This is a genomic window from Streptomyces sp. NPDC058326, assembly GCF_042879855.1.
GTDB lineage: Bacteria > Actinomycetota > Actinomycetes > Streptomycetales > Streptomycetaceae > Streptomyces.
Genome location: NZ_JBHVZO010000018.1, coordinates 1 through 165,137 on the forward strand (window position 1 = coordinate 1; position 165,137 = coordinate 165,137).

The window sequence follows — 165,137 nt, forward strand, 5'->3', positions numbered from 1 at the left end:
CACCCGCTACGACAAACGAGCCACCCATTACCAAGCCATGGTCACCCTCGCCTGCCTCCGACTCTGGCTCCCATGACTTTCCGGACACCCCCTAGAAGGGCCCGTCGGCGAAGCGGTCGCGGAGTTCGCGCTTGAGGATCTTGCCGCTCGCGTTGCGGGGCAGTTCGGGCGTGAAGTGGATGCGCTTCGGGGCCTTGAAGTGGGGGAGGTTCTCCCGGGCGTGGGCGAGGAGTTCGTCGCCGGTGACCTCGCCGCGGGGGACGACGACGGCCGTGACCGCCTCGATCCAGCGGTCGTCGGGGAGCCCGATCACGGCCACCTCGGCGACGCCGGGATGGGTGTAGAGGGCGTCCTCGACCTGGCGGGAGGCGACAAGCACTCCCCCGGAGTTGATGACGTCCTTCACCCGGTCGACGATGGTGAGGTAGCCCTCGGGGTCGCGGACGGCGAGGTCGCCCGAGTGGAACCAGCCGCCCCGGAAGGCCGCCTTCGTCTCGTCGGGCTTGCGCCAGTAGCCGTCGCACAGCTGCGGGGAGCGGTAGACGATCTCGCCCGGGGTGCCGTCGGGAACGTCGTCGCCGTTCTCGTCGACGAGGCGGGCCTCGACGTGGCGGACCGGACGGCCGCAGGAGTCCATCCGGCCCTCGTGCTCGTCGGGGCCGAGGACGGTGGCGAGCGGGCCGATCTCGGACTGGCCGAAGCAGTTGTAGAAGGCGAGGCCCGGCAGCCGGGCGCGCAGCCGCTCCAGGACGGGCACGGGCATGATGGACGCCCCGTAGTAGGCCTTGCGCAGGGCCGACAGGTCGCGGCTGTCGAACTCCGGGTGGTTGGCGAGGCCGATCCAGACGGTGGGCGGGGCGAAGAGGCTGTCGGCGCGGCCCGCCTCGATCAGGTCGAAGAGGACCACGGGGTCGGGTCCGTCGATGATCGTGTTCTCCGCGCCGACGGCGAGGTAGGGGAGCAGGAAGACATGCGTCTGCGCCGAGTGGTAGAGCGGCAGCGCGTGCACGGGCCGGTCGTCCTCGCGCAGGTCGAGGGCCTCGATGGCGCTCGCGTACTCGTGGACGAGCGCCAGGTGGGTCATCATGGCGCCCTTGGGCTGGGCGGTGGTGCCCGAGGTGTAGAGCAGCTGGACGAGGTCGCGGGCGTCGCGGTCGGTGTCGTACGTCTCCGGTGCGGCGAGCGCGTCGAGGAGTGAACCGGGCGCGTCCCGCAGCGGCTTGACGGCGAAGGCGTCGGGGACGCGGTCCGCGAGGGCGGGGTCGGCGAGAACGAGCGAGCTGTCCGACTGCTCCAGGACGTACGTGAGGTCGTCGCCGGTCAGGTGGTGGTTGACCGGCACGTGGATCAGGCCGGCCCGGGAGCAGGCGAGGAACGCGATGAGGTAGGCGTCCGAGTTGTGGCCGTACGTCGCCACCCGGGCGTACTCCGGCAGGGCGAGGCCGTGGTGCGGCTCCCGCAGGACGGCCGCGGCGGTGTCGACCGCCGCGTCCAGCTCGGCGTACGTCCAGGTCCGGTCGGCGTAGCGGACGGCGATCCGCTCGGGGACGCGCTGGGCGCTCATGCGCAGGACACCGTCGACGGCGCGGCTGAGGAGTCGATCCATGCCGTGATCCTCGGCGCGGAGCGGGCGGCTGGTCAAGTACCGGGAGGCGTGCCGTACCGGCCCGGACCTCGGATACCGAACGGGATGTTGACATGGGGGCGCGCAGCTGGGTGCATGGTCCAACTCATAGTGCTCATCCGTCCGTTGGGAGACACGTTGCATCTCCGCACCCGTCTGAAACACCTGGCGCTCGCCGGCGCGGCGCTCGCCGTCGTCACCGCCTCCCTGCCCGGCGCGGCGGCCGCCGACTCCGGGGACCGGGGTCAGGGCCCCTCCGACCGGGGCCTGTCGGCCGTCATCCGGTACACCGAGTACGGCATCCCGCACATCGTCGGCAAGGACTACGCGAATCTCGGCTTCGGGACGGGATGGGCGCAGGCGGCCGACCAGGTCTGCGTCCTCGCGGACGGCTTCCTGACCGTCAACGGGGAGCGGTCCCGGCACTTCGGCCCGGACGCCGCTCCGGACGGCTCGCTGTCCTCCGCCGCGACGAACCTCTCCAGCGACCTGTTCTTCCGGGGGGTGAAGGACGCCGGGACGGTCGAGAAGCTGCTCGCGACCCCGGCGCCGGCCGGACCGAGCGGCGACGTCAAGGAGCTCATGCGCGGCTGGGCCGCCGGCTACAACGCCTGGCTGCGGAAGAACCGCACAGCGGACCCCGCCTGCGCGGGGGCCGGCTGGGTCCGTCCGGTGACCGCGCTCGACGTGGCCCGGCGCGGCTTCGCCGTGTCGGTGCTCGGCGGTCAGGGCAGGGCCGTCGACGGCATCACCGCCGCCCGGCCACCGGCCGCTCCCCCATCGGGCTCCGCGTCCGGCGGCGTCCCCGATCCGGACGACGCCGCGGCGGCGGCCAGGGAGCTGTTCGCCGCCGAGAACGCCACCATGGGGTCGAACGCCGTCGCGTTCTCCGGGGCCACCACGGCGAACGGGCGCGGGCTGCTCCTGGGCAACCCCCACTACCCCTGGCAGGGCGGCCGTCGCTTCTGGCAGTCGCAGCAGACCATCCCCGGCGAGCTGAACGTCTCGGGCGCCTCGCTCCTCGGGACGACCGTCGTGAACATCGGCTTCAACGACAAGGTCGCCTGGAGCCACACCGTCGCCACCGGCGTGCCGCTCAACCTGCACCAGCTGACACTCGCTCCGGGCGACCCGACCGCGTACCTGGTGGACGGGAGGCCGGAGCGGATGACCCCGCGCACGGTGACCGTGCCGGTCAAGGACGGTGCGCCCGTCACCCGTACCCAGTGGTGGACCCGGTACGGCCCGGTCGTCGGCGGTCTCGGCGCGCAGCTGCCGCTGCCGTGGACCGCGACCACGGCGTACGCGCTCAACGACCCCAACGCGGCCAATCTGCGCGGTTCCGACACCGCGCTCGGCTTCGGAAAGGCGCGCTCGACGCGGGACGTCGCCGACACCCTGCGCCGCACCCAGGGGCTGCCCTGGGTCAACACGATCGCGGCCGACTCGGCGGGGCACTCGTACTTCAGCCAGTCGCAGGTGCTCCCCCGGATCACCGACGAGCTCGCCGAACGGTGCTCCACCCCGCTCGGCCGGGCCACGTACCCGTCCTCGGGTGTCGCCGTGCTCGACGGCTCGCGCTCGGACTGCGCGCTCGGCTCCGACCCCGACGCGGTACAGCCGGGGGTCTTCGGCCCGGCGCGGATGCCGGTGCTGCGGGACACCCCGTACGTCGAGAACTCCAACGACAGCGCCTGGCTGACCAACGCCGACCGGCCGCTGACCGGCTACGAGCGGGTCTTCGGCACGATCGCGACCCCGCGCTCGCTGCGCACCCGGGGCGGTGTCGAGGACGTGGCGGCGATGGCGGAGCGCGGCCGGCTCACGGTGACCGACCTCCAGCGTCAGCAGTTCGCCAACCGGGCGCCCGCCGGTGACATGGCGGCGGCCGACGCGGCGAAGGCCTGCGCGACGGCGGTGCCCGGTGACCCGGAGGTCTGCCGGGTGATCGGGGCCTGGGACCGGACGGTGAACACCGACAGCCGGGGCGCGCTGCTCTTCGACCGGTTCTGGCGCAAGTTCACCGGCGCGGTGAGGCCGGCCGACCAGTGGAAGGTGCCGTTCTCACCGGCCGACCCGGTCCGTACCCCGCACACCCTGAACACGGCGACGCCCGGATTCGCGAAGGCGCTGACCGACGCGGCGGCGGAGCTGCGGGCGGCCGGCATCCCGCTGGACGCGCCGCTCGGGGCCCACCAGTCCGTCGTACGGAACGGGGAACGGATCCCCGTGAGCGGCGGCACCGAGTCGCTCGGCGTCTGGAACAAGACGGAGTCCGTGTGGAGCGCGGCGGGCGGCGGCTACGTGGAGGTCGCGCACGGGACGAGCCACGTCCAGGCGGTGGGCTGGGACGGCGGCCGGTGCCCGGTGGCGCGCACCCTGCTCGCGTACTCCCAGTCGTCGGACCCGCGGTCGCCGCAATACAGCGACCAGACCCGGCTGTACGCGGGCGAGCGCTGGGTGACCTCCCGGTTCTGCGAGAAGGACATCCTGCGCTCGCCGGCGCTGCGGGTGGTGGTCGTCAGGGGCTGAACGGTTCTTCCCCGCCCCGTCCTCAGGGGCTGAACGACAGGAAGACGAAGGCGCCGAAGATCGCGAGATGGACGCCGCCCTGGAGGAGGGTGGCCCGTCCGGGCACCACGGTCAGCGCGCTCACCACACCGGTCAGGACGAGCAGGACCATGTGGAGCGGGCCCAGGCCGAGCAGGAGGGGCCCGGACAGCCAGATCGAGGCGAGCGCGATCGCCGGAATCGTGAGACCGATGCTGGCGATCGCCGAGCCGTACGCGAGGTTGAGGCTGGTCTGCACCCGGTCCCGGCGGGCGGCGCGGACGGCGGCGAGGGTCTCGGGCAGCAGCACCATCAGGGCGATGACGACCCCGACGACCGCCTTGGGCAGGCCCGCCGACTCGACGCCGTTCTCGATGGTCGGCGAGATCAGCTTGGCGTTGCCGACGACGGCGACGAGGGCGAGGAGGAGCAGACCGAGACTGGTCCAGGCCTCGCGCCTGGCCGGCGGCTCGGCGTGCTCCTCCTCCGATTCGTGGCCCGGGCGCGGCACCGGGAGGAAGTAGTCCCGGTGCCGCACGGTCTGGACGCCGACGAACACGCCGTACAGGCAGAGGGAGGCGACGGCGGCGAAGGCGAGCTGGGCGGAGGAGAACTCGGGGCCCGGCTGGCTGGTGGTGAAGGTGGGGAGGACCAGCGTCATCGTGGCCAGGGTGCAGACGGTGGCGAGTGCGCCGCCCGAGCCCTCGGCGTTGAAGACGGCGACGCGGTTGCGGAGCGCGGAGACGAGGAGGGACAGGCCGACGATGCCGTTGCAGGTGATCATGACGGCGGCGAAGACGGTGTCGCGCGCGTAGGTCGAGGTCTTCTCGCCGCCGCCCGCCATCAGGGTGACGATGAGTCCGACCTCGATGACGGTGACCGCCACGGCGAGGACGAGCGAGCCGAAGGGCTCGCCGACGCGGTGGGCGATCACCTCGGCGTGGTGGACCGCCGCGAGGACGGCGGCGATGAGGCAGAGCGTGATGAGGGCGACGGCGAATCCCGGGAGATCCCTCCCCCAGGCCGCCCCGAGCGCGAGCGCGGCCACCACCGGCCCCCAGGTGGTCCAGTGCCGTGCCGTCGACGCCGTACGCGAACTCATGATCCGCATCCTGCCACAATGAGCGGTTTGTGCGGTTTTGTTCAAGCGTCGAAGTCAGCGGCGGGCCCGTTCGCCGCCCGTCCCCGTCACACGCGCCCTGTCACACGCTCCAGTCCTCGCAGTACTGGACGTGCGGGGAGCTTCAGAGGGGGCGCTCGTGGCCCTCCCAGTACGGGTCGCGGAGGCGGCGCTTGTAGAGCTTGCCGTTGGGGTCGCGGGGCATGGCGGGGACGAAGTCGACCGACTTCGGGCGTTTGAAGCCGGCGAGCCGGTCCGCGCAGTGGGACAGGATCTCGGTGGCGAGCGCGGGGCCCGGCTCGTGTCCCTCGGCCGCCTCGACGACGGCCTTGACCTCTTCGCCCCAGTCGGCGTGGGGGATCCCGAAGGCGGCGGCATCCGCGACGGCGGGGTGGGCGAGCAGCGCGGCCTCGACCTCGGCCGGGTAGATGTTGACCCCGCCGGAGATGATCATGTCGATCTTCCGGTCGCGGAGGAAGAGATAGCCGTCCTCGTCGAGGAGGCCGAGGTCGCCGACGGTGAAGAAGTCGCCGATGCGGTTCTTCGCGGTCTTCGTCTCGTCCTTGTGGTACTGGAAGCCGCCGGTGTTCATCTTCAGGTAGACGGTGCCGAGTTCGCCGGGCGGCAGCCGTTCGCCTTCGTCGTCGAAGACGGCCAGTTCGCTGATGGGCCAGGCCCTGCCGACCGTGCCGGGCCTCTTCAGCCACTCCTCGGCGGTCGCGAACGCGCCGCCGCCCTCGCTGGCGGCGTAGTACTCCTCGACGCAGCGGCCCCACCAGTCGATCATCGCCCGCTTGACGTGCTCGGGGCAGGGGGCGGCGCCGTGGATGGCGTGGCGCATCGAGGAGACGTCGTACCGCTCCCGCACCTCCGGCGGGAGGGAGAGGAGCCGGTGGAACTGGGTGGGGACCATATGGGTGTGGGTGCAGGCGTGCCGGTCGATCAGCCGGAGCATCTCCTCGGGCGTCCACCGGTCCATGAGGACGAGGGGGTGTCCGATGTGCAGGGCCGCGGCGGCGAACTGGAGCACGGCCGTGTGGTAGAGCGGCGAGCAGACGAGATGGACGTTTCCGTCGCCCGGCCGGATGCCGAAGATGCCGAGGAACCCGCCGAGATGGGTCTCCTCGGGGAGCCTGCCGGGGAGCGGGCGGCGGATTCCGCGGGGCCGTCCCGTGGTGCCGGAGGTGTAGTTCATGACCCAGCCGAGGGTGCGGTCGGCGGGCGGTGACGCGTCCTGGCCTTGGAGCAGTTCGGCGTACGGGCGGAAGCCGGGCACCGTACCGACGGCGTACCGGTGGGTGGCGGCGAGACCGGCCTCGTCGGCGGCGAGGGTCACGGCATCGGCGAACCTCTCGTGGGCGAGGAGGACCTTGGCGCCGGAGTCCGCGACGATCCAGGCGATCTCGGGGCCGACGAAGTGGTGGTTGACGGGGACGAGGTAGAACCCGGCCTGGGTCGCGGCGAGATGGGCGGCGAAGAACTCGGGGCCGTTGGGGAGGACGACGGCGAAGGCGTCGCCGCGTTCGAGTCCGGCGGCGCGCAGGCCGTGGACGAGACGGTTGGCCTCGGTGTGCAGCCGGCCGGCCGTCCACTCCTCGCCGTCGGGCGCGACGAGGACCGTGCGGGAGGGGTCGGCGGTGGCCTGGGCCCAGAAGCCCGCGGGACTCTGTGTCACGGTGTGCTCCGTCCGGCGATGCGGGTGATGCGGTCGACGGCCTTCTCGAAGCCCCGGGTGAGTTCGTCGACGACCTGCTGGACGCTCCGCTCGGAGTTCATCCGGCCGACGATCTGTCCGACGGGGGTGCCGAGGAGCGGGTCCACCTCGTACTTCTGGATGCGGGAGACGGCCTCGGCGACGAGGAGGCCCTGGAGCGGCATGGGGAGCGTGCCGGGTCCCGACGGGTCGTCCCAGGCGTCGGTCCACTCGGTACGGAGCTGCCGCGCGGGCTTGCCGGTCAGGGCGCGTGAGCGGACGGTGTCCCCGGAACCGGCGGCGAGGAGCTTGGCCGTGAGGGCGCGGGAGTGCAGGTCGGCCTCGGTGGTGGTGAGCCAGATCGAGCCGAGCCAGACGCCCTGGGCGCCGAGGGCGAGTCCGGCGGCGATCTGCTCGCCGCTGCCGATGCCGCCGGCGGCGAGCACGGGCAGCGGGGACACGGCGTCGACGACCTCGGGGGTGAGGACCATGGAGGCGATCTCGCCGGTGTGGCCGCCCGCCTCGTACCCCTGGGCGACGACGATGTCGATGCCCGCGTCGGCGTGGTGGCGGGCGTGGCGGGCGCTGCCTGCGAGGGCGGCGACGAGGACGCCGTGGTCGTGGGCGCGGGCGACGACGTCGGCGGGCGGGGAGCCGAGGGCGTTGGCGAGCAGCTTGATCGGGTAGTCGAAGGCGACGTCGAGCTGGCCGCGGGCGACCTGCTCCATCCAGCCGGTGATGCGCCAGCCGGAGGCCTCGCCCTCGGCGAGTTCGGGCACGCCGTGCTTGGCGAGGGTGGCGCGGACGAAGGCCCGGTGCTCCTCCGGGATCATCGCCTCGACCTCGGCCTCGCCGACCCCTTCCACCTTCTTGGCGGGCATCACGACGTCCAGGCCGTAGGGCAGTCCTCCGGTGTGCTCCTGCATCCAGTCGAGGTCGCGGGCGAGGTCGTCGGGAGCGGTGTAGCGCACGGCCCCGAGGACGCCGAACCCGCCGGCTCTGGTGAGTGCGGCGGCCACCGCGGGGAAGGGCGTGAAGCCGAAGATGGCGTGCTCGATCCCCAGGGTGCGACTCAGCTCCGTCTTCATGGGCGGCAGGATGCCGCAGCGGCGTGCCGGAGGGAAGAGTTTTTCTGATGCTCCGTCAGATTTTTTGCGGCGCGGGGGACGGCACGTCGACGTTTCGCCGCGGCTCTCGGTGGGAGAGGGTGGGCATGACAAAGGACGGGACGAGAGGTCAGGGCGGGCTGAGCCGCCGCGCGTTCGGTGGCGGGGTACTGGCCCTCGGAGGTGCGGTGATGATCGGTACGGTGCCGGGGGCGGCGGCCTCGCCGGACCCGGGGGCCCGCGGCGGGGGCGGAGGCAGCGCCGGGAGCGGAAGCGTGGGCGGAGCGTCGGCCCGGCGGACCACACTGCGGCGCGGCTCGGCCGAGCGGGCCGGGCTGCTGTCGGCTCCCCTGGACCGGCTGGTCACGGAGGCCGAGAGCTTCCTCGCCCCCTCCCCCGCCCACCCCTGGTACGCGGGTGCCGTGCTGCTCGCCGGGCGCGGCGGCACCGTGGCACTGCACCGGGCGATCGGCTCGGCCGTGCGCTACTCGGCGTACGACGAGAAGACGGACACCGGGGTCGAACTACCGCCCGAGCGGCGGATTCCCATGACCGAGGAGACCGTCTTCGACCTGGCGTCGGTCTCCAAACTGTTCACCTCGATCCTGGCGGTGCAGCAGATCGAGCGCGGGACCCTTGACCTGGAGGGCAGGGTCACCGCCTACCTGCCGGAGTTCGGCGGCGGCGGGAAGCGGGACGTCACGGTCCGGCAGCTGCTCACCCACACCTCCGGTTTCCGGTCCTGGATCCCGCTGTACCGGGAGCCGACGAGGGAGGGACAGCTGCGGCTGCTCTGGGCGGAGACGCTCGCGAACCCGCCGGGGTCGGCGTACCTCTACTCCGATCTGAACCTGATCACGCTCCAGCTGATCCTGGAGGAGATCACCGGTCGCGGTCTGGACACCCTGCTCCACGACGAGATCACCGCTCCGCTCGGGATGCACCGCACTCGTTTCAATCCGCCGCTCTCCTGGCGGCCGGACATCGCAGCCACCGAGGACGCCCGGCCGCCGTGGTCCGGCCTGGACAGGGGCATGGTGTGGGGCGAGGTCCACGACGAGAACGCCCACAGCATGGGCGGGGTCGCCGGCCACGCCGGGATCTTCTCCCGCGCCTGGGACCTCGCGATCCTCGCCCGGACCCTCCTCAACGGCGGGGCGTACGGCCGGGCCCGCATCCTCGCCCCCGCCTCGGTGGAGCTGATGTTCACCGACTTCAACACCGCCTTCCCCGGCGACGAGCACGGGCTGGGCTTCGAGCTCCACCAGCACTGGTACATGGGCGCCATGGCCACGCCCCGGACGGCCGGGCACACCGGCTTCACCGGTACCAGCCTCGTCCTCGACCCGACGACCGACGCCTTCCTGATCGTCCTCGGCAACTCCGTGCACCCGGTGCGCAGCTGGCGCTCCGGCTCCGCGCCTCGCGTCGCCACCGCGAACCAGCTGGCCAGGGCCGTGCCCGTCCGGCCGGCCCGGGGCCGTACGGCCTGGTTCTCCGGGATGGAGAGCGGTACGACGGGCACACTGACGCTCCCTCATGCGGCGGGCGCCGCGCGCCTGGAGTGCGCACTGTGGTGGGACACCGAGCCGGGCGCCGACGCGACGGCCCTGGAGTCCTCGGCCGACGGCGGCACGACCTGGCGGCCGGTGCCCTTCACCACCGACGGGCACACCGCGCACCCGGCGGGCGCGGTCAGCGGCTGGTCCGGCCGCGTCTGGCACACCGTGTCCGCGCCGCTGCCCGGGGACGTGCTCCTGCGCTGGCGGTACACCACGGACCGGCGGTACGTGGGGCGGGGTGTGTACGTGGACGGACTGCGGCTTCTCGACCGCGCGGGGCGCGTGGTGTTCGACGAGGCGCGTCCGGCGGACAGGACGCGGATCGAGGCGAACGGCTGGAGCAGATCGGCCGACTGAGCGCCGGCCGATCGGACACGCCCGGGCCGACCGCCGGTGCGGACCGCGTCCATGTGATCACATGAGGTACCGTCCCGGCGGGAAGATCTCACCGGGGGGATGAGACGAACGCGTGGGCGAGCGTCTGTCGTGTCGCCCGTCAGTGGTGTTCTCCCAGCTCGCGGGGGCCGCCGCCACCGGCCCGCTGACGAACGGCACGACCGCTTCGAGGCCCAGCCGCGCCCCCGTCCTTCCCCGTCGCCATCTCCACGAGGTGTCCCTTCATGCTGCCCCTGTCCGAGCGCCGCCCACCGGGCGCGCGCCGCTTCGCTCTGTCCGCATGGCTGTGCGCGCTCTCCCTCGCCGTCCTGGCCGCCGTCGTCCTCGCGGTCACGCCTCCGTCGGCCGCGTCCGCCTCGACGACCACGACGACCACGACGGCGTCGCTCACCACCCAGGTGTCCAACACGCCGTTCAAGGCGCGGGAGAACTACTACTGCACCCGCATCCCGGCACTCGTCACCAGCACGAAGGGCGTCCTCCTCGCCTTCGCCGAGGGCCGCACCCGGCTGGCCACGACCGGTTGCCACGACGTCGGCGACAACGATCTCGTACTCAGAAGGTCCCTCGACGGGGGTGCGACCTGGCAGCCCCTCCAGGTGGTCATCGGCGGATCCGACCGGCTCGCGCACGGCAACCCCGCGCCGGTCGTCGACGCCGTCACCGGGCGGATCACCCTGCTGTACTCCAGCAGCGACTGGAACCGTGACGAGGCCAACCCCAAGCGCAGCGGCTTCCCCCGCACCGTTCACGCCGTCCACAGCATGGACGGCGGAGTGACCTGGTCCCCGAGCGTGCCGCAGCCGCAGCTCAAGGCCACCGGTTGGGGCTGGGTCTCCACCGGCCCCGGTCACGGCATCCAGCTCAACCGCGGGCCGCACCATGGCCGGCTGATCGTCCCGGGCGACCACACGGCCGGCGGCGACACGACGGCCGGCGGCCAGCTGTACCTCAGCGACGACGGCGGCCTCACCTGGAAGCTCGGCGCGGGCTCCGAGGCGCCCAAGTCCGGTGCGTTCCCCGGCGAGTTGACGGTCGCCCAGACCGTCGACGGTGATGTGTACGTCAACGCCCGCAACTCCGAGCCCACCCGCTGCCTGACCAACGAGCACCGGCTGCAGACCGTCAGCACCGACGGCGGCGGCTCCTTCGCGGCCCCCTTCACCCCGGTGAGGAACCTGGACACCTCCCCGGTGTTCGGGTCACTGCTGCGGCTGCACGCCGAGGACCAGGACGAGAAGCCCGACCGGCTGCTGTACTCGGGGGGTGCCCGCCTCGGCCCCAGCCCACTGGAGGACCGGCGCGAACTGGCCATCCGCTCCTCGTACGACGAGGGGAAGACCTGGGAGACCGTCGGCACCCTGGTCTCGGCCGCCCGCACCGGGTACTCCGATCTGACGGTACTGGCGAACGGCTCCATCGGCGTCCTGTACGAGACGGCCGGGAACATCCCGCACGGCAACGTCGTCTTCACGGCCTTCACCGAGAAGGACATGGACGCCGCCAGGACCGAGCTGCGCCGCCCCCGCACCGCCGACACCCGCGAACGGCCCGCCGGCGAGGCCGGCAACCACGCCGTCGTCCACGGCGGGGCCCGGCTCGGAACACGTCTCGACGGCATGGCCATGGAGTTCGACGGCCAGGACGACTACCTGCGCCTCGTCTGCTCACCGTCCCTGCGGGTCGACGACAAGGACTTCACCGTCACGGCCTGGTTCCGGCACTCGGCCACCACCGGGGCGCTGCCGATCGTGTGGGCGTACGGGATGCCGGGCACGGACCCCTTGAAGAAGGGCCGGCACTTCTCGGTCCGGGCCGAACCCGGCGTGGGCGACGTCCTGCGCGCCACCGTCGGCACGGACATCGGCTCCACCGAGGTGACGCTCCCGTCCTCGTACAACGACGGCGCATGGCACCACGTCGTGTTCACCCGCCAGGGCCTCACCCTCAGCCTCGCGGTGGACGGGGCCGCTCCGGCCACCGCGACCATGCCGGCGGGAGCCTCGGCGGCGGAACGGAACCTCACCCCGGGCGCCGAGTTCAACATCCACATCGGTGCCCGGCCGGACTTCCCCAACCAGCCGGCCGGAGTCGCGCAGCTCTTCCGGGGCACCCTGGACGACGTGCGGCTCTACGGGACGGCGCTGACGGCTGCCGAAGCGGCCGAGGTGAAGGCCGGTTCCCTCGCCGTGGCGACCGACAAGGAGAAGCTCCGCCTGGGCTTCACCACCATCTGGTAGACGGGGCGACCCCCTCGGCCGGGGATGCGGCAGTCGGCGCGCTTCCCTCAGGCGCCGGCTTCCGACGCCGTGCGCAGGGCGGTCAGTACGGGGCTGATCAGGGGGTGCTCCTCCGCCCCGCGCCGGACGGCGGCGAAGACCCTGCGCGTCGGGGCGACGCCGTCGATCGGGCGGACGTCCACGCCCGAGAGCTCCATGCCGCGCAGGGCCGAACGCGGCACGAGCGCCACGCCCGCGGCCGCCGCCGCGAGGGCGACGACCGCGCGGAAGTCGTCGGACGAGTGCTCGAGACGCAGCGCGAACCCCGCGTACTCACAGGCGAGCACGGTCACGTCGTGGCAGGGGTTGCCGGTGGACTGGCCGATCCAGGTGTCCTTGGCGAGGTCGGCGAGCGCGACCCGTTCGCGGTGCGCGAGCGGATGGCCGGGCGGCAGGACCGCGTCGAAGGGCTCCGCGTACAGCGGGACCCGGGTGAGGCGGGCGTCGTCCTCGCCGGGAGCGCCCCGGTACTCGACCGCGACGGCCACGTCGACCTGCCGGTCGAGGACCATGAGCAGGCTCTCGTCCCCCTCGGCGTCCCGCACCCGGACCCGGATGCCGGGTGCGGTGCGGGCCAGGGCCGTAAGGGCGGGGGCCACCACGAGCCCGATGCCGGTGGCGAAGGCGGCGACCGTGACCGTACCGGCCTCACCGGAGCTGTAGGCGGCGAGTTCGGACTCGGCGCGCTCCAGCTGGGCCAGGACGGCGTTGGCGTGGCTGAGCAGGATCTCGCCGGCCGGGGTGAGGCGGGCGCCGCGGGCGTTGCGGTCCACCAGACGGTGGCCGGTCTCCTGCTCCAGGGCGGCGAGCTGCTGGGAGACGGCGGAGGGGGTGAGATAGAGCGCGGCGGCCGCCGCCGTGACCGTGCGGTGGTCGGCCACCGCACGGAGGATGTGCAACCGCCGTGCTTCGATCATGTCCCTAGTCTCGCAGGCCGCGAGAGCGCCGCCCGCCTCAGGCGACGGGCCCGCTCCGTGGCCTTCCGCCCGTCGTCGGACGCGCAGGCCCCGAGCCCCGCTCCCGCCGTCAGCCGCGCAGGGCGGCGCGGGCCTCGACGAAGGCGTCGACGGCCCGGTTCACGTCGTCCGTGGAGTGGGCGGCGGACAGCTGCACGCGGATCCGGGCCTGGCCCTGCGGGACGACCGGGTACGAGAAGCCGATCACGTACACGCCGCGCTCCAGGAGCAGCTCGGCCATGCGGCCCGCCTCGGACGCGTCGCCGATCATGACGGGGGCGATGGCGTGGTCGCCGGGCAGGATGTCGAAGCCCTCCGCCGTCATGCGGGTCCTGAACAGCTCCGTGTTGGCGCGCAGTCGCTCGCGCAGGTCGCCGGCGGACTCCAGGAGGTCGAGGACCTTGAGGGAGGCGGCGGCGATGACCGGGGCGAGGGTGTTCGAGAAGAGGTACGGGCGGGAGCGCTGGCGCAGCAGGGCGACGATCTCGGAGCGGGCCGCGACGTAGCCGCCGGAGGCGCCGCCGAGGGCCTTGCCGAGGGTGCCGGTGATGATGTCGACGCGGTCCATGACGCCGTGCAGCTCGGGGGTGCCGCGGCCGCCGGGGCCGACGAAGCCGACGGCGTGCGAGTCGTCGACCATGACCATGGCGTCGTACTGCTCGGCCAGGTCGCAGATCTCGTCGAGCGGGGCGACGTAGCCGTCCATGGAGAACACGCCGTCGGTGACGATCAGCTTGCGCCGGGCGCCGCCCTCGGTGGCCTCCTTGAGCTGCTGCTCCAGGTCGGCCATGTCGCGGTTGGCGTAGCGGAAGCGGCGGGCCTTGGAGAGGCGGATGCCGTCGATGATCGAGGCGTGGTTGAGGGCGTCGGAGATGACGGCGTCCTCGCGGCCGAGGACCGTCTCGAAGACGCCGCCGTTGGCGTCGAAGCAGGAGGAGTAAAGGATCGTGTCCTCCTGGCCGAGGAAGGAGGAGAGGCGTGCCTCCAGCTCCTTGTGCACCTCCTGCGTGCCGCAGATGAAGCGGACGGACGCCATGCCGTAGCCCCAGCGGTCGAGCGCCTCGTGGGCGGCGGCGATCACCTCGGGGTGGTCGGCGAGGCCCAGGTAGTTGTTGGCGCAGAAGTTGAGCACCTCGCCGGGCCGTCCGCCCGCGGTGACGGCGACGGTGGCCGACTGGGGGGTGCCGATGACCCGCTCGGGCTTGTGGAGCCCGGCCTGCCGGATCTCGTCGAGGGTGGCGCGGATGTCGTCGCGTACGGAATCGAACATGGGTCAGGCTCCCGCAGTCCAGTCGAGGATGATCTTGCCGCTCTTGCCGGAGGCCGCGTCGTCGAAGGCGGCCTCGAAGTCGGTGTACGCGTGACGGCCGGTGATGACGGGGGCGAGGTCGAGGCCGCCCTCCAGGAGCACCGACATCGCGTACCAGGTCTCGAACATCTCGCGGCCGTAGATGCCCTTGACGGTGATCATGGAGGTGACGATCTTCGCCCAGTCGACGGCGAAGTCCTCGCTTGGCAGGCCCAGCATGGCGATCCTGCCGCCGTTGGTCATGTTGGCGACCATGTCACGCATCGCGTGCGCGTTGCCCGACATCTCCAGACCGACGTCGAAGCCCTCCTTGAGCCCGAGGGTGCGCTGGCCGTCGGCGATGGTCTGCTCGGCGACGTTGAGGGCGAGGGTGACGCCCGTCTTGCGCGCGAGGGCGAGGCGCTCCTCGCTGACGTCGGTGATCATGACGTTGCGGGCACCGGCGTGCTTGGCGACGGCGGCGGCCATGATGCCGATGGGGCCCGCGCCGGTCACGAGGACGTCCTCGCCGACGAGCGGGAAGGAGAGCGCCGTGTGCACGGCGTTGCCGAAGGGGTCGAAGATCGCGGCGACGTCGAGGTCGACGGCGACGCGGTGCACCCACACGTTGGAGGCGGGCAGCGCCACGTACTCCGCGAAGGCGCCGTCCCGGCCGACGCCGAGGCCGACGGTGGCGCGGCAGAGGTGACGCCGCCCGGCCAGGCAGTTGCGGCACTTGCCGCAGACGAGGTGACCCTCGCCGCTGACCAGGTCGCCGACGGCGATGTCGGCGACGTCACGGCCGACGGAGACGACCTCGCCGACGAACTCGTGGCCGATGGTCAGCGGCGTGGCGATCGTCTTCTGCGCCCAGCCGTCCCAGGAGCGGATGTGCAGGTCGGTCCCGCAGATACCGGTCCGCTTGACCTTGATCAGTACGTCTCCGGGGCCGGTCTCCGGCTCGGGCACGTCCGTGAGCCAGAGTCCCGGCTCCGCCTTCAGCTTGACCAGCGCCTTCAATGCAACGGCTCCCGACGTGCGTGTCCTGTGATGTGGGGGTGCGGGCGCGGCTGCGTACCCAAGATCCCTGGAAGAGAATCTTCCGTACGGAGCGCTCGCGGTCCATCGAGGATTTCTTAAGCGCGCTCGCAGATCAGCTTCACACCACGGGCGGGGGCGCGGCGACGCCGACGCGCCCGAACGGACCGGTCCCCGTCGTGGCGGTGTCCGGGGACGGGCTCGGTCAGCGGCCGAGGGCCGCCATCGCCGCGTTGTGGCCGGGGATGCCGCTCACTCCCCCGCCCCGGACCGCGCCCGCTCCGCACAGCAGCACGTTGGCGTGCCGGGTCTCGACGCCCCAGCGGCCGCCGTCCCGCGCGTACGGGAAGGAGAGGTCACGGTGGAAGATGTGGCCGCCGGGCAGGCGCAGTTCGCGTTCGAGGTCGAGCGGGGTCTTCGCCTCGATACAGGGACGTCCGTCCGCGTCGAGGGCGAGGCAGTCCCTGATCGGCTCGTCGAGGTGGGCGTCGAGCTGGTCGAGGGTCGCCGCGAGGAGCGCGGCCCTGGTGCCCTCGTTGTCGTCGGTGAACAGCCTTGCGGGGGTGTGGAGCCCGAAGAGGGTGAGGGTCTGGTGGCCGGTGGCGGCGAGGTCGCGGCCGAGGATCGTCGGGTCGGTCAGGGAGTGGCAGTAGATCTCGGAGGGCGGGGCGGAGGGGAGCCGGCCCGCGGCGGCCTCGGCATGGGCGGTGGCGAGCTGCTCGTACCCCTCGGCGATGTGGAAGGTTCCGGCGAAGGCCTCGTGCGGGTCGACGGAGCGGTCGCGGAGCTTCGGCAGCCGGGTGAGCAGCATGTTCACCTTGAGCTGGGCGCCTTCGGGGGCGGTCGGGGGTGTCTCGCCGAGGAGGGCGGCGAGGTCGCGGGGAGAGGCGTTGACGAGGACGTGGGCCGCCTCGACGGTGTCCTCGCCGTCGGCGGTGCGGTAGGTGAGCGCGGCGCGGCTCCCGTCGGTCTCGATCCGGGTGACCTCGTGACCGGTGAGGATGTGGGCGCCGGCGGCGCGGGCCGCTTCGGCGAGGGCGTCGGTGAGGGCTCCCATGCCGCCGACGGGCACGTCCCAGTCGCCGGTGCCGCCGCCGATGACGTGGTAGAGGAAGCAGCGGTTCTGGAGGAGCGTCGGGTCGTGGGCGTCGGCGAAGGTGCCGATGAGGGCGTCGGTGAGAACGACACCGCGCACGAGGTCGTCGGTGAAGGTCCGCTCGACGGTGACACCGAGGGGTTCCTCGAAGAGCATCCGCCAGGTGTCGGCGTCGTCGACGCGGGCGCGGAGCTCGGCGCGGGTCGGGAGGGGCTCGGTGAGGGTGGGGAAGATCCGGCGGGCGGCCCGGCCGGTGCGGGCGTAGAAGGCCTGCCAGGCGTCGTGCTCGCGGTCGGAGCCGGTGAGAGCGGCGAAGGAGGCGCGGGTACGGTCGGGGCCGCCGCCGACGAGGAGGCCCCCGTCGCCCTTCGGGGTGTACGAGGAGACGGACCGTTTCCGCACGGCGAACCGCAGGCCGAGGTCGCGCACGATCTTCTCGGGGAGGAGGGAGACGAGGTACGAGTACCGGGAGAGCCGCGCGTCGACCCCGGCGAAGGGCCGGGTGGACACGGCGGCGCCACCGGTGGAACCGAGCCGCTCGAGGACGAGGACGGAACGCCCGGCACGGGCCAGGTAGGCGGCGGCGACCAGTCCGTTGTGGCCGCCTCCGACGACGACGGCGTCGTGGGAACGGGCGGGGGCGCCGAGCAGCGGGGCGGGGAGGGCCATGGCTCATGCTCACACGGGGGCGACGGGTGAGGAAGAGGGCCGGGCCGCGCCGGCCGGGGGCCGGGGATGGGGCCACGCCCGGGGATCTGGGGGTGTGCGTGTGTCGGAGGCCGGGGGGCCGCGCAGGCCGGGGGCCCGAGGGTGTGCGTGCGCCCGGGGGCCTAGGGGTGTGCGTGTGTCGGAGGCCGGGGGGCCGCGCCGCCCGGGGCCTGAGGGCGTGCGTGCGCCCGGGGGCCTGAGGGCCTGGGGGTGTGCGCGCGCCCGGAGGCCGGTTGGCCCACGTCAGTGGGGTGGCGGCGTGGCCGCTCTCAGAAGGAGGGCCGCCGCTTCGGCGGGACGGCCCAGGCGCTCCAGGCAGTGGGCCTCGTCGTCGAGGGCCGCGAGGGTGTCGGGGTGGGCGGGGCCGAGGAGGCGGGTGCGGGCGGCGGCGGTCGCGCGGTGCGCTTCGAGGGCCTCTCCCCAGCGGCCGAGCCGTCCGAGGGCGACGGCGGTCTCGCGCCCGCTGAGAAGGGTGTCCGGGTGGTCCGGCCCGAGGACCCGCTGCCGGTCGGCGTGGACACTCTCGGACGCGGCGAGCGCCTCCTGCCAGCGGCCGAGTCTGCCGAGGTTGACGGCGAGGGCGTGGCGGGCGCGCAGGGTCTCGGGGGCGTCGGCGCCCTGGGCGCGGGTGCGGGCGGCGACGAGGTCACGGCAGACCTCCAGGGCGTCGGCGGCCTGGCCGAGCCGGCCGAGGCAGACCCCGGTCTCGTAGCGGGCGGCGAGGGTGTCGGGGTGGTCGGGCCCGAGGGCGGCGGCGCGAGCCTCGGCGACCGCGCGGTACTGGGCGAGCGACTCCTCTCCCCGGCCGAGGCGCCCGAGGGTGAAGGCCACCTCGTGCCGGGTCACGAGGGTGTCGGGGTGGTCCTCGCCGAGCAGCCGGGCCCGGGCCTCCGCGACCTCCCGCGCCGTGCGGTACGACTCCTCCAGGCGGCCGAGGCGGCCGAGGGTGAACGCCAGGTTGTGCCGGCAGCGCAGGGTGTCGGGGTGGTCGGGGCCCACGGTGCGCTCACGTGCGGCGAGGACGCTGACGTACACCTCGTACGCCTCGGGGTGCCGTCCGAGGCGCCCGAGCGCGTACGCCCGCTCCTGCCGGGCCGCCAGGGTGTCGGGGTGGTCCTCGCCGAGGACGCGGGCGCGGACGGCGGCGACCCGCTCGAAGACGCGCAGGGCGTCGGCGGGGCGGTCGAGCCGGGCGAGGGCGAAGCCGACCTCGTAGTGGCTGGCCAGGGTGTCGGGGTGGTCCTCGCCGAGGGCCGCCGCGCGGTGCTCGGCGACGGACCGGTGCACGGACTCCGCCTCGCCCCAGCGGCCGAGGCGGCCGAGGCCCATCCCGGCCCGGTACCGGCCGGCGAGCACGGCGACGAGCTCCGCGGAGGGAGCGGCCGGGGCGGAGGGGTCCGGGGCGGGGCCGGCGGTCGTCCACTCGGTGGTGAGCACGGCGGCCGCGGGGTCGTGGGCGACGGGGCGCGGCGCGGCGCCGGCGTCGGCCGGCCGGTGCCCGCCGGTGATGCCGCGGACCCACGCGGGCGCGGGGGGCGCGACGGCCGGTGGTGCGGGCAGGGGAACGGGGGCGGTCACGGCGAGGGACGGCCCGACGCGCCCCGAGACGATCCGGCGGCGCAGGTCGCCCGCGTCGGCCGGCCGCTCCTCGGGCACCTTGGCGAGCAGGTCGAGGACGATCCGGTCGAAGTAGTCGGGCAGCTCGGCGCGGTGCGCGCGCGGCGGGCGCGGCACCGTGTCCCGGTGTCCGATGAGGATCGCCCAGGAGTCGCCGAGGTCGAACGGCGGGGCGCCGGTGGCCAGTTCGTACAGCACGCATCCCAGCGAGTAGAGGTCGCTGCGGTGGTCGATCTCGCCGCCGCCGATCTGCTCCGGGGACATGTAGTGGGGGGTGCCCATGGCGATGCCGGTGCCGGTGAGGCGGGAGGTGAAGCCCATGTCGGCGCCGAGGCGCGCTATGCCGAAGTCGCAGATCTTCACCGTCCCGTCCCGCAGCCGCATGATGTTGGCGGGCTTCAGGTCACGGTGCACGATGCCGTGGCCGTGGGTGTAGGCGAGGGCGTCGGCGACCTGGTCGGCGATCTCGACGACGTCCTGGACGGGCAGCGGGTGCTGGGCGTTGGCCGCGAGGAGCTGGCTGAGGTTGCGCCCCTCCAGGAGCTCCATGACGAGGAAGAGCACGCCGTCGTACTCGCCGAAGTCGTGCACGACGGTGATGCCCCGGTGCTGGAGCGCGGCGGCCACCCGGGCCTCGCGCCGGAACCGCTCGCGGACGATCGTGAGGACCTGGGGGTCCTGCTGCGGTCCGAGCGGTTTGAGGCACTTCACGGCGACCCCGCGTCCGAGCGCCTCGTCGGTGGCGCGCCACACCTCGCCCATACCGCCGCGGCCGATGACCTCGTGCAGGCGGTACCGGCCCTGGATCAGTCTTGATTCCCCCATCGTGTGCTGCCGCCCCCGTCGTTCTTCCGCGCCTTCCCCGGCTCCTCCAGTATGGCCGCCGGTTCGGACAGTGGGTACGGGGCGGGGTACGCGTAAGGGTCGGGTCGCGCCTCCGGTCCGAGCCGGTCCATCGCGCGGAGGATGTGCCGGGGCGGGAGCCGCCACCGCAGGTGGGCGGGGACGCGGCGGAGGAGGTTGGCGGTGGCGACGAGCCGGTGGGTGACGGTCTCCGGCGGCGGGGCGGGGCGGCCGTAGAGCGCGTGGGCGTAGGGGGGCAGAGTGTCGTACGCCAGCGCTGTGACGCGCCGCCAGATGACTTCGCGCGCCGGTACGAGGGCGGGTTTCACCGGCGGTCTGCGGAGGAAGTCCTCGACGGTGCGGGTGTCCTGTCCTGCGGCGAGCCGGGGCCGTACGGCGTCGAAGTAGGCGGCGAGTTCGGCGGTGGTCCCGGGGACGGCGGCCGGGTCGAGCCCGACGAGACGGGCCGAAACGCGGTGCTCGTCGACGTAACGGTCGGCCAGGGCGTCGGTGAGCGGGAGGCCGGAGCGCCGCGCGACCGAGAGGTACGAGTCGGTCTCGGCGCAGTGCACCCAGAGGAGCAGTTCGGGGTCGTCCACGCCGAGCAGCCGGTGGATCCGGCGGACGCGGGCACCGGCCGCCTCGGCGGCCCCGGCCGTCCCGTAGCTGAGGGTCCCGACGAAGTTCGCGGTCCGCATGAGCCGGCCCCAGGGGTCCTCACGGAAACCGCTGTTGATCATGACGCCGCGCACGGCGACGGGGTGCAGCGCCTGGAGCCAGAGGGCGCGGACGCCCGCGAGCCACATGACCGGGTCGCTGTGCAGCTGCCAGGTCACGGAGCGGGGACCGAAGAGCCCGGGGTCGGCGTCCTGCGTCATGGCGCTCAGGCTACGCCCGGACACGCCGGAAGGGACCGGGCGCGGAGCGTCCGACTCGCCCCCGGTTCAGGGCTCCTCGGGCGCCGGGGCCGGTCGAGGGGACAGCTGCTGGCCCAGGCGCCGCCGCGTCCCGTCGGGCGTCTTCCCCGCGAACACCGCCGGCCCCGGCCGGGCCCGGAGGACCCGGCCGGCAAGGGCGTCGAGGCCGTCCGTCCCGTTCGCGACGAGATCAGGACCCGCGTCGAGGGCCTCCTCGCGGAGATCGACGCCGGGCGCCGGGCCTGCGCGGGACACGCCCGGCGCACCGGCCCCCGTGCGGGGCACCGGTCGGGCGTGCATGCTCGAAGCATGTCCGAGGTGACCACCACCGATCTGTACGAGGTCACGACGGCGCTCTCGTACCTGCGGGAGGACATGCGGGCACCCGCCACCTTCAGCCTCTTCGTCCGCGACCTCCCGCCGGGGCGTGGGTTCCTCGTGGCCGCCGGGCTTGAGACGGCCCTCGACTTCCTCTCCCGCTTCCGGGTGGGCCGCTCCGACGTCCAGGCGTTCGCCGAGGCCCTGCGGCGGCCCGCCGAGGACCTCGAACCGCTGCACGGCCTGTCCTTCGACGGGCAGGTCAGGGCCGTCCCCGAGGGGCGGCTGGTGTTCGCCGGGGAACCGCTCCTCGAGGTCACCGCTCCCCTGCCGCAGGCCCAGCTGGTGGAGACGTATCTGTTGTCGCTCGTCTGCCATCAGACGGTGATCGCCTCGAAGGCGGCCCGGTGCGTGCTCGCCGCCGACGGACGCCCCCTCGTCGACTTCTCGCTACGGCGGGGCCACGGCCCCGAGGCGAGCCTGCGGACGGCCCGGCTGTGCGCCATGGTCGGCTTCGCGGGCACCAGCAACGTCGCCGCCGCGAACCGGTACGGGATCCCCGCCGTCGGCACGATGACCCACGCGTACGTCGAGGCCTTCCCCTCCGAGGAGCAGGCGTTCCGGGCCTTCGCCCGCACCCACCCGGGTCCGGTCACCCTCCTCGTCGACACCTACGACAGCGATCACGGCGTCGCCGTCGCCGCGCGCGTCCTCGGGGACCTGGGGCTCGGGCGGGGGTGCGCGATCCGGCTCGACAGCGGCGACCTGGGCGCGCTGGCCCGCCGGTCCCGTACGGCCCTCGACGCGGCGGGCCTCGCGGACGTGCGGATCATCGCGAGCGGCGGCCTCGACGAGTACGGCGTCGACCGGCTCGTACGGCAGGGTGCGCCGATCGACGCGTACGCCGTGGGGACGAAGCTCAGCACGGCCGCCGACGCCCCGTACCTGGACGCGGCGTACAAGCTGGTCGAGTACGACGGACGGCCCGTCATGAAGCTCTCCCCGGCGAAGGCGACGGCGCCCGGCCCGAAGCAGGTCTTCCGCGGTCCCGGCATGCGGGACGTCGTCGGCCTGGCGAACGAGGATCCGCCCGGGGGAACGGAACCGCTGCTGCGGACCGTGATGCGCGGAGGGCTCCGGGTGGAGCCGCCCGAGACCCTGGCCGCGGCCCGCGCCCGCTTCGAGGCCGACCTCGCCGCGCTGCCGGAGGAGGCGCGGCGCGTCGAGAGCCCGGTGGCTCCCGTACCCGGCGTGTCGACCCGGCTGACGGTCCTGACCACCGTCGTCCGCCACCGGATCGAGGCGCGGACGGGCGCCGGGCGGACGGTGCGGGGATGACCTGGCTCGTGGTGCTCGCGGGAGCCGTCCTGGTCCTGGGCATCCTGCGGGACGTCTTCCACACGCTCTGGCATCCGACCCGGCACGGCGGGCTGAGCGGTCTGGTGATGCGGAGCGTGTGGCGGCTGTCGAGCCACCGCGGGAGGCGGTGGCGTCCCGCCGGACTCGCGGGCCCGCTCGGCATGATCACGGTCGTCGCCGTCTGGGCGCTGACCGTGGCCGTCGGATGGGCCCTCGTCTACTGGCCCCACATGCCGGACGGCTTCACGTACGCCACGGAGCTCACCCCCGCCGAGCACGCGGGGCCGATCGACGCGCTGTACGTCTCCCTGGTCACCCTGGCCACGCTCGGCCTCGGAGACATCGCACCGACCTCGGGGCCGCTGCGGGTGCTCGCGCCCCTGGAGGCCCTCATGGGCTTCGTGCTCCTGTCGGCCACCGTGGCCTGGATCCTCGGCGTGTACCCGGCCCTCGCCCGCCGCAGGGCACTCGCCCTCCGCCTCTCGCACGTCCGCCGCAGCCAGGCCACCGCGGGGGCCCTCGACTCGGCCGGCGGGGCGGCGCTGCTCGACGGACTCGCCTCGGCCCTCGCCACGATCACGGTCGACTTCCTGCAGTACGCCGAGTCGTACTACTTCTTCGACGGGGACGAGAACACGTCCCTTCCCGCTCAGCTCGGCCACACCGCGGGTCTGGCGGAGCGGGCGACGGAGGCGGGCCATCCGGACGTCCGGCTCTCCGCCTCGGTGCTGCGCATGGCGCTCGAGGACCTCGCCACCGTGCTCGACGAGCGGTTCCTCCACACGGGTGGAACCCCTCAGGTCGTCTTCACGGCCTACGCCCATGACCACGGACGCTCTCCGGCCGGGGCGGCGGAGGCCGAAGCGGACTGACGCAATCCGGCCAACCCTGGGGAGACGGGGGCGTCGGGAGCGGGCTCTCGCGGCCGGGGAGGGCTCTCCGGCGGGCGGGCCGTCCGGACTGTGCGTACACGTCGGCCGTGGCGCCATGCCCCACGACGGGCCCAAGTCGACCATTTGCAGCGAAAAGACCGACGCCATCGCGCCATCTGGCTCACTTAATTGGTCCGAAACAAAAGCGAAACGAAGCGCTCGCCCCGAATAGAACAAGCCGCGACCTGACAGCGATTCACGAGGACGCTTGATTGCCCATTCACAGGAGTCCTAGGGTTCACTCCTGTTCAAGATCGTCGGGGCGGGGAGCGCGGTGACGAACATCGTTCACCCCTCAACCGTCGACCTATTGGTGCAGACCAAACCTATCAGCCGAGGCGCATTCCGATCCCGCACGACGGGCGAAATGGTGTGCCCGCGAATGGACGCCACAGAGGAGGTCGAGACATGGAGACAGTCCGAATTCCTGAAAGTGAAAAACAGGCACTCATGGCGCTCATTCCCACCGATGCAGCACAACGCGTCGAGATCGGGACATTGGGCCCGCAGGGGACGAGCAGTGAGCACATCGCCCGACTGCTGCTGCGCTGCGTCGGAGATCCCGGCTCCTGCCGGATCGTCCTGAAGGACACCTTCGAGCAGTGCATGGACGCACTTGTCGGCGGCCGGCTCGACCTGGCCCTCGTGCCCCACGCCTATTCCCATATCAACGCCTTCTACATGCATCCGGGACTGGAGCCGGTGAGCGTCTTCCACGGGAGTACACCGGAGTACGGCCTCGCCGCGCGGACTGACTTCTCCTTCCACGAAGAGCTGCTCAGCACCGAGATCGTGGCCACGCACCCCGCTCCCGTCCCCATGCTGCGGCACCACTTCGACCGCCCCGTGAAGCTGGCCACCGTGAGCTCGACGAGCCAGGCCGCCGGCCACGTCGCCAGCGGCCGCTACAACATCGCGCTCACGAACGAGCAGGCGGTCGAGCAGTACAACCTGAAGTTCGTCTACAGGTTTTTCCGTATCCCCATGACCTGGACGGTTTTCTCACGGAGGAAGGATCTCAATGACCGCCGAAGTGCATGAACGGCCCTATTTCCCCGCTCCCGGCGTCGTGCTTCATGACCGCGGAACCCGGATCGAGTCGTACCGTCGCGAGGACACGGAGGTGAGGCTTTCCTATATTCCTTCCGGAGCCACCGTGGGACGCGACGACCCCCTTCAGGAAGCGCGCGTCGGGATGGTCATCAGCGGCGACCTTTCCGTGACCGCCGGAGACGTGACCAAGCGGATGAAGGCCGAGCACCACGTCTATGTCGTTCCTCCCGGCGTCGAACTCACGGCCGAGAACACGTCCTCTGGCGAAGTCATCCTCCTCGAGATCAGGCGCGCCAAGCCGGGCGAGACGTATTCCGCCCCCAGCGGCTATTTCCTCGAACCGATCGAGTCGCGCAAGTTCGTCAAGATGGACGTCACCTTCTTCCTCGCCGACTGGATCGAGCTGATGCTCGCCGACATCCCCGGCGGCGGCGAGATGCCGTACCACAAGCACTCCCACGAGCAGATCGGGACGTGCCTGGCGGGCCGGTACGACATGACGGTCGAGGGCTCGCGCCACGAGCTGCGGTTCGGCGGCACGTACTTCTGCGGGCCGCAGGAGGGGCACGGCGCCGCGAACCCCCACGAGGGCCTGGCCCGCTCCCTCAACATCTTCATTCCGCCGCGGTACCACCGGGTCCCCCGGCAGGAAGCGGAGCAGGAGGCCCGGTGACCCGGGTAGCGATCATCCTGGGCGCGGGCCGCGGCATCGGCAGGGCGACCGCACTGCACCTGAACGCCAAGGGGTACACGACCGTCCTGTGCGCCCGTACCTCCCCCGACCTGGAGAAGGTCGCCGCGGAGTCGGGGGACGGCGGGCGGACCGCGTACGTCCTTCCGGGTGACATCACCTCGCGGGCCTTCCGCGAGGAACTGGTGAGCGACGTCGAACGCCGCTTCGGCAGGATCGATGTCCTGGTCAACAACGCGCCGGGACCGGCGCCCGGGGACTTCGACAGCGTGGACGCCGACGACATCAGCGCCGCGATGGACCAGAAACTCGTTCCGTACCTGGATCTGGTCAAGTCCGTCGCTCCGGTGATGATCCGCAACGAGTTCGGCCGGATCGTCAACATCGTCGGCAACATCGGCAAGGAACCCGCCCCCGGCATGTTCCTCTCCGGTCTGGTCAACGCGGCGGTCTCGAACGCCGGGAGATACCTGGCCCGTCAGTACGCCAGGCACAACGTGACCGTGAACTGCGTCCACCCCGGCGTCATCCGGACCCAGCGGTACGACAACGCCGTACAGCACATCAGCCGGACCGGCGGGATGTCGCCGCAGGAGGCGGAGGACCGTCTGAGATCGGCGATCCCCATGGACAGGCCGGGAGAGGCCGAAGAGGTCGCCGCCCTCATCGGATTCCTGACATCCGACGAGGCGTCCTACGTCACCGGTCAGCAGATATCGGTCGACGGCGGTCAATTGACATGCGTGTGAGAGGAGACGGGCTCATGTTCGAGGACAAGGTGGTCGTCGTCACCGGCGCCGCGTCGGGGATCGGCCGGCGGACCGCGATCGAATTCGCACGGCAGGCCGCGAAGGTCGTCGTCGCGGACATCGACGAGAAGGGCGGCAACGAGGTCGTCGCCGCGCTGCGGAGCGACGGACACGACGCCGTCTTCGTTCCGACGGATCTGACGGTGGACGCGGACTGCGAGAACCTCGTGGCCGCCGCCACCGACGGTTTCGGCCGGCTCGACGTCCTGGTCAACAACGCCGGGATCGAGATCACCACGCCCTTCCACGAGATGTCGGAGCACGAGTGGGACAGGTTGGTCGACACCAATCTGAAGAGCATGTTCCTGTGTTCCAAGTACGCCCTGCGCACGATGATCCCCGCCACGAGCGGAGTCATCGTCAACGTCTGCTCCGTCAGCGGTCTTGTGGCCTGGCCCGGCATCGCCGCCTACAACTCCACGAAGGGCGGAGTGATGATGCTGACGAAATCGCTCGCCGTCGACTACGCGCGCTACAACATCCGGGCGAACTGCGTCTGCCCCAGCATCATCGACACCCCGATGACGGACGTCTCCAACGCGCACGACGCGGACGTCAAGGCGGAGAAGGCGAAGCTGAATCCGATCGGCCGCCTGGGCACTCCGGAGGACGTCGCGAACGCGATCCTGTTCCTCGCCTCGGAGAAGTCCTCGTTCATCACGGGCAGCGCGCTCACCGTGGACGGCGGCTACACGGCCATCTAGGGCCTGTCTTCGGGATCACGCACAGAAAGAAAGGTTGGCTGGAGTGTCGGACCGATTGACCGACGAGGAGCACCCCGACGGGTTTCCCGTCCTGACCGTCCTCGCCCTGATGGCGGGCATCTTCGCCGTCGGTTCCGAGGAGCTGGTGGTCTCACCGCTGCTCGTGAACATGGCCGAGTCCTTCGACGCCTCGGTGGCCCTGATGGCGTTGTCGGTCAGCGTCTACGGCATCGGTACGGCGGTCGGCGCGCTGCTCTTCGCCCCGCTCGGGGACCGGGTCTCGCGCCGCGTCAGCCTGGTGACCGGGATGGTGATGTTCATCCTGGGCACCGTTCTGTGCGCGTTCGCGGCCGGGCCGGGGGTGTTCTTCGCGGGCAGGGCGCTGGCCGGTCTGGCGACGGGCGCCTTCGTGCCCTCGGCCTACGCCTTCGTCGGTGACCAGATTCCGTACCGGCACCGGGCCAGGGCCATGGGCATCCTGGTGTCGAGCTGGTCGATCTCGCTCGTCCTCGGTGTGCCGATGGGGTCCTTCATCGGCGAGTGGGCGGGGTGGCGCTGGACCTTCGGCGTGCTCTCGGTCCTGGGAGCCCTCGTCGTCTTCGTGCTGCTCCTGGTCCGCGGCGGGAAACCGGCCGGCGCCGGGGGCGGTACGCCGCCGGCGGAGGTGACCGAGAAGACGCCCGACTCCTCGGAGCAGGCACGGCGGGGCTGGGCGCGATCGACCGTCCAGGCCTTCCGGGCGCCGAAGGTGTCCGTGTACGTGCTGGCGACGTTCCTGAACATGTTCGCCTTCTACGGGATGTACACCTTCCTCGGCAGTGCCCTGCAGTACCGGTTCGGCTCGGGCAGCTCCATGACCGGCTTCATGATCCTTCTCTACGGCCTCGGGTTCGCGACCAGTTTCGTCACCGGCCGATGGGCCGACGAACTGGGCAAGGAGCGCGTGCTCCTGGCCCTCCTCGCGGGCCTCGTTCCGGCCCTCGTGGCGATCCCGCTCGTCACCGGGTGGACGGTGCCGCTCGTCGTCTGTCTGTTCCTGTGGGGCGGGATGCAGAGCCTGGTCGTGACGCTGCTCAGCACGCTCCTGAGCGAGTGCTCGCCCCGGCACCGCGGCACGATCCTGGCCTTCTACAGCCTGGCGACCAACCTCGGCGTGGCCCTGGGGGCGGCCCTGCTCGGACCCCTGTTCACGTCGTACGGGTTCTCCGCCGTGGGCTGGGTCTGCGCCGGGGTCACGCTCGTCGCGGCCGGTCTGAGCGGATGGGTGTACCGGCGCGGGGACGGGCGGCCGGCGAGCGGCGACGGTGTCCCGGGCGGGACGCGCGGAGCGAAGGTGCCGGCCCATGAGGACTGAGTACGCGCGCCGGCTCCTCGACCTGCCCAGGAGTTCCTTCGCGACGACCGTGGGCCGGATCGACCAGCTGGTCGCGGCGGGTGAGGACGTCGTCAACCTGTGCCAGGGGAATCCCGACCTGCCGACCCCTCCGCACATCGTCGAGGCGTTGCGCCAGGAGGTCCTCGACCCCGGCACGCACCGGTATCCGTCCTTCTCCGGACTGCTCGAACTCAAGGCCGCCATCGCCCAGTGGTACGCGACGCACCACGGTGTCCGGCTGGACCCGGAGACGGAGGTCGCGATCCTGTTCGGCGCGAAGGCCGGTCTGGTGGAGATCAGTCAGTGCTTCCTGAACCCGGGCGACGTGTGCCTGATGCCCGACCCGGCCTTCCCCGACTACTGGGCGGGCGTGGTCCTCGCCCGGGCCCGGATGCACCCCCTCCCGCTCCTGCGGGAGAACGGTTTCCTGCCCGACTACACCGCGCTCGATCCGGCCACGTGCGACCAGGCCAAGCTGATGTTCCTCAACTACCCCAACAACCCCACCTCCGTGACGGCGCCCCCCGGGTTCTACGAGGACACCGTCCGGTTCGCGGCCGAGCACGAGATCATCGTGGCCTCGGACTTCGCCTACGGGGCGCTGGGCTTCGACGGACAGGTCCCGGCCTCGTTCCTGGCGACGGAAGGCGCCAAGGACGTGGGCGTCGAGTTCATCTCGCTGTCGAAGATGTTCAACATGGCCGGCTGGCGGATCGGTGCCGTGGTCGGCAACCGAGACGTCGTCGGCGCGATCAACCTCATCCAGGAGCACTACTACGTCTCGCTCCCGCCGTTCATCCAGCGCGCCGGTGCCGCGGCCCTGTCCGGTCCGCAGGACTGCGTCCAGGAGCTGACCGCGGTCTACGAACGCCGCAGGGACGTCTTCGTGGCCGGCATGCGGGAGGCCGGGTGGCCGGTCGACGTACCCGGGTCGATCTTCGCCTGGGTGCCGATACCGCCGATGCCCGGCGGCGGGGGCTCCGTCGCGTTCGCCGACGCGCTGCTCGACCGGGCCAAGGTCGCGGTGGCGCCAGGACGTTGGTTCGGAGCGCACGGCGAGGGTTACGTGCGGGTGAGCCTGCTGGCACCGGAGGAACGGCTCCGGGAAGCCGTCGTACGACTGTCCGAATTCTGGAATTTCACAGGAGAGGGAACCCACCATGGCTGAGACGAGCGAACGCCCGGGGATCGCGGAGGATCGCGTGGCGATCGACGCTCTCGACGGAGAGATCATCGATCTGCTCGCACGACGGGCCGCCATATCCGCCCGCATCCAGCAGAGCCGCATCGACACCGGCGGCCCGCGTACGGAGCTTTCCCGGGAGATGGACATCCTCGCCCGCTACCGGGACGGGCTCGGCTCGTACGGCACGCAGGTCGCGATGAGCATTCTCAAGCTGTGCAGGGGCGCCGGCCCCCAGGAGCTGGAGGCCACCGCCGCCGCGACCGCGGGAGACCACCGGTGATACGTCATGTCGTCCTGTTCAAGTTCAAGCCCGGAATCGACTGGAGCGACCCCCGCGCCGTCGAGGCGGAACGTTCCACCGCCGAGGTGGGCGGCAAGGTGCCCGAGCTCCGTGCATGGCGCTACGGGCGCAACGTCTCCACCAGGGAGATCGCGTACGACTTCCTCGCCGAGGGGGTGATGGAGGACATGGCGGCCGTCGAGCGGTACATCGTGCATCCGTTCCATCAGGACTCGGTCCGCCGGTGGCGGGAGATCAGCGACTGGGTCATCGTCGACATCGAGGACTGAGACATGCCGATCGATGTGGACTTCCCTCTCCCCTTCGCCGCCGGGACACCGCTCCCGCACGCCGTCGAGCACGCCCGGAGACGCGGAGTGGAGTGGGCGACGGAACACCGGCTGATCCCGCCGACGGAGGCCGCGACCGGCTATTTCCTGGACATGCGGCTCGCGGACGTCGCGACGGGGTTCTGTCCGGAGGCCGAAGGACCCGACCTCGACGTGATGACCGACGTCATCACCTGGACCGCGGTCTGCGACGACTTCTTCGACGGGCCGGCCGGCGACGACCTGGAGTACGCCGCCGCCGCGGTCTCCACGCTCACCTCGGTGACCGGCACCGCCGCGCCGGACCGGGTCCCCCCGGGCATCGAGCCGCTGGCCGGAGCCACCGCCGACCTGTGGGCCCGGATGTGTGCGCCCATGTCCCCGGAGTGGCAGGCCCGGGCCGGCCACAACTGGCGGCGCTTCCTCCGGTCGTTCCTCACGGAGGCCGACGCCCGCCGCGCCCGGACCGTCCCCGACCTGGCCGGCTACCTGGCCCTGCGCAGGGAGACCATGGCGATGTACGTCTACCTGGACGCCACGGAACGCGCGGGCCGGTACGAGGTACCGGAGCGGGTCCTGAACGACCCGGTTCCGCTCCTGCTCTCCACCCTCCAGATCGACATCCTCGCGCACTGCAACGACGTGCACTCGATCGAGCACGAGGAGGCGCGCGGGGACACCCACAACCTGGTGCTGGTCCTGGAGCAGGAGAGCCGACGCCCCCGCGACGAGGTGATCGAGGAGATCCGCGGGCGGGTGCGTGAGCTGGTCGTCCGGTTCCGGCGGACCGCGGAACGGGTCCCGGAACTCTGCGACCGGCTCTCCTGCGATCCTGTCGAGCGCGACGCCACCCATCGCCATCTGGCGGCTCTCACCCGCCAGCTGCGGGTGACGTACGACTGGTCGCTCGCCACGAGGCGGTACACGGAACGGGCCGCGACGGGCCTGCGGCCGGAGTACCTCGAAGCGACCGTCGGGCGGAGCCCGGAGTACCTGGGAGCGAGCGCCGGACGGAGCGGCGCGTCCCTGTCGGACCCGATCGGAGAGGCACGTTGACCACGTACGACACCGCGTCCCCCGCCCGTACCCTCCCGGGCGGTCTCCCCCTGCTCGGGCACGCACCGTGGCTGGCCCTGCGCCCCCTGGACTTCGTGGAGCGGCTGCGCGACTGCGCCCCGGTCGCCCTCTTCAGGATCGGCACCCGGCCGGCGTACATGGTCAGCACCGGGGAGCTGATGAAGGACCTGCTGATCACCCATCAGAGCAAGTTCGAGAAGGGCGGCCCGCTCTTCGAGCAGGCCACGAAGCTCCTCGGCAACGGACTCGCCGCCTCCAACGGCGAGTTCCACCTGCGTCAGCGCCGTCTGTCGCAACCTGCGTTCCACCACAGCCGGATGGGCGGATACGCCGGAGCGGCACTCGACGCCGCCGCCCTGATCTCCGGGTCCTGGCGCGACGGCCAGGTCGTGGAACTCGGCCGCGCGCTCAACGACATGACCATGGAGATCCTCGCCAGGACGCTCTTCTCCTCGCTCTCCACCGAGGCGGCCGCGGAGATACGGCGATGTCTGCCCGCCCTGGTGGCAGGCGTGGGACGGCGGGCCTTCCTGCCAGTCGAGTTCGTCCACAGGCTCCCGCTGCCGGTCAACCGGCGCGAGGCGGAGTCCCTGCGGCGGCTCTACGAGGTGGTGGACGGCATCATCTCCGACTACCGGGCGAGCGACCTGGACCAGGACGATCTGCTGTCGACGCTGATGCTGGCGCGCGACGAGCAGACCAGTGAGGGCATGACCACCGAGCAGCTCCACGACGAGATCCGCTCGATGATGGTCGCCGGCACGGAGACCTCGGCGACCCTGCTGCTCTGGGCCTTCCAGGTCCTCGCCGCCCGGCCGGACGTCGAGCGCCGGGTGCACGCGGAGCTCGACGAGGTGCTGGGCGGCAGGCCGGTGGGCTACTCCGACCTGCCCGGACTGGTGTACCTCGGACGTGTCGTCCAGGAGCTCCTGCGGATGTATCCGACGGGCTGGATCCTCACCCGGCGGGCGACCGCGGAGGTCAGCCTCGGTGGCCATCGCATACCCGAGGGCGCGGACGTGTTCTTCAGCCCGTACGCCCTCCACCGCGACCCGGCGGTCTTCCCCGACCCCGGCAGGTTCGACCCGGACCGCTGGCTTCCCGAACGGGCCGCGTCGGTCCCCCGTCACGCCTATCTGCCGTTCGGGGCCGGTGTGCGCAAATGCATCGGCGAGTCCCTCGCCTATGCCGAGATCACCCTGATCCTCGCCTCGCTCATGGGCCGTTGGCGGATGAGGTCCGTGACGGGACGGCCGCCCCGACCGGTCGCGGGTTCGACGCTGCGGCCCAAGGAGTCGCTCATGCGCGTGGAACGGCGTCACCGGTGAACCCGGGGGACGTACGCGTGCCGGCGAGCGCCGGCGGGACGGCGAGCGCCCGCGCGCACGGGGACACACCGGCGCGTGAAGAGCTGCGGGCGATGCTCGAGGAGGTCGAGGGCTGCCTGCGCGCGTTCCTCGCGCGGGAGAGGTTCCGCTGGTCACGGCCGGACGGCAGGGGCGCGGAGCCGGCTCTGGCGGTCTCCGAACTGGTCGACGCGGGCGGAAAGCGGCTGCGCCCGAGGTTCCTCCTGAGCGGCTACCTCGCCGCGGGCGGAGAGGCCGGGGACGTGCCCGTCAGGGCCGCCACGGCGCTGGAGCTCCTGCATGTCGCGGCGCTCGTCCACGACGACGTGATGGACGACGCGGACCGCCGCCGCGGCCGGCCGACGGTGCACGCCCGGCACGCGGGGATCCACCGGGACATGGGGTGGTTCGGCGAACCGAGGCGCTACGGCGAGGCGATGGCGATCCTCGCCGGGAATCTGGCCTGGGCGTACGCCGACCACCTCATGGCCGGTACCTCCCGGGCGGTCGCCGGGGAGTGGTTCGACCTCAAGGCCGAACTGATCGCCGGTCAGGCCATGGACGTGACCGGCGCGGCCGAGCTGACGCCGGACCCCGAACTCGCCCGGCACATCGCGCTGCTCAAATCGGGCCGCTACACCGTCCACCGTCCGCTGGCCCTCGGTGCGCTCCTCGCCGGGCGTGCCGATCTCGCGGCCGCGTTCCAGCCGTACGGGGAGGCGCTCGGGGAAGCCTTCCAGCTGCGGGACGATCTCATCGACGCCTTCGGTGACGGGGTGGTGAGCGGCAAGCCGGTGCGCCAGGACTTCGGGCGCGGCAAGATGACGCTGCTGCTCGCGCTGGCGATGCGGTCGGACGGGCGGATCCGCGGGCTGGTCGAGCGGGGTGAGGCCGAGCTGCTGCACGAGCGGCTCTCCGGCACCGCCGTGCACGCGCGGGTCGAGGCTCGGATCGACCGGCTCGTGGAACGGGCCTGCGATTCCCTCGACGGCGCCGACCTCACCCCGGAGTGGCGTCGCGAACTGATCGCCACGGCGTCGTCGGCCGCCTACCGGGAGAGGTGAGACGCGCCCTAGACCTTGCTCTTGAGCTTCATGTCCTCTGCGTCCTGTTTCACCTGCGCCGCGATCCTGGCGCGGATCGCCTGCTTCTTGTCCGGTCCCAACGTGGTGCTCTGCTCGAACTCCTCCCGACTGGAAGGATGCAGGGGATGGGACCGGTGACGGAAGTCGTCATCCGTCGCTCCGGTCCCGTCCGCGGCACGGCCGGGGGCGAAATAGTGACCAATAGCATCATTGATCAGCACCTGGTCGTCGGCCCCGAAGCGGCCCGCCCATGTGGGGTCGGGGACCTCCCGGTCGTTCTCCCTGGCCTCGCGAAGGAACCCCCGTCCGTACTGGGGACCGAAGACCGCTTCCAGTTTTCCGCCGCGTTCCCAGCCCTTGGACGGGTAGTCCTCCACCTTGGTGTCGTTGTCCACCCCCTGCGCCGAGCCCGCCCCCGGCCTCGGGGATATGTCGATGGACAGGGTCTTGATTCCCGCGAAGGCGAACTGATCGGTGACTCCGCTGCGCATCCCCACCGCGCCGAGGATCGTGAAGTTCTCGTTGAGGAAGCTCAACAGCGCGAGCTGGCTGCGGCGGTCCCTCGTCTCGGGCCACCGGTCGTGGACCGCAACGGCAACACCATCGTGACCCTGCGCGGTGACGGCGCTGGCCCGCAGTCGTACGAGTCCGCGGTGAAGAAGGCGTACACGGCCGTGTCCTGGAACGCCCCGACCTCCGAGCTGGTCAAGCGCCTCGCGAACGCCCCCACGCTGAAGGCATCCTGGGCGCCCTCTTCCTGGGTGGCGGCGCCCCGGTGACCGCCGGCGGCACCCCGATCACGGGCATCGGCGTCGCGGGCGCCCCCTCCGGCGACCTCGACGAGAAGTTCGCCCGGGCCGGCGTCGCCGAGCTCAACCACTGATCGCGTTCCTGCCGCCGGCCGGTGACACCGAGCGCGGGGCCTGCCCCGAGGGGTGGGCCCCGCGCTCATCGCGCGTCCGGGACCGCCGCCACCGCCGCCTCGGCGATCCGCACTGCCTCCTGCTCGCAAGTGTCGGCCGGATGCGGATCGCCGCCGAGGACGACGCGGACGGTGAGGTTCGCCCTGCGGACGAACAGCTCGCAGGTGGTGTTCCAGCTGCCGTCTTTCGGGAGCCAGTACGCCTCGTCGGCGAAGGCGAGGCCTGTCGCGGGGCGTCCGTCCCGCGCGTTCTTTGCGAACTCCCCCGCCTGGACCCGCGTGGCGTTCTCCGAGGTGCCCACGGAGCGGCGCAGGCGCCATTGGACGTCGGCGTGGGAGGTGACGTCCCAGCCGCCCTGGAGGTAGTCGTTCCGCTCGTACCAGGAGCAGCTGGTCTCGGCCGTCGAGGTGCTGTCGTTGGTGTTGTCCCGGTCCTTCCGGCGCTCCGGCAGCGGGAGCCCCTTCGTCGCCTCGGCGCAGTTCGGCATCGTCAGGTACCGGTCCGGCGGCCCAGCGTCCTCATCCTCCTGGACGTACCACCAGACCCCCGCGCCGCCGAGCACGCACAGGGCGGCCGTCGCCGCAACCAGCGTCCGGCGGCCCTTGCGGCGCGGGGCGGGGGCGGACAGTTCGGTGATGACGGCGGTGGCCGACGGGGGCGGGACCGCCGCCGGCCCCCGGCCGGGGCCCCCGGCGAGGAGCCCGTCGATCTCCGCCCGCTGCTCCGCGATCGCCGCGTGGACCGTCGGCGGCCAGTGCCGGGTGACGGGCGCCGCCGGGCCCAGGGCGGCGAGGAGCCGCGCGGGGGCCGGCCGGGCCGCCGGGTCCTTGGCCAGGCAGGCGGCGACGAGGCCGCGCAGTTCCGCCGGTACGGCGTCGAGCGCGAGCTCGGCGTGCACGACGGCGTACAGCTCCTGAAGGGTCGAGGGCCCGGCGAACGGGCTCCTCCCCGTCGCGGCCAGGATCAGGACTGAACCGAGCGAGAACACGTCGCTCGCCGCGGTGAGCTCCCGGCCCTCCGCCTGCTCGGGCGACATGAACGCGGGCGAGCCGACCACCAGGCCCGTCCCGGTCAGCTCGGTGAGGTTCCCGCCCTCGGCGGCCCGCGCGATGCCGAAGTCGATGACCCGCACCCCGTCCTCCGCGAGCAGCACGTTCTCCGGCTTCAGGTCGCGGTGGATCAGCCCGGCCCGGTGGATCTCATCCAGCGCCGTCGCCAGGCCCACGGCGAGCCGCCGCACGCTCTCGGCGGGCAGCGGGCCCGAGCGGGCCACGGCCGCGCCGAGCGAGGGGCCGGCCACGAACACGGACGCGAGCCAGGGCACGGCCGCCTCCGTGTCGGAGTCCAGGACGGCCGCCGTGCAGGCCCCGGAGACCCGCCGCGACGCCTCGGCCTCGCGCCGGAACCGGGCGCGGAACCCCTCGTCGGCCGCGAGCCTGGCGTGCACCTGCTTTACGGCGGCGAGCCGCCCGTCCGGGGCGACGCCGAGGAACACCCGCCCCATGCCGCCCCGGCCCAGCTCGGCGAGGAGCCGGTACGGGCCGGTCCGCTGCGGGTCCGCGAGACCGAGCGGGCGGCTCACCGGGCCTTCACCGCTTCCATGGTCTGCCGCCCGACGTCCCGGACGACGGCCTCGCAGCGGCCCACGGGAAGGGAGGGGCCCTGGACCACGATGTAGACCACCAGGTTCACGTCCCGGCCGCGGAGGACGCAGTACCGGCCGTCAGGCTTCTCCCAGGCGGCCTCCTCGACGAATCCGGGTGAGGGATCGCGCGGGGTGATGCCGCGCCGGTAGAACCCCTCGTACCGCTCCTTCGCCCGCTCGGCGCCGGTCCGGCCACCGGCGCTGTCGTACTGGTCCCACTCGGTGACGATCCGGTCGCCGGCGCGGGTGATCCACGTGCACTGGGAGAACCGTTGTCCGTCGTTGTACGGGGTGACGCGGTTCGGGCTGTCCAGGGTGGGCCGCGGGGCGAACCCGGCGGGCGTCCTCACCTGCCCGAACACGTCGGCGCACGCGGGCAGCGCGCCCGTGTACCGGTCGGCGACCTCGCTCAGCGGCACGTTTCCCGGCGTCGGCACGGGCTCCGGCACCACCATGTAGTACAGGTCCGCAGCCCAGCCCGTCGCCGCGCCCACCGCGCCCGCGACCACGAGGACCCCGGCGGCGACGGCAGCGGCGACCGGCCCCCGCCGACGCCGGGGAGCCAGCCCGGGCGGGGACGCGGGGACGGGGACGGGAGGGGGAGCGGCGGCCGGGGCCGAGCGGAGCAGCCGGTCGACCTCGGCCCGCTGGGCCGCGATCCGGGCGTGCACGGCCTCCGGCCAGGGACGGGCGGCACCGGGCACGGCCCCGAGGAAGGTCGTCACGGCCTGCGGGGTGGGCCGCAGGGCCGGGTCCTTGGCGAGGCAGGCGCCGATCAGCCCCCGCAGGCCCGGCGGCACGGCCGTCAGGTCGGGCTCCTCGTGGACGACGGCGTGCAGGACCGAGGGGACCGAGTCGCCGTCGAAGGGCGGCTTCCCCGAGCAGGCCACGGCCAGGGTGGCGCCGAGGGCGAATATGTCCGCGGCGGGCCCCGGGTCCCCGCCCGCCATCTGCTCGGGGGCCATGAAGGCGGGGGAGCCGATGAGGGCGCCGGTGTGGGTGATCCGGGTCGCGGCCTCGGCGGCCCGCGCGATGCCGAAGTCGATGACCCGGACGCCGTCCTCGGTGAGCAGGACGTTCGACGGCTTCAGGTCCCGGTGGACGAGCCCGGCCCGGTGGACGTCGGCCAGAGCCCGGGCGAGCCCGGCGGCGAGCCGCCGCACCGTCTCCTCGGGCAGCACGCCGCCCGCCTCCAGGGCCTCGCTCAGGGTAGGCCCGGGCAGGAACAGGGAGGCGAGCCAGGGCGCGGCGGCGTCCGGATCGGCGTCGACCACCGGTGCCGTGTAGGCCCCGGAGACCCGCCGTGAGGCGTCCACCTCGCGCCGGAACCGGGCGCGGAACCCCTCGTCCTCGGCGAGGTCGGCGTGCACGCGCTTGACGGCGACGAGCCGCCCGTCCGCCGCCGCCCCCAGAAGGACCCGGCCCATGCCGCCCTGCCCGAGCAGGGCAACCGTCCGGAACGGCCCGACGTGTGTCGGGTCGTCGGGTCCCACTACCTGCATTGCCGCCGCCTCCCCCGAGGAGCCTTCCGGGAGAGGGGTCTCCCGAAACTAGAACATGATCCTGGATTCATGGGGGTCCCGGCCGACGGGACACCCTCACACTGCCGGACGCGGCCCAGGACCTGTGATCCTGGGGGAGACCCCGTGCCGGACGCCGCGCCCTGTCCGACCCCGATCCGCCGGACAGGCCCCGCTCAGGCAAACACGACTCCATCGCTATCACGCACCAGCTCGTAAGACGGTGTCTCAGGTGGTGATCTTGGTGAGCTTCTTGTAGCAGGTCATGACTGCGGCGAGCCCGAGAAAGGCGAGGAAGTGGCTGCCCTTTCGCTCGTAGCGGATGGTCAGGCGGCGGTACCCGAAGAGCCAGGAGATCGATCTCTCGATCTTCCATCGGTGCCTTCCGAGGCGTTCGGAAGACTCCACGCCCGGCCGGGCGATCCGTGGAGTGATGTTGCGTTCGCGCAGCCACGCCAGGTTGCCGGCCGAGTGGTACGCCTTGTCGGCGCGAACCTTGTCGGGACGTCGCCGCCGAGGGCCGCGGCGCGAGCGGACAGGGCTCGCGGCGCCGGCGCCAAGGACAAGCTGACCACGACCGGCAGAGTCCTGGCCACCGTGCTCTACCTGCGCAAAATCGGCACCCGAGACCTGATCGCCCAACTCTTCGGAGTCAACGCCGGCACCATCACCAGAGCCGTTCACCAAGTCCAGCCCCTCCTGGCCGAGCACGGCCACACTGTCCCACCCTCGACAGCCAGGTTCCGCACATCCGAAGACGTCACCGCGTACATCACCAACAACAGCCCCATGGAAATCAAGTCAGCATGTTGGTTCTCTGCGAGCCCTAACTACTCCCCGTCCGTCGCGAGGCGGTACGCCGAGAGGTGGCGCGTCAGCGACGGCAGGCGGCCATGATGGCCAGCAGGACGAGCGCGATGGCCGCGAGCTGGAGGCACGCGCGGGCTCCGCCCCGGCCACGTCTGCGGCTCTCGACCTGACCACCGGGGGGCGTCCCGGGGTGCTTCCCGGCGTAGTGCTCGATCTGCTGGCGCAGTCCCTCGGACTCTCCCAGCCAGGGCGTCTTGAAGCTGCAATCGCCGCACCAGTAGCGGTAGACCACGTGGACTCCTCGTTTGCCGTCGGTGTGCCCTGGACCCACGACAGTGACCTTCGTCATGTACAGCGAACAGGACATAGAACCGGCCATCTGTGACCGGCGGTCAGTGGCCGTCGGTAGGCTCACCGCCGTCCGTACTGCCGAGTAGGGAGTTACTCCGTGACCGATGACCTCGGCACGCTGTTGCGCACGCTGCGCGATGCGGCGCAACTGACGCAGGAACAGGTCGCCGAGCAGTCCGGGGTCAGCGTGCGTACCATCCGCCGGCTGGAGAGCGGCAGTTCCACGAACCACCGGATGGGCACGATCAATCTGCTTGCTGACGCCCTTGAACTCGGCGAGGAGGACCGTCGCCGCCTGGCGGCCGCGATCGCCCGACCGCGCGGCGAGTCGGCGCCCCAGACAGACGGATCCATGCGCCGCTCCGAGTCCGCATCCCACGGTGAGTCCGGAAACCGGCCTCCGCAGGACCCCGATCGCGTACCCGGACGCGCTTCCGGGGTGTTTGCCTCCATCGCCGAACCAGGCCGGCCGCCAGGCGAAGGGCTGCCAGGACCCGCGGCTTCCGCGACTGCGTCAGCGGCTCCCGCCCCGTCCCCCGTACACCCCGCACTCGCCGACGCCGTACGAGAGCTCGCTATGGAGGTCCGGCGCCGCTGGCGTCGCGAGGAGGGCCAGCGCCGGGTCCACGACCCGTTGCCTCTTCCCGTCCGGTGGAAGCCGGCACCTGCCGGCCTGACCGACCGACCGGAGAACGTCCAGCGCCTCGGCCCGGGGGAGGCACTCCGGCAGGTGGACCTGAACGGCGATCTGAGCAGCGTCGCCCACGTCTATCGCAGGATCCCTTCGGGACGACTGACGATCCTCGGCCGGGCCGGCTCCGGGAAATCCGTCCTCACGATCAGATTCACCCTGGACCTCCTGGAGGCACCGGCCACACACGGCCGCGTACCGGTCATCTTCAGCATCAGCTCCTGGGACCCGACCACCACCGCACTGCGGGACTGGCTGATCGGCCGCCTGCTGCGCGACCACCCGCATCTGGCCCGCCGCGGCCCCTACGGGACGACGCTCGCCGCATCCCTCGTCGACGCCGACCTTGTCCTCCCCGTCCTGGACGGTTTCGACGAGATTGCCGAGGGCCTGCGGGCGTCGGCCCTGGACGCGCTCAACACCACCTCGTCACCACTCGTTCTCACCAGCCGCCGTGACGAGTTCGCCCAAGCCGTCCAGGCGGCACATGCGCCCCTCGTCTGGGCGGCGGCCATCGAACTCGTCGACCTCACTCCGGATGACCTCGCCGGATACCTGCCCCGTACCGTCCGGACGATCGCAGGCGACACACACGTCATGGCAGGCGCGGGCGGTACCGGGGATGTCTGGGACACGGTCCTCGAAGAACTGCGCACACGGGGCACCCCCGCGGGCGCGAACCTCGCCACGGTACTGACCACCCCGCTCATGGTTGTCCTCGCCCGCACGCTCTACAGCGAGATGCCGGGCCAGGATCCCTCCGAACTCCTCGACGCCGCCCGTTTCCCCACGGTGAAGGCGCTGGAGGAACACCTGCTGGCCGGCTTCGTGGCCGCCGTCTACCGGCACCGCGCCCCCGAACGGGACGCCGAGGGCCGGCGGCCCAGGAGCCCGGACTGGGACTCCGCGCGTGCCGAGCGCTGGCTCGGCTACCTCGCCCACCACCTGGTCCGTCTCGACCGCGACCGGCACGACCTCGCCTGGTGGCAGGTCGGCGACTCACTGTCCCGTTCGACCCGCACCCTCGCCATCGTCCTGGTCACCGCTCTGAGCGTCGCCCTGGCCGACTGGTTGATCGGCCTGCTGCTCACTCCGCTCGGGATCGGCGAACTCATGTTGCAGGGCGCTCTCATGGGCCCGGTGGCGGGACTCGCCTTCGGATCCGTCTATGCGCTCATGGACAGGTCCGGGCTCCGGACGGACTTTGAACCGGCTCGTGTCCGAGTGACGCTGCGGGCTGCCCACGACCGGCTCGGCCGCAGTCCCCTGCGTACCTTCCTCGTCCGATTCGGACACGGTCTGTTCGGTGGGAGCGTCATGGGCATCGGCTGTGCCTGCGCGCTCGCCCTTGAGCGCTCGTTGTACTCGGGGATCCCGCTCGCGGAGCCCCGGGTCATCGAAGGCACCGTGATCAACATGATGTTCCTGGGGCTGACCTTCGGCTCGGCCGCCGGGCTCGTCTTCGGGCTCGTTGCCGCACTCGAGGCACCTGTGGACGTCACGGCCGCGGCCACCCCGGTCAGCATGCTGGCGTCCAACCGCACGACGGTGGGCCGTCAGTTCCTCGTCCTGGCCACCGGGCTCACAGCGGTCATCGCCTTTGGCGGGTACCTGCTTGTTCTGCTGCTCCAAGGCTCACTGGGCCGGCTCAACTGGGGAATGCCGGACAGCCTGTTCATAGGGACGATCGGTGGACTCGGGGGCGGGGCGTCTTACGTGCTCGCTTTCACCGCATGGGGGCAGTGGTTCGTGTTCGCCCGACTCTGGCTGCCGCTGACCGGCAGGCTCCCCTGGGATCTCGTCGCCTTCCTGGAGGACGCCTACCTTCGCGGAGTACTACGGCAGACCGGCGCCGTGTACCAGTTCCGACACGTCCGGTTGCAGCATCACCTCGGGAGCGCGTTCCGCCGACAGGACACCGCCTTCGCACCGGTCCCCCTTCCCTCCCCACGGACCGGCGCCGACGCCTCCTGACCACGGGCGTGCGACGCCGGACGACCGTCGGGCCGATCGGTCGGGGCAGGGATGGCCCACTCCGGTGAATGCCGGTCATATATGGCCGGTGGCACGGCCTGTCCGTCGAACGTCACGGGACCCCAACATCAGGGCGTCCGGTCCGCCGCATCTCACCTGCCGCAGGCACACCCCTCGATGAAGGGTTCCCGATGATGTCCCTCCGCCGCACCGCCGTGGGCGCCGCCCTCACGCTTGCCGCCCTGACGGGCGCCGCCGCGGCGCACGCCGACACCCTGAGGACCGCGCCCGCGGTCACCGCCCCCGCTGCCGTCGCCGCTCTCCCCGTCTTCACCGACGGGCACGGGCTGACCGTGCTCCCCGGGGCCACCGAGGTGCACAGTCCCACCGACTTCACGCTCACCGTCACCACGGAGCAGCTCTCGGGGCAGCACAAGATCCGCATTCTCCTTCCTGCCGGGTATGACGCCGCCCCCGAACGGCGATGGCCGGTCACCTACTTCCTGCACGGCGGCGGCGGCACCGTCGACGACGTCGCGGCCGCCCCGGCACTCCACTCCGACTCGATGATCACCGTGGTGCCGGACGGCGGGTTGAAGGGCTGGTACGCCGACTGGCAGATGCAGAACACCGCCGAAGGCGCCGCGAACTGGGAGACCTTCCACCTCACCCAGGTCGTCCCGTTCATCGACGCCAACCTCCGTACCCGCACCGACCGGGACCACCGGGCCGTCGTCGGACTGTCCATGGGCGGCTACGGCTCCCTCCACTACGCCGAGGTCCGCCCCGACCTGTTCGGTCAGGTCGGCGCGCTCTCCGGAGGAATCGACTTCGGCATGCCGCAGGTCCGCGCCGCCGTCCTGGCCACCGAGCTCAACCTCACCGGTGCCTGGTGCGCCGTGAGCAGTTCCTCCAGCACGTCCGGCTCCGGCAAGTGCACCGGCTACGGTCCCTACGTCGACAGCGACGCCATCTTCGGCTCCCCGTACCCGGTCTTCAACGCTGACCGCGTGTGGAAGGCCGTGGATCCGGCCGCGCCTGCCAACCTCGCCAAGCTGTCCCGCACCGGCATCACCCTCTACACCGGCAACAACGACGTCATCGACCTGCACACAGAGGCGGCCTCCAAGACCGTCAAGGCCCGCCTCGACCAGCTCGGCATCCCCAGCCGCCTCGTCAACTACGGCAACGGCGCCTCATTGGCCCCGAGCTGCAACGGCGGCCACAACTACGGTTGCTGGGCCCCGGCATTCGCCGACTACGTGCCGCGCCTCGAAGCCGCCTTCGCCGCGGCGGGCTGACGCACGGCCCAGGCCCCCCAGGGCCCGCACACACCGCACTGCATCGCACTCACAGGCACCACCTGCTCCCCTTCTCCCTCTGTTCGGAGGAATGATCATGGCCGAATCGCCCCCCGCGGGCCGCCGACCCCACGTCTCGCGCCGTACCGTCCTCAGGGCCGGCGGCGGCCTCGCTCTGGGCGCAGGCGTGGCCGCCGTCGCCCCGGCCACCCCCGCCTGGGCCGCACAGCGCGGCACCCCCCTGTGCGACGAGCCCGGGGACTCGGCCGCCGCCCAGGGGATCGGCTCCAGTGACCTCGCCATCCCGTACTACCGCGAACACGACGGCACCTGGGGCTACGTTTTCGGCGACACATGGTCTGGTATGCAGCAGTACGGCGACTACCTCGGCTCGCCGCTGATGCTCTGCCAGGGCGGGTTCGACGCCTCCGGCGTGACCCCCATCTCGTTCACCTGGGCACTGCCCACGGGCGGCCAGGCCCGGCAACTGTTCGACTACCGGACCAACGCGGACAACGGGTTCGGCTTCGAGGTGAGCCGCATCCCCAACGATTGCATCGAGTTCGGCGGACGCACGTACATCCAGTACACCTCGGTCGGCACATGGGAGCCGCCCGCGGGCTACGACGGCTCGGTGATGTCCGGCGTCGCCTACTCGGACGACCACGGCGTCACCTGGCACGACTACCCGTACCACTGGGCGGGTGACATGCAGGGCGTGAACCAGTCCATGTACGGGATGTGGTCCTTCGCGGGCATCGACCCCGACGGCTGGCTGTACATCTTCTCCAAGCGCTGGAACGGGACCCACCGCAACACCGCCGACGGCGGGGCCATCCAACTCTTCCGAGTCCGCCCCGACGACTTCCGGGCGGGTAACTTCGGCGCCCAACAAAACTGGGCACATCACGAAGGACGCTGGCAGTGGACCAACGCCGTCGGGCCCTCGCCGATCCTGACCGGCAACCACATCGGTGAGTTCTCGGTCAAGCGGATCGGCGGCCGGTACTGCATGAGCTACTTCGACGTCACCGACTACTCCATCAGCACCCGGTCCGCGTCGCGTCCCGACGCAGTGTGGACCGCGCCCAAGCCGCAGATCGTCGGCGACAACCGCTGGCCGGCGAACCACTGGGGCAAGCCGCAGATCCCGTACCTGTACGGCGGCTACATCCACCCGGGCAGCGCGAGTGCGACCTCCTTGACGCTCATCGTCTCCCAGTGGCCCGGCGTCCTGCACCAACCGCCCTACCGGGTCCTGCAAATCGACGGCATCAACCCCTAGCCGCGCCCTATGGCACCGCGGTGGGGCCTCAGCCGTGACCCACATTGCATCGATCGACACGCCGACAGACAGGAAGCACGCATGTTCCGACGACTCAGCACACTCACCATGACCCTGGCACTCACGGGGACCCTCGGCGCCGGCACCGCAGCCGGCACCGCGCCGGAGGACCGTGTTTCCGGCAAGCGCGTATACAACGGCATGCAGATCGCCTTCAACCCGGACATGCCCGACGCCTTCTGCACCGTGGGAGCGGTCGGCAAGGACGACTACGGGCGGAAGATCGCCATATCTGCAGGCCACTGCATCAACGACCCGCGCTACGCGGACCGCGAGATCCACGAGAACATCGCCCCTGTCTACCACCGGCAGGACACCGCAGCCGGCCCGATCGGGTACGTGCGCTATTTCAAGGACCCCGAGGGTTCGATGACTGGACACCTGACCAAGGACTACATGATCATCGAACTGGTCGACGGCGTGGCACTCTCATCACAGGGGCCGCATCTGAAGCAGACCGACGAATTGGAAGTCCCCGGCGGCAAGGCCAGCCCGAACGCCTTGTCGCCCGCCCGCGACGACGAGCGTCTCCTCGGCGCCGCTCTGTTCAACAACAACGAACTCGTGGTGTCCGGACAACTGGGTGTCTGGTATGGGCGGATCACCAACAGCAGCAGCGGCGTCTACCAGTCGCACGCCAAGCACAAGGGCGGCGACTCCGGCGGCCCGGCTATCTGGCACGTACCGGGCACCCCGTACCCCTCCGAGGCCAACGGATTCCAGGCGGAGGGCCCCTGGGCGGGCATAACCAAGGGCCTCATCCTCGGCATCCCCCCCTACGTGTACACCAGCTCGGCCAACATCCTCGCCGACCTGCGCGCCCGTGACACCGCCGATCCCGCCGACGTCTACGGCTCGGGCTTCGAGGTGACAAGTAATCCGTAGAGCAGCACGTTCTTACGGGCGCCCACACGAGGAAGAGGGCCGGCGACATCGGCCGACGCGACCCGGTCGGGTGAACTTTTGCGACGGCTGGTGAACTGGTACGTCAGACGATGACACGCACTCGCTTCCAGCGGCGCTCGCCACACGCCGGCCATCACAGCAGATGGCCGGACGGTCACGCTGGACAAACGATCAGCAAGCCGGCGCCGGCTCGCGGTGGTCGGGCCACCTGAGGTGGGCAACATGTCGTGCTGGCCTGTACGCACTTCGGGAGATCGCAGCATGACCCTCCCGTGATCCGCTCCCACATCGCCGACGGAGGCCCCACGCCGCCGTGTAATGGGAGCGCCACTGGGCAGCGGGGTCCGTTCTTCCGTTTCAACCTCGCGCAGCTCTGGGGCCTCATCGGCGCTCTGGTGGGCGTCGCGCTGAACTGGGTCGGGCGCAGACGTGAAGGGCGGCACGGCCATCGTGCTGCTGATGCCAATGCGTCTACGCGGTTCGACGCGCGACGTGTCCTCTTAGGCAAGCCCTGACCGTCCATCGCCCGCGACACTTTCGATTACTGACACAGGGGGAGTCTTGAACACTCGTACGGTATTCGCCGTCCTCTCCAGCACCGCCACCGCAATCGCACTTACCGGATGCTCCGGCACCCAGGAGCTGTCTTATGGTGCCAAGGTGAAGAAGGACAACCTGGAGGTCAGCGTGTTGCGCGTGGTCGCCGGGACCTCCGGCGACCTGTCCGTTCTCAAGGATGCAGCCAAATATCAAGGCCGTACGCCGTACTACGTCCATTACCGTGTGACCAAGACCGACGTCGGCGATGTGAACGGACCCTCCTTCGACGTCACGGCGGACGGTGCCCTGATGACCCAGCTGAACATCATGAGCGCCTTCCCGGAACCCATCGTGGGCACGGACGGGAAACTCAGCTACAAGGACGCCCCGAAGTTCGACAAGTGCCTCGACGAACACAACTCCAACGAGTTCAAGCAAGCCGCGGCCGGCGAGAGTTACGAGGCATGCGCGGTCTACCTCTCCGCCTCGGGCTCTAACGCGGCGCCCGAGAAGGTCGAGTGGGTAAAGGGCGGACTGCTGCGGCGCAGCGACGACCAGGCATTCGCCGTCTGGAAATGAGCCCACCCGCCGTCCCCGGCGTCCCCGGCGTCTTTCGCGGCCCCGGTGACGGAATCGGGACTGTAAATCGTTCGGTGTAACTCCCGATCATGGAGGATGCACTGATGACCAGTGAGCTTCTTCAGCACTCATTCCACGGGGTGAATGGTTCCCTGAGGTTGACCACTCTCTGATCTGCGGTAGCGCTCATCGCCAGCGGACACAGCCGTCACCCGATCGGTGGCCACTCTGAAAAGGCTCACTGGGCCGAACTCTGCGACGACCTGGACCAGTTCCGGCAAGGTAGTACGCCCCCCAGCAGCCACACCGCCACTGTCCTGGCCTGGGCCGCAGTTACGCAGGGAGACCACCTTCACAGCCCTCTCCGGTGCCAACCAGCCCCTGTTTGTGACAACTAAAATCAGCAGTCGCAACGTTGTGACCAGGATTGCTAGTTGGCACCGGGCAACAATCGTGACCTGCACTGGCGCCAACTGACGTCAGCGGCTGGAAGGCAGAATCGGCGAGATAGTTGGCACTTTGGTACAGCACAGGTCCCGAGACATGTCTCCGCAACGAGTAATCCGGTGCCCCCACAGGCTCGGCTCCAGTGCGGCGCCACGAACGCCTGCCGCCAATGCCTCTCGGCGTAGAGCACGAACAGCACCTTTGACGGCACAGCCGGTCCCGACCCACTAAGTCACAGGTTCGCCCGCATGGCGTCGATGCAGGCGGCTCGGGCCGCCGTCGACTGGTCTCGGGCGTATGCCTGTCCGAGATTCATGCCGCTGTCCGCTTCGATGGGCGGCTGCCGCCACGCCTCGCTCATGTGGACTCCGGCCTCGGCTCGGGCCGCCGAGACGAACGCGGCGTACGGTTCGGCGACCGCGGAGGCCTCAATCTGGAGCCAGGCGTGGTGGAAGGCCATGCGAGCGAGCAGGGAGCTGACCTGGTCGGTGAGGTCCCGGCGTGCCTCCGGGGAGTTGTGGCGTCGCCGAATGCGGTACGGCATCTCAAGGTATTCCTCGACCGCCGTCAGCGCTTCGGCGAAGGTCTTGGCCCGGCGCTCCCGGCGGGCCGCCCGCTGGTTGAGCGCATAGGTGGCGTACACGCCCACCAGCGCGACGGCCGGGACGATCAGAGCAGTGGTCTGCGCCCACGACCAGCCACTCGCCTGCGCCGCGGCCGAGACGATCCGGATCGGACCCACGAGCCACCCCCCGGTATGCCGTGCGGTGCGTCCTCGACGATCCACTCGCCCCCGTCGTGTCCGCCCGTGCGACGCCAGTAGTGCTCGAGGAACAGGTGCCTGCGCACGATCTCAATGAGGTCGAGGAGGCCCTTCTCGCTGGTCCACCGGCGCTCCTGGGGATCGTACGGGTACCACAGGCAAAGCGCATCGTCCGTGTCGAAGCGGTGCTTCGACGGAGCCCCGGGCTTGGCGTGAACGCGGGGGAAGTCCTGCGGGAGCTGGCCGTATGTGGCGTATGGCGGCTCCGCGAAGAAGCGGATGGTTACCGTGAGGGGCTCCGGTTCGCCAATGACGTCAAGACCTTGAAGTCGGTAGGTCAGACAGCCGGGTTTGTACCGGTGCGTCAGGTCGTGGCCGAATCTGCGTTTGGCGTCCCTCTCGAGCGGAGCCCACCAAACGGGCTGCAGGCCGTACCAGAAACCCATTTCAGGGAGCCCAAGCACGGGTGGGCGTCACGCTGGGGGCGACGAGTCCCGGTCCGAAGCCCGTCATGCCGATGGCGGAGAGGCGGAGCCGGGCCTGTTCTTCGTCAGTGGCGTCCACATCAGGGACGATGTCGGGCAACACACGGCTGAGGGCGTGTTGAGCGCTGAGCGGCCTCCCCTCGGTCTCATGCTCTTTGGCGAGGGCCACGTCATCCCTGGCCGTGCGAAGACGCCGACGGGCCTCGGCCATGGGCATGTTGAGCGGGATCGGGCCCGCGACGCCAGCCGGATCCGGGGTCGGCCCGTCCCCCAGCACGTCGTACGCGTGCGTGAAGAAGGCCGAGAGAGCGTCGATCAGCGCCATCGGCTCGTCGATGCAGTCGAGTGCGAGCGCCTTGATGTTCCACGAGCAGAGCGGCTTGCTGTGCGTCTTGTTCCAGTGTTTGAGCAGTCGCACGGCACGTGCGAACACACGGTCGGTCTTGTCCAGCGCGTCCAGCACGAGTCGGGTGTGCGTGAGAGGATCCGCCCGGTCCCACCGGGCGGATATCTCCATGTTAGGGATGTACAGCCCCTTGCCCGAGGGGTGCGGGATCGCCGTCATCACATCGGCCGTGAAGTCGGGCTGCCCGAGCGTGACGGGCTCGCCGAAGCGGACCAGCACGGCCCGGCGTCTGCCTTCGACCGTGACAGTCAGCTTCTTGAACTCCTCGGAGAGGTCCTCCCTGATGGCCTGACGGGCGCGCTCCATGAGAGGCAAAGCGTCACTCTGACCAGGCCCGTAGCCATCGGCCTCCCCGCTGGACAGCTTCGCACCGAGGTCGACGTCGGTAAGTGGCGTGTTGGCGTCGCCGTGAGCGACGCTCCCGTTGAAATAAATAGTCGAGCCCGGGAAGGCTCGGCGCATGGAGCCGGCGAGGAGCCGTCTTCGTCGTTTGGCCTCGTCGAGTTCGTCATCGGTCACCTCGATGGCGTGGCGAGCACACTCGAGCAGTTGCCCCAAAGTCTTCTGGTTCACCGGTAGTTCCTCCTTCTCACCCCGTTATCCCCACTTACAACGTCCCTGCACCTTCGTGAGGCATATGCATGGCGGAGCCCCGCATGAGCCGAGCGGGCCCGGGGGAGGGTCATCTGGCCCTCCCCCGGCGAGGGGCGCGGACCCAGACTGGGACTGGATACCTGAGGAGGCTCTCCGATGCGCACTTCGCCTGTCTCGAGCTACACCGTCAGCGACGTCATGACCCACACCGCCATCGCGATCGGCCGGGACGCGCCCTACAAGGAGATCGTCACCCTGATGGACCAGTGGAAGGTGAGCGCCCTCCCGGTTCTGGAAGGGGAGGGACGTGTCGTGGGGGTCGTCTCGGAGGCCGATCTGCTGCCCAAGGAGGAGTTCCGGGGCGGGGAAGCTCGTCCGGACGAGTTCGCGGAGGCCGCCAAGGCCGGAGCCGTTCGGGCCGGGGAGCTCATGTCCAGCCCCGCCGTAACCGTGCACGCGGATGCCACACTCGCCGAAGCCGCCCGGATCATGGCCCGGCGGAAGGTGAAGCGGCTGCCCGTGGTGAACGACATCGGGATGCTGGAGGGCGTCGTCAGTCGGAGCGACCTGCTCAAGGTGTTCCTGCGGAAGGACGACGAGATCGAGGCGGAGATCCGCCGTACGGTGCTCGGGGGGCCAGCCGCCCTCATCGATCTGGACGTCGCCGTGGTGGAGGGTGTGGTCACCCTGCGGGGCGCGCTGGCCGACCGGTCGCTCGTGCCGCTGCTGGCCCGCGCCGTGCGGGCCGTGGAGGGCGTCGTCGACGTCCGGATGGAGCTCGGCTCCCATGACGACGGCTCATGACGGACAATCCTTGTGGGGGCGGGTAGCCACCCATCGACCACAGGGGTCGCCATGACCGATCTGCCGGCAGCCGAGACACCCACGCGGGTCTTCCTCGTGGACGATCACGAAGTCGTCCGCCGGGGCCTGCACGACCTGATCGACGACGAACCCGACATGGAGGTGGTCGGGGAGGCGTCGACGGCCGCACAGGCACTGGCCAGGGGGCCGGCCCTGCGGCCGGACGTGGCCGTGCTCGACGTACGGCTGCCCGACGGCGACGGTATCTCCGTCTGCCGGGAGCTGCGCTCACGGATGCCCGAGCTGGCGTGCCTGATGCTGACCTCGTTCGACGACGAGGACGCGCTTCTCGACGCGATCATGGCAGGTGCGGCGGGGTACGTGCTCAAGCAGATCAAGGGGTCGGACCTCGTGTCGGCCGTGCGGACCGTGGCCACGGGCCAGTCGATGCTGGACCCGGCCACCACAGCCCGGCTGATGCACTCGCTGCGGGACCCCGAAACGGCCAAGGCACCGGAGGACGAACGCCTCGCGGCGTTGTCCGAGCGGGAGCGCTCCGTTCTTGAGTTGATCGGCGAGGGGCTCACCAACCGGCAGATCGCCAAGCGGCTCTACCTGTCCGAGAAGACGGTCAAGAACCACATCTCACGCCTGCTCGGCAAGCTGGGTGTGGAGCGCCGCGTCCAGGCCGCGGTGATCGCCGCCCAGGTCCACGAGCACGACGCGCAGGAGACGTAGCTGCCTCAGACCTGGTCGGAGGGTAGCGGGATGCGCCATTCGACCAGCGTGCCCGCCTCCTGGCCGGGCCGTGCCCGGACCGTCAGGTCGCCTCCCAGCCGTTCGGCCCGTTCGGTGAGGTTCCGCAGCCCGCTCCTGACGCCGCCCGGCCGGACGCCGAGACCGTCGTCGCTCACCGTGACGGCCAGTACGTTCTCCTCGGCGACGACCGCCACCTCGGCGTGACGTGCGTGCGCGTGGCGAGCCACGTTGGTGAGGGCTTCGCCGATGACCGCGACCACCTCCTCGGCTGCCTCGGGCAGCACGTCGGTGTCGAGCAGGCCCTCCATGCGCAGGGCCGGGGCGAAACCGAGGGCCGACGCGGCCGAGTCGACCGCCTTCACGATGCGGCTCCTGAGCTTCGGCGCCGCCGCGCTCGTCTCATGTTCCCGGAGTCCGAAGATGGTCGATCGGATGATCTTGATGGTGGCGTCGAGATCATCGATGGCGCGCGTCAGCCGGTCCAGGGCCTCCGGATGCTCGACGAATCGCCGCGCGCTCTGCAAGGTCATGCCCGTGGCGAAGAGCCGCTGGATGGCGAGATCGTGCAGGTCTCGCGCGATCCGATCACGGTCCTCCAGCAGGCTCACCTGCTCGGCGTCACGGCGCCGGTCCGCGAGTTCCAGGGCCAGCGCCGCCTGTCCGGCGAATCCGGGCAAGGCACTGACCTCGACGCCCGTGAAGGGCGACCGCCCCCGACGCCTCGCGAGGATCAGGACTCCGTTCAACCGTTCCTTGGTGCCGACCGTGACGGCCACCGCCGGCCCGAAGCCCCGCCACCGTTCTGGCTGTGTGGTGAGGCGAGGGTCGTTCTCGACGTCGGCCGCGGTGGTCAGACCGTCCTGGGTCAGGGCGACGGCGGCGAGGGTTCCCTCGCTGCTGGGCAGCACGACGCCCCGGTGAACCTCCGCTCCTTCGCCGCAGGCAAGCGACCCCCGCAGCTCGCCTCCCGGGCCGACCAGGTAGAAGACCCCGATGTCGGCTCCGGCGATGTCCACGGCCCGCTCCAGCATCCCGCCGAGGACCTCGGTCTCCTCCGCGCCGGACAGGAGAGCGCTGGTGAAATCGGAGCTGGCGGCCAGCCAGCGCTGGCGCAGTCGGCCCTCCTCGTAGAGCCGGGCGTTCTCGACAGCGATACCGGCGGCCACGGCCAGTGTCGTCACGACGGCCTCGTCCTCGGCGTCGAAGTCGGCCCCACCCCGCTTCTCCGTGAGGTACAGGTTGCCGAACACCTCGTCGCGCACTCGGATCGGGACACCGAGGAACGCGTGCATCGGCGGGTGGTGGGCCGGGAAGCCGTACGAGGCCGGGTGCTCGGACAGCTCGGACAGACGCAGCGGCTCGGGATGACGGATCAGCTCGCCCAGGATGCCGTGGCCGGACGGCAGCGCGCCGATCCGCTGTCGCAGGTGGTCGTCGATACCGACGGTGATGAACTCGGAAAGCCTCCGGTCGTCGCCGATGACGCCCAGCGCCCCGTACTCGGCGTCCACAAGGGTCACAGCTGCTTCGACGATGCCCCGCAATACCTGGGGCAGATCGAGCTCCCGGCCGACGGACATGACGGCTTCGAGGAGCCCGTTGAGCCGGTCCCTGGTGCCTCGCACCTCGTCGATGCGCCCCTGGAGCTCGTCGAGCAACTCGTCCAGCCTCAGCCGCGGCAGCCTCGCATCCGCTGACTCGGTGCCCTCCGGGCCCATCGAAACCTCCGGTCGCGTCAGGCCGCGCCCAACGGCCCCGGCACGTCTCTTCTCACGGTAGTCCCGATGTCCCCACCGTTCCTGCCGGGCTCGTCCGACGGAAAGCCGTCCGGACGAGACGCGCCGCGAGGAATCCGGCCGGCGCGCAGCCGGCGGCGAGGCCGATGCCCGCCCAGCCGAGCGGTTCCGTCTCCAGGACCGAGCTCAGGAACGGCACGTACAGCGCGGCAGCGGCCAGGAGGGCAGAGACGAGAACTGAGAGCGGCAGGAAGGGGTTCTCCCGGGTCAGCAACCGGGCCCGCAGCCCCAGGACGACGCCGAGCTGGGCGGCGAGGAGGGCGAGGAAGAGGACGCTCTGCCAGGGCATGTCCAGCGCCCGCGCGGCGAGTCCGGCGCCCAGCGTGGCGGCCGTGACGACGACGGCAAGGAGGAGCAGGCGCTGCCAGGCACCGCCGCCGAGAATGTGCTGGTCCGGCGGGCGGGGCGGGCGTCGCATCGTGCCCGGGGCGGCCGGTTCCGCGCCCATGGCGACACCGGTGAGACCGTGCGTGAGGAGGTTGATCCACAAGATCTGGCCCGCCCGCAGGGGCAGCGGCAGTCCGAGGAACGGGCCGAGCAGCATGACCAGGATTTCGGCCGCGCCGCCGGCCATCCCGTAGACGAGGAAGCGGCGGATGTTGTCGTAGACGCGCCGCCCTTCCTCGACGGCCGCGACGACCGTCGAGAGCTCGTCGTCCGTGAGGACGAGGTCCGCCGCCTGCCGCGCGACCTCCGTGCCGCGGGCGCCCATCGCGACGCCGATGTCGGCGCGGTGGAGGGCCGGGCCGTCGTTGACCCCGTCGCCCGTCATGGCGGTCACCGCTCCCTGGGCCCGCCACGCCTCGACGATGTCCAGCTTCTGCTGGGGGTCCGTGCGGGCGAAGACCCGCACCGAGGTGAGGTCGGGAACGCTGCCCTCGGCGACGTCCGCGCCCGTGACGACCCGGCTGCCCGTGACTCCGTCTCCGTCTCCGAGGAGCGCCACGCTGGACGCCACCGCCCGCGCCGTCGCCGGGTGGTCTCCGGTGATGAGCACGGGGGTGATCCCGGCCGCCCGGCAGGCTGCGAGGGTCGCGGCGGCATGCGGCTTGGGCGGGTCGCTCAGCGCGACGAGCCCGAGCAGTGTGAGCTGTGATTCGGCCGTAGTGACCGGGTCCGGCAGGTCGTCCCGTACGCCCGAGGCCACGGCGAGGACGCGGTAGCCGCGCTCCGCCAGGCCGGCGGCCTGACGTCGCGCCCGGTCCAGCGTCTGCGGTCCGTCCACGAGCACCTCGGGGTCGAGTACGGCCTCGGGGGCGCCCTTGAGGCAGACGAGGACCCGGCCCTCCTCCTCCGTGTGCAGCGTGGTCATGCGCTTGCGGAGGCTGTCGAACGGCGCTTCCGCGATCCGGGGACGGGTTGCCGCCAGTTCGGCCGGGTCCGGGCAGCCCGCCTTGGCCGCGGCCGCGAGCAGGGCGGCTTCCATCGGGTCTCCCAAGGCCGTCCAGCGACCGTCGGGCGTACCGGCATCGGGTGCTCTCAGGGCGGCGTCGTTGCACAGGGCCGTGATCGTCAGCAGTTCCCGCGCCGGGACGAGTTCGTCCGCCTCCGCCGGTCTGCCGTCGACCAGAACCGCCCCCTCGGGTTCGTAGCCGACGCCCTGGAGTTCGGCGCTCAGCGGCGGCGTCCAGACGTGCTGGACGACCATGCGTCCCTCGGTGAGGGTTCCGGTCTTGTCGGTGGCGAGGACGGATACCGAGCCGAGCGTCTCCACGGCGGGCAGCCGCCGCACGAGCGCGTGCCGGGCGACCATGCGCCGGGCGCCAAGGGCGAGGGCCAGCGTGACGACGGCGGGCAGGGATTCCGGGACGGCCGCCACGGCCAGGCTGATGGCCGTGACCGCCATCGTGCCGAGCGGAAGCCCGCGTACAAGGCCGAGGGCGAAGACCAGCACGCACAGGGCGAGCGTCACGGCGGCGAGGACGCGGCCGAGCGCGGCGAGGCGGCGCTGCAGCGGAGTCGGCTCACGGTGGTCGTCGAGAAGCGCCGCGATGCGGCCGAGCGCGCTGGATGCGCCGGTCGCTGCTACGACGGCCACGCCCCGGCCGCGTGCCACGACCGTGCCGGCGCTGAGCGTGTCCCCTGGGTCCTTGTCCACGGGCACCGACTCCCCGGTGAGCATGGACTCGTCGAGGAGAAGGGCGGACGCCTCGATGAGCTCGGCGTCGGCCGCGATGATGTCCCCCTCGCCGAGCAGGAGCACGTCCCCGGGGACGATCTCCGCGGCCGGCACGTCTCGGTCGGCAGCGTCGCGCCTGACTCGCGCATGCGGTGCGCTCAAGGCCGAGAGGGCGGCGACGGCGTTGTCGGCCCGGATTTCCTGCGCGACGCCGACGGTCGTGTTCACGACGACGACCACTGCGATGACGATCGCGTCGGGGTGGTCGCCGATCGCGAGGGTGAGTACGACGGCCCCGAGCAGCACCATGATCAACGGGTCACGCAGCTGCGCCAGGACCCGGGTGTGGAGACGTATGGGCTTCCTCGCGGCCACCTGATTGGGCCCCGTGGCGGCGAGCCGACGAGCCGCGTCCTCCTCGGTGAGGCCCGTGACGCGACCGGCCGACATGGTTGCCGAGGTCGTCATGGTGAGCTCACTCGGTGGGGACAGTGATGACGGGGCACTGAGCCCTGTGCAGGAGGCCGTGGACGACGGATCCGACGCGCATCCCGGTGTATCCGCCCCTGCCCCGGCGGCCGACGACGACGGCCAAGGCATGTTCGGCGGCGTCCGCGAGCATCTCGACGGGTGATCCGATGAGCACCTCGTGGGCGAACCGGACATCGGGGTACTTCTCCGCCCAGCCGGCAGTCGTCTCGGAGAGCAGTCGACGCTCGGCGTCGAACAGGGTGTCCTCCGCCTGGACGGTAAAGACTGGGGACTGCCACACGGCGATGGCAAGCAGCGCGCAGCGCCGGAGGTCCGCCTCTTCGAAGGCAAGAGCGAGGGCGGCCCGGGAGGACTCGCTGCCGTCGACGCCGACGACGAGGTAGGGCGGGTCCTGGGTGCTGTGCTCGGCGTCACCCACGACGACGACGGGACACCGCGCCTGTGCGGTGACCGGAACGACGAGGGAGCCGGCGCTCAGGAACTCCTCGGTACGGCTGAGGTGCCGGGAGCCGAGCACGACCATCGCGGCGTCACGCGAGAGTCCCGCCAGCACCCGAGCAGGAAACCCGTCGAAGAGTGCGGAGGTGATCTCCAGATCCGGATGCCGGACGCGTGCCCAGTCGGCCGCGGCACGCAGGGTGTCCTTCCCCGCCTGTGTCTGGGCCTGGTGCCGAGGGCTGTCGTCGACGTGCTGAGTGTCGTGCAGCGGTAGAACGGCGACCACGAGGCGGAGGGCGCGGCGGCGGCGGTGGGCTTCGTCGGCCGCCCAGGCCAGAGCGACGTGCCAGTTCCTGACCGGGTCGATGCCGACGACGATGTCGAGGCGTTCCCTTGTGGCGGTCATGATGTGCTCCCGTGTCCGGGTCCGTGCCGGGGAATCAGCTCCACCGGGCAGTGACCGTGTTGCAGCAGGCCGAGCGTGGTCCGCCCCAGGGTCGGTCCGAGGTAGCCGGGCGCCCTCCGGCCGCCGACGACGAGGAGGTCGGCATGCCGTGTCGCCTCGACGAGCGCTCCGGGAACGCTCTGGCTCCTGACGCCCTCTGCTTCCAGAGGCAGCTCCGGGAATTCCTCCCGGAGCCGGTCGGCGAGGGCCTCCGCTGCCCGCGCGTGTTCGCCGGCCCCACTCGCCGTGGCGTTGCGGAGAACCGTCCGCACGCCGGCGTACGAGACCGTGCCCCACACGTGCATGAGCCGGAGCGGCACCTTGCGCAGCAGGGCCTCGCGGGCTGCCGCCTGGGCGCAGCCCAGGTCGTTCCCGTCGCGGACCGCCACGAGGACCGCACCAGCCTCTGCGGGCTCGGCGGCTCCGCGCACCACGACCACCGGTGTGGTGGCGTTGGCCGCGACCGCGAGTCCGACGGAGCCGAGCAGGAGTGAGGCGAATCCGCCGCGACCCCGGTGCCCGACGACGATGGTGCCGCTCAGGGCGGCAGCCCTTCGCAGCCCCTCCGCAGGTGGGTCACCGCTGACTTCCGTGATGACGACGAGGTCGGGGTGGCGCGCCGCGACCGTTTCGGCGGTCCGGTCGATCACCTCCTTGCCGGCTCGCCTGATGCGGGCGATCTCGGCCGGAGACAGGATCCGGGAGGCGGCGTCGGTGTACGTCGCATGGAGGAGGCAGAGGCCACTGCCGCGTAGCGCCGCCTCGTTCGCGGCCCACAGCGCAGCAGTCTCGGCGGACGCTGATCCGTCTACTCCGACCACGACCCTGCCCGGGCCGGGACGGTTCGTGATTCCGTCCATGGCTCCTCCTCATCCGGTCCGGGGGCCGGTCCGCTGGCTACGTTCAGGCCTGCTCTCACCGTGGCACCCGCTTGCCCGCCGGCCGGAGGGCCGCTGGGGGCAAGGGCAGGGCCAAAGGTCCCGTTCGCGCCGTCGGTCCGGTCGGTCCCGATGCTGGACCGTTCGGCCCTCGCAGGTCACCGGCGCGGGGCGGACGGTGGGAGGAGCAAGGCAACACCCACCCGGACGCTGGAGCCGCTCGAACAGGAGGCGCGGCGATGAAGCACCTGAAGGTCGGCGCCCTGATGACCGACAGCGTCGTGTCGGTCGTCCCCGCGACACCGTTCAGTGGGGTGGCGCAGCTGCTCGCCGACCATGACATCAGCGGTGTGCCCGTCCTCGACGAGGACGACCGCGTCGTAGGAGTTGTCTCCGAGTCCGATCTTCTGACCCAACGGGAGCCGACCGCGCGGGACCTCATGACGGCACCGGCCGTCACGGTGCACGCCGAGGAGACGGTCGCCGAGGCGGCACGCCTGATGGTCCGCCGCGGCGTGGAGCGCCTTCCGGTCGTCGACGAGGAGGAACGGTTGGTGGGGATGGTGACCCGTCGCGATCTGCTCCGTGTCTTCCTCCGCCCGGACGCCGAGATCCGACGCCGTGTACGGGAGGAGGTCATGCCGGTTGCCCTGGGCCCGGGCGCCGATGAGGTCGACGTCCACGTCCTTGACGGCGTGGTGACGCTCCACGGTCGGGTCCGGCGACAGGGCCATGCTCGGACGCTCGTCGGCCTCACCGAACAGGTGGACGGCGTCGTCGCCGTGGTGGACCGGCTGTCCATGGACGAGGACGCCATGGGATTCGCATCCACTGCACGCAGCACACGAGAGATCACTTGGTGCCCCCCTCACAGACAGGACGAACCGTGTCCACCAGAGCTATGACCCGACCGCTCGTGACGTCGCTGATCGAGGACGCCGTCACCGCGCCGTCGATGCACAACGCCCAGCCATGGAAGTTCGTCCACCGGGTCGGCACCGACACCATCGAGCTGCACGGCGACCCCGCGCGTGGAATGCCGCGGGAGGACCCCGATCACCGCGCCCTCCATCTCGGCTGCGGAGCCGCCCTGTTCGGTCTGCGCGTGAGCGCTGCCCACCACGGCCGGCACGCCGCCGTCCGACTGCTGCCCGATCCCGACGACCCTTGGCATCTCGCCGACGTGCGTCCGTCCGGAGCCGCTGACGAGTACGACGAGGAACTGGCTGTGCTCCGGCCCGCGCTGCACGAGCGGCACACGATCCGCTTCCCGTTCAGCGAGGAACGGATCCCCGTCGAGATCCTCGACGGGCTCCGGGCAGCCGCGATCCTGGAGGGCTGCCGGCTGGTCGTGCCGGGCGCCTGGCACACCGACACCGTCCTCGGCCTCGTCCACGACTCCGAGAGGTTCGAGTCCGCCGACGCGGCGGTACGGGACGAGATCGCGGCCTGGACGCGCACGGAGACGGCCGGCGAAGGCGCCGGGACCGAGGGCATCCCGTCGTACGCCTTCGGCCCGCGCCAGTACGACGTCACCTCACCGGTCCGAGACTTCGGCTCCCACAGCCGGATTCCCGGGCGCGAGTCGGCGCCCTTCGAGAAGCGACCCCAGATCGCGCTGCTCGGCACGACCGAGGACACCCCGACGGAGTGGCTGAAGGCCGGCCAGGCACTGCACCGGGTGCTGCTCCGGGCCACCTTCGACGGGCTGTCGACTTCCCTCATGTCCCAGCCTCTGGAGTGGCCCGAACTCCGCTCCGTGGCACGGGATCCCGGATCCACCACGGGCTACGTCCAGATGGTGATCCGCCTGGGATACGGGCCTCGTGGCCGGGCCACCCCGCGCCGGCCCGCCTCCGAGGTGCTGGCCTTCGACTGAGCCCGCCACGGGCTCCGAGTCCCGTCACAGACGGAACCAGCGCTCCTCCCCGGGTGCGACGGTGACCCGCCGCTCTCCGGGGAGGACGACGGTGAGCGGGCTGCGCGGCGAATCCGGTACGCGGACGGCCAGCCGCCCCGGCAGCACCCGCACCTGCACCCCCTGATGGCCCTGGACACAGAGGGTGAAGGCGAACCGGGGTATTTCCGAGAGCGGCACCGGGGCGACCCGCAGCTCGCCCGGTCCGGCCTCCAGTCCGGTAATTCCGCGTTCGACGAGGTCGATCGTCCCGGCCATCGCCCCGAGGTGGATGCCCTCGCCGGTCGTTCCGCCCTGGACGTCGGCCACGTCGGCGAACAGTGCCTCCTCGCAGTAGCGCCATGCGTCGGCGCCCTTCTGCCGGGCCAGGACCCAGCCGTGGACGAGGCTGCTGAGCGTGGAGCCGTGGCTGGTGCGGCGCAGGTAGTACGCGACGGTGGCGCGCCAGGTCTCGTCGTCCAGCCGGTATCCGAGCCGGGCGAACAGCGCGGACAACTCCTCGGGCCGGAACAGGTAACCGAGCATGAGGGTGTCGGCCTGCTTCGACGCCTGGTAGCGGTTGACGGTGTCGCCCTCGGCCTCCAGGATCCGGTCGAGCCTACGGATGTCGCCGTACCGGGCCCGGTAGGCCTCCCAGTCGAGCTCGGCCAGGTCCCCGTACCCCTCGAACTGACTGACCACGCCGCGGTGGAACGGAATGTGCAAGCGGCGGGAGACGTCGTCCCAGCGGGAGAGTTCCTCGTCGTCGAGCGCCATCTGCTCGGAGAGTTCCGCGCGGCGGGCGTCGGGCAGTTCGTCCAGCACCTCGAGCCCGCGCGCGAGGACCCAGGCGGCGGTCGCGTTGGTGTAGGCGTTGTCGTCGATGCCGGGCATCGCGGCGTCGGCATAGGCGTCGTGGTACTCGTCGGGGCCCACCACCCCGCGGATCCGGTAGCGGCCGAGGGCAGGGTCGTACGTGGCGGACCCCGCCCAGTTGCGGGCGATCTCCAGGAGCGTCTCGGCTCCGGCGGAGTGCAGGAACCCCCGGTCGCCGGTGGTCTGCGCGTACCGCCACACGTTGTACGCGATGGCCGAGTTCACATGGCGTTGCAGCCGTGAGAAGTCGGGCAGCCAGCGGCCGGAGCGCGGGTTGAGGTGCAGCTCCTGCGTCTCCTCGCGGCCCGAACTCGCGCTCTGCCACGGGTATACGGCGCCGACGCCGCCGGACTCGCGCGCCGCCGCGCGGGCGGCCGGGAGCCGCCGGTGGCGGTACATGAGCAGGGCTCGGGCTACCTCGGGGAAGTGGAGACTGAGGTAGGGCAGGACGAACAGTTCATCCCAGAAGACGTGTCCCCGGTACGCCTCTCCGTGCAGACCGCGGGCCGGAACCCCGACGTCGAGTTCCGCCGTGTGCGGGGAGAGCGTCTGGAGCAGGTGGAAGAGGTGAAGGCGCAGGATGCGGCCCGCTTCCCCGGGCACGTGCAGCTCGCCTTGTTCCCAGAGCCGCTGCCAGGCCGCCTTGTGCGTGGTGACCAGCCGGGGAAAGGCCGGGGCGCGGGCGGCCTCGTCACAGGCCGCCGTAAGGGGAACGCCGGTGGGCCGGTCCATCGAGGTGCTCAGGGCCAGCGTCTTCACGAGGGTCGCCGAGCGGCCGGGTCCGACGGGCAGACGGTAGGTCTGGACGGTGCCGGTCCTGTTGGCGTCCTGTCGTGCGGGACGTGCGGGACGGGTGACCGTGCGGACGGCCAGTGCGATCCGGCTGTCCGGGTCGCCCGTACGGCAGGTGAGCCAGGCGACCCCGCCGGGTTCGAAGCCACTGTCCAGGTGCGTGAGGTGTCGGCCCTCCAGGTGTCGGTACCTCTCGACCCCGGCGTTGGTGACCGATCCGTCGAGGACGGACTCGACCTCCACGGAGCCGCTCCACCTATAGGCGCGGAACATGGTGCACTGGGCGGCGAGCCCGGCGTCCCCCATGTGCACGATCCTGATGTGGCCGACGCGAAGGCCACGGCCTCGGGCGTCCTGGTAGAACAGGTGCCGGGTCAGCACTCCCCCGCGCAGGTCGAGGCGCACGTCGCCGTGGTGCAGGTCCTCGGAGTCGGGCGTCAGCCAGTCTCCGGGGGGCCCGTCGTCCGGCAGGCAACGGTAGCGCAGCAGCGTCCAGTTCGGCAGGTTGACGAGGTCCTCGTTCGACACCTCGTGTCCGGCGACGGCGGACGTTCGCCGGTCGTAGCAGCCGGCCAGGTAGGTGCCCGGGTAGTGGACGGGGCCGGCGGTGCACTCGGGGGCGGAGCCGCGGGTGGCGAAGCGTCCGTTGCCGAGGGTGCACAGGGACTCGACGAGCCGTTCCCGGTCCGGCTCGTAGCGGTCGTACGTCCAGGTCCAGCCGGTGGTCATGCGCGGTCCCTCCATACGCTCCGGACGAGAGTCGTGAGGTCGGGGACGACGAGGTCCGCGCCCTCCGCGTGCAGAGGTGAGGCGCCGTGCCCGTCAGGGGTGCGGTCCAGACCGACGACGAGGCCGAAGGCCCCCGTGCGGGCCGCGCGGACTCCGGCGATAGCGTCCTCGACCACCGCCGCGTCCCCGGGGTGGATGCCGAGGAGGCGGGCCGCGTGCAGGAAGAGCGCCGGATCCGGCTTCCCAGGCAGACCGAGCCGCGCGGCGTCCTCGCCGTCGACGACGAAGGCGAGACCGCCGGACAGTCCGGCGGCGGCGATCAGCGCCCGAGCGTGGCGGGACGCCGACACGGCGGCGCACGGCACGTGCAGGGAGCGGAGGACGGCGAGCGCCGCGAAGGCGTCCTCGAAGGCGACGACCGGCCGGGCGGCCAGGGCGGCCTGGAACGCCGCTTCCTTGCGTGCCGCGACCGCCCAGACGGTTCCGCAGCCGGGCGGGTCTCCGGGCTCGCCCGGCGAAAGGCGGATGCCACGGGCCTTCAGGAACGCCTCGGCGCCGTCGTAGCGCGACCTTCCGTCGACGAACCGCCGGTAATCGGCGTCCACGTCGAACGGCCTCCCGTCGTCGGGCGCCAGCTCCGCGAGGCAGGCGTCGAACGCGGACTTCCATGCCGCCGCGTGGACAGCGGCGGACTCGAGCAGCACGCCGTCGGTGTCGAAGACGACACCACGCGGCGGCCGGAGCGTCGCGGGCGGGCCGCTCATCCGACTTCCGGGGACGCGGCGACCTGCACAGCCGTGTGCTGTGGGCCGCCGAGCGCGACCTTCAGGGCGCCGGTGTCGCCGGCGCGGCCGAACACGTCGTACGCCTCCTCCATCTGCCCCAGTTCGAAGCGGTGGGTGACGAGATCGGCCGCGGGCAGCCTCCCCGCCGCCATCATGCGCAGCAGCATGGGCGTCGACGAGGTGTCCACGAGACCGGTCGTGATGGTGACGTCCTTGATCCACAGGTCTTCGAGGTGAAGCGTCGACGGCTTGCCGTGGACACCGATGTTGGCGACCCGACCGCCAGGGCGCACCATCCGCGTGCACATCTCGAAGGCCTCGGGCACGCCCACGGCCTCCATGACGACATCGGCTCCGAGGCCGTCGGTCAGATCCTCCACGAGCTGTTCCGGACCTTCGCCGACGGTGGCGGTGGCGTCGGCGCCGAGCTTCCTCGCTGCCGCGAGCCGGGACTCGGCGAGGTCGACGGCGATGATCCGGCCGGGGCTGTAGAGCCGGGCGGTGGCGATCGCGGCGAGGCCGATGGGGCCCGCGCCGACCACGACCACCGTGTCGGCGGGCTGAACGCGGCCGTTGAGGACGCCCACCTCGTACGACGTGGGGAAGATGTCCGCGAGCAGCACCGCGTCGACACTGTCGACCGCGCTCGGCAGCGGGTGGACCGACAGGTCCGCGAACGGTACACGGACGTACTCCGCCTGGGTCCCGTCGATGAGGTGTCCGAGGACCCAGCCGCCACCGCCCCGGCACTGGCCGTAGTGACCCTCGCGGCAGAAGCGGCAGCGGCCGCAGGCCGAGATGCAGGAGATCAGGACCCGGTCCCCGGGCCGTACCGTGCGCACGTCGCTGCCCGTCTCGACCACCGTGCCCACGGCCTCGTGGCCGAGTATCCGGCCCGGCGTCACCTCCGGCACGTCTCCCTTGAGGATGTGCAGGTCGGTGCCGCAGATCGTGACGACGTCGACCCGCACGACGGCGTCGCCGGGGTCCTTGATGTCCGGATCCGGTACGTCCTGCCAGGCGATCCGGCCCGGGCCCTGGAAGACGGCTGCCTTCATGGCGCCCACCCACTTCCTGTCACGCGTTCGAATGTCGTCCTCGTCAAGGCTCGGCCGCCGCGTCGCGGCGCCGCATGTGCCGACCGGCCCACGGGAAGGGCCGATCGGGCCCTGCGGCCCGGGGCGGTCCGGGTGCGACGGTGGACGCGGGTACACGCTCCGAAGGAGGACGGCCATGTCCGAGGCAGACCCGAACCCGGCTCTCGCTGCTCCCGCCCCCGGTCGGCGACCGGCCCTGCTCAGCTTCCTGGGCGGGGTGGGGACGGTCACCGGCAGCAAGTTCCTGGTCGAGAGCGACCATGCGCGCATCCTCCTGGACTGTGGTCTCTTCCAGGGTTTCGCGGACCTGCGCCAGCGCAACTGGGAACGGTTCGCCCGTGATGTGGCCGACATCGACGCGGTGGTCGTCACCCACGCCCACCTGGACCACTGCGGCTATCTGCCCCGCCTGGTCCGGCAGGGCTTCCGGGGGCCGATCCTCACCAGCGCGCACACGGCACGGCTCGCCGGGATCGTGCTGCGTGACAGCGCGCGGCTCCAGATGGAGGCTGCCCGGCACGCCAACGAGCACGGCTGGTCCAAGCACCGCCCGGCGAAGCCGCTCTACGACGACTCCGACGTCGACAAGACGCTGTCCTTCTTCGACCCGGTCCCGGTCGGCGAGGACGTGGAGATCATGGCCGGCACCCGGCTCACGTTCCACCACGGCGGGCACATCCTCGGCTCGGCGTGGACGCGCCTCGCTCTGGAGGACGGACACACCCTGGCCCTCTCCGGTGACCTGGGGCGCCCAGGGCACCCGCTGCTGCTGCCGCCGGAGCCGTTCTCGGGCGCCGACGTGCTGCTCATGGAGTCGACGTACGGTGACCGCCGCCACGACCAGGAGTCGGGGCGTTCCGCCTTCGCGTCGGTCATCGCGCGGGCCCTCGCCCGAGGCGGAACCGTGGTGATTCCCGCCTTCGCGATCGATCGCACCGAGGTCGTGCTCCACGAACTCACCCGGCTGCGCGAGACGGGCGTCCTGCCCCGTTCGGTGCCCGTGTACGTGGACAGCCCCATGGCCTTGGCCGCCCTCGACGTGTACCGGGACGCCGTACGCGAGCGGTCCCCCGAGCTGCGGCCGGAAATTCTGGCTCAGGGCGAGGCCGCGTTGAGCCCGGTGCCGTTCCTCGCCGCCCGGACGGTCCAGGAGTCCATCGACATCAACAGCACGCACGGGCCCGCCGTCATCGTCTCCTCCGCGGGCATGGCGACCGGCGGCCGCGTCCTGCACCATTTGCACCGGCTGCTCCCGGATCCACGGAACGCGGTCGTCGTGGTCGGCTTCGCCGCGGCCGGCACCCGTGCGCGGGATCTCGTGGACGGCGCCCGGGTGCTGAAGATGTTCGGCGAGTACGTGCCCGTACGGGCCGAGGTCGCCGACGTCCCGCACTTCTCGGCACACGCCGACGCCGGGCAGATCGTCGACTGGCTGCGCGGCGCCCCCGCCCCGCACACCACCTACCTCGTGCACGGCGAGCCGGCCGCGTCCGAGGCGCTGCGCGACCGCATCGACGACGAGCTGGGCTGGACGGCCGTCGTGCCCCGCTCCGGTGAGGCCGTTCTGGTCCGCTGACGGGGCCCTTCGGCCCCCTGGTCTGCCCTGCGCGGCCCTGCTGGGGACCGCACGCCGCGCGGGAGTCTGGGGGTGAAGGGCTGGAGGACACCATGACCACCACACGGACGCTCCTGGACGAACTCGCCTCCGAAGCGCGTGGCCGGCTCCTGGAGCACTCCCACCCCGTCCGCTTCCCCGCGGGCACCCGCATCTTCTGCGAACGGCAGCGCGCCGACCGCTTCTGGATCATCGAATCCGGCAGAGTCGAGCTCGACACGCACGTCCCCGGGCGCCGCAACGCCGTCGTGGACACCCTCGTCGGCGGTGCGCTCCTCGGCTGCTCATGGATCATGCCGCCGTATCACTGGCACCTCGGTGCCACCGCGACCACTGAGGTCCAGGCCCTTGAATTCGACGCACAGGCCGTACGCGAACTCTGTTCGGCGCATCCTTCCGTCGGCGAGGCGGTTTTCGCGTGTGTCGCGGCGACCATGGCCCGTCGGCTCCTGTCGGCCCGCAATCGGCTCCTCGACGACCTGATGCCGTGCGTCGGTGCGGAACCCCTGGCCTACGCCCGGTGAGGAGACAGTCATGACATCGCAGCCCTTCACCGTCGCCGACGTGATGACCAGGAAGGTCGTCGCGGTCCTGCGCGGCGCGGACTTCAAGGAGATCGTGAGCACGATGGAGCGGTGGAAGGTGACCGCCGTCCCGGTGATCGAGGGCGAGGGCCGTGTCGTCGGCGTGGTCTCCGAGGCGGACCTGCTCCTCAAGGAGGAGTTCCACGACCACCGCCTGGGACTCGTCGAACAGCTGCGCCGGCTCGACGCCACGGCCAAGGCCGGTTCACGCCGGGCCGAGGACCTGATGACCTCGCCCGCCGTCACCGTCGCACCCGAGTCATCCCTGCCGCAGGCCGCGCGCCTCATGGCGACCCACCACGTGAAGCGCCTGCCGGTCGTCGACGCCCGCGGCACGATCCAGGGGATCGTCAGCCGGTCCGACCTGCTCAAGGTCTTCCTCCGCCCCGACGACGACCTTGCCGCCGAAGTCCGTCGCGACGTCATCGAGCACCTGTTCCCGCTGTCCGGGCACCAGGTCGACGTGCGCGTCGACGCGGGCGTCGTGACGCTCTCCGGACAGGTCCGCGACATCGCACTCGCACCCCTTGCGGAACGCCTGGCCCGGGCCGTCGAAGGAGTGGTGGACGTCCGGTGCCAGCTCACCGCCCGGAGCCGGGGGTAGCCATGTCCGAGGTGACTGCGACCGACCTCTACGAGGTCACGATGGCGCTCTCGTACCTGCGTGAGGACATGCGGGCACCGGCCACCTTCGGCCTCTTCGCCAGGGCCCTTCCGCCGGGCCGTGGATTCCTCGTCGCCGCGGGGCTCGAACCGGCCCTGGACTACCTCTCACGCTTCCGCGTGAGCCACACGGATGTCGAGGAGTTCGCCGAGGTGCTGCGGCGGCCGGTCGAGGATCTCGAACCGCTGCGCGGGCTGTCGTTCGACGGGCTGGTCCGCGCCGTGCCCGAAGGGCGCCTCGTCTTCGCCGGCGAGCCGCTCATGGAGGTCACCGCATCACTGCCGCAGGCACAGCTCGTGGAGACGTACCTGCTGTCCCTCCTGTGCCATCAGACGGCTGTCGCCTCCAAAGCGGCCCGGTGCGTCCTTGCCGCCGGCGGGCGGCCCCTCGTGGACTTCTCCCTGCGCCGCACGCACGGGCCCGAGGCAGGCATGCAGGCGGCACGACTCTGCGCGCTCGTCGGCTTCACCGGCACCAGCAACGTCGCCGCCGCCCACCGGTACGGCATCCCCGCCGCCGGAACCATGGCCCATTCGTACGTCGAGACCTTCTTTTCCGAGGAACAGGCGTTCCGGGCTTTCGCCCGTAGCCATCCCGGCCCGGTGACCTTCTTGGTCGACACCTACGACACCGGCCATGGTGTCGCCACCGCGGCCCGCGTGTTCGAAGACCTGGGGCTCGGGCCAGGGTGCGGGATCCGTCTGGACAGCGGGGATCTGGACGCGCTGGCTCGCCGGGCCCGTACCGCCCTTGACGAGGCGGGGCTGGGAGCCGTACGCATCATCGCGAGCGGTGGTCTGGACGAATACGGCGTCGACCGGCTCGTACGCATGGGGGCACCGATCGACGTGTTCGCCGTCGGGACGAAGGTCGGCACGGCCGCCGACGCCCCTTACCTTGACACCGCGTACAAGCTGGTCCAGTACGACGACCGCCCCGTCATGAAGCTCTCCTCCGCGAAGGTATCGGCCCCCGGCCGGAAGCAGGTCTTCCGATTCGCCGGTCTCCATGACGTCATCGGCCTCGCGGACGAGGAACTGCCGGTGGGTTCGGAACCCCTGCTGCGCACCGTGATGCGCGACGGGCGGCGTACGGGGCCGCACGACAGCCTGACTGCCGCCCGGGCCCGCTTCGAGGCCGACATCGCGAACCTGCCGGACGAGGCCAGAAGCATCGAGCACCCGGTGCCGCACCGGCCCGCGGTGTCAGCGCGGCTGGCGGCCTTGACCGCCTCCGTACGCCATCGGATCGAGGACCGCATACGGGAAGGTGAGGAGCCATGAGGCACCGCAGCGTCGCGGATCTGATGACGCCGACGGCGATCAGCGTCGTCCCGGGCACGACGTTCAAGGAGATCGCACAGCTCCTGGACGAGTTCGACATCACCGCGGTGTGCGTGGTGGACGACTCGAACCGGCCTGTGGGAGTCGTCTCCGAGGCAGACCTGGTGCGCCGCCATGCCGCCGGCAGTCGGCTGGACACAGCCGGTGCGCTCATGTCGAGTCCGGCCGTCGTCGCCCGTCCTGAGTGGAGCGTGGTCCGAGCCGCGCGCGTGATGGACCGGGCCGGGGTCAAGCGCCTGCCCGTCGTCGATGCGGAGGGGCGGCTCGTGGGCGTCCTCAGCCGCAGCGACCTCATTCAACTGTTTCTGCGCAGGGACCGGGCGATCCAGGAGGAGATCGTCGAAGACGTGATCACTCACACGCTCAGGCTGAGCCCGTCCGCCCTGTCGGTCCAGGTGGAGGACGGCCGGGTCACGCTCAGTGGCACGCTGCCGCGCCGCGGCCTCGTGCCGGTACTGCTCAGACTCTGCAACAGCGTCGACGGTGTCGTGGGAGTCGTCGACCGACTCTCGTACGAGGAGGAGCCGCCGAGGAACTGACGATCCCGCGCGTCGTTCAGTTCTCCTCGAGCCGGGTGGCGTAGGCGGGCGGGACTATCTCCACCGGACAGTGAGCATGGTGGAGCAGGACGTGGGCGACGCGCCCCAGGGAGGGACCTGCACCCAGAACACGGTGTTCCCTGCCCATCACGAGCAGATCGGTGTGGGCACTCGCCTCCACCAGGAGCCCGGGTGTGCTCGTGCCCGTCTCGACATGATGTTTGACGATGAGCCGAGGATAGAAGTCCAGCACGCGGTCGGCGAGCGCCCTGATCTCGTTCACGCGCTGCCGCGCGATCCCTTCAGGATCGTCCAGCGTGGTCGCGACGCGGCCGAGATGGGTGAGCACGTTCCAGACGCTCACCAGTCTCAGCACCGACGTTCGAGCGTCCGCCTCGGCCGCCGCGACAAGCAGCCAGCCGGTATCCGAGGCGCCACGTACGGCCGCCGTCACCGAGCCCGTATCTGAGCGGTCGGTGTCACCGCGGACGACGATGACGGGCACCTCGGCGCGGGCTGCCACCCCCAGACCGACGGAACCGAGCATGAGGGTGGAGAAGCCACCGAGGCCCCGGTTGCCCACCACGATCGTGCCGCGGCGGCCCGCGGCCGCCCGGAGGCCTGCGACCGGCTCCTGTCGGCTGAGTTCCTTTGTGACGGCGAGGTCCGGGAAGAGGTAATGGACCGCACTCGCGGTTTCGTTCAACAGGTCACGACCCGCTGCACGTACCGCCTGGAGCGTCTCGGCATCGGCGAAGAGGGCCCGGCGGTCGCTGTCGGCGGCGTGGACGATGTGCAGGGTCCGCCCCCGTCGGTCCGCCTCAGCGGCGGCCCAGAGCACGGCCGTGCGTGCTGAGAGGGAGCCGTCGACTCCTACGACGATGTCGCCGAGCTCCGGTCGAGTGGGTATCTCACTGGTCATGGCTCCTCCTCCGGTGTTCGCCCGGCGCTCGGGAGCGCGTCCCGAGGGGGACACCTCCCACCCTGGCACCGCGGTGAGCCTCCTCGGGATGGGCTGTTCGGCCCCCATCGAGATCCTGCCGGCCCTCTACCGGGGGGGGGGGGACCGGTCCCCGACCTCACGTGCGCGATGGCTTCTACGACCCGGACCGCATGGGGACAGAGAGGACACGACACGTGCGACACGCGACGACCGCCCAGGTCACCGTGGGTCCGGTGCTCATGCCTTCGGCCATGCGTGCCGGTCGACCGCCCGTCACGGGGCCGATCGTCCCAGAAGGGGACCGTTCGGCACTGCCCGAGGGGCGGCTGCGCGCAGCAGGGTGAGATCTACCGGGCCCCGCATCCCGTAAAGGAGAACCGTCATGCAGCACCGTACGGTTTTCGAGGTGATGACCCGAAACGTGGTCACCGCCGACCCACAGACCCCGTTCAAGCAGGTCGCCCGGCTCCTCGCCGAACACGACATCTCCGCGGTCCCGGTCGTCGACCCCGACCGGCACCTGATCGGCATGGTCTCGGAGGCCGACCTCCTGCGGGCGACCGCCGAGCTTCCTGAGCTGGAGGGCCGTTGGGCGGGTGTCCGGCTGCTGTCCCAGGAGCGGGGGCTGCCCGACGCGGAGACAGCCGCTCAGCTGATGACCTCACCGGCTGTCACGGCGCAACCCGATTGGGACATCGCCGAGACGGCCCGGACGATGCACCGCAAGGGGGTGAAACGGCTTCCCGTCACCGATGAGACCGGTCGGCTGGTCGGGATCATCAGCCGCAGCGACCTGCTGCGTCCCTTCCTGCGCAGCGACACCGCGATCCGTGACGAGATCGAGCACGATGTCCTGACCGACACTCTGCGCCTTGCTCCGGACACCCTCCATGTGACTGTCGACGACGGAGTCGTCAGCCTCGCCGGCCGGGTCGACGAGCGCGCGGACATCCCCGTCATCGCACGGCTCTGCCGCTCGGTCGACGGAGTGGTCGCCCTGCACGAGTCGATCGAGTACGCCTATGACAACCTCGCGCTCGACGTGGAGCCACCGCGATGAACGCCCGGCCGGTGGCGCCGGTCGTGCCCGACCCCGACGGCGCCAGGTCACGCTCGTCGCACACTGCAGTTGACGTCGCCGACAGAGCCGCAGCGGCTCCATCGGCGCGTGAACCGGCCACTGGAAGCCCCAGGCAAGCGTCTGCCGACAAGGCCGGACAGCCAACCGTCCGGCAGGTCGGACTGTGTGCGACGGGCCGTGACATCATTCCTCCGCCAACGGCGACCGGCCCAGGAGCACGATGCCGGTCACGGCCGCCCCTGCCCCCACCATCTGCACCGTCAGCGCCCAGGTGGTGAGGGCGAGCTGTTCGCCGAAGACGGCTACGCCGATGGCCACGGCACCGATCGGTTCGAGCGTGTCGATGATGGGCAGAGCGATGGCCAGGGAACCCGCCTGGAAGGCACTCTGCGACAGGACGAGACTCGTCACCCCGACGGTCATCAGAGCGTACGGCTCCCAGTGGAAAAGTATGCCGAGGCCGTCTGCTCTGATCCGACCGGCTGTGCTCTTGGTCAGGCCGTCGAGAAGAGCCAGCATCAGTGCCGCGCAAACGGCGTACGAGGCCGTGCGCACCCGCCCCGGCACTCGAGCTCCCAGGGGAGCCAGCAGGAGCACCACGCCGGTGAAGACCGCCAACGACGGCACCCAGTCACGCACCGTCGCGACGGAGTCGGAGGAAGACGAAGGGAGGGCCGTCAGGAACACAGCCACTCCTCCTGCCGTGCAGACCATCCCAGCCGCCTCGACACGGGTCAGCGGCTCCCTGCGCCGCCAGGCCAGCAGCGGCAAGGCGAAGAGGAGATCCATCGCCGCCAGCGGCAGCACCAGGACCAACGGCCCGAAGGCCAGCGCGAGGGCCAGGAACGCGAACGAGACGATGGACAGCGCGGTCCCCGCCACCCACATCGGTCGACGGGCCAGGTCGACGAGAAGCCGAAGACGTAGCGCCTTCCGTGTGGAGGCCCGTCGCGCCGCCTGGTGTTGAAGTACCGACCCGACACCGAAGCACAGAGCGGACAGCAGAGCGCCCAGCACCGCCACCGCTGTGTTCATGGACTCAGGATCCCCACCATTCCGCTGCGGTTCGGCTCCGACACGCGAGGTGGCGCCGGAGCGGCACGCGGGCGCCCACGTCAGTCATGACTGATGACAGCCACGGGCACGGCGCAGTGGTGAATGACCGCGTGGGTGACGGGCCCTATGTGCGTGCCGAGAGACGCCCTTCGCACCCGTCGGCCGACCACCACCAATCCCGCCTCCTGGGCGCAGTCCAACAGCAGTTGGGCGGGGCCACCGACGCGGGATCGCTCCCCTAGTTCCACCGAAGGGAACCTCTGCCGCCACGGCTTCAGGCCCTCCGTGAGACGCCGCCTCATGTCCGGGCCCATCTCTCGCTCGGCTGCCACAAGTGCCGAGGCGTCGCGGACCACGGGCGGAATCCTCCATCCGTACAGCGCGAGCACTCGACCGCCACGCACTGCGGCCTCCTGGAAGGCGAAGTCGACAAGCGGGGCGAAGAACTGGTCGAGGTCCACACCGACGACGACGGTGCGCGACGCAGAGGAGTGCGCAGCCTGCTCCGGGGCGTCTGGGCCGGGTGCCCGTACGAACACGACCGGTCGCTCCGTGGCATGGAGCGTCACCATGCCGACCGACCCGAGCAGGAACCCTTTGACCCCGCTCAGCCCCCGCGAGCCGAGGACAAGGAGACCCGCATCAGCCCCCTCCTCGGCGAGGACCTCGGCAGGCTGTCCGGACAGATGCCGGGCCTCGATCTCCAGAGAGGGGTGCTCTCGCCGTACTGTCTCGACGGTCACGGCCAACAGGTTCTCGGCCCAGAGGCGCGGCGCTTCGGAAGCGCTGTGCGGTACGTCCGCCCCATTCGGCGCCGGGTCCACGTAGACGACACGCAGTGGCACACCACGAAGCACCGATTCCCGCGCGGCCCATTCGGCCGCCGCAACACACTCGGGCGCCCCGTCCACACCGACGGTCACCGGACGGATCACGCGGCGCCTCCCTTCGGTCAGGGGGTGCGGCTCCGGCTCGCCGGCCGGGGGCTCGGGACTCGCGACGAGGGTCTGATCGCGGGGACTCCGCTCGCCCCGAGATATCCAGTATGCCCATGCGCCCTCCCTGGCGGCACGTCAGGCCCGTCACCGTGTACGCCTCGGGGTTGGGGGGAACAGGCCGTCGTGCCCCGGTCCAGTGAGGCCACTCCCCTCCGCTGACCGGGGCCGTCGGGACCCGCCGGGGTGCGCTGCTGCGACTGCCTGAGATGGCGGTCACGGAGCACGCCCGCTGACGGCGTAAACACTGTCGCCTGCCTCGGCGTCAGTTCGCGCCGAGCATCTCCCGCATGTGCGTGATCTCCGCCTTCTGGACGGTGATGATGTCGTCGGCCAGGTCCTTGGCCGGACCGTAGGCGCCTTCCTTCTTCTCGGTCTCGGCCATGTCGACGGCGCCTTCATGATGCTTGATCATCTGAGTGAGGAACATGGTGTCGAAGGCTGTGCCGGAGGCACCTCGCATGTCGTCCATCTGCTGGTCGCTCATCATGCCGGGCATGGACGAGGCGTCGCTGTGGTCCATCCCGTCCATGCCGTCCGTGCCCTGAGGGACCTCTTCGCCCCAGGCCCTCAGCCAGGCGGACATGGTCGCGATCTCGGGTTCCTGGGCCTTCTTGATCTTCTCGGCGAGGGCCTTGACGTCGCTGGAGGAGGCTCGGGTCTCGGCCATGTCGGCCATCATGACGGCCTGGCGGTGGTGCGGGATCATGCCCTGTGCGAAGTCGACGTCCGCCTGGTTGTGCTCGCCTGCCGGGACGGAGACGGACGTGGTGGGGCTGGGAGAGGTGGTGGCCGAGCCGTTGCCGTCGTCACCACAGCCGGCCAGGAAGAGCGCAGAGGCGGCGAGGGCGGCGGCCACGGCGGTACGGCGGTGCAGGGAGCGGGTGGCCTTCATGCGGTGGCTCCTCGGATCGAAGGGGATCAGGACATACCTGTATGCGCTGGACAGCCCGTGTCGGCGGGCGCCACGCCGCAGAGGCGTCCGCCGGCCATGACGGCCGCCTGGTGCCGGCCGGGGTGACGGTGTGGCGGAACAGTGCGGCGGAGGGCTGAGTCGGGCCAGCCCGGCCAGGGCGACCCCCGTCTCCCACCCGATGGACGCAAAGGTGCACAGCCGAAAGACGGATCGGCCGCGCACCGCCGCGGTTCACGTCGCGCCCACGCTCAGAGGTTCTCGCATCGACCTGGCCCTCACACCGGTCTTCACCTCCAGCACCGGCATGGTGATGGTCAGGACACCTTGCTCGTACTCGGCCGTCGCCTCGTCGCTCATGGCCCCCGCCGGCAACGGGGTGAAGTAGCCGTACCGGAATTCCGCGCGCCCCCGCCTGGTGATCTCCTCGCTGCGCCCGGCACGGAGGGTCACGCGCCCTTCCGTGACCGTGACCTCGATGTCCTCGGCGTCGACCCCCGGAAGCTCGGCCTGCAGCACGTACCGCCCGTCCGCCAGGCGTTCTTCGACGTGGACCCCGTGCCTTGCCGAAATTTCGTCCAGTACGGGATATCCCGCCTCCGCCCAGGCCGACTGGTCGGGCGGTGTGGGCCGACCGAGAAGCCGCTCAGTCGTGCCGGTCATCTCCAACGCCTCCTTCTTCCTCGCTTCCAGGGTCACCTGCGGAGCTCCGAGGCACATGGGCCGACCGGACCCCTTGCACGGGCCGGTCGGCACTATCAGCCGACCCACGTCAGGCGGACACGGAAGCCGTGCGCCACGCCGAGCTGCGTGGGCCAAGGATCAGGAACCCACGGCCTGACAGCGCCGTCCGGTTCCCGGGCCCTGACGCCGACCGGAAGGGCCGCGCTTCCGAGAAGGCCCGGCCCCGTGCCGCTCGCCGCCTGCGCTCATTCCTCCGGTGCCGCGAGCATCATGCTGCCGGTCGTGGCTCCGCCATCGACCACGAACTCCGAACCCGTGGAGTAGGTCGCCTCGGCCGCCAGGAACACCGCCATCCGGGCCACCTCCTCGGGCGTGCCGAAACGCGGGATCGGCTGATCCGCGGTGATCGTGTCGTCCATACCAGCGGTCATGGGCGTGCTGATCGGACCGGGGTGGATGGAGCAGACCCGGATGCCGTCGGCGGCCAGGTCCAGCGCGGCGGCCTTCGTCAGCCCTCGCAGACCCCACTTGCTCGCGACGTACGCTCCGAGACCGGCGTAGCCCATCAGGCCCGCCGTCGACGACACGTTCAGGATCACTCCGCCCCCCGCCCGGCGCATCGACGGTGCCACGGCCCGCATCCCCAGCCAGGGCCCGATGAGATTGACGTCGAGAACATGCCGGAAGGTCCGTGGGTCCGTTTTCTCGATCGACCCGAACTCGACGATTCCCGCGTTGTTGACGAGAAGCGAGACGGGGCCGAACCGCTGCTCGGCCTCGGCCAGCACGGCGGCCCAGTCTGCCTCGCTCGTCACGTCGGCCACGCAGAACCGAGCCGCCGCCGCGCCCACCTTCTCCTCAAGGGCACGGCCCTCCTCTTCCAGCACGTCGGTGAGGACGACCGACGCCCCCTCGTCCACGAAGGCGTGCACCACTGCCTCGCCGATACCGCGAGCCCCTCCCGTGACCAGGGCGACCTGTCCGTCCAGGCTCTTCATCTCGGGCTCCTTCCCACACGGGCCCGTGTGCTCCAGGCCCACACTCGACACTGGCACCGCTTCCGGCCGGGCGACATGAGCCGGACGGACCGGAACAGGGGCCGACCGGTCCCCATCGCAGCTGCGAACCAGCTCCCGGCCGCCCACCAATGCCGACGGAGGGTGATCCTCAGAGGGGCGCGCGGGTCCCACTCGGGATGGTGGGCCGGCTCAGATGACGAGCTGTGAGGAAGTGATCTGCACTGGTCCCGGCGCGTGTCGTACTACTCGTACGGCGCCCTCGGAACCGACCGCTACTCACCCGCCCATGGGGACCAGCGGTACAGCCGTTGGCGCTAAGCACTTGATCGCGGCTGTCATCTGCGGGGCTCGGTGTTCGGGTGGGCTGGGATTTGAGCCGTTCGCGGAGGTCGATCTCCTCAGCGGTGAGCGGGTCCTCGGGCCGACGGATGCGTACGGGCTTGGGCCGCAGAGGCACCCCGTCGTCCACCGCGGCGGCCTCGGCTTCTGCGAGGGCCCGGTAGAGCGAAGCGACCTCTCACAGATGTGTATGTGTGAGAGGCGCACTCCCGCCCGGCGCGGGCGGGTCAGGTGAGGGAGACCAGGGCGGCATCCAGCCGGGCTGCGGCATCGGTGGCGACGGGCTCCAGTGCGGGCAGGCCGGTGAGGGTGACCATGGTGCTCGGGTCGAGGGCCTGGACGGCTGTCCGGTCGCCGTCGCGGCGGACGACGACGTTGCAGGGTAGGAGCAGGCCGATGCTGCGGTCGGCTTCCAGAGCCTGGTGGGCGAGCGGCGGGTTGCAGGCGCCGAGGATCAGGTAGTCCTCCATGTCGTGGCCGAGCTTGGCTTTGAGTGTGGCCTTGACGTCGATCTCGGTGAGGATGCCGAAGCCCTGGTCGGCCAGGGCCTTGCGTACGGCGGTGACGGTGGTGTCGAAGTCGGCGTCGAGGCGGACGGTGCGGTCATAGGACACGGATACTCCCCATTGGTGTGGAACGACTGATTCCTCTATACCCCACCGGGTACCCGCACATGGTGAGGCGATGTCCGACGGTGGCACCCTCTGCCTCCGGAATACCCCCGGGGGTACCCCTGTTAGGGTGAGTATCCGATACCCCCCGGGGTACACCGTTCGTGAGGAGTTGAGTCGTGTTCTTCGTCGACACCCTGGAATTCGAGGGCCTGGGCAACCGCAGCTACCTGGCCGGCGGACCGAGCGCCGCGGTAGTCATCGACCCGCCGCGCGACATCGACCAGGTCATCGCCGCGGCGGCCCGGCGCGGGGTGCGGATCGCTTTCGTGGCCGAGACCCACTTGCACAACGACTACGTCACCGGCGGCCTGGAGCTGGCCCGGGTGACCGGCGCCGCCTACCTGGTGCCGGTCGGGGCGCATGTGTCCTTCGCCCGCACCCCGGTCGCCGACGGCGACACGGTGACGGTGGACGAGGGCCTGGTGCTGCGGGCGATCGCCACCCCCGGGCACACCCCGCACCACACCTCATACGCCCTTGTCGAGGACGGGCGCGGGGTTGCGGCCTTCACCGGCGGGTCGCTGCTGATCGGGACCGTGGGCCGTCCGGACCTGGTCGAACCGCGGCTGACCGAGCAGCTGGCCCGCGCGCAGCACGCCTCCGCCCACCGTCTGGCCGACGAGCTCGACGACGAGGTGCCGGTGCTGCCCACCCACGGGTTCGGCAGCTTCTGCTCCTCCTCTCAGGCCGAGGGGGATGCGAGCACGATCGGTAAGGAGCGCAAGACCAACGACGCGCTGACCCTGGACGTGGACACCTTCGTCGCGCAGATGCTCACGGGCCTGGACGACGTGCCCGCCTACTACGCGCACATGGGACCGGCCAACGCCGCAGGCCCCGCGCCGGTCGATCTCACCCCGCCGGGGCGTGCGGACGCCGGGGAGATCGCCTCCCGGCTGGCCGCGGGTGAGTGGGTGGTGGACCTGCGCAGCCGTATGGCCTTTGCTGAGGGGCACGTGGCCGGGTCGTTCAACTTCGAGGGCGAGGGCAAACTCGCCACTTACCTGGCCTGGCTGATCCCGTGGGGCAAGCCCGTCACGCTGCTGGCCGACACCCCCGAGCAGATCACCGACGCCCAGCGGGAGCTGGCCCGGGTGGGCATCGACCGCCCGGCCGCCGCCGCCACCGGCGACCCGGCCGGCTGGGTCCGTGAAGGCGAGCAGCTCGCCTCCTTCCCCCGCGCCCGCTTCGCCGACCTCGCCCAGGTGCGTGAGGGCGGCGAGGACGTGGTCGTTTTGGACGTGCGCCGGGATTCCGAGCGCGCGGGCGGCTTCATCGACGGCTCGGTCCACATCCCGATCCACGAGCTGCACGGCCGCATCGGTGAGGTTCCGGACGGGGTGGTGTGGGTGCACTGCGCCGGCGGGATGCGCGCGGCGATCGCCGCCTCCCTGCTGGATGCCGCCGGCCGCGACGTGGTCGCCGTCGACGACGGCTTCGATGCCGCCGGCGAGGCGGGACTGACCCTCACACGCCCCGACCGCACCGGCTGACACGCATCCTCCGCACCATCCGCACGAAGGTGATCAAGATGTTCTCGCTTCTTCGCCGCGGCCCCGGCCGCCTCACCCCCCAGCAGGCCCACCAGCGCACCAGCGACGGCAAGGCCGTGCTGCTGGATGTCCGCGAAACACCGGAGTGGCAGGCCGGGCACGCGCCCGGCGCCCTGCACCTGCCGCTTTCCCGCCTGACGGCCGGGGCATCGCTCCCGGCCTCCGCACAGGGCAGGCCGGTGGTGGCGATCTGCCGCTCCGGTCACCGCTCCCGGCAGGCCGCCAAGCTCCTGGCCGGACGCGGCATCGAGGCCGCCGACGTCACCGGCGGCATGACCGCCTGGGCCAGGGAGGGCCTGCCGGTAACCGGTCGGGGCGGCGGCAGCGGTGTCATAGCGTGAGCGCGCTGATCCTGGCCCTGATCGCCGGGGCCGTTGTCGGACTCGCGCTCGGCGCGCTCGGCGGAGGCGGCAGTGTCCTGGCGGTGCCCGCGCTGATCTACCTGCTCGGCTTCACCCCGGCCGCCGCCACCACCGCCAGCCTGATCATCGTCACCGCCACCTCGCTCACCGCCCTGTACACCCACGCCCGCACCGGTAACGTCCGCTGGAAGGCAGGCGCCCTGTTCGCCGCGGCAGGAATCCTGCCCGCCGCCGCAGCCGGAGCCGCCGCCTCCCGCCTGCCCCAGCCGGTACTGACCGCCGCGTTCGCCGCCATCGCCGCCCTCGCCGCCGTGAAGATGCTGCGCCCCAGCCAGGCGAGCACCGGTCAGACGCCTGCGGTACGGCCGGCGAAAGCCGCCGGGACCGGCGCGGGACTGGGTGCGCTGACCGGGCTGCTCGGGGTCGGAGGAGGCTTCCTCGCCGTCCCCGCCCTGGTCACCGTGCTGGCTTTCGAGATGCAGGCCGCCGTCGGCACCAGCCTGCTGGTCATCTCGGCGAACTCCATGGCCTCCCTGGCCACCCGAGGCGCCACCACCGCCGGCATCGACTGGGCAGTCATCGGCCCCTTCACCGGAGCGGCGATCCTCGGCGCATGGGACGGCAAACGCCTGGCCGCCAAGATCACCGGCACCCTGCTGCAGCGCACCTTCGCCATCGTGCTGCTGGCCGTGGTCGCCTTCATGCTCATCGACGCCGTTACCTGACGCACCAGGCGGGCCGATCAGATGCCGACGGCGCCAGAGCTTCAGGCCAGAGAAAGGAACAGCTTCTCCAGGCGGGCACGCATCTGCTCCCGGTCACCGGAAGCGGCCATGTCCGCATCCGTCAGGCAGTGCTGCAACCCCGTGGCGATGATCGCGAAACCCGCCTTGTCCAGAGCCCGGGACGCCGCAGCCAGCTGCATGACCACGTCCTCGCAGTCCCGCCCCTCCTCGATCATCTTGATCACACCGGCGATCTGGCCCTGCGCCCGGCGCAGCCGGTTGACCACCGTCTTCAGTTCCTCAGCCGCCATCGCCAGTTCCACAACCCACACTCCTTCGAGATACCCCCTTGGGTATCCTACCGAAGGGGTAACCCCAACCGAGCAAAGGAAAATCCCCGTGGCACTCACCACCGCCCTCACCGCCGACCAGGCCAACGCCCGCCTCCACGAGCTGACCGTCATCGACGTCCGCACCCCCGGCGAATACGCCTCCGGCCACCTGCCCGGCGCCCACAACATCCCCCTGGACCACCTCGATACCGCCCTGCCCGCCCTGAAGACCGCCGCCGACCGCGGCGACCTCCTCGTCGTGTGCGCCTCCGGCGCCCGCTCCGCCACCGCCAGCCAGCGCCTGGCCGACCACGGCATCACCGCCGCCACCCTCACCGGCGGAACCACCGCCTGGACGCAGCTCGGCCACGACACCCACCGCCCCTCGGGCACCCGCGCACCCTGGGCCATGGACCGCCAGGTCCGCCTTGCCGCCGGATCCCTCGTCCTGACCGGCCTCCTTGCCGGACAGCGCTGGAGCGCGGCCCGCTGGCTGTCCGCGGGCGTCGCCGGCGGCCTGGTCTTCTCCGCCCTCACCAACACCTGCGGCATGGCCAAGATCCTCGCCAAGCTCCCCCACAACCAGCCCACAGCCGCGGACCTGGACGCCACCCTCGCCGCCCTGACCGACTGACCCCACCAGGACCGAAAGGGAACCGCCCGCAGCGGCACGATGCGCCTTTCGCGGAGGCGGGCGGACGGCCGTCTTGGCGTACACGGTCAGTCCTGCGCACCGTCCTCGTCATCGAGCCCGGCGGCGTCCGGATCGCGCATCGCGCGCAGACCCCTGTCCGCCGGGACAGTGGCGCGGAGTGGTGGCTGCTGGCGATCCCCCACTACCTCATGATCGCCTTCTTCACCGGCGGGCTGCGAGCCGGCTGGTGGACCGGCGGACTGATCAGCCTGCTCGCGCTGATCGCGGCCTTCGCCCTCGCCTTCACCGAGCGTTATCCGCGCGACCTGTTCGCCCTGATCGTCGGGCTGAACCGCTGGGTCCTGCGCGTCGTCGCGTACGCGAGCCTGATGACGGACGTCTATCCGCCGTTCCGGCTCGACCAAGGCGGCACGGAGCGCGGGGCCGAGGCTGACGGCAAGCGCCTCTGACGGCGGCGGCGGGCGCGCCGCAGCTCGTCCGTGCCCCACACCAGCACGGGGAAGGTCAGGACGAGCAGGACGACGTCCAGCGGGAGGCCGGCGGTGCCGAAGAGATGCTGGAGCGGGGGCGCGTAGACGAGGGCGCCGGTGAAGGCGAGCTCGAAGGCGATGCCGGCGAGAAGCAGCGGGTTCGAGAAGACGCCGATGTCGCGGAGCGCCGCGTGGTCGGTGCGGGCGGCGAAGGCTGTGCCGACCTGGCAGGTCACGATGCCGGCGAACGTGGCGGTGGTGGCCGTCACGTACGCGTGGTGGAACGGGCTGCCGACGCCGGTCGGTTCGCCGGGTTGCCAGCCCGCGCGCCACAGTACGTAGAAGTAGCCGGCCATGACGAGGACGGCCGATGTGAGCCCCAGGTACCCCCAGCTGCGGACGAGCATGTCTCGGGAGATCACGCCCTGGTGCGGCGGCCGCGGTGGCCGTTCCATGACGCCGGGTTCGGAGCGTTCCCGGCCGAGGGCGAGGGCGGGCAGAGTCTCGGTTCCCAGGTCGATGGCGAGGATCTGGAGAACGGTGAGCGGCAGCGGGATCGTCCCTGCGGAGAGGGCGAAGACGAGGAAGGGGACGATCTCCGGGGTGGCGTGGGCGAAGATGTAGACGATGAACTTGCGTACGTTGTCGTAGACCCGGCGCCCGGACTCGATCGCCGTCACGATGGTGGTGAAGTCGTCGTCGGTGAGCACCATGGCGGCCGCTTCGCGGGCGACGTCGGTGCCGGAGCGTCCCATCGCCACGCCGATATGGGCACGGTGCAGTGCGGGGGCGTCGTTCACGCCGTCTCCGGTCATGGCGACGATCCGGCCGTGGGCCCGGAGGGTGTCGGCCACCTTGAGTTTCGTCTCGGGCGAGGAGCGGGCGAAGACGATCTCGGCGTCGCCCTCCACCAGCAGCCGGTCCAGCTCGGTGTCGTCCAGCCTTTCGGACGCCGCGACGATCTGGAGACGGGGTACCCCGATGCCGACCTCGCGGGCCACGGCCGCGGCTGTGGCGCCGTTGTCGCCCGTCACGATGTGGACCCTCACACCTGCCTCGTGGCAGCGGCGGACGGCGGCCGCCACTTCGGAGCGCGGCGGGTCGTACAGACCGACGAGACCCAGCAGGGTGAGGGCGGACTCGGCGTCCTGGCGCCGTGCCGGCGGCCGAGCGCCCGGGGGCAGTTCGCGTACGGCCACGGCGAGCACCCGCATGCCGCCCCGGGCCAACGCCTCCGCCGCCGCACGGGCGCTGTCCACGTCGGCCCCTGGCAGCAGCCGCGGCAGCACCGCTTCGGGGGCTCCTTTCACCACGATCCATACGTGACCCGTTCCCGGACGGTCCTGTACCACCGACATCAGCCGCAGCCGGGGATCGAAGCGGAACAGCGCCAGCCGCTGCGTGTCCCGACTTGCGGGGTCCATGGGGACACCCCGCTCGGCGGCCCCGGCGACGAGGGCCGCCTCGGTCGGGTCGCCATGCGGTTCGCCGTCAACGTCCCGGGTGACGGTCGTGCACAACGCGGCCGACCGCACCAATTCCTCGGCCCAAGGGCCGGCTACGGAACCGTGGCCGGGGTGTCCACAGGGCGTGCAGCCGCATTCTGTTACGGGTGAGCGTGCCGGTCTTGTCGGTGCAGATGACGCTCGTGGAGCCGAGGGTCTCCACCGCACTCAGCCGCTTGACCAGGGCACCGCGCCGGGCAAGGGCGCGGACGCCCACGGCGAGGGCCAGCGTGATGGTCGGCAGCAGTCCCTCGGGGACGTTGGCGACGAGCAGTCCGATGGCGAACATCAGCGAGTCGGTCAACGGAAGGCCGACAGCCAGCCCGACGACCAAGAACAGGGCCCCCATTGCGGTGGCCACTCCGGCGATGAGCCAGGCGACCTTCTTGACCTGCCTCTCCAGGGGGCTCGCCTCACGCCGGGTGCGCTGGCTGAGGGCGGCGATCCGGCCGAGCTCCGTGTGGTGCCCCGTGGCGAAGACCACGGCCCGGGCCTGCCCCTCGACGCACGTCGTCCCGCTGAAGACGAGATTCGGCTCGTCAAGGAGCGGCGCTCCGAGAAGCCCGGCCGTCGCCACCCGCTCGGCCGGGACGGACTCCCCGGTGAGCATCGACAGGTCGACTTCGACCCCGCCCTCGGCCACGCGCGCATCGGCGGGAACCTTGTCCCCCTCTTCCAGGACGATCACGTCCCCCGGCACCAGGTCGCGGGCCTCCACCGTGGTCGGATTCCCGTCTCGTACGGCAAGGGCGTGCTCGGGCAGATAGCTCGCGAGAGTCTCCACCGCGCGCTCGGCCTGGCGTTCCTGGAGGAGCGCGAAGGCCGCGTTGACGGCGATGACCGCCAGGATCGCCCACCCGAGGACCGCGAGGTCGGCGACGAAGGCGAGCGTGGCGGCGGCCCAGAGCAGCAGGGCGAGGGGGTGGATCAGCTGACCGGTCAGCTCCCGTGCGAAGGAGGAGCGCGATGTGCGTCGTACCTCGTTCGGCCCGTGGACGGCGAGGCGACGGGCGGCCTCGCGGGAGGAGAGGCCGTCCGCTCCGGTCGCCAGTTCACGGCGCAGCCGGGCCAGGGGCTCGCTGGGGTCGAAGGGAAGCGCCTCGTCCGCCGCCCGAACCCGCGCCTCGGCCCCAGCGTCTCGGCCCACGTGGTCATGCATCGCCGCTCCCCGGATTGGTGCCCCGCCGGAGACGGCCGGACCAGAGAGGCTCGACCTGCTCCCACTCCCGCTCCCAGGCGGCGAGCCGATGTCCTTCGGAGCGCCGTCGGACCAGGGCCAGGACGCCCGCGCCCGAGGCCGCCACGGCTCCGGCAGCGGCCGTGCCGCCGGCGAGCGCGGTCAGCGCGAGGTCGGCGGTGCTGTCGGGAGGGCGGGCAGGCCTGCCGCGATCGTCCACCCAGACGGTCACGGAACGGCCCTGAGGTGTCCCGCGCGGGACCTCGACCTCTCCGGACCTGCCGACGTCATCGGGGTACTGCCAGACCGCCGGTGCCACGGACGGCGGTCCGCCCCCCTGCCGTGATGCGAGGGGCGGATCCTCGGCCCGCCCCGTCGTGGTGGCCTGAACCTGGTGACGGTGGGCGGCGACTTCGCGTGCGGTGCCGGCACCGGCGTTCCACAGCATCGCCGCGGCCACGGCTCCGCAGACCAGCGCGATCACGCAGACGAGGATCAGCCCCGTACGCACGGCGGTTCCCGTCCCGGACACGGCGGGCCGGTGACCCGTGGCCTCCTGGCGGCTCATGTCGCACCTCCGGATGGGAAAGCCCGTCGGATGTCCCGGCGGCGCCGCTCAGCGCGTGGCGCCGAGCTCGCTGCCGATGTGATGGGCCCATTCCTGGATCCGTGCCGGGTTGCGGAAGTCCCCGCCCTTGCCGTGGCGGACCAGAGAGCGGGCGATGCGTCCGGGTGTCTCGGCGGTCACGGCACCGCCGAAGGTGACGTGCTCCCGCGCGCCGAGCTTCTTCATGCGGCGGGCCACGCCGGGTGCCGGAGGGATGTCGTCCTGTTCGGCGGAGCTGTCGACGGGGCCGCTGCTGAACAGCCACAGGGGGCGGTCGCGGAGCTGGTCGGCGTTGCGGCGGGCACAGCGGCGCGCCTTGCCGTTCCAGCGTCCGGCGTACAGGGCCCCGCCGAGCACGACGCCGTCGTAGCCACTGACGTCGGTGACCGTGTCGGCCGGCAGGACGACCGCGTCGAGGCCATCGGCCCGGAGCGTCCTGCCGATCTCGTCGGCGATGCCCGCGGTCGCGCCGTGTTTGCTGCCGTAGGCGACCAGCACGCGCTTGGGATTCATGACGTCTCTCCCCTCTCCACGCGCTTCACCGGGATGGTGCGGGAGGTGGCGGCCTTCTCCTCGGGCATCGGGACACGGATGGTGAGGATGCCGTCCTGGTACGCGGCGTCGACGTCGTCTGCGGGGATCGGCGCCGGGAGGCGTACGGTCCGGCGGAAAGTGCCGTAGCGGAACTCCGAGTGCTCCTTGTCCTCCGAACTTTCGCTGTGCTCCGCGGTCACCGTGATGAGGTTGTCGTCGACGGTGATGGTGACGTCATCGGGGTTCACGCCCGGCAGTTCGGCCCGCAGCACGTACTCACCATCACCACGGGACACCTCCACCGGGATGGAGTGCGCGGCGTCGCCCGGACGCCATCCGGGCAGCCCCGGGAACTCCCGGTTGAACCAGTCGTCGAAGTCGGGGAAGAGGCTGTGCCTGCGTTCCACCTTGTGTCCGGTCATCGTTGCTCCTCATGTGCGGGCCCGGGGCGGGTCCTGCGGATGGATCGGGTGGCGAGTAGCGCTCTCAGTACGGGAGCGGGCGGCCGGAGGGTGTCCGGAGGTCCAGCGGGCGGGGCCGGCGCGGCTGCTGGGGACGGCGGCTGATCCGGGTCTGCTGCATCGCGCTCACTCCTCCGGGGATCCGGACCACGGGTCCGGTTCGGTCTCGCACTCCCACCGTGCCGCCCGGGGCCTGTGGCGCCCCAGTGCCGGGCGGGTCATCCTGCCGGGGCCGGTCGGTCCGTGCGGGACCGGGACCGGTCGGCCCTGGCGGAGGTACCGTCCGTCCCCCCGCCCGCAGCGACGGGAACGGTGATCACGGGGCATTCGGCGTGGTGCAAGAGGCCGTGGACCGTGGAGCCGAGGCGCATGCCGGTGTAGCCCCCGCGGCCCCTGCGTCCGACGACCACCGCGAGTGCCTCCCGGGAGGCGCGGGTGAGTTCCTCGACCGGGTGGCCGCGCACGATCACTTTTTCCACCTCGACGTCCGGGTGGCGTTCCGCGCAGCCGGCGACCGCCTCGGCGAGCAGTCTGCGGCGCTCGGCCAGGCCCTCGTTCTCGTCGCCGCGTGACAGCAGCGGCCGGGGCCACGCCCAGACCGCCACGAGACGTGCCTCGCGCAGGCTCGCTTCCGCCGCCGCGAAGGCCACGGCGGCCCGGCAGTCCTTGCTGCCGTCCACGCCCACGACGATCAGCGGCGGGTGCACGGACGTGTGCTCGGGTTCGCGGATCACGACGACGGGGCAGTCGGCGCGTGCCACCAGCGGGGCCGCCACGGAGCCCTCGCTGAAGACCTCGGCGGCTCTGCCGAGGCGACGGGAACCGACCACGGCGAGGGCCGCCCCCGGTGTCCTGTCGCCCAGCACGGTCGCGGGCACCCCGTGGACGAGTTCCGTCGCGGTCCACAGTCCGTCGTGCAGGTCCCGTACCAGGTCCTCCACGTTGGCCAGCGTGGACTCGGCTCTCATCCGCAAGGCGCTCTGGTGGGCGTCCGCGGCGTACGGGAGTCGGTCGTGGACCGGGGGTACGGCGACGACCAGACGCAGCCGGGCACCTCTGCGTACGGCTTCGTCGGCGGCCCAGACGAGGGCCGGGACGGACAGGTCGCCAGGGTCGATGCCGACCAGGATGTCGCTCATGGCGCCTCCGCACGCGGGGCGTAGGCGGCGGGGACGATCTCGACCGGGCAGTGAGCGTGGTGAATCAGGGCATGCGCCACACGCCCCAGGGTCGGACCCACGCCCAAGGGGCGACGGCCTCGTCCCATGACGAGCAGGTCGGTGCGGGTACTCGCCTCGATGAGGATGCCCGGTGTGCTGGTGCCGGTCTCCACGTGATGGCTGACGATCAGGTCGGGGTGGACCTCGCGGACGCTGTCGGCGAGCGCCTTCACCTCGTGCACGCGCCGCCGTGCGATCTCGTCGAGATCGTCGAGCATGGTCGTGAGACTGCCGACGTGCGTGAGCACGTTCCAGACGCTCACGATGCGCAGGGCCGCCTTGTGCGCGTGGGCCTCGGCGGCGGCGAGCAAGAGCCAGTCCAGGTCCGCGGCCCCGCGTACGGCCGCGGTCACGGTTCCCGTCTGCGGCCACTCGTTCTCCCCACGTACGACGATCACGGGCACGTCCGCGCGGGCCGCGACGCCGAGGCCGACCGAGCCCAGCATGAGGGCGGAGAAGCCGCCCAGCCCCCGGCTGCCCACCACGACCGTCCCCCGGTCGCCTGCGGCCTCAAGGACCCCGGAGACGGAATCCCGGCGGCTGAGCACCCTCGTGACGTCAAGCTCGGGGAAACGTTCCCGGATGGCGGCCGCGGTCTCAATTAGCAGGTCGCGACCCGCTTCCCGTACCGCCTGGATCGTCTCGGCGTCGGTCCAGTAGGCACGCCGGTCGGTGTCCGCGGCGTGCACGAGGTGCAGGGTTCGCCCGCGGCGGTCCGCTTCGGCGGCGGCCCAGAGGGCGGCGGTACGGGCGGAAGGGGACCCGTCGACTCCCACGACGACGTCGCCGAGCCTCGGTGGGGCGGGGACCTCGCTGTTCATGGTTCCTCCTCCGGAGTACGCCACGGGGCCGGGCAGCATGCCCTGGAACGGCACCTCACACGCTGGCACCGTGATGCGTCCAAGGGGATGGGCCGTTCGGCCCCCTTCGGGACCTGCCTGGCCCTGCTGCGGGGATCGGCTCGGGCAGCAGCCTGAAGCCGGAGGCCCGCGCGCGGCCGGGCTCGGACGCCACGGCACGGACCCGGCTGAGGAGGCAGTCATGACACCCCAGGTCACCGTCGGTCTCGACGGCTCGGAAGAGAGCGCCGCCGCCGCACGCTGGGCGGCGACGGAAGCGGTACTCCGAGAAGTACCGCTCCGGCTGATGCACGTGGACGAGTGGCCGAGCGCACCGGAAATCCCCGAGCCGTACGCCCGCATCCAGACCGAACACGCCGACGCGCTGCTGCGGGACGCCGCGGAGGAGGCGCGCAAGGAGCATCCCGGCCTTGAGGTGTCCGCCGAGCGAGCGCACGGCCGGGCGGCCGAGATACTGACCAGCGCCGCGAACGAGGCCAATCTGGCGGTGCTCGGCTCGCGCGGGCTGGGCGGCATCCTCGGCTTCGTCGTCGGCTCGGTGTCCCTCGCTGTCGTCGGAGCCACCCGCCGGCCGGTCGCCCTGGTGCGGGCGAAAGGTGAGCGACCGGCGCCGCGCCACGCCGGCATCGTCGTGGGGGTCGACATCTACCACCCGTGCGAGACCCTGCTCGGGTTCGCGTTCGCGGAGGCAGCTCGCACGGGTCTGCCCCTCCGGTTCCTGCACAGTTGGACGCTGCCCGCCTCGTACGGCTACGCGACCTTGGCGGACGCGAGGGTCGGCGAGGAGCTGGGCGACCGTCTTGTGGGAAGCCTTGACGATCTCCTGGAGCCGTGGCGGAGACGGTACCCGGGGGTGGACGTCACGGCCAGGGCTGCCATGGGACCTCCCGCGTACCACCTCGTCGAGGCGTCACAGGGCGCGGATCTCGTCATCGTGGGACGCCGGACTCGGAGGGTTCCCGTCGGCACGCACCTCGGCCATGTGGCTCACGCGGTCATCCACCACAGTCCCGCGCCGATCGCCGTCGTTCCGTTGCTGTGATCCGACCGGAAGGACAGCGTCGAGTCTCGGTCGAGGCCGTCGAGTCCGGGCCGAGATCCCTCGTCCTCCCAGGGCCGCTGGTCTCAATCCGGAACGTCGTAGGCTTCCCCGCCATGGCCGAGCACCTCACGACCGATGCGCCGGGCCCAGGTGTCGACTGCGGGCCAGTCCCGGTAATCGCCGTAACGCAGCCCCATCGCCTGGAACTTCACGCGGCCTCGCCGCGTCAAGTGCTCGGGGTCGATGACGCCCGAGAAGAGACCGTGACCGCGGGGACGCAGCTCGTCGATCAGGCCGCCGACCACGTGGCCTTCCTCTTTGGCGACCAGCGCCCTCCACGGGCCTCGCATGGCAGCGGGCATTTCCACGCTGAAGAGCCACACGTCTCGCCGGGCCAGCAGGTCCGCGCTCGCTCGGACGAAACTCAGCGCCTCCGGAAGCCACGCCATGTCGTGGATGGCGCTGCCCACCACGTAGGCGTCGTATTCACTCGGGTCGCTCACTGCCTCGACGGGAAGCACATCGACTTGGGCCCCCTGCTCCTCGAGACAGGCGGCGATGCGCTCGGCAATGCTCCTGGTCGAACCGTGGACACCCGCATGAGCGACGAGTACGCGAACACCAGCGCGTCGTCGGAGGGGCTGCGGAACATTGCTCACGTCGCCAGTCTCATGCGCCACGGACCTGATCGCGAATCACGGAACCGGCCCGAAGGGATTCCGGCCCGGAAACCGCGCACGCCCGGTGCACCGGGGCACCCGCGCCGACCCTCGCGTACGCGGGGCTCGTCAGAGCTCCGGTGCGGAGGACGTCCCGGGTGCGCCCGGCGCATGGATGCGGCGTCCCGTCACACGGCGCGGGGCGAGCACGACGACCGTGGCCCGCTCCTCGCCGGCCCACGGTGTCGAGTACGCGGTTTCTCGGAGCGCCTGGGCCGTCGCCGGGTCCGCCACCTCGCGGGCGGGGCCGACGATGAGCACGCTCCACCCCTGACTGAAGGCTTCGTCCGCGTGGTCCTCCTCGAAGGCGATCACCGCGCCGGCAGCGGCCGCCCGCCCGAGCGGTGTGTCCTCCGCAGTCATGAACAGCAGTTCTCTGCCCACGACCTGGTAGTTCACCGGATAGATCTCCGGCCCGTCGCTCCCGATGACGGCGACACGGCCGACACCGTGGTCGTCGAGGAGCTGCCAGCATTCCTCCTCGTCGATCTCGTCCATGCGGGCGTGATACGCGGCCTGGCCTCGTCCGGGCGAGAAATCCGACGTGTACCCGGTCAGGTCCTGCACGGTCGTCTCCAGCGCGTTCGCCAGCCGGACCAGGAACTCGATCCCAGGTGACGGAAGTTGTTGTTCGACGAGGTCGATGTAGCCCGGTGCGGATCCGGCCCGTGCGGCCACCTCCTCGCGGGAGAGGCCGAGGTGGGTGCGCCTGGCCTCGACGCGGCGGCCGAGGTCGCTCATGTGGGCGGCGGAGTTCATCACTGCTCTCCCTCCGAGGGGGCGGGGTGGTGCTGCGGAATAACGGCGACGGGGCACAGGGCGTGGTGCAGAGCCCGGTGGGCGACCCTGCCGAGCTCCAGGCCGACGAGGCGGCCTGGACGTCGCGCTCCCACGACAAGCAGGTCGGCGGCGGCGGAGCGGTCGGCCAGCACCCGGTGCGCGGTGCCCTCGACGGTGCTTCTGCGCAGCCGGACCTGTGGGAACTCGCGCACCAGCGGGTCGAGGGTCTTGTCGAGGATTTCAGAAGCCCGGTGTTCGAGATACGTGCGGGGCTCACCGGTCAGCAGCGGGTGGTCGACCTGTTCGTGGACGGGTCGTCGCCATGTGCGGACGACGTCGAGTTCCGCGTCCCGGACCGCCGCCTCGTGGAAGGCGAACCTGACGGCAGGCGCGTCCACGTCATGATCGCCGATGCCCAGCAGGATCCGCTGATGGCGCGCTTCCAGGGCGTGCCGGTCGCCGCGGACGACGACGACCGGGCCGTGGGCCCGCGCGGCCACGACGAGGCTCACCGATCCGAGCAGCAGGCCGGCCAGCTCTCCCCGCCCACGCGACCCGACGACGAGGACCGCGGCCTCCTGTCCCTCACTGAGCAGTGCGCTGGAGGCGTCCTCGGCGAGGACGTCCGCGGTGACGGCGAGATCCGGAGCACGGCGCCGAGCCCGGTCCGTGGCCGTGCCGACGATGTTCTCCGCGAGGACCTGGCCCGAGGGCCGGTCCGTCGTCCAGGCCGGCACGGCGCCTTCGTACCGCTCCCACAGAGAGGCGTGCACGATACGCAGGGGGCGCCCGTGCCGTATGGCTTCGTCGACTGCCCAGTCCAGGGCCGTGAGGCTGGCGCCGGAACCGTCGACGCCCACCACCACGGGGCCTACCGCCACGGTCGATTCCATCGTGCCCACCGCCTTTCGAGTGCCAGGTGGATCACTGCCACGCTCGCACCGGGCACTCCGGGCCCGGTAGGGCCGGTCGGTCCCAGCATCGGGCCGCCCGGTCCCCGCCTGCACGGCGCCGGTGCGGAGGAAGCACGAGGAACCCGCCGCGTGCAGGGCACGACGGAAGGAAGGACCCATCCGCTTCTCGCGGATCCTGATTGCGCGGTGCGCGGTACGAAGCCGCTGCTCCGCGTCCTCACGGGTCCTTCCTCACCTTGAGTGAACGCCGCCGAGTCTGCGCGCACCAGAGCCGGCCGGGCCCCGTCGGACCCCGTTCGGCCCTTGCACGGCAGAGCTCGATGGAGTTCAGGGCCGCGGCGTTGCCGCTTCCGGTTCCGGTTCCCGTTCCGGGTGCGAGAAGTGCTGGACACGCGCATCAGGACCGGGAAACACCAGCGTGACCCGGCCGGTGTCCGACCAGCGGACGTCAAAGGGCGGCGTGCCGTCCGCGTGGTGTAGACCGACGATCTCACCGTCGCGGCCCTCGTCGCCGATGGTCGCGCCGCCGACGATCAGCCGGTCACCGACATGGGCCCACAGACCGGCGCGGTCCTTGTCCCGCACAGGTCGTGCTTCGGTCCTGGTCATGGCCCTCACCTCCCGGAGCGCGAGCGAGGAGCTGCGACGGTCCGAACCGCCGCGATGCCTGCGTGCTCGCCGGCTCCTTCCCTCCACACTGCGGCCGAGCGGGCCGGGCTCACAGGGGCCAACGGTCCCCGAAGGGGACCGTTCGGCACTCCTGGCGGGAGGTCCGTGAGGACACGCTGGGTTCCGCGACCACCGGCAGCGGGCCGAACGGGCACTGATTCCGGCGATCGAGTGCATCTGCGCCAGGTCGACGGGATCGTCCCGGTCTCGTGTACCCGGCTCAGGTACGAAAGCAAGGACATCGCACCAGGAGGTGGACGATCATGACGCAGGGCATTGTGGTCGGCGTCGACGGCACGGACCAGGCGCAGGCCGCCGCCGAGTGGGCGGCGGACGAGGCCGTACTGCGCGGCGCCGGCGTCCACCTGGTTCACGTGAGGGAACCGTGGCCGGATTCCGTCACCCCCTTCGCGGCGGCGCGGGAGTCGGCGGAGTCGTGGGCCGAGGAACTGCTCGCCCGGACCGCCGAGCGACTGCGCGAACGACAGCCCGACGTGCCGGTGACCACCAGGCTTCTGGATTCAGGGCCGGTCCCGGCGCTGGTTGCCGCCGGCGAGAAGGGCGACCTTCTGGTTCTCGGCTCGCGGGCCCTGGGCGGTGTGGCCGGTTACCTGGTCGGCTCGGTCGGTCTGACCGTCGCGGGTGCCGTCGAGCGGCCCGTCGTCCTCGTTCGGGCCTCTGACGGGACTGGCGCGCAGGGCGCCGTGACGGTGGGGATCGACGCACGGCACCGGCACCCTGCTGACGCGGTCATGGATTTCGCGTTCGAGGAAGCGGCCCGCCGACGCGCCGAGGTGAACGTCGTCTACGCCCAAGAGCTTCCGCTCTACGCCGGCCTCGGGCCCGCCATGGTGCCGGACGTCCGGGCGGCCGTGGCCCCCGAGGTCGAGCGGTCCCTCGATGATCTCCTGGAGCCCTGGCGCGCCAAGTACCCCGAGGTGACGGCCGTCCCCCGGGTGGTGCTCGGATCGGCCGGCGCCGAACTGGTGCGGGCCGCCGCGGACTCCGCCCTCGTCGTCGTGGGCCGGCGCACCCGGCGTTCCACCCTGGGCGCCCACATCGGCAGCGTGGCCCATGCCGTTCTCCACCACAGCCGCGCGCCTGTCGTCCTCGTGCCGCACGAGTGATCTCGGGCTCGCTCCGCCACACGCACGGCGAGGGGCACCCCAATGTCGGGGTGCCCCTCGCCGTGCCTCAGCCGCAGGCCGTGCGGGTCTGCCCCCTCCGTGCCACAAGGGGCCGTTCGGCCCACCACTGGGGCCTGGACGGCCGTAGCTTCCCGCTCCTTGCGGGTTTCGTATGGAAGGCATGAACAGCGACCAACCTCTCCTGGTCGCCACGGGAGTCCGCAAGATCTACCGGACGGACTCGGTGGCGGTCACCGCTCTGGAGGACCTGGATCTCGTCGTACGCCGTGGAGAGCTCGTGGGCGTCATGGGCCCGTCCGGGTCCGGCAAGACGACGCTGCTGAACTGTCTGTCCGGGCTCGACGACATCGACGGCGGCCGGGTGGAGATCGACGGGCGCGACCTCTTCGCGATGCCGGACGCCGCACGCACCGAGCACCGGGCCCGCACGATGGGCTTCGTCTTCCAGTCGTTCAATCTCATCCCGGTGTTCTCCGCCGTGGAGAACGTCGAACTGCCCCTGCTGCTCGTGGGTACCCGACCGCGCGAGGCGCGGCGCAGGGCGCTGGCCATGCTCGACCGGGTCGGCCTCGCCCACCGCGTCGAGCACCGACCGAGCGAGCTGTCCGGCGGCGAACAACAGCGGGTGACCATCGCGCGTGCCCTTGCCGGACGGCCCGCCATCGTGTGGGCGGACGAACCGACCGGCAACCTCGACAGCGCCATGGCCGACCAAGTCATGGACCTGCTGTCCGAGCTCAACCGGGACGAGCAGCAGACCATCGTCCTGGTCACCCATGACAGCGCCATCGGCGCACGCGTCCCCCGCCTGATCCGGATGCGCGACGGGCGTCTGGTCGACGACCTCCAGCAGCGGGTCCCGCTCACAGGCCCAGTCATATCCCGGGACTGACGATGTATTCGAACCTCCTGGTCCCCCTTCTCATCGCCCTCGCGCTCGCTCTGACGGCGCTGGTGTTGGTCGCGGCCCGTCAGCCCGTCGCCCGCCGGCTGGCCTTCCGCCAGCTCGCCCGACGGCGCACCGAGGCCGCGCTCGTGACCGGTGGATCGGTACTCGGGACGGCCATCATCATCGGGGCCCTGGTCGTCGGTGACACCCTCAACTTCTCCGTACGCCAGGAGGCGTACCGGACCCTGGGCCCCGTGGACGAGCGCGTCGTCGCCCCGCCCGGCCCAGCCGGACGCACGGTCGCCGAGCGGCTGGCCGCCCTCGCCGACGATCCCGACATCGACGGCGTGCTGAGCGCGCAGGCCGCGCAGGCGTCGGCCGTTTCCCGCTCCGGCGGCCGGACGGTCGCCGAACCACGCGTCCTCGCCTGGCAGATGGACTTCGACAAGGCATCGGGCTTCGGCGCGGCGGGCGGGGAGTCCGGGATCGACGGGCCGAATCCGGAGCCCGGCGAGGTCGTCATCAACGCGCCGCTGGCACAGTCGCTACGGGTGGGAGCAGGACAGCCGATCACGCTCTACCTGTTCGGCACTCCGCACACCTACCGGGTGGACCGCGTGGTGCCGGAGCAGGGGCTCGCCGGTGTGGGCCTGGGCGGCAGACTGAACCGCGACGCCTTCTTGGCCCCGGGAGCCCTGGATGCCGCGGCCCGGGCCGCCGCATCCGACGCTGGGCCGCGCTCGGTCACCTTCGTCTCCAACCGGGGAGGGGTCGAGAGCGGCAACGCCCTGACCCCGCAGGTCACCTCGGACATCCGCCGAGCCCTGGGCCCGGTCGCGGCGGAGACAGCGATCGAGACACCGAAGCAGACCGTGCTGCGCGATGCCAAGCAGGCCGGTGACTCCCTCGGCGCGCTGTTCCTGATGATCGGCAGCTTCAGCATCATCGCGGGCGCGCTGCTCCTGGTGAACATCTTCGTCATGCTGGGCGAGGAGCGGAAGTCACAGATGGGCATGATGCGGGCGATCGGCATGAAGCGCTCGCGCCTCGTCTCGTCGTTCACCGTCGAAGGAGCCACCTACGCGCTTCTGTCCGCCGTGCCGGGCGTGGCCATCGGCGTCGCCGTCGGCTGGGGCGTCGCCGTGGTGGCCGCCGAAATCTTCAGCGGCTGGTCGGTCGGCGGCAGCAGCATCCGGATCGCCTTCGCCGTCACGCCCACCAGCGTCGTCAACGGCCTGGCCATGGGCCTGCTCATCGCCTTCGCCGCGATCCTCGCGACCAGTGTGCGCATCAGCAGGTTCAACATCATCGCCGCCATACGCGACCTCCCCACGACGCCCGGACGCGAACCGCGCCGACGGCTGCTCGTCGTGTTCACCGCGCTGGCGGTCCTGTGCGCGCTCGTGGCCGTTCCGGCGGTGGCACGCAGCCAGCCCGACGCGACCTACCTCATGCCGGCCCTCGCCCTCGCCTTCGCCACGCCCCTTCTGCTGCGCGTCCTCCCCCGGCACGCGGCCACCACCCTCGTGGCGGGCACCGTCCTCGCCTGGACCCTGCTGGCACCCGTCGTCCGTCCGAGGATCTTCGACACGCCGTCGATGTCCGTGTACGTGGTCCAGGGCGCCCTGGCGGCCTTCTCCGCGGTCGTACTCGTCAGCAACAACCAGAAGACGCTCGTCCGTCCCGCGCGGCGGTTCCTTGAGCGCCCGTCGGAGTCGGGTCTGGCGGCGCGGCTCGCTGTCGCGTACCCCCTGGCCAAGCGGTTCCGAACCGGCGCGACGCTGGTGATGTACACGCTGATCGTGTTCGTTCTCGTCCTCCTGACGCAGATCTCCGGCATCCTCCGCGCCGGAGTCGACGGAGTCGTCACCGACGCCACGGCCGGTTACTCCCTGCGGCTCGACTACAACCCTCAGGTCGCGGGCGAACGCCTGATCGCCGAGTTGCGGACCGGCCCTTCGGCCGCCGGAATCGCCAAGGTGACACCGCTGCTCAACGCCACCGGCCGGGCCACCGACCCCGGGCACCGCAGCACCCAGCCGCTCGACGTCGCCGCCGTCGGCGTGCCCGAGGCAGCGATCACCGGCATCACCTTCCGCGAACGGCTCAGCGGCCTGCCGAACGACCCCGCGGTGTGGAACGCACTCGCCACCGATCCCCGTTACGTCGTCATCGACGGCTTCTTCGGCAGCACCGGCGGACCGGCCGGCGACTACTACGACCCCGGCGACACCCTCACCGTCACCGACCCGCGGACGGGGCGCAGCGAACAGAAGGTCATCGCCGGTGTGCTCAGCAACGGGATGGTTTTCTACCCGGGCACCGGGGCCAGTTCGACCACCTACCCCGTGGTGATGGGAGAGCGGGGCATGCGCGAGCTGTTCGACGACCAGGCCCAGAACGCCTCCGCCCTCGTGAGCACCCGCCCCGGCACCTCCCCCGACACCCTGGCGACCCAGCTGCAGGGCGAGCAGTTGTCGTCCAGCCTGGTCGCCACGCCGATCGCCTCCGAGATCCGCGACCAGTTCGACTCCAGCACCGCGTTCTTCCGCCTCATGCAGGGCTTCCTCGCCCTGGGCCTCGGCATCGGTATCACCGGTCTGGGCGTCGTCATGGTCCGGGCGGTACGCGAACGCCGGCGCACCATCGGCATCCTGCGTGCCCTCGGCTTCCGGGCGCGGACCGTCCAACGTTCGTTCCTCTGGGAGAGCGCCTTCGTGGCCGTGGAGGGAATCGTGCTTGGATCCCTCCTCGGCGTGCTCACGACCTGGCTCATGTACGCCAACAGCGCAGCCTTCACCGGCCTGGAAGGCGGCTTCCCCATCGAGTGGACCAGCATCGGCGGCCTGGCCGCGGCCACCTTCGCCGCATCGCTCCTGGCAACCGTCGGCCCTGCCCGCCGCGCCGCCTCCATCCGCCCGGCACGCGCGGTCCGCGTCGCGGATTGACAGACACAGGCCGTAGCGCCCAACAGCCTGCCTCCGGTTCGATGATCCGTCCGGCCGGGCCTCGAGTACCTCGTGGCAAGACACTGCGGAGGGAGGCTGGCTCCACCAACGTCGGTGCGGAGGGCGAGGCTGGCGGAGGGCCTTGCCCGAGTTTGCGACTAGAACAACTCCTTGTCATCGACGGCGACGAGCTTTTGATCCACCCCTGCTTCGCCGTACGGGCGAAGCGGATCTCCATGCACACAGCATCAGCGCACCCACCCTCGCGCTCACCCTGTTCGCGCGCGACGCGGATCTCCTGTCGGCACGGCGTACAAAGTTCCACGGGGCACTTCGAGGGACTCTGAGACTGCGAGGGATCCTGCACGTCAACAACCCCTCCCGCAACGCAAACCGCCCCTTCTTGTGGAGCCCTCCAAGGCAGCGACCTCGTCCACGGACACTCTCAGTGCGGATTGCTGGTCGCATGCCTGGGCGAGCAGGCAGGCATAGCGACGCAGTCGCTGCAACAGCCGCAATCTCGAGTCATGAAGATCTGTCGAGTCGTACCGGGCAGCGGCCAGGGTGAGAAGTATCGTGTCCTCTCCGGCCTCACGGTGTTCTCGCAACGTCGGGCTGTGGAGGTGTTCACCCTGGGTAACCACACTCCAGAGGAAGATGGAGCCCACTCTGGGGTCGGTTGAGGTATGTCCGCGGCCCAGCTTGGGGAGGCCCTCACGAAGCTTATTCCAGTCTCCCCGGGGCAGGCGCCACTTCGCCAGGCTGCGGCGCCTGTGCGCATAGTCGACACGATCCGCAGCACGCCCCAATTCGTCAGCGATCTCGCCAACTGCGTTTTCGAACACAGACCTCAGCTGCGACTCACCCAGTTCCCGTGTCAGGACCCTCAGAGTGTGCAGAGTGCCGCTCGCGGGGATTCCCAGGGACTCGCCGCTGGCGTGCCAGGTGCCGCCCGTGACCAGTTGCGCCAGCCGGATCGACACGGCCCGACGCAGTAGTCGGGGTGCCCGACGCCCCAGGGACGCAAGGTCAGGGATGATCGGGAGGATGTGGGACTCGTACGAGTCGCGTGGCAAATATGCGGGGATCTCTTCAATCCGAAAGCGGGGGTCTGGGGCCGCGGTGCGCCGTCTCCTTCCAGAATCCCCGTACATTCGGTGAAAGGAAGCATGAACCAGAGTGTCTGAATTCTCTTCCTGCCTGAGGATTTTGGCGGCGTGATTTGGCGAAGTGCGGAACGCTTCGTTCGCCAACGCGCCGATGCGGGGCCGCAGCGCGACGAGCTCGCGATTTCCTAGCAGAGTGTCGGCGGCCAGGAGCAGGGCTCCACACTGAGCGGCGTCACCCGGCACGGCGCGCACGCTGTTGAGGCCGGCACCGGTGTCGCCGGTGCGGTGAGCCGGCACCATCGCCACCACGGGCGCGGCATGGTCCTCGATGACCATCGCCAACTCCTGTGAGGGAATGTACGTTTCACCCATCGGCCACGTCAGCTTGATCAAATGACCGGTTGAGATCAGGTCCGGGAAGAACGAAATGCCCATCGGGTCGCCAGCGCGTGGGCGGTCAGTTGACGTCAGCCGGGCGATGATCCGCTTCTGCAACGACAACAGTCGTTGCAACTCTCCGGCCGACAGCTCTCTCTCACCGCCGCCTGGTTGCTCGTCGAGCCGCGTACCGCAGACGCTCTTGCCGCTGCCCCTGCCGGTGGTCAGCGTGTTCCGGCATTGCGCGGGGTGCAGACCGATCAGCCGCGAGTTCTTGATCAGGGTGGGCTGCGCACGCCTGGTCCCATTGACAGGCAGCTCACACACGGGACACAGGTGCTCTAGAAGGCGGCGGTGACGAAGACAGGCAAAGACCACCGGAAGGTGCCACGATGCCTGCCAGGCGCCGCCGAACGCGTTCTGGACCACGCTGCCGTCGCCACGTAGGCATTCCGGACAGTACCGGCTCGAGACGGTCGCCCCCCAGTTGGACGTCGCGGTACCTCCCGTGCGAATCAGATCCCACTTCGAACCGGCCAGGGCCGGGAAGCCGCGCGCGAAGGGCCGAAGAGTCAGGTTGTTGGCCTCCGCGGCTGTCAAGCCGGCTGCGCCGCATAGCGCGGTGACTTGCGACTCAGGGAGATAGCGAAGGTAGAAGTGGGGGATGGCTCCCCCCGTCTCACGAAGCCCGCACAGTTCAGCAACACGCTCGGGAGACAGTTTCAGACGGAATGCCACACGAAGGAGCAATCCCGGCAGGGACTCTCCAGGGAGCGGATCCAAAACACGTGGCAACGGGCGCTTTACCGTCATTTCCTGCCTCTCCGCCTTTGCCGTCAACGGCCACCTCCCCGTGGGGGTAGTCCATCAGCCTTCGCGCAAGCCGCTCTGTTGTCATCGATACAGAATCACTCGTGCGTGTGAAGGAAGCTGATGCGGTCGAGCCATGGGCGCTCCTCACCGTAGCGTCGTGGCTGGTCTTGACGGACGTGTTCGACCTGCTGAGGAGCGGTGGACGTGCATATGCGGGATTTCAGGGCGAGCTCCGTCCTGCCGGTGCCGGAAGGACCACAGCGGGATACGTGGTCGGACTCCTGCCGCCTGGAGGATCTGGCATTCCTGCATCGGGGATTCACCGAGTACGCGCACAGGCTGGACCTCGACGAACGATGGTCCCGGCGCTGGACGACGAGGTGGAAGGTCGGGCGGGACGCTGCCGCCACCTACTCTGTGCGCGACCTCAACGAGGTGGACGTCCGACGCACGGTGCCGGTGCGTCGGTTCACTTGGCGGACCGACCAGTACCACCGGCCCGGGCTCGAGTACATGGTGTCCACGTGCCGGCACCACGGTTATGAGAGCTTCGAGGAGGAGTGCCTGCTCATGGTCGCCGACTTCGCGGCCGGGCTACGTGAGGCGCTCTCTCAACCGTTCCGGCTGCGCTTCTACGCGGGCGGCAAGCGGGTGGATCACACGCCGGACTACTTGCTGCTGACCGATACCGGTCCGTTCGTGATCGATGTGCGGCCGGCAGGTCGGGTTCGCCCCGAGGACGAGCTGAAGTTCGCCGCGACGTTCGAGGCCGCGTTGGCCGCCGGGTGGCGCTACGGCGTGGTGACCGGCTGGCGTCGGCACGTGTGGGAGACGGTGGACGCTTTCTCCGCCGAGCGACGGCCGTTGACCAATGTGCTCGACTTGCAGGGCCAGCTGCGTGCGGCTGCCTTCCAAGGGCCGCTTCCGTTGCAGGAATTGGTCGATCAGTGCTCCATTCCCGCAATGGCCAGGGCCCATGCCCTACACCTCCTGTGGCATAGAGAGCTCGGTGCGGACCTCTCCGCACCGTACGGGGACGCGAGCCTGATCCGGCTCGCACCCTCAGAGCGTCACGGGGTGCGGTCATGAGTACTGAGACGGCATCGACGTGGGTGCTGGAGCCTGGCACCGAACTGATCATCGATGGTGAGGTGTGGCGGGTCGAGACGTGTCTGCCGCATCTGGGCCACGTGACACTGATCGGCGACGAAGGCGCACCCTGGAAGGTGCAGCTGAGCGAGCTGATCCACCACCCCGGTTGCCGACCGTCCACCCGGACCCGCAAGGATCTCCCAGCCGCCAGCCAGGGCCGCCAGCCGAAGTCGATGGCAGACCTCCTGCCGGTTCAACAAGACCACGTGATGCGGCGGTTGGAACACATCCGGGAGATCGAGACCGGCTACCGCAGCGGCGATCCGGACGCCGCACTGCCGCACGAGCCTCTCCCGCAGTACGACCCGGAGACCACAACGCTGACGCAACGCCGAAAGGCAGAAGTGACCGAGCTGCGCAGGGCAAGGGCGATGGATCCTGCGCTGGCGAAGTCGCTGGCCCTGCACAAGGTGAGCGTGAGGACGCTGGTGCGCTGGGACACCGCACGGCGCAAGCTGGGGCCGATCGGTCTCGCGGACGACCGGTGGCTGCGAGAGGCGACCGGGCACCGGATCACCCCGGAGGTGCGCGAGGCGCTGTTCGCCGTGCGTGATGAGAGCCTACGGCGGGCGAAGCTGACGGCTCGGGACCGCGAGCGCCTCATCCACCAGTACGTACGGGAGACCTACGGAGAGAAGACCGAGGTCCCCAGCTACGACGTACTGCGCCAGGTGTGGCGGAACTGGTTTGGCTCCAACGGCGGGCGGCAGCGCTACGCACGCTCGGCGGCCATGGCGCAGAAGTACGCGACGGGCCGGCACGTGGTGGTACACAGGCCCGGGCAGGTGGTGGCCCTGGACACCACCGTGCTGCCGGTGAAGGTCCTGGAAGACGTGTTCGGCGATCCCGTATCCGTGCATCTCACACTGGCTCTCGACGTGTACACGCATTCGATCGTGGCGTTCCGACTCAGCCTGGTCTCCGACTCATCGATCGACGTGGCGATGGTGCTGCGGGACATGACTATGCCACTCCCGATGCGCCCGGACTGGGGCGAGGACATGCAGTGGGCCTATCCCGGCGTCCCAGGCACGGTGGTGGCCGACTTCGCCGGATACGAGGTGGCCGGACTGCCGTTCTTCGCCCCGGAGACGGTCACCACCGACCACGGCTCCGTCTACCGCAACCACCACCTGGTTGAGGTCCAGCGGGTCCTCGGCTCGAACATCAAACCCAGCCGGGTGCTTCGCCCCACCGACAAGAAGGCCGTGGAGCGCGCCTTCGGCGCCATCCGATCGCTGCTGTTGGCTCTCCTGCTCGGCTACCAGGGCGTGGACACCGCCGACCGCGGCGTCGACCCGGAGGCCGACGCCTGTCTGACCGTGGCGGAGATGGAACACATCATCGCCACCTGGATCGTGAGGATCTGGCAGAACCGACGCTTCGACTCCTACGCACCGAGCTGGGATCCTGGCGGCGATCACAGTCCCAACAGCCTGTTCGCCGCTTCTATGACACAAGGCGGCTTCGCCCTGAGGATCCCCTCCCCCGAGCTGTACTACCAGCTCCTGCCCAGCCACCATGTCATGATCCACGGCAAGCGCGGCGTGAAGATCAAGAACCTCTGGTACGACGGCGAGGCCCTGGACCCGTACCGCGGAGAGCTCTCGCGGCGCGGCGGCAGAACCAAGAACCGCTACGTCATCCACCGGGACCCGCGCGATCCGTGTTTCGTGTTCTTCCAGGATCCGCTCACGCACGACTGGCACACCTTGCGTTGGGTGGGCCTGCCCGAGGATGGGCAGTTCCCCGCTTTCAGTGACGCCCGCGTACGCGAGGCCATGCGCGAACTGCGCAAGCGCGGCCTGGCGCCGAAGTCGGACAAGGAGCTCCTGCCCGTCCTCCTCGAAGTCATCGGCGGGAAGATCCCCGTCGATCAGTGGCTGACTCAGCTGACGAAGAAGCAACGCACCGAGCACGCCCGCGAAGTAACTCAGGCCGCGGCCGCCGCGGCCGACCGCCCCGCCGACGCCACCGCGGCCCAGCCAGTGTCCGCCGCGTCAGCACCCACCACCGTGCCCGCGGCGCGCACCGGCTCGGACGACGGCAAGGTCGTCCCGCTGCGCTGGCGCGAGCGCGCCGAGCAAAGCCAGGACGCGGTCACCAACGAGCGTCGACGACGACGTGAAGCCGCCGTCCCCGAACGCCCGATCCCGCCACCACAGGACCTGTCAGAGCGGCTGCGCGCCACCAGCCTGCTGGCCCTGCCCGACGACGACTTCGACGACGACACAGACGAGACCGGTGCTGCGGCAGCCGCCCCAGCCGAGGAAGAGGTCAGCCGGTGAATCCCCCGTACGACGGTCCCTCGTTTCTCCCTGGCCCGCCCATCGACCGCACCACCTGGGAGGGCTGGCGCCGCTGGTGCGCGACCCGCAATGTCTTCATCCCCGCGCCCGTGCTGACGGCAGCTGAGTTCGCTCTCAAGTCAAAGCGCCAGCAGCGCCTTTACAACCTGCACCGGCTCGCAACCCACAGCAGTCTGCCCATCGACGTGACTCCGATGAGCGAGGGCGTCGCCGACGCTGTCCTGGCCCGCGTCGAGGACGGCGCGTTCAGCCACAAAGCCTGCACACGCGGCGGCATCATGGTCAACGGCGACGGCGCCCAGGGCAAGACCGAGACGGTGTGCGAGGCATTGGCCGTCTTCGAAGAGACGTGGATGGCCCTGAACAACTACATGAACCCGGACGCCATGCCCGGCACCCGCGACCTGGTCGCCCCCGTCGCCTACGTACGCTGCCCGGTCAAGGCCACCCCGATCTCCACCTGCCAGCGCATCCTCGACTTCTACGGCGAGGACTACAAGGGCATGCGTCTGGAGGATCTGGTACGCACCGTCAAGACGGCCATCGTCGATCACGCCACCAGGGCGCTTGTCATCGACGACATCACCCGCCTCAAACTCCATCGGGAAGCCGACCAGGACGTCCTCGACCTGATCCGCGAAATGATGAGCATGCCCGTCACACTCATTCTCGTCGGCGTCGGCATCCCCACCTCCGGCCTGCTGCGCGAGGGCCGTCGCGACCCCAAGACCCTGGAATGGATCTACCAGCCGATCAAGGACCGCGGCCGCAGCCCGAACGATCACGCCGCCGGCCAGCACGAGCGGCGCTTCCAGATCGTGGACCTCGACCCGTTCCGCTACACGGACGGACCGGAGATGGCCGCCTGGCTGGATCATCTGGCCCGCTTGGAGGGGCACCTGCGGTTGCTGAACGACACCGAGGGGATGCTGACCGGGGGCGACATGCCCGAGTACCTGTTCAACCGCACCGGCGGCGTGGTCGGTGTGCTGGAGAAGCTCGTCCAGCACGGCTGCCGGCGGGCCATCGAGGACAAGAGCGAGCGGCTGACGAAGGAGCTGTTCAGCCAGTTCACCGTCACCCCCGGCGACATGCCCGACCTGGACGCGGAGTCCGGCGAGCAGCCCAAGATCCCGCCGCACAAACCCACCGGTGGGAAGAAGAAGCCGAAGGGCCGAAACACCGTCTTCGACGACGATGGCCCCGCCGCAGCCGGCGAGACTGGCTGACGGAGGTGACCTCCCGGCCGCTGGCCCGCGCTCTCAGTCCGCTCCCTGAGGAATCACTGCCCAGCCTGCTCCTGCGGCTGGCGTACCGCATAGAGCGCTCGCCCGCCAGGGTTGCCCGCCGGTGTGGACTGGTCCATCGTCAAAATCGTCTCCCAGGCGAGTACCTGCTCGCACTGCCAGCGGAGCGGGTCGGGCCGTTCGCCACGGCCACCCGCTTGAACGTGGAGGAGGCCAACGCCCTGACCCTGTCGTCCTTTGCTGCCGTCTATCCACCCCTGGCATCGGTTCGCATGGACGGCAGCCGCAACACCACTGCCCTGCGAAAGGCGTGGGCCGCCAGCGTTTCAAGTCGATACTGCGCCGCCTGTCTTTCCGGGGACGGAAGTCCCATCCAAGCGCTATATGGCGGCCCCTGGAAACTACGCTGGCATCTGCCCGTCTCATACGCCTGCGTCGCGCACCGCACCTTGCTCTCCCACGCGTGCCCGAGTTGTCGGGGTACACCGAATCGGCCGACGAATACAGAGCGCCAAGGGCTGATCACGCACCGCACCACGAGCGGGTTGCACCCGGCTCAATGCCGACGCCTTATGACTAAATTTCACGGAAATCGGGCCGCTCACTGCGCTGCCCGCCTGGACCACGATCACCGGGCCGAGCTCGTGCCCGAGGCTGATCTGTCCCTGCTGCTTGCCCTGCAGCGTCGCATTGATCAGCGTCTGATGCCTGGTCGATCCGATGCCGTTGGAGGCCAGTCCGCCTCGGATCCCTACTTCTTTCCCAATCTGATCGTCGCTGCACATCTCATCCGGCTCAGCTGGCCGGACGGTGCGCGATACGCGTCCTCAACCTGGATGACTGACTTGATCGACCGCTACGTCTCCTCCACTGTCGCTCGCCGCCGCACCCCCCAGCCCGACGGACGCAATCCCATCACCTGGGGTGCCCCCGAGGACCCGGCCGAGTGCGCGGCGGTGCTCGTTGCCGCCGAGAGCCTCCTCGGTCACGAGGAGCGCGATGACGCCGGTATGGCCGACCGCGTCCGGCCGCTCGCTGCGTCCGCGTTCAGCCGCCATCCGGCCAATATCGGGGCCTCTTTGCGACGCATGGACGTCTCCTCTTCGATGGCACGTGCCCTGCTGTGCCATGATCAGGGGTTCTACCGTGCCGGTGGCCACCGGCACGCACGACAGAGCCTTCCCTCACGCGAGGGCCACTTCCGGATCGAGCATGTGCCTGCTCTCCTGCCACATGAGTGGCTCTCCGCTCACTTCGGCGATCTGTTGCCTCTCTGGGTGCACCTCACCGACTGGAAGGTGCGGCACCTGCGGCGTGTTTCAGCACTCAAGCTCGCGGAGATGAGCGGCGGAGGTACCTGGCCTGATTGCGCGAAGACCCTCGGCATCCCGTGGAACACCGCACAGCAGTCTCTCAAAGTCATCAGGCAAGAGTTGCATTCACGGGATCTGTGGCCGGGCTTTGAACGGTCCGTCGAAAGCGTCGCCAGCCAATTGGACCGGGGCACGGATCGTGTTCAATACGGGCGACGCCGGGAGCTTCTTTCGTCCTGGCAGGTTCCGGCTGATGACTGGGCAGAACTGTGCCGTGGCCTCCAGCCGTTCCGCCAGGGGATAACCTCTCCCACCCGTGACACCGCGACCGTGCTGATCTGGACTCGGGTCACCCAGGGCGATCACCTTCACAGCCCCACGCTCGGCGCCTTGAGAGAAGCGGGCTGCAGCACCCAGCAGCTGGTCGGGTCGATCAACCAGCTCCGTACCCCGGCCAACCGCCAGGGTGGCAAACGCGAGCTCCTTCACCGTCTCGAAACGTACTCTGACCTCCTTTCCGCCGCCTGCGACCGGCCGGCTGCCGCGCTACAGACTGGCAGCCTCGAAACCCAGGCGGCCGCTGCGCACCTGCTGGACGTGCATCCGTCGCGCTGCGCTCAACCTGACGCGACGCGGAATCTCCCCTTCTGTTGACCGCGCCCACGGTCAGCCAACGGTGCCACCCCGGCCAGCGCCCGCTCCCGAGGCCCAGCAGATCTCATCGGTTGCCGTGTCGAGCCTCCAGCGGCCAAGCGCCCCCACCGTAGCGAGCCGGTCGAGCAGCGTTGCCACGGCCACGGAGGAGAGACCTGCCGTACGGGTCAGGTGAGCGACTTCGATGCTGCCCCGGCCCTGCTCATCGGTATGCGCGGCAACCTGCAGCGCCACCAGGCGAGCGACGGCTCGCTGCCGTCGGACCGTCGCGCGACAGGTCTGGCGCAGGGCCCAGTCAGCCGCCTGGGCACGAGCCTGACGGCCAGGGACTTGTGTGAGCACGGCGGGGTCGAGAAGGTCGAATCGGCGGGCGCCCTGCACCGAGGATGCGGGACGCAACCAGGCGGCCTGTTCCAATTCGTCCCAGACGACTGGAAGATGCCCCAGCCGCATACTTCTCGCGATGCCGCCCGAGAGTAGAACACCTCCGCCCGAGTCGGCACGGAGAGCGCATTGCACCGCAACCAAGCGGGCTGCAGCGCTCGTGCACGCAGGCAGGGCAGCGGCCAGGTACGCGAGCATTTCCCGCACCCGCGTGGCCGAAGACGGCCCGGGGTGCGGCGCTACTGCTTGCACTCCGCCGCGGCCAGCGTCTTCCCCAGGCACGGCAGCCACTGTGACGGCGTCGGGGACCACGGCCGCGCGAGGCGTCGCGTGCGCACAGGCGGTGCAGGAGTCAGCCAGCCGCCAGTTGCGCCCAGTCGTGTCGCGCGACAACACCAGCCTGATGGGGCCGGCGCAGCCGCGGTGCCGGGGATGCCAGCGGCACTCCCGCTGTCGGCACTGACAGGTGCGCAGGTGTCCGGCGAGCGCATCGCCACGCGCATGGGCAGCGAGATGCCGCAGGGCGGCGGACTGAGCCGCGGCCGCCTGCGGTGGGGCGGTCCGAGGACCGCAGCGCGGGCAGATGAGCCGCGGACCACCCACACCCGACCGCAACTCCACGGACCACACTCGAGGGACCACAGCGTGCAGGGAGAGCCTCATTGCTCCCGCTTACCTCCCGTCCAGGGCTTGGCCTTGCAAGGCGCGGCGAACTGGGGCGCAGCACGACATCGAGCCGGCGCCCCGGGAACATCACCCCTTCCCTAGCAAATAGTGCAGAACTCTGCACTGACGGGGCAGGGGTCTGCACCATCGGATGGTGGGGTGACGATCTTCCCTCCCGACCCGAACCTCGACGCCCTGCGCATCCAGCTAGCGCGGATGAGGAACGAGCGCGGGTGGACCTTCGACGAGCTGGCCGATCGCAGCGGCCTCGCACGACGCACCCTCATCGACCTCGAGCACGGCCGCACCACCGGAAAGATCACCACGTGGCATGCCCTGGCTCACGCCTTCGGCCTCCCGATCGACCAAATGCTGGAGCCACTCTGCGACGGGCACGAACCGCCTGATGCCGCAGGGTCGTGATCGGCCCCTCGCGCGAGGCAACCCTCCCCAGCCCCCTCCCGCGATTCACCCGAACGGCGATCCGGTCTCGAACATTCGCATCTCGCTTCGTACGTGCGTCGCGGCCGATAGGACCATTCGCATGACCTACGGCGGCCTCTGCACTGGATGGCGGCGCGCCACCTGGCAGGTTGCTCGCCATGCAACCTCACCGCTTCGCCCGCCGCTGGGACGGCAGCCCCGTCACCAAGCCCCCTCGCCGTCGCCTGTGCGTCGATACCTCCAGCCCCAGCCGCCTCCTGCGCCGGGGACAGAGCAGTAGATGCCAGGAGTGCGACAACCTCGTCGAGTGGCATCCGCGCGCCGATCACCGGCCGATCGGCCTGCATCCCAACGAGCTGCCAATCCGTCCCGTTCCCACCGCTTGCCGCTGGTATCTGAGCGGCGGCGTCGCCTACCGCGGCGCCGACTCCCCGTGGTGTCGCGTCCCGCACGCCACCGTCTGCCCACGGCGCACTCCGGACATCGACCTCACCCCTGCTCTCACGGATTTGCGTCGCCGCCTGGGCGTGCTCACCCGCCGACGGACCGACGCGGGGCTCTTCACCCCGCAGCCCGCTGTCACATGCCCGACGTCGGCGCAGTCGGCCGAGCGCTTCATCCTGCCGATCGTGGAGATCCTCCACATCCGCTACCTCGCCGAGCGGCCCCTCGATGCGCTGCGATGCGTGTCCCAGACCCGCCGGGGTCACCGCTGCTCCCACCCGGTCCTGGATCCGGCCGCCCCGAGCGGCTCCTGGACCCTGACCACCGTCTTGTCGGACAAGGGGCGCCTCACCCTGCCCGCGGAGCACCTGGTCCTGTACAGCCTGAACCGTGCGCCGTACGCGGAGCAGCTGCGATGGCGTGCGCAGCGCTGTCCCGCCCATATGGCTACGAGCACCGCCCCCGACCTCGCTCTGGCCGGATGGCGGGTCTTCGACCCGCTCCTCCACCATGCCCACATCCACACGCACCTGCCTGGGTCGGTGCCCGCCTCACCGGAGACCTGAAGCGTCGTCGACACTCCGCCCTTTGACGCGCCGCCGTCGATTGATCCTCCACTCCTGTTGCATCGCCGGCCGACCGACGAACCATGCCCGACCCAGTACGAGGACACCCTTCTTGAACCCCACTGACGAGCAATCCGCTGCCGCCGACGCTTTTCATGCCGGCGACCACCTGGCGCTGCAGGCCGGCGCTGGCACCGGCAAGACCACCACGCTCGCGCTACTCGCCCGCTCGACCCAGCGTCGCGGCCGCTACCTCGCCTTCAACCGCGCCATCGCCGACGACGCCCGCGCCCGCTTCCCCGCCACCGTCACCTGTAAGACCGCCCACGCTCTCGCCTACGCCGCCGTTGGCCACCGCTATACGCGCCGCCTGAACTCCCCACGCCGGCCCGCCTGGCGAACCGGGTGCGACCTCGGCCTGACCGACTCCCTCCGCATCGGCGACCGCGACATCTCGCAACGCACCCTGTCCAACGCCGCCCTGCGCACCGTCACTCGCTTCTGCCATACCGCCGAGCGCACCATCGGTCATCACCACGTACCCCAGCTCCGCGGCCTGGACGACCCCGACCACCATGCCGAACTCTCGGAATTCCTCGTCCCGTTCGCCCGCAAGGCGTGGCGGGATCTCCAGTACGTCGACGAAGGTGTCGTCCGCTTCGACCATGACCACTACCTCAAGATCTGGGCCCTCACCCAGCCACGGATCGAGGCCGACTTCCTCCTCCTGGACGAGGCCCAGGACACGAACCCCGTCGTCGAGCAGGTGTTCCTGGCACAACGCGACCACGCTCAACTGGTCATGGTCGGCGACTCCGCCCAGGCCATCTATCACTGGCGCGGCGCCAGGGACGTCATGACCGGCTTCGACGGCACCCGCCTCACCCTCACCCAGTCCTTCCGCTTCGGCCCCCGCCTGGCCACCGAAGCCAACCGGTGGCTCGCGCTCGCCGACGCTCCCCTGCGCCTGACCGGCACTGACACCATCGCCACCGAGCTCGGCCCCGTCACCCGCCCGGACGCGGTGCTGTGCCGCACGAATGTCGGTGCCATGGCCCAGGTGATGCAACTGATGTCCGCCGGTCTCCGGGTGGCCCTGGTGGGAGGCGGCCAGGGGCTTCAAGCCCTCGCCATGGCTGCGGGCGACCTCAAGCAGGGCCGCCGAGCCCACCACCCCGAACTACTGCTCTTCACCACCTGGCACGACCTGCAGGAATACGCCGCGTACGACCCCAACGGCCGCGATCTGCAACCCTTCGTCGATCTGGTGGACACCCACGGCCCCGACGCCATCCTGGCAGCCGTCTCCCGCCTCGTGCCCGAGGAAGCCGCCCAAGTGGCGGTGTCGACTGCACACAAGGCCAAAGGGAGGGAATGGGCCTCGGTGAGGATCGCCGATGACTTCGAACCCCCCACTGACGACGAACCCGACCCCAACGACACCCAGCCGGCGCCGCCCTCGATCGACGAAAGCGAGGCCCGCCTGGCATACGTCGCCGTGACCCGAGCGCAGCAACGCCTCGACCTCGGCGGGCTGTCGTGGGTCACCCGCCAGACGAACCCGACGGCTCGAGGAGAGAACTGACTACAGTCCGGCGTCGGCGGCCTCCCCCGCCGTCGGGTTGACAAGCGGTCTGAAGACTGCCGGAACGGGTGTATTCAGGGCAATGAGATCACGCTCACCCCGCCCCCGCACTACGCTCCCCGAACACAGTCACCATCAGCATCGAGGTTGCCACCCTGACAGTCGTACGCAATCGGCATCGCGAACTCGCCCGCAGCCTCGCACCTTTAACGGAGGAGTCCCTGCCCGGCTTCCTCTTGCACCTCTCGAACCGGCTGAAGTGTTCCCCAGCGCATCGCCCAGCTCCTCGTCCTGGGGCAGCGCCACAACAGCAGTTCGGAAGGCAGACGCCCGGGACTCCTCAAACGCCCCAACACCGCCAGCCTGCACCCCGCACAGGGCCGCAACCGTTCCACAGCCGGAATCCGCCGAGCACCCACCGGAGCTCTCTGTGACCTTCCGCCCCTTGGCTCGAAGCCTGACCCCGTTGCAAGAGGAATCTCTGTCTGGCTTCCTCCTGCGGCTCTCCAGCCGACTCGAGATCCCGCCCAGTCGGCTCGCAGTCCGGTGCGGCCTTGCTGAACACTCAGCACATAACACGCGCATTCCAACCCGCCTCCTGCAGGAACTCCCAGGCCCTACAGCACAGCGCTTCGCCCAGGCCACAAGGCTCGACCTCGCCGAGGTCCACGCGCTGACTTTGAGACGGTTCAAGCCTCGCTATCCGCCCCTGCGGACCGCATATCGAACCCTGCACCGTACGACCACGATGCTCAGTGCCCACTGGGCCATGGAGTTCTCACCGCGCTACTGCCCCCCATGCCTGGGCGGGAACAGGAGCGCGATCCAACAGGCAGGGGGCGGCCCGTGGAAGCTCCAGTGGTATCTGCCCGTGGCCTTCGTCTGTCCCCAGCACCACCGACTGCTCGAATCGGTTTGCCCAAGCTGCCGACGGCAGCTCAATACCTCCAGCTCGGGGCGCTTCAACCTGATCACCAGTCCGGGCACGCAAATGCATTCACTGCAATGCCGCAATCGCACCCAGGACACGGCCACCGAGGCTCGAGAAGACGGCCGCTGCGGTGCCCGCCTCGATCATGCCTCGGAGTCGCCGACCGGACCGATCGCTTCCGATCTCGGCCAACTGCTCGCCCTCCAACAACGCATCGACCGACGTCTCTTCGGTGACCACCAAGATCCGGACGCCACCTCGTACTTCAACGACATGGTTTTCGCCGCGCACCTGATCACTCTCAGCTGGCCGGCCGCTGCAGACCTCATCCCCTCCGGCTACCTGCAGACACGCTTCGACGAGCATGCTGCACCGATCGCCGAACTGATCCAAGCCGGCCAAGCCACGGGCCTACCCTCCAGGCGCACCGGCGCCCGTGCAGCCCCTGAGGACACCACGCAACGATCAGCGCTACTGCTGGCAGCCGACACGTTGCTCGGCGACCAGGACCAGACATCCCTCCGCCAACGGGTCCGGCCGTTGGTCCAAACCGTCCGGTCCCGTGCCCCGATGTACTACGGCCAGATCGCCCGGTCGCTCGACATCTCTCCTCGCTTCGCCCAGGCCCTGGCGACGAAGAGTTACAGCACCCGCGGGCACCGCAGCCTGCGGGCACCATCCCGGAAGCACCGGTACTCAGTTGAGGAGGTCCCCGCCTACCTGCCGAAACTCTGGTTCGACACGTACTTCGGCGACTTCCTTCGCCACATGCCAACAGATCAACAACCCAGAGAGCGCGCGCTGCGCCGAGCCGTCTCTCTCCAACTGGCAAAACTCGCCACCGGACTCGCCTGGCATCGTTGCGCCGAGACTCTCGGCCTCACTCCGAAGATAGGTGCCAAGCTCCTCTCCAGCCTCGCCAAGCGCTTCGAACCCGTAAAGCTGTGGCCGGAGTTCGACCGCCGAGTCGACCAGATCGCAGATCACCTCGACGTCTCCGACGAACGGATCAACTACGCGAGCCGCCGTCGGGGCCTGGCCGAGTGGCGCATGCCGAGTGGAGAGTGGCACCTCCTGACCAGTGGGATCCCTCGTCTCCGCAGGCTTCACGAGCAGGGCGACCCTGACATCGGAACCGCCCTCGCGTGGGGCGGCGCCACTCAGGGCGAGCCTTCGCACAGCCCTGTCATCCGCGAAGCCGAACTCGAAAGCAGGGACCTCACCTTCCTCAGCAAAGAAGTATCCGTTCTCCAACGCGACGACATGCGCGGCGCCCGACTCCGCCTCCGTAGGCGCCTTGATGCCTACGCGGCACAGTTGGCGCGCGCCTGCGACCGTGAGACCGGTCTCAAGATCAATATCGACGACATCCTCTCCGCCCCAGACCTCAACGTGCAGACTCTCAGACCGCGCGCCGAGCGATAGATCACCAACGAATTCACTAGCGCTCAGGTTTGAACCTCTGCGCAACCCTCGCCTGGGACTACCCGCGACCAAAACTTGACCCTCCGCGGCTCCGTACACACGATCAGCAAGTAAGAACCGCGACGCACGGTACGCCCGAACCTCATCAATTCACGGAACGTAGCAGGTCAGCTACCTGAGGCAGCCGGCGCGTCAGACTGCTGCTCGCGTGGCCGACGATTTCAGCTGGTGCCAACTATCCCGCTTTTGTGCCAACTAAAGAGCCTCGTCACAAACGTGCTACCGGCGGACCCTGGGCATGCCCAGGCCGATCCAGGAGATGATCTCGCGCTGGATCTCGTTGTTGCCGCCGCCGAAGGTGAAGATGACGGCCGAGCGGTAGCCGCGTTCCAGTTCACCGTGGAGGACCGCGCCCGCCGAGCCCTCCTTGAGGGCGCCCGCCGCGCCGACGACCTCCATGAGGGCCGCGTAGGCGTCGCGGCGGGCCTCGGAGCCGTAGACCTTCACGGCCGAGGCGTCCTGTGGGGTGAGGGTGCCGTGCTGGACAGCGCTCACCATCTGCCAGTTGAGGAGCTTCATCGCGTCGAGCCGGGCGTGGGTGCGGGCGAGGGCGCGGCGGACCCAGGGGAGGTCGATGACGCGGCGGCCGTCCGTGAGCGGGGTGGCGGCGGCCCAGCGCTGCGTGTCGTGGAGCGCGCGGATCGCCATCGTGCCGTGGGCGGCCAGGGTGACGCGTTCGTGGTTGAGCTGGTTGGTGATGAGGCGCCAGCCCTTGTTCTCCTCGCCGACCCGGCGGGAGACCGGGACCCGGACGTCGTCGTAGTAACTGGCGGTCGTGTCGTGCGAGGCGAGGGTGTTGATGATCGTGCAGGAGTAGCCGGGGTCGCTCGTCGGGACGAGGAGCATGGTGATGCCCTTGTGGGGCGGGGCGTCGGCGTCGGTGCGCACGGCGAGCCAGACCCAGTCGGCGGTGTCGCCGTTCGTGGTCCAGATCTTCTGGCCGTTCACCACGTACGTGTCCCCGTCCCGTACGGCACGGGTCTTCAGGGCCGCGAGGTCGGTGCCCGCGTCGGGCTCGCTGTAGCCGATGGCGAAGTCGATCTCGCCGGAGAGGATCCGGGGCAGGAAGTACGCCTTCTGCTCGCCGGTGCCGTACCGCATGATCGTCGGTCCGACCGTGTTCAGGGCCATGAGCGGGAGGGGTACGCCGGCCTGCGCCGCCTCGTCGAAGAAGATGAACTGTTCCATCGGGGTCAGCCCGCGTCCCCCGTACTCGGTGGGCCAGCCGACGCCCAGCCAGCCGTCGGCCCCGAGCCGGCGCACGGTCTCCCGGTAGAAGCGCTTCCGCGCGGCCGGGTCCGCGCCGGGGGGACCTCCGACGTCCTTGGGGCCATGGGGGACGGTGGGGACGTCGTCGGGGACCAGCTCGGCGAAGTAGGAACGCAGCTCGGCGCGCAGACGGTTCTGGGCGGGCGTGTACTCGAGATGCATGGGGTCTCCCGTGACGGCGGGTCCTGCGGCGGTCCCGCACCGTCCTCGGTGCGGGACGACGCGCGACGGCGGCCACGGTAGAACGTGTTCCACAAATGTGGAAGCCCCGGGGCGGCCGCGGAGAGCCCGCGGCCCCGGATCGGTACCTGCGATCCGGGGCCGACGGGTCGTGCGGAGGATTCCGGGGACCGGGCTCGGGCCGGTCTACGGCAAGAGCTCGTCCATGGAGGCGCGACCCTTCTCCGCCATGCGGCGTTCCGCCCAGGCGAGATTCTTCGGATTCACGTCACGGCCGGAGGCGAGGACCAGGTCCTCGGCCGTGAACTCGCCCTCCGAACCGGCGTGCAGCAGCCGGTCGGGCGTCGGGAAGTCCCCCAGGGACGTCTTGTCGGGCTCAGCGTTCATGCCGCCTCCTACGTGTTCTTCCGGCACTGGCCATTCTCGTGTCCGGCCACCCGGAGCGCATCCGGGGCGCGGTACGGGGCCGTCACCGGGGCTTCCAGGGAAGGGGGCGCCCGCGGGCTCGGGGGTGCGCGGGGGCGGGGCGGGGGCGGGGCGGGGCGGGGCGGTACGCGGTGTGACGGGCTGCCCACCACGACGTGACCGGCCGCCCACCACGGCATGGGGCGCGCACCACGGCATGGGGGCGCGCGCCACCGCGTGACGGCCGACCACCACGGCGTGACGGACGCGCACCGGCGGTCCCTCGGCGCCTCCCGGACACCCCCGCCGCCTCCCGCGTACCACCCACCCCCTCCACCCCCTCCGTCCCGGCGCCCGCCCGCCCCGGCGCGGCGAACTCGCGCCACGCCGTGTCATCGCCATGGCGTCGGCGGGGTGCTGGTTCGACAATGGGGGCGATGACCGACGACGACCGGCATGCGCGCAATGGAGAGATCGGGCCCGCCGAGTGGCTCGCCATGAACCGGACCGGCAGCTTCGACTGGGATCTCGACACGGGCACCATCGATGTCGACGAGTCCGGGCTGCTGATCTTCGGGCTGACCCCGGACGCCCACGACGGCCGGCCGGCGACGCTGGTCGAGCGTCTCGCCCCCGACGAGCGGGCCAAGCTGGAGGACGTCGTACGGCAGGCCGTGCGCGGCGGGGAGGTCTCGTACACCGCGCACTTCCCCATTCCGCAGGCCGACGGGCCACCCCATTGGACGCATGTGCAGGCGCGGATCCTGCGCTCGCCCGACGGATGGGCCCGGCGGATCGTCGGCATCGTGCGGGACACGACCGCCGAGGTCACCCGCTTCGCCTTCGTCCAGGAGCTGGAGAAGCGGCGCGAACTCCAGACGAGCATCGTCGAACGGACGACGAACGCCCTGTCGCGCGCGGTCACGGTCGACGACGTGACAGCCGCGCTGACCGGCCCCGGCGGGCTCGCCCGGCTCGGCGCGGACGGGCTCGCGCTCGGACTCGTCGAGAACGGCTCGCTCAACATCATCGCGCTCAGCGGCGAGTCCCTCGACGTGCTCGACGACCTCCGTGTCCGCCGCCTCGACCGGGAACTTCCCCTGGCGGACGCCGTACTGAGCGGGCGGCCCCGGTTCGTCTCCTCGTTCTCGTCGCTGGGCCGGGACTTCCCCGAGCTCGCCCCGTATCTCGGGCGTCTGCGCTTCCAGGCGGCCTGTTATCTGCCGCTTGTGGCGCAGGCGCGGTCCCTGGGCGGGATGGCGCTGTTCTACCGGGGCCGTACCTCGTTCAACGCCGACGAGCGCAACCTCGCGCTCGGCCTCGCGGCGATCGTCGCCCAGTCGCTCCAGCGGGCGATCCTCTTCGACGAGGAGCGGGAGCTCGCGACGGGGCTCCAGGCGACGATGCTGCCCCGCCGCATCCCGGAGATCACCGGCGGTGAGATCGCCGTCCGCTACCACGCGGCGTGGAGCGGCCGGCAGGTCGGCGGCGACTGGTACGACGTGATCCCGCTGCCCCGGGGCAGGGTCGGGATCGTCGTGGGCGACGTGCAGGGGCACGACACCCATGCCGCCGCCATCATGGGCCAGCTGCGGATCGCCCTGCGCGCATACGCGGGCGAGGGGCACGCCCCGTCGACGGTCCTGGCCAGGGCCTCCCGGTTTCTCGCCGAACTGGACACCAACCGCTTCGCCACCTGCACATACGCCCAGGTGGATCTGGGGAGCGGCACGTTGCGGGCCGTGCGGGCCGGGCATCTGGGGCCGATGATCCGCCACATCGACGGCCGCGTCGGACAGCCCAAGCTGCGGGGCGGGATGCCGCTGGGGCTCGCGACCTTCTTCGGGGACGAGGAGTTCCCCGAGACCCGGCTCGACCTGGTGCCCGGGGAGACCCTCGTGCTGTGCACGGACGGTCTCGTCGAGCAGCCGGGATCGGACATCGAGACAGGTCTCGCCGCGCTCTCGGAGGCGATCAGGAGCGGCCCGCCACAGGCGGAGGCACTCGCCGACCACCTCTCCGAGCGGCTGTGGGAGCGCTGGGGCTCGGGCGACGACGTGGCGCTCCTCGTGCTGCGCCGCAGCCCGGACCCGGGTACGCCGAGGGCGCCGCGCATCCACCAGTACATCCACCAGGCCGACCCGCAGGGCCTCTCCGACGCGCGTGCGGCGGTCGGGCAGGCGCTGCGGGACTGGGGCATGCCGGAACTGGCCGACGACGCCGAACTGATGACGGGTGAGCTGCTGGTCAACGTGCTGCTGCACACGGAGGGCGGTGCGGTGCTGACCCTCGAAGTGCTGCCCGAACCGGTCCGGCGGGTACGGCTCTCGGTGCAGGACCGGTCGAGCGCCTGGCCCCGGCGGCGCACCCCGGGGGAGGCCGCCACCTCGGGGCGGGGGCTGCTGCTGCTCGACGCGCTCGCCTCCCGGTGGGGGGTCGAACCGCGTGGCGAGGGCAAGGCGGTGTGGTGCGAGATCGGGCCGGTGCGGGTGCCGGCCGATTCCACTCCGAACGGTGCCTGAGGAGGTACGTCATGGATCCCGTGGCCGCGCTGAACCGGATCGCCTACCTCCTGGAGCGCGCCCAGGCGCCGGGATACCGGGCGAAGGCCTTCCGTACGGCATCCGACGCGGTCGCCGCCCTCCCCGAGGGCGAGGCGGCGCGGCGGGCGGAGGCGGGCACCCTGGAGGCGGTGAAGGGGCTCGGGCCGAAGACGGCCGCGGTGGTGCGGGAGGCGCTGGCCGGGGAGGTGCCGGGGTATCTGGCCCGTCTGGAGACGGAGCTGCAGGAGGCCCTGGCGGCCGGGGAGCCGGCGGCCGGGGGTGAGGCACTGCGGGCCGCGCTGCGCGGCGACTGCCACCTCCACTCGGACTGGTCGGACGGCGGCGCCACGATCGAGGCCATGGGCCGTGCGGCGGCGGGCCTCGGCCACGAGTGGGCGGTGCTGACCGACCACTCGCCCCGGCTCACGGTGGCGCGGGGTCTGTCGCCGGAGCGGCTGCGGGAGCAACTGGACGTGGTGGCCGCGCTGAACGAGGAGTGGGCGCCGTTCCGTCTGCTGACCGGCATCGAGTGCGACATCCTGGAGGACGGTTCGCTGGACCAGGAGCCCGAGCTGCTCGACCGCCTGGACGTGGTGGTCGCCTCGGTCCACTCGAAGCTCCGGATGGACGCGAGGGCGATGACCCGGCGTCTCGAACGGGCGGTGCGCAACCCGCTGACGGACGTGCTCGGGCACTGCACGGGCCGTCTGGTGGCGGGCGGGCGGCCTCGGCCGGAGTCCGAGTTCGACGCGGAGCGGGTGTTCGCCGCGTGCGCGGAGGCGGGGACGGCCGTCGAGATCAACAGCCGCCCGGAGCGGCTGGATCCGCCGCGCCGGCTGCTGCGGCTCGCCGTGGCGGCGGGCACGTACTTCGCGGTGGACACGGACGCGCACGCCCCGGGCCAGCTGGACTGGCAGATCCTCGGCTGCGCGCGGGCCGAGGAGTGCGGTGTGCCGGTCGACCGGGTGATCAACACGTGGCCGGCGGATCGGCTGCTGGAGTGGACGCGGTCCTGAACCGCCGACGGGCCCCGCCGGGGATCAGGCGCGCTGCCAGACGGTGGTCGCGTTGCAGAACTCGCGGATGCCGTGGCCGGAGAGCTCGCGTCCGTACCCGGAGCGCTTGATCCCGCCGAAGGGCAGCGCCGGGTGCGAGGCGGTCATGCCGTTGACGAAGACGCCGCCGGCCTCCAGGTCCCGGACGAAGAAGGCGAGGTCCTCCGGGGAGCGGGTCCAGACGTTGGAGCTGAGGCCGAAGGGCGAGTCGTTGGCGACGGCCACGGCTTCCTCGATGTCGCGGACCGGGTAGACGGTCGCGACGGGGCCGAAGGCCTCCTCCTGGTGGATCCGCATCTGCGGGGTGATGCCGGTGAGGACGGTGGGCCGGTAGTACCAGCCGTTCGCGAGGGAGGGGAACTCGGGGCGGTGGCCGCCGCACAGGACGGTGGCGCCGCGCCGTACCGCGTCGTCGACGAGGTCCTCCAGGTCGGTCCTGCCCCGCTCGGTGGCGAGCGGGCCGACGTCGGTGGACTCGTCGAGGGGGTCGCCGACGGTCAGGGCGTTCATGGCGGCCGTGAAGCGCTCGGAGAAGTCTTCGTACACGTCCCGGTGGACGATGAACCGTTTGGCGGCGATGCAGGACTGCCCGTTGTTCTGTACGCGCGCGGTGACGGCGGTCTTCACGGCGCCGACGATGTCGGCGGAGGGCATGACGATGTACGGGTCGCTGCCGCCGAGTTCCAGGACGGTCTTCTTCACCTCGTCGCCCGCGACGGCGGCCACGGCACGGCCGGCCGGTTCGCTGCCGGTGAGGGTGGCGGCGACCACCCGGGGGTCCCGCAGCACGGCCTCTACGTCGCGGGAGCCGATGAGGAGGGTCTGGAAGCAGCCCTGGGGGTATCCGGCGCGGCGGAAGAGGTCGCCCAGGTAGAGGGCGGTCTGCGGCACGTTGGAGGCGTGCTTGAGGAGGCCGGTGTTGCCGGCCATGAGGGCGGGTGCGGCGAAGCGGATGACCTGCCAGAGCGGGAAGTTCCACGGCATGACGGCGAGGATCGGGCCGAGGGGCCGGTAGTGGACGCGGGCCACGTCCGCGCCGGAGTCCTGGACGTCGCTCTCGGCCGGGTGCTCGTCGGCGAGGAGCTCCTCGGCGTGGGCCGCGTACCAGCGCATGGCCTTGGCGCATTTGCCTGCCTCCGCGCGGGCGGCGGCGATCGGCTTGCCCATCTCGACGGTGATGGTGCGGGCGATGTCCTCGGTGTCCTCGTCGAGGAGGCTCGCGGCGGCGCGCATGAGGCGGGCGCGGTCGGCGAAGGAGGTGGTGCGGTACTGGCGGTACGCCTCGTGGGCGGCGGTGATCCGCCGCTCGACCTCCTCGGGCCCGTGGGCCTCGTAGGTGCGCAGCGTCTCGCCGGTCGCGGGGTTCACGGTGGCGATGCCCATGACGTGTCTCCTCCTGCCATCGGCCCCCGTCTGCAACCTTCCGCCAAGCCGGGCGGAGCGCAACAGGGGCGGGGCGGTGGGGTGACCGAAAGGGGGCGGGGGCAGAGGACGCGGCCGCGCGTCAGGCGGTCAGCCAGGCCAGTGCGCCGGAGAGGTGTGCCCGGAAGACGGGATCGCGGTACGTCTCCGACGCGTGGCCCAGGGCGGTGAAGAAGACGCGCCCCCGGTCCACCTCCCGGCACCAGACGAGCGGGTGGTCCTCACCGTGGGTGCCGCCTCGGTATGTCGACTCGTCGGCCCGGGCGAGGACCCGTACGGGGCCGGCGCCCGGCGTCGCCCCGGTTCCGCGCGGGTCGGAGGTGAAGTTGTACCACTCGTCGGTCCACTCCCAGCGGGCCGGGAGCGGGGCGGTCGCGGGGTGGTCGTGGTCGTCGACGAGGACGAGGCCCGGCTGGATCTCGGGGTGGCCGTCGAAGCGGGTGCCGAGCAGTTCGCCGTAGAAGGGCCAGTCCGGCTCGGCGTTCGCCGCCGCGTGGACGGCGAGGAGGGCTCCGCCGCCCCTCAGGTACGCCTCGAAGGCGACGCGCCCCTCGGGTGTCAGGACGTTCCCGGTGGTGGAGAGCAGGACGACGGCGGCGCGGCCTGCCAGGCTCTCCGGGGTGAAGGCGTCCGGGTCCTCGGTGACCTCGGCCGAACGCCCGAGGCCGTGGGCCAGCTCCGTGAGCGCGGCGGCGCCGTCGGGGATCGAGTCGTGGCGGTAGCCCGCGGTGCGGGCGTAGATCAGGACGTCTGCGGTGGGCACGCGGTGGACTCCAGGAGAGGGCCGGTCGGGGCGGAGCGTCAGGACGGCAAGCGCTTTCCGCCCGGCGCCGACCGTAGCCACCAAAAACCCCGGGCCGCAACCCCTGCCGTTCCCGCACACTGCTCGGATGACGCCGCTCGACGCCCACGCCCGGAAGGCCCTCGCCCATGTGGCCGACGGCTCCGCCGGGGACCCGCTCGACCCCTCCCTGCGGGTCACCCTCAACTTCCATCCGCACTTCCTCCACCGGCTCGCGGACGAGGGCGTCTACCGCTCGCAGTTCGTCACCGGCACCGGCAACGGCGGCCTCACCGCCCACCCCGGCGGGGACCGTTGGCGCTGGGAGAGCCGCATCTTCGGCGGGGCGTACGACGAGGCCCCCGCGGACAGGCGTCCGGTCTACGGCGCCCTGAACTTCCGCCGCCGCCCCTTCGGCGCCGCCCCCCGCTTCGGCTCCGCCCATCTGCGGCTGACGGCCGCGGCCCTGGAGCGGGCGACCTTCTGCTACCCGGACAGCTTCCTGGAGCCCACCGACTTCGGCGTGGCGTCCCGCATGGGACTGATCGGACTCGCCGAGGCCGACGACATGGACCTGCTCGACGACTACATCGAGGCGCAGATTCACGGCCCGGTGGCGATCGCACGCGATGTGGAGGCGCTGGTCCTGGATCCGAGCCACCGGGGGACGGAGGTGGAGGCGGCCGCACGGCGGCTGCCGTGCCCCGTCGAGTGGCACGGCGGGTTCCGCCTCTCCATCGCCGAGCTGCGGCGGCACCCCGGTTTCCGGGGTCCGGAGTACGTGGAGCTGGGCGCGCTGATCGCCGTCGACGGGTGGCTCGACCCCCGGATCGTGCAGGAGGCGGCGGGCTCGGGGCGGTACGACCCGCAGGACGTGAAGAAGGTCTGGCACTGCCTGGCCCGGTTCGGTACGGCGGCCGCCTGAGGCGCCTTCGGGGCGCCGCCTCGGCCGGTTCCGTGCTCCGGCCCGTTCGAACCGTATGCGGGGCGCCGCCTGGCGGTGCGCCGACCGTTCGAACCGTATGCGAGGCGCCGCGTCACGGGTCGGTGCGCCGGCCGTCCGAGTCGTATACGGGGCGCCGCCCGGCCGGTCGGTGCGCCGGCCGTCCGAGTCGTCGTCCCGCGGTCCGTTGTCGTATCGGATACACGCCTGTATCTTTTGGCGCCGCCCCACCCGCTCACCGAGGAGCCGCCATGAGCACCGTGCCTCCCGCGCTCGCCGCCGCCGTCGGGCCCTTGCCCGACGGGGTCGTCCTGCCGCTGCCGCCCGCCTTCGACTCCGTCGAGGAGGAGCGCCGGTACCGCAAGGAGCAACTCGCCGCCGGTTTCCGGATCTTCGGGAGGTTCGGCTTCTCCGAAGGGGTCGCCGGTCACATCACCGTCCGCGACCCCGGCGACCCGAACGCCTTCTGGGTCAACCCGTTCGGCATGAGCTTCGGTCAGATCAAGGCCTCCGACCTGATCCTGGTGGACCACGAGGGAACGGTCCTGGAGGGCCGCCGGCCGGTCAACCGGGCGGCGTTCGTCATTCACTCACGGGTCCACGCCGCCCGGCCTGACGCCGTCGCCGCCGCGCACTCGCACTCTCTGCACGGCAAGGCGTTCTCCAGCCTCGGCATCCCGCTCGACCCGATCACGCAGGACGCCTGCGCGTTCTTCGAGGACCACGGGGTCTACGACGACTACCGGGGCGTGGTGAACGAGACCGAGGAGGGCGAGCGGGTCGCCAAGGCCCTCGGCGACCACAAGGCGGTCATCCTCAAGAACCACGGGCTTCTCACGGTCGGCCACTCCGTCGCCGAGGCCGTGTGGTGGTTCGTGACGATGGAGCGCTCCTGCCAGGCCCAGCTCCTCGCGATGGCGGCGGGCACGCCGCAGCTCATCGACCGCGAGACGGCGCTGCTCACCCGGGGCCAGGTCGGTGGTCACCTGGCCGGCTGGTTCCAGGCGCGTCCGCTGTGGGATCAGATCACCGCGTCGGACCCGGACCTCTTCGACTGACCGTCGGCACCCGCGATCGGCCGTGTCGACGCCTCCAGGAGCGGGGCGAGGAACTGCCGTTCCAGGCTGCCGGGCGGCAGGACGTCCGGTTCCACGTAGCTCTGGGCGAGACCGCCCTCGCGCAGGGCGATGAGGAGCCGGGCGAACCGGTCGGCCTCCACGGTCAGTTCGCGTCCCGCGCGGCGCAGGACGAGGGTGATGCCACGCGCGATCTCGGCCCGCAGCCGCTCGTCGTGACGCGCGAGCACCCAGGCGGCCTGCGGATCGCGGATGGCGTGCAGGGTGAACTCGGTGGTGACCAGGTACCAGTCGCGCTCGTCCGGTTCGACGCGGGCGGCGAGCTCCGCGAGCCGGCTCAGGGTGTACTCCTCCGCCGTCAGCGCGTCGATCGACTCGGCGAGCCGCCGCACGGTCCGGTCGCTGTGCTCGTCGAAGAGGGCGAGGAAGAGCTCCTCCTTGCTGGCGAAGTTCGAGTAGTACGCGCCCCGCGTGTACCCGGCGCGCTCACAGATCTGCTCGATCGTCGTCGCGTGGAAGCCGTGCTCGGCGAAAGCCTCCAGGGCGGCCTTCAGGAGCGCCGCGCGGGTCCGGGGCCGCCGCCTGGTGACACCTTTCGGCACGGGTGCTTCCTCCTTCGTCGGGGCCGCTTCCTGCGGCGGACGCCCACCCTACCGGCGCCCTCATCCCGGGCACGGACGAGCACCGGCGGATAAAATTCAGCCATGGGAGAGCGACCCGTCGCGCCCGCGGCGCCTGAATTGGTCCTCGAGATCGAAGGGGACGCCACGCACCTGGACCCGCACCGCGTCTACCGCGTCGGACGGGACCCCGCCAGCGACATCGTGCTCTCGGACGCCCGGGCGTCCTGGCACCACGCGGTGCTGAGCGCCGCGGGCGGCCAGTGGACCCTGGAGGACGAGGGCAGTACGAACGGCACCTACACGGATGGCCTGCGGATGGCCGGGCGGCGGGAGGTGGGCCCCGGCACGGTCGTACGGTTCGGGCATCCGGAGGAGGGGCCGCGGGCGGTGTTCTCCGCCGTGGCGCGGACGGGACGGGAGGAGGGCCAGGGACCGGCGGGCCTCGCGGAACCCCCCGACCGGGCGGGCCTCGCGGAACCCCCGGCCGTGACGGAACCCCCGGCCGTGGCGGAACCGCCGGTCCGGCCCGAACCGCCCGCCGCACCAGGCCCCCACGCCGCCCCGGAACCGCCCCCCGCCCCACCGGAGCCCCAGCCCGTCCCCGAACCACCCGCCGTCCCGGACTCCCCTGTCGTACCGGTCCCCCTGGCCGTACCGGAACCCCCGCCGTCCCAACCCGAGCCCCCGCTCCCCCGGCCGGAGCCTCGGCCTCAGGCGGAGCTTCAGCCTCAGAGTCGGCCCCCACTTGCCCCCCAGCCGGACGCCCCCCTGACTCCGCCCGCCCCCGACCGCCTCCCCCCGTCCGGGACACCACGGCCCCCCTCCGTCTCGTATCCCGCCGCCACCGGCACCTTCCGGCAGCCGACCTCCGTGCGGCCGCTGCCCGCCCACAGCATCCGGATCGGGCGGGCCCCCGACAACGACGTCGTCGTCCCCGACCTCATCGTCTCCCGGCGGCACGCCGAGCTCCGTGCCCATCCCGACGGCACCTACTGGATCCATGACCTCGGCAGTCACAACGGCACCTTCCTCAACGGCGCTCCGGTCGTCGACGCCCGGGTCACACCGGAGGACATCGTCGGCATCGGCCACTGCGCGTTCTGCCTGATCGGCGGGCAGCTCGTCGAGTTCACCGACACCGGCGAGGTCTCCCTCGACGTCCAGTCGCTCGCCGTCACCGTCGACCACGGCCGCAAGACGCTCCTCGACGAGGTGTCGTTCCCCGTGGGCCAGAAGTGCCTGCTCGGGGTCGTCGGGCCGTCCGGCGCCGGGAAGTCGACGCTCCTCGGCGCGCTCACCGGCCAGCGTCCCGCCGACCGGGGCACGGTGCTCTACGACGGCCGTGACCTGTACCGGGACTACGCCGAGCTGCGCCAGCGCATCGGGCTGGTTCCGCAGGACGACATCCTGCACCTGCAGCTCACCGTGCGACGGGCCCTCGGTTACGCCGCCGAGCTGCGCTTCCCCGAGGACACCGTGCCGGCCGAGCGCCGGGCCCGGGTGGACGAGGTGATCCGCGAGCTGGGTCTCGTGGAGCGCGCGCGGCAGCCGATCCACAGTCTCTCCGGCGGCCAGCGCAAGCGGGTGAGCGTCGCCCTCGAACTCCTCACCAAGCCGTCGCTGCTCTTCCTCGACGAGCCGACCTCCGGTCTCGACCCGGGCATGGACCGGTCCGTGATGCACATGCTGCGCGGGCTCGCGGACGACGGACGTACGGTCGTCGTCGTCACGCACAGCGTGCTCAGTCTGGACGTGTGCGACCGGCTGCTCGTGCTCGCGCCGGGCGGCAAGGTCGCCTACTACGGGCCTCCGGGGGACGCCCTCGGATTCTTCGGATTCGCGCAGTGGCCGGAGGCCTTCGAGGCCTTCGAGAACGACCGGGACCGCGACTGGGCCGGACAGTACCGGTCCTCGCGCTTCCACCGCCGGTACACCGCGGAGGCGACGGCCCGTCCGAACGTCCCCGTACCCGCCGCCGGCGCTTCCGCGCAGCCCGCGCCGGAGCCGGCCCCGCCGCCGAAGGCGCAGAGCTGGGGCTCCCAGCTGCGGACGCTCGTACGCCGGTACGCGGCGGCGCTCGCCGCCGACCGCACCTTCCTCGCCATCATGATCGCGTTGCCGTTCGTGATGGGCGCGATGGCGCGGGCCCTGTCGGAGGGCAGTCTCAACCCCGAGTCGACGCTGAACGTCCTGCTCATCCTCTGTGTCGGCGGAGTCCTCACGGGCGCGGCGAACGCCGTGCGCGAACTGGTCAAGGAGCGCACCATCTACCGGCGCGAGAGAGCCGTGGGCCTGTCCCGCTCCGCGTACCTCGCCTCCAAGACGGTCGTCCTCGGCCTGATCACGGTGGTGCAGGCGGTCGTCCTGACGCTGGTGGCCCTGATCGGCGTGCCGCTGAACGTGCCCGGCGGCAAGGGCGTCCTGCTGCCCCCGCTCGTCGAGATCACGCTCGCCGTCGCGCTGCTCTCGTTCACGGCGATGATGCTCGGTCTGCTCGTCTCGGCGCTCGTCCGCAAGGAGGAGGTGACGATGCCGCTGCTCGTCCTCCTCGCGATCGTTCAGGTGGTGTTCTGCGGGGCGCTCCTGACCGTACGGGGCACGCCGGTCCTGGAGCAGCTGGCGTGGCTGGTTCCCTCGCGCTGGGCGTTCGCGGCGATGGGCGCGACGATCGACATCGGGAAGGTCGCGCCGAGCGACAAGACGGCGGATCCGCTGATGCGTCACACGGCGGAGGCCTGGTTGTTCGACATGGGCATGATGGTGCTGCTCTGTCTCGTCCTCGGTCTGGTCGTGGCCCGGCTGTTGCGGCGCCACGAGCCGGTCGTGATGCGGAGGTAGGCCCGTGAGCGTTCCCGTACCCGAGTTCGTGCCGGACTTCCGGCCGACCCATGTCGTGCCGCGAGACGGCCTCGCCGCGTGGGAGGCGCCGGACCCCGCGCTGCCGACGGTGCCGCTCGACGCGTTCCTGCCGGTGCGTCTGGAGGAGCGGGCCGGCGACTGGGGGCGGGTCCTGTGCTCCAACGGCTGGACGGCGTGGGTCGACGCGCGGCTCCTCGTCGCCGTCCCCGACGACCCTCCGGCGGCGGGCGGGCCCCTCACCAGGACCGCCGATCCGCGCCCGCTGATCGCCCGCGCCCAGGACGCGCTCGGCCGCTACCGGCGGGCCGCGGAGGAGCTGGGGTCGGGACGCCTCGACGGCGAGCACTTCCGGCTGCGGACCCGCGGACTGCGGGTGGGCATGGTCGTCGACGGCGAGTCGGTGTGGCTGTACGACGCGGAGCACGAGCGCTGGGTGTACTGCGACGGCGTGGGGCTCAGTACGTACGCCGCTTCGGCCGCGCCCTCCCTCGCCGCCGCCTCCCCCGCGGGCCCGTTCGGGCGGTCCGGGGAACGCGCCGACGAGCGGCCCGAGGAACACGCCGGCGAGCGGCCCGAGGAGCGCGACGGCGCGTCCGCGCGGCCCCGGGAGCCCGGTCGCGAAGGGGCCGGTGCCCCGCCCCCCGTGCACGAGCCGACCCAGGTGGTGGTGCTTGGCGACCCGTCCGCGGCTGCCGGGCCACCGCCGCCGACCCAGGTCGTGGAACGGCCGCCCGGCCCGGCCGGTGAGGGCTGATGGCCGGCGGGCCGCTCGACGGACCCGGCCTTCCGGCGGGCCGTCCCTCGGGGCTCCTCGGCAAGGAGATCGCGGGCTACCGCGTGGAGGGCGAGATCGGGCGCGGCGGCATGGCGGTCGTCTACCGGGCGCGTGACCTGCGCCTCGGCCGGACGGTGGCGCTGAAGCTGCTCGCCCCCGAGCTGGCCCGCAACGACACCTTCCGCAAGCGCTTCGCGCACGAGTCACGGGTCGCCGCGTCGATCGACCACCCCCACATCGTGCCGGTCTTCGAGGCGGGCGAGACGGAGGGCGTGCTGTACATCGCCATGCGGTACGTGGCAGGGCAGGACCTGGTGGCCCTGCTCGACCGGGAAGGCCCGCTGCCGCCCGCGAAGGCGGGGCGGATCGCCGTGCAGGTGGCCTCGGCCCTGGACGCGGCGCACGCGCACGACCTGGTGCACCGGGATGTGAAGCCCGGCAACATCCTGGTCGCCGAGGGCACCGACCGCGACCACCCGGAGCATGTGTACCTCACGGACTTCGGCCTGACGAAGAAGTCGCTGTCGCTGACCGGCTTCACCACGGTGGGCGAGTTCGTCGGCACGCTGGACTACGTGGCTCCGGAGCAGATCTCCGGGAAGCCGGTGGACGGCCGCTGTGACGTGTACAGCCTGGCGTGCGTGGTGTTCGAGACCCTGGTGGGGGCTCCGCCCTTCCGCCGCGACACCGACTGGGCGGTGCTGTGGGCGCAGCAGTACGACCCTCCCCCGCCGCTCTCCGAGGTGCGGCCGGGGCTGCCGGAGGCGGCGGACGCGGTGTTCGCGAAGGCGCTGGCGAAGACGCCCGAGGAGCGGTACGGGACGTGCCTGGAGTTCGTCTCCCAACTGCGCGGTGCGCTGGGCGCGGGCGGGAGCGGTACGGGGTCCGTGGTGACGAAGGGCCCGGAGCCGCTCGGCCCGCCGCCGGACCCGCCGGCGTGGGCGCGGCCGGTCTTCCGCGAGCTGTAGGGAGCCGGACGGGCGTTGCCGGCCCGTCGCTACCCGTGGGGCGGCGGGGGCGGAGAGGCCGGCGGCTCCTCGATCTCGCCCTTGCGGCGGACCTTGGTGGCGAGGAGCCCGCCGAGGAAGCCGAAGAACAGGCCCCAGAGGAGGGCCAGGCCGACCGTCTTCCAGATGTGCGGGCGCAGGAGCACCTCGCCGCCGAGGGAGCCGAGGTCGCCGATGCCGAGGATCGAGAGGCCGAAGCGGGCCTCGACGAGCGTGAGCGGGGCGACGACCAGCATCGTCAGCGCGAACGCGACCCCCAGGTGCACGGCGTGCTGCCACGGCCGGATCCGGGCCGGTGTGCGGACCGCCGCGGCGAACGCGACGGCGAGCACCAGGACGGCGGCGACGGGGAGCAGCCACCAGGCGCGCCCGTCCTGCGCGGCGAGCGAGTTCAGGTCGACGGTCGAGAGGTCCGGGGTGTCGCCCGTGCCGCCGCCCCCGCGCAGGACGGCGTCGAGGATCTGCGGCATGGGCAGGCCGAAGGGGCCCTCGGCCCGGCCTTCCCAGGAGCCGCCGATGCCGACGCCGAGGGCGAGCCAGGTGACGTTCGGCAGGCCGAGCAGGAGGACGGCGAAGGTCTCCGCGGCGTGCCCCCTGGTCGCGGCGACGACCACACCGATGACCAGGCCGACGACCACGTACGCCAGAAGCAGCTGGAGCATCGCGTGGGCCGCGGGCCGGACGGGTTCCTGGTAGCGGACGAGCCGGGGCGGCAGCGGTGTCCTGCGGGAGACGAGGAGCGCGACGACGAGCACGCCCAGGATCCACAGGAGGCCGTGGAACAGGGTGGGCCCGAGAGCGGTGCGGAAGCCGACGGTGGGGTTCACGGCGTCGAGGAGCTCGCCGAAGAGGTCCTCGAGGCCGCCGCTCTGTTCCTCCCCGCCGCCGAGGGTGATCCGGAAATCGTGCCGGGCGAGCGCGGAGGCTCCGGCGAGCGCGATCAGCCAGAGGACGACGGTGCTCGCGGCACGCAGCAGGAGTTCACGGGTGCTGGTGACGGCGTGGTGCCGCAGGGGGCGGAGGAAGCAGTAGCCGGTGACCAGTGCGCCCACCAGGGTGACGGTGAGCGGCATGGCGCTGAGGTCGGCCTGGGTTCCGGCGAGGGCTCCGGCGTCGCCGGAGAGTTCGACCGTGCCACCCGCGGCCATGACGACGACCGCGGCGAGGACGGCGGCGAACCCGCCGGGCAGGTCGGCCGCGCCGGCGGCCCAGAGGCCGAGGCCGGCCGTGACGCCCATGGCGAGATACCCGGCGACCACGGCCGCCAGGGCCTGGAGGCCGATGCGGGCGAGAAGCCCGCTGGAGGTCGCGGCGGGTCGCGTGGAGGTGGGGAGCTGACTGCTCACGCTGACCACGCTAGTACCGGTGCGGGTCGGCCGCTTGCGGACGGTGGGGTGGAGGTACGCGTACGTCCACCGGAGCGTCGCCGTCACGCGTACGTCCACCGGTGCGCTGCCGTACTCGTACGTCCACCGGAGCGTCGCCGTCACGCGTACGTCCACCGGTGCGCTGCCGTACTCGTACGTCCGCCCGAGCGCTGCCGTACCCGTACGTCCAGTCGTGTTCCTCCGCTTGCGGGAGGCCACCACGCGGCGCACACAATGGGCGCGGAACGGAAGAAAGGGAAAAACGTGACTTCCCACCCGCCGTCCGGCCCCCCGTCCGGCCCCCCGTCGGTCCCTCCCGCAGGTCCCCCCTCAGGCCCCTTGTCGGGCCCGAGCACACGCCCCGGGACCGCCGGCCCCCCGCCTCCCCCCGGACCGCCCTACGACGGTTCGGGAGGAGGGCCGGGCGGCGGCGGTTCGTCCGGCGGCTCCGGGAGCGGCGGCGGAAGCAGCCGTGCGGAGCCTCCCGGCGGCGGCGACAGGGGCCCCTGGTGGCGTTCCGTCCCGAAGGTCGCCTCGGTCACCGCCGTCGTGGTGGCGGCCGCGGCCCTGGCCGTCGTCCTCACCAACCGCCCCGACGGCGGCGGCTCCGCCGGGTCCGGCGGCGGCGAGGTCTTCCTCCAGAACGCCGCTGCGGCCGGCCCCGACCCGTTCACACCGTCGACGGCCCGCACCGGCGACGCGTCCGCCTCGCCGGCCTCGCTGCCGCCCCGGACCGCTCCGGCCACCACCGAGATGTCGGGGTCGACGCCCGGCCTCTACGGCGGGACGAAGGCGGCGGCCAGCTGCGACGTGGAACAGCAGGTGCGCTACCTCTCGGGCGAGCCCGCGAAGAACGCGGCATTCGCCTCGGTCGTGGGCGTCTCCGCCGGGGACGTACCCCGCTATCTGCGCTCCCTGACCCCCCTGCAGCTCCGCGTCGACACGCGCGTGACGAACCACGGCTTCCGGGACGGCTCCGCCACGTCGTACCAGGCGGTGCTCCAGGCCGGGACGGCGGTGCTCGTCGACGGCCGGGGCCTGCCCCGGGTGCGCTGTGCCTGCGGCAATCCGCTGACCGATCCGGTGCCGCAGAAGGCGCCGCGGACCACGGGGACGCCGTGGCAGGGGTACAGCTCCTCCCGGCAGATCGTGGTGACGCCCTCCGTGACGGTCGTGAACGTCTTCGTGGTGTACGACCCCGAGGACGACGGCTGGTTCGCGCGGAGGCACGGCGACACCGGCCGGCACGACAAGCCGGCCCCGCCTCCTCCCCCGCTGCCCTCCGCCTCCCCTTCGACCTCGGCGACGTCGCCGTCCCCGCCCACCTCGGCCTCCACGTCCCCGTCGACGCCGACCTCCTCGCCGCCGACGTCTCCCCCCGACACGTCGCCGTCGACCGACACGTCCCCGCCCGATTCGTCGCCGTCGACCGAGTCGCCGGCGCCGGAGTCGGCGCCCGAGTCGGCACCCGTCACGGAGACGTCGGCGGATCTGACCACGAGCGAGTCGACCGACCGGTCGGCCTCGGTCAGCTCCCCCGCGTCCGGCTCCGCGCCGTCGTCCCCGGCAGGCGTGGGCATGGCCCCGCTCTCCGGCTGAGGAGGAACCGCGGGCCGGGCGGTCATATTCGGATGCCCGCCCGTGAGGGTCCGTGTACGGTCCACCGAGTGGAATCACTGACCGACAAACAGATCCGCTCGTCCTTCGTGAACTGCACCAAGGGCGAGGCGGCGCGCCTCAAGCTGCCGCTCGACTTCGCCGAACTCCCCTGGGACGACCTGGACTTCCTCGGCTGGGTCGACCCGGGCGCGCCGCTGCGCGCGCACCTGGTCGTCCCCCGCGCGGACGGGCCGGTCGGCGTGACCCTGCGCGTACCGGCCGCCGGCCGGACCAGCGCCGTGAAGTCGAGCATGTGCCAGGTCTGTCTGACCGGACACGCCTCCTCGGGCGTCACGCTTCTCGTGGCGCCCCTCGCCGGAAGCCGTGGCCGCGAGGGGAACACCGTCGGGATCTACCTCTGCGCGGATCTGGCCTGCTCCCTGTACGTCCGGGGCAAGAGACTGCCGAAGCTGCGGGGCCGGCGCCATGAGGAGTCCCTCACGCTCGACGAACAGGTCGCCCGCCTGACGGGGAACCTGGACGCGTTCGTCGACCGGGTGACGACGGGCTGACCTCCGGCACACGAAGGGGCCGGACCCGCCCATGCCGGGTGGGTGCGGCCGCTTCGCGCGGTGGTCACTTCCCGCGCCGGGTGTCCTCGCTCAGCGCCCGGCGGCAGCCAGGCAGAAACCGCGCACCGACCGGTTGAACTCCTCGGGCCGCTCCAGGTTGCTGACGTGCCCGGCGCCGGGAATCACGACCAGCTCGGCATCCGGGATCGCTTCCTGGAACTGCCGTGCGACGGCCTGCGGCGAGCGCACGTCCAGCTCTCCCCAGAGCAGAAGGGTGGGCACCGAGACGGTGGGCAGCAGATCCCGCTGGTCCGTCTCCGCCATCAGGGCCAACTGCGTCCGCAGGGTTTCCGGGCGTACGGCGGCCGCCATCGCGTCCAGCAGCGGTGCGTACGCGGCAGGCGGCTCGCCGGCGAACAGTCCGGGCAGGGTCGGATCGAACCCGCCGCGCGGCGCGGCCAGCATCCGGCGCGCGCCCTCGACCCGCGTCCGCACCTCCTCCGCCGGCAGAGAGCCCTTCCAGCCCGCGTAGGTGTCGGCCAGGATCAGCGTCCTCACGAGGTCCGCGTGGCGGCGGTAGAACTCCAGGGCGAGCGTGCCGCCCCAGGAGAGTCCGGCGATGTGCGCCGGACCGAGCCCCAGCGACTCCACGACACCCGCCAGACAATGGGCGTAGTCGGCGAGCCCGAAGGACCCGGGTATGCCGGAGGAGCGGCCCGCTCCCGGCTCGTCCCAGGCCACGACCGTGAAAGCGTCCGCCAGGGCGTCGAGTTGCGGCCGCCAGACGCGGGCGTCGTACGCCGCACCGTGCAGGAACACGACAGGCGGCCCTTCGCCCACGCGGTCGTAAGCGACTCCCAGCCCGTTGACCCGCACCATGGCCATGACCTCAGGGTAGGCCCGCCCCCCGACACATGCGCGGGTGAGAGGCCCCCGGGGCGAAGGGAGCACCCGGGGGCATCCGTACTCCTCCGGATCAGCGGAAGGCCTGTTCGCCGGTGAGTGCCTTGCCGATGACCAGGGAGTGGACCTCGCTCGTGCCCTCGTAGGTGAGCACCGACTCCAGGTTGTTGGCGTGGCGCAGCACCGGGTACTCCAGGGTGATGCCGTTGGCGCCCAGGATCGTGCGGCACTCGCGGGCGATGGCGATGGCCTCGCGGACGTTGTTCAGCTTGCCGACGCTGACCTGCTCGGGGGTGAGCGCGCCCGCGTCCTTGAGGCGTCCCAGGTGGAGGGCGAGCAGCATGCCCTTGCCGAGTTCGACGGACATGTCGGCGAGCTTCTGCTGCGTGAGCTGGTACGAGGCGAGGGAGCGGGAGAAGACGGTCCGGTCCCGGGCGTACGAGATCGCCGTCTCCAGGCAGTCGCGGGCGGCGCCCAGCGCGCCGAAGACGATGCCGAAGCGGGCTTCGTTGAGGCAGCCGAGCGGGCCGGAGAGGCCGCGGGCCTCGGGCAGCATCGCGTCCGCGGGGAGGCGCACGTCGTCAAGGACCAGTTCGCTGGTGACGCTCGCCCGCAGCGAGAGCTTCATCTTGATCTCGGGTGCGCTGAAGCCGGGGGTGCCGGCCGGGACGAGGAAGCCGCGGACGCCTTCCTCGGTGCGGGCCCAGACGACGGCCACATCGGCCACGGAGCCGTTGGTGATCCACATCTTGGTGCCGTTGAGGATCCAGTCGGAGCCGTCGCGCTTGGCGTGGGTGCGCATGGCGCCCGGGTCCGAGCCGGCGTCGGGCTCGGTGAGGCCGAAGCAGCCGATGCACTCGCCCGCCGCCATCTTCGGCAGCCACCGCTGCTTCTGCTCCTCGGAGCCGTACTTCCAGATGGCGTACATGGCGAGGGAGCCCTGCACCGAGACCAGGGAGCGCAGTCCGGAGTCGACGGCCTCCAGTTCCAGGCAGGCGAGGCCGTACGCGACGGAGTTGGTGCCGGCGCAGCCGTAGCCCTCCAGGTGCATGCCGAGGACGCCGATGCCGCCGAGGGTGCGGGCGAGTTCGCGGGCGGGGATCTCGCCCTTCTCGAACCAGCCGGCGACGTGGGGGCGCAGCTCGCGGTCGGCGACGGCGCGTACGGTACGGCGGATCTCCCGCTCCTCGTCGGTCAGCAGTCCGTCGACGGCGAGCAGGTCGAAGGGGTGGACGGGAGCGGAGCTGGACTGCGACTGCGACTGCGACTGCGACGACTTCACGGACGGCCTCCTGGCGGCTGCGGCAACTCGGCGTGCCGAAGCGTAGCGCCCGACCGGATATTGGATCCAGTATTGAAAATCCAATGCTCCTGGCCGTACGGTCCGAGCGGATCCGATCGCCAGCGAGGGAGAGCGGAATGCGCGCAGATCAGCCGCACACACCGGCACCGGAGGGCGGCGGCGCCCTCTCCGGGATCGTCGTCGCCGACTTCGGCCGGGTGCTCGCCGGGCCGTACATGACGATGCTCCTCGCCGACCTCGGCGCCGACGTGATCAAGATCGAGCGGCCCGGTTCGGGCGACGACACGCGCGCGTGGGGACCGCCGTTCGCCGCCGGCGAGGCCACGTACTTCCTCGGGGTGAACCGGAACAAGCGCTCCGTCGCGCTCGACCTCACGGACCCGGAGGATCTGGCGGCGGCACGCGCGATCGTGGAGCGCGCGGACGTCCTCGTGGAGAACTTCCGGCCCGGCACCATGGAGAAGCTCGGGCTCGGCTACGAGGACGTACGGGCGGCCAATCCGGGGCTCGTGTACTGCTCGGTGACCGGTTTCGGTACCGCCGAGGGCGCCCGCCTGCCCGGCTACGACCTGCTCGTCCAGGCCATGGGCGGCCTCATGAGCGTGACAGGCGAACCGGGCGGCCGGGGGACGAAGGCCGGGGTCGCCCTGGTCGACGTCATCACCGGGCTCCACGCGGGCCTCGGCGTCCTCGCCGCCCTCCGCCACCGGGAACGCACCGGCGAGGGCCAGCGGGTCGAGGTCTCCCTCCTCACCTCGCTCCTCTCCGCGCTCACAAACCAGGCCGCCGCCCACCTCGGCGCGGGCGTCGTTCCGCGCGCGATGGGCAACCGGCACCCGAGCATCGCCCCGTACGAGGTGTTCGAGGCCCAGGACCGGCCGCTGGTGCTCGCGGTGGGCAACGACCGGCAGTTCGGTTCCCTCTGCGAACGGCTCGGCCTGTCCGGACTCGCCGAGGACCCCCGCTTCGCGACCAACACGGCCCGGGTCGCCCACCGGGAGGAGCTGGTCGCCGCCCTGGCCGGACCGCTGGCGACCCGTACCGCCGACCGCTGGTTCGAGGAGCTCACCGCGGCCGGCGTGCCGTGCGGGCCGATCAACGACCTGGCCGCCGCCTTCGACCTCGCCGACCGGCTGGGACTCGCCCCACGGGTCCCGGAGTCCGCGGCGGGTCCTGGCCAGGTCGCCCATCCGATCCGGCTCGACGCGACCCCGCCCTCCTACCGCGCCGCTCCCCCGCGCCTCGGCGAGCATACGGACGGCCTGCTCATGGAGCTGGGACGGGCTGTCCACAGGGGCTCGGCGGCGAACGGCCGCGCGTAGGAAGATGGTCGCCACCCGTGCGGAGACGGGCGGGTGGCGAACGAGGGAACGGAAGGTCACAGGCGATGAGCAGCGCGGTGCAGAAGAGGCGGCCGCAGACCGCCCAGCAGTTCGTCCTCGAGGAACTGCGGCGCGCCATCACCACCGGAGAGCTTCGCCCCGGCGGGCAGATCCGCCAGGACGCCCTCGCGGCCCGGTTCGAGGTGAGCCGGGTGCCGCTGCGCGAGGCCCTGAAGGCCCTGGAGGCCGAGGGTCTGGTGGTGCATCACATCCACCGCGGCTACTTCGTGGCGGAGCTCTCGCTGGCCGACCTGGAGGAGATCTACCGGATCAGGGAACTCCTGGAGACGGAGGCCGTGCGCATGGCCGTACGGCGGATGCCGGAGGGCACGGTGGCCACCCTCGAACGCATCCAGCGCGAGGTGGAACGAGCCGCCGACGAGGGCGACGTACCGGCGATGGCCGAGGCGAACCGGCTCTTCCACTTCACACTGATCGAGGCGTCGGGCATGCCGCGCCTGGTCCGCCTGATCGCCACTCTGTGGGACTCCACCGACGCGTACCGCTCGCTCTACTACACCGAGGGCCCGCACCGGAAGCAGGCGGTACGCGAACACCGCGCCGTCATCTCCGCCCTCCGCCACGGCGACGAGGAAGCCGCCGTCCGGTGGCTCGACGAGCACCGGGCGCACGCGGTGGCGGCGCTCCGTGACGTCCTGGACCTGGAGCGGGGCTGAGACTCGGCCCTCGCCTGAATCACCGCCGCGGGCGTCATTCTGCGGATGGACCCGGTGTCACGCGGTCAACGGGAAGCCTTCGTCTCGGCCTTGAACAGAGGGCGGTCCAGGCCGTCGGCGAACTCCAGGACTCCCGCCTGCCCGTCGGGCACCCGCACGATGGTGGTCCCTCGTACGAACTCACCGGGCCGGGGGTCCGGTTCGGTCAGCAGGTTGTCCTCGACGAGGCCGAGCGCGGCGCAGTTCCCGCTGGTCTCCTGGTCGACCTTCGTCGTCTCGCCGTCCTTGCCGGTCCAACGAGCCCTGGACAGATGTGAGGTGTGCTCCCCCGCATCCAGCTTCCTCCCGGACCACGCGGACCGCGGATCGGCGGGCCTCACTGCCCCGGTGGCAGGCCGGGGCCGAGGGACGCCCATACGGTCTTGCCGCCGGGTGGGTACGGGACGACGCCCCAGTCGTCGGCGAGGGCGGCGACCAGCGGCAGCCCCCTGCCGCCGTCCCCTTCGCCTCCGTCCGGCCGGACCATGGCCGGCAGCCGGTCCCCGCGCGCGTCGGTGACCTCGATCCGGAGCCCGCCGTCCGCCGGGTCGAGTGCGAGACCGAGCCGGAAGTCGCGCCCGGGAAGCCATCCGTGGAGTACGGCGTTCGCGGCGAGCTCCGCGACGACCTGCTCCGCACGTTCCGTGACGTCCTGTGCTGCGTCCCAGTCGTGGAGTTGCGCCACAGCCAGGAGCCGGGCGAGACGCGCGCCACGCCGGGTGGACGAGAGAAGCTGAGTGAAGGTGTGCGGGGACGAGCGGAGTTGAGGCGTCATCGGGTCCATGGGGCCAGAGTGACGCCGGCCCACCGGGCTCCGCGAGAGCCACACCCCGTACGCACTGTCAGCGTACGGGCACCCAGGGTGGACAGTACGGCCCCTCCGCCGTCACGCTGAGTAGGCCGACCGCGGGAGCTGCCGCGGGTGTACGTGGAGGTGGCGGCGTATGAGCATGGTCGAGGCCGAGAGCGATGACGGTGCACGGGCCCAGGAAGGGGAGCGGGAACCCGATCCGTCGGACAGTCTGCGGACGTTCGGCGCCGTGGTCCAGGCCCTGCGCGAACACGCGGGCCTCAGCCGGGTGGACTTCGGGGCGCGGGTCGGGTTCTCCAGACACACCGTGGAGTCGGTGGAGCTGGGGCGCCGCATGCCGGACGAGGCGTTCGTCGAGAGCGCGGAGGAGGCCCTCGGGAACACGGGGGCGCTCCGGAAGGCGGCCCGGTACCTGACGCGGGGCGAGCCGGGGCTCGCGGCGTGGTTCCGGCGGTGGGCACGCCTGGAGAAGGTGGCCGTCAGCCTGTGCACGTACGAGTGCCGGCTGGTGCCGGGGCTGTTGCAGTCGCCGGCGTACGCGCGGGCGGTGTTCGAGGGCACGATCCCGTTGCTGACCGATCAGCAGCTGGAGGCGCAGCTCGCCGCGCGGCTGGAGCGGCAGCGGATGATGCGCGAGCGGCCGACGGTCCCGTTCAGCTTCATCGTGGAGGAGCATGTCCTGCGGCGCCGGTTCGGCGACGCCGAGCAGATGCGGGAGATGCTCGATCGCGTACTGGAGCTCAGCGCTCCGCGCAATGTGACACTGCAGGTGGTGCCGCTGGAGGCAGGGTTGCACGCGTGCCTGGACGGGCCGGTGCGGCTCTTGGAGACTCCGGAGGGGAAGCGGCTCGGATATTCCGAGGGACAGCAGAACGGGCGCCTGATCACGGACCCGAAAGAGGCGAGCCTCCTCTGTCAGCGCTATGAAACACTGCGCTCGCAGGCCCTGAACCCCATGGAATCGCGGGGTCTGCTGGAGCGACTGCGAGGAGAGCTATGACCACCACGACGGAACTCGCCTGGTTCAAGTCCAGCTACAGCGGCAGCCAGGGTGATGACTGCGTAGAGGTCGCCGTAGCCGAACAGGCCGTCCACGTACGGGACTCCAAGGACGTGAGCCGCCCCGCCTTCGCGGTCGGACGCGAGGGCTGGGGCCGGTTCGTGCGGTACGCGGCGGAGAAGTAGCCGGGACTCGTCCGCCGCGCGCGGTCAGTCGGAGGTCACGCCCGGCGTCCGTGCACCCGCGCGGCGGGCGGCGCCTCCCAGGAGGAGGAGCGCCGACACGACGGCGACGGCCCAGGGGGCGCCGCCGGCCGAGTGCTCCGGGTCGACGAACATGCTCGCGGAGAACAGGCCCAGGAACGCGCCCGAGGCCACCATCCCCGTACCGGCGGGCAGGGAGCCCGCCGTGCGCCAGCGCCTGCGCGGAACCCACAGGCGCAGGAGGTCCGCCAGCATGGCCAGGGCGGCGAGCCGGGCCGTGATCCTGAACCACAGGGGGTCGGTGGCGTCGTCGCCCGTACCGAGGACGGTCGTCACCCCGAAGAAGACCATCGGGACGAGCCAGCCGAGGCTCGCCCGGACGCCGTCCAGGGCGGTGGGGTCCGGCGCGGCTGCGGCCGCGTCGGGGGTCGCGCTCGCCGGGCGCGCCTCCGCGCGGGGAGCGGCCTCCGGAGCGCGGGGAGCCGGAACGGCGGGCACGGCCGGGGCCGGCCTGAGTGCGCGGGAGCGGGACCGCCGGTCGCGGAGCCCCAGGTCGCCGAACCGGTCGACGTGGGCGGCCAGTTCGGCCTGGAGGCCGAGCAGACGCTCGGCCGTCGCGTCGAACTCCGCCCTGCGGCGCGCGGCTTCTTCCGCCGCCTCCCCTTCGGTGACGGCAAGGCGTTCTAGGGCCTCGGTGTGTACGTGGACGGCTTCGGCACGGGCGGTCGCGGCGAGCTTCGGCGCTTCGTCCAGTTCGGCCCGGAGCCGGACCCGCTCGTTCTCGATGATCTCGGCGATACGGTGCCGCTGGTCCGCCGGCAGCTCGTCGGGCGCGCGGGATTCGGCACGGGCGAGGGCCGCCTGTCGCCACTCCATCAGCGGGCGGCCGCGATGTTCGCCGATGCCGTTGACGTGGACCTTGCGGCCCTGTGTGCGGTGGATGTACAGCACCTCCCCGCCCTTGCCGTTGGGGGCCTTGCCCCAGGAGACACGCCGGAAGTCGGCGGCCGTCCTGACTCCCTGGGCGGCGAGGTCGCGGACGAGGCCACTGCCGATGCCGTTCACCTGGCTCGCGGTGAGGTGCGTGCTCCGGAGCGCCTGGTCGACGGCCTCGCGCCGCAGCACGGCGAGTGCCCTGCGCTCCTGGCTTTCGCGCTTCCCGTCGAGTCCGTTCAGCTTGCCCGTGAGCGACCGCTCGCGCTTGACCTGCTTCTCGTGAACGCGCTGAAGCGCCTTCCCGTGCCGCGCTTCGGCCCGGTCGCGGTCCCTGGCCTCACGGTTCAGTCGCTGCCGGTCCGAGATCTCGAACGCCCGCCGTTTCGAGAGGAGACGCCGGTGCGCCCGGACGGACTCGACGATCCGCCGGCGCTCGGCGCGTATCTCCGAGGGCGTGGTGTCGCGCAGGGAGGTGGTGCTGTCGGTCAAGAGGAGCTCACTCAGCGGTTCGGTTGTGGTGTGGCCGGATACGCATGATGCCAGTGCGGCTCCACCCCGCGAAGGCGCGGGCCGGGCGTCCGCAACCGCCATGCCCGATGGCGCGTCTTCGGCCCTGCCGGTCGGTGCACGGACGGCGGGACACACGAGGGGGAAGCTGCGATGTTCGGAATCGGCAGAGGGGCGAAGCGGGGAGCGGTGGCGCGCGGAGCGGGGCTGGTCATGGCTCTTTCGCTGGCATCGCTCACGGTGGGATGCCAGGGCCCGGAGGACGGCGGAGAGGGGTCGGGTTCCTCGCCCCGGAAGCCCTCCGCCACCTCTAAGGCTCCCGGTGGCAGGCCGACCGGGGGCAAAGAATCGGCCAAGCCCTCGCCGACCACGTCGAAGAAGAAGCCCGGGAAGGGCGCCTCGGCGGCCGCGCTCTCCTGTGACCAGCTGCGGAACGCCGAACTGCAGGGGCCTTCCCTGCGGCTGCCCGACGCCCCCGAGGGGGGCATCGCCTTCACCGACGGCCGGTGGGAGGGCGACGGTGTGGCGGTCGAGCTCCAGCCGCAGTGCGGCATCGGCGATGTGACGGGCGATCCGGCGGCGGACGCCGTGGCCGCCGTGAAGGTCACAACCGGCGGCACGGGCCGCTTCTACGGTCTCGTCACCTGGCGCAACGACGGCGGGACTCCCGTACCGGCCGCCGCCGCCTCGCTCGGGGACCGCACACCCGTGGTGTCGATCGACGCCTCCACGCCGGCTCCGCGGCAGGCGACCGTCGTCTACCTCACCCGCGGGGACTCCGACCCCGCCGCCGTCGTGACGATCCGGCGCACCGCCGTCTACCGGGTCGCGGAGCCCGCCATGACCGAACTGCGCCACAGCGACGCCCCGTACACCCCCTGAGGCGTACGCCCGTCCCGCCGCCCGGCTCGCACGGCGGGCGGCGCCCGTGGTGTCACCTGGCGCGGCTCTCGCCTACCCTTGCGCCGGACGCGAGGAGGAACCATGGGGCGGATGCCGTCGGCCGAACGACGCAGGCAGCTGGTCGAGGCGGCGATCAGGGCGATGACCAGGGACGGTGTCGCCCGGACCACCACCCGGTCGATCTGCGCCGAGGCCGGTGTCTCGCTGAGCGTCTTCCACTACTGCTTCGATTCCAAGCAGGCCCTTCTGGAGGCCGCGATCGAGACGATCACCGGCAACTACGTGGCGCGGGTGATGTCGGCGGTCGAGCCGGGTGCCACGCTGCGGGACACCGTGCGGGGGGCGCTCCAGACGTACTGGGACCATGTCACGGCCCACCCCGGTGAGCACATGCTCACGTACGACCTCACCCAGTACGCCCTGCGGGAGCCCGGGTTCGAACATCTGGCGCGCGCCCAGTACGAACAGTACGTGGTGTCGGCGGGCGCCCTGGTCGAGCAGGTGCGGGCGCTGCGGGGCCTTGAGCCGCGGGTGCCGGTGGAGACGATCGCGCGCTGTCTGGCGGCCGTGATCGACGGGCTCACGCTGCAGTTCCTCGTCCTCGGCGACGAGAAGGCCGCCGCCGGGCAGCTCGATCTGACGGCAGATCAGCTGGTGGGGATGATCGAGGGCTGATCCAGCCCCGGCCGGCCGGGGCTCCTGGCGAGGCGGTGCGTCCGGCGGCTCCGGGTGGTGCGTCCGGTGGTCCCTCCGACCGGTCAACAGGTCATCTGTCCCGGACTCTTGACTCACAGCACCGACACCGCGATCCTCGGGGCGCCCGGTACACCCCCACCGACCGGAGGCATCGCTGACCATGACTCGACCCCATTCGCGCGGGACCGGCGGCCGATCCGCCCTCCTGGCGCTGTTCCTGGCCCTGGCCGCCGTCCTCTTCGGCTCCGGCCCCGTCCCCGCCGCCGGCGCCGCCGGTCCGTGGTGGGAGCCCACGTCCCGGCCGGCGGCCGACTCGCGGATCAACGTCACGGGCGCGCCGTTCACCGGGACGGACGCGCGGGGGAAGGTGCGCGGCTTCGTCGACGCGCACAACCACCTCATGTCCAACGAGGGGTTCGGCGGCCGGCTGATCTGCGGCCAAACGTTCGCCGCGGGCGGTGCCCCCGAGGCGCTCAAGGACTGTCCGGAGCACTACCCCGACGGCTCGGGCGCGCTGTTCGAGAACATCACGGGCGGCGCTGACGGCCACCACGACCCGGTCGGCTGGCCGACGTTCAAGGACTGGCCCGCCCACGACTCCCTGACCCACCAGCAGAACTACTACGCGTGGGTGGAGCGCGCGTGGCGCGGCGGGCAGCGCGTCCTCGTCAACGACCTGGTGACCAACGGCCTGATCTGCTCGATCCTCCCCCGGGACCGCAGCTGCGACGAGATGACGTCGATCCGTCTCCAGGCCCGCAAGACGTACGAGCTCCAGGAGTACGTCGACGGCCTGTACGGCGGTCCCGGAAAGGGCTGGTTCCGTATCGTCACCTCGGCCGCGCAGGCGCGTTCGGTCGTTGAGCAGGGCAAGCTCGCCGTCGTCCTGGGCGTCGAGACCTCGGAGCCGTTCGGCTGCAAGATGATCCTCGACGTGGCCCAGTGCGACAAGGAGGACATCGACCGCGGCCTCGACGAGCTGTACGGGCTCGGGGTGCGGAGCATGTTCCTCTGCCACAAGTTCGACAACGCGCTCTGCGGTGTGCGTTTCGACTCGGGGGCCATCGGCACGGCGGTCAACATCGGCCAGTTCCTGTCCACGGGCACCTTCTGGGCCACCGAGAAGTGCGCGGGACCGCAGCACGACAACCCGATCGGGCTCGCGGCCGCCCCGGTGATGGCCTCCAAGCTGCCGCCCGGGGTGAGCGTCCCCTCGTACGCCTCCGACGCGAAGTGCAACACCCGCGGTCTGAGCCGGCTCGGCGAGCACGCGCTGCGGGGCATGATGGACCGGGGCATGATGCTGGAGCTCGACCACATGAGCGTCAAGGCTGCCGGGCGGGCGCTCGACATCCTGGAGTCCGAGGAGTATCCGGGCGTCCTCTCCACCCACAGCTGGATGGACCTGGACTGGACCGAGCGGCTCTACCGCCTGGGCGGTTTCGTCGCCCCGTACATGCACGGCGCGGAGGGCTTCGTCGCCGAGGCCGGACAGAAGGCGGAACTCCGCGAGAAGTACGGGGTCGGTCTCGGGTACGGAACCGACATGAACGGGGTCGGCGGCTGGCCGGGCCCGGTGGGGCCGGACGCGCCGAACGCGGTCACGTACCCGTTCCGCAGCTTCGACGGCGGGTCGGTGATCGACCGGCAGGTGACGGGTGAGCGCACCTGGGACCTCAACACCGACGGCGCCGCGCACAACGGCATGGTGCCGGACTGGATCGAACAGATCCGGCGCACGGCCGGCGGGCCGGGAGTCGTGGACGAGCTGGCCGGTGGCGCCGAGTCCTACCTGACCACCTGGAAGTCGACCGAGGACCACGAGCCCGGCGTCAACCTCGCGGCGAGCGCGGCGGCTTCGGCGAGCTCGTCGGAGTGGAACCCCTTCACGAGCTACGCCCCGGGCCGGGCCGTCGACGGCGACGTGGGCACGCGCTGGGCGAGCGACTGGTCGGACGACCAGTGGCTCGACGTGGACCTCGGGGCCGTCCGGCGGATCGGCCGGGTCACCCTCGACTGGGAGCGGGCGTACGCGCGCCAGTACCGGATCGAGGTGTCGGAGAACGGCACGGACTGGCGGACGGTGTGGTCCACGGACGCCGGGGACGGCGGGTACGACACGGCGGAGTTCGCGTCGACGCCGGCCCGGCACGTACGGATCCACGGCGAACGGCGGGCCACCGACTGGGGCTACTCGCTCCACGAGGTCGCGGTCCACAGGGCCTGAGGGCGGGAGGCGGGACCGAGCGGATCCGTACGTGATCCGGCCGGTCCCGCCGTCCCCGGTCAACTTCCGGCCGCTCCCGTCCAGTCGGCCGGGATTCGGGCGAGCCGCACGCGCTGGGGATGGTCGCCGACGTCCACGGAGGCCACGCGCCGGCCGGTGGCGAAGTCGATCGCGGTCACCCGGTCGGCACCGCTCTCGGAGACGACACAGGACCGTCCGTCGCCGCTCACGGTCGCCCAGTACGGCTTGGACGCCTCGACGAGCGGGCCCTCCTGGAGCGTGGCGCGGTCGACCACCGTGGCGTAGTCGTCCATCGTCCCCGCGACGCAGAGCTTGGTGCCGTCGGGGCTCATCGAGAGGCCGTGATGACGCGAGTCGTTGACCCAGGTGGTGCGGTCGGGATCGGTCGCCGGGTTGCCCGGGAGGGACTTGACCCGGGTGATCCGGTCCGTGCTCAGGTCGTACTCCAGGAACCCGTTGAAGAACGAGACCTGGAAGTACAGCTTCTTCTCGTCCGGCGTGAAGACGAGCGGACGGACGGCGTCGGAGAGGTCACCGCGCCCGAAGGCGTCGAGGCGCTCGCGCATGTCGATGACGCGGACGGTCTCGAAGGTGCGGGCGTCGACGACGGTGATGCGGCGGTCGCCCTTGGTCCAGTCGAGCCAGGGGGCGTCGAGGGCGGTGGTGACCTCGCCGATGGACATGTTCCAGAGGAGTCCGTCGGCGGTGAAGACGTTCTCGTGGGGCTTGTCGCCCGTCTTGAAGGAGCCGAGCTCGCGGCCGGTGGTGATGTCGAGGACGTGGACCGTGTTCCCCGTGGACGCGGAGACCGCGACGCGGGCGCCGTCGGGCGACACGGCCATGTGGTCGGCGCGGTGTCCGGCCACCGCGAAGCGCCAGTTGATCCGTCCGGTGCGCAGGTCGAGGGAGACGACGTCGGCGAAGCTGGGCCGGGAGACGACCATGGCGGAGCCGTCGGGGGTCGCGTACATGTCGTCGACGAACTGGTCGTGGCCCTCCCCAGGTCCCATGCGGACACCGAGGAAGAACGCGAGCTTGACCGGGTTCAGATAGATCTCCCGGAGGCGTTCCTGCTTGTCGGGGATCACATCGAGGCGGCCGATGCGGTGGAAGTCGCCCTGGGCGGCGATCACATCGGCCGTTCCGTCCCAGTTGTTGCCGACGAACATCGCCTCGCGGAGCCCGGCGGACGCCGGTCCCTCGGGGGCGGCCGCTCCGGTGCCGCCGGCGGTGGCGACGAGGGTGAGGGCGACCGCGACGGCCGCGGCGAGGTGGCGGCCTCGGCGCGCGCGGGCGGGGTGGTGGCGGGTGCTCGGCGTACGCGTGCTCGACGTGCGGGGAGACGGCATGCGGGGGTCCTTCTTCCGGCTCGCGGGGGTGGGCCTCGGGCTGGGCTTACCCGAAGTAACCATGTACATGTCAATCCTCGCAAGCCCTTCTCGCCCCTCGTTTCGCGGGCCTCGCGTCCCGCTCCGGCGCCCGGTGGGGGATCATGGAATCCGGAACCCAGAAGGGACGGAACGGACGATGAGGCACCGCAGTGTCGCCGACCTGATGACGCCGACCGCGGTGGCGGTGCAGCCCGGGACCCCGTTCAAGGAGATCGCGCGGCTCCTCGACGAGTACGGCATCACCGCGGTCCCCGTCGTCGACGAGGAGAACCGGCCGGTGGGCGTGGTCTCCGAGGCCGACCTCCTGCGGCGGCACACGGCGAAGGACGGGCCGAGCACCGCGGAGGCCATGATGTCCAGCCCGGTCGTGACGGCCCGGCCCTCCTGGACGGCGGTCGAGGCGGCCCGGCTGATGGAGCGCCACCGGGTGAAGCGGCTGCCGGTCGTGGACACGGACGGACGGCTGATCGGGGTGCTGAGCCGGAGCGACCTGCTCCAGCTGTTCCTGCGGCGGGACCGCTCGATCCAGGAGGAGATCCGCGAGGACGTCGTCGTCCGCATCCTGCGCCTCTCCCCGTCCGCCGTACACATCGACGTCGACGAGGGGCGCGTCACCCTCAGCGGCACGCTGGACCGCCCGGGGATCGGGCCGATCCTCGTGCGGCTGTGCGAGACGGTGGACGGGGTGGTGGAGGTCGAGGACCGGCTGACGTACGAGGAGGCGGAGGGGACGGAGTGGGCCGAGGGCGCGGTCCAGGGGGTGTCCGACCATGAGCGGCCGCCCCGTTCGGGCGGTCTGTGACGCCGTCCGGCGCGGACCTCGGGCCGTCACCCGGCGGGCGGGCGGGCGCGGTTCGGGCCCGGCGGGTGTCCGACGTCCGCCGGGCCCTCGCCCCGGGTGGCGGTCCCGTCAGGTGACCGCCTCCGGCCAGCCGTATCCGGGTCCGGTGTGCTGGGGTACCGTCCCCGCGCCCACCGCCTCCATCTCCCGGTTGGCCTCCCGCATCAGCTTGCCGGCCAGGTCCTTCATCGCCCGGCTCGCGGCGAGCTCGTCACCGATCGCCGGCACGTCCACGTCCGCCGGGTTGCACCGCGCGGAGCCGTGGCCCGTGATCGTCGAGTTGCCGGTGCGCAACCGGGCCTCGGCCCTGGTCGTGCCGCTCTCCTCGACCAGTTCCACGCCGACCGTCCACTCCAGGGTGCGGGTCATGGCCTGCCTCCTCGTACGCCGAGCCGCGCCGAACCGAACCGCGGCCCCTTTCGGTACCTCCAGGATCCACCGGCCGGGGCCGGAACGCACGGGGGAACGCGAGGGCACCGGAAGAGCACCCTGCCGCACGGCGCCGCCAGGGGCGTCCGGATGATGTCTGTCATGATCAATACATCCCGCACCGCAGGCACCTCCCGGCGCAGTCTGCTCACCGCCCTGACCGCCACCGCGGCCGCCGTTCCCCTCGCGTCCCTGACCGCCACTCCCGCTCGCGCCGCACAGGCCGCCGCCCCGGCCGCCGCTCCCGCCCTGGCGCCGCTCGCCGCCTCCGCGAACGGCCTCGGCACCCCCCGGTCCTCCGTGACCGTCGCGGGCCTCGGCGCCGACTGGTTCAGCGGTGTCACCCTCGGCGCCCTCGGCGTCAGCGTGCTGCCCGGCACGCCCGCCCGCACCGAGGTCACCTCCGACGGCAGACGCGTCGCCCTCCTGACCCACGGCGCCCGCACGGTGCTCCTCCCCGGCCCCGAGCGCACCTTCACCGAGAACAAGCGGCCCTTCGCCGACGACTTCCAGCGCACGCTGCCGGACCCGGCGCTCCCCGAGGCCGACCGCGCGTACTGGGGCACCGCCCCCGGCGGCGGTGGCTGGACCACGCTCGGCGGCTCCGCGACCGACTTCTCGGTGACCCCCGGCGCCGGCGTCATCAACCTGACCACGGACTACGCGAGCCGCCACGCCAGCGTCCGCGACGGCGAGATCACCGACGTCGACGTGCGCGCGGTGGCCAGGTTCGACAAGGTGCCCACCGGCCAGGCGTGCTCGTACGCCCTGTCCTTCGGCTACCAGGACTCGCACAACAACTACCGGGCCCGGCTGTCCTTCACCACCACGGGCGCCGTCGAGCTCCGCGTCGAGAAGGAGGTCGCCGACGTCGTCACGCAGCTGGCTCCGGCCGCCTCCCTGGCCACGGGTGTCGCCGCCGGCACCGACTGGACGATACGGGTCCGCCGCGAGGGCACCAGGATCCAGGTCAAGGCCTGGCGCACGAACTCCGCCGAGCCCTCCGCCTGGACCACCGAGACCACCGACGCCACCTTCGGCAAGGGCCGGGTGGGTCTGCGGGCCCTCGCCAACGACGGCTGCACCAACCTGCCCGTCAAGCTGACCGTCAGCCGCTTCGAGGTCACCGACGCGACCTGGGAGGCCCCGCCGGCCGTCACCCACAGCGACTGGGTGCGCGTCCTCGACCAGCCCTTCGACGGCACCTGGACCGCCGCCCTGGAGAGCCGGATCCGCGCCTGGGCCGGCTCGACCGCGCCCGACGTGCTCGCGTACGCGGCGATGTTCCTGCCGGGCGCGCCGGCCGTGACCGCCGGTGCGGGCGCCGCCGCAGGCAAGCAGGTCCTCGGAAGGGCCGGCTACGGCTACCTCGACCCGCAGGGCAACCGCTACGAGGGCGCCGACTTCCACGAGTACATGAACCTCGGCTGGACCTTCCCCGACGGCACGTACACCGGCCCGTCCAGCAAGCAGGTCGGCAACCTGGACTGCTCCGGCTACACCCGCATGGTGTTCGGCTACCACCACAAGGTGCCGCTCGCGGCCGGCGCCGACACCTCGGGGACGCGGCTGCCGCGCAAGTCCCGTGACATGGCGGACCACGCGCCGGGGGTCCGCATCGACCGGACGGCCGGCGGCACCCCGCCGGCCGCGACTCTGCTGCAGCCGGGCGACCTCGTGCTCTTCAACGCCGACTCGGGCGACGACGGCACGACCGTCACCGTCGACCACGTCGGCATCTACCTGGGCGAGGACACGAACGGCAAGCGCCGCTTCCTCTCCAGCCGCAAGACCGGCAACGGCCCGACCATGTCGGACCTGGGGGGCTCCTCCACCCTGGACGGCACGGGCACGTACGCCACGAAGCTCCACACCGTCCACCGAATCTGACGCCCGGCGGGACGTCACGCGGGACCGCTCCGCGCCGGCCCGGCCGTACCGCCATCGGGGTCACTCCGCACCCCCATGGGCGTACGTTCCCGGGCCGGCGCCGGGGACGGCGGGCACGGCGGGCCGCCCGGTCTTCCCGCAGGCCGGCGGCGTGCGCCTATTCCCCGGGACCCATCGGAGTTCCCATGGCAGCCATTGGATTCCTCATTGGAAAGCTCTCCGGCGCGGGACTACGTTCGAGGACATCGCCACACCGACGGTCTCGGACCGAGGCGCCGGGTGAGCGATCACGCCCTTCGGGCCGTACCCCCGGCCCGTACCTCCCGGGAGAGACCACATGCGCAAGATCCTTTTCGTGATGACCGGCGCCGATCACTGGACCCTGGCCGACGGTACGAAGCACCCGACCGGCTTCTGGGCCGAGGAGGCCGCCGCCCCGTACGAGGCGTTCACCGCCGCCGGCTACGAGGTCGTCGTCGCCACCCCCGGCGGTGTCGTCCCCACCGTCGACAAGAGCAGCCTCGCCCCGGAGGTCAACGGTGGTCAGGAGGGCGCGGACAAGGTCGCCGCGACCCTCGACGCGTTCACCGGGCTCCGGAATCCGCTGCGGCTGGAGGACGTCACCCCGGCCGACTACGCGGCCGTCTTCTACCCGGGCGGTCACGGCCCCATGGAGGACCTCGCCGTCGACGAGACCTCCGGCAGGCTGCTGATCGACGCCCTGAACTCCGGCAGGCCGCTGGCCGTCGTCTGCCACGGCCCGGCCGCGCTCCTCGCCGCCACCGTCGCCGACGGCACGAACGCCTTCGCCGGGTACCGGGTGGCCGCCTTCACCAACGACGAGGAGACGCAGTCCGGCTTCGCCGACAAGGCGAAGTGGCTCCTGGAGAGCCGCCTCGTCGACGCCGGTGTGGACGTCCAGGTGGGCGAGCCGTGGGTGCCGAACGTGGTCGTCGACCGCAATCTCATCACCGGCCAGAACCCGTCCTCCTCCGCCCCGCTCGCCGCCGAGGTCCTCAAGGCCCTGGGCGCCTGACGCCACCCGCCGGGCGCAGGACCGCACCGGTCCGCGCGCCCCGCGGTCCGCGCGGTCTGCGGGCTGCGGGCTGCAGTCCGCGGCCTGCGGTCTGCGGTCCGCGTGCCCTGCGGTCCGCGCGGTCTGCCATAGGTGGCCAGTAGGCTTTCCGCGTGAGACATATGGATCCTGATGGGCCCGGGCCGGCCGGCGGAACGCGGCCGGGCGGGGCGCCCGTCGCGGACCTCAATCTGCTGCGTACCTTCCTCGCGGTGTACCGCTCCGGCTCCTTCACCGCGGCCGCCGGGCTCCTGGGCCTCTCGCAGCCCACGGTGACCACCCAGATCCGTGCCCTGGAGCGGCAGACCGGCCGGGAGCTGTTCGAGCGCCTGCCCCGCGGTGTCGCCCCGACCGCGGTCGCCCACGACCTCGCGGCCCGCGTCGCCGCACCTCTCGACGCGCTCGCCGCCGCGGCGGGCCACGAGACCGCGTCCCACGAGCGGGCGGCGCCCGTCCATCTCGCGGGCCCCGGCGAGCTGCTCTGCACCCGCGTGCTCCCGGCCCTGGCCCCGCTGACGGCGGAAGGCGTACGGCTCCGCGTCACCCCGGGGCTCACCGAACCGCTCCTCGACGAACTGCGCGCCGGACGCCACGACTTGGTGATCGCCACGTTCCGGCCACGCGGGCGCGCCCTGACCTCCGTACCGCTGATGGACGAGGAGTTCATACTGGTCGCCGCCCCCGTCTGGGCGGAGCGGGTGAAGGAGCGGCCGGCCGAGGAGGGCCCTGCGGCGCTGCACGGCGTCCCTCTGGTGACGTACGCCGAAGACCTGCCGATCGCCCGTCGGTACTGGCGCCATGTCTTCGGCACCCGGTTGTCCCGCCCCGCGGCCCTCACCGTGCCCGATCTGCGCGGCGTCCTGGCCGCGGTCACCGCCGGAGCGGGCTTCACCGTCCTGCCGCGCTACCTCTGCGAAGCGGAACTGGCCTCCGGCGCCCTCGTCCCCCTCCACCGCCCGGACGACCCGCCCATCAACACCGCCTACCTCACCCAGCGCCCGGGGCGCCCGGCCAACCCCGACGTCACTCGCGTCCGTGATCTCCTGATCGAGGCGGGACGGGAGTGGTGACCCGCCCGTCGACGGCTTCGGCGGCGGCGCGGCGCCAGGCGGCGTCGCGGAGCAGCCTCAGCCCGTTGAGGCCGACGAGGACGGTGGAGCCCTCGTGGCCGAGGACGCCGAGGGGCAGCGGCAGGGTGCCCAGAAGGTCCCAGAGCACCAGGACGGCGATGAAGAACCCCGCGATGGCGAGGTTCTGGACGACCAGGGCGCGAGCGCGGCGGGAGAGCGCGACGACCGTGGGGACGGTGGCGAGTTCGTCCCGGACGATCACCGCGTCGGCGGTCTCCAGAGCGAGGTCGGATCCGGCGCGGCCCAGGGCGACGCCGGTGTGGGCGGCGGCCAGGGCCGGAGCGTCGTTGACGCCGTCGCCGATCACCATGACCTTGCGTCCGGCCCGTTCCTGATCCTGGACGGCGGCGACCTTGTCCTGCGGCAGGAGGCCGGCGCGGACGTCGGTGATGCCGATGGCGGCGGCCAGGCGTGCGGCGGCGCGCGGGTTGTCGCCGGTGAGCAGCATCGGCGGGGTGCCGGTGAGGCCGGTCAGGGCCGCGACGGCGGCGGCGGCGTCCGGGCGCAGCCGGTCCTCGATGCCCAGGACGCCGGCCGGCACCGCGTCCACCATGACCAGGACGGCGGTGTGTCCGGCGGCTTCGAGTTCGGCCGCTGTTCCGGCGGCGCGGGCGGAGAGCGGGTCGTCGGCTCCGCGCAGGAGCCGGGCGGGGGCGCCGACCTGGACCGTCCTGCCGTCCACGGTCGCGGTGACGCCGACGCCGGGGGTGGAGCCGAAGTCCTCGGCTTCCGCGAGGCGGTGGCCGCGGGCCTGGGCGGCGAGGACGACGGCGCGGGCCAGCGGGTGCTCGCTGGGGTGCTCGGCGGCGGCCGCGAGCGCCAACAGCCGGTCTTCGTCGAGTCCCGCCGGGTACGAGCCCTCCGGCCCGCTCGCGGCGCGTCCTTCCGGGCGGTCCCCGGCACGCTTCTCCCGGGCTGCCCCGGGCAGCACGCGGACGGCGGTGACGCGCGGGGTGCCCTCCGTCAGCGTGCCGGTCTTGTCGAGGGCCACCGCGTCGACCTGTCCGAGGCGCTCCATCACGACGGCGGACTTCACGAGGACGCCGTGCCGGCCGGCGTTCGCGAGGGCGGAGAGCAGCGGCGGCATGGTGGCCAGGACCACGGCGCACGGCGAGGCGACGATCATGAAGGTCATCGCGCGGAGCAGCGAGGCGGTCAGTTCCGCCCCGAACGCGAGCGGGACCAGGAACACGGCCAGGGTGGCGGCGACCATGCCGAGCGAGTACCGCTGCTCGATCTTCTCGATGAACAGCTGCGTCGGCGCCTTGGTCTCGGAGGCCTCCTCGACCATCCGTACGATCCGGGCGATCACCGAGTCCGCGGCGTCCCGTCCGACCTCGACGCGCAGCGCTCCGGTGCCGTTGAGGGTGCCGGCGAAGACCTCGTCACCGGTCTCCTTGAGCACCGGCAGCGGCTCGCCGGTGATGGTGGCCTGGTCGACCTCGCTCGCCCCCGCCAGGACGCGGCCGTCGGCCCCGACCCGCTCGCCGGGGCGGACGACGAGGACGTCGCCGACGACGAGGTCGCCGGTCGGCACGCTCTCCTCGGTGCCGTCGTCCAGGACGCGGGTGGCGGTGGCCGGGGCGAGGTCGAGGAGCCCGCGCACCGAGTCCTCGGTACGGGCCGTCGCCACCGCCTCCAGGGCGCCCGAGGTGGCGAAGATGACGATCAGGAGGGCGCCGTCGAGTACCTGCCCGATGGACGCGGCGCCGAGCGCGGCGACCACCATCAGCAGGTCCACGTCGAGGGTCTTGTCCTTCAGCGCCTTCAGGCCCTCCCACGCCGGCTCCCAGCCGCCGGTGAGGTAGGTGGCGGCGAAGAGCGGCCCCCAGGTCCACGCCGGGGCCCCGAGGAGGTCCAGGGGCAGGCCGGCCAGGAACAGGACGAGGGCGGCCAGGGCCCAGCGGGCCTCCGGCAGTGCCAGGACGCGGGTGCGCCGCCGGGCGGCCGCGGTGCCCCCGGGGGCGGGTGCGGGCTTGGTCAGGGTGGTGGCCATGACAGAGGGAGTCCTTCACGGGGAGGGGACGACGCCTCACACCGTACAGGAACACTTGAACATCCATTCATACATCGACTTCCGTAGGATGCTCCTCATGGGCCACGGAGTGAACGCACCGGACAGCAGTACGACACCGCGCACCCGTCTGACCCCGGAGAACGCGCAGCAGGTCGCCACCACGCTCCAGGCGCTGTCCACGCCGTCGAGGCTCCTGATCCTGGCCCGCCTCCGCGAGGGCCCCTGCGCGGCGACCGAACTGGCCACGACCGTCGGCATGGAGCAGTCCGCCTGCTCCCACCAGCTGCGCCTGCTCCGCAACCTCGGCCTCGTCACCGGTACCCGCGAGGGCCGCTCCGTCGTCTACGCGCTCCACGACGACCACGTCGCCGGCCTCCTCGACCAGGCCCTCTATCACGTGGAACATCTCCGCCTCGGCATGACCGACACGACCCCCGGGACGCGGTGAGCCGCACCGCCGGGCCCTCAGGTCCGGCGGTGCGGTCGGTCCCGCTGCGCTGGTCCGCCCAGTCGGCAGTCTGCCGAGCGGTCAGATGCGGCCCTCGTCCGTGCGGCCGCGACGCTGGGAGAGTTCGTCGGTCGCGTCGGCCTCTTCGGTCTCGATGTCGATCCGTTCCTTGCGGACCTGGCCGGTGACCGTCTCCTCCTCCGTGACCTCGTCCGTGTGCAGGCTGACCCGTTCGACGGGGACGGCCCGGGTCTCGACGACGGGGCGCTCCTCGTGCAGGGTGACCTCGTGCTCGGCCTCGGAGATCTCGGGGCCGGACAGGGCCTCGCCGCGGTTCGCCTCGGTGATGGGCTCACGCTCCACGCGGACTTCCTCGTGCCTGACCGGCACGGTCTGCTGGACGTCCTCGGTGACTACGTACTTGCGCAGCCTGACGCGGCCGGTCTCCACCTGTTCGGTGCCAACGTGCATCTGCTCCTCGGAGCGCGTCATGGCGTCGTCGCCCGTACGGGCCATGCCCTCGCCGCGCGCGCCACCCATGTCCCGGGCGCGGTCACCCTCGCCGAGCCCCGCGGCGCCCGCCGCGCCCGCGGTACCGGCGGTGCCGTGCGCCCAACCGCCCTCGCCCGGCTGGTTCGCCCGCTGCCAGGCCTCGTCCCAGGCGATGCCGTAGTACTCGTACAGCCGACGCTCCTCCTGGTTGGACAGATGGCCGCCGCCGTCCACGTCGACGTGGGGGGCGTCCTTGATCCGGTCCTTCGGATACGGGACCTCCAGGTGGTCGTCGACCATGGACGCGTCCTTGATGGGCACGAACGACTCGCTGGTGCCGAACAGCCCGGTCTTGACGGTGACCCATTCCGGACGGCCTGTGACGTCGTCCACGTAGACGTGCTTGGCCTCGCCGATCTTCTTGCCCTGGGCGTCGTAGACCGGATGGTCCACCACCGCGGGGATCTGTTCCTGGGCGATCATGATGGCCCTCCATATTCTGTCGCGGTACTTGCGCGACTTACCGCCTCCCAGCGAGGAAAACGCGTGGATACCGGGGTGATTGTTTTGATTGTTGACCGGTTGAGCGCTCAACTCCGGCGGAGAACCTCGCAGGTCACCCTCGTAGCCCCCGAAGCGGATCGGCCTGGTTCATACACCACCGGAATCGACGGACACCAGGAGACGGAAAAGAGGGGCAAGGCAGATCTCAACCGTCGTCGAAAGATCAGTGAGACTCGGTGAAATGCCGTGCAAGGCTTATCGGTTGACGTGCCGTCGGCTCCGTGATGAGGAATCCATTCGCCACGGACGAAGCTGTCGCCGACGCCGAGCGCGGAGCGTTCAGCGCAGTCGGCGCGCGCGCAGCACGAGGTCGTCGGTGTGGTGCGCGCCGGCCCCGCCGTCGGGTGCCACGCGGGGCCGCTGCTCGTCCACCTCCACCACCCAGTCGTCGCCGAGGAGGGCCGTGACCATCGACGGCCAGACGTAGTCGGCGGGGTCGAAGCCGCTGTCGTGCGCCTGCTGGGTGTCCATCCCCGCGTGGTGGACGAGCAGCAGCACACCTCCGGGCGCGACGGCCGCGAGCAGCGCCCGCTCGGCCGCCGCGTCGGGGGTGCGCAGCAGCGCCGGGTACTGGGCGGAGACCAGGTCGAAGGAGGCCGGCGGGAGCGCCGCCTCCGTCAGGGTGGCGTGAACCCAGCGCACGTCGACGCCGGCGTCCCTCGCGTGTCCGGCCGCCCGCTCCAGGGCCACGCCCGACACTTCGAGAGCCGTCACGTCCCAGCCGCCGCGCGCCAGCCAGACGGCGTCCGCGCCCTCGCCGCAGCCGACGTCGAGCACCCGACCGGGGGTGAGCCCGGCGACCTCGGCGACGAGCGCGCCGTTGGGCTCCCCGCTCCAGAGCTGTCCGCGCTCGGCGTACCGGTCGTCCCACTCCGCCCGCACGGCGGGGTCTCCGAGGTAGCCGTCGGTGGGATGTCCGGGGTGGCCGGCAGTGGGATCTCCGGCCTTGGGCGAGGAGGTTTCGGAGGCGGGCGGTCCCGCTGCGATGTCGTCTGTCACGGGCCCACCGTCACCCACGGCGGCCCGCTCACGCCACCGCTGTTGCCGGTCCGGCAAAGCCGGCGCCCGGACCGTGACGGCGTCGGGCGTCGGGCATCAGCTGTCAGGGCCCCGGGCTTCGACGAGGAGCAGAGCGACGTCGTCCGGGTCGTCGGGCCTGCGCATGGCGTCGACAAGCCGGGCGCAGGTGGCGTCCAGGTGCGGGGTGGCCTTGCCGAGGGTTCCGAGGAGGAGGGCGAGGCGTTCGTCGATGGGGTCCCCGCGGGTCTCGACGAGTCCGTCGGTGTACAGGAGGAGCTGGTCGCCGGGGTCCAAGGGGACCGTGGTGGTGGAGAAGGCGACGCCGCCGACGCCCAGCGGGGCTCCGGTGGGCAGGTGGAGCAGTTCGGGCGGATGTCCGGGGCGGGTGAGGACCGGCGGGAGGTGTCCGGCGTTGGCGATGCGGCACTGCCCGGTGGCGGGGTCGTAGGTGGCGTAGAGGCAGGTGGCGATGTAGTGCTCCAGGCCGTGGGTGAGCCGGTCGAGGTGGTGAAGGATCTCCTCGGGCGGCAGGTCGAGGGCGGCGTAGGCGCGGGCGGCGGTGCAGAGCTGGCCCATGGCGGCGGCCGCGTCGATGCCGTTGCCCATGACGTCGCCGATGACGAGGGCGGTCCTGTCGTCGGCCAGGGGGATGACGTCGTACCAGTCCCCGCCGACCTCGTTGGCCGCCTGGGCCGGCTGGTAGAGCGAGGCGATCCTCAGGCCGGGTCGCTGGGGCGTGGCGGGCGGCAGGAGGCTGCGCTGGAGGGTCTCGGCGGCGGTGCGCACGTTCTGGTGCCAGCGGGCGTTGTCGATGGCGACGGCGGCCCGTGCGGCGAGTTCTCGGGCGAGGAGGACGTCGTCCGCGTCGAAGGGGTGGGGGTTGCGAATGCGCAGGAGGTCGAAGGCGCCGAGGATCTCGTCCCGGGCGATCAGCGGAACCGCGAGGTAGGAGTGGGCGCCGGCGCGGGCGAGGGTGTCGGCGGCCTTCGCGTCACGGGCGATGCGCCGCAGGTCCTGCGCGTCGCAGTGGGCCACGAGGACGGGCTGTCCGGTGCGTACGCACTGGGTGATCAGCCGGTCCGGGCCGTACGCGGCGACCTCGCCGACCGGGTCGGCCGCGGCGGTGATGTCGGTGGGGAAGGCGGAGGCGACGGCGAGCGCCCGGAACACCTCCGGGCCGTTCGGGTCCCGGGTGGAGGTGCGCCAGGACAGCACGTCGTTCAGGACGTCGACCGCGGTCAGGTCGGCGAGGTCCGGGACCGCCACCTCGGCCAGCTCCCGGGCGGTCTGCTCGACCCCGAGGGTCGTGCCGATCCGGGCGGAGGCGTCCGCGATCAGGGCGAGCCGTCGCCGGGCCCGCTCGGCCTCGGAGGCGGCCAGGTGACGTTCGGTGACGTCGACGACCGAGGAGGCCACGCCGATCACCCGGCCCCCGGGCCCGTGGATCCGGTAGTACGACACCGACCAGGCGTGGTCGTGGTCGGGGTCGGCGCGGGTGCGGCCCAGGATGTACTGGTCGACGAGCGGCGTGCCCGTCGTCAGGACGTGGCGCAGCGCCCACTCGACCGTCTCCACCCCGTCGTAGGGGTGGATGTCCCGGGGCCGGCGGCCGATGTGCTCGGCGGCCGGCACGCCGTTGATCCTCTCCAGGGCGGGGTTGACCAGCCGGTAGCGCAGATCCGTGTCCAGGAGCGCGAAGCCCACCGGCGCCTGGGACACCAGCTGCTCGGACAGCGCGAGGCGGCTCTCCACCTCGTGCAGCGTCGCCTGGTCGACCGCCATCCCCAGCGCGTACACGTCGCCCAGGTCGTCCAGCAGCCGCACGTTGCGGAACTCCACCTGCCGCGTCACGCCGTCCCGGTGCCGAACGGGGAACACTCCGGCCCAGCTCTGTCCGGTGGCCATCACCCCGGCGAAGAGCTCCGCCGCGAGCTGGCGGTGCTCCTCGCTGAGCAGCAGCCGCGCCGCGTACTGGCCCAGCGCCTCCGCGGCGGTGTACCCGAAGGTGACGGTGGCCTGCGGGCTCCAGAACACGATGCGCCCGCTCGCGTCCACCACGACCGCCGCGACGTTCAGGAAGTCCAGGAGGCTCCCCGCGCCCTGCCGGCCCGCACCGGCAAGGCCCTCGGCGGTCCCGGCACCGTCGGCGGCCGTGCCCGTCCCGAAGGGCTCGGCGCCGTCGGCTTCCGGCGGTGCGTCCTGGGCCATCCCCTGCTCCCTCCACCCCCGGACCCGGCGGTGCGCGGAACGCCGCCGGCTGAACGTTTCCCTCCATGCTGCGCCCTCGACGGGGCCGTGGGCATCCCGGAGGACGGCGACTCCGGTGTCACGCCCCACCGGCGGCGGCCGGACGCGCGGCCTGGTGCGGGCCCGGCCGGGTCACCCTGCCGGGCGTCCCTCCTGGCGGCGGTGCTCGCTGGGGGGCCGGGGCTCCGTGCGCGGGGCGGGCAGGCGTACCCGGGGACGCGGGGACGGCGCGGTGCGCGGGTCGACGAGGTCGAGCAGGCTGCGCAGGGCGGTCCGTGCCTGCGGGGCGTCCAGCCGGGCGTCGAGGTACCCGAGCGCACGGCGTGCCCGGTGGCGGGCGCGGCCCGTGTGTCCGGCGCGGTGGTCGGCGACGGCGAGGGCGTAGTGGGCGAGGGCGGCGGCCCAGCTGTCGTGGCCCCCGGCCCGCTGGGCGAGGGCCCGGCGTGCGGTGCGGGCGGCCAGGGCGGGAGCGGTGTGGGTCCGTACGACGGCCAGGGCGGCGAGGCTGACCATGGGGCCGGGGCCGCCGGGGGCGTCCTCGGGGATGGTGCCGGCGGCCTGCCGGTAGTGTTCGGCGGCCGTGGCGAGGTCGTGCCGCCGCCAGGCGAGTGTGCCGTGGGCGTGGGCGATGCGGCCGACGAGGGCGTCGTCGCCGGCGAGGACGGCGGCGGGCCAGGCGCGGTCCAGGAGGCGGTGGGCCGTGGCCGGGTCCTGGCCCGCGGCGAGCCACGCGGCCAGCCACTGGCCCCGGGCGGTCAGGGGGCTGCCCGCGGGCAGGAGGGGCAGCAGGGTGAGGAGATGACGGGCGCCCTCCTCGCCGCGGTTGCGGGTCGCCCACCAGAACCACAGGTGGAGCAGCGTCTCCAGGGCGATCTCCGCGTGGTCGCGGGGGCGGGCGGCCCGGCGTACGAGGTCGGTCAGGTCGTCGTACGCGTCGTGGACGAGCTGGACGGCCTGCTGCTGCAGTCCGGTGTTCCACAGCGTCTCGGCGACGGCGGCCACGCTCCGGCAGTGGCGGGCGTGCCGCGCCCGCGCCGCGGGCGGTTCACCGGCCGCTTCGAGGCGTTCGGCGCCGAAGTCGCGGGCGGCACGGGCCATCCGGTAGCGCGGCTCACGTACCTCGCCGGGTTCGCCCCGCCGGACGAGCACGCCGATCGCGGTCAGCTCGGCGAGCGCGGCGGGAACGTCCGCGGCGGCGAGGTCGGTGCCCTCGCAGACGAAGGCGGCGGCCTGCTCGGTGAAGGTGTCCGCGAACACGCTGAGGCGCCGCCAGACCTTGCGTACGGCCGGCTCGCAGAGGGAGTGCACGGCGCCCATCGACGCCCTGACCGACCGGTGCCGTCTGATGGCCGCACCGGGTCCCGGGCCCGTCAGCCAGCACTGCCCGCTCTCCAGGCGGGCGACGAGCCGGCTCATGGTGGTGCCCTCCAGCTGCGCGGCGGCGAGTTCGAGCGCGAGGGGCACGCCCTCGACCAGCGCGCACACCCGGTCGACCGCCGACCGGTCGAGTGCCGCCCGGTCGGCCGCCTCCCGGTCGAGTGCCTCTGCGTCGGCTGCCTCTCGGCCGGCCGCCGTGGCCGGAGCCCGTCGGGCGGTCAGTGCGTGGAAGAGTTCCGCCGCCGGTGACAGCCCGTCGGGTGAGGTGTCGGTCGCCAGGGGGGCCAGCCGCAGCACGTGCTCATGACCGAGCCCGAGCGGGCGGCGCGCCGTGATCAGGATCCGCAGGGTCGGCAGGCTCGTCAGCAGGGACTGCGCCAGCCGGGTGCAGTCGGCGTGCACGGGGTCCATGTCGTCGAGGAGGAGAAGCAGCTCTCCGTCGGGCAGGGACCTCACGGCGGCGGCGAGGTCCGGGGTCCCGGAGCGGCCGTTCTCGCCTGTCGCGGCGTCCAGGGCCCGGGCGATCCGCGCCGCCAGGGCCCAGGGGCCGGCGGGGACGCCGTCGTGCCAGCGGACACGGACCATGGCCTGCCACGGACTGTCCTGCGGGCAGGCCACGGCCGCCAGGGCGAGCCGGCTCTTGCCGACCCCGGCCGCGCCCGTCACGGTGACGAGCCGGTGCGTGGCCAGCGCGGCTCTGAGGGCGGCGAGTTCGGCGTCCCGTCCGACAAGCCCGGGGTGTCCGCGGGGACGGTCCGTGAGCCGGACACCGTCTCCTTGGCCTGCTGCCCGCACGTTTGTCGCTCCCATCGGTCGGATCACCTTCTCGGCCGCGACGCCACGAGCCCGGCCCGGCAGGCACCGCTTCCGGAAACCCGCAGGTCCTGGTTGCAGAACCGTCACTGCACCGACGTCACCGCACCTCAACGTCCCCAGAGGGCCCGAGGTAGCGCCGACACCCCGTACATCACCCGTCACGGTGACGGGGGGAGCCCTGTGCGATGTCGGCGAGACTGCGGTTGAGCGCGCTGTCCGGGCGGGCGGTGAGCTCCTCCCAGGTGCCCTCCTCGACAATGCGTCCGGTTTCGAGGACGGCGATGCGGTCGGCCCGGCGGATGGTGGCGCGGCGGTGGGCGATGACGACGGTCGTCCGGCCCTCCTGGCGGAGCGCGGTGGCGAGTTGGGCGTCGCCCGCGTTGTCCAGGTGGGCGGTGGACTCGTCCAGGATCAGGACCCTCGGCTGTGCCAGGAGGGCGCGGGCGAGGGCGATGCGGGCCCGCTGGCCTCCGGAGAGGGTGGCGCCGCGCTCCCCGACCAGGGTGCTCAGCGGAGCGATCCGGTCGACCCCGCACGCGCGGGCCGTCCCGGCGAGGAGGCCGTCGTCGGCCTCGGGGGCCGCGAGCCGCAGGTTCTCGGCGAGGGTGCCGTGGAAGAGGGGCGTCTCCTGGCCCACCAGGGCGACGGCACGCCGGAGCTCGGCATCGTCGAGCTCGCGCAGGTCGAAGGGGGTCCCGTCGGCGGGTACGAGCTGGATCTCACCGTCGGACGGGTCCCAGAACCGGGCCAGGAGGTGGGCGCAGGTGGACTTGCCCGCGCCCGAGGCACCGACCAGGGCGAGCGTCTGCCCCGCGCGGACGGTCAGGTCGACGCCGTCGAGGACGGGACCGCCGCCGTAGTCGAACCTCACCTGGCGCAGCCGGACGCCCAGCGGGCCCGGGGGAAGCGTGCGGGGCGCGGCGGGCGGCGGGGCGAGCGCGGGGGCCTTGACGGCCGCGCCGACGCGCGAGGCGGCGGCGCGCAGGGACACGGCCTGGCTCAGGGACCGGGCCGACTCCGCGACGGGGCCGAGAACGGCCAGGGAGAGCGCCATCGCCGCCGGGGCCCACGCGCCGTGCAGCCGCCCGGAGGCCACGGACTGTGCCGCCACCGCCACCACACCGAGAACCGCCACCACGATGAGCAGATCGCGGGCCGCGGCGGCGCCGGCCTCCCACGTGGCCTCGGCCCGCTGGGCGTCGCCCACCTGCCGTCCGCGCTCCGCGAGCCGGCGCCTGCGTCCGTCGAGGGTGCCGAAGGCGAGCAGTTCCCGCAGTCCGTCGACGGTCTCCACCGTGTCGGCGGACAGGGTGGCGCCGGCCGCCCGCGTGCGGGCGCCGCGTACGGCACGTCCGCGCGCGTCGGCGAAGGGAGCCGCGGTGAGCAGGGCCGCGACCGGCAGCACGGCCAGGAGCAGCCACGGTTCGACGGTGGCGAGGATCGCCGCACCGCCGGTGAAGACCGTGCCCGCCGCGAGGAGCTGGGCGGTGGTGTGGGCGTAGAAGAACTCCAGTGCCTCCACGTCGGCCATGGCGGTGGCGGCGAGGTCCCCACTGCGCCGGCCGGCGACGCGGGCGGGCGCGCTGCGGGCGAGACCGTCGAAGACGCGTACGCGCAGCGCGGCGAGAACCCGGTAGGCCAGGTCGTGCGAGAGGTCCATCTCGCGCCAGGTCGTCAGGGCCCTTACGAGGACCAGCGCGACGAGCGCGATGACGGTTCCGGACGACGGGGCCCGCCCATCGATGACGGCTGATCCCACGGTCTGGGCGGCCAGTGTGACGAGCGTGACGAGGGAGCCCTGTTCGAGGAGAGCGGCGGCGCAGGTGCGGGCCGTCATGGCGCGGTGCCCCGCGAGGGCGGGGAGCAGGGCGCGCAGGGCGCCTCGCTCGGGCACGCCCGGGTCGGTGGGGGTGTGCTTCGTGGCGGGAGTGCTGGTCGTGGCAGGAGCGCCGGGCGTGGTGCCGGTCGTGGCAGGAGTGCCGGGCGTGGTGGAGGTCGTGGCAGGAGCGCCGGGCGCGGTGGAGGTCGTGGCAGGAGCGCCGGGCGCGGTGGAGGTCGTGGCAGGAGCGCCGGGCGCGGTGGAGGTCGTGGCAGGAGTGCCGGGCGTGGTGGAGGTCGTGGCGGCGGTGGGGGTCGTGGCGGCGGGGTCGACGGCGTTGCTCATGCGGCGAGTTCTCCTCGGTGGGTGCGGCCGGCCTCGACGAGTCGCGCGTAGACGCCGCCGGCCTCGGCCAGGCCGGCGTGGTCGCCGATGGCGTCCACGCGTCCCCCGTCGAGGACGACGATGTGGTCGGCGTGCCGGACGGCGGCCAGCCGATGGGCGATCACCAGGACGGTGCGGTCGCCCGCGGCCTTCAGCAGTTCGCGGACGATGTCGGCCTCGCGGCGTTCGTCGACCGAGCTCGTCGCCTCGTCGAGGACGAGCACCGGGGCGTCCGCGAGAAGGGCCCGGGCGAGAGCGAGCCGCTGCCGCTGCCCGCCGGACAGGGTGGCGCCGCGTTCGCCGAGGACGGTGCCGTACCCGTCGGGGAGAGCGGTGATCTCGTCGTGGATGCCCGCGATGCGCGCCGCCGCCGTCAGGTCGTCCTCCGTGGCGTCCGGCCGGGCCATGCGCAGGTTGTCCGCGATCGTGGCGTGGAAGAGGTACGTGTCCTGCGACACCACGGCGACCCCCTGCCGCAGCGCGTCGAGGGAGTACTCGGTGGTCCGGCGCCCGTCGAGGGTGATCCGGCCCTCCCGCGGGTCGTGGTGGCGCAGGAGCAGGGCGAGGAGGGTGGACTTGCCGGCGCCGGACGGGCCGACGATCGCGGTGGTACGTCCTGCCGGTGCGGTGAAGGAGACGCCGCGGAGCGCGGGCTCGGGTGCGCCGTCGTAGGTGAACCGGACGTCCTCGAAGCGGAGTTCCGGAGGCGTCGGCCAGTGCGCCCGCGCCGTTCCGGTGTCCCGGACGGACGGTTCGGCGGTGCGCAGCGCGGCGATCCCGTCCGCGGCCGACACACCCAGGTATCCGGCGTGCCACTCGCGTGCGAGGTCGCGGACCGGCCGGAAGCATTCGGAGGCGAGGAGCAGCACCAGGTAGGTGCCGGTCGCGGTGGTGGAGCCGCTGACGGCCGACCAGCAGGCGAGGAGCGCGGCGGCGGCGACGCCGCCCTGGACGGCGAGGTCGGTGATGCCGGTGTCGACGAGGGAGACGCGGAGTTTGGCGACGGTCGCCCGGTGCAGCGCCGCCGAGCGCTTCTCCAGGCGTTGCCGGGTGCGGCCGACCGCGCCGGCGGCACGCAGGGCGGGCATGCCCTGCAGGGCTTCCAGGTAGTCGGCGCCCAGCCCCTCGTACGTGTCCCAGTGTTCCTTGCCGCGGGCGGCGAGGAGACGGTCCCAGGCGCGGGGGCCGAACAGGGCGAGCAGCAGGGCGGGGGCGAGGCCGAGCAGCGCCGCCGGTTCCACCGCGGCGAGGGCGGCGAGCACCAGGGGCGGCACGGTGAGGGTGATCAGGAGCTGGGGCAGGTAGCGGGAGACGTAGGCGTCGACGCCTTCCACGCCGTCGACGAGGGTGGTGCGGACGGCTCCGGCGCGTGCGGTGGTCAGGTGGGCGGGGCCCAGGCGGCCCAGGTGGGCGAGGAGTTCGTCCCGCAGCGCCACCCTGACCTCGGCCCCGGCACGGGTGGCGGTACGGCGCTGCCAGGTGCCGAGTGCGGCCCGGGCGGCGACGACGGCGAGCACCGCGGTCAGCAGCCACGGGAGCTGTCCCGTGTGGCCCCGGGCGAGGCCGGCGAGCGCGACGGCGAGCAGGACGGCCTGCCCGAGGTGGGTGAGGGTGACGGCCCCTTGCAGCAGGGTGGCGGTGAGCAGCGGGCGCCGTGCGCTTCGGGCGGCGCGGCGCAGCTCGGGGTGGACGGTCATGTGGTGTTCTCCTCGTCGGCGTGGAGGGTGCCGAGGGCCAGTCCGTGGACGATCCAGTCCTGGCCGGGTGGGGCGCCGAGCGCGGCGCCCAGGTCCGCCTGCTGCCAGGAGCCGACGGGCCGGGCGGCGAGCCCGTGGCGCCGGGCGGTGACATGGGCGAGATGGACGGCGAAGCCGGCCCGCAGGTGGGTGCGGCGGATGTGGGGCGCGTCGGCGTCCGCGGGGCAGCCGCTGGCGAGCAGGACGGCGCCCGCGTCCGCGATCCACGCCTGGCCCGCCGCCCAGGCGGCGAGTGCCGGGCGGGCCTCGCCCGCGCCGCGCCGGCGCAGTGTCGCGCCGTCGGATGCCGGTTCGACGAGGCCGGGCCGCGGGAGGCCGACGGCGGCGCACCACCGCAGGTCGCCGCCGCCCGCGCGGGCGGCGGTGGTGAGGACGGCCCGCAGCGTCTCCGGGGACGGGGTGCCCGGCAGCGGCGGAGGGGCGCTGCGGCGGGCCAGCAGCTCCTCGGAGGTGGGGGCGCTCTCCGACGGCCGGCCGCGCAGGAGGCCGTCGCGCGGGCGCGCAGGGCCGGGCGGGGGGACGCGTACGGCGGCGAGGGCGGTCCCCGCACGTCCGTCGAGCCGGACCTCGGGCTCCCCCGTGTCCAGCGCCCGGGCGGCGAGGAACAGCGCCGCGGCGGCGTGCCCGGTGTCGAGGAGCAGCAGCGGCCAGGCGCGGTGTCCGTAGTGGGAGACCGTACGCCGGGCGGTGACGGAGAGTTCGACGATCACGCCCGGCGGCGTGCGGTCGGGCTGCTCGCCGAGGCGGTGGACCCGGTGACGCAGGGGGTCGTAGCCGTAGCGGCCCGGCGGCAGGGAGCAGCCCGCGCCCACGACGAGCGCGGTGTCCACCGGGTGCAGCGCACCCGCGGAGGCCGCGGGCCGCAGCCGTCCCGAGTCGTCCGACGCCGCCAGGGAGAGGTGCAGCAGGGCCCGCAGGTCGAGCTCCGCCGGGCCGGCTTCCGGGATCGGGCGCGGCGGCCCCGGCCAGGGACGGACGGCCGGGCCGGCGGGCGTGTCGGGACCGGGGCGCAGCGGAGAGCGGGCGCGGGCGAGAGCGGCGGGGAGGTCCACGGGGTGGCTCTCCGGATGCCACGTCCCGTCCGACGGAGGGTCCCCGTCGGGGAGTTGCGGGTCCGTCAGGCAGTCCCCGTCGAGCTGTGCGGGTCCTTCAGGCACCCCCGTCGAGCCCCGCGGGTCCGTCAGCCGGTCCCCATCGGGTTGTTCCATGGGGGTCCTCACATGTGCGGCGGAGGCGCCAGGGTGAAGTCCTCGGGTGCCTCCGGCGCGGTCGTACGCCAGCCTCGCCGGACGGCTGTCTCGGCGAGCCGCGGGCAGCCGAAGTAGCCGAAGGCGGCCGGGGCGTTGGGGAGGAGGCCGGAGACGAGGACCCGGGCCACCCGCAGGGACGTTTCCGCCACGTCCTCGGTGGTCAGGTCGAACGTCATCACGCGGTGTCCGCCGGCGTGCAGCGCGCGCTCGAGGCGTTCGCGGCTGCCGGGTTCGACCGCGTCGACGGACACGGTCCCGTGGGCGGGTTCGGTGAACCGCACGGCCTCGGCCGCCATCCGTTCGTCCAGCCACACCTGCACGTGCGCGCCCAGGTCCCGCACGTGCTCGAACCGCTCACCGCACGCGTCGAGATACCGGCCGTCGGCGCGGTGCTCCAGGTAGAGCCCGCGGGCGAGCAGCCCGGCCTCGACGGCCTGGAAGACCCAGCCGTCGGGGTCTGTCAGACCCTGGGTGAAGACCCAGGTGTGGACGGCTTCGAGAACGGCCTTGCGGGCGGCCTCCGCCGGGTCGTACTTGCAGGCGAACCCCGCCGCGTACAGGCCGAGCTTCGGGTCGTGGACGAGCGCGGCCATGCAGGGCGCGAACTCCGAGGGCATTTCGACGAGATGGACGTCGAGTGCGCATCCGGCCAGGTCGTCCATGAGGCCGGGCACGCTGGCCGGGTCGATGCCGCGGGTGGGCCCGTCGAGGTGCCACCACAGCTCCAGGGCGTCGCGCTCGACGATCTCGAGGAGGCCGCGTTCGACGGCGTCGTCGAGCCCCTGGCCGGTCGCTATGCCCGCGTAGTTGAGGTGGTGCGTACGGGGCAGGGCGCGCAGATCGCCCTGGCGCCAGTTGAGGTGGGTGAGGGCGACGGGTGCCCAGACCTCGGCGGTGCGTCCGTCGGGCAGTCGCTCGGTGCCCCGCGTCCACAGGGACGGGGTGTCGGCGGTGAGTCGCCGGTAGGGGAACTTCTCCCGGTCGTACTGCCACGGCGCGTAGGCGGGCAGGTCGTCGGGGCCGTACAGCCGGAGGCCCTTCTCGGCCAGTTCGGCGGCGGTGGCGCGGAGGGGAGCCCCGGGATGGCCGGGCGGCGGAACGCGGTTGCCGCAGTACCGTTCGATCCCCTCCGCTATCGCGGCGACGCGGGCCTGTTCGGGGTCGCCGAAGGTGGTGCCGAGGGAGACCCGGTCGGCGGGCCACAGGCCGAGTCTGCGGGCGTCGGATATCTCGGCCGTGAGCGCGGTGTAGCGGGGTGGGGCGCCGGCGGGGTGTTCCACGGGCTTGACCTTGCGGACGATGCCGCAGACGGGGTCGACGAGTACTTCCAGCGGCAGCGCCGTCATCGCAGGATCTCCTTGGCGGGATCGGTGGAGGTGGGACGGGACGGGAGGACGCGCAGGCTCAGCGCCACGCTCTTCGGGTCGACTTCCCGCCGGGAGGCGAGGAGCCGTTCGGCCGTGACCGGGTCGGCCCCGGTGTGGGGGTTCCGGGCGTGGGCCGGGAAATGGTGCCCGGCGATCTCGAGCCGCAGCCGCGTTCCGGCCCGGAGCCGGCGCGCGAGCCGGCCGAGTTCGACGGTGAACTCCGCGGGGCGGCCCGCCGGTTCCTCGCGCCGCAGGACGCCGAAGGCGAGCCGCTCGGCGGTCCCTTCCGGTGTGAGGGCGACGAGGCGGGCGGCCCAGTCGGCGTACGGGGTGTCCGCGGCGGCCCGCAGCCGTAGCCGGACGGGCCCGACGGCGTCGAGCGGCCGGGGCAGCGGCGGTGTGGCGAGGAGGCAACGGTCGGGTACTTCCCCGGTGGGCACGGTGAGGCCGTCGGAGCGGACCGGGCGGTCGGGGTCGGCGGTGAAGACGGCACCCCGCAGCAGCCGCAGCCGCTGGGTGCGCGGTTCGCCGTCGGCACCGGCGGGCAGCCACCGGTCGGCGCCGCCGAGCGCCACCGCGCCGTGGCGGCCGGGAGCGAGGTCGCCGTTCAGCGCGCGGCGGGCCCACCGCACGTACAGCTCACCGAGGTTGAGGCGGTGGGCGGGACCGGCGTCGGGGCCTGGCGCGGCGACGAGTCCGTGGCCCCAGGGACCGAGGAGCAGACGGGCCGAGGGCCCGCCCCAGGTGCGCCAGAGGGCGACGGTGTCCTCGGTGAAGTGGTCGTGGTGGCCGCCGACGGCCAGCAGGGGGACGTCGGCGCGGGAGGCGCCCGAGGTGAGCCGGCCGCGCTCACGCGGCCCCCAGAGCGCCGCCCAGGAAGGGAGGCTCCGGCCCAGCCGCTCCGGAAGGCCGGTGAGGGGCAGATGGGCGAGCAGACCGGGGTCCATGGCGAGGGCCTTGTCCAGGGCGCTCACGTCGGAGTCCCGCCGGTCGCCGTGGGCGGCCCACCACCCGGCTCGGGCCGACAGCCGTTCCACGCCGGAGGGTTCGCGTGCCGTCTCGGCGGCGCCGAGTGCGGGCACGGCGGCGATGACGGCGTCCGGCCGGGCCTCTCCGGGCGCTTCGAGAGCGAGGACGAGGGCGCAGTGGGCGGCGTAGGAGGCGCCGACGGCGACGTACCGGCCGTCGCTCCACGGCTGCCGCCTGATCCATCGGGCGGTCACCGCTCCGTCGGCGGTCTCGTTCTCGTACGGGCGCCACTCCCCCGGCGAGGCGAATCGACCCCGCACGTCCTGGACGACGGCGGCGAACCCCCGGCGTGCCCAGCCGTGCGCCTCGGCCCGGTGCCGGGCGCGGTCGTACGGGGTGCGGATGAGGACGGCGGGGAAGGGTCCGGCGCCGTCGGGGAGTCGTACGTCCGCGACGAGACCGTCGACAGCCACGCGGAAGGACGTCATCCGTCCTTCTTCGGCGTCGGCTCGGCCGGGGTCGGGACGGCCCGGGTCCGCTCGGCCGGGGTCAGGACGGCGCGGGTCCGCTCGGACGGAGTCCGGTCAGCCGGCATCGGGACGGCCCGGGTCCGCTCAGCCGGCGTCGGCTCGGCCGGGGTCCGCTCGGCCGGGGTCGGGACGGCAAGGGACCGCTCGGACGGAATCCGTGCCTCCGGCACCGGCGTGACGGGCGCCCTCGTCACCGGCTTCCGCGCGCCCGGCACCGGTGCGAGCGGTGTCGGTGCCACGTCGGGGACCGGCAGGACGGGGTGTTCGGTGACGGTCAGCGTGCGCAGGTCCACCTGGCGGAGCCGGCGCCGGGCCGGGAAGCCGGCGGTCCGGGGGGCGTCGGTGGCCCACCGGCTGAGGTCGTCGGCGAGCAGGGCGGCGAGCAGCGCGGCAGCGGGGACGCCGAGCCGGACCGGCGCTCCGGTCGTACGGGGCCCGCTCCAGTAGGCGGCGAGCTCGCGGTGGGCAGGGGTGGCGGCGAGCCTGCGGGCCCGGACGTGGGCCGCGGTGACGTCTCCCGGCCCGGCCGCGAGGGGCTCGACGTACGCCTGCCAGCCCTCGCGGTGGCAGCGCAGCCAGGCGACCCCGTGCCCGGGCAGCCGGTCGGCGGCGTCCCACAGGCCGTCGGGTACGGGTCCGTCGAGGCACCACACGACGGCGGCGGGGTCCCCGTCGAGGAGGTCCTCGATCGCCGCCGGCGAACCGTCCGGCACGGGCGCGGCAGGGGTCGTGCGGGGCTCGGCGCCCAGTGCGGACAGGTGCGCGGCCAGCGGACGGGTGAGTGCCGGGTCGCCGAGGAGCCGGACGGCACGGCGGGCGGCGGGCCACTGAGGGTGCTGCGGCTCATCCGCCAGGTATCCGGCCTGCTCGAAGGCCCGTACGAGGCGGTTCAGTTCCTCGTCCGCGACGGCCGCTTCGGCGCCGGAGAGCGGGGACGGCTCATGGGCGCCGGAGAGCAGGGAGAGCAGGGGGCCCTCGTCCACGTCGGGAGTCCTGACGCTGAGGAACTCTCCTTCGGCGGTACGGACGGCGAGGCCCCGCCCGGGCACGGCGACGACTTCGACTCCGGGGACGAGCCGGTTGCGGGACACGACGTTCCTCCTGACGAAAGGGCTTGGGATGGGCGTGGGCCAGGTCGTGCAGCACCATCACCACGGTCAGCCCGCGCTCCTCGCGCAGGCGCACCACCGTCCGCAGCACGTCGAGCTGGTGGTGCA

Annotated in this window: 136 protein-coding genes and 6 pseudogenes; 72 read left to right on the forward strand and 70 right to left on the reverse strand. The window is 71.8% G+C overall.

Annotated features, from left to right (window positions below):
• Positions 1–91: 91 nt before the first annotated feature.
• Entirely contained in the window at positions 92–1,606 is a 1,515-nt protein-coding gene (locus ACFVYX_RS27685) for a fatty acyl-CoA synthetase (protein WP_389684207.1), read from the reverse strand.
• 156 nt (positions 1,607–1,762) lie between these two features.
• On the opposite strand from ACFVYX_RS27685, the gene ACFVYX_RS27690 reads away from it, so the two are divergent.
• Complete coding sequence (locus tag ACFVYX_RS27690; RefSeq protein WP_389684208.1) at positions 1,763–4,156, forward strand: penicillin acylase family protein; 2,394 nt, start codon at positions 1,763–1,765, stop codon at positions 4,154–4,156.
• Positions 4,157–4,178: 22 nt separating this feature from the next.
• Here ACFVYX_RS27690 and ACFVYX_RS27695 read toward each other — a convergent pair whose 3' ends face one another.
• From ACFVYX_RS27695 to ACFVYX_RS27705, 3 genes are all read right to left on the reverse strand, one after another.
• Positions 4,179–5,276 (reverse strand): calcium:proton antiporter, encoded by a 1,098-nt coding sequence (locus tag ACFVYX_RS27695; RefSeq protein WP_389684209.1) that lies wholly within the window; start codon positions 5,274–5,276, stop codon positions 4,179–4,181.
• Between the two features lie 142 nt (positions 5,277–5,418).
• Positions 5,419–6,969: an acyl-CoA synthetase gene (locus tag ACFVYX_RS27700; protein WP_389684210.1), complete on the reverse strand. Its 1,551-nt coding sequence runs from the start codon at positions 6,967–6,969 to the stop codon at positions 5,419–5,421.
• Complete coding sequence (locus ACFVYX_RS27705; protein ID WP_389684211.1) at positions 6,966–8,075, reverse strand: NAD(P)H-dependent flavin oxidoreductase; 1,110 nt, start codon at positions 8,073–8,075, stop codon at positions 6,966–6,968. The genes ACFVYX_RS27700 and ACFVYX_RS27705 overlap by 4 nt, the downstream gene beginning before the upstream one ends.
• A 125-nt stretch (positions 8,076–8,200) precedes the next feature.
• Between ACFVYX_RS27705 and ACFVYX_RS27710 the strand changes: the two genes are divergently transcribed.
• Positions 8,201–10,012, forward strand: coding sequence for a serine hydrolase (locus ACFVYX_RS27710; RefSeq protein ID WP_389684212.1), 1,812 nt, complete (start codon positions 8,201–8,203; stop codon positions 10,010–10,012).
• Positions 10,013–10,275: 263 nt separating this feature from the next.
• Positions 10,276–12,291 (forward strand): exo-alpha-sialidase, encoded by a 2,016-nt coding sequence (locus ACFVYX_RS27715; protein ID WP_389684213.1) that lies wholly within the window; start codon positions 10,276–10,278, stop codon positions 12,289–12,291.
• Positions 12,292–12,338: 47 nt separating this feature from the next.
• Here ACFVYX_RS27715 and ACFVYX_RS27720 read toward each other — a convergent pair whose 3' ends face one another.
• The 7 genes from ACFVYX_RS27720 to ACFVYX_RS27750 form a co-directional block, all read right to left on the reverse strand.
• On the reverse strand, positions 12,339–13,247 hold the full coding sequence (locus tag ACFVYX_RS27720) for a LysR family transcriptional regulator (RefSeq protein ID WP_389684214.1): 909 nt from the start codon (positions 13,245–13,247) through the stop codon (positions 12,339–12,341).
• Positions 13,248–13,356: 109 nt separating this feature from the next.
• Positions 13,357–14,556 (reverse strand): glycine C-acetyltransferase, encoded by a 1,200-nt coding sequence (locus ACFVYX_RS27725; RefSeq protein ID WP_389684215.1) that lies wholly within the window; start codon positions 14,554–14,556, stop codon positions 13,357–13,359.
• A gap of 3 nt (positions 14,557–14,559) precedes the next feature.
• On the reverse strand, positions 14,560–15,594 hold the full coding sequence (gene tdh, locus ACFVYX_RS27730) for an L-threonine 3-dehydrogenase (RefSeq protein WP_389684216.1): 1,035 nt from the start codon (positions 15,592–15,594) through the stop codon (positions 14,560–14,562).
• Positions 15,595–15,817: 223 nt separating this feature from the next.
• Positions 15,818–17,377: a phytoene desaturase family protein gene (locus tag ACFVYX_RS27735; RefSeq protein ID WP_389684217.1), complete on the reverse strand. Its 1,560-nt coding sequence runs from the start codon at positions 17,375–17,377 to the stop codon at positions 15,818–15,820.
• A gap of 282 nt (positions 17,378–17,659) precedes the next feature.
• Complete coding sequence (locus ACFVYX_RS27740; RefSeq protein ID WP_389684218.1) at positions 17,660–19,858, reverse strand: tetratricopeptide repeat protein; 2,199 nt, start codon at positions 19,856–19,858, stop codon at positions 17,660–17,662.
• Entirely contained in the window at positions 19,840–20,754 is a 915-nt protein-coding gene (locus ACFVYX_RS27745) for an oxygenase MpaB family protein (protein ID WP_389684219.1), read from the reverse strand. The genes ACFVYX_RS27740 and ACFVYX_RS27745 overlap by 19 nt, the downstream gene beginning before the upstream one ends.
• Positions 20,755–20,820: 66 nt before the next feature.
• A complete protein-coding gene (locus ACFVYX_RS27750; RefSeq protein WP_389684220.1) occupies positions 20,821–21,093 on the reverse strand; it encodes a hypothetical protein in 273 nt (90 codons plus the stop codon).
• Positions 21,094–21,102: 9 nt separating this feature from the next.
• On the opposite strand from ACFVYX_RS27750, the gene ACFVYX_RS27755 reads away from it, so the two are divergent.
• From ACFVYX_RS27755 to ACFVYX_RS27815, 13 genes are all read left to right on the forward strand, one after another.
• Positions 21,103–22,449: a nicotinate phosphoribosyltransferase gene (locus tag ACFVYX_RS27755; RefSeq protein ID WP_389684221.1), complete on the forward strand. Its 1,347-nt coding sequence runs from the start codon at positions 21,103–21,105 to the stop codon at positions 22,447–22,449.
• Positions 22,446–23,342, forward strand: coding sequence for a potassium channel family protein (locus ACFVYX_RS27760; protein WP_389684222.1), 897 nt, complete (start codon positions 22,446–22,448; stop codon positions 23,340–23,342). The genes ACFVYX_RS27755 and ACFVYX_RS27760 overlap by 4 nt, the downstream gene beginning before the upstream one ends.
• 468 nt (positions 23,343–23,810) lie before the next feature.
• Positions 23,811–24,443, forward strand: coding sequence for a hypothetical protein (locus tag ACFVYX_RS27765; RefSeq protein ID WP_389684223.1), 633 nt, complete (start codon positions 23,811–23,813; stop codon positions 24,441–24,443).
• A gap of 115 nt (positions 24,444–24,558) precedes the next feature.
• Positions 24,559–25,128 carry a cupin domain-containing protein gene (locus ACFVYX_RS27770; RefSeq protein WP_389684224.1) on the forward strand — a complete coding sequence of 190 codons (570 nt, stop codon included), beginning with the start codon at positions 24,559–24,561 and terminating at the stop codon, positions 25,126–25,128.
• A complete protein-coding gene (locus ACFVYX_RS27775) occupies positions 25,125–25,895 on the forward strand; it encodes an SDR family oxidoreductase (protein WP_389684225.1) in 771 nt (256 codons plus the stop codon). The genes ACFVYX_RS27770 and ACFVYX_RS27775 overlap by 4 nt, the downstream gene beginning before the upstream one ends.
• 14 nt (positions 25,896–25,909) lie before the next feature.
• Positions 25,910–26,659 carry an SDR family NAD(P)-dependent oxidoreductase gene (locus ACFVYX_RS27780; RefSeq protein WP_389684226.1) on the forward strand — a complete coding sequence of 250 codons (750 nt, stop codon included), beginning with the start codon at positions 25,910–25,912 and terminating at the stop codon, positions 26,657–26,659.
• Between the two features lie 43 nt (positions 26,660–26,702).
• On the forward strand, positions 26,703–28,013 hold the full coding sequence (locus ACFVYX_RS27785; protein WP_389684227.1) for an MFS transporter: 1,311 nt from the start codon (positions 26,703–26,705) through the stop codon (positions 28,011–28,013).
• A complete protein-coding gene (locus ACFVYX_RS27790) occupies positions 28,003–29,202 on the forward strand; it encodes an aminotransferase class I/II-fold pyridoxal phosphate-dependent enzyme (protein WP_389684228.1) in 1,200 nt (399 codons plus the stop codon). The genes ACFVYX_RS27785 and ACFVYX_RS27790 overlap by 11 nt, the downstream gene beginning before the upstream one ends.
• Positions 29,195–29,500: a chorismate mutase gene (locus ACFVYX_RS27795; protein ID WP_389684229.1), complete on the forward strand. Its 306-nt coding sequence runs from the start codon at positions 29,195–29,197 to the stop codon at positions 29,498–29,500. The genes ACFVYX_RS27790 and ACFVYX_RS27795 overlap by 8 nt, the downstream gene beginning before the upstream one ends.
• On the forward strand, positions 29,497–29,790 hold the full coding sequence (locus ACFVYX_RS27800) for a Dabb family protein (protein ID WP_389684230.1): 294 nt from the start codon (positions 29,497–29,499) through the stop codon (positions 29,788–29,790). The genes ACFVYX_RS27795 and ACFVYX_RS27800 overlap by 4 nt, the downstream gene beginning before the upstream one ends.
• A gap of 3 nt (positions 29,791–29,793) precedes the next feature.
• Positions 29,794–30,885, forward strand: coding sequence for a hypothetical protein (locus tag ACFVYX_RS27805; protein ID WP_389684231.1), 1,092 nt, complete (start codon positions 29,794–29,796; stop codon positions 30,883–30,885).
• Positions 30,882–32,234, forward strand: coding sequence for a cytochrome P450 (locus ACFVYX_RS27810; protein WP_389684232.1), 1,353 nt, complete (start codon positions 30,882–30,884; stop codon positions 32,232–32,234). Before ACFVYX_RS27805 ends, ACFVYX_RS27810 begins: the two co-directional genes overlap by 4 nt.
• A 17-nt stretch (positions 32,235–32,251) precedes the next feature.
• Complete coding sequence (locus ACFVYX_RS27815; protein ID WP_389684233.1) at positions 32,252–33,316, forward strand: polyprenyl synthetase family protein; 1,065 nt, start codon at positions 32,252–32,254, stop codon at positions 33,314–33,316.
• An 8-nt stretch (positions 33,317–33,324) separates the two neighbouring features.
• Here ACFVYX_RS27815 and ACFVYX_RS27820 read toward each other — a convergent pair whose 3' ends face one another.
• Positions 33,325–33,873: a hypothetical protein gene (locus tag ACFVYX_RS27820; protein WP_389684339.1), complete on the reverse strand. Its 549-nt coding sequence runs from the start codon at positions 33,871–33,873 to the stop codon at positions 33,325–33,327.
• 27 nt (positions 33,874–33,900) lie between these two features.
• Between ACFVYX_RS27820 and ACFVYX_RS27825 the strand changes: the two are divergent.
• Positions 33,901–34,220 (forward strand): annotated as a pseudogene (locus tag ACFVYX_RS27825) (heme-binding protein); the annotation flags it as partial.
• Positions 34,221–34,285: 65 nt separating this feature from the next.
• Here the strand turns inward: ACFVYX_RS27825 and ACFVYX_RS27830 are convergent.
• The 3 genes from ACFVYX_RS27830 to ACFVYX_RS27840 form a co-directional block, all read right to left on the reverse strand.
• Complete coding sequence (locus tag ACFVYX_RS27830; protein ID WP_389684234.1) at positions 34,286–35,842, reverse strand: protein kinase; 1,557 nt, start codon at positions 35,840–35,842, stop codon at positions 34,286–34,288.
• The gene (locus tag ACFVYX_RS27835; RefSeq protein ID WP_389684235.1) at positions 35,839–37,407 is read right to left on the reverse strand and encodes a serine/threonine-protein kinase; all 1,569 of its coding nucleotides are present in this window, start codon (positions 37,405–37,407) and stop codon (positions 35,839–35,841) included. Before ACFVYX_RS27835 ends, ACFVYX_RS27830 begins: the two co-directional genes overlap by 4 nt.
• A 246-nt stretch (positions 37,408–37,653) precedes the next feature.
• On the reverse strand, positions 37,654–38,067 hold the full coding sequence (locus ACFVYX_RS27840) for a transposase (protein WP_389684336.1): 414 nt from the start codon (positions 38,065–38,067) through the stop codon (positions 37,654–37,656).
• Here ACFVYX_RS27840 and ACFVYX_RS27845 point away from each other — a divergent pair.
• Positions 37,963–38,235, forward strand: a pseudogene (locus ACFVYX_RS27845) (transposase family protein); the annotation flags it as partial. The gene ACFVYX_RS27840 and the pseudogene ACFVYX_RS27845 sit on opposite strands and share 105 nt — an antisense overlap.
• Positions 38,236–38,299: 64 nt before the next feature.
• On the opposite strand, the gene ACFVYX_RS27850 reads toward ACFVYX_RS27845, so the two are convergent.
• The gene (locus ACFVYX_RS27850; protein ID WP_389684236.1) at positions 38,300–38,566 is read right to left on the reverse strand and encodes a hypothetical protein; all 267 of its coding nucleotides are present in this window, start codon (positions 38,564–38,566) and stop codon (positions 38,300–38,302) included.
• 117 nt (positions 38,567–38,683) lie between these two features.
• On the opposite strand from ACFVYX_RS27850, the gene ACFVYX_RS27855 reads away from it, so the two are divergent.
• The 5 genes from ACFVYX_RS27855 to ACFVYX_RS27875 all read left to right on the forward strand — a co-directional run bounded on the left by ACFVYX_RS27855 (position 38,684) and on the right by ACFVYX_RS27875 (position 45,922).
• Entirely contained in the window at positions 38,684–41,251 is a 2,568-nt protein-coding gene (locus ACFVYX_RS27855; protein WP_389684237.1) for a helix-turn-helix domain-containing protein, read from the forward strand.
• Between the two features lie 191 nt (positions 41,252–41,442).
• Entirely contained in the window at positions 41,443–42,552 is a 1,110-nt protein-coding gene (locus tag ACFVYX_RS27860; protein ID WP_389684238.1) for an alpha/beta hydrolase, read from the forward strand.
• A gap of 97 nt (positions 42,553–42,649) precedes the next feature.
• Complete coding sequence (locus ACFVYX_RS27865; RefSeq protein ID WP_389684239.1) at positions 42,650–43,837, forward strand: DUF4185 domain-containing protein; 1,188 nt, start codon at positions 42,650–42,652, stop codon at positions 43,835–43,837.
• Positions 43,838–43,918: 81 nt separating this feature from the next.
• The gene (locus ACFVYX_RS27870; protein WP_389684240.1) at positions 43,919–44,782 is read left to right on the forward strand and encodes a hypothetical protein; all 864 of its coding nucleotides are present in this window, start codon (positions 43,919–43,921) and stop codon (positions 44,780–44,782) included.
• A gap of 681 nt (positions 44,783–45,463) precedes the next feature.
• Entirely contained in the window at positions 45,464–45,922 is a 459-nt protein-coding gene (locus tag ACFVYX_RS27875; RefSeq protein ID WP_389684241.1) for a hypothetical protein, read from the forward strand.
• Between the two features lie 679 nt (positions 45,923–46,601).
• On the opposite strand, the gene ACFVYX_RS27880 is transcribed toward ACFVYX_RS27875, so the two are convergent.
• Together ACFVYX_RS27880 and ACFVYX_RS27885 are read right to left on the reverse strand one after the other, a co-directional pair.
• Positions 46,602–47,111, reverse strand: a complete 510-nt coding sequence (locus ACFVYX_RS27880; protein WP_389684242.1) for a hypothetical protein — start codon at positions 47,109–47,111, stop codon at positions 46,602–46,604.
• 468 nt (positions 47,112–47,579) lie between these two features.
• Positions 47,580–48,596, reverse strand: a complete 1,017-nt coding sequence (locus ACFVYX_RS27885; RefSeq protein ID WP_389684243.1) for a hypothetical protein — start codon at positions 48,594–48,596, stop codon at positions 47,580–47,582.
• A 177-nt stretch (positions 48,597–48,773) separates the two neighbouring features.
• Here ACFVYX_RS27885 and ACFVYX_RS27890 point away from each other — a divergent pair, with 177 nt between their 5' ends.
• Positions 48,774–49,421 carry a CBS domain-containing protein gene (locus ACFVYX_RS27890; protein ID WP_389684244.1) on the forward strand — a complete coding sequence of 216 codons (648 nt, stop codon included), beginning with the start codon at positions 48,774–48,776 and terminating at the stop codon, positions 49,419–49,421.
• A 51-nt stretch (positions 49,422–49,472) separates the two neighbouring features.
• A complete protein-coding gene (locus ACFVYX_RS27895) occupies positions 49,473–50,159 on the forward strand; it encodes a response regulator (protein WP_389684245.1) in 687 nt (228 codons plus the stop codon).
• A gap of 5 nt (positions 50,160–50,164) precedes the next feature.
• Here ACFVYX_RS27895 and ACFVYX_RS27900 read toward each other — a convergent pair whose 3' ends face one another.
• Genes ACFVYX_RS27900 through ACFVYX_RS27915 form a run of 4 tightly spaced genes read right to left on the reverse strand, consistent with a single transcriptional unit; the run spans position 50,165 to position 56,330 of the window.
• Positions 50,165–51,898 carry a GAF domain-containing protein gene (locus tag ACFVYX_RS27900; RefSeq protein ID WP_389684246.1) on the reverse strand — a complete coding sequence of 578 codons (1,734 nt, stop codon included), beginning with the start codon at positions 51,896–51,898 and terminating at the stop codon, positions 50,165–50,167.
• A 52-nt stretch (positions 51,899–51,950) separates the two neighbouring features.
• Positions 51,951–54,563: a cation-translocating P-type ATPase gene (locus tag ACFVYX_RS27905; RefSeq protein ID WP_389684247.1), complete on the reverse strand. Its 2,613-nt coding sequence runs from the start codon at positions 54,561–54,563 to the stop codon at positions 51,951–51,953.
• A gap of 7 nt (positions 54,564–54,570) precedes the next feature.
• On the reverse strand, positions 54,571–55,431 hold the full coding sequence (locus ACFVYX_RS27910) for a universal stress protein (RefSeq protein WP_389684248.1): 861 nt from the start codon (positions 55,429–55,431) through the stop codon (positions 54,571–54,573).
• Positions 55,428–56,330 (reverse strand): universal stress protein, encoded by a 903-nt coding sequence (locus ACFVYX_RS27915; RefSeq protein WP_389684249.1) that lies wholly within the window; start codon positions 56,328–56,330, stop codon positions 55,428–55,430. The genes ACFVYX_RS27910 and ACFVYX_RS27915 overlap by 4 nt, the downstream gene beginning before the upstream one ends.
• A gap of 284 nt (positions 56,331–56,614) precedes the next feature.
• On the opposite strand from ACFVYX_RS27915, the gene ACFVYX_RS27920 reads away from it, so the two are divergent.
• Both ACFVYX_RS27920 and ACFVYX_RS27925 read left to right on the forward strand, forming a co-directional pair.
• Positions 56,615–57,253, forward strand: a complete 639-nt coding sequence (locus ACFVYX_RS27920; RefSeq protein WP_389684250.1) for a CBS domain-containing protein — start codon at positions 56,615–56,617, stop codon at positions 57,251–57,253.
• Positions 57,250–58,227 carry an Acg family FMN-binding oxidoreductase gene (locus tag ACFVYX_RS27925; protein WP_389684251.1) on the forward strand — a complete coding sequence of 326 codons (978 nt, stop codon included), beginning with the start codon at positions 57,250–57,252 and terminating at the stop codon, positions 58,225–58,227. The genes ACFVYX_RS27920 and ACFVYX_RS27925 overlap by 4 nt, the downstream gene beginning before the upstream one ends.
• A gap of 24 nt (positions 58,228–58,251) precedes the next feature.
• Here ACFVYX_RS27925 and ACFVYX_RS27930 read toward each other — a convergent pair whose 3' ends face one another.
• The 3 genes from ACFVYX_RS27930 to ACFVYX_RS27940 are packed head-to-tail and all read right to left on the reverse strand — an operon-like array spanning position 58,252 to position 62,485.
• On the reverse strand, positions 58,252–60,642 hold the full coding sequence (locus ACFVYX_RS27930; RefSeq protein ID WP_389684252.1) for a glycoside hydrolase family 65 protein: 2,391 nt from the start codon (positions 60,640–60,642) through the stop codon (positions 58,252–58,254).
• Positions 60,639–61,406: an HAD family hydrolase gene (locus tag ACFVYX_RS27935; RefSeq protein ID WP_389684253.1), complete on the reverse strand. Its 768-nt coding sequence runs from the start codon at positions 61,404–61,406 to the stop codon at positions 60,639–60,641. The genes ACFVYX_RS27930 and ACFVYX_RS27935 overlap by 4 nt, the downstream gene beginning before the upstream one ends.
• Positions 61,403–62,485 (reverse strand): zinc-dependent alcohol dehydrogenase family protein, encoded by a 1,083-nt coding sequence (locus ACFVYX_RS27940; RefSeq protein ID WP_389684254.1) that lies wholly within the window; start codon positions 62,483–62,485, stop codon positions 61,403–61,405. The genes ACFVYX_RS27935 and ACFVYX_RS27940 overlap by 4 nt, the downstream gene beginning before the upstream one ends.
• A gap of 175 nt (positions 62,486–62,660) precedes the next feature.
• Here ACFVYX_RS27940 and ACFVYX_RS27945 point away from each other — a divergent pair, with 175 nt between their 5' ends.
• From ACFVYX_RS27945 to ACFVYX_RS27965, 5 genes are all read left to right on the forward strand, one after another.
• Complete coding sequence (locus ACFVYX_RS27945) at positions 62,661–64,100, forward strand: MBL fold metallo-hydrolase RNA specificity domain-containing protein (protein ID WP_389684255.1); 1,440 nt, start codon at positions 62,661–62,663, stop codon at positions 64,098–64,100.
• A 92-nt stretch (positions 64,101–64,192) separates the two neighbouring features.
• Entirely contained in the window at positions 64,193–64,663 is a 471-nt protein-coding gene (locus ACFVYX_RS27950) for a cyclic nucleotide-binding domain-containing protein (protein WP_389684256.1), read from the forward strand.
• A 10-nt stretch (positions 64,664–64,673) separates the two neighbouring features.
• Entirely contained in the window at positions 64,674–65,327 is a 654-nt protein-coding gene (locus tag ACFVYX_RS27955) for a CBS domain-containing protein (RefSeq protein ID WP_389684257.1), read from the forward strand.
• Between the two features lie 2 nt (positions 65,328–65,329).
• Positions 65,330–66,670 (forward strand): nicotinate phosphoribosyltransferase, encoded by a 1,341-nt coding sequence (locus ACFVYX_RS27960; RefSeq protein ID WP_389684258.1) that lies wholly within the window; start codon positions 65,330–65,332, stop codon positions 66,668–66,670.
• Positions 66,667–67,269 carry a CBS domain-containing protein gene (locus tag ACFVYX_RS27965; protein WP_389684259.1) on the forward strand — a complete coding sequence of 201 codons (603 nt, stop codon included), beginning with the start codon at positions 66,667–66,669 and terminating at the stop codon, positions 67,267–67,269. The genes ACFVYX_RS27960 and ACFVYX_RS27965 overlap by 4 nt, the downstream gene beginning before the upstream one ends.
• 16 nt (positions 67,270–67,285) lie before the next feature.
• Here the strand turns inward: ACFVYX_RS27965 and ACFVYX_RS27970 are convergent, their stop codons facing one another.
• A complete protein-coding gene (locus ACFVYX_RS27970; protein WP_389684260.1) occupies positions 67,286–68,299 on the reverse strand; it encodes a universal stress protein in 1,014 nt (337 codons plus the stop codon).
• 295 nt (positions 68,300–68,594) lie between these two features.
• Here ACFVYX_RS27970 and ACFVYX_RS27975 point away from each other — a divergent pair, with 295 nt between their 5' ends.
• Complete coding sequence (locus tag ACFVYX_RS27975; RefSeq protein ID WP_389684261.1) at positions 68,595–69,272, forward strand: CBS domain-containing protein; 678 nt, start codon at positions 68,595–68,597, stop codon at positions 69,270–69,272.
• Positions 69,273–69,476: 204 nt separating this feature from the next.
• Here ACFVYX_RS27975 and ACFVYX_RS27980 read toward each other — a convergent pair whose 3' ends face one another.
• From ACFVYX_RS27980 to ACFVYX_RS28005, 6 genes are all read right to left on the reverse strand, one after another.
• Positions 69,477–70,328: a DMT family transporter gene (locus tag ACFVYX_RS27980; RefSeq protein WP_389684262.1), complete on the reverse strand. Its 852-nt coding sequence runs from the start codon at positions 70,326–70,328 to the stop codon at positions 69,477–69,479.
• Between the two features lie 80 nt (positions 70,329–70,408).
• Positions 70,409–71,284 carry a universal stress protein gene (locus ACFVYX_RS27985; protein WP_389684263.1) on the reverse strand — a complete coding sequence of 292 codons (876 nt, stop codon included), beginning with the start codon at positions 71,282–71,284 and terminating at the stop codon, positions 70,409–70,411.
• Between the two features lie 325 nt (positions 71,285–71,609).
• Positions 71,610–72,239, reverse strand: coding sequence for a DUF305 domain-containing protein (locus ACFVYX_RS27990; RefSeq protein ID WP_389684264.1), 630 nt, complete (start codon positions 72,237–72,239; stop codon positions 71,610–71,612).
• 252 nt (positions 72,240–72,491) lie between these two features.
• Positions 72,492–72,920 carry an Hsp20/alpha crystallin family protein gene (locus tag ACFVYX_RS27995; protein WP_389684265.1) on the reverse strand — a complete coding sequence of 143 codons (429 nt, stop codon included), beginning with the start codon at positions 72,918–72,920 and terminating at the stop codon, positions 72,492–72,494.
• A 266-nt stretch (positions 72,921–73,186) separates the two neighbouring features.
• On the reverse strand, positions 73,187–73,939 hold the full coding sequence (locus ACFVYX_RS28000; protein WP_389684266.1) for an SDR family NAD(P)-dependent oxidoreductase: 753 nt from the start codon (positions 73,937–73,939) through the stop codon (positions 73,187–73,189).
• 587 nt (positions 73,940–74,526) lie between these two features.
• Positions 74,527–74,913 (reverse strand): DUF302 domain-containing protein, encoded by a 387-nt coding sequence (locus tag ACFVYX_RS28005; RefSeq protein WP_389684267.1) that lies wholly within the window; start codon positions 74,911–74,913, stop codon positions 74,527–74,529.
• A gap of 176 nt (positions 74,914–75,089) precedes the next feature.
• Between ACFVYX_RS28005 and ACFVYX_RS28010 the strand changes: the two genes are divergently transcribed.
• From ACFVYX_RS28010 to ACFVYX_RS28020, 3 genes are read left to right on the forward strand one after another with little or no spacing between them, the layout of a single operon-like run.
• Positions 75,090–76,466, forward strand: a complete 1,377-nt coding sequence (locus ACFVYX_RS28010; protein WP_389684268.1) for a rhodanese-like domain-containing protein — start codon at positions 75,090–75,092, stop codon at positions 76,464–76,466.
• A gap of 38 nt (positions 76,467–76,504) precedes the next feature.
• A complete protein-coding gene (locus ACFVYX_RS28015) occupies positions 76,505–76,867 on the forward strand; it encodes a rhodanese-like domain-containing protein (protein WP_389684269.1) in 363 nt (120 codons plus the stop codon).
• On the forward strand, positions 76,864–77,613 hold the full coding sequence (locus ACFVYX_RS28020; RefSeq protein WP_389684270.1) for a sulfite exporter TauE/SafE family protein: 750 nt from the start codon (positions 76,864–76,866) through the stop codon (positions 77,611–77,613). The genes ACFVYX_RS28015 and ACFVYX_RS28020 overlap by 4 nt, the downstream gene beginning before the upstream one ends.
• A 41-nt stretch (positions 77,614–77,654) precedes the next feature.
• Here the strand turns inward: ACFVYX_RS28020 and ACFVYX_RS28025 are convergent, their stop codons facing one another.
• Positions 77,655–77,936, reverse strand: a complete 282-nt coding sequence (locus ACFVYX_RS28025) for a metal-sensitive transcriptional regulator (protein ID WP_389684271.1) — start codon at positions 77,934–77,936, stop codon at positions 77,655–77,657.
• A 76-nt stretch (positions 77,937–78,012) separates the two neighbouring features.
• On the opposite strand from ACFVYX_RS28025, the gene ACFVYX_RS28030 reads away from it, so the two are divergent.
• Together ACFVYX_RS28030 and ACFVYX_RS28035 are read left to right on the forward strand one after the other, a co-directional pair.
• Positions 78,013–78,579, forward strand: a complete 567-nt coding sequence (locus ACFVYX_RS28030; protein ID WP_389684272.1) for a rhodanese-like domain-containing protein — start codon at positions 78,013–78,015, stop codon at positions 78,577–78,579.
• Between the two features lie 176 nt (positions 78,580–78,755).
• Positions 78,756–79,049: pseudogene (locus ACFVYX_RS28035) on the forward strand (DUF4389 domain-containing protein); the annotation flags it as partial.
• Here ACFVYX_RS28035 and ACFVYX_RS28040 read toward each other — a convergent pair.
• From ACFVYX_RS28040 to ACFVYX_RS28070, 7 genes are all read right to left on the reverse strand, one after another.
• Positions 78,980–80,605 (reverse strand): cation-translocating P-type ATPase, encoded by a 1,626-nt coding sequence (locus ACFVYX_RS28040; protein WP_389684273.1) that lies wholly within the window; start codon positions 80,603–80,605, stop codon positions 78,980–78,982. The pseudogene ACFVYX_RS28035 and the gene ACFVYX_RS28040 sit on opposite strands and share 70 nt — an antisense overlap.
• On the reverse strand, positions 80,562–81,734 hold the full coding sequence (locus ACFVYX_RS28045; protein ID WP_389684274.1) for an HAD-IC family P-type ATPase: 1,173 nt from the start codon (positions 81,732–81,734) through the stop codon (positions 80,562–80,564). The genes ACFVYX_RS28040 and ACFVYX_RS28045 overlap by 44 nt, the downstream gene beginning before the upstream one ends.
• Positions 81,727–82,320, reverse strand: coding sequence for a hypothetical protein (locus tag ACFVYX_RS28050; RefSeq protein ID WP_389684275.1), 594 nt, complete (start codon positions 82,318–82,320; stop codon positions 81,727–81,729). The genes ACFVYX_RS28045 and ACFVYX_RS28050 overlap by 8 nt, the downstream gene beginning before the upstream one ends.
• A 48-nt stretch (positions 82,321–82,368) precedes the next feature.
• Entirely contained in the window at positions 82,369–82,872 is a 504-nt protein-coding gene (locus tag ACFVYX_RS28055) for a flavodoxin domain-containing protein (RefSeq protein WP_389684276.1), read from the reverse strand.
• Positions 82,869–83,315: an Hsp20/alpha crystallin family protein gene (locus ACFVYX_RS28060; protein WP_389684277.1), complete on the reverse strand. Its 447-nt coding sequence runs from the start codon at positions 83,313–83,315 to the stop codon at positions 82,869–82,871. Before ACFVYX_RS28060 ends, ACFVYX_RS28055 begins: the two co-directional genes overlap by 4 nt.
• Positions 83,316–83,572: 257 nt before the next feature.
• On the reverse strand, positions 83,573–84,493 hold the full coding sequence (locus tag ACFVYX_RS28065) for a universal stress protein (protein ID WP_389684278.1): 921 nt from the start codon (positions 84,491–84,493) through the stop codon (positions 83,573–83,575).
• The gene (locus tag ACFVYX_RS28070) at positions 84,490–85,395 is read right to left on the reverse strand and encodes a universal stress protein (RefSeq protein WP_389684279.1); all 906 of its coding nucleotides are present in this window, start codon (positions 85,393–85,395) and stop codon (positions 84,490–84,492) included. The genes ACFVYX_RS28065 and ACFVYX_RS28070 overlap by 4 nt, the downstream gene beginning before the upstream one ends.
• A gap of 220 nt (positions 85,396–85,615) precedes the next feature.
• Here ACFVYX_RS28070 and ACFVYX_RS28075 point away from each other — a divergent pair, with 220 nt between their 5' ends.
• Entirely contained in the window at positions 85,616–86,476 is an 861-nt protein-coding gene (locus tag ACFVYX_RS28075) for a universal stress protein (protein WP_389684280.1), read from the forward strand.
• An 83-nt stretch (positions 86,477–86,559) separates the two neighbouring features.
• Here ACFVYX_RS28075 and ACFVYX_RS28080 read toward each other — a convergent pair whose 3' ends face one another.
• The 4 genes and pseudogenes from ACFVYX_RS28080 to ACFVYX_RS28095 all read right to left on the reverse strand — a co-directional run.
• Positions 86,560–87,135, reverse strand: a complete 576-nt coding sequence (locus tag ACFVYX_RS28080) for a flavodoxin domain-containing protein (protein WP_389684281.1) — start codon at positions 87,133–87,135, stop codon at positions 86,560–86,562.
• A 129-nt stretch (positions 87,136–87,264) separates the two neighbouring features.
• Positions 87,265–87,954, reverse strand: coding sequence for a helix-turn-helix domain-containing protein (locus ACFVYX_RS28085; RefSeq protein WP_389684282.1), 690 nt, complete (start codon positions 87,952–87,954; stop codon positions 87,265–87,267).
• Positions 87,954–88,868, reverse strand: coding sequence for a universal stress protein (locus tag ACFVYX_RS28090; protein ID WP_389684283.1), 915 nt, complete (start codon positions 88,866–88,868; stop codon positions 87,954–87,956). Before ACFVYX_RS28090 ends, ACFVYX_RS28085 begins: the two co-directional genes overlap by 1 nt.
• Before the next feature lie 354 nt (positions 88,869–89,222).
• Positions 89,223–89,450 (reverse strand): annotated as a pseudogene (locus tag ACFVYX_RS28095) (DUF1918 domain-containing protein); the annotation flags it as partial.
• A gap of 371 nt (positions 89,451–89,821) precedes the next feature.
• On the opposite strand from ACFVYX_RS28095, the gene ACFVYX_RS28100 reads away from it, so the two are divergent.
• The 3 genes from ACFVYX_RS28100 to ACFVYX_RS28110 all read left to right on the forward strand — a co-directional run bounded on the left by ACFVYX_RS28100 (position 89,822) and on the right by ACFVYX_RS28110 (position 94,543).
• Positions 89,822–90,685 carry a universal stress protein gene (locus ACFVYX_RS28100; protein WP_389684284.1) on the forward strand — a complete coding sequence of 288 codons (864 nt, stop codon included), beginning with the start codon at positions 89,822–89,824 and terminating at the stop codon, positions 90,683–90,685.
• Between the two features lie 181 nt (positions 90,686–90,866).
• A complete protein-coding gene (locus tag ACFVYX_RS28105) occupies positions 90,867–91,598 on the forward strand; it encodes an ABC transporter ATP-binding protein (RefSeq protein ID WP_389684285.1) in 732 nt (243 codons plus the stop codon).
• 2 nt (positions 91,599–91,600) lie between these two features.
• Positions 91,601–94,543 (forward strand): ABC transporter permease, encoded by a 2,943-nt coding sequence (locus ACFVYX_RS28110; protein ID WP_389684286.1) that lies wholly within the window; start codon positions 91,601–91,603, stop codon positions 94,541–94,543.
• Positions 94,544–94,911: 368 nt separating this feature from the next.
• Here ACFVYX_RS28110 and ACFVYX_RS28115 read toward each other — a convergent pair whose 3' ends face one another.
• Entirely contained in the window at positions 94,912–96,870 is a 1,959-nt protein-coding gene (locus tag ACFVYX_RS28115) for a TniQ family protein (RefSeq protein WP_389684287.1), read from the reverse strand.
• 171 nt (positions 96,871–97,041) lie between these two features.
• On the opposite strand from ACFVYX_RS28115, the gene ACFVYX_RS28120 reads away from it, so the two are divergent.
• The 9 genes and pseudogenes from ACFVYX_RS28120 to ACFVYX_RS28160 all read left to right on the forward strand — a co-directional run bounded on the left by ACFVYX_RS28120 (position 97,042) and on the right by ACFVYX_RS28160 (position 109,963).
• Positions 97,042–97,932 (forward strand): TnsA-like heteromeric transposase endonuclease subunit, encoded by an 891-nt coding sequence (locus ACFVYX_RS28120; RefSeq protein ID WP_389684288.1) that lies wholly within the window; start codon positions 97,042–97,044, stop codon positions 97,930–97,932.
• Positions 97,929–100,283, forward strand: coding sequence for a transposase (locus tag ACFVYX_RS28125; protein ID WP_389684289.1), 2,355 nt, complete (start codon positions 97,929–97,931; stop codon positions 100,281–100,283). Before ACFVYX_RS28120 ends, ACFVYX_RS28125 begins: the two co-directional genes overlap by 4 nt.
• Positions 100,280–101,533: an AAA family ATPase gene (locus tag ACFVYX_RS28130; RefSeq protein ID WP_389684290.1), complete on the forward strand. Its 1,254-nt coding sequence runs from the start codon at positions 100,280–100,282 to the stop codon at positions 101,531–101,533. The genes ACFVYX_RS28125 and ACFVYX_RS28130 overlap by 4 nt, the downstream gene beginning before the upstream one ends.
• 5 nt (positions 101,534–101,538) lie before the next feature.
• A pseudogene (locus ACFVYX_RS28135) lies at positions 101,539–101,994 on the forward strand (TniQ family protein); the annotation flags it as partial.
• Positions 101,995–102,123: 129 nt separating this feature from the next.
• Positions 102,124–103,518, forward strand: coding sequence for a hypothetical protein (locus ACFVYX_RS28140; protein WP_389684340.1), 1,395 nt, complete (start codon positions 102,124–102,126; stop codon positions 103,516–103,518).
• Positions 103,519–104,727: 1,209 nt separating this feature from the next.
• Positions 104,728–104,991: a helix-turn-helix transcriptional regulator gene (locus tag ACFVYX_RS28145; RefSeq protein ID WP_389684291.1), complete on the forward strand. Its 264-nt coding sequence runs from the start codon at positions 104,728–104,730 to the stop codon at positions 104,989–104,991.
• Between the two features lie 179 nt (positions 104,992–105,170).
• Complete coding sequence (locus ACFVYX_RS28150; RefSeq protein WP_389684292.1) at positions 105,171–106,022, forward strand: DUF6083 domain-containing protein; 852 nt, start codon at positions 105,171–105,173, stop codon at positions 106,020–106,022.
• Between the two features lie 112 nt (positions 106,023–106,134).
• Complete coding sequence (locus ACFVYX_RS28155; protein WP_389684293.1) at positions 106,135–107,607, forward strand: UvrD-helicase domain-containing protein; 1,473 nt, start codon at positions 106,135–106,137, stop codon at positions 107,605–107,607.
• 82 nt (positions 107,608–107,689) lie between these two features.
• Positions 107,690–109,963, forward strand: coding sequence for a TniQ family protein (locus ACFVYX_RS28160; RefSeq protein WP_389684294.1), 2,274 nt, complete (start codon positions 107,690–107,692; stop codon positions 109,961–109,963).
• A 279-nt stretch (positions 109,964–110,242) separates the two neighbouring features.
• Here the strand turns inward: ACFVYX_RS28160 and ACFVYX_RS28165 are convergent, their stop codons facing one another.
• Positions 110,243–111,454 (reverse strand): acyl-CoA dehydrogenase family protein, encoded by a 1,212-nt coding sequence (locus ACFVYX_RS28165; RefSeq protein ID WP_389684295.1) that lies wholly within the window; start codon positions 111,452–111,454, stop codon positions 110,243–110,245.
• A 204-nt stretch (positions 111,455–111,658) separates the two neighbouring features.
• Positions 111,659–111,859 (reverse strand): hypothetical protein, encoded by a 201-nt coding sequence (locus tag ACFVYX_RS28170; protein ID WP_317874403.1) that lies wholly within the window; start codon positions 111,857–111,859, stop codon positions 111,659–111,661.
• A gap of 455 nt (positions 111,860–112,314) precedes the next feature.
• Between ACFVYX_RS28170 and ACFVYX_RS28175 the strand changes: the two genes are divergently transcribed.
• Complete coding sequence (locus ACFVYX_RS28175) at positions 112,315–114,399, forward strand: SpoIIE family protein phosphatase (RefSeq protein ID WP_389684296.1); 2,085 nt, start codon at positions 112,315–112,317, stop codon at positions 114,397–114,399.
• A gap of 11 nt (positions 114,400–114,410) precedes the next feature.
• Positions 114,411–115,436, forward strand: a complete 1,026-nt coding sequence (locus tag ACFVYX_RS28180; RefSeq protein WP_389684297.1) for a PHP domain-containing protein — start codon at positions 114,411–114,413, stop codon at positions 115,434–115,436.
• Between the two features lie 24 nt (positions 115,437–115,460).
• Here the strand turns inward: ACFVYX_RS28180 and ACFVYX_RS28185 are convergent, their stop codons facing one another.
• Both ACFVYX_RS28185 and ACFVYX_RS28190 read right to left on the reverse strand, forming a co-directional pair.
• Positions 115,461–116,858, reverse strand: coding sequence for an NADP-dependent succinic semialdehyde dehydrogenase (locus ACFVYX_RS28185; protein WP_389684298.1), 1,398 nt, complete (start codon positions 116,856–116,858; stop codon positions 115,461–115,463).
• A 121-nt stretch (positions 116,859–116,979) separates the two neighbouring features.
• Positions 116,980–117,660, reverse strand: coding sequence for a ThuA domain-containing protein (locus tag ACFVYX_RS28190; RefSeq protein ID WP_389684299.1), 681 nt, complete (start codon positions 117,658–117,660; stop codon positions 116,980–116,982).
• 127 nt (positions 117,661–117,787) lie between these two features.
• On the opposite strand from ACFVYX_RS28190, the gene ACFVYX_RS28195 reads away from it, so the two are divergent.
• Both ACFVYX_RS28195 and ACFVYX_RS28200 read left to right on the forward strand, forming a co-directional pair.
• Positions 117,788–118,603 (forward strand): DUF3626 domain-containing protein, encoded by an 816-nt coding sequence (locus tag ACFVYX_RS28195; RefSeq protein WP_389684300.1) that lies wholly within the window; start codon positions 117,788–117,790, stop codon positions 118,601–118,603.
• Positions 118,604–118,872: 269 nt separating this feature from the next.
• Positions 118,873–119,679 carry a class II aldolase/adducin family protein gene (locus tag ACFVYX_RS28200; RefSeq protein ID WP_389684301.1) on the forward strand — a complete coding sequence of 269 codons (807 nt, stop codon included), beginning with the start codon at positions 118,873–118,875 and terminating at the stop codon, positions 119,677–119,679.
• Here the strand turns inward: ACFVYX_RS28200 and ACFVYX_RS28205 are convergent.
• The gene (locus ACFVYX_RS28205) at positions 119,643–120,299 is read right to left on the reverse strand and encodes a TetR/AcrR family transcriptional regulator (RefSeq protein ID WP_389684302.1); all 657 of its coding nucleotides are present in this window, start codon (positions 120,297–120,299) and stop codon (positions 119,643–119,645) included. The two genes, ACFVYX_RS28200 and ACFVYX_RS28205, sit on opposite strands and share 37 nt — an antisense overlap.
• Before the next feature lie 102 nt (positions 120,300–120,401).
• On the opposite strand from ACFVYX_RS28205, the gene ACFVYX_RS28210 reads away from it, so the two are divergent.
• From ACFVYX_RS28210 to ACFVYX_RS28220, 3 genes are read left to right on the forward strand one after another with little or no spacing between them, the layout of a single operon-like run.
• Positions 120,402–123,158 carry an FHA domain-containing protein gene (locus tag ACFVYX_RS28210; RefSeq protein WP_389684303.1) on the forward strand — a complete coding sequence of 919 codons (2,757 nt, stop codon included), beginning with the start codon at positions 120,402–120,404 and terminating at the stop codon, positions 123,156–123,158.
• 4 nt (positions 123,159–123,162) lie between these two features.
• Positions 123,163–123,933 carry a hypothetical protein gene (locus ACFVYX_RS28215; RefSeq protein WP_389684304.1) on the forward strand — a complete coding sequence of 257 codons (771 nt, stop codon included), beginning with the start codon at positions 123,163–123,165 and terminating at the stop codon, positions 123,931–123,933.
• Positions 123,933–124,922: a serine/threonine-protein kinase gene (locus ACFVYX_RS28220; RefSeq protein WP_389684305.1), complete on the forward strand. Its 990-nt coding sequence runs from the start codon at positions 123,933–123,935 to the stop codon at positions 124,920–124,922. The genes ACFVYX_RS28215 and ACFVYX_RS28220 overlap by 1 nt, the downstream gene beginning before the upstream one ends.
• 29 nt (positions 124,923–124,951) lie before the next feature.
• Here ACFVYX_RS28220 and ACFVYX_RS28225 read toward each other — a convergent pair whose 3' ends face one another.
• Positions 124,952–126,316, reverse strand: coding sequence for a streptophobe family protein (locus ACFVYX_RS28225; protein WP_389684337.1), 1,365 nt, complete (start codon positions 126,314–126,316; stop codon positions 124,952–124,954).
• Between the two features lie 246 nt (positions 126,317–126,562).
• On the opposite strand from ACFVYX_RS28225, the gene ACFVYX_RS28230 reads away from it, so the two are divergent.
• Together ACFVYX_RS28230 and ACFVYX_RS28235 are read left to right on the forward strand one after the other, a co-directional pair.
• Positions 126,563–127,927 (forward strand): DUF6777 domain-containing protein, encoded by a 1,365-nt coding sequence (locus ACFVYX_RS28230; RefSeq protein WP_389684306.1) that lies wholly within the window; start codon positions 126,563–126,565, stop codon positions 127,925–127,927.
• 32 nt (positions 127,928–127,959) lie between these two features.
• Complete coding sequence (locus tag ACFVYX_RS28235; protein WP_389684307.1) at positions 127,960–128,499, forward strand: FBP domain-containing protein; 540 nt, start codon at positions 127,960–127,962, stop codon at positions 128,497–128,499.
• Between the two features lie 90 nt (positions 128,500–128,589).
• Here ACFVYX_RS28235 and ACFVYX_RS28240 read toward each other — a convergent pair whose 3' ends face one another.
• Together ACFVYX_RS28240 and ACFVYX_RS28245 are read right to left on the reverse strand one after the other, a co-directional pair.
• Complete coding sequence (locus ACFVYX_RS28240) at positions 128,590–129,384, reverse strand: alpha/beta fold hydrolase (RefSeq protein ID WP_389684308.1); 795 nt, start codon at positions 129,382–129,384, stop codon at positions 128,590–128,592.
• A gap of 91 nt (positions 129,385–129,475) precedes the next feature.
• A complete protein-coding gene (locus ACFVYX_RS28245; RefSeq protein ID WP_389684309.1) occupies positions 129,476–130,684 on the reverse strand; it encodes an acyl-CoA dehydrogenase family protein in 1,209 nt (402 codons plus the stop codon).
• A gap of 137 nt (positions 130,685–130,821) precedes the next feature.
• On the opposite strand from ACFVYX_RS28245, the gene ACFVYX_RS28250 reads away from it, so the two are divergent.
• Both ACFVYX_RS28250 and ACFVYX_RS28255 read left to right on the forward strand, forming a co-directional pair.
• Positions 130,822–132,027 carry a CaiB/BaiF CoA transferase family protein gene (locus ACFVYX_RS28250; RefSeq protein ID WP_389684310.1) on the forward strand — a complete coding sequence of 402 codons (1,206 nt, stop codon included), beginning with the start codon at positions 130,822–130,824 and terminating at the stop codon, positions 132,025–132,027.
• Positions 132,028–132,092: 65 nt separating this feature from the next.
• Positions 132,093–132,764 carry a GntR family transcriptional regulator gene (locus ACFVYX_RS28255; protein WP_389684311.1) on the forward strand — a complete coding sequence of 224 codons (672 nt, stop codon included), beginning with the start codon at positions 132,093–132,095 and terminating at the stop codon, positions 132,762–132,764.
• Between the two features lie 65 nt (positions 132,765–132,829).
• On the opposite strand, the gene ACFVYX_RS28260 is transcribed toward ACFVYX_RS28255, so the two are convergent.
• Positions 132,830–133,144, reverse strand: coding sequence for a hypothetical protein (locus tag ACFVYX_RS28260; protein ID WP_389684312.1), 315 nt, complete (start codon positions 133,142–133,144; stop codon positions 132,830–132,832).
• A complete protein-coding gene (locus tag ACFVYX_RS28265) occupies positions 133,141–133,587 on the reverse strand; it encodes an ATP-binding protein (protein ID WP_389684313.1) in 447 nt (148 codons plus the stop codon). Before ACFVYX_RS28265 ends, ACFVYX_RS28260 begins: the two co-directional genes overlap by 4 nt.
• 166 nt (positions 133,588–133,753) lie before the next feature.
• Here ACFVYX_RS28265 and ACFVYX_RS28270 point away from each other — a divergent pair, with 166 nt between their 5' ends.
• Both ACFVYX_RS28270 and ACFVYX_RS28275 read left to right on the forward strand, forming a co-directional pair.
• Positions 133,754–134,614 carry a Scr1 family TA system antitoxin-like transcriptional regulator gene (locus ACFVYX_RS28270; RefSeq protein ID WP_389684314.1) on the forward strand — a complete coding sequence of 287 codons (861 nt, stop codon included), beginning with the start codon at positions 133,754–133,756 and terminating at the stop codon, positions 134,612–134,614.
• Entirely contained in the window at positions 134,611–134,799 is a 189-nt protein-coding gene (locus ACFVYX_RS28275) for a DUF397 domain-containing protein (RefSeq protein ID WP_389684315.1), read from the forward strand. Before ACFVYX_RS28270 ends, ACFVYX_RS28275 begins: the two co-directional genes overlap by 4 nt.
• 24 nt (positions 134,800–134,823) lie before the next feature.
• Here the strand turns inward: ACFVYX_RS28275 and ACFVYX_RS28280 are convergent, their stop codons facing one another.
• The gene (locus ACFVYX_RS28280) at positions 134,824–136,242 is read right to left on the reverse strand and encodes a hypothetical protein (protein WP_389684316.1); all 1,419 of its coding nucleotides are present in this window, start codon (positions 136,240–136,242) and stop codon (positions 134,824–134,826) included.
• 231 nt (positions 136,243–136,473) lie between these two features.
• Between ACFVYX_RS28280 and ACFVYX_RS28285 the strand changes: the two genes are divergently transcribed.
• The 3 genes from ACFVYX_RS28285 (at position 136,474) to ACFVYX_RS28295 (ending at position 140,086) form a co-directional block, all read left to right on the forward strand.
• Positions 136,474–137,142 (forward strand): hypothetical protein, encoded by a 669-nt coding sequence (locus tag ACFVYX_RS28285; RefSeq protein WP_389684317.1) that lies wholly within the window; start codon positions 136,474–136,476, stop codon positions 137,140–137,142.
• A gap of 102 nt (positions 137,143–137,244) precedes the next feature.
• Positions 137,245–137,838, forward strand: a complete 594-nt coding sequence (locus ACFVYX_RS28290; RefSeq protein ID WP_389684318.1) for a TetR/AcrR family transcriptional regulator — start codon at positions 137,245–137,247, stop codon at positions 137,836–137,838.
• 181 nt (positions 137,839–138,019) lie between these two features.
• Complete coding sequence (locus tag ACFVYX_RS28295) at positions 138,020–140,086, forward strand: discoidin domain-containing protein (RefSeq protein WP_389684319.1); 2,067 nt, start codon at positions 138,020–138,022, stop codon at positions 140,084–140,086.
• 59 nt (positions 140,087–140,145) lie between these two features.
• Here the strand turns inward: ACFVYX_RS28295 and ACFVYX_RS28300 are convergent, their stop codons facing one another.
• Entirely contained in the window at positions 140,146–141,456 is a 1,311-nt protein-coding gene (locus tag ACFVYX_RS28300; RefSeq protein WP_389684320.1) for a YncE family protein, read from the reverse strand.
• Positions 141,457–141,634: 178 nt separating this feature from the next.
• Between ACFVYX_RS28300 and ACFVYX_RS28305 the strand changes: the two genes are divergently transcribed.
• Positions 141,635–142,300 carry a CBS domain-containing protein gene (locus ACFVYX_RS28305; RefSeq protein ID WP_389684321.1) on the forward strand — a complete coding sequence of 222 codons (666 nt, stop codon included), beginning with the start codon at positions 141,635–141,637 and terminating at the stop codon, positions 142,298–142,300.
• Between the two features lie 108 nt (positions 142,301–142,408).
• Here the strand turns inward: ACFVYX_RS28305 and ACFVYX_RS28310 are convergent, their stop codons facing one another.
• Complete coding sequence (locus ACFVYX_RS28310) at positions 142,409–142,708, reverse strand: DUF1876 domain-containing protein (protein WP_389684322.1); 300 nt, start codon at positions 142,706–142,708, stop codon at positions 142,409–142,411.
• A gap of 162 nt (positions 142,709–142,870) precedes the next feature.
• Between ACFVYX_RS28310 and ACFVYX_RS28315 the strand changes: the two genes are divergently transcribed.
• The 3 genes from ACFVYX_RS28315 (at position 142,871) to ACFVYX_RS28325 (ending at position 146,803) form a co-directional block, all read left to right on the forward strand.
• The gene (locus tag ACFVYX_RS28315; protein WP_389684323.1) at positions 142,871–144,658 is read left to right on the forward strand and encodes an NlpC/P60 family protein; all 1,788 of its coding nucleotides are present in this window, start codon (positions 142,871–142,873) and stop codon (positions 144,656–144,658) included.
• Between the two features lie 337 nt (positions 144,659–144,995).
• Entirely contained in the window at positions 144,996–145,694 is a 699-nt protein-coding gene (locus ACFVYX_RS28320; protein WP_389684324.1) for a type 1 glutamine amidotransferase domain-containing protein, read from the forward strand.
• A gap of 161 nt (positions 145,695–145,855) precedes the next feature.
• A complete protein-coding gene (locus ACFVYX_RS28325; RefSeq protein ID WP_389684338.1) occupies positions 145,856–146,803 on the forward strand; it encodes a LysR family transcriptional regulator in 948 nt (315 codons plus the stop codon).
• Here ACFVYX_RS28325 and ACFVYX_RS28330 read toward each other — a convergent pair.
• The gene (locus tag ACFVYX_RS28330; protein WP_389684325.1) at positions 146,757–148,859 is read right to left on the reverse strand and encodes a heavy metal translocating P-type ATPase; all 2,103 of its coding nucleotides are present in this window, start codon (positions 148,857–148,859) and stop codon (positions 146,757–146,759) included. The two genes, ACFVYX_RS28325 and ACFVYX_RS28330, sit on opposite strands and share 47 nt — an antisense overlap.
• 97 nt (positions 148,860–148,956) lie before the next feature.
• Here ACFVYX_RS28330 and ACFVYX_RS28335 point away from each other — a divergent pair, with 97 nt between their 5' ends.
• The gene (locus tag ACFVYX_RS28335; RefSeq protein WP_389684326.1) at positions 148,957–149,328 is read left to right on the forward strand and encodes an ArsR/SmtB family transcription factor; all 372 of its coding nucleotides are present in this window, start codon (positions 148,957–148,959) and stop codon (positions 149,326–149,328) included.
• 81 nt (positions 149,329–149,409) lie between these two features.
• Here the strand turns inward: ACFVYX_RS28335 and ACFVYX_RS28340 are convergent, their stop codons facing one another.
• The 11 genes and pseudogenes from ACFVYX_RS28340 to ACFVYX_RS28390 all read right to left on the reverse strand — a co-directional run.
• Positions 149,410–150,303 (reverse strand): DUF2382 domain-containing protein, encoded by an 894-nt coding sequence (locus tag ACFVYX_RS28340; RefSeq protein WP_389684327.1) that lies wholly within the window; start codon positions 150,301–150,303, stop codon positions 149,410–149,412.
• A gap of 360 nt (positions 150,304–150,663) precedes the next feature.
• Positions 150,664–151,383, reverse strand: coding sequence for a class I SAM-dependent methyltransferase (locus ACFVYX_RS28345; RefSeq protein WP_389684328.1), 720 nt, complete (start codon positions 151,381–151,383; stop codon positions 150,664–150,666).
• A gap of 96 nt (positions 151,384–151,479) precedes the next feature.
• On the reverse strand, positions 151,480–153,612 hold the full coding sequence (locus ACFVYX_RS28350) for a SpoIIE family protein phosphatase (protein ID WP_389684329.1): 2,133 nt from the start codon (positions 153,610–153,612) through the stop codon (positions 151,480–151,482).
• A 171-nt stretch (positions 153,613–153,783) separates the two neighbouring features.
• Positions 153,784–155,838 carry an AAA family ATPase gene (locus tag ACFVYX_RS28355; protein WP_389684330.1) on the reverse strand — a complete coding sequence of 685 codons (2,055 nt, stop codon included), beginning with the start codon at positions 155,836–155,838 and terminating at the stop codon, positions 153,784–153,786.
• Between the two features lie 157 nt (positions 155,839–155,995).
• A complete protein-coding gene (locus ACFVYX_RS28360) occupies positions 155,996–158,008 on the reverse strand; it encodes an ABC transporter ATP-binding protein (RefSeq protein ID WP_389684331.1) in 2,013 nt (670 codons plus the stop codon).
• Entirely contained in the window at positions 158,005–159,744 is a 1,740-nt protein-coding gene (locus tag ACFVYX_RS28365) for an ABC transporter ATP-binding protein/permease (RefSeq protein WP_389684332.1), read from the reverse strand. The genes ACFVYX_RS28360 and ACFVYX_RS28365 overlap by 4 nt, the downstream gene beginning before the upstream one ends.
• Complete coding sequence (locus ACFVYX_RS28370; protein ID WP_389684333.1) at positions 159,741–161,012, reverse strand: SagB/ThcOx family dehydrogenase; 1,272 nt, start codon at positions 161,010–161,012, stop codon at positions 159,741–159,743. Before ACFVYX_RS28370 ends, ACFVYX_RS28365 begins: the two co-directional genes overlap by 4 nt.
• 8 nt (positions 161,013–161,020) lie before the next feature.
• Positions 161,021–162,400: a YcaO-like family protein gene (locus tag ACFVYX_RS28375; RefSeq protein WP_389684334.1), complete on the reverse strand. Its 1,380-nt coding sequence runs from the start codon at positions 162,398–162,400 to the stop codon at positions 161,021–161,023.
• Complete coding sequence (locus tag ACFVYX_RS28380; protein ID WP_389684335.1) at positions 162,397–163,878, reverse strand: CocE/NonD family hydrolase; 1,482 nt, start codon at positions 163,876–163,878, stop codon at positions 162,397–162,399. Before ACFVYX_RS28380 ends, ACFVYX_RS28375 begins: the two co-directional genes overlap by 4 nt.
• On the reverse strand, positions 163,875–165,011 hold the full coding sequence (locus tag ACFVYX_RS28385; RefSeq protein WP_389684341.1) for a hypothetical protein: 1,137 nt from the start codon (positions 165,009–165,011) through the stop codon (positions 163,875–163,877). Before ACFVYX_RS28385 ends, ACFVYX_RS28380 begins: the two co-directional genes overlap by 4 nt.
• 31 nt (positions 165,012–165,042) lie before the next feature.
• Positions 165,043–165,137 (reverse strand): annotated as a pseudogene (locus ACFVYX_RS28390) (ABC transporter ATP-binding protein); the annotation flags it as partial.

Excerpts from the sequence above, each read along its gene's own strand:
- ACFVYX_RS27685 (WP_389684207.1), bottom strand. The coding sequence starts at position 1,606 with ATGGATCGACTCCTCAGCCGCGCCGTCGACGGTGTCCTGCGCATGAGC.
- ACFVYX_RS27695 (WP_389684209.1), bottom strand. The coding sequence starts at position 5,276 with ATGAGTTCGCGTACGGCGTCGACGGCACGGCACTGGACCACCTGGGGG.
- ACFVYX_RS27705 (WP_389684211.1), bottom strand. The coding sequence starts at position 8,075 with ATGAAGACGGAGCTGAGTCGCACCCTGGGGATCGAGCACGCCATCTTC.
- ACFVYX_RS27710 (WP_389684212.1), top strand. The coding sequence starts at position 8,201 with ATGACAAAGGACGGGACGAGAGGTCAGGGCGGGCTGAGCCGCCGCGCG.
- ACFVYX_RS27715 (WP_389684213.1), top strand. The coding sequence starts at position 10,276 with ATGCTGCCCCTGTCCGAGCGCCGCCCACCGGGCGCGCGCCGCTTCGCT.
- ACFVYX_RS27720 (WP_389684214.1), bottom strand. The coding sequence starts at position 13,247 with ATGATCGAAGCACGGCGGTTGCACATCCTCCGTGCGGTGGCCGACCAC.
- ACFVYX_RS27725 (WP_389684215.1), bottom strand. The coding sequence starts at position 14,556 with ATGTTCGATTCCGTACGCGACGACATCCGCGCCACCCTCGACGAGATC.
- ACFVYX_RS27735 (WP_389684217.1), bottom strand. The coding sequence starts at position 17,377 with ATGGCCCTCCCCGCCCCGCTGCTCGGCGCCCCCGCCCGTTCCCACGAC.
- ACFVYX_RS27740 (WP_389684218.1), bottom strand. The coding sequence starts at position 19,858 with ATGGGGGAATCAAGACTGATCCAGGGCCGGTACCGCCTGCACGAGGTC.
- ACFVYX_RS27745 (WP_389684219.1), bottom strand. The coding sequence starts at position 20,754 with ATGACGCAGGACGCCGACCCCGGGCTCTTCGGTCCCCGCTCCGTGACC.
- ACFVYX_RS27750 (WP_389684220.1), bottom strand. The coding sequence starts at position 21,093 with ATGCACGCCCGACCGGTGCCCCGCACGGGGGCCGGTGCGCCGGGCGTG.
- ACFVYX_RS27755 (WP_389684221.1), top strand. The coding sequence starts at position 21,103 with ATGTCCGAGGTGACCACCACCGATCTGTACGAGGTCACGACGGCGCTC.
- ACFVYX_RS27760 (WP_389684222.1), top strand. The coding sequence starts at position 22,446 with ATGACCTGGCTCGTGGTGCTCGCGGGAGCCGTCCTGGTCCTGGGCATC.
- ACFVYX_RS27765 (WP_389684223.1), top strand. The coding sequence starts at position 23,811 with ATGGAGACAGTCCGAATTCCTGAAAGTGAAAAACAGGCACTCATGGCG.
- ACFVYX_RS27780 (WP_389684226.1), top strand. The coding sequence starts at position 25,910 with ATGTTCGAGGACAAGGTGGTCGTCGTCACCGGCGCCGCGTCGGGGATC.
- ACFVYX_RS27790 (WP_389684228.1), top strand. The coding sequence starts at position 28,003 with ATGAGGACTGAGTACGCGCGCCGGCTCCTCGACCTGCCCAGGAGTTCC.
- ACFVYX_RS27795 (WP_389684229.1), top strand. The coding sequence starts at position 29,195 with ATGGCTGAGACGAGCGAACGCCCGGGGATCGCGGAGGATCGCGTGGCG.
- ACFVYX_RS27805 (WP_389684231.1), top strand. The coding sequence starts at position 29,794 with ATGCCGATCGATGTGGACTTCCCTCTCCCCTTCGCCGCCGGGACACCG.
- ACFVYX_RS27835 (WP_389684235.1), bottom strand. The coding sequence starts at position 37,407 with ATGCAGGTAGTGGGACCCGACGACCCGACACACGTCGGGCCGTTCCGG.
- ACFVYX_RS27860 (WP_389684238.1), top strand. The coding sequence starts at position 41,443 with ATGATGTCCCTCCGCCGCACCGCCGTGGGCGCCGCCCTCACGCTTGCC.
- ACFVYX_RS27865 (WP_389684239.1), top strand. The coding sequence starts at position 42,650 with ATGGCCGAATCGCCCCCCGCGGGCCGCCGACCCCACGTCTCGCGCCGT.
- ACFVYX_RS27870 (WP_389684240.1), top strand. The coding sequence starts at position 43,919 with ATGTTCCGACGACTCAGCACACTCACCATGACCCTGGCACTCACGGGG.
- ACFVYX_RS27890 (WP_389684244.1), top strand. The coding sequence starts at position 48,774 with ATGCGCACTTCGCCTGTCTCGAGCTACACCGTCAGCGACGTCATGACC.
- ACFVYX_RS27895 (WP_389684245.1), top strand. The coding sequence starts at position 49,473 with ATGACCGATCTGCCGGCAGCCGAGACACCCACGCGGGTCTTCCTCGTG.
- ACFVYX_RS27900 (WP_389684246.1), bottom strand. The coding sequence starts at position 51,898 with ATGGGCCCGGAGGGCACCGAGTCAGCGGATGCGAGGCTGCCGCGGCTG.
- ACFVYX_RS27905 (WP_389684247.1), bottom strand. The coding sequence starts at position 54,563 with ATGACGACCTCGGCAACCATGTCGGCCGGTCGCGTCACGGGCCTCACC.
- ACFVYX_RS27910 (WP_389684248.1), bottom strand. The coding sequence starts at position 55,431 with ATGACCGCCACAAGGGAACGCCTCGACATCGTCGTCGGCATCGACCCG.
- ACFVYX_RS27915 (WP_389684249.1), bottom strand. The coding sequence starts at position 56,330 with ATGGACGGAATCACGAACCGTCCCGGCCCGGGCAGGGTCGTGGTCGGA.
- ACFVYX_RS27920 (WP_389684250.1), top strand. The coding sequence starts at position 56,615 with ATGACCGACAGCGTCGTGTCGGTCGTCCCCGCGACACCGTTCAGTGGG.
- ACFVYX_RS27925 (WP_389684251.1), top strand. The coding sequence starts at position 57,250 with ATGACCCGACCGCTCGTGACGTCGCTGATCGAGGACGCCGTCACCGCG.
- ACFVYX_RS27930 (WP_389684252.1), bottom strand. The coding sequence starts at position 60,642 with ATGACCACCGGCTGGACCTGGACGTACGACCGCTACGAGCCGGACCGG.
- ACFVYX_RS27935 (WP_389684253.1), bottom strand. The coding sequence starts at position 61,406 with ATGAGCGGCCCGCCCGCGACGCTCCGGCCGCCGCGTGGTGTCGTCTTC.
- ACFVYX_RS27940 (WP_389684254.1), bottom strand. The coding sequence starts at position 62,485 with ATGAAGGCAGCCGTCTTCCAGGGCCCGGGCCGGATCGCCTGGCAGGAC.
- ACFVYX_RS27945 (WP_389684255.1), top strand. The coding sequence starts at position 62,661 with ATGTCCGAGGCAGACCCGAACCCGGCTCTCGCTGCTCCCGCCCCCGGT.
- ACFVYX_RS27950 (WP_389684256.1), top strand. The coding sequence starts at position 64,193 with ATGACCACCACACGGACGCTCCTGGACGAACTCGCCTCCGAAGCGCGT.
- ACFVYX_RS27955 (WP_389684257.1), top strand. The coding sequence starts at position 64,674 with ATGACATCGCAGCCCTTCACCGTCGCCGACGTGATGACCAGGAAGGTC.
- ACFVYX_RS27960 (WP_389684258.1), top strand. The coding sequence starts at position 65,330 with ATGTCCGAGGTGACTGCGACCGACCTCTACGAGGTCACGATGGCGCTC.
- ACFVYX_RS27965 (WP_389684259.1), top strand. The coding sequence starts at position 66,667 with ATGAGGCACCGCAGCGTCGCGGATCTGATGACGCCGACGGCGATCAGC.
- ACFVYX_RS27970 (WP_389684260.1), bottom strand. The coding sequence starts at position 68,299 with ATGGGGGCCGAACAGCCCATCCCGAGGAGGCTCACCGCGGTGCCAGGG.
- ACFVYX_RS27975 (WP_389684261.1), top strand. The coding sequence starts at position 68,595 with ATGCAGCACCGTACGGTTTTCGAGGTGATGACCCGAAACGTGGTCACC.
- ACFVYX_RS27980 (WP_389684262.1), bottom strand. The coding sequence starts at position 70,328 with ATGAACACAGCGGTGGCGGTGCTGGGCGCTCTGCTGTCCGCTCTGTGC.
- ACFVYX_RS27990 (WP_389684264.1), bottom strand. The coding sequence starts at position 72,239 with ATGAAGGCCACCCGCTCCCTGCACCGCCGTACCGCCGTGGCCGCCGCC.
- ACFVYX_RS27995 (WP_389684265.1), bottom strand. The coding sequence starts at position 72,920 with ATGACCGGCACGACTGAGCGGCTTCTCGGTCGGCCCACACCGCCCGAC.
- ACFVYX_RS28000 (WP_389684266.1), bottom strand. The coding sequence starts at position 73,939 with ATGAAGAGCCTGGACGGACAGGTCGCCCTGGTCACGGGAGGGGCTCGC.
- ACFVYX_RS28015 (WP_389684269.1), top strand. The coding sequence starts at position 76,505 with ATGTTCTCGCTTCTTCGCCGCGGCCCCGGCCGCCTCACCCCCCAGCAG.
- ACFVYX_RS28045 (WP_389684274.1), bottom strand. The coding sequence starts at position 81,734 with ATGCATGACCACGTGGGCCGAGACGCTGGGGCCGAGGCGCGGGTTCGG.
- ACFVYX_RS28050 (WP_389684275.1), bottom strand. The coding sequence starts at position 82,320 with ATGAGCCGCCAGGAGGCCACGGGTCACCGGCCCGCCGTGTCCGGGACG.
- ACFVYX_RS28055 (WP_389684276.1), bottom strand. The coding sequence starts at position 82,872 with ATGAATCCCAAGCGCGTGCTGGTCGCCTACGGCAGCAAACACGGCGCG.
- ACFVYX_RS28060 (WP_389684277.1), bottom strand. The coding sequence starts at position 83,315 with ATGACCGGACACAAGGTGGAACGCAGGCACAGCCTCTTCCCCGACTTC.
- ACFVYX_RS28065 (WP_389684278.1), bottom strand. The coding sequence starts at position 84,493 with ATGAGCGACATCCTGGTCGGCATCGACCCTGGCGACCTGTCCGTCCCG.
- ACFVYX_RS28070 (WP_389684279.1), bottom strand. The coding sequence starts at position 85,395 with ATGAACAGCGAGGTCCCCGCCCCACCGAGGCTCGGCGACGTCGTCGTG.
- ACFVYX_RS28075 (WP_389684280.1), top strand. The coding sequence starts at position 85,616 with ATGACACCCCAGGTCACCGTCGGTCTCGACGGCTCGGAAGAGAGCGCC.
- ACFVYX_RS28085 (WP_389684282.1), bottom strand. The coding sequence starts at position 87,954 with ATGAACTCCGCCGCCCACATGAGCGACCTCGGCCGCCGCGTCGAGGCC.
- ACFVYX_RS28090 (WP_389684283.1), bottom strand. The coding sequence starts at position 88,868 with ATGGAATCGACCGTGGCGGTAGGCCCCGTGGTGGTGGGCGTCGACGGT.
- ACFVYX_RS28100 (WP_389684284.1), top strand. The coding sequence starts at position 89,822 with ATGACGCAGGGCATTGTGGTCGGCGTCGACGGCACGGACCAGGCGCAG.
- ACFVYX_RS28105 (WP_389684285.1), top strand. The coding sequence starts at position 90,867 with ATGAACAGCGACCAACCTCTCCTGGTCGCCACGGGAGTCCGCAAGATC.
- ACFVYX_RS28110 (WP_389684286.1), top strand. The coding sequence starts at position 91,601 with ATGTATTCGAACCTCCTGGTCCCCCTTCTCATCGCCCTCGCGCTCGCT.
- ACFVYX_RS28125 (WP_389684289.1), top strand. The coding sequence starts at position 97,929 with ATGAGTACTGAGACGGCATCGACGTGGGTGCTGGAGCCTGGCACCGAA.
- ACFVYX_RS28140 (WP_389684340.1), top strand. The coding sequence starts at position 102,124 with ATGACTAAATTTCACGGAAATCGGGCCGCTCACTGCGCTGCCCGCCTG.
- ACFVYX_RS28150 (WP_389684292.1), top strand. The coding sequence starts at position 105,171 with ATGCAACCTCACCGCTTCGCCCGCCGCTGGGACGGCAGCCCCGTCACC.
- ACFVYX_RS28160 (WP_389684294.1), top strand. The coding sequence starts at position 107,690 with ATGAGATCACGCTCACCCCGCCCCCGCACTACGCTCCCCGAACACAGT.
- ACFVYX_RS28165 (WP_389684295.1), bottom strand. The coding sequence starts at position 111,454 with ATGCATCTCGAGTACACGCCCGCCCAGAACCGTCTGCGCGCCGAGCTG.
- ACFVYX_RS28170 (WP_317874403.1), bottom strand. The coding sequence starts at position 111,859 with ATGAACGCTGAGCCCGACAAGACGTCCCTGGGGGACTTCCCGACGCCC.
- ACFVYX_RS28175 (WP_389684296.1), top strand. The coding sequence starts at position 112,315 with ATGACCGACGACGACCGGCATGCGCGCAATGGAGAGATCGGGCCCGCC.
- ACFVYX_RS28180 (WP_389684297.1), top strand. The coding sequence starts at position 114,411 with ATGGATCCCGTGGCCGCGCTGAACCGGATCGCCTACCTCCTGGAGCGC.
- ACFVYX_RS28185 (WP_389684298.1), bottom strand. The coding sequence starts at position 116,858 with ATGGGCATCGCCACCGTGAACCCCGCGACCGGCGAGACGCTGCGCACC.
- ACFVYX_RS28195 (WP_389684300.1), top strand. The coding sequence starts at position 117,788 with ATGACGCCGCTCGACGCCCACGCCCGGAAGGCCCTCGCCCATGTGGCC.
- ACFVYX_RS28200 (WP_389684301.1), top strand. The coding sequence starts at position 118,873 with ATGAGCACCGTGCCTCCCGCGCTCGCCGCCGCCGTCGGGCCCTTGCCC.
- ACFVYX_RS28210 (WP_389684303.1), top strand. The coding sequence starts at position 120,402 with ATGGGAGAGCGACCCGTCGCGCCCGCGGCGCCTGAATTGGTCCTCGAG.
- ACFVYX_RS28220 (WP_389684305.1), top strand. The coding sequence starts at position 123,933 with ATGGCCGGCGGGCCGCTCGACGGACCCGGCCTTCCGGCGGGCCGTCCC.
- ACFVYX_RS28230 (WP_389684306.1), top strand. The coding sequence starts at position 126,563 with ATGGGCGCGGAACGGAAGAAAGGGAAAAACGTGACTTCCCACCCGCCG.
- ACFVYX_RS28235 (WP_389684307.1), top strand. The coding sequence starts at position 127,960 with ATGCCCGCCCGTGAGGGTCCGTGTACGGTCCACCGAGTGGAATCACTG.
- ACFVYX_RS28240 (WP_389684308.1), bottom strand. The coding sequence starts at position 129,384 with ATGGCCATGGTGCGGGTCAACGGGCTGGGAGTCGCTTACGACCGCGTG.
- ACFVYX_RS28250 (WP_389684310.1), top strand. The coding sequence starts at position 130,822 with ATGCGCGCAGATCAGCCGCACACACCGGCACCGGAGGGCGGCGGCGCC.
- ACFVYX_RS28255 (WP_389684311.1), top strand. The coding sequence starts at position 132,093 with ATGAGCAGCGCGGTGCAGAAGAGGCGGCCGCAGACCGCCCAGCAGTTC.
- ACFVYX_RS28265 (WP_389684313.1), bottom strand. The coding sequence starts at position 133,587 with ATGGACCCGATGACGCCTCAACTCCGCTCGTCCCCGCACACCTTCACT.
- ACFVYX_RS28270 (WP_389684314.1), top strand. The coding sequence starts at position 133,754 with ATGGTCGAGGCCGAGAGCGATGACGGTGCACGGGCCCAGGAAGGGGAG.
- ACFVYX_RS28275 (WP_389684315.1), top strand. The coding sequence starts at position 134,611 with ATGACCACCACGACGGAACTCGCCTGGTTCAAGTCCAGCTACAGCGGC.
- ACFVYX_RS28285 (WP_389684317.1), top strand. The coding sequence starts at position 136,474 with ATGGCTCTTTCGCTGGCATCGCTCACGGTGGGATGCCAGGGCCCGGAG.
- ACFVYX_RS28290 (WP_389684318.1), top strand. The coding sequence starts at position 137,245 with ATGGGGCGGATGCCGTCGGCCGAACGACGCAGGCAGCTGGTCGAGGCG.
- ACFVYX_RS28295 (WP_389684319.1), top strand. The coding sequence starts at position 138,020 with ATGACTCGACCCCATTCGCGCGGGACCGGCGGCCGATCCGCCCTCCTG.
- ACFVYX_RS28300 (WP_389684320.1), bottom strand. The coding sequence starts at position 141,456 with ATGCCGTCTCCCCGCACGTCGAGCACGCGTACGCCGAGCACCCGCCAC.
- ACFVYX_RS28305 (WP_389684321.1), top strand. The coding sequence starts at position 141,635 with ATGAGGCACCGCAGTGTCGCCGACCTGATGACGCCGACCGCGGTGGCG.
- ACFVYX_RS28310 (WP_389684322.1), bottom strand. The coding sequence starts at position 142,708 with ATGACCCGCACCCTGGAGTGGACGGTCGGCGTGGAACTGGTCGAGGAG.
- ACFVYX_RS28315 (WP_389684323.1), top strand. The coding sequence starts at position 142,871 with ATGATCAATACATCCCGCACCGCAGGCACCTCCCGGCGCAGTCTGCTC.
- ACFVYX_RS28320 (WP_389684324.1), top strand. The coding sequence starts at position 144,996 with ATGCGCAAGATCCTTTTCGTGATGACCGGCGCCGATCACTGGACCCTG.
- ACFVYX_RS28325 (WP_389684338.1), top strand. The coding sequence starts at position 145,856 with ATGGATCCTGATGGGCCCGGGCCGGCCGGCGGAACGCGGCCGGGCGGG.
- ACFVYX_RS28330 (WP_389684325.1), bottom strand. The coding sequence starts at position 148,859 with ATGGCCACCACCCTGACCAAGCCCGCACCCGCCCCCGGGGGCACCGCG.
- ACFVYX_RS28335 (WP_389684326.1), top strand. The coding sequence starts at position 148,957 with ATGGGCCACGGAGTGAACGCACCGGACAGCAGTACGACACCGCGCACC.
- ACFVYX_RS28340 (WP_389684327.1), bottom strand. The coding sequence starts at position 150,303 with ATGATCGCCCAGGAACAGATCCCCGCGGTGGTGGACCATCCGGTCTAC.
- ACFVYX_RS28350 (WP_389684329.1), bottom strand. The coding sequence starts at position 153,612 with ATGGCCCAGGACGCACCGCCGGAAGCCGACGGCGCCGAGCCCTTCGGG.
- ACFVYX_RS28355 (WP_389684330.1), bottom strand. The coding sequence starts at position 155,838 with ATGGGAGCGACAAACGTGCGGGCAGCAGGCCAAGGAGACGGTGTCCGG.
- ACFVYX_RS28360 (WP_389684331.1), bottom strand. The coding sequence starts at position 158,008 with ATGAGCAACGCCGTCGACCCCGCCGCCACGACCCCCACCGCCGCCACG.
- ACFVYX_RS28365 (WP_389684332.1), bottom strand. The coding sequence starts at position 159,744 with ATGACCGTCCACCCCGAGCTGCGCCGCGCCGCCCGAAGCGCACGGCGC.
- ACFVYX_RS28370 (WP_389684333.1), bottom strand. The coding sequence starts at position 161,012 with ATGGAACAACCCGATGGGGACCGGCTGACGGACCCGCGGGGCTCGACG.
- ACFVYX_RS28375 (WP_389684334.1), bottom strand. The coding sequence starts at position 162,400 with ATGACGGCGCTGCCGCTGGAAGTACTCGTCGACCCCGTCTGCGGCATC.
- ACFVYX_RS28380 (WP_389684335.1), bottom strand. The coding sequence starts at position 163,878 with ATGACGTCCTTCCGCGTGGCTGTCGACGGTCTCGTCGCGGACGTACGA.